This is a genomic window from Mesorhizobium sp. DxT (assembly GCF_058448885.1).
Genome location: NZ_JBZFLJ010000002.1, coordinates 136,979 through 358,503, shown reverse-complemented (window position 1 = coordinate 358,503; position 221,525 = coordinate 136,979). Strand labels below are relative to the sequence as shown.

The window sequence follows — 221,525 nt, the reverse complement described above, 5'->3', positions numbered from 1 at the left end:
GCTGACGCTGGAGGCCACGGCACGCGCTTCCGATTCCTTTCTTGCCGAGATGGTACGCATGATGGAAGCGGCCGAAGGCGGTCGCGCGCGCTACAGGCGCTTGGCGGATCGGGTTTCGGGCCTCTATGCGCCCGTCGTGCATCTGGCTGCACTTGCCACCTTCGTCGGCTGGATGATCGCTACGGGCGACTGGCACCGCGCCACCACCGTGGCGATCGCGGTGCTCATCATCACCTGCCCGTGTGCGCTCGGGCTTGCCGTGCCGATCGTGCAGGTGATGGCGGCACGGCGGCTCTTCGAGCAGGGCGTGTTGGTGCGCGACGGCGGAGCGATGGAACGGCTCGCCGAAGCAGACACGGCCGTGTTCGACAAGACCGGCACGCTGACCCTTGGCGAACCGGTGCTGACGAATGCTGCCGCGATCGAGCCCGGCGTTCTGGCCATGGCGGCGTCGCTTGCCGCCCATTCGCGCCATCCGCTGTCGCGGGCGATTGCCGTGCACGACCGCAGCGTCGTCGCCTTCAGCGATGTCGTCGAGCATCCGGGTTTTGGCATCGAAGGGCGTGCGGATGGCCGGATATGGCGGCTCGGACGGACAGGCTGGGCGAGCGAAACCGGGGAAGGCACCGTGCTTTCGCGCGATGGTGTCGCTGTCGCTGCTTTCGCCTTCGAGGACCGGCTGAGGCGGGATGCCGCCGAGACGATCTCTTCGCTAGAGGACCGGCTGGGGCCGGTAGAGATGCTGTCCGGCGACACGGAAACCGCCTGCCGTGCCGTCGCGAGCCAGCTCGGTTTAACGAAGATGTCGGCGGGGCTCTTGCCGGCCGGCAAGGTAGCGCGTATCGACGAACTTGCGCGACAGGGGCGCAAGGTGCTGATGGTCGGCGACGGCCTCAACGACGCGCCGGCGCTGGGCGCGGCCCATGTTTCTTTCGCGCCGGCGAGTGCGGCCGATGTCGGGCGCAACGCCGCCGATTTCGTCTTCCTGCGGGAAAGCCTTTCGGCAATCCCCATGGCACTTGACGTGTCGCGCCGTGCCGGCACGTTGATCCGGCAAAATCTCTTCCTGGCCATCGCATATAATGTCGTTGCGGTGCCGATCGCGGTTCTGGGTTATGCGACGCCGCTGATCGCAGCCGTTGCGATGTCGAGCTCATCCATCATCGTGATTGCCAATGCGATGCGGCTTGTCAGCCCGAAGGCCGGGGCGCGCGTCGCCGGTCGGGCGGGCCTGTTCCCCAATGCGGAGACCGCACGATGAGCATGCTCCTGTATCTGGTGCCGGTGGCGCTGTTTCTGGGCGGATCGGCGTTGCTTGCTTTCCTATGGGCGCTGCGGGCCGGCCAGTATGACGACCTCGACGGGGCGGCCGAACGCATTCTGTTCGATGACGACAGCGACGCTCGGCCGCACGGCAACAACCCCTTGTAGCTTGACCCGAAGGCCGCGTGGAACCAAAGTGGCCCGATCACAGGGATCGGCGATGAACTTCGAAGCCTTTTTTGCCACGAAGCTGGACCTTCTGCGCGAGGAAGGCCGCTATCGCGTGTTTGCAGAGCTTGAGCGCAAGGCGGGGTCTTTTCCCTCTGCGAGACGGTTCGACGGCAAGGGCGGCGGCGCGCCGGTGGGCGAGGTGTCGGTATGGTGTTCCAACGATTATCTCGGCATGGGCCAGCATCCGGACGTGATCGCCGCGATGCATGAGGCGCTGGATGCCTGCGGTGCGGGCGCCGGCGGTACGCGCAACATCTCGGGCACCAATCATTATCACGTGCTGCTGGAACGTGAGCTGGCCGACCTGCATGGCAAGGAGGCAGCACTTCTGTTCACGTCGGGCTACGTGTCCAACTGGACGAGCCTGTCGACGCTGGGTGCAAGCATACCCGGCTGCGTGATCTTTTCCGATGCCGGCAACCACGCCTCGATGATCGAGGGCGTACGCCACTCGAAGGCGGAAAAGCGCATCTGGAAGCACAATGATGTCGAGGATCTCGACCGGCTGCTTTCGGAATACGGCCCGGAGCGGCCGAAGATCGTGGCATTCGAGAGCGTCTATTCGATGGATGGCGACATCGCGCCGATCGCCGACATCGTAGCAGTGGCCGAGAAGCACGGCGCGATGACCTATCTGGACGAAGTGCATGCGGTCGGCATGTACGGCCCGCGCGGCGGCGGCATTGCCGAGCGCGAAGGGCTGATGGACCGCATCACGCTGATCGAGGGCACGCTGGGCAAGGCGTTCGGCGTGGTCGGCGGCTACATCACCGGTTCGGCTGCACTATGCGATTTTATCCGCTCGTTCGCGAGCGGATTCATCTTCACCACCGCGCTGCCGCCGCATGTGGCGGCCGGCGCGCTTGCCTCGGTGCGTCATCTCAAGCGCAGCGACATCGAGCGGATGGGCCAGCGCGCGGCGGTGAAGAAGGTGCGGGCGCGGCTCGACGCGATCGGCATCCCGGTGCTTGCCAATCCGAGCCATATCGTGCCGGTGATGGTGGGAGATGCTGCCAAGTGCAAATGGATCAGCGACCTTCTGCTCGACGAGCACGGCATCTACGTGCAACCGATCAACTATCCGACGGTGCCGAAGAAGACCGAGCGGCTGCGCATCACGCCGACGCCGCTTCATACCGACGCTGAGATCGATCGGCTCGCAACAGCACTTTCAAGCCTCTGGTCGCGCTGCGCGCTGGCGCGGCAGGTGGCATAAGGCTTCCTGCGGGGCTTTCGGCCAACGTGCCTGTCCGTCCATTGGTCCAGAGGGCAGAAAGTCGCGCGCAGGCGGTCAAGATGCGCTAAGTGAGAGCGTCTTTTCCTGCTCTCCGCGCCGATGACCTCCGTTTCAGCATCAGACGACCGCTTCGCCGCCTTTCGCCATTCCTCTTATCTGAGGTTCTGGGCGGCTCGGTTTCTCACCACCTTCGCCACGCAGGTCGTTTCCGTCGCCGTGGGATGGCAGGTCTATGATTTGTCACGCAACCCGTTCGATCTCGGCCTTGTTGGCCTGATCCAGTTTGCACCGTCTTTGCTGCTGGTGCTGGTGACTGGTGCGGCCGCCGATCGCTTCGGGCGACGGCTCATCATGTCGCTCGCGATCCTGCTGGAAGCGTTGTGCGCGGCAGCACTCCTGGTGCTGACCTTGCGCGGGCTGACCTCGGTGTCGCAGGTCTTTGTCGTTCTCGCGGTCTTTGGCATCGCCCGCTCGTTCTTTGGTCCGGCTTCCGCCTCGCTGGTCGCCAATCTCGTGCCGCCCGAGGATTTCGCCAACGCGGTGGCATGGAACTCGTCGGCCTGGCAGACGGCCACGATCGTCGGTCCGGTCGCGGGCGGCCTGCTCTACGGCCTTGCGCCGGAAGCCGCCTATGGCGTTGCCGCGACGATGATGGCTGCGGCCGGGGTGCTGATCCTGTCGATCCCGAAGCCGCAGCAGCATACGGAAACGGAGCGCCCGTCGCTTGCCACGATATTCGCGGGCTTCAGATATATCCGCAACGAGAAAATCGTTCTTGGCGCGATCTCTCTGGACCTGTTCGCCGTGCTGCTCGGCGGCGCGGTTGCCCTGCTGCCAGTCTATGCGCGCGACATCCTGGAACTCGGGCCGTGGGGCCTGGGTCTTCTACGCGCCGCGCCCGGCATTGGCGCCATCGTCGTGGCGGTATGGCTGGCGGGACATCCGATCCGCGACCACGCGGGCATCGTCATGTTCGTTTTCGTCGGGCTGTTCGGTCTGTTCACGGCCATCTTCGGAATCTCGACGATCCCATGGGTGTCCATTACCGTGCTGGCGCTCCTGGGCGCGGCCGACATGATCAGCGTGTATATCCGCGAGACACTAATCCAGCTCTGGACGCCGGACCGGGTGCGCGGCCGGGTCAATGCCGTCAACATGGTCTTCGTCGGTGCTTCGAACGAACTCGGCGAATTCCGCGCCGGATCGATGGCGGCGCTCGTTGGTACCGTGCCGGCGGTGGTGTTCGGCGGGATCGGGGCGATCGGCGTCGCCGCGCTGTGGGCCTGGCTGTTCCCCGAACTCAGGAAGGCTCGCCGTCTCGACGGTCGGGTGTGACGTTCGTCGCCACAGCGTGGGCGGTCGCGGGCATGCGCTGCGGCTCCCGGCCCTCGAACACCAGCCCGAGGAAATCCTCCAGCCAGCGCTTCAGCCTGATGTCCCACAGCATGCGGCCGTTCAGATGGTCGCGGCCGACCTGCGCGCCCGGCAGCACGAAGCGGTGTGCGCCACGCACCACCCAGCGCTGCATCATCACCCGCGTCAGCTCGGCATGGAACTGGATGCCCCAGGCATTGCGGCCGTAGCGGAAAGCCTGATTGGGGTAGTGCTCCGCTTCGGCCAGCAGGGTTGCGCCGGACGGTAGCGAGAACCCCTCGCGGTGGAACTGGTAGACCATCTCCGGCCAGTCGATCAGCCCGCTGCCGGCCTCGGTCGGCCGGATCGGATACCAGCCGATCTCGACCAGGCCGTCGTCATGGCCGGCAACCGAGCCGCCAAGGTGGTTGACCAGCATCTGAGCGCCCAGGCAGATGCCGAGGAAGGGCTTGTCCTCCGCCAGCGGCACAGCCAGCCAGTCGGTTTCGCGGCGTACGAACTCGCTGGTGTCGTTGGCACTCATCGGCCCGCCGAAGATCACTGCGCCGGCATGGTCTTCCAGCGTGTCAGGCAGCGGATCGCCGAGCGGCGGTCGCCTGATGTCGAGGTGGAAGCCGGATTCGACCAGCAACTGCCCGACCCGGCCGGGGCTGGACAGCTCCTGGTGCAGGACGATCAGGATCTTGCCCTTGTCGCGCGCCAGCATGACCGGTCACTCGCCCCTTTCGTCCGCGTCGGCGTCCTGGTCGTCACGAACGCGCTGGCGCATCAGGACCCTGTCGCGCTGCGACACGCCGATCAGTTCGGCCGTGCGCCAGACGATATTGTCCTCAAGTTCGTGGATTTCGCCGTCCGCATAGACCATTTCCCAGAGGATGCCGATGAACTCGATCTTGGCCGTCTCGTCGAGGCTCCGGTTCAGCACGCTGGTGAAGGCGAAGAGATCCACCGCCTCGTTGTGGGCTTCGTCACCGGCTTTCACGATCTCGTCCAGTTCGTCGCCGGATAGCGCGTAGGAAGCGGCCAGCACCTCGCGCAGCCGTGCCCGCTCCGCCTCGTCGCGCACGCCGTCGGCATCGATGACGAAGAACATCAAGGCGGCGGCGGCCACGCGCGGATCATCGGCCTTGAGGCCGCTGCCGCGCGGCTTTTCTGGCAGGGCGCTGAAGAACGACTTCAGTCTTTCGAGCATAGGCTTTCGGGTCCTCGCGGTGTCAGATTGTTGGTTTGGGCGGTGCGCCCCACCGTCATGCCCCTTTCCTAGCGCGAACTTGGCGGTCAGAACAACCGGAAGCGCTGCGGCTCGTCCCGGTCGGCATCATCAGGATCGACACCGGGATCATCCGGAAGGCGGATGGACTTCTGATTTTCCTCCTCCTCATCCGGCGGTGGCGCATCAAGGACGGGCGCTGGCGCGACCACGGCTGGACCGACGACCGCACTGTCCTTCTTCTCGGCCGCCGGTTTCTCAGGTGCCGGTCTGGCTACGGCAGGAGCGGTCGCCGACGCGAGCTCCGCCGGCCTGGCGGTGGCGGAAACAGGCTTGTGTGCCGGTTCTGTCGACTTCTCGGGCTGCGGGCTTTCCGCGGGTGCCTCCGCAACAGGTTTGGAAGCTGCCGGGATTGGCGCGGCTGGCGTCTCGACGACTGCGTCCTCGACCTTGTCATCGACCGTCACGGGCGCTTCTTTGACGGGCTCGGCCGGCGCTATGGCGCGGGGGGCGGGGCGGGGCGGTTGCGGTTCGTCGTGGAGCGATTCGACAAGCTGAGCGAGACGTTCGGCCGGCACCTTCCACTCGAAGGCGTCGAGCCGGCCGGTCACCGGCGAAACCGGGGCCCAGCGTTCGGCGACAACGCCGTCGGCAACCCATGCCGGGTCGCGTGGCGCACGCACAGCCTTGCCGAGCAACTGGCGCACCTTGCCCTGGTCTCCTGTTTCGGCCTCCTCGACATCGGCCAGAAGGAGCCACGACGCCTCTCGCGGATCGAGCCGGGCGGCTGCCTCGGCCTCGCGCCTTGCCAGCTTGAACTCGCCGGCATCGAGTGCCGCGCGGGCCACGGCAAGGGCCGATTCGACATGGTTCTGACGCAGCGATTGCAGTTTTTTGGCCCGCGTCAGCCGGTCATGGGTCGAATCGCCCGGCCGGGCGTGGACATAGACATCGGCAATCTCGGGATGCGGTTCCTTTTTCCACGCCGTCTCCAGAATCTTGGACCCCTTACGAATGTCTGCGAGGCGGAACAGGGCTTTGGCCGCCGTCGTCGCTGCCGGCACGAGGTCGGGCGCCAGGCGGTTGGCCTCGAGGGCGGCGGTCTTCGCGCCGGCAGGATCGGCATCGAGGGTCGCCATCGCCTTCGCCGTCAGGAGGACGGCCTTGCGGCGGTTCGCGGCCTCGCGCTCGATCTGCCTCGTCGACTTCTGTGCGCCGACCAGTCGCAGCGCCTCATCCCATTCGCCGGCCTCGGTCTTTTCTTCAAGCGTCGACTCCGACGCCCATTCAAGCTGGGGTGCCGCCTCCGTCGCCTTGGCGGCATAGTGGCGCGCCGCGGTGCGGTCGCCCAGCCGCTCTGCTTCCAGATAGAGGCCGCGCAGGCCGAGAAGCCGCGTTTCAGGATCGTCGAGCATCGCCTCGAACTTGCGCCGCGCCGCCTCGTGGTCGCCTTCCAGCAGCGAGGCCTGCGCATCGAGCAGGTGGATGAGCGGCTCCTGATCGGCGCTGATGAGCTTCATCGCCTCCTTCTTCTTGCGGCGCGCAAGCCCAGCATCTCCGGCGCCGGCGGCAATCATACCGGTCGACAGCGCCTGGTAGCCGCGATCGCGGCGACGGACGCGGAAATAGCGGGAGACGGTGTAGGGGCTGTACCAGATGCTCTTGAGCAGCCACCACGAAAGCATCACCGCAAGCACGATGGCGGCGACGATGACAGCCGCTACCATCAGCGTGACCTGATACTGGTAGCCGCCGAAAGTGATGACGAGGTCGCCCGGCCGGTCGGCCAGCCAGGCAAAGCCAAGTCCCATCAGGAAGACGAGACCGAGGAAGAAGAGAATACGCAGCATCGAGATTCTTCCCTCAGTTCGCGAGCGCGGCGGCGAGCGCATCGTCGATCAGCCGGTCGGCGTTCTGGCGCGCGCGTACCTTTTCGATGAAAGCCGCGCCGGCGGCCTTGGATGGCTCCGGCAAGGCGTCATATTCGGCGAGTGCGCGTTCGTAGTCGCCCGCCTGAACAGCGGCGTCGAGCCTGGCGACGATCTCCGGCACGCCGTCGCCTTCGACCATGCCGACCGGGCGCACCTGGACGAGACTCATGGCACTGCCCATCAGCCTGTCGATGACACCTGCCTGCGGATCGACCGGCCGCGCGGCCGCGATCATCGCATTGGCTGCCGCATCCGCTTCTTCCGCGATCTGGGCGCGCGTCGGCACGCCGTCGGCTGCCAGTGCGCGCAGATCGGCGATCTGCGGTGCCTCGGGAGCAAGCGCTGCAAGGGTGTCGAGTTCGGCCGTGAAGGGCACGCCGCGTTCGATCGCGGCCTTGAGCGCGGACGCGGCGATGATGACCGCCGTGGCAGGCGTTTCGGCGGCTTCGTCGACGCGGCCGCTGAGGTCTCCGATGGACTTTTCCACCGCATCGAGCCGCGTGCCCGCCGCCGCCTGGGCTTCACGCGCGGCGGCGATTTCGTCACCCAGCGCCGTCAGCCTTTCCTCCACTGCCTGCGACGGGCCGGCGTCGCCAAGTGCGCTTACGGTGCCTTCAAGGGTGGCAAGCCTCTCTTCCAGCGGGGAGAGATCGACAGGGGCAGCGGCCTCGCCGCCCGGTTCCCGCGCGATGCCCGCCACTTCGCCGGTCAAGCTCTCGATCTGCGAGGCGAGCGCCGCGACGCGTTCCTCGGCCTGGGATACGCGACCGCCGAGTTCGGGATCGGAGCCACCTGCCGCGCCGATTTGGTCGCGCAAGGTGGCAATTTCCTGTTCCAGCGTGTCGATTGCGGCGGTGGAGTCTGTCGCTTCCTGCCCCCTGTTGCCCGCCGCAGGAAGCAGACCCGCAAGCTGAAGCCCCCCGGCAAGCACCAGCGCAATGACGCCACCGGCGACGCCGGCTGCGAGCGCGCCGCCGCGTCCGGATGACGGTGGCGCTGACGATGCTGCGGGCTCCCTGTCCTTGCGGCCGAAAGCCTGACTGCTACCGGCCGCCGTCGCTCCCGGCTTCTGCTGACTGCTTGCGGCTGCGGGTTCGGGTTGCGGCTTTGCGTCGGGCGTATCCGCGCCGGAAGCTGCGCTGCTCTGGTTCGCCGGCTTGGAATCTTCTGGCTTCGGGGTTTCTGCCTTCGCCTGCTGCGGCGTTTCGGACTGCTTCACCGGATCGGCCTTCTCGGCCTCCGCCTTGGCGCGCGAGACTTCGCCGGGCGCAAGATCGATGGTCACCGGCTCCTTGCTGGTCTTCGAGTGGCGGGTTCGGGGCGTCTTGACCATTCCTGATTTCCTTCAGCCGCTGTTCGGGCAGGCGATGCCGCCGGCTCCTTCTGATCTAAAGGGCTGGATAGAAACTGAAAAGGGTTGGAATGCGACGAGGCCTACCGCTGCGACGAAAGCAGCACCATGACGCTGTCTTCGGTGGGCTTGTCGCTTACACTTGCTCGGTCGCCTACCGTCGGCTCCAGCACCTGCGCAACCTTCCGCGAAACACAGAAAAACCGTGTTTCTTCAAAGGTATGCGAAAGTTCTGGGTTGGCCACCAACTCGTTTAGAAAGACTGCGCCACGCGTCGAGAGGACTGGACACCCCCATATCGAACGACCGGCGAAGGTCTCTATCAAAAAGTCAGTGATGTAACTGACTTTTTCAGCGCCATAGACCTCGGTTACCCTCACGCTGAAGCCTCTGTCATACAGCGCTTCTGCAAAACCCCCTGTGCGTTCCCTGCCGGCGAGGTGAAGGATGCGGGAACGGATGGGCATCCGTGTCTCAATAGCCGCGGCGAGATCAATTGCGGTTCCGGCCGCGGACGTCACGAAAGCAAATCCCGACTGGCGCGCCGCTTCGGCCGTTGCATCGCCGACTGCGAAAACCGGTTTGGCCGAAAGGGCGGCAAGCATCGCCGCTGACGCGTGCCGCAGGGCGTTGACGCTGGTCACCGCGACCGCATCGACGGCGTGCGGATCCGGGGCGGGTCCTGCATCCAGTGGAACGATGTGGGTCAAAGGCAGGACGACGGTCTCGAAACCGAGCGCCTCGAGCCGCGCCGCCGTCTCGCTCGCGCCGGGTTCCGGCCGCGTGACGAGAACGCGCCGTTTCACGACCAGCCGTCGAAGAAGCCGGTGCCCGCTTTGGCGCGGACGCGTTCGCCGGCATCCGCGCCGAGGCTCGCCGCCTCGCTGGTCGGTCCCGAGGCATCGACTTCGTGCGCCTCGCGCCCGTCGGGTGTCAGAATCATCCCGTTGAAGGAAAGGTTTCCGCCATTGATGCGCGCGTAGCCCGCGATCGGCGTGCGGCAGGAGCCGTCGAGTGCCGCCAGGAAGGCGCGTTCGCAGGCCAGTGCCTGCGCGGTCGGCAGGTGGTTGATCGGGGCGAGCATGGCGGTCGTGGCTGCATCGCCGATCCGGCTTTCGATGCAGATCGCGCCCTGGCCAGGAGCCGGCGGAAAGGTCTCGGCCGGCAGCAACTCGGTGATGATGTTCGCCAGATCGAGCCGACGCAGCCCGGCGTTGGCCAGCAATGTGCCGGCCACCTGCCCCTCGTCCAGTTTGCGCAGCCGCGTTTGCACGTTGCCGCGAAAGATGACCACGTCGATGTCCGGCCGCAGCCGGCGGATCAGCGCCTGACGACGCAGCGACGAGGAGCCGACAACCGCGCGTTCCGGCAGGTCGGCCAGCTTTGCCGCGGCACGACCGATGAAAGCGTCGCGCACGTCCTCGCGCTCGAGAAAGGCGGACAGCTCCAGCCCTTCCGGCAGCGCTGTCGGCATGTCCTTGGAGGAATGGACGGCGATGTCGATGCGACCGTTTAGCAGCGCCTCCTCGATTTCCTTGGTGAAAAGGCCCTTGCCGCCGGCCTCCGAAAGCGGCCGGTCCTGAATGCGGTCCCCGCTGGTCGATATGACGACGATCTCGAAGGCTTCTTCGGTCAGGGCATGGGCCACCATGAGCCTTGCGCGGGTTTCGTGCGCCTGGGCCAGCGCAAGGGCGCTGCCGCGCGTTCCGATCTTCAAGACATCCGTTTGCATGTGCCGCTTCGTCCGTGATAGTGCCGGCCAACTCCTATCGAGGAATGACCACCACAGCAATGATCCGCATGCTCGGCATCGAAACCAGTTGCGACGAGACGGCCGCCTCCGTGGTCGAGCTTGGCGACGACGGCGCGCCCCGCATTCTCTCCAACGTGGTTCTGAGCCAGATCGAGGACCATGCCGCGTTTGGCGGCGTCGTGCCGGAGATCGCGGCGCGCGCGCATGTCGAGACGCTGGACGGCGTGATCGATGCGGCGCTGGACGAGGCAGGCGTGCCCCTGGGCGCGGTCGACGGCATTGCAGCGACGGCTGGACCCGGATTGATCGGCGGATTGATCGTGGGGTTGATGACGGCCAAGGCCGTTGCGGCAGCGGCCGGTAAGGCGCTCGTCCCAGTCAATCACCTTGAAGGCCATGCGCTTACCGCGCGGCTCACCGACGGTCTCGATTTCCCCTACCTGCTGCTGCTGGTCTCCGGCGGCCACACGCAGGTCGTGCTGGTGCGCGGCGTTGGCGACTACGAGCGCTGGGCGTCGACCATCGACGATGCACTCGGCGAGGCGTTCGACAAGACCGCGAAGCTGCTGGGCCTGCCCTATCCGGGCGGGCCGAATGTCGAAGAGCAGGCGGCAAAGGGAGATCCCAGGCGTTTTTCCTTTCCGAGGCCCCTTAGGGGCGAAGCGCGGTTGGACTTCTCGTTCTCCGGCCTCAAGACCGCCGTGCGGCAGGCTGCGAGCGCCATTGCGCCGCTGTCCGATCAGGACGTCGCCGACATCTGCGCGGCTTTCCAGCTTGCGATCACTGAAACGTTGGAAGAGCGTGTCGGCCGCAGCCTGACGCGGTTTCGTGAAGCGTTTCCAGATCTTGCACGACCGGCGCTCGTGGTCGCCGGCGGCGTTGCCGCCAACAAGGCGATCCGCGCTACGCTGGAAGGGTTATGCGAGCGGCACGGCATGAACCTCGTTGCGCCGCCGCTGCATCTGTGCACCGACAACGCCGCCATGATCGCCTGGGCGGGTATCGAGCGGATGCGGGCCGGATTGGTAGAGGATGACGCGATGGGCTTTGCGCCGCGATCCCGCTGGCCGCTGGATGCCGGCGCTTCACCGATCATTGGTTCGGGCAAACGCGGAGCCAAGGCATGAGCGCGCCCAAGAAGATCGCCGTGCTCGGCGGCGGGGCATGGGGCACGGCGCTGGCCGCGACGATGGTGCGGGCCGGCAACGCGACTGCCTTGTGGGCGCGGGACGCGGAGATCGTCGCTTCGCTCAACCAACGGCGCGAGAATCCGCGTTACCTGCCGGACATCGTGCTGGAAGCGGGCATCCAAGCGACCGAAAGCCTCGATGAGGCAATCGACGGCGCGGATTGCGTGCTCGCGGTCGTGCCTGCGCAGGCCATGCGCGGTCTCCTCGCTTCACTCGCCGACCGCCTGCCGTCCGGCGTGCCGCTCGTGCTCTGCGCGAAAGGCATCGAGCGCGACAGCGGCCTGCTTCTGTCTCAGATCGCCGCCGAATTGCTGCCGCAGACGCCGATCGCTGCCCTTTCGGGGCCGAGCTTTGCCACCGACGTTGCGCGCGGCCTGCCGACGGCTGTGACGGTCGCCGCCGCCGACGTGCAACTTGCCTCGTCGCTGGCGCTCCTGCTGTCGGCGCCCGCCTTCCGCTGCTATTCGAGTGCGGATCTCACCGGCGTCGAAGTGGGCGGGGCGCTTAAGAACGTGCTGGCGATCGCCGCGGGCGCGGTATCGGGCGCAGGCCTTGGCGCCAGCGCCCAAGCAGCGATGGTGACGCGAGGCTTCGTCGAACTGCGCCGTGTGGGCGCGGCTTTCGGAGCCGAGGCGGAGACCCTGATGGGCCTTTCGGGGCTCGGTGACCTCATCCTCACCTGCGGGTCACCCCAGTCGCGCAACTTCTCATATGGTCTGGCGCTCGGGCGTGGTGAAAGCCTGGAGGGCCGGCCGCTTGCCGAAGGCGCGTCGACTGCCGGGATCGCAGCGCGGATCGCGCGCGAGAAGGGCGTGGATGCACCGATCATCGAGGCTGTCGACCGCATCCTTCGCGGTAAGGCCAGCATCGCGGAGGCCGTGGCAGCATTGCTGTCGCGGCCGCTCAAGAGCGAACAGGAACAACGTCAAGGCAACGGAGACCACCGATGATCTTCACTTTCATCTGCAAGGACAAACCCGGCCAGCTCGACGTGCGGCTGGCCAACCGGCCGGCGCATGTCGACTATCTGATGGCGCTGGATCGCGAGGGCGCGCTCAAGTTCGCCGGGCCGTTCCTGGGCGAGGACGGCAAGCCGATCGGCAGCCTGGTCGCGGTCGAGGCACAGGATCGCGCCGGCGCCGAGCAGATCGCGGCGGGCGACCCCTATGCCAAGGCCGGGCTGTTCGAAAGCGTCGAGATTCTGCCGTGGAACTGGGTGTTCAAGGCTCCGGAGGCGAAGTGATGGCTTACTGGCTGTTCAAGTCCGAGCCCGACGCCTGGTCGTGGGACCAGCAGAAGGCCAAGGGCAAGGCCGGCGAGGAATGGACCGGCGTGCGCAACTACCAGGCGCGCAACAACATGCGCGCCATGCAGATCGGCGATCTCGGTTTCTATTACCACTCCAATGAGGGGCTGGAAGTGGTCGGCATTGTCGAGGTCTGCAAGCTGGCGCATCCCGATTCGAGCACCGACGACCCGCGCTGGGAATGCGTCGACATCCGCGCGGTGCGCGACATGCCGAAGCCGGTGACGCTCAAGGACGTCAAGGCCAATCCCAAGCTCGCCGACATGGCGCTCGTGACCTCGATGCGGCTTTCCGTGCAGCCGGTGAAGCCTGACGAATGGGAAGAGGTCTGCCGCATGGGAGGTCTCGTTCCCGCGCCGTGACGCCGCCGATTTCGCCTGGCCGGGCCGAGGCATTCATCCGGGCGAACACGGCCCTCATCGCGCCGCCGCATGTGCCGGAAATCCGGTTGCACCTGGCCGACGAGGCCCACGACCTGTGGCAGCGGACGGAAGAAGAGCTGGAGGCGATTGGGCTGCAGCCGCCCTTCTGGGCGTTCGCCTGGGCCGGCGGGCAGGGGCTTGCACGTCATGTGCTCGACAATGCCGGGCTCGTGCAGGGACGCAAAGTGCTCGATTTTGCGAGCGGCTCCGGGTTGGTGGCGATCGCTGCGGCAAAGGCTGGCGCCGCGCATGTGCTTGCCGCCGATATAGATGCGTTCTGCGCCGCAGCCGTGCGGCTCAACGCCGCCGCCAATGGCGTGGCAGTCGATTTCACCGACAGCGATCTGGTGGGGACGTCCGGTGCATGGGATGTGATCCTGGCCGGGGATGTCTTTTACGACCGGGCTTTCGCAGATCGGCTGCTGCCGTGGTTTGCGCAGATGCGGAGATGTGGCTGCGAAATCCTGGTCGGCGATCCCGGCCGCGCCTATCTGCCGAAAACCGGTCTCGAAGGGCTTGCAACCTATCAGGTGCCGGTCACCCGCGCGCTGGAGGATGCCGAGGTCAAGAAGACAACCGTCTGGCGATTCGACTGATCCCTCGTTTGTCGCCATTCGTGCGTCCTTCGAGGCTCGCTGCGCTCGCACCTCAGGATGAGGACTGTTTGTGCATCGAGCCCGAAACGCCGTGGGTACGAAGGTCGTTTTGCTGACGTCCTCCAGCCCGCAGTGAGCAGGTTCGATCAACCGACCTCCCTCATCCTGAGGTGCGAGCGCAGCGAGCCTCGAAGGACGCGCGACTCAGCGCGACACCACCATCACCGTCCTTGGCGAAAGATGCGGCAGCATCCGCGCCATCACGCGCGGGGTTATGGCCACGCAGCCTTCGGTGGGCCGAAAACCGTCGCTCGCGATGTGAAAGAAGATGGCACTGCCCATGCCGCGCCTGCGCGGGGCTACGTTGTAGTCAAGCACGATGCAGCAATCGTAGAGGCGGTCGTTGCGCTGCATGCTTTCGCAGCTTGCCGGGTAAGGCAGCGTGACCGCGCGATTGTAGTTGCGGTCGCCCGGGGCGTCGCACCAGCCGTCACGCGGGCCGATTCGTCGAAGCGCAAGGCCTGAGCGCAGGTTTGCGAGCCTGCCGTGGCGGAACCATCCGTCGATCAGCCGCATCCGGCCGAGCGGAGTGGCGCCGTCCCCCTCGCGCTTGATCGCGCGGATGCCACCGCGCCCCAGCGCGCAGGGAAACACCGTGCCGTGCCACGAAAGGAGGCCTTGCGTCGGCTTTCCCGGGCGCGGTCGAACAACGATCGGTGCGTTGCGCGCAAGGCCGCTTTTCGCCGCCTCATTGCGTCCACGATATTTGGGGTATGATGTCACTGTGGAACAAATCGTCGTGATATTCTTTTTCGGCGCTATGCTTCCGCATAAACCGAGGTGCGGTCAACTGCCGCCTCCAGCTACGGATAGAACATGACGTCACGCACCATCCTCATTGTCGACGACGACGCCGATCTGCGCGAAACGCTTGTGGAACAGCTTTCGCTCTACGAGGAATTCGAAGTGCTGGAGGAGGCCGCCGCCGGAAAAGGCGTTCAAACGGCGCGCGGCGGCATTATCGACCTGCTCATCATGGATGTCGGCCTGCCGGACATGGACGGCCGCGAAGCGGTGAAGCTGCTGCGCAAAGGCGGGTTCAAGGCGCCGATCATCATGCTGACTGGGCACGATACCGATTCGGACACGATCCTTGGCCTCGAGGCGGGGGCCAACGACTACGTCACCAAGCCCTTCAGGTTCGCGGTGCTGCTTGCGCGCATACGCGCCCAGCTTCGCCAGCACGAGCAGAGCGAGGACGCCACCTTCTCAGTGGGCCCCTACGTCTTCAAGCCGAGCCAGAAACTGCTCACCGACCAGAAGGGCGGCAAGGTGCGGCTTACCGAAAAGGAAGCCTCGATCATCAAATATCTCTACCGGGCCGACCAGAAGGTGGTGACCCGCGACATCCTGCTCGAAGAGGTATGGGGCTACAACTCCGGCGTCACCACGCATACGCTCGAAACACACGTCTATCGCCTTCGCCAGAAGATCGAGCGTGATCCCTCGAATGCGGAAATTCTTGTGACGGAAAGCGGCGGTTACAAGCTCGTCCCTTGACTGTTTTCCCATCGCGGCGGAAGAACCGGGTGGGGGCGCAACCGGGGACCGCGATTTGGCGCTTGACGACGATATCCGCATTTTGTCCGGCGTCAGCCTGTTTTCCGGACTGAGCGCGGAGCAACTGAGACTGCTGGCGTTCGGCGCGGAAGCCGTACGCTTTCAGGCCGGGCGCGAGATTTATCGCGAAACCGCCCCGGCGGATTGCGCCTATATCGTCATCTCCGGCAAGGTCGTTCTCTATCGTGATCACAATGGCGAATCGGTTGCCGTCTCGCGTCTGGGGCCGGGCGCGATTCTCGGTGAACTCGCATTGATCGCGGATAGCAGGCGGCTGACCTATGCCGCGGCGGAGACCGATGTGGAGATGATCAGGCTCAACCGATCTCTGTTCCGGCGAATACTGGAAGAGTATCCGGAAGCCGCCGCCGACCTTCATCGACGCATGCTCGAAGATCTCCAGGAGTTTCTCAAGAAGATCGAGCGTCTCGGCGTCAAGTTCGCCGACTAGTTTAATCCAGATCGAACGAGGCGATGACGGGCACGTGGTCCGACGGCCGCTCCCAGCCGCGGGCATGGCGCAGCACCTTGATGCTGGTCAGCGCCGGCGAAAGGTTGGGTGACGACCAGACATGGTCGAGACGCCGGCCGCGATCGGACGCCGCCCAATCCTGCGCGCGATAGCTCCACCAGGTGTAGAGCTTTTCTTCCGGGGGGATCGCCTGGCGCATCAGGTCGACCCAGTTGCCGGCGCGGCGCATAGCCTCGAAGCTGGTCGTCTCGATGGGCGTATGGCTGACCACGTTGAGAAGCTGCTTGTGCGACCAGACATCGGTTTCCAGCGGTGCGATGTTGAGGTCGCCGACCAGTACCGAGGAGAGGTTGTCGGCTTCCAGCGCCGGCACCTCGTGCATTTCAGCCACGAAATCGAGCTTGTGACGGAACTTGGGGTTGATCTCGGGGTCGGGCTCGTCGCCGCCGGCCGGCACGTAGAAATTATGCAACAAGATGCGCCGCCCGCCGGCCTCGACGTGGACCGACAGATGGCGGCAGTCACCATTGTCGCAGAAGCGGCGTTTCTCGACGATTTCGATCGGCCGACGCGCGACGGTGGCCACGCCGTGGTAGCCCTTTTGACCGCTGATCGCGACGTGCTCGTAGCCGGCCTTGCGGAAAGCAGAGAGCGGAAAGAGGTCGTCCGGGCACTTGGTTTCCTGAAGGCAGAGCACGTCCGGCTGGTAGTCGGCCAGAAACTGCGCGACCAACGGCATCCGCAGCCGCACGGAGTTGATGTTCCAGGTCGCAATGGAAAAAGGCATGGCGGGAATCGGGTCTCAGGCAATCGGGTGCCGGACCCTGCCAGCCGAGCGCCGACAAAACAAGGCACGGCTGCGTGAGTCACCGGCCTCGCGCGCTATTCCACAGAAAGCGCAGCTTGTGCGTTCGTCAGCGGTTGTGGCTGCGCTGCTGCATCTCCTGCACCTTGCGGTGATCGATGGCGAACACCGAAGGATCAAAAACCACGCCCTGCTCGACGTTGAAGATCATCACCGTCGTGTCCTTGCCCTGCGCGTCGGTGATGGTCCACTGGCGCAGCTCGAAGCTCGCGGGGTCGAACATCATCGTAATGGTCGAATCACCGAAGACCGACTTGTCGGCAAGCTGGATCGTGGTCAGGTCGTCCTCCTCCTTGACGGCGCGCACCTTGTTGCCGGAGAGGTCGATGCGGTCGTCGAGCAGCAGCTTGAGCGGCGTACGCGACAAGGGATAGATGTCGGCGGTCCTCAGCTTCGTGTTTTCCAGCACCACGGTCGTGCCGTCCGACGTGACGCGGAAGTTCGAGGGCGCCTCGTAGTTGAAGCGCACCTTGCCGGGCCGCTCGATATAAAACTTGCCGCCGGTCTGTTCGCCGCGGGGGCCGAATTGCACGAATTCGCCCATCATTGTGCGTACGCTGGCGAAATGGTCGGCGATGCGCTGTGCGGTCGCGGCCTGTGCATTGGCCAACGACACGAATGGCCCGGCGACCTGGGCCAGCGCGAGCACTCCGATGCCCATCGCGGCGGCGCCGAGAAAGCTGCGACGCGACATTCCTGTCGCAGGCTGAGCGGCAATGGTCTTCGCCATAGTGTCCATCGTATTCCGTCCTTGCTTCATGCCTTGTCAGCTAGGCGTGCAGTTGGGCCGAAATTGGGCCAGCCCGATCCGTCTTCAAACGGGGATCGGGCTCACCGGGTTGCATCGGTCTAGAACTTGTCGTCTTCCGTCGGCACGAGGATCTCGCGCTTGCCGGCATGGTTGGCCGGGCCGACGATGCCCTCCTGCTCCATCTTCTCGATGATCGAGGCGGCGCGGTTGTAGCCGATGCCGAGCCGGCGCTGGATGTAGCTGGTCGACGCCTTGCCGTCGCGCAGCACCACGGCCACCGCCTGGTCGTAAGGATCTTCAGAATCCTCGAAATTTCCGCCGGACGATCCGCCCTTGCCGCCGCCGTCGCCATCGTCCTCGTCGTCATCCTCGGTGATGGCGTCGAGATATTCCGGAACACCCTGCAGCTTCAGATGTCCGACCACCTTCTCCACCTCGTCGTCGGAAACGAAAGGCCCGTGGACGCGCTGGATGCGGCCGCCGCCAGCCATGTAGAGCATGTCGCCCATGCCGAGGAGCTGCTCTGCGCCCTGCTCGCCGAGAATCGTGCGACTGTCGATCTTGGAGGTCACCTGGAAGGAGATACGGGTCGGGAAGTTGGCCTTGATGGTGCCGGTGATGACGTCGACCGACGGGCGCTGGGTCGCCATGATGACGTGGATGCCGGCCGCACGCGCCATCTGCGCCAGCCGCTGCACAGCGCCCTCGATGTCCTTGCCGGCGACCATCATCAGGTCGGCCATCTCGTCGATGATGACGACGATATACGGCATCGGATCGAGATCGAGGTGCTCCGTCTCGTAAATGGCCTCGCCGGTCTCGCGGTCGAAGCCGGTCTGCACCGTGCGGGTGATCTGCTCGCCCTTCTTCTGCGCCTGGGCGACGCGCTGGTTGAAGCCGTCGATGTTGCGCACGCCGACCTTCGACATCTTGCGATAGCGGTCTTCCATCTCGCGCACGGTCCATTTCAGCGCGACGACGGCCTTCTTCGGATCGGTGACGACGGGGGTCAGCAGATGCGGGATACCGTCATAGACGGACAGTTCCAGCATTTTTGGGTCGATCATGATGAGGCGGCACTGCTCCGGCGTCATGCGGTAGAGCAGCGACAGGATCATGGTGTTGATCGCGACCGACTTGCCCGAGCCGGTGGTGCCTGCGACCAGCACGTGTGGCATCTTGGCGATGTCGGTGATGACGGCCTCGCCGTTGATCGTCTTGCCGAGCGCCAGCGCCAGCTTGCACTTGGTCTGCTCGAAGTCGCGGCTGGCCAGAATCTCGCGCAGGTAGACCGTCTCGCGCTTGGCATTGGGCAGCTCGATGCCGATCGCGTTGCGGCCCGGAACCACGGCGACGCGGCAGGCGATCGCGCTCATCGAACGGGCGATGTCGTCGGCAAGCCCGATGACGCGGGAAGACTTGATGCCGGGTGCGGGCTCCAGCTCGTAGAGGGTGACCACTGGGCCTGGCCGCACATGGATGATCTCGCCCTTGACGCCGAAGTCCTCCAGCACGCCTTCAAGCAGCCGCGCATTCTGTTCCAGCGCGTCCTGCGACAGCGAAGGGTCGCGGGCGACGTTCTTGGCTTCCGTCAGGAAATGCAGCGACGGCATTTCGAATGCGTCGGGGCCGATCAGCGATCGCTGCGCCTCGCGCTGCACGCGGGCTCCCTGCTGCGGCCGCGCAGCCGGTGCTTCGACGCGGGTTGCCGCGTCGGAACGGAACTGGCGCACCTGCGCCTGCTGTTCGCCCGCCGGCGGGGTCGGTCGGATGATCACGTCGTCGTCGAAATCTTTATCGTATGCCGGATAGTCATCGCCATTACCGACGTCGAAGGGTGGCTCGACCTCATCGAGGCGTGGCGCATTGTCGAAGCCGGGTTCGATACGATCGCCCCGGCGCGCAACCGCCGGCAGGTCTGCCAGATCGTCTTCCTCATCGTAGCGATCAAGAACGCGCGGGCGCTGCATGCCGGCCGTGTGACGCCTGACGAAGGCGCGGGCCGAAAGCCACCAGTGGGTGACAGCGCCGAAGGCCGCGAGCATGCCGCCACGTTCGTCGTCGTCGTCTTCGAGGTCGTCCTCTTCTTCCTCGATCTCCTGAGCGCGGCGTCGGCGGGCAGGGCGGGCGAAAGTCGCTGGAGCGTCCTCATCAACAGGCCGGCCGATGATAGCCGCGCCGAAGGCGAGCAGCCATAGAGCCGGTATCGCATAGAGCGCCACGGTCAGGATCGCGGCGGCGCCGGTCGGATAGCCGCCGGCGAACCAGGACGGGATCGCGAGCGCGACATCGCCGACTACGCCGCCGAGGCCGGAAGGCAGGGGCCAAGTCGGCGGCGCGCCGATGCATCCGACGATGCCGGCGGCCAGGGCCGCTCCGCCTGCCCATGCCGCTGCACGGCGCGGCATGCGGTCGACACGGCGGGCCAGCAGAAGCCATGTGGCCCAGGCAAGGCCCGGCACCAGCGCGACCACGGACGAAAGGCCGAAAAACTGCATCAGCAGGTCGGAGACAACAGCGCCGGGATACCCCATCGCATTCGTGACGGGATTGTCGGTGGCATGGCTGAAGCTTGGATCGGCGACACTCCATGTGCCCAGGCTGGCGAGGCAGAAGGCAATCGCCGCCAGTCCGCCGAGCCCCGCGGCCCGCGTCAACTGGCGATGAAAGAAACCTCGCAGGCCGTAACCCGCATCGCCGATGGTCATCTGCGCTGACGCACCCGAACGCATGAGAACTCCCCGTCAAGCATGGTTTGCGCAGGCCAGTACGGCCGCGCGGAATCGAGTGCAGGTTAGGCGGTGGAGGTTAAGGCGGCATTAACCATGCGGGTTGGTCATACGAATTGGGGGGAGGCTTGGTCGCAGCATCAGGCACTGTTCCGAAGCAGGTCACATAGCCGCGGCGGCGGCGATGTCCCTCGCGAATTCACCGATCATGCCTTCGTAGGCCGTGTTGGTCAGCGAGACGACTATTCTCTTTCGTGTGAAATCGATGCCCCACCAGTTTCCGTAGACACCGCCCCACGAAACTGATCCCGCGCTCCAGGCGGTGCCCGCCGTGCCGGGCTCGACCAGCACGGCACCGAGCCAGGAGGCGCCCCAGCCCGGTCCGGCCGTCTGCGCCTCCGCGCCGGTGCGAGGGAGCCGGGCGGCCTGGCGGAGATCGTCGCGCAGGAAATTGCCTGTGCGGTAAGCTTCCAGGAGGGTCAGTACGTCGCTGGCGCGGCCGGCCATGCCGGCGCCGCCGGAGGGCCACGCAGTGTGCAAGCGGATGCGCCCGGGGTCGAAGCGGACGCCGGGCCCCTCGACGAACGGCAACGGGACTTCCACCGGCCCGGTCATTCTCGCGGGCTGCGGGTTGGCGTCGTAATACGGAATGGCGAGATCGTCGCCGGGCCACGCAAAGGCTGCATTGAGCCCCAATGGACGGCAGACCAGTTCACCGATCGCCTTGTCGAGCGGCTCGCCAACGACCGCCTCGATCACCGCGCCAAGAACATCCGTTGCCACTGAGTAGCGCCAGCCTTCACCGGGCGCCTGATCGAGCGGCACGCTCGCGATCCGTTCGAGGTTTTCTGCCAGCGAGCCCCTGCCATCGTCGAGACCGTCGGAAATGCCCGCGCGGGCGTAGGTGCTGTCTGCCTGCTGGTTGAAGCCGTAGTCGAGCCCCGCCAGATGCGCCATCAGGTGGCTGATCCGCATGTCGGCCACGGTGCCATTTGCCAAGCGGGGGCGGAAGGCGGGCAGATGATCGGTCAGCCTGTCCTCGGGCGAAAGGCGACCGGCCTCCATCAACTTCAACGCCGCCATCGTCGTGAAGGGTTTCGTCACCGATGCAAAGCGGAAAGCGGTGTCGGGTTTCATCGGCAGGCCCGCTTCGCGATCGGCGTAGCCGGCGGCGCGCTCGTAAACCAGCTCGCCGCTATCGGCCACGAGAACCACGCAGCCCACGATCCTTTGCTCTGCGAGGGCTTTCTCTATCGCAACGTCGATACTGTCGCCGAACCGCTGCTCCGGGTCCGGCATTTTCGGATTGGTCATTCCGGTCATTCGTCACTCCATCGTCTGAAAGGGAATGAGCGATAGATGACGCGGCTTGATCGTGAAGTTGAGCCGATGCATTCTTCAAGCGTCATGAAGAGATGCTAAATGATTGTCCCGGAAGTCTTCCCTCTTCTGCCTGCTTTCCGAATGGTGGCTTCGGCCGGCGGTTTCACCGCGGCTTCCGGCCGGTTGGGCATGACGCCTTCGGCGGTATCCCAGAAAATCCGCCAGCTTGAAGGCATGGTTGGCGTCAGGCTTTTCGAGCGCACCAGCCGCAGTGTGCGTTTGACGGAGGCAGGCGAACTCCTGTTGCGGGATACCGAAAGGGCTTTCGGTGACATTACCGACGCGCTCGACCGGGTCCGCACCGTTGGCAAGAGGCCAGCCGGCAATTTGCGCATCAACCTGTCGCGGCTGGCCGCGCAGGTCTGCATTCTGCCAAGGCTCGCAGCTTTCATCAGGGCCTACCCGGAAATCACCCTGGAGCTGACCACCGACGACCGGCTGGCCGACATCGTGGCCGGCGGGTACGACGCGGGTATCCGGTTTCCGAATGCGCTCGAGATGGACATGATCGCCCGCCCCATCGGGCCAATGCTTCGCCGGGTCATGCTCGCTTCGCCGGGCTATCTGGAGATCGCGGGCATTCCCGATGTGCCGGGCGACCTCGAAGGCCACCAGATCATCCGCTATCGGCTGCCGGGCAGTCAGCGGCTGGAGCCGCTGACCTTCAACGTCGATGGCCAGGTGCTGCGGATCGATCCGAATCCGCGGCTGGTGCTGGACGACAACGACCATATGGGCCTGGCGGTGCGCGAAGGACTTGGCATCGCGCAACGCTTCAGAGCAACGGAACTTCCGGCCATCGAAGCGGGCGAACTGGTTGAAGTCCTGTCGCGGTTCGAGCCTGCGCCGGACCGTTTTCAGCTTTACTATCCGTCGCGCGGGCAGCCGCCCAAACTGCAGGCATTCATCGACTGGTTCTGCGGCTGACGGTCTCAGCGGTCGACAAAAATGAGGCCCGGCGGGAACCGGGCCTCAAAGGTGCGGCGGTCTTTATGACCGCCGCCACGGGATGGGTTTCGCGTCAGCGGCCCGCCGAGAACTCCGGATAGGCCTCCACGCCGATCTCCGCGAGATCGAGGCCGGCCATTTCGTCTTCGGGGCTCGCACGCAGGCCGATGGTGGCCTTGATGATGAACCAGACAACGAAGGAGGCGACCAGGGTGAACAGGCCCATGGCGACGATGCCGACGATCTGCGTGCCGAAGCTTGCGTCCGCGTTGGTGAACGGAACGACGAGCGTGCCCCAGATGCCTGCGAAGAGGTGGACGGGTATCGCGCCCACGACGTCGTCGATCTTGAACTTGTCGAGCATCGGCACGGCAAGCACAACGATGACGCCGCCAACGGCACCGATGAGGATCGCGGCGAACGGCCCGGGGGCGAGCGGCTCGGCGGTGATCGACACCAGACCGGCCAGAGCGCCGTTGAGCACCATGGTAATATCGACCTTCTTGTAGAGGATCTGGGTCAGAACCAGCGCGGCGACTACGCCCGCGGCCGCGGCAAGGTTGGTGTTGGCGAAGATACGGCTGATGTCTGCCGCGTCACTGATCGTGCCCATGGCAAGCTGGGAAGCGCCGTTGAAGCCGAACCAGCCGAGCCACAGGATGAAGGTGCCGAGGGTCGCGAGCGTCATGTTGGAGCCCGGAATGGGCTGCACGGAGCCGTCGGAGGCGTATTTGCCATTACGCGCGCCGAGCAGGATCGCACCGGCAAGGGCTGCCCAGCCGCCGACCGAGTGAACGATCGTGGAGCCGGCGAAGTCGGAGAAGCCCATCTGGCTCAGCCAGCCGCCGCCCCAGGTCCAGGCTCCGGTGATCGGGTAGAGGATGCCGGTGAGGATGACGACGAAGGCGAGGAAGGGCCACAGCTTGATGCGCTCGGCGAGCGTGCCGGAGACGATCGATGCGGCGGTCGCCACGAACACCATCTGGAAGAACCAGTCCGAGGCGGTCGAATAGCCGGTTTCAAGCAATGCCGCCGTGTCGGCGCCTTCAAGCCCGACCGGATCGAAGCTGTATGGAGCGAACGTGCCGAAATAGCTGCCGACGTCGACATACATGAGGCTGTAGCCAATGACCCAGTACATCAGGCCTGCAATCGCGTAGAGGGCGATGTTCTTGGTGAGCTGGATCGAGACGTTCTTGGTGCGCACCATGCCTGCTTCGAGCATCGCGAAGCCAGCAGCCATCCACATCACCAGGAAGCCGCCCATCAGGAAGAGCAGCGTGTTGAAGATGAATGCGGTGTCGGCCGCGGCGGCAAATTGCGGCGCAGCCTCTGCGGCCTCTTCGGCCGCACCCTCGGCGGCGTCCTGCGCCCAGGCGGGCATCGCGGTGAACGCGGTCAGCGCCAGCATGCCGGCGCTCGCGCGGGCAGCTGAAACGAAGGTTGGAATTTTCATAGCAATCTCCATGGATGGTCCGTGCCGCTCAGAGCGCGTCGGTGTCTGTTTCGCCGGTGCGGATGCGCACGGCCTGATCGATGCCGTAGACGAAGATCTTGCCGTCGCCGATCTGCCCGGTCTTGGCCGCGCCGGAGATCGCCTCCACGGCCTTGTCGACGAGATCGGTGCTGACAGCGACCTCGATCTTCACCTTGGGAAGAAAGGAAACGGCGTATTCCGCGCCGCGATAGATTTCCGTGTGACCCTTCTGCCGCCCGTAGCCTTTGACTTCGGTGACAGTCAGGCCTTGGATCCCGACGGCGGTTAGCGCTTCGCGCACCTCGTCGAGCTTGAACGGCTTGATGATTGCCATCACGATTTTCATAAGGTTTCACCCTTCGCTTTTGCGGGTCCCCCCGCGTTTGCCGTGACATCGCCGGTCTGCCTGGGCAGCCGAGGAGTGCCAAAGGTGAATCAAGCCGCGTGCCAGTTGCCCCGGCGCGCAGTTAACTGATTGTAAATACGTTAAAAATTCTGAGACCGGCCGACCGCCGTTCGCAGGTGCAGCAATACAATTGCCTAGAAATTAGGCAATTGCACAGTATCGACTATTTCTCGCGCGGCGTGCGAAGGCGCACGAGCCCTTCCTGGGCGGTCGAGGCGATCAGCGCACCGTCGCGCGCATAAAGAAAGCCCCGCGAGAAGCCGCGCGAGCCGATCGAATTGGGGCTGTCCTGCGTGTAGAGCAGCCAGTCGTCGAGCTTGTGCGGACGATGGAACCACATGGCGTGGTCGAGGCTCGCCATCTGGATTTCCGGATCGAAGCCGATGCGCCCGTGGGCGAAGGTCGACGTGTCGAGCAGGGTCATGTCCGACAGGTAGGCGAGGATGGCGGCCTGCAACCGCCGGTCGTCCGGCACCTCGCCGCTGGCGCGCACCCATACGTGCTGGCGGGGCGGCAGCTTGTCGCGCGTGGTGTAGTGCTCGATGTTGACCGGCTTGATCTCCAGCGGCCGCTCGCGCGCCCAGAACTTGCGGACCGATTCCGGCACGGTATGGCCGGCCTCGTGAAGGAGCTCGATCTGCGAGCGCAACTGTTCCGGACCCGGTACGTCGAGCGGCATCGACATCTGGTGCTCGAGGCCGTGCTCCTCGATCTGGAACGAGCATTCAAGCGAGAAGATCGCGTGCCCATGCTGGATCGCGGTGACGCGGCGGGTGGTGAAGGAACCGCCGTCGCGCAGCCGGTCGACCTGGTAGACGATCGGCACGGCCGGGTCGCCCGGTCGCATGAAATAGCAATGCAGCGAATGGACGTAGCGTTCGCCATCGACGGTGCGCTGGGCCGCCACCAGCGCCTGTCCGATGACTTGCCCGCCGAAGACGCGCTGCCAGCCGACCTTGTGGCTGCGACCACGATACAGGTTGTGTTCAAGCTGCTCGAGGTCGAGTATGTCGAGAAGCTCCTGCATGGCCTGCGTCATCTGGTCTGTCCCCGGCATTGAAAAGTCATCCGGGTTTCGACAGTTCGGTGGAACAAGTCAAGCGCGGGCGGGTTCCTGCGGATGGAAACGAAAGGGAAGCGCGATGCCAGCTCGGCCCAGAAAAGATGACGATGCCCGCCTCGACGTGATCGTCGCCGGCGCCGGCTATGTCGGGCTCGCGGTCGCCGTCAGCATTGCCCAGGCCAGCCCCCACCTTGCCATCGCGGTTGTCGATGCCGCGCCTGCCGGGGTCTGGCAGAAGGACGGGCGGGCATCGGCGATCGCAGCGGCGGCCACCCGTATGCTGGCGCAACTCGGCTGCTGGGACGAGATCGAGCCCAATGCACAGGCCATGACCGAGATGATCGTCACCGATTCGCGCACGGCCGACCCGGTGCGTCCGGTCTTCCTGACGTTCGACGGCGAGGTAGCGCCCGGCGAGGCCTTCGCGCACATGGTCGCGAACCGGCACCTCAATGCCGCCTTGCGCCGCCGTGCCGCCGAACTCGGCATCGACATTGTCGAAGGCGTGGGCGTTTCCGGCTTCGAGGCGGGTGCGCAGGAAACGCTCGTGCATCTTGCCGACGGCGTGACGTTTCGCACGCGGCTGCTGGTGGCCGCCGACGGTGTGCGGTCGCGCCTGCGCGACATGGCCGGCATCAGGACAGTGAATTGGGAGTACGGCCAGTCGGGCATCGTCTGCACGGTCGAGCACGAACGGCCGCATATGGGCCGCGCGGAGGAGCATTTTCTGCCCGGCGGGCCATTTGCCATCCTGCCGCTCAAGACCGGCGAAGACGGGCGCAACCGCTCTTCCATCGTCTGGACGGAGCGGACGCAGGACGCAGAGCGGCTTGTATCCGAGGATGAGATCGTCTTCGAGGCCGAGCTGGAACAGCGCTTCGGCCTCAAGCTCGGCGAGATCAGGGTTGCGAACAAGCCCCGCGCGTGGCCACTCGGGCTGACGTTGGCCCGTGATTTCGTGAAGCCGCGCTTCGCGCTGGCGGGCGATGCCGCGCATGGCATCCACCCGATCGCCGGGCAGGGCCTCAATCTCGGCTTCAAAGATGCGGCAGCACTTGCGCAGGTCGTGGTCGAAGCCGACCGGCTCGGGCAGGACATCGGCGCGCTCGACGTGCTGGAGCGCTACCAGCAGTGGCGGCGCTTCGACACGCTGCAGATGGGTATTACCACCGATGTGCTGAACCGGATGTTCTCCAACGATTTCGGCCCGCTGCGCGCGGTGCGCGATTTCGGGCTGGGCATTGTCGAGCGCATGCCGCGGATGAAGGACTTCTTCATCCGCCAGGCGTCTGGACTGTCGGAGCATGCGCCGCGCCTGCTGCAGGGCGAGCCGATCTGATCAGTCGTGGATCGAATAGGCTTCCCGCACCTCCACATGGCCGGTGCGGGCAAGCGGCAACCTGCCGGCGATCTCGACAGCCTCCTCCATGCCTGATGCCTCGATCACGATCAGGCCGACGATCTGCTCCTTGGTTTCGGCGAACGGTCCATCGGTTATGACGGGCTTCCGGCTGCGGCTGCGCACCGTCTTCGCCTCAACGGGCAGGCGCAGGGCCTGGGCCAGGAACAGTTTGCCCTCGGCCATCAGTTCGCGGTCATAAGCAAGCGAATCGGCCTGCATGGCGCTGTGTTCCGCCTCGCTCATCTGCGCGAAGGCTTCCTGCGTGTGATGGATAAGACAGACGAATTTCATCGCGCATCCTCCGTTGTCGGCGTTGCAGTCACGCGCGACAGCCCACCGTCGCCATCGTGTAATATCGACGCCATTGTAAACCCCAGTAGCGCGATACCGAGAATCGCGAGGCCAGTCCCGGCAAAGTTCCTCCTGTGGGCGCCGCATCGCTCCGCAGCCAGTTTCCGCAAATGATTCGTCATCGGCAACAGGTCCAAGGTCAATCTCCCTTGTGCCGCGCCGGAATGGCGCGCCTGACTGGGAGACGAGGTGACGCCGGACGAGCCGACATTTTTGCACGAACATTTTTTGGTGCTTCCGCGCCACCGTCGACGATTGCGATGACCAACGGGTTGCGGGGAGGCGCGACCTTGGCTAACCGAAAGCCATGAGCCTCGAATCCGTCAGCACCTTCTTCGCCGAAAAAGCCCCCGACATTTCCGTCATCGTCACCGAGCAAAGCTCCGCGACGGTCGACCTTGCCGCGACCGCGCACGGTGTCGAGCCGGCGCAGATCGCAAAGACAATCTGCCTGCGCGTCGGCGACCAGCCCATGCTGGTGGTGGCCGCCGGGACCGCGCGGCTGGACAACAAGAAGGCCAAGGCCGTTCTCGGCGGCAAGCCGCGGATGCTGGGCGCCGACGAGGTCGTCGCGCTGACCAGTCATCCGATCGGCGGCGTCTGCCCGTTCGGGCTTCCACAACCATTGCCGGTCTACTGTGACGTATCGCTCAAGCGCTTCGAGGAGGTCGTGCCTGCTGCCGGCGCGATCAACGCTGCGGTGCGCATCGCGCCGGACCGGCTGGCCGCCCTGACGGATGCGCAGTGGGTCGACGTCTGCCAGTAGGCAAGTTTCTGTCGCATCATGGAACGCCGGGGCCTGCTGCCCTATGTTGAAGCGGAACCGTCGCGTCCGCGGCGGCAACGCAGCTCAATTTGCCAGGGAGACCACCATGGATCGACACGCAACCGCGGTATGGAAGGGTAATCTGAAGGAAGGCACGGGTGCCATCGACCTTCAGAGCGGGGCCTTCTCAGCTCACCCATATTCATTCAAGGCCCGTTTCGAGGACGAACAGGGCAAATCGGGGACCAATCCCGAGGAACTGATCGCGGCTGCCCATGCCGGCTGCTTTGCCATGCAGCTTTCGCATTTTCTGGCGGAGAACGGCACCCCGGCTGAAAAGCTGGAGGCGAAGGCCGTCGTCACCCTGGTACCCGGCACCGGCATTACCGGCAGCGCGCTGACGCTTGTCGGCGCGGTTCCCGGTATCGACGAGGCCAAGTTCAAGGAGCTGGCAAACAAGGCCAAGGAAGGCTGCCCGGTTTCCAAGGCGCTGGGCGCTATCGAGGTTACGCTCGACGCTCGCCTTGCCTGACCGATTTCGCGGGCGCGGCCGTCGGCTGCGCCCGCGACATATTCGGCAATGCTAATCGGTTGGTCCCGCAACGTAAGAACGTCTTTCCGGGCCACTTCGAAACCAAAAACCGTGCTGCCGCGTTAGAATTACACCGGAAACGCAACATCCGGGAGGAACGTATGCTGCAGACAAGGGAGGCGCGCACGCTGCGCCCAGCCACTGCTTCGTCGTCATTGAAACTGACCGACATCACCGCGAAGGCCGCGCGGCTTGCCGCCTTCGATCATCACGAACAGATCTGGCTCGGTCAGGACGATGAACGCGGTCTCACCGCCATCGTCGCGATCCACAACACCGCGCTTGGACCTGCACTGGGTGGCACGCGGGTGTGGCCGCACGTGACGTTCGACGCCGCACTCACCGACGCGCTGCGGCTTTCGCGCGGCATGACCTTCAAGTCTGCCATCGCGCGCATGCCGTTCGGCGGCGGCAAGGCCGTCATCAAGGCGGATTCGAAGACCGAAAAGACTCCGGCAATGCTCGATGCCTATGCCGAGATGCTGGCGGCCCTGAACGGCCAGTACTATACCGGCGAAGATGTCGGGCTGACGCTGGATGACGCCAACTTCCTGCGTGAACGCACGCCGAATGTGTCCGGCACGACCGTTGGCGGCAGCGGCAACCCTTCGCCCGTTACGGCGCTCGGGACGTTCCTGGGCGTCAAGGCTGCGTTGAAGCACGCGCGTGGTTCGGATGCGGTTTCCGGCCTGCGTATCGCCGTCCAGGGGCTGGGCTCCGTCGGCTGGTCACTCTGCGAGCAGCTTCACAGCGAAGGCGCGTCGCTGATCGTCGCCGACATCGATGCGGCGCGCGTGGCCAAAGCCAGGGAGGCTTTCGGTGCCGAAGTGGTGGAGACGGAGACGATCGTCGCGGCCGAGGCCGATCTTTTCGCGCCCTGCGCTCTGGGTGGCGTGCTGTCGGCCGACACGATCCCGCATTTGAAGGCACGCATTGTCGCCGGTGCGGCCAACAATCAGCTCGCACGCCATGAGGATGCCGCGCATCTGATGCGGCGCGGCGTGCTCTATGCGCCCGACTACGTCATCAATGCCGGCGGCCTCATCAACGTGGCCGCCGAGCTTGCGCCGGAAGGTTATGACCGGGCGGACGTCATGCGGCACGTGGCGCAGATTCCCGAGACGCTGACTGACATCTTCCAGCGTGCCGAGGCGGAGCAGCGGCCCACCAACGACATCGCGCAGGCAATCGCCGAGGAGCGTATCGCGCAGGCGCGCGCGGCCTGACAAATTCGTTCAGGGGAACCGGATGGGTGACCGCACACAGAAGGCGGCCCCGGACGGTCTTTTTTTGTTCGTGACTATTCCGTCGCGAGTGCTTTTTCGATTTCCGGCATCAGGGCGGTGACGATCGAATCCGGCGTGAACGGGCCGACATGCTTCCAGGCGATGCGGCCATCCTTGCCCACGAGAAACGTCTCCGGCACGCCGTAGACGCCCCAGTCGATCGCGGCTCGGCCATTGCCGTCGACTCCGATCTGCGCGTACGGATTGCCGAGTTCGCCTAGGAAGCGCCGGGCGTTTTCCGGTCTGTCCTTGTAGTTGAGGCCGGCTACGACGATGCGGGGATCCTGCGCCATCTGCATGAGCAGCGGATGCTCCTGCCGGCAGGGCGCACACCACGAAGCCCAGACATTGACCAATGTCACCTTGCCCTCGAACCGGGTCGAATCGAGACCAGGCAGGCCGGTACCGTCCAGCGGGGGGAGGGACGTTTGCGGCGCCTCGGCGCCGATCAGTGCGGATGGCACCACCGAGTTGTCGCGGCCGGAAAGAAGCTGGGCGAGAAAGATAGCCGCAAGCGCCATGAAAAGCCCAAGCGGCAGCAGGGCCAGCCAGAGCCGCCGCGACCTGGGCCGGGTGCTTTCCGTTTCGGTGCTCATTGCGCGGCTGGCCTCGCGTCAGAGCGGCGGCGGATGCCTGCCGCCTCGAGCCGGGACAATTCACGCTTGCGGTTGCGCTGATCGATTAGAATCCAGCCGATCAGGCCAAGGATCACCAGCGCGGAGATGCCATAGGCGGCCGTAACGTAGAGGGCGTGCGCGCTCACGGAGCGGCCCTTTCCGCATCGGCGGAGCGGGCGGCGAGCCGGCGCATGGCGGTAACCCGGCGTCGCCAGATTTCCGTTCGCATCGCCATCATGTGCAGGGTGAAGAACAGCAGCGTGAAGCCAAGCGCACAGACGAGCAGCGGCCAAAGCAGAGTCGGATGGATCGTCGGGCCGTCGAGCCGGATGACAGACGCCGGCTGGTGCAGCGTGTTCCACCAGTCGACCGAGAACTTGATGATGGGAATGTTGACGAAGCCGACCAGCGTGACGATCGCCGCAGCGCGCGCGCTGCGGGAAGGATCGTCGAGCGCGCGCGTCAGCGCGATGATGCCCAGATACATCAGGAACAGGATGAAGACGGAGGTCAGGCGCGCGTCCCACACCCACCATGTGCCCCACATCGGCTTGCCCCAGATCGACCCGGTGGCGAGCGCCAGCAGCGTGAACGCGGCGCCGACGGGAGCGGCTGCCTTCAGCGAGACGTCGGCCAGCGGATGCCGCCAGACCAGCGTGCCGAGCGCCGAAACGGCCATCAGCGAGTAGCACATCATCGCCAGCCACGCGAACGGCACATGCAGGTACATTATCCGTACGGTGATGCCCTGCTGGTAGTCTTCGGGTGCTGCGAAACCCATCCATATCCCGGCCGCCAGTGTCAGCGCCGAAAGCGCTGCCAGCCACGGCACGAGCCGGTCGGCCAGCGCGACGAAACGGGTCGGGTTGGCGAGGTCGATCCAGCGTGCTGACTGTGCGGTTGCGGTGTCGCTCATGCGCTTTTCTTAGGCTCAGGCTCGGGCGCTTGCAATTGCGGCGGATCAAACTCGCGTGAGTGTCTTCGCCGCACGATCGTCAGTCAGCCCCGCCCTTGAGAGCCAAAGCGGCTGCAAACGGCCCGATCACGGCGAAGAACAACGTCAAGGCGGCAAGAATGAGGAAGGGAGGGAGGAATGGATCGGGATCGTTGACCGCGCCGTAGGCTGCGGACACCCCGAAGATCAGCACGGGTATGGTCAGCGGCAGGACAAGCACCGATACAAGCAAACCGCCGCGCGGCAGAGCGACCGCGACCGCGGCTCCGACCGCGCCGATGAAGGCGATGGCCGGCGTGCCGACGAGCAGCGTCAGCGTCGTCGCACCGATCCCCAGCGGGTCCATGTTCATGAACAGGCCAAGCAGCGGCGAGGCGACCACCAGCGGCAGTACGGCGGCCGTCCAGTGGGCGAGGCATTTGACGAATACGCTCAGCGCCAGCATGTAACGGCCTTCCGCCAGCAGGATCACGTCCAGCGCGCCGTCCTCGCGTTCGGCCTGGAACAGCCGGTCGAGGCCGAGCAGCGAGGCCAGAAGCGCGCCAATCCACAAGATGGCGGGGCCGATGCGGGCCAGCAGATTGAGGTCCGGACCTACGCCGAACGGTACCACGGCGACTACGGCGAGGAAGAACAGGATGCCGACCAGCGCGCCGCCGCCGGCGCGGATGCCAAGGCGAAGATCGCGGACGAAGAGGGCGATCACGCCGTCGCTCCCATCCGCAATTCCCGCGCTGCCTTCAGCCCCAGGGGCAGGTGAGTGGCGGCGAGGATGATGCCGCCATCTTCGAGGTGCGCTTGCATGAGTGCGGCAAACTGTGTTTCTGACGCCTTGTCGAGCCCTGCCGTCGGTTCGTCGAGAAGCCATATCGGGCGGTAGCTGACGAGCAGCCTGGCGATGGCGATGCGCCGTTTTTGTCCCGTGGAAAGGTAGGCGTAAGGCAGGTGGCCGATACGCGGTAGGCCGACCATCTCAAGCGCCTCGTCGATCGTGAGGTGCGGCTCGCCGGCAAAGTCCTGCCAGAAATGCAGGTTCTCATCCACGCTCAGTGCCGTCTTCATCGCGTTGGCGTGGCCGAGATAGTGGCAGCCCGAGGCTATGTCGGGCCATTGCTCGCCGCCACCGTCCAGCCGAATCAGGCCGCCGCTTGCCGGCACGAGGCCGGCGACGATGCGCAGCAGCGTCGACTTGCCGGAGCCGTTCGGGCCGGTCACGACGAGGCCTTCGCCCTCACCGACAGCAAAGCTTACATCGGAGAAAACCGGCTCTCCGCCGCGTTCTCCCGCCAGGTTCTCGGCAATCAGCCGCATGCCTTCCAGTTCTCCGGCTGCGCCGGACCACCCGGTGCGATGCAGCAAATTCACCCCAAAGCGCTCTAGAACTATTCTACGAAATTCTCTATATGCGGGGCAACCGTGCCAGCGGTCGGCACGGGAACCATATTGCGCCGAACCAGCGCGCGCGCCGCCTTGAACGGCCGGGTCGCACGGGAACGGACAGCGGAAATGACCGTACCCGCACCTTTGCGCGTGATGAGCATGCACTGGCGTCCGTTACCCAATCGGCAACCGAACGTTAGGGATCGCACGTGTCACAATCACTCGACAGCTTCAATTGCCGCAGGACGCTCAACGCGGGCGGTGCGGAATACACCTATTTCAACCTCGTCGAGGCCGAAAAGAATGGCCTGACCGGCATTTCCAAGCTGCCCTTCTCGATGAAGGTCCTGCTTGAGAACCTGCTGCGCAACGAGGATGGCCGCTCGGTCACCAAGGAGAGCATCTCGGCGGTTGCCGCGTGGCTCACCGACAAGGGCACGGCCGGCGTCGAGATCGCCTACCGGCCGGCGCGCGTGCTGATGCAGGACTTCACCGGCGTTCCGGCCGTCGTCGACCTTGCCGCGATGCGCGACGCCATGGCCTCGCTGGGCGGCGATCCGCAGAAGATCAACCCGCTCGTTCCGGTCGATCTCGTCATCGACCACTCGGTCATCGTCGACGAGTTCGGCACGCCGCTGGCGTTCGCCCGCAACGTCGAGCTCGAATACCAGCGCAACGAGGAGCGCTACAAGTTCCTGAAGTGGGGCCAGCAGGCGTTCCGCAACTTCCGCGTCGTGCCGCCCGGCACGGGCATCTGCCATCAGGTTAATCTCGAATATCTCGGCCAGGTCGTCTGGACCAAGGACGAGGACGGCGAGACGGTCGCCTACCCTGACACCTGCGTCGGCACCGACAGCCACACCACCATGATCAACGGCCTCGGCGTTCTTGGCTGGGGCGTGGGCGGTATCGAAGCCGAAGCGGCCATGCTTGGCCAGCCGGTTTCCATGCTGCTGCCGGAAGTGATCGGCTTCCGCCTCACCGGCAAGCTGAAGGAAGGCGTGACCGCGACCGACCTCGTGCTGACCGTCACGCAGATGCTGCGCAAGAAGGGCGTCGTCGGCAAGTTCGTAGAGTTCTTCGGCCCGGGCCTGTCCTCGATGACGCTGGCCGACCGCGCGACGATCGGCAACATGGCGCCGGAATATGGCGCGACCTGCGGCTTCTTCCCGGTCGATAACGAAACGCTGCGCTACCTGACGACCTCGGGCCGCGACGAGGATCGCATCGCGCTGGTCGAGGCCTACTCCAAGGCTCAGGGCATGTGGCGCGAGGACGGCATTGCCGATCCAGTCTTCACCGACACGCTGGAGCTCGACCTGGGCGCCGTGGTGCCGTCGATGGCCGGCCCCAAGCGGCCGGAAGGGCGCATTGCGCTGGAAGACATCGCTTCCGGCTTCGCCAAGTCGCTCGAAACCGAATACAAGAAGACCGTCGACGTATCCAAGCGTTATACCGTTGAGGGCGAGGATTTCGACCTCGGCCACGGCGACGTGGTGATCGCGGCGATCACCTCGTGCACCAACACGTCGAACCCGTCCGTGCTGATCGGCGCGGGCCTGCTTGCGCGCAACGCCAACCGCGTCGGCCTCAAGCAGAAGCCGTGGGTCAAGACGTCGCTCGCGCCCGGCTCGCAGGTGGTGGCCGAATATCTCGAAAAGTCCGGCCTCCAGAAGGAGCTCGACCAGATCGGCTTCAATCTCGTCGGCTTCGGCTGCACGACCTGTATCGGCAATTCCGGCCCGCTGCCGGCGCCGATCTCCAAGACCATCAACGACAAAGGCCTGATCGGCGCGGCCGTGCTCTCGGGCAACCGCAACTTCGAAGGCCGCGTCTCGCCCGACGTGCAGGCGAACTATCTCGCCTCGCCGCCGCTGGTGGTCGCACACGCGCTTGCCGGCACGGTGACCAAGGACCTGACCACCGAGCCGCTCGGCGAGGGCGCCGACGGCCAGCCGGTCTATCTCAAGGACATCTGGCCGACCACGCAGGAAATCCAGGAGTTCATCGAGAAATACGTCACGCGCGAAATCTTCGCGACGAAATATGCCGACGTGTTCAAGGGCGACGAGAACTGGCAGAAGGTGCAGGCCCCGTCCGGCGAGACCTATGCATGGGACGACCAGTCGACCTACGTGCAGAACCCGCCCTACTTCGTGGGCATGGGCCAGAAGGCGGACGCGACGGCTCCGGTCAAGGGCGCTCGCATTCTGGGCCTCTTCGGCGACAAGATCACCACCGACCACATCTCCCCGGCCGGTTCGATCAAGGCTGCGTCGCCGGCTGGCAAGTATCTCACCGACCATGGGGTCGGCGTTGCCGACTTCAACCAGTACGGCACGCGTCGCGGCAACCATGAGGTGATGATGCGAGGCACCTTCGCCAATATCCGAATCCGCAACCACATGCTCGGCGAAAACGGCAAGGAAGGCGGCTTCACGATCCACTATCCCTCCAAGGAGGAGATGTCGATCTACGATGCGGCCATGCAGTACAAGGCCGAGGGCGTGCCGCTGGTGATCTTCGCGGGCGTCGAATACGGCAACGGCTCGTCGCGCGACTGGGCTGCCAAGGGCACCAACCTGCTCGGCGTTCGCGCCGTGATCGCGCAGTCGTTCGAGCGCATCCACCGTTCCAACCTGGTCGGCATGGGCGTCGTGCCGTTCACGCTGGACGAGGGCACGAGCTGGGCGTCGCTGGGCCTGAAGGGCGACGAGACCGTCACCATTGACGGGCTCGAGACCATCAAGCCGCGCCAGAAGATGGTGGCCAAGGTGACTTACGCCGACGGCACGGTGAAGGACGTTCCGATCCTTTGCCGCATCGATACGCTCGATGAGCTGGACTACTTCAAGAACGGCGGCATCCTGCAGTACGTTCTGCGCGATCTCGCCGCGTAGTCACCAGCCGGGAAACGAAACGCCAAGCGCCTCGGTTTCATCGTTGATGATGCCGAGGCGCGTTTCCATCGCCGCAATTTCCTCCTGCGTGATGGTCCTACGGGCCTCGATCTCCAGGAACAGCTGCTCCAGGCCGCCCGGCGTCACGGTGGCGAACATCTGGCCTTCCTCGTCACTGATATTCACCCAACCATGACGCACATGCGGCGGCAGCACCACAACCGAGCCGGGTGGCGCGTCGAACTCGTCGTCACCGCAACGGAAGCGATAGAGGCCGCGGATCACACGAAAGACCTCGGTCTCGCGCGTATGTGTGTGCGGTGCGGGGCCTTTTCCGGGTGGCGTGAACGTCTCCCACATGCCGAAGGCGCCGTCGGTCTCGGCAGCGGTAGCGTGCACGATCATACGCGCGCCGAAGGGTGTGCGCCCGACGCGCTCACGTCCCGGTAAAGATACGACTGCGCTTGTGAAGCTGGACATGGGAAGGACCTCGCCGTGTCATCCCCGATCATACCACAGTTGCGGGAAGGCGACGCTTACCGCAAAGGGGTCGGCAGGTTCATCCGGCCGATTGAACAGGTGGTCGTGCGAGCCTCGCATTGGTAACCGCGCCATATCGTGCGACGGCTGCCAGCAGTACGCCCAGCAGCAGCCCGTTGAGCGTGTGCCACAGGAAGTGCGTGCCGAGCGGCATCGTTTCGCACACATGCGGGTCGAGCGCGCGGAAGCTGACGGAGCCCACGAAGATGCCGGCCGCTGCCAGGTTGTACCAGCCGGCGGGGTGCCCGCTTCGCAGAACCAGTAGACCAAACACGAACAGCGCCAGGAACGGTGGCAGGTAGCCGGTCGAACCGTTGGAGGCGTCGCGCAGCCAGTCGGGCACGAGTGCCGTGAGAACGCCGGCTACGGCATAGAACGCCACGAACGCCACCAGTGACGACAGCCAGGACAGGCCCATGAATCGGCGCAGGTTGAACAGCGTATAGGCAAGCGTGAAGCCGGCTATCGGCAGAATGTCGGCCCACATGGTGAGCCGGGTGGCAAAGGTGTGGAACAGGAAGGAGCCGACGCCGATCGCCACTACCCACCAGCAAAGCAATTCCGAGAAGGCGTCTCTCCCGCGCCGCCGCGTTGCGTAAAGGCCCCACAGCCCGGCCATCACGAAAGCAAGATTGGTCAGTGCGTTGACGGGCTCTGACCAGAATTCCGGCCCGGTACGTTCGCAATAGAGGTCGAAACGGGTCTGCAGATCGTCAAACATTCGCGGCTCCGAAGCACAGCATTGAAGATTGGTACAAAAATTTCACCGCAACGTGACTTTCCGTTGAGGGCTGCGATGCCTAATCTGCGCAGCCATCAAGAAGGGTCCGGTCGGGGACCCGACAGGGAAATTCGGAAACAACCATTGGGCGTGAACCTTCTCAGGCTGGCGACGGCCGTGCTCCTGCTTGCATTGCCCTATGGCGCGCTCGCCCAGGAAAATGTCAAGCGGCCGAAGGCTGTCGTGGAGCTCTTTACAAGCCAGGGCTGCAATTCGTGTCCGCCAGCGGACGAGACGCTAAGTCGCCTTGCGCTGGCCGGTGACGTGGTGGCTCTGGCCTACCACGTCGACTACTGGGACTATCTCGGCTGGCGCGACACGCTCGCCAGCGCCGACAACACCGCGCGCCAGCAGGAATACAACCGCGCCTTCGGGAACCGCTCAGTCTACACGCCCCAGGCGGTCGTCAACGGCCGCCAGCAGATGAATGGCGCCAAGCGCGGCAAGGTCGAGGCGGCCATAGAGCGCATGGCGGGTACCGCGGAAGGCATGGTCGTTGACGTCAAGGTCTCCTACAGCGGCGATTCAGTCATCATCGAGACCGGCGAATTGCCGCGTTCGGTCGACGAAGCACATGTCGTGCTGGTCTATTTCAATGCGGCGAGCGAGGTGGAAATCACCCGCGGCGAAAATCGCGGCCGCAACTTCACTTATCTGAACGCCGTGTCGGGCTTTCACTCGGCAGGCATGTGGCACGGCCAGAAGGCGCGGTTCGAACTGCCGATGAGCGAGGTCGCCAAGAAGGGCGCCGGCGGTTGCGCCGTGCTCGTGCAGGAGATGGTGTCGGGTGGACTACCCGGCCCGATCCTGGGCGCCGCGATCGTTACCCGTCCCCCAAACTGGTGAGGACACCGCCAGACGGTTCCCGTAAAAACAAAAACCGGCACTGGGACCAGCGCCGGTGATTGCTTGCTTTGGGATCGTCGTACCCTCGACGTCCGGGCGTTCACCCGGAGTTGGTTCGATCCGACCTTGCCCCGTGGGCGGGGGGCTTGGGGTTACAGGGCCTTGCCGGACCGAACCGTCTCAGGCAACGAGTGGATGGTCGCCACACAATGGGGCGTCAGCTTGGATAAAATGCGGCGAGAATAAGGCGAGCCATCACCAATCACGACACACCGTGGCACTTTGTGATGCAATGTGACGGAACTTTTTCGACTTCGTATCGAACCCTGACGTGACCCGCGCCGGGCAACGGGGCTTGCATTTCCGGTCTGGAAGCGCGACCTTCGTCTTGTCGTCGAACTGTCACGAAAGGCCACTGCATGACCGATCACGGCACCGGAGCGGAGGGTAAGGACGATTCCGCAATATTGATCCCGCTCCACGAAAGGCGGCGCGAGCGGGATGAGCTTCCGGTAACCTTTCATCGGCGAGAGCTCGATCAGATCCTGAAAATCTACGGCACCATGGTCGCGGCAGGCGAATGGCGCGACTACGCCATCGACCATCTGCGGGACCGTGCAGTGTTCTCGGTCTTTCGGCGCACCAGCGAAGTGCCGCTCTACCAGATCGTCAAGACGCCGGCGCTGGCGCGACGACAGGGCGCCTTTTCGGTGGTTGCGGCGAGCGGTATGATCCTCAAGCGAGGACATGAACTCGGCCGGGTGCTTGCCGTATTCGACAAGCCGCTGAAGCTGGTGGGCACCTGAGCGCCTAATGACCGGGCGCGTCGTCGTCGGTGTCGGCCTCGTTGGCGCCCGCCGGCTCGATCGCAGCAATCCAGCGCTTGATCTCGGTATGCGCAGCGGCATCCGCAGCATGTGCAGCGACATGGGCCTGCTGGCGTAGCGCCAGCCGCATCGCCACGCGGCCGATGCGCGTACGCGGCAGACCATAGCTAGTCGGTTCGTCGGCACGTGAAACCGCTTCCAGCACCCGTGTCTTTTCGGCGAAGGCTTCCGGCGATCCGAAACGGACTAGCATCTGCTGGAAGGCTTCATGCAACGCAGCGTCGAACGGGCGGTCTTCGCCCATCGCGCCGATCACGGGATTGCCGGGATGAAGCGAGCCGAGTGGCAGCAACCCTTTCGGTATCGGCGTGTTTGCCGAGTGCGTGCGACCGGTGGCGAGCAGCTTCGGCAGAAGGTGGGTGTGGGGTCCGGGCGGCGACACGCCGCCCGTGTCCGGCCCGCCGATCTTCTGATAAACCTCGACGCGACCGATATTGGTGATCGCCACGCGGTGCGGATGGGCCGCGAGGATGGCCGGCATCGCCGGATTGCCGGGTTCGAACAGCGAGCGCCCTTCGGCCTGCCGCAAGGTTTCGAGCAGCGCCGGATCGGCAGTCCTGATGCAGAAATCGCATTGCGGCAGCGAAAGCCCCATGTCGAACAGCACGCCATCGCGGTCCTGCGGCCGCACAGCTTCGGTGTCAGGCCCTAGCTCGGTGAGAACGGTGCGGGCGGTGCGGCGTGCCGCGTCTTCCGGCAAACACAATGCGACCGCCTGCGTCCAGCGATGGGCGCGCGGGCTCAGGGTTTCGTATGCAACTGGCACGATATCGTTGACACGACCGGCTTCAACGCGGACACCGCCTCTCGATGTAGCTCTGGCGAGGTTGGCTGTATCGTCTACCTGCGGCTTTTCCCCTTCGTCGTGATGGAACTCGGCGATCGCGCCGAACGTGCCCATGCTCCAGCCGGAGCGCCAATCACGGAGGTGTTCGGCAAGGAGTTGCTGCAGTTGCGTCATGGTCTTCGCCTCGTCATTCGGCCAGATCGAGCGGGTGGACGACGAGGCCGCCGCCGTCTTCGCCCAGATAGGCCTGGATGCCATATACGTCGCGCAGACGCGCGGCGGTGAGAACGTCCTGCGGCGGGCCATCGGCGACGATCGACCCATTGGCCAGCAGCACCAGCCTGGAACACCAGCGGGCGGCGAGGCCAAGATCGTGCAGGCAGGCGATGACGCTTCGTCCCTCCTTGGCGAGCCCGGCAAACACGCGCATGAGCGTGATCTGGTGCGCGGGATCGAGCCCGGCTGTCGGCTCGTCGGCCAGCATCAAGGGCGCCTCCTGCGCCAGCGCGCGGGCGATCAGCACGCGCGCCTTTTCGCCACCGGAAAGCTCGGTGGCGCGGCGGGTTGCGAAGTCTTCGACATCCATGCGCCGCATAGCCTCACGTACCGCCGCTTCATCCGCCGCGCCGGGACGGGCGAAAGGCGGCAGATGGGGCGCGCGGCCGAGGCCGACAAGACGCTCGACGGTCACCGGCCAGGCGATCTCGCGCTCCTGCGGCAGGTAGGAGACGAGCCTGGCGCGCTCCGAAGCACCCATTCCGGCAGCCGGCGTGCCGCCAAGCTCGATGTCGCCTTCGGACGGCGTCAGGCGCAAGATGGTGCGCAGCAGCGTCGACTTCCCGGCTCCGTTGGGCCCGATAAGGCCGACAAATTCGCCTTCCTTGACCGTTAGTGCCACGTCGCGCAGCACGGTCTTGCCGCCGAGTTCGGCCGAAAGACTGGAAAGGGCCAGCAGCGTCACAGCATCCGCCTCCGGGTGCGCCAGACGAGCCAAAGGAAGAACGGCGCGCCGACAATGGCGGTGAGGACACCGAGCTTTAGATCGCGGCCGGGCGCGATCAGGCGGACGAGTATGTCTGCTGCAAGAAGCACTGTAGCTCCACCTAGTGCGCTGGCTGGCAGCAGGCGGGATGGCACGGCACCAACCAGCGGCCGCAGCACGTGGGGCACCACAAGTCCAATGAAGCCGATCGCGCCGGCGATCGCGGTAGCCGCGCCGACAGAAGCCGCCGTGCCGAACACAGCGAGGAACTGGACCCGCCGCATGTCGACCCCCATGCTTGCGGCGGCGTCCGAGCCCAGCGTGAGAACGTCCAGCGGCCGGGCCAGCATGGCGAGCATCACCCAGCCGGCCAGCATGAAGGGCGCCGACAGCCACAGATGGGTCATCGAGCGGTCGGTGAGCGAGCCCAGCATCCAGAATATGATTTCGGTGGCCGCGAAGGGGTTGGGCGACAGGTTCAGCACCAGCGATGTCATCGCGCCGGCAAAGGCCGAAATCGCTACGCCTGCGAGGATGATCGTGAGCGTGCCGCCGCGCTCGCCAGCCATGACGCGCAACAGCAGCACGGCCAGCACGGCGCCTGCCAGGGCTGCAAGCGGCAGGCCGAGCGGAAAGGCAACCGAGATGCCGGTGTAGATGGCGACGACGGCACCCAGAGAGGCCGAAGCGCTGATGCCGAGCAGGCCAGGCTCTGCAAGCGGGTTGCGCAGATAGCCCTGCAGTACCGCGCCGGACAGACCGAGGGTCGCGCCGATCATCAACCCCAGCAGCGCACGGGGGAGGCGTATCTCACGCATCACCAGGGTCAGCAGGTCGGCGTCGCCGGAGACAAGCGCCCCGATGCTCTCGCCGAAGCCGACATCCGCCGGTCCGGTGGTCAGCGACACGAAAAACAGCGCAAGCGTTGCCACCGCAAGCGTCCCCAGTACTGCCACATATTGCATACGATCGCTCATCGCGCGGCCTCTGCATGGGCATTCGCCGCATCGCGTAGCAGTCGCGCGGCCTCGAGCGTGAAGGGCGCGCCGCATATCCAGTAGCGATCCGGGATGCGCACCAGCCGGTCCTGTGAAGCGATCGCCCTGAAGGCGGGATGCCGGAAATTCTCGTGGGCGAGGGCCGGCCGGTCGTAAGTGCGTTCGCCGAGCACGACCAAATCCGGGTCCGCGAGCACGAGCTGCTCGAGTGGCAGGCGCTGTACGCCGACAATGCCGAGCCGGTCGGCGATGCTTTGCAGGCCTGCGGCCTCTATCACGGCGTTGGACAGCGAGCCGTCGCCGGACGTGTAGCTGTTGGCGGAGTAGATCGCGACGGAAAGCGGCGGGGCCGGCTCGCTTGCCAGTTCGGCCAGTCCGGCATCGAGTTCCGCGATCAGTTCGTCCGCGCGTTGCTGCCGACCGAGCAATTCCCCCATGCGGCGTATGTTGGCCCGAACGCCCTCGAACGTGCCTTCGGGGACGAATTCCTCGACCCGAAAGCCCAGGCGCCGCAACATGTCGATGGTTGCCCGCGTGGTGAAAGTGCCGGCAATCACCAGGTCCGGCTGCATCAGGAAGATTTCCTCGCCGAGCCCGTGATTGACAACGTACCGGTCGGCCTCGTCGGCCAGCACGGACACGCCCGGATCGCCGGCAAGGTGCGAAACGGAGTGGAGCTGCCCCTCCGCGGCCAGCAGCATGGCGAGCTGATCCGTGCAGACATTCATCGAGACGACACGGCTTGGTGCGTCGGTCGCCCACGCCGGCGAGATCCCCGCAGCAATTGTCAGGGAAACGGCAAGTATGGCGCGGGCGATGGACACGACGCGTTTCCCGATCAGAATTGCCGGGTCAGGCTCAGATTGACCGTCCGACCCGGCGCGCGGTAACCCGCAACCGTCTCGTACGTCTCGTCGAACAGGTTCTCGACCGAGAACTTCATCGTCGACTTCTCATCGAAGCGATAGCTGGCGGACAGATCGACCGTAACATAGTCCGGCGCCCTGGTGGTGTTGGCCACGTTCGAGTGCTTGGAGGCCACGTAGAGCACCTTTGCCGATAGGTCGAGCTTGTCGGTGGCGGCAAAGTTAAGCTCCGCGCCCGCCTTGAAGCGATCGCGGTTGGGGATGTGGAGCCCATTGTCGAGGTTCACCGGGTCGCGCACGTCAAGCGTGACCTTGCCGCTCCAGCGCTCATCGAATGCGTGCCAGACCGATGCTTCGAAGCCGGTGATGCGTGCACGCGCGACGTTGAACGGGATGTAGGTCGGCGGAACCGACGCGATCGCGTCCCGCAGCCACGTCTGGTAGAAAACGAGATCGACGCTGGTATCGGCGTTGGGCTGCCAGGCTAGCCCGACCTCGTAGGTCTGCGACTTCTCCGGACGCAGGTCCGGATTGGAATAGCCGGGATAATAGAGATCGTTGAAGGTCGGAGCGCGGAAGCCGGTGCCGTAGGACGCGCGGCCGACGAGGCCGGGCACGAATTCGTAGCTGGCGCCGATATTGTAGGTGGTCGCATCCCCGAACTGCTCGTTGTAGTCGTGGCGGATGCCGCTATCGACGGTGAGCGCGCCATAGTCGAGCGAATATTGGGCGAAACCGGCTGCAAGCGTGCGGTCGGTGACTGCAAACGGCACGGACGTGTCGACGCTTTCGCGATAGACCTCGAAGCCGCCAAGCAGCGTGTGGTCGACCAGGCCCGTCGTGAAGCTCTTCTCAGTCGATGCAAGAACGCCATAGCGGGTCGTGTCGAACTCGTCCTCGCCCGGCACGCCGTCACGGAAGTTCGTGCTCAGGTCCACGCCGCTCGAAAATTCCACCGTCGACGACCAGTCGTCTGTGTGGTCGAAGGTTGCACCGGCCTTGCCAGCGAAAGTCGTGGTGTCGACCTCGTTGAAGCCGGGAGCGGTGGCGTCATATTGTGTGCGGCCGCGCGCTAAGAGGCCATCGGCATAGAGCCGGCCCCAGTCGAACTGCTTCGACAGCGAGAAATTGAACGAGCCCTGCATGAAGCCGTCATCATCGGGTTCGTGCCCCCAGGTCGTCGGCAGGGTGAAGTCGTAACCACGCGTGCCAAGGATGCCGCCGCCGACCGAATATTCAAGGCCGTCCACCTCGCCACGAAGATCGGCGGAGAGTTGCGCGCCCCACGGATGGCTGACGCCCGCCGTCACGCTGCCGCAGAAATTGCGGCCGTCACCGCAGGCACCGCCGCGCTTGGTGATGATGTTGATGACGCCGCCCATCGCATCGGCGCCGTATTGCGACGAATGAGGCCCCTTGGCGATCTCGATACGCTCGATCGCCGACAGAGGAATATTGAAAAGCGAGCTGGTGCCGCTGGTTGCCGATGCGGTGCGGACGCCATTGACCAGCACCAGCGTCTGGGTCGAGGACATGCCGCGAAGCTGCACGTTGGACGAAGCGCCCTGGCCACCGTAGCTGGTTATTGAAACGCCGGTATAGCGCTTCAGCAGAGAGGGCAGGTCGGCGGCCGCCGAGCTTGTTATCTCGGCCTCGTCGACAACCGTCACCGACGATGTCGAACGGATCAGCGGCGTCTCGCGCCGCAACGGCGTCGTTACCACGATCGTGTCCAGAACGGTTGTGTCGTTGTCCGTGTCGAGCGCGCTCTGCGCCTGTGCCGCTCCGCATGCCAGCGCGAGCGCGCTTGCCGTCAAAATCCACTGTCTCATGTCTGTCCCCGCTTCCAGGCAAGGGCGCTACGCGCCCCGGTTTCATCAGACCGCAGACGGTTTCAGGCGTGAGGCTTATGACGGGCGAATGCACATCGAACCCCGGCCGTTTCCGGCATGCGGCAACTTTCGATGTCACCGCGACGGACGACCGCGCTAGGACACACCCCGTATCCTGGCTTGGGTGACTGGAACAGGCAGGTCTCCTGGCTCCCGTGTCATCGCCTCCTTCCACCTTCCCGGCCGATCGAGGCCAGTGGCATGTCCGGTAGTTGGCTCAACGGTTACAGTTGCGGGGGCAGCCGCGGCATTGGCCCGCAAAGGCCGCACCGCGTTCCCATTTTCATCCGCCTCGCGGCGGAACCAGTTCCAAGATCGTGCTATCGCGTGCGAAGCCGCTCGTCAACGCAGTTGGATGCGGTTGGATCAACGGGTGATGCCGACCCTGATCGCTTCGAGGATCCGCTGGGCAGCCTTGCCGTCCCCGTAGGGGTTGCTAATTTCGCTGACACGCCGGTAGGCATCGGGAGAATCGAGAAGCTTCTCCGCCTCGCGCACGATGACGTCGGGATCGGTTCCGACCAAACGCGCGGTGCCGGCTGCCACAGCTTCCGGCCGTTCCGTCACGTCGCGGGTGACCAGCACCGGCTTGCCCAGCGACGGCGCCTCCTCCTGGATGCCGCCGGAATCGGTGATGATCAGGTGCGACCGACGCATCAGGTAGATAAACGGCAGATATTCCAGTGGATCGATCAGGAAGACATCGTCGACGCCAGCCAGCGTCTCCCGTGCGGCCTGCTGCACGTTCTCATTCAGGTGGACCGGATAGACGACCTGCACGTCGCCGCGCCGTGCCAGCCGCGCCAGCGCCTCGCACATGCGGCGCAGGCCACCGCCGAAGTTTTCCCGGCGATGCCCAGTGACCAGCAAGAGACGTTTGGCCGGATCGAGATAGGTGAAATTCGAGGCGATCGCGTTTTGCCTCTCCGCATCGCCCTCGATCAGATCGGAGGCCATAAGCAGTGCGTCGATGACCGTGTTGCCGGTGACGACGATGCGCGAACCGTCAATCCGTTCATCGAGCAGGGCTTGGCGCGCCTGCGGCGTCGGGGCGAAGAGCCAGCGTCCGACCACGTCGATGACGCTGCGGTTCATCTCCTCCGGCCACGGACGCATGATGTCGCGGGTGCGCAGACCCGCTTCGACATGGCCTACCGGCACCTGATGGTAGAAGGCCGCCAGCGTCGCCGCCATGGCCGTGGTCGTATCGCCATGGACCAGAACGACGTCCGGCTTGTGCTCGCGGATCACCTTTTCCATGCCCTGCAGCACACGCACGGTGATGTCGGTGAGTGACTGGCCGGGCGTCATGATGTCGAGATCGATATCGGGCTCGATCCCGAAGATGCCGAGCACCTGATCCAGCATCGTGCGATGCTGCCCGGTTACGCAGACGAGGGTCTCGAACGCGGAATCGGCGCGAAACGCCGCCACGACGGGCGCCATCTTGATGGCTTCCGGGCGCGTTCCGAATACGATTGCGACCTTCAAGTGCTGCTCCCCCGTCTCAGGATCACATCATCAGGCCGCGGGCTGCTCGGCCGACGGGTCCTCTCCGGTGACGCTTCCGGCCTCGCTGCTGGTGAAGTAGGCGGATGCCTTCGGCACGGACCCCCGGAACGCGATTCTCCCCTTGCGCATGACGATTGCCCGCGAGCAGAGCGCCGACAGGACGGCCGTCGAGTGCGAGGCAACGACGATTATGCCGCCGGACGCCGTGAACGTTTCCAACCGCCGCTCCGCTTTCGAATGGAAGCGCTTGTCACCGGCGCCGATCACCTCGTCGATGAGGAGGATGTCGGCCTCAAGGGCTGTCATGAACGCAAAACCGAAGCGGGCGCGCATGCCGGCGGAATAGGTGCCGACCGGCAGATCGAAGAAGTCGCCCAGCTCGGTGAAATCGACGATGTCCTCGACGACTTCGGGGATCCGCTTCGGGTCGAGCTGGTGGAGAGCGGCAAGTCGCTGGACGTTTTCCAGGCCGGTCAATCTCAGGTCGATGCCGGCGACCGTGCTGAAAAGCGTGAGGATCTTGCCGCTGTAGGTGCGGGTGCCGCGCGAAAGCGGGAGAATGCCTGCCAGCGTGCGCAGCAACGTGCTTTTGCCGGAGCCGTTGTTGCCGATCAGACCGAGGCGCATGCCTTCGCGCAGATCGAGATTGATGTTGTCCAGCGCGCGCACGAATGTGCGGCTTTCCATCTTGAAGATGGTGCCGCCGAGCAGGTCGCCTACGCCGCGTCCGCGGTCGCGACCGCTGCGCATTACCGGATAGTCGACGCCAGCCTTGGTCAGTTGGATGTGTGTCATCGCCGCAAACTCTTCGTCAGACCTTGAAGATCATCCACCTGCGCGTGACGCCGAAAAGCCAGATCGATACGGCCACCACAAGCAAGGTGAAGGAGCAGGCATAGATATATGAGAGCGCCTCCGGAACGCGGCCGAGCGCAGGCTCGCGAACCACGGCGATCAGATGGGTGAACGGATTGACCATCGCGATCAGGCTCCTCATCTCGCCGCGCTCACCGGCATACCACAGGAGCGGGGTTGCGAAGAACATGATGCCCATAATGGAATTCACTGCCTCCGAAATGTTCGGCAGGAAGGAACTTACCACCATGAAGGTGAGCGCCGTCGCAAATATGAACACGACGGCGATGATAATACCGGGTACCAGCAGCAGCATGGCCGAATTGAAGGTTTCCGGGTAAACCGCGAGGTATCCCGCAAAACCCAGTATGGAAAACGCGAAACGCACCGAATGCTCGGTCATGAAGCGCATGACGCAGGCAAGATAGGTGACATTGCCGTTGCCAAGAATGATCTTGTTTCGCGTCAGGATTCCATACCCTGATGTCACTGCGGCCGAATAAAATACAAACAACGGCAGCCCTATCGAGAGATAGCCGAAATAGTCGTGATGATTTGCCGCGACGGCCGGACCGAGCACGAGAAAGATCACCGTGACACGCAGCAGCGACTGGAAGGTGTAGAACAGCAATCCGAAACGCGTGCGGTGCATCGGAAGCTGAGCGTCGTGAAAACCGAACAGGGACCAGAACCGCCACGACGTGGCGACGGAGCGAAATTCGGCGAGGATGGCTTGCAACGGCTGATACCTTGAATTCTATCCCGCTTGATGCGGCAGCGAGTGTCCCGCGCCGCGCCGGGACACCGTTTGCCCGACCATTGAGGCGGCTGCAAGGTATTTGTTCCCTTTCACCGTTTCCAGGCCAACTGGACAGGGGCGGGGTCAGGGGCTAAGAGACCGCGTCGCCCACGCAGCCGGGATTTCATGTCGCCACCGCAGGTCATCGTCGCATCCGCGCACCCCTACATGCCGGAGATGCGGCTGGGCACCTCCTATCTCGCCGAGGCATTGGCCAATCGGGGCTGGGACGTCCTCTATCTCGACCAGCCGACGTCACTGCTTCATCTCCTTCATCCGAGATCGAGCGACATCGCCCGCAGGAAGCTGGGAAGCGCGGTCGATACGGCGCGTGGCCGCGAGCGGGTGTTTACGACACCGGCCGGCGGTAGCGTCCGGCTTCTAAGCGTTGCGGCCTGGTGGCCACATGTAAACGTTCCGGTTTTTCGCAATGCTTTCATCCTCGATCGCTGGTGGCGCTACACCTACCCTTCGATTACGCGCTACGTAGCTGCAAGCGGCTTTTCGAACGCGCGTGCGCTGTTGTTCGATAGCCCATACTTCCACTCACTGGGCAGTGCACTGGGCGTGCCGACGGTTTATCGCTACGCTGACCGCATCCAGTGCTTTCCCGAGGTGACGCCGGCTCTGGTGGACAAGCAGCAGGACGTGTTCCGCGACGCCGCGCTTGTCGTGCACACGTCCAAGGCGCTGCTCGACGACCTGGGCGGACGCGAGGGCAAGACGCTTTACCTGCCCAACGGCGTCGACATCGACCGGTTTTACGGCTCGTGGGACGAGCCGGAGGAGTTGCGGGGCATCGCCCGGCCGAGGATCATCTACGCCGGCACGATCGGACCATGGTTCGACTGGACAGCATTGCTGGCGGCCGCGCAGGCCTCTCCTGATCTGCAATTCGTGCTGCTGGGTAAAGTCACGACCGATCTGCCGCAGGCCTTGCCCGCCAACGTCCATCTGATTGGGGCGGTGCCTTTCGCACGGATCCCATCGTTCCTCGCCAACTGCCAGGCGGGCATAATTCCGTTCGACGTTGCCGCCATGCCGGAACTCGTGAACGCGATAAATCCGCTCAAGCTCTATGAATACTGCGCCGCCGGCCTGCCGGTCGTCAGCTATGCATCAGCCGAGATCGAGGCGGCCGCCGGACACGTGCGGCTTTACCGGACGCCCGGCGAATTCGCGGAAGGTGTCAAAGCGGTACTCGCCGAGGAAACCGCGCCGGCACGCGAAGCGCGCCGGGCATGGGCAGACGGAACGTCCTGGCGTCGGCGCGGCGAGGAATTGGAGCGCGCTATTCTGGCGCTGTAACGGCCTCGCTCGAAGCCAGGCGATCGATCGCAACATCGTCGCGCTCAAGCACCACATCGAAAAGTGGCCTTGCGCGCGAAAGCAGCGGAAAACGGTGCGGCTGTGACGGCTCGACCAGAACCGTTACGAGCCCCTGCCGCCGCGCCTTGTGCAGCATGGCTGCGGTTTCGACCGTGGCGGCTGGATCGCGCAGCGTGAAGACATGGCGCCAACCGGGCTGGCGAGCCAGCTCGTCGGTGTCGATGACAAGGTGGGTCGGCTCCAGCGTTCGCCAGTCGCTATCCCACCGGTCATAGGCGAGGCCGGCATCCTTGACTGCGCCGCCCCACCTCGTGGCGATGTCGGGCCCGATCACGCCGACGAGGCGCAGCAGATCGGCGCTGGTGCCGTGCAAGGTCGCTTGCCGGATGATCCTGGTGCCGACTGGCGATTCCTCGACGCGCTTGCGCAAAAGGTCGGACCCTGCCGCGCCCAGCGCATCGTAGAACTCCTCCGGCCGCTTTGGCAGGGCCGGCGCATGCGCCTGCATCGGACGCATCGCCTGCCGGATCTGGCGCAGCAACTGCGGAATGCCGCCGATCCGCCGGTTCTTGGCGAAAGCAACGAAGGCGTTGCCGAGCCGGTAGCTGTGGGAGACGCGCAACTGGGTGTTCTCGGTGGCGAGCTGGCGATTGACCTTCTCCAGCTCCCGGAGATAGCCGCCGATTTCCCGCATCCCGTTGTCAGAGCTCATGAATGCAACGTCCTTCAGCGCCACCGCCGTGCGCGCATCGCCCGAACGGGCCGCATTGCGACCGGATCCCGGTCCCGCGCGAAGGCAGGGGAGTTCCTTGCATCCTCGGGATGCTCTCTCTAGAGAGGCTGATGTCGCAGACATTCCTAGCGAAATCAAGAAGGCTCCCATGAAGGTCCTGGTCTACGCCAGCGTCGGACTCAACCTCATCGACGGCTCGACCATCTGGGTCCAGAGCATCGTGGAAATCCTGTCGCAACAGCTCGGTTGCGAGGTAATCGTGCTCAGTCGCGACCCTCTTGCCGGCAAGGGCGCCGTACCGGCACTGGAGCGGCTCGAGAATGTGCGCATCGTCTGCTACGGCGACTTCGAGACGATCGTCTTGGAGCATCCAAAGCCCGGCGACAGCGCCGGAATCGCAAAGATCGTTGAGCACATCGACAAACAGGACGGTCTCGACCGCATCGTCGTGCGGGACACGGAGACCGCGCTGGCGCTCGCGCGCGTCGGCGGACTGCGGGCGCGGGTCTGGTCCTATCTGCTGGAAAGCCCATCGCTCGACCTCGACGAGGACCGCTCCGCGATGGCGGAGCTGACGGAGAAGGCCGGAGGACTGCTGGTCCAGTCCGATACGCAGCGGGGCCTTCTGGAAGCGGTCTTCACCGGCGCGGCAAACAAGGTGTCGGTCCTGCCGCCGATGGTCAAACCGGTGGCGGTCGAGAAGCGTCCCACCGCATCGGGTCGCCAGCCCGTGCGCCTTGTCTATTCCGGCAAATATTCGGCAGACTGGAACGTGGAAGCGTTCTTCGACATTCCTGCCGCATGTCGGGCTGCGGGGCTGGAAGCTACCGTCTCGATGATCGGCGACAAGGTCCACAACGAAAAGGACGATCCGGGCTTTCGTGCCCGGATCCTGGAAAAGTTCAAGTCGACGCCGGGCATCACCTGGCACGGCGCGATGGATCGCGAGGTCGCGATGCGGGAATCCGCAGGCCACGATCTCGGCCTTTGCTGGCGTACAGACGCGCTCAACGATTCGCTGGAAATCTCGACGAAGTTCCTTGAATTCGCGAGCGTCGGCGTGCCGTCCGTCGTCAACAGGACTGCCGCCTACGAGGCACTTCTGGGTGCGGACTATGCCTATTTCGCGGAGACGATGGACGACGTGATTTCAGCCGTGCGTGGCGTCGCCACCGATCCGGGCCGGCACGACGCGATGCGGCAGCGCTGCCTGGACCTTGCCGCGGGCTTTACCTACGAGGCCGCCGCGCAGCGCCTGCGTAAGGCTTTGCTGCTCGAAAGGCCGCGCCGCGCCGCCAGCCAGGCAAAGCCGAAGGTGATCGTCGCCTCGCATGACTTCAAGTTCATCGACACCGCGCTGAAACGGCTCGCGGAGGCCGGCGACTGCGAAATCCTGCGCGACCACTGGTATTCGGCCTCGACCCATGACGAAGCCTACAGTCGCTCGCTGTTGCGCGACGCCGACATCATCTTCTGCGAGTGGTGCGTCGGTCAGGCGGTCTGGTACAGCCGCAACAAGCAACCGCACCAGAAGCTCTATGTGCGGCTTCACCGCTTCGAGGCGTTTAGGCCGTTTCCACGTGAGGTGGTGGGCGATGCGCTCGACGGTGTGATCGTCGTGAGCGATCATTTCCGCGAGATTTGCCTGCGGGAATTCGGCTGGAACGGCGAACGAATCAGCGTGCTGCCGCAATATTGCCTGGCCAATCAGCTTCGGCGTGACAAGAATCCCGGCGCCGAAAAGACGCTCGGTTTCGTAGGTATCAACGGCTACCACCACAAGCGTTTCGACCGAGCCCTCGACATCCTGCGCATCGTTCGCCGCAGCGATCCGGAGTTCCGCATGCGCGTGCGTTCCGCTATGCCGTGGGAGTTCGAGTGGATCTGGAAGGACAACACGCCGGAGCGCGAGGCGTTCGAGACGCTTTTCCGTCGGCTGAATGCCGATCCGGACCTGCGGGACGCGGTGATTTTCGACCGGCCGGGCGCCAACATGGCCGAATGGTATCGCAATGTCGGCTTTATCCTGTCGACGTCTGAAAGCGAGGGCTGCCACACCTCGATCGCGGAAGGCATCTGTTCCGGAGCGGTGCCGATCGTCATCGACTGGCCCGGCGCGCGGTCGGTCTACGGCGACGCGGCGGTCTTCGAGACCGTCGAGGACATGGCGCGCGCCATTCTGGCTGTCGATGCCGGCGCGCGCGCGGGGATGACCGAGATGCAGGAGACGGGTGCGCGCGATTTCGACATCGCCCGCACGGTCGACCATCTGGCGGGATGGTTTCGTAGCTGACGGCCCGACCGCCGTCAGTCCCGTTGGTTGCGGCGTGACAACGCGCTTTCCCATGAAAGCGCATGTCCGACGATCGTGTCGAGATCGTCATAGGCCGGCTTCCAACCGAATTCGGCGCGGGCAAGGCTGGAATCGGCGACGACGGCCGCGGCGTCGCCCGGCCGGCGTGGGCCCATCTCCACGGTGAAGTCCTCGCCGGAAACGCGACGCACCGCGTCGATGACTTCCAGCACGGAATAGCCGTGGTTGTAGCCACAATTGGCGATGAGGTTGCCGCCGCCGGACCGCAGGCGCTGCAGCGCCAGAAGATGCGCAGCCGCCAGATCCGACACATGGATATAATCGCGCACGCAGGTGCCGTCCGGAGTCGGGTAGTCGTCGCCGAAGACGGTCAGCGCCGGCCGCTTGCCGAGCGCGGTCTCGCTGGCGACCTTGATCAGATGGGTGGCGCCGGGCGTCGACTGGCCGGTTCGACCGCGCGGGTCCGCGCCCGAGACGTTGAAGTAGCGCAGCGCAGTGTAAGTGAAATCATATGCGGCGGCAGCGTCCCGCAACATCAGCTCGCTCATCAGCTTGGAGGTGCCGTAGGGCGATTCAGGCGCAAGTGCCGCGTCCTCGCGCACCGGCTCCAGTCCGGCCGCGCCATACACGGCCGCGGTCGAGGAAAAGATAAAGTGCTTGACCCCGCCGCGAACGGCAGCTTCGAGCAGGTTGCGGGTCTTGCAGGTATTGTTGGCGTAGTAGCCGAGCGGGTCACTCACGGATTCCGGCACCACGATGGAGCCCGCGAAGTGGATGATGGCATCGACGGCATGGGTTTCGATCAGCGACGCGACCAGTTCCTGGTCACCAATATCGCCGACCACCAGCTCCGCTTCCGGGGCCACGGCCCATCGAAAGCCGGTTGAGAGGCGGTCGAGGACGACCACTTCCTCGCCCGCATCGACCAGCGCCCAGACCATGTGGCTGCCGATATAGCCGGCACCGCCTGTCACCAAGACTGCCATTCGTTCAATCCTCGCCCACAGGGCTTCCACGCGCCATCGATGTCGCCGCCATGCAAATGCGGCCGGCCCGTTATGACAACACCCGATTTCGGCTGAGTTAACGGCGCATCAGAAACCGCTGATATGCGGCAGCCAGGTCGACACGGCCGGCACGAAAGTCAGGATGAGCAACACGATGACATGAGCGATGAAGAAAGGCGGCATTTCGCCGACAAGCTCGGTCACGCGCAGCTTGACTGCGGATGAAACCACGAACAGCAGGCTCCCGACCGGCGGCGTGATCAGCCCAAGCGTCAGGTTCACGATAACGACGATGGCGAAATGGACCGGGTCGATGCCGAGCGAATGGGCGATCGGCGCGAGGATCGGCACCAGCACCATGACGCCGGGCAGCGGATCCATAAAGAGTCCGAAAGCGAGCAGCAGAACGTTGATCGCAAGCAGGAAGACGATCGGGCTCAGTTCCCAGCTCACGATGACCGCCGCAAGCGTCTGCGGAACGCTCTGGATTATGAGCACCCATGCAAAGGCGCGCGCTGCTGCCAGGATGATGAGGACGGCGATGCTGACGAGGGCCGCGCGATAGATGATGTCCGGCAGATGACGCAGCTTGAGCGAGCGATAGACGAACATGCCGCAGAGCAGGGCATAGAAGACCGCGACGACGGACGCTTCAGTGGGAGTGAAGATGCCGGTGCGGATGCCGCCGATGATGATGACGATCAGGAAGAGTGCGGGCAGCGCGTAGAGCGTCGTGCGAAGCATTTCGCGCGCGCCCGGCCGTGGCTCCGTGCTGCGGTAGCCGCGTTTGCGGCAGATGTACCAGTTGGCCGCGCACAGCATGAGCATGATGAGAAGACCGGGCAGGATGCCGGCCATGAACAGCGCGCCGACGGACACCTCCTCCACCTGCATGGCATAGAGGATCATGATGATGGAGGGCGGGATGATCGGCCCGATCACGGCTGCCGAGGCGGTGAGTGCGCCGGCATAGGACTTGTCGTAGCCGCCCTTTTCCATCATGCGCACCATCATGGCGCCGGGACCCGCGGCATCGGCCAGCGCCGAGCCGGAAATGCCTGCGAACATGGTCGAGGACAGCACGTTTGCGTAGCCGAGGCCGCCGCGCAGGTGGCCTACGAACTGCGAGGCGAAGCGCAGCAGGATGGTGGTCATCGCACCGCCGGACATCAGTTCGGCCGCGAGGATGAAGAACGGCACTGCCATCAGCGGAAAGCTGTCGAGGCCGGAGAACATCTCCTTGACCACGACGATCAGCGGGTAGCTTGAGCCGAAATAGACGGCGAGTGCTGCGGCAATCGCCATCGAGAAGGCTACCGGCACGCCGATGACGAGAAGCACGAAGAAAGAGCAGAAAAGGATCGCGATCATCCGGCGGCCCCCTCTGTCGGAACATTGTCGGTCGACAGATCCTCGCCGAGGATGTAGCTGCGCGCAATCAGCAGGAAATGCGCGATCATCAGGGCGAAGCCGATCGGCATGGCGGCATAGATATAGCTGAACGGAATGCGGGTTGCCGGCGTGAGCTGGCGGCCCATGCGGTTCATGTATTCGTAGCCGATCCACATCATGGCGACGAAAAAGCAGATCAGCAGCAGGCCGATGAATGCGCGGAGGGCGCGCTGGGGGCGGGTACCCAGGAAGTCATGCAAGTTGGTGATGGCGACATGTCCGCCGATGCGCAGCGAGAGGCCCGCCCCGAGGAATGTCATCCAGATCATCAGATAGCGGGCGACTTCCTCGGCCCAGGTGATCGAGAAGTTCGAGAGATAGCGCAGCGAGACGTTGGCGAAGACGATTGACGACATCGCCGCCAGCAGCAGCACCACTACCCATTTGTTGATTGCAACGAAGATACGCTCGAAAGTGTGCATCGGCTCCCCTCCCAAAGGCCGGCGCGGGTGGCCCGCGCCGGTCAGCCTGTCACAGTCGGTCGCGACCTATTTTGTCGCGATGATCTGGTCGATCAGGTCCTTGCCGTAGGTGCCGTAATACTGCTCGTAGGCGCCGCCGAGCGCGTTCTGGAACATCGCCTTCTGCTCCGCACTGAGCTCTCCGACGTCCATTCCGGCTTCCTTGAGCTGTGCGACGCCGGAAGTCTCGACGTCGTCGACGAAGCCGCGCATGGCGGTCACGGCTTCGGAGGCTGCCTTGCGGAAGATCTCCTGGTCCTCTTCCGACATGCCGTCCCAAAGCTGCTTGGAGACGAGCAGCATCGCCGGCGAATAGACGTGGCCCGACAGCGTCAGGTACTTCTGCACTTCCGACAGCTTGGCCGACGTGATGACCGACAGCGGGTTCTCCTGGCCGTCGATGGTGCCCTGCTGCAGCGCGCCGATCACCTCCGGCCATGCCATCGGGGTGGGAGCCGCGCCCAGCGCCTCAAAGGCGGTGATGTGGGTCGGGTTCTCCATGGTGCGCAGCTTCAGGCCGGCGACGTCGGCAGGCCCTGCAATGGCGTTGCGGTTGTTGGTGATGTGGCGGAAGCCCTGCTCGCCCCAGGCAAGTGCGACCAGGCCGACATCGTCGAACTTGGCCAGGATCTCCTGGCCGATCGGGCCGTCGAGCACGGCGCGTGCGTGGGCAAGGTCACGGAACAGGAACGGGATGTCGAAGACGCCGGTCTCCGGCACGAAGTTCGACAGCGTGCCGGACGAGACGATGGTCGCCTCTACGGTGCCGAGCTGTACGCCCTCGATGACCTCGCGCTCGCCGCCGAGACCGGACGAGGGGAAGTGGCGGAACACGTAGCGGCCGTCGCTCTCGGCCTCGACGACCTCCTGCCACTTCTCGGCAGCCACGCCGTAATGCGACGTCGTCGCCAGAGCGTAGCCGAGCTTTACTTCCTGCTGCGCATGGGCGGCGCCTGAGAAGCCGAAAACGGCCATGCCGAGCGCCATGGCGGCGGGCGCGAAATGTCTGGTGAATAGGGTCATTGCCTCTTCTCTCCCTGATATGCGGGCTATGCCGCCAAGAAACCTCGACCGTTGGCTTTTCACGGTGCGGTGATGGCTTATGCCAGCTTAGCAACCGAGGTTCAACGTGCTGCGAACAGTGCTTTAAGTCTTTCGACCTCGGAGGGCTGCCAGCCTTCGGGCGCGGTTACCTGCATCCACGCGTCGATATAATGTTCGGGGGCATAGACATGGCCGTAGCCCATCGGCGTTGTGGTCGCGAGGCTCATGTCGAGCGCGAGCTGCAGCAGCGTCACGATCGGATACCAGCGCAGCTCGGTCGATACGTCAGGCCCGCGAGGCCCGCGCATCCATGCAGGCTCCCGATAGACCGAAGCGGGATCGAAGAAGGTGACGGGGTCGCTGGCATATTGCAGATAGACGATGCGGATCGGTCCCCACTGCGCGCCGGGTCGCTGCTGTTGCATGCCGTTCTGGTTGGCGAACCGGATCGCGGAGCCGTCCCGGAAGCGCGGCAGCCAGGCGGGCGATTGCGGGTCTCGTCCAGCCGTTGCAGCACGCCATGTCACACTGGGAAACGGGGGGCCGCTCCACAGAGCGCCCTGGAACGGATCGCCGACGATATCGAAGATGTTGAAGGAGAGGTCGGAGTTGAGCGCGCCAAGGCTCAATCCGTGCAGGTACAGCTTTGGCCGGCTGCCGGGCGGCAGGGTGGTCCAGTGATCGTAGACGACGTTGAAGAGCGCTCGCGCGGTGTCGGCGCCCCGTAGCCCGGCTCGATCAGCAGCGACAGCCAGCTCGTCAGATAGGAGTACTGTACCGCCACGCTGGCCACGTCGCCGCGATGCAGATATTCGAGCGTGTCCATCGCGGCCGGATCGACCCAGCCGGTGCCGGTGGGTGTCACAACGACGAGGGCGGAGCGCTCGAAGGCACCGGTACGCTTCAGCTCCTCAAGCGCGAGTGCTGCCCGCGCATCGACGGTGTCGGCCGAGTTGAGGCCGACGAAGACCCGGATCGGCTCAAGTGCCTCCCGCCCCGCGAATGTCGCCAGGTCGGATGCACCGGGACCGGTCGAGACGAACAGGCGGCCGGCGCGCCCCAGTTCTTCCCAGCCGATGGGCGAAGCTGCGCTACCGGTCTTGAGCGGGTCGGCGGGCGGCGCAATATCGCTTTCGATCAGTGCGTCCAGTCGCTGGAACGAGCTGTCGGCGAGACGTAAGCCATAGCGCAGCATCACGCCGTCGGCCACCGACCAGAACAGCAGGATCGCCACGGCGGCACCAAGCACGTTGGCGACACGGCGCGGGATGTAGCGCTTCAGCCATTCGGAGACGATATGGAGCGTCAGCTTGAAGAGCCGCGCCAGCATCACGATGACGATAAAGACGGCGAGCGCGATGACACCGACTTCCAGCGGGCGCGAGCCTTCCACCGGCTCAAGGCCCATCAGGGCATGGATCGAATTCTGCCAGTCGGACGCGCGCCACAGGAAAGCAAACGCGGTCGCGAGCGACAGCACCGTGGCAACGGCCTTGACGATGAGCTCGACACGCGGCGCCGGTGAAGGCAGCTCCAGATAACCCCAGAGCCAGCGCGCAAAAACACCGATGCCGTAGCCCGCGGCAAAGGAAACGCCCGACAATACACCTTGAAGCGCGTAGTCCCGTGGCAGCAGGCTGGGCGTAAGGGATGCGGCGAAGAAGAGCGTGCCGAGCAGGAGGCCCACGGTGCAGAACGAGGCTACCAAAGCGAGTAGTTGGCCCTGGAGCGCGGCAACTACGGTTCGTCTGTCGGTGTCCGGCGCAGTCATGCGACCATTTAAACGCCGGGGGCGCTGTTTCCTAGAACAATCGGTGGAGGTCGATGTCGCAGGGTGGCCCGGCTCAGGCGTGTTGGAGCTGGTAATAGTCCATGTACCAGTCGACGAAGGCGTTGATGCCGTTCTCTATCGACGTTCGCGGTGCGAAGCCCACAGCCGCTGCGAGATCGTCGACATCGGCATAGGTCGCGTGGACGTCGCCCGGCTGCATCGGCAGCATCCGTTTGATGGCGCGCCGGCCAACGGCATTTTCGATGACGGCTATGAAGCGTTCGAGCGGCACCGGCGTATGATTGCCGATATTGTAGACGCGATGTGGCGCAGGTGTCGTGCCGGGAGCATCTCGCGCCGGCTGAGGCGGCCGGCCGACGAGGGCTACAATGGCGTCGACGACGTCGTCGATATAGGTGAAGTCGCGTTCCATCCGGCCTTCGTTGAAGACGTCTATCGGCTCTCCCGCCGCGATCTTACGGGTGAAGGAGAAATAGGCCATGTCCGGCCTCCCCCATGGCCCGTAGACCGTGAAGAAGCGCAGGCCGGTGGCTGGAATCGCGAACAGGTGCGAATAGGCATGCGCCATGAGCTCGTTGGCGCGTTTCGTAGCTCCGTACAGCGAAACCGGATGGTCCGCCTTGTCCGCCTCGGAGAAGGGCAGTTTGGTGTTGGCGCCATAGACCGAGCTCGACGATGCGTAGATCAGGTGCTCGACCGGATGTTCGCGGCAGGCTTCCAGCACGCTGAGAAAGCCAGTCAGATTGGCGCTGGCATAGGCTTGCGGGTTGGTCAGCGAATAACGAACGCCGGCCTGAGCCGCCAGATGAATGACGGCATCGGGTTTGAACGCAGCCATTTCCCGCATCAGGCCGGCGGAATCGGCGATGTCGAGCCTGACAAAGGCGAAGCCGGGCCGCTCAAGGCGATCCAGCCGCGCCTGCTTGAGCGAGACGTCGTAATAGTCGTTGAGATTGTCGATGCCGAGCACCTGAACGCCGGCGTCGAGCAGCCTGCCAGCAACATGGAAGCCGATGAAGCCGGCCGCGCCGGTGACGAGGATGCGTCGACCGCGTAGCGCTGCCGACTGTATACCTGCATTCATTCGGCCGCGATCCCCATTCCTTCGCCGATTTGACCATAGGGTACCATATCAGCCGGACGGCCGACGCCGACATAGGTGAAGCCATGTCGCTTTACCTCATCGGGCGGATAGACGTTGCGCAGGTCCACCAGCACGGGCGTGTGCAGCAGGGTCCGCAGCCGCGCCAGGTCGAGCGCGCGGAAGGCTTCCCATTCGGTGACGATGACGATCGCATCGGCGCCGTCCGCACAGCTATACGCATCGGCGAAATAGGTGACGTCGGACAGGAGTTCTCGCGCCTGGTTTTCACCTTCGGGGTCGTGCGCGTGCACGATCGCGCCGCCATCCTGCAAGGCGCGGATGATCGAGAGGGACGGCGCCTCGCGCATGTCGTCGGTGTTGGGCTTGAAGGTAAGGCCCAGTACGGCGATGCGCTTGCCGCGCACCGAGCCGCCGCAGGCGGTGACCACCTTGCGCGCCATCGCACGCTTGCGCTGGTCGTTGACAGCAACGACGGCCTCCACGACGCGCATCGCGACGCCATGGTCGTTGGCGCTTTTGACCAAAGCAAGCGTGTCCTTGGGGAAACACGAGCCGCCATAGCCCGGCCCAGCATGGAGGAATTTCGGCCCGATGCGCTTGTCCAGACCGATGCCGCGCGCCACGTCCGACACATTGGCGCCGACCTGCTCGCAGAGATCGGCAATCTCGTTGATGAAGGTGATCTTGGTGGCCAGAAACGCGTTGGCTGCGTATTTTGTTACCTCCGCCGTCGGTCGTGACACGAAAACGAGTGGCGCTGCATTGAGGTATAGCGGTCGGTAGACCTCGCCCATGACTGCCCGGGCGCGCGCATCGTCGGTGCCGATGACAATCCTGTCCGGCCGCTTGAAATCGTCGATGGCCGCACCCTCGCGCAGAAATTCCGGATTGGAGACGACCGCGATCGAGGCTTCGGGGCGAAGCTCGCGGACGATCCGCTCGATCTCGTCGCCGGTGCCGACGGGCACCGTCGACTTGGTCGCGATGACGCCATCGTCGGCCATCAGCGGGACGATCTCGCGCACCGCGGCGTATACGAACGATAGGTCGGCGAAGCCGTCGCCGCGCCGCGAGGGTGTGCCGACGGCCAGAAAGACCACGTCGGCGCCGGGAACGGCCGATGACGCATCGGCCGTGAAGGACAGCCGACCGGCACGCACGTTTCGCTCGACGAGGTCCGCCAGGCCCGGTTCAAAGATCGGAATGCGTGCCTGTCGCAGCGCGGCGATCCTGTCTTCGTCCTTGTCGACGCAGATGACGTTATGGCCGAAATCGGAAAAGCAGGCTCCGGAGACGAGGCCGACATACCCCGCGCCGATCATCACGATCTGCATCCATTCCCTCCTGGCGTCTCCACCGGGCAAAACCCGGCGCGGCAGTCGTCGCTCAGTCAGCCATCCCAGCCGAGCGACAGACAAGCCGACCATCCTGATGCGTCAGGTGATTAAAGCGGCAACGGATCAGCCTTCCGCATGATGCCTTCAGGCGATAGTCGATGCGGACGAAACTTCGATGACAGGCGAAGCCGGCGCGTGGATTCGACGCGCCGGCTCACAGGAAACGAGGGGATTGTGTGTCGAGGCTGAGGGTTGGCCCCGGAAAAAGGAGGTGGCCCGATCAGCCTTCGACGGCCGGCGCCGCGCTTGCCCGGCTTTCGTGCCAGCCGAGAAGGCGCCGTTCGGCAGCGCCCAGCGCGACGTAGAGCAGGTAGCCGATCAGCGAAAGCAGTATGACAGCGACGAGCACGAGCGCCACGTCCGCGGTTTCCTGGCCGAGGCTGAGAAGATAGCCGAGGCCGGCGCGCGCACCCATCAGCTCGCCGATCACCGCAGCGGTGACGGCGAGGGTGACGCCGACCTTCATGCCGGCGAAGAGGAGCGGCAGCGACTGGGGAAGCTCTATGCGCCACAGTCGCTGGAACGCGTTCATCTTGAGGATGCGGGCAAGCGCGCCGTAGTTCGGATCGATCGAGCGCAGCGCGCTCAGCATGTTCGACAGAACCGGAAAGAAGCTGACGATGGCGACAAGCACGATCTTCGGCGTCGCGCCGAGGCCGAGCCACAGCAGCAACAGCGGCGCGATCGCGATCTTGGGAGCTGTCTGGATGAAGATGATCAGCGGATTGAGGACCACCTCAACCATCGGGAAACGCGTGAACAGCACGGCTGCGGCTACGCCCACCACCGTCCCGATGACGAAACCGACAACGATTTCCATCACGGTTACCGGCACATGGCCGAAAAGGCCTGCCTGCGTCGTAAGGAACCAGAACTTTTCGGCCAGTTCCAACGGTGAGGGAACCAGGTAGGAGGGCACGTCGAACAACGCGACCAGCCCCCACCAGGCAAGGACGAAGCCTGCAAGCGACAGCAGCGTACGGATCATGACGTGTTCCTCAGAAAGAGGACCCCGGCGAGCCGGGGTCCGGTTCGCTGATCAGAATTCGGACGGCTTTTCGACGACGAGGTCGGCAGCGTCGAACTTCTCGGGGATCGCCTCATATTCGAGGGCGGTGTCGATGGTCGTCTGCCAGGATTCGAGATTGCCGTAGCCGAAGCCGTTGGCCTTGGTGTCGTCGCTCTGCCACAGCGTCTTGACGAACACCTCGTTGATGATCTCGGTGACGATCTCTTCCTGGCCGGCGAAGGTCGGCGAATATTCCTTGATCGCCATCGCGACCTCAGCGGCGACGTCGCCTTCGACGATGTGCTTAAGCGCCTTGTCGAGGGCGGTTATGAAGGCCTTCACCTGCTCGGTGTTGGACGCGAGATAGCTTTCGGAGGTGACCAGCACGTTGCCCTTGGAAGGCAGGTAGTCGTCGGATGCGATCATGCCCACATCGACGCCTTCGGCCTGCAGGGCGTAGTAGCGCAGCATGGAGAAGACGATGGCGTCGACCTGATCGGACTTGAGCGCGTCGAGGATCGCGCCGGTGCCGACGATCTCGACGTTCACGTCGTCGATCGACTTGCCTGCCTGCGCCATCATCACCTGAAGCTGGATGTAGTTCGGGCTGCCGTAGCTGGTGACGGCGACCTTCTTGCCTTCGAGGTCGGCGGGAGACTCGATGCCGCTCGACGTCTTGAAGAGCACGGCGCCGATGCCGCGCTGATAGGTCGAATGAACGACCTTGACCGGCAGGCCGTTGGCGCGGGCGGAAATCACCGCGTCGCCGTTGGGGAAGCCGAACTGGACGTTGCCGGCCGCGATGTTGTTGAGGATGTCGGCGGCGTTTGCATAAAGGAACTCGACCTCAAGGCCGGCTTCCTTGAAGTAGCCATAGTGGTCCGCGACGAACATCGGCAGGTAGTAGGGCACTGCCGCCCCGTCGATCTGGATCGTCACCTTCTCCTGGGCCTGCACGGCGCCGAGGCCGAGCGCAAGCCCGGCGGCGACAAGCGCGCCCCTTGCGAACGCGTTGATTGTCGAAAACAGTCTCATTTCAATTCTCCTCTGGTCCTTTGCATTCAAGCTTCTATCGTCCGGCAACCGCGCGGGCGGCCGCCATTGCACCCAGACGCAGCAGGTCGCGCTGCGTCTTGTCGTAGTCTTCGAGCCAGCCGTCGCTGAGGCGGTGGGCGTGGACGGCAAGCACCGCGCCCGCCCGCATGCCCAGCGCACGGCCGGCGGCAAGCACGATCTCGGCTTCCATCTCGATGCCCTCTGCGCCGCGCGCGGCGAGCTGGTCGAGGATCGCGGGCGTGCCGTCACCGTCGGGGCGATCCGGTCGCCCCTGTGCCCGATAATAGCCATCGGCGGTCGCGCAGGTTCCGGGACGACCGGGCAGGCCGAGTTCGCCCCTTGCGGTATCGAGCAGCGTTACGACGCCGATGTCGGCCAGCACGCGTTCGCCGGGTTCAGCATAGAAGGCCGCGACGCCGCTGTTGCGGATCGCCTCGACGACGACGAGGAAGTCGCCCAGCGCAAGGTCCGGCGCGAGCGCGCCCATGCCACCGGTGCGGATCGCGACCTCGACGCCAAGTGCGGCAAGCTCGACCATGACGATCTCGGTCGAGGCGCCGCCGATGCCGGTCGAGCAGATGCCGATCGCAACGCCGTCCAGTGTGCCGACGCCCATGCGGAACTCGCGGTTCTGGCCGACGATGCGGAAATCGTCGAGCACCTCGGCAGCCTTGTCGACGCGGCTTGGATCGCCCGGCAACAGAAACGCCTTGGGCATTTTTTCGGGTCGCGGCAGATGCGGGGGCACGTCCCCCTTCCACGGCCAGATCGCGGAGCGCTCCTTCATCGCCATGACAGCAGCCACTTCTCGGTAAGCGCGAGCGCCTGATAGACGGCAATGCCGAGCAGCGAGGTGACGAGCACCATCGCGAAGAGCAACGGCGTCTTGTACGTCGTGCCGGCGAAGACCATCAGGTAGCCGAGGCCGGTGCCGCCCGAAAGCCATTCCGCGAGGATCGCGCCGATAGTCGCCTGCACCGCCGCGACCTTCAGCCCGGCGAAGATTTCCGGCACGGCTGCGGGCAGTTCCACGCGCAGCAGCTTGTCGCGCGGCGAGAGCTTGAGGATGGCGCATAGCGCGTGCAGGTTCGCCGGCACCGAGCGCAGGCCGAGCATGGTGCCGACCATGATCGGGAAGAACACCAGCGACACGGTCAATACGATCTTGGAGGTGAGGCCGAGGCCGAACCACAAGATGAAGAGCGGTGCGAGCGCGATCTTCGGCGCGGTCTGGAAGAAGAAGAGGTAGGGTCCGACGATCCGCTCCACACGCGGCCATTTGCCAAGCGCGAAGCCGAGCGCGAAGCCGGCCGCCGAGCCGATGGCGAAGCCGGCGACGATGATGCCGACCGTGTGCGCGAGATGCGGCCAGATGGTGCCGCTGGCAAACAATCGCACCAGCTCCCCGAACACCGCATCCGGCGGTGGCAGCACGAAGCGCGGCACGTTGAATAGCTCGACGTAACCCCACCACGCGGCGATCAGCAGCAGCGGGGTCGCGACCGTGAAGATGCGTCGCAGCGCCGTGTCGTTCACCGCAGTTCCTTTCGCAGCGTCGAAAGCCACTGATAGAAGCGCGGATCATCCTTGATCGCTTCCGAGCGCTGCGGCCCGAGATCGAGGTGGTGAATGGCGCTGATGCGGCCGGGCCGCGCCGACATCACCGCCACGCGGTCGGAGAGGTAGGCTGCTTCCTCAATCGAATGGGTCACAAAGACGATGGTCGAGCCGGTCTCGGCCTTGATGCGCAGGAGTTCGTCGTTCATGCGGTCGCGCGTCAGCAGGTCGAGTGCGCCGAAGGGCTCGTCCATCAGCACGATGCGCGGGCTGTAGACCAGCGCGCGGGCGATCGCGGCACGCTGGCGCATGCCGCCCGAAAGCTCTTTGGGCAGCGACTTTTCGAAAGCCCCGAGGCCCACCAGCGCGAGCATGGCGCGGGCGCGCTCATTGGCCTCGGCGCGCGACGTGCGAAAGACATCGAGCGGGAAACGCACATTGTCGAGGATCGACAGCCACGGCAACAGCACCGGCTCCTGGAAGACGAAGCCGACATCGGAGCCTGCGGTCGGGGGTCCGTCGCGCCACGTCAACGTGCCGCCGGTCAGCGGCTCAAGGCCGGAGAGGATGCGCAGCAGCGTCGACTTGCCGCAACCCGAGGGGCCGATGAGGCTGAGAAATTCGCCTTCGTGGATGTCGAGCGTCGTTGGCGCCAGCGCTTCGACGCTGTCGCCATGACGCGAACGGTAAATCTTCGTCACCGCCTGCGCGCTGACGAGAACCGGAAGGCTGCTGGTCTTTTCGGCCGGTTTCAATTTTTCGACTTTATGCCCCATTGTCTCAATTATGCGACGATGCTTGCAAAATTGAACTGCCGCGTCAAATGCGTTTGCGCAGGGCCGTTCATATTTTTGTCGCGATGCAGAGCCGCATAAGCCGCTGAAATGCTAGCTTTTGCACGCCTCGCGCGAAGCACGGTGCGACGGTGAGGCGGATTCTGCAAATCGAATCAAGCGAATCGTTGGCGGCTGCGCGCAATCAGCGCGCGTATGCCACCCCGTTGACATTCGATAACTTGGTCATATGATTTAATCAATTGACTAGTCTCTCTGGGAGGAGAAATGCTGCAGCCCGCTGCCAATGCGGAGCGCCGCGATGCCGCGGACGCGATCCTCGATGCCGCGGAAGCGGTGTTTGCGGATCACGGCTTCGCCGCGGCTACCACGCGGGCGATTGCCGACCTCGCGAAGGTCAATCTGGCGCTGATCCACTACTATTTCCGGACCAAGGAGCAGCTTTTCGAGGCGGTCTTCGTGCGCCGCTCGGACGAGATCAACGATCGTCGACGGAGAATTCTCGCGGAACTCTTGTCGGGAGATTCTGAGCCAGCACTGGAGCAGATTCTGGTGGCGCTGCTGCGCCCGACCATCGAGGTCGGCCGCATGTCGAACGGCGGCGGCTTCCACTATGCGCGCATGGTGGTCAACGTCGCCAGCGGTCATGACGAGCGCTCCACCCGCCTAACCGGCATGCAGTACAACGGTATCGCGCGCGAGTTCATTGATGCGATCCAGAAAGTCGTGCCGGGCATTTCGCGCGAGATGGCGGTGTGGTCCTACATGCATGCCATCAACATCGCGATGCCGCTGATGGCCCGCAATCACCGCGCCGCAGTGCTTTCCGACGGGCTTTGCCGCGACGACGATCTCGACGCGGTGATCGAGAACGCCGTCACATTCATCGCCGCCGGCATTCGCGCGCTGGCGATATCGCATGCCGTGGACGAGGCCGGCAGGCTCCGTTCCGGAAACAACAGCACGCCCGCCTGAAGGGCTGCAAACCAGGAGGAAACATGAACACTCATCTGCGTCGCGCCTTTTTGGCCGCAACTTTCCTTGCTTCGACCGGCGTCTCCGCCCATGCACAGGAGGAGATCAGCGTTACGCTGGTCAACGGTCATCCGCCGGTCTTCCTGTGGGTCAAGCACCTGACCGAGACCTACATCCCCACCGTCAACAAGGCGCTGGAAGGCTCCGGCTACACGATTGCGTGGAGCGAAGCCTATGGCGGTACGCTGGCGGCCGTCGGCGGCGAGCTTGAAGCGCTTGAGGACGGGCTTGCCGAAGTCGGCGTCGTGCCGACGGTCTTCGAGCCAACCGCTTTGCCGCTTCAGAACGTCTCCTATTTCACGCCGTTCAGCACGCCGGACCCGCGCCTGGTGCTGGAAACTGTCAATGCGCTGCATGAGAGCGTGCCGGGCATGGTCGATAGCTGGGAGCGCTACGACGTCGAATATCTTGGCGGCGGATTCGCGCTCGACAATTACCTGCTGATGACCAACTTCCCGGTCGAGTCGATCGACGACCTCAGCGGTCGCCGCATCGCCGCGCCCGGGCCGGCGGTCAACTGGCTGGAAGGCACCGGCGCGGTCGGCGTGGCCGGCAACCTCACCACCTACTACAACGACATCCAGACCGGCGTGTTCGACGGCGTGATCGTGTTCCCGACGGCGGCGGCTCCGGCCAAGCTGCAAGAGGTGGCGCCGCACATCACCATCACCGACTTCGGTGCGCAGTATGCCGGCTCGGTCGTGGCCAACAAGCCATGGTTCGACGAGCAGCCGGAGGCCGTGCAGGCGGCGCTGCGCGAAGGCGCGAAAGCCTACACCGAAGCCTATCTGCAGGAACAGAACAGCCGCGTCGAGGCAGCCCTTGCCGGCATGCAGGAAAACGGCGGCACGCTGACCACGCTCTCCGACGAGGAGAAGGCGCGCTGGGCAGCGGCGCTGCCGCAAATCGCCGACACCTGGGCCAAGGCAGCCGAGGCTGACAACCTGCCGGCGTCGGAAGTGCTGGACGCCTATATCGGCGCGCTCAAGGAAGCCGGCGCACCGCTGCCGCGCGACTGGTCGCAACGCTAGGTCGCGCTGAGAGAAGCCTTCTCGACGAAGACTTCTCCTTGCCTGTTGCCTGCCGGGCCTGTCCCGGCAGGTCTCCGCTGATCATTTCAAACCCGTTCGACAGGTGAAGACATGCTTCCCGCAACGCTCGGCGAACTGCGAACCGGCTATCGTCCGGTCGACCTGGCCGCGAGGCTGCTCGACCGGCTGACGGTGGCGATGAGCGTCGTTGGTACGCTGGGCATCCTCGCCATCATGGTGCTGATCGCCTGCGACGTCATCGGTCGCGGCATGTTCGGCAGGCCGATCATGGGTGTGCCGGAGATCATCTCGATGTCCATCCTTGGCATCGTCTTCCTTCAGCTCGCCAATACGCTGGCGCGCGGAAAGCTGACGAGGGCCGATGCGCTCATCAACCAGCTTGCGCGCCGCGCGCCGCGTGTCGGCCTGTTCGTCGACGCTGTGATGCACGCCGCCGGCGCATTGCTGACCGGCGTACTTGTCACCGCCTTCTACCCGCTGTTCCTGCGCAGCTACGGACGCAACGAGACTGTGGGCACTGTCGGTCAGTTCATCGCGCCGATCTGGCCGGTCCATTTCATCGTGCTGGCCGGAGCGACCGTGCTGTGCGCGGTTTTCGTGATGCGCGCGGTGGCACTCTTCATCCTGGCGTTTCAGTCTGCGGCCCAAGAACGGAGTGAGTCATGAGCGGCGTCGAGATCGGTCTCGCCTCGCTCGCGGCGATCCTCGTCCTGATCTATTCGGGGTTGCATGTGGCGATCTCGCTCGCCCTCGTCAGCTTCGTTGGCATCTGGCTTTTGCGCGACAATGCCGACCAGGCGGCACGCATCCTGTCACTGGCGGCACGCGAGAGCATTTCGAGCTACCTGTTCGGCGTCGTGCCGCTGTTCGTGCTGATGGGGCTGGTGGTGAGCCGCGCCGGCATCGGCCGCGATACGTTCGATGTCGCCAACCGCCTGTTCCACAAGGTGCGCGGCGGTCTCGGCATGGCGACAGTCGGCGCCAACGCCATCTTTGCCGCAATCACCGGCATCTCAATCGCATCGGCCGCCGTCTTCACCAAGGTTGCCGTGCCCGAGATGATGCGGATCGGCTACACCGCGCGCTTCGCCACCGGCATTGTCGCCAGCAGCTCTGTGCTGGGCATGCTGATCCCGCCGAGCCTGCTGCTGATCCTCTACGGGATCATCGCCGAACAGTCCGTCGGCTCGCTCTTTCTGGCCGGCATCGGGCCGGGCGTCCTGCTGGCGCTCGCCTACTGCGTCGGCATCTGGGCGATGGTGCGCTTCTGGAAAGGCTTCACCGGGACGCCGAACGAACTGACGGCCGAGATGCCTGAAGAGCGATCGTCGGTCGCCTCCGACACGATTTCCAAACTATTGCCGATCCTCCTGCTCGTGGCGCTGGTTCTCGGCGGGATCTATGGCGGTCTTTTTACCCCGACCGAAGCCGGCGCCATCGGCGCGCTGGGGGCGATCCTGATCGCAGCCGCCAAGCGGCGCATCGGCGCGCGCACGTTGTGGGATGTCTCGCTCGAGACCGGCCACATCACCGCGTCGATCTGCTTCCTGATCATCGCGGCCACCATGTACAGCCGCATGCTGGCGCTGTCCGGCCTGCCAGCCTTCCTGACGGAATGGGTGATCGCGCTCGATATAGGCGTCTACGGCTTTATCGCGCTGTTCGTGCTGGTGCTGATCGTGCTCGGCACGATCCTCGATTCCTCCTCGATCATGCTGATCACGCTGCCGCTGGTCCTGCCGGTCGCCACTTCGATGGGGATCGACCTGATCTGGTTCGGCCTGATCACTGTGCTGGCGGTCGAGATCGGCTTGCTGACGCCGCCGATGGGGCTCTCCGTCTACGTCATCAAGAGCACGCTCGACGATCCGTCGATCGGGCTCAACGATATCTTCGCCGGCGCGGCTCCGTTCGCGCTTATCATGCTGCTCGTCTTGCTTGCCGTCGTTGCCTTCCCCTGGATCGCGACGGGCATTCTCTAACCCCGCAAGGACCGAAACATGGCACGCCGCATCATCGACCTGTCCGTTCCGCTGGAGGCGGGCATCGCCTCCGACCCGCCCGGCCACGAACCGAAGATCACCTATCTTCCGCACAAGGACACGGCAGGACAGATCACCGGCTTCTTTCCCGGCCTGAAGGAGGGAGACCTGCCCGGCAAAGAGGGCTGGGCGATCGAACTGCTTCAGATCACGACGCATAACGGCACTCATCTCGACGCGCCCTACCATCACCACTCGACCATGGATGGTGGCAAGCGCGCGATCACCATCGACGAGGTGCCGCTCGACTGGTGCTTCCAGCCGGGCGTGAAGCTGGACTTCCGCCATTTCGCCGACGGCCAGATCGTCACCGCGGATGATGTGAAGCGCGAGCTCGAAAGGATCGAGCACACGCTAAAGCCGCTGGAAATAGTCGTGGTCAACACATCCGCGGGTACCGCCTATGGCCAGCCCGACTACACGCATCGCGGCTGCGGCATGGGCCGCGAGGCGACGCTGCATCTGCTCGAGCAGGGCGTTCGGGTGACCGGCACCGACGGGTGGAGCTGGGATGCGCCGTTCTCGCATACGCGCAACCGCTTCGCCGAAAGCAAGGACCCCTCGATTATCTGGGAAGGCCACCGCGCCAGCATGGAGATCGGCTACTGCCATATCGAGAAGCTGACCAACCTGGAGCAGCTTCCAGCCACCGGTTTCCAGATTTCCTGCTTCCCCTTCAAGATCCGCGCCGCTTCGGCGGGCTTCGTTCGCGCCGTCGCCATCATCGAGGACTGACGGCCCTTCTTCCGACCTTCACGAGGACATAGACCCATGAGCAAGAACACCGGGAAAGTCATCATAAGCTGCGCCGTCACCGGCGGCATCCACACGCCGTCCATGTCGGACGCTCTGCCCTATACGCCGGACGACATCGCCCGCCAGTCGATCGAGGCGGCAGAGGCCGGCGCAGCGATCCTGCATCTCCACGCGCGCGACCCGGAGACCGGCCGGCCGACGCCGGACCCGGCCGTGTTCATGCAGTTCCTGCCGCGCATCAAGCAGGCGACCGGCGCGGTGGTGAACATCACCACGGGCGGCGGGCTCGGCATGTCGCTGGAAGAGCGGCTGGCAGCCCCCATGCAGGCTGCACCGGAGATGTGCTCGCTCAACATGGGATCGATGAATTTCGGCATCTTCCCGATGGCAGCCAAGGAGCGCGACTGGAAGTTCGACTGGGAAAAGCCCTATATCCTCGGCACGGACGACTTCATCTTCCGCAACACGTTCCGCGACATCGAATACATCCTCAAGAATCTCGGCGAGAAGCACGGCACGCGCTTCGAGCATGAGTGCTACGATGTCGGCCACCTCTACAACCTTGCCCATTTCGTAGATCGTGGTCTCGTCAAGCCGCCCTTCTTCGTACAGATGATCTTCGGTATCCTCGGCGGTATCGGTGCGGCGCCGGAAAACCTGATCTTCATGAAGGAAACGGCCGACAAGCTGTTCGGCGACGACTACCAGTGGTCGGTTCTGGCGGCGGGCCGCCACCAGATGCCGATCGCCACGCAAGCCGCGTTGATGGGCGGCAACGTGCGGGTCGGGCTCGAGGATTCGCTTTACATCGGTCGTGGCAAGCTTGCCGAATCGAACGCCGAGCAGGTGCGCAAGATCAGGCTCATCATCGAGGAACTCGGTCTCGACATCGCAACGCCCGAAGAGGCCCGCGCCACGCTGGCCCTCAAGGGCGGCGACCGGGTTTCGTTCTAGCATCGAGACAAAGAAGAGCCGCCCTGCAGCGGGGCGGCGGGGAGGAGCGTGATGGCGGGCAATCCGATAGACGGCTTCGAGGTCGATCCGGCGACGGTCGGCTTCATCGGAGAGGGGCTGCAGCGGCCCGAATGCATTCTGGCCGAACGTGATGGGAGCCTTTGGAGCGCCGATGCGCGCGGCGGGGTGGTTCACATCCGGCCGGACGGCTCGCAGCACCTCGTAACCCAGCAGCTCGACGAGCGCTTTTCTGCCAATGCCGACGAGGCGGAACGCTTCACCACCGGCACGCTGCCGAATGGTCTTGCCTTCGACCGCGATGGCTCCTTCCTGGTCTCCAATTTCGGCACCGACAGGCTGGAGCGGATGACGCGCGACGGCCAGACCGCGGTGCTGGCGGATACGCTCGACGGCAAACCCATAGGCAAGGTCAATTTCGTCCTGCGTGACAGCAAGGGCCGGGTATGGCTGACGATCTCGACCCGCATCGTCAACTGGATGCAGGCGATCAGCCCCAACCTCGCCGACGGCTATGTCGCCGTGTTCGACGAGCATGGCCTGCGGGTCGTCGCCGACGGCTTCCGCTTCACCAACGAGATCCGTTTCGATGCGGCGGAGGAATGGCTGTACGTCGTGGAGACGACCGGTCGGCGCATCACACGGCTGCGCATCGACGACCGCTGCGAAGTGACGGCGCGCGAAACCTTCGGGCCGGACGACACCGGCGGTTTTATCGACGGCATCGCCTTCGACAGCCATGGCAATCTGTGGGGCACCCACGTGATGTCCGACCGCATCTTCGCGATCACGCCGGAAGGCGATTTCCGGGTGATACTTGACGACGACAACCCCGCTCCGTCGAAGGTGCTACACGACGCCTTCGCACGCGATGCCGTCACACCGGACCTGATGCTGGCCTGCGGCGGCAAGCTGGCACCCTGGTTCGCGTCCGTTACGTTCGGCGGGCCGGACCTCCGGACGGTTTATATCGGATCGCTGCGTGGAACCCGCATACCGTTCTTCCGGTCACCGGTTGCCGGCCTGCCGATGTCGCACTGGTAGGCGATCAGCCGGTCGGCACCGCAACGACGGCGGCGCAGTCGCCGGCTTTGACGAGGCCGGGAAAGTGGCGTGCGGCGAGCAGCCCGTCCATTTTCGCGCGGATTTCCTGAGGCGCAGTTCCGGTGCGGCCCACGCCATGGATGCGTGCGACGACCATGCCCTGCTCGACCTTGTCGCCGAGATCGATCATCGTCTCGATCATGCCGTCATCCTCGGCGAAGGAGAAACAATCGCCCGACGGCATGTCGAGCCAGGCGGTCGGGGACTGCTCGACCGCGCCGGAGACGATGCCGGCATGGCGCAGCACGTTCATGACGCCACGCCGCGCGATCCTGACGGTGCGCGCGCGGGAGGTTCCGCCACCGCCGAGCTCGGTGGTGACGAAGGTCTTGCCCATGTCCTCGGCGGCGGTGTCGAACATGCCGACAGCGTCGATCTCCAGCATCTTCACCGACCATGGTGCCGCGAAGGCCTCCACGGCTGCAAAGGCGCGCGCTTCCTGCACCTTGTCGGGCAGGACGTGCGCGGCGCAGAACGGCACGAAGTCGAGCGTGCGGCCGCCGGAATGGAAGTCGAGAACGATGTCGGCGCGCGGCAGCAGATGGCGCTGCACGTAGTCCGCGATCTTCTCGGTAACCGTGCCGTCGGGCCTGCCTGGAAAGCTGCGGTTCATGTTGCCCTTGTCGATGGGCGAGGTGCGGGTGCCCGCCTTGAAAGCCGGGTAGTTGAGCGCCGGCAGGATGATGACCGTGCCCGACACGTCCTGCGGATCCAGCGTGCGAGCCAGATCGTAAAGCGCCAGCGGTCCCTCATACTCGTCGCCGTGGTTGCCGCCCGTCAGCAGTGCCGTGGGTCCCTGGCCGTTGCTGATGACCGCAATGGGCACCATGACGGAACCCCAGGCCGAGTCGTCCCGGCTGAAGGGCAGCCGTAGGAAACCATGCTGTGCGCCGGACCCGTCTAGGTCGATCGTCGGCACGATGGGGGAGGGACGAAGGTTCTGGTCGAGCATGGCGCTCAGTCCTTGACGAAAAGCTGCCTCGGCACATTGGCCAGGCAGTCCACACCGGTTTCGGTAATCAGGATGGATTCGGTGATCTCGAGACCCATGTCCTCAAGCCAGAGGCCGGTCATGAAATGGAACGTCATGCCGGGTTCAAGCACCGTCCGGTCTCCCGGGCGCAGGCTCATCGTGCGCTCGCCCCAGTCCGGCGGATAGCTGATCCCGATCGGATAGCCTGTGCGGTTGTCCTTGACGATGCCGTATTTCTTGAGAACCGCGAAGAAAGCGTTTGCGATGTCCTCGCATGTGTTGCCGGGCCGCGCTGCCTCGAGGCCGGCTTCCATGCCTTCCAGCGTCGCCTTTTCCGCATCAAGGAAGGCGTCGGTCGGCTTGCCGAGGAACACGGTGCGCGACAGCGGACAGTGATAGCGGTGATAGCACCCGGCAATCTCGAAGAAGGTGCCTTCATTGGCCTTCATCGGCCGGTCGTCCCAGGTCAGGTGCGGTGCCGAAGCGTCCGCGCCCGACGGCAGCAGGGGCACGATGGCGGGATAATCACCGCCGAAATCGTCGACACCACGAATGCCGGCATCGTAGATTTCTGCAACGAGATCGCATTTGCGCATGCCGACTTCCGCCTTGTCGAGAATGCGGGCATGCATCGCCTCGACGATGCGCGCCGCCTTGCGCATATAGTCGATCTCGGTCGGGCTCTTGACCGCGCGCTGCCAGTTGACGAGCGCTGTGACATCCACGAAGCGTGCGTTGGGCAGCCCTTTCTGGAGTGCTGCGAAGGCTGCGGCCGAGAACCAGTAATTGTCCATCTCGATGCCAATCGCCAGACCGTCGAGACGACGGTCGCGCAGCACCTGCGTGAGGAAATCCATCGGGTGGCGCTCGGTGGACTGCACGTAGTGGTCGGCATAGCCGATGATGTTCTCGTGGCCGAGATAGGCCGTGCGCTTTGCGCCATTCGCGTCCTGCCCACGGCCGTACCAGATCGGCTCGCCCTGCGGCGGCACGATCACGGCCTGGTGCACGTAGAACGACCAGCCGTCATAGCCGGTTAGCCAGGCCATGTTCGACGGGTCGCTGACGATGAGAACGTCGATGCCACGCCGTTCCATCGCGCGGCGCGTCTTGGCCAGACGCTGGGCATATTCCTCACGCGTGAACTTGAGATTGGGCGAACTCATGAAGTGGGGGTTCCTCGCTTGGTCAGCTTTCGAAAATCGTTCCTGCCCGGGCCGCCGCCGCGCGCTGCCGGGCAAGTGTGGCGATGGCGGTGTCCTGCGCACCGGTGCCTGTCAGGTCGCAAAGGGTGATCGCCGCCGGCGACCGTCGCCCGCGCACCTTGCCTGCCACGATCGCCCCCAGTTCCGGGAATCCGGCATCGGCGGCAACCGCCCCCGCCTCGATGGCGTGGTGCAGTTCGCCCAACCGTCTGGTCTGTTTCAGGCTGTCCGCGACATAGGGTTCGGCGCGCGCCATCACGGCCGGGTCAATCTCGTTCTTGTGCTCCGCATCCGAACCCATGGCCGTGACATGCTGGCCGGGAGACAGCCAGTCGGCCTTGATGAGCGGCTGCTCGGCGGGCGTGGTCGTTACCAGCACGTCTGCTTCCGATGCCGCCTTCTTCGGGTCGGCTTCCGCGCGAACAAGGATACCCAGTTCCTCGCGCAGCCTTGCTGCCAGTGCCTCGGCCCTGGTCGCGTCTCGCGCCCAGATGCGCGCCTCGGCGATCGGCCGCACCAGCATCAGCGCCTTGAGCTGCAGGCGGGCCTGCACGCCGGCCCCGAAGATCGCCGCGACGGTGGAATCCGGCCGCGACAGATGCTTTGCTGCGACCGCGCCAGCGGCGGCGGTGCGAATGTCGGTCAGGTAGCCGTTGTCGAGCAGGAGCGCTTCGGTCAGCCCGGTTTTTGCCGAGAGCAGGACCATCATGCCGTTGACGCTCGGAAGACCGAGTTTCGGATTGTCGAAGAAGCCGGGGCTGATCTTGATGGCGAAGCCGTCCACCCCGGGAACATAGGCGGTCTTCACATCGACCTCGCCGCGATGCTCGGGAATGTCGAGCCGCAGGATCGGCGGCATCGCGACCTGCAGGGTGGCCAGTGCGCGAAAGGCGTTCTCGACGCAGTCGACCGCTTCAAGGTCGAGCGGGACGAGGTTCCGCAATTCGGCTTCGGTGAGGATGGTCATGCGGGTCATGCTGCGGGCTCCCCGGCAAAGGGGTTGTCGCCGCAGACGATGCGACGGTGAAGTTCCATGTCGATGTTGCGGCCGGACAGGATAAGAACCGTCGGTCCGGCCGGCTTCACCCTTGCCGACAAAAGCGCGGCTATGCCGACAGCACCCGCACCTTCGATGATCTCGCGCTCCGCCTCATAGGCATGCGCGATGCCGGCGGCGATCTCTTCTTCCGACAGCAGCAAAACCTCGTCGAGAAGATCGCGGCACATGGCGAAGGTCAGGCGATTATCGAGGCCGATGCCGCCGCCGAGCGAGTCGGCCAGCGAGGCGACTTCCTCAACCTGGACCGGCGCGCCGGCGTCGAGGCTCGCTTTCATGGCCGCGCCCCGCGTCATCGAAACGCCGATCACCCGTGTCGATGGCGACCTGCCCTTGATGGCGGCCGCGATGCCTGCTGCAAGCCCGCCGCCCGAAAGCGGCACCAGCACCGTCTCGACCTCCGGAAGCGCGTCGACGATTTCAAGGCCGAGCGTTCCCTGACCCGCGATGACGCCGGGATGATCGAAGGGCGGCACCATTATCATGCCTTCATCGGCAACGAGGCGCTCCACCTCGACCTGGGCATCGTCCTGGCTGTTGCCGACGATGCGTATCTCCGCACCCAGCCTGCGGATTTCGGAGACCTTGTTGTCGGGCACGAGGCGCGACATGCAGATCGTGGCGCGGATGTTTTCGACCTTCGCTGCATGAGCAAGCGCGCGGCCGTGGTTGCCGGTGGACGCCGCCACGACACCGTGTTTGCGCTCTTCTGCGCCGAGCAGCGTTATCGCATTGGTCGCGCCGCGCAGCTTGAAGCTGCCGGTCGTCTGCCGGTGCTCCAGCTTCAGATGGACAGGAACGCCAAGGGTCTCCGACAGTGTCGATGACGTCACGAGCGCGGTTTGCTCGATCCTGCCGGCGATGCGTTCGCGGGCGGCGAGAATGTCGGAGAGGCTGATTGCGGCCGGGGTCATGGCGCGGCTCAGCGGGTAGGCAAAGGCAGCGTCATAAGACGCCCGTATTCGGGTTTGGCGGTTTCGTCGCCGCAGAGGCGCAGGCATGTCCATGCCGTCGCCTGATTGCTGGTGACGATCGGCTTGCCGATCGCATCCTCGATGCGGGCAGCGACAGAGGCCGAACGCAACGCCGTGCAGGAGATGAACAGCGCCTCGGCGTCGGGCGCAGTGGCCTGCCTTGCTGCCTCCACGATCGAATCCAATGCAATCCGCGCCATCTTGCGATCGTCCTCGAAGCCGAGGCAGGTGAAGCTGGCAATGTCGAAGCCGTGGGCGGCAAAATAGTCCGCCATCGGCCTGCTGGTCTCGACGGTGTAGGGCGTAAGCACGCTGATGCGGCGCGCGCCGAGCGCTGCAAGAGCGACCACCGCTGCAGTTGTGGGCGTGACCACTTTCGTGCCGGGCTTGCCGGCTGCAATGGCATGCTCGATCTCGGCATCGCCGATGACGACCGAGGCCGATGTGCAGGAATAGCAGATCGCATCGAGCGGTTCGTCCGGCAGGATCAGGGCGGCCGCTTCGCTCAGCGCCGGCTGCATGGCGCGCAGGTTCTGCGGCGTCGTCGGATTGGCATAGGCGATGCGCGCGACATAAGTGCCGATGCGAGGGCCGGCGACCATGCGCGCGAAGTCCGGCTCGGTCGTGTGGTCGGTGGCGAGAATGATGAGCCCGACCCGCCTTTCCATCGGCTCGGGGTCGATCGAAACCAGTCCGTCGGCAAGACGGATCGGTGCTGCCTTTTCGATGATCGAAGACTGCGAACGCATTAGTGGCTCACTTCACGGTAAGGCAGGGGCAGGAGGCAAGGCTCGTCACCTTGTGCGATACGCTGCCCAGCAGGAAACCTTCTACATCTCCCAACCCGCGGCTGCCGAGCACGATCAGGTCGAAATTCTCGTCGCGAGCGACGTTCACTATGGTGCGCGCAGGCGGGCCTCGCTTGACCATGGTACGCACCTTGCTTGCGCCAAGCCGCTCCAGTTCTTCGGCGGCGACACGCACCACCTCGCGCGCATGCTCTGAGAGTGCCTTGTCTGGCGGGGATGGATCGGTAGCCCTCACCATAGACAGCGAACTTTCCAGCGGGCTGTGGTGTCGATAGACGCAGATCACGGCCATCTCGGCGTCGTAACGGCCGGCGACATCGGCAGCCACGGCGAGCGCGCGCATGGCCGGCTCGGAGCCGTCGACCGGGAGCAGGATCTTGTTGAACATGGCCGTTTCCCCCTTCCTTTTACCTACTAGCGGAACGCCAGGTCACGCAGGAACAGCGCGATCTGCGGGAAGAAGATAAGCGCCACCGACACGCCTAGCAGCATGATGATGAAGGGCGGAGTGCCGCGAACGACCTCGAAATAGGGGCGCTTGAAGACCGCAATCGCGGTAAAGATATCGCACCCGAAGGGCGGGGTCGCCGAACCGATCGCAACCTGCAGCGTGATGATCGTGCCGACGAGCACCGGATCGAGACCGACCGAATCCACCACCGGAGCAAAGATCGGCACAAGGACGAGGATGACCACGATCGGGTCGACGAACATGCAGCCGATGAAGAATGCAATCGAGATGACGAACAGGACGCCGATCTGGCCCATGTCGGCGATGCCGACGGATTCGAGAATCTGCTGGGGAATCTGCGCGAAAGAGATGACCCAGGAGAAGGCAGCTCCCGCGCCGACGAGGATGAAGACGACCGCCGTGATCAGGCCCGTCGACTTCGCCGTCGCATAGACCTCCTTGAGGCCCATTGTGCGGAACACGAGCACTTCGAGGATCAGGGCATAGAGCACGCAGGCCGCTGCGGCCTCGGTGGGGCTGAACACACCGCCATAGATGCCGCCGACGATGATCGCGGGGAAGCCGAGCGGCCACAGCGCCTGCTGGACGGCCGTCGCGCGCTCGCCCCAGCTTGCCTTCGGCTCGGTCGGCACATTGTGGCGTGTCGCGTAGATGACCGCGTAGATCGAGAAGATCGCCAGGATCAGAAGGCCGGGGCCGATGCCCGCAATGAAGAGCTCGGCGATGGAGGTGCCCGACACCACGCCATAGATGATCATGCCGATCGATGGCGGGATCAGGAAAGCAATGTCGGACGAATTGACGATAAGCGCCAGAACGAAGCTGTCCTTGTAGCCGGCCTGCAGCATGCGTGGGCGCAGCGGCGTGCCGACGGCGACCACGGTCGCCTGCGTCGAGCCGGAAACGGCGCCGAACATGGTGCAGGCGGCGGCGGTGGAGACGGCGAGGCCGCCGCGGATGTGGCGTACGAACGCCATCACCATGTCGATCAACCGCCCGGCGGAGGTGCCGCGTGTCATGATGTCGGCGGCGAAGATGAACATCGGGACCGCGATCAACGAGGCGGGCCTGATGCCCGCCAGCATCTGCTGGACCATGGTCTCCAGTTGGCCGAAGCCGCCGAACAGCACGAAGAAGCCGGTGAAGGCGGCAGCGATCAGCGGGATCATCATCGGGAAGCCGATGAGAAGAAGCACGATCATGATGAGGAAGATGGTGAGTGCCATGTCGGGATCCTCAGACCTGATTGTCTTCCTCGTAGCCCTCGAGCACGAGCGTCGAGAGCCAGATATCCTTTTCTGTCAGGTTCTTCACCGCCGTCAGCGCATATTGCGCGCCGGTCATGAAGAAGCCGACAGGCACCCAGACGTACATCCACCACACAGGTATCTGCAGTGCAGGCAAAAGCCTGCCGCGCCCGGCCAGCGTGATCACGTAGCCGGTGGCGTACCAGCAAAGACCGAACATAAAGATCGCGGTGACTACGGCGATCAGGACCATCGCGGCCCGGCGCGCCGGCGCCGGCAGCGTGTCGAAGATCGCCGACATGCGGATATGGCGACCGTGCCGCGCGGCATAGCTGATGCCGGCGAACGTGATCAGCACGATGAGGATCGAGTTCAGTTCCTCGGAAAAATAGATGCTGCTCTGCAGGACGAAGCGGCCGATCACATTGGCGACGGTGTTCGCCGCCATGAGCAGCACACCTGCCGCAAGCATCACGGCCTCGATGCGCGCGATCGCGGTGTCGATCACGCCGAGGAAGCCGGGCAGGTTGGATTCAGTCTGCGTGCCGGTGGCTGTCTGGTCGCTCACGGCGCTTCTCCACGGCGAGAGTGGACGGAATTCGAAGTGTCCGGGGCTCGAAGACCCCGGACACCGAACAAACCTTTAGTCGACTGCCGCGAGATCGGCCTTCATCTGGTCGAGGATCGCCTTACCGTCGTCGCCGGTCATGCCGATGAATTCCTTTTCGACTTCCGTCGCTGCCTCCATGAAGGGCTTGCGCTCTTCCTCCGACAGGATGTTGATCTGCATGTCGGGCTTGGCTTCCTTGATCTTCTCAAGCGACTCCGCCTGAAGGCCCTTCTGGTATTCCAGGATGTAGTCGAAGGCTGATTTCGTTGCTGCCTGCACCAGTTCCTGGTCTTCCGCGCCCAAGCCGTCGAAGAAGTCCTTGTTGGCCATCATCGCCGTCGTGAAGTTGTTGTGACCGAGACAGGTGATGACGTTCGTCACCTCGTACATTTTGGTCGATTCCAGGAAGAAGCCGGGGTTTTCCTGGCCCTGGATGATGCCAGTCTGCAGCGCGCCGTAGACCTCGCCCCACGGCAGCGGCGTCGGCGTCGCGCCCCAGGCAGCATAGGCTTCGACCAGAAGCGGGTTGGTCATGACGCGGAACTTGACCTCGTTGAGATCGGCCGGCGACTTCACCGGCTCCTGCGTGGTCAGGCAGACCTCGCCTTCCGGGAACATGGTCAGCAGCTCGAGACCTTGCTGGGCGTAGAGCTCAGGGAACATCTCGTTGATCGCCTTGGACGTGCGGAAGAACTCGAACAGCTTCGTCTCGTCCTGTGGCAGCAGGTAGGGCACGAAGAAGACCTGCGCCTCGGGGATCAGGGCGCCGGTGAAGCCCGGCGACTGATCGACGAACTGCAGGATGCCGGCCTGTGCCTGTTCCATGATGTCGGCCGACTCGCCCAGCGTGCCGAACGGGAACAGCGTCACCGTATGATCGGAGTTCTCCTCGATATATTCCTTGAACTTGGTCGCGTAGACGCCCTGGACCTCGTTCAACGCTTCCTCGAACGCGTAGCGCCACTCGTCCGCATGTGCGGAAAGCGGCAGTACCGCGAGCGCGACGCCGGCAAGCAGGCCGCGTGAAATGGTCTTCGAAAGATTGCGCATGAAGGTTCCCCTTGTTTTGGCCGAGTCTGATGCCGTTCGGCTTGGAACGCCCGCTCGGCGAGCCGATCGAGACATGGCCTTACTTCAGGGAAGATTGTAAATCATGTCAATCAGAAAATAATATCATGACAATTATTGCTAAGTCGCACAATTGGCGGGCAACAGCGCCTATATCGCGAGCAGAAGATGCTCGGGATCGGCGAGCAGAAGTTTCGCGACAACGCCTAGACCGGTCCGCAACTCTGCCTCGTCGGTCGAGCCGAGCGAGATTCGCACGGCCGGCGCCCAAGGGGCCTCCGAAGTGCGGAAGGACAGGCCCGGTGCTATCGCAACGTTTTGAAGCCGCGCCTGGGAAACGAAGCTTTCCTCGCTGCGACCGGGCGGCAGTGGGAGCCAGATGTGCAGGCTTTCAGCATGTGAATGGAACCGTGCATCCGCCAGCACCTCGGCGGCGATGGAGTGGCGCTTGCGGATTGCCGCGCGCTGCCACTCGACAAGCTGCATCGCCGTGCCGTCCTGTACCCATTTCGTGGCGATCTCGGCGACGACGGGCGTCGCCATCCAGTTGGAGACGAGGTGGCGGTTGGCAACAGCAGCGACGAAGCGGTCGGGTGCCGCAAGATAACCGATCCTGAGACCCGGAACGGTGATCTTGGTGAAGCTTGTGACGTAGAGCGTGCGCTCCGGCGCCAGCGCCGCGATCGGCGGCGGGCGGTCTTCGATCAGCGGCCCGAGAACGTCGTTCTCGATGATGGTGATGTCGTGCCGTCGCGCCACCTCGACGATCGCCGCGCGGCGCGCCGCGCTCATCAGCGTTGCGGTCGGGTTGATGACCGAGGGCTGAACGAAGACGGCGCGGATGTCGGAATGTCTGCAAAGATTGTCGAGCGCATCCGGTATCAGCCCGTCATCGTCGATCGGCAGGCCTTCCAGGTTGAAGCCGAGATAGGTCGCGAGCGGCACGAGTGTATGGTGGCCGATGGCCTCGGCCGCGACGGTGGAGCCGGGCGGAGCAGCGGCCATCAGCGCCACTGTCATGCCCGCGGTCGCGCCGTTGGTCACGCTGACGTTGAGTTGCGAGGTTTCCAGACCGCAATGGCCCAGCCATTCGACCGCAGCGGCGCGGTGGCGCGGGAACACGACATTCGGGCGGAAGGACAGTGCCGCGCTGGCCGGCAGGTTCTCGGCGAGCCAGCCAAGCGCCTGCTTCATCTTGTCGTGATGCATCGTCTCGCAGACGGGTTTCAGGATCGAGAGGTCGATCACTTCTCCCAGCCGTTCGGGCAGATAGGGCGGGACGGGCTCGGGCTTGCGCGTCTGCACGAAAGTGCCGCGGCCGATCTCGCCTGCCACCAGGCCGCGGCGGATCAGCTCCTCATACGCGCGGCTGACGGTCTGCACAGAGAGGTGCAATTCGTCCGCGAGCCGCCTGTGCGTGGGCAGGCGCGTGCCGTTTTCCAGCCGCCCGTCATGGATCGCCCGCGCGAACTGGTCTGCAAGCGACAGATAGGCAGGGCGTCGTATGAGGGCAGGATCAGGGCGCCAGATTGTCATGACTTCATTAGAGAACACAATCAGTGCAATTGACAATCGAAATCGCGCGCCATCATGGTGTCGCCGCAACAGGCTCGCACCCCATGACCACATCCAAACTCGACGCAATCGACCTCAAGATCCTCGACGCGATCCAGCGCGACGGGCGGATCACGAAGCTGGCGCTTGCGGAAAAGGTGGGGCTTTCGCCGACGCCATGCTGGATGCGCCTGCGGCGGCTGGAGAAGGCCGGCATCATCTCGGGCTATCACGCGAGGGTCGATTTGCGACTGGTCGCGCCGGTGGCGACGGTGCTGGTCGAAGTGACGCTCGCGAGCCACCGGCAGGCCGACTTCGACCGCTTCGAACGCGCGGTGCGCGGCAGCCCGGAAGTCATCGCCTGCTGGTCGGTCGGCGGCGGTATCGATTACATGCTCAAGGTCGCCGCGCGCGACATCGACGCTTATCAGCGCTTCATCGATGCCATGCTGGAGCGCGAGATCGGCATCGACCGCTATTTCACCTACATCGTGACCCGCACGGTGAAGGAGGAGATTGCGCTGCCGGTAGCCACGTTGCTGCCGCCCGAGGCGTGACCGTGTAGAGACAATCTCTTCTTCTGGTCGATCGGCGCAGACGATCTGTCTGCGCGGCGGCACAGGAACAGTCTCACTCTCTTCGGCATCGTGGTTACCGTTACGGTCGAACCCTATCGAGAGGCTCGACCATGTCCGCCCGTTTTGCTCCCACATTGCGCCACGACGCGCTCGACGGCCTCGCCGATCGTCGGCTTCACCGGGAACTCGCTTATGTTGACGGTCACTGGACCGCTGGCGATGCCGGCGAGACGTTCGAGGTCACAGACCCCGCCACCAGTGAAAGCCTGGCATGGGTTGCATCGCTTGGCGAAGCCGAGACAGGTCGCGCAATCGACGCGGCATCGGCCGCGTTGTCCGTCTGGCAGACGATGCTGCCGCAGGAGCGCGCGACGATACTGCGGACGTGGTTCGACCTGATAAAGGCGGCACGCGACGACCTTGCCTTGCTGATGACGCTCGAACAGGGCAAACCCCTGCAGGAATCTCTTGGCGAGATCGACTACGCCGCCTCCTTCGTCGAGTGGTACGGGGAGGAAGCCCGGCGCGTGAACGCCGAGAGCGTTACCAGCCACCTGCCCGGCGCGGAGATGATGGTACGGCGTGAGCCGCTGGGTATTGTCGGCCTGGTGACGCCCTGGAACTTCCCATCGGCGATGCTGACCCGCAAGGCCGCCGCTGCTCTGGCCGTCGGTTGCACGGTCGTGGCGCACCCGTCGTCCGAGACACCGCTTTCGGCGCTCGCTCTGGCTGAACTGGGCGAACGCGCAGGCCTGCCCGCCGGCGTGTTCAACATCGTTACCGGCGATGCTGCGACGATCGTTGGCACACTATGCGCCGATATGCGTGTCCGGGCGCTGAGCTTCACCGGATCGACCGAGATCGGGCGGCTGATCGCGCGGCAATGTGCGCCGACGATGAAACGGCTCGTGATGGAGCTCGGCGGCCATGCGCCGCTGGTGATCTTCGACGATGCCGACATCGACAAGGCGGTGCGGATCGCAGTGGATGCGAAGTTCGCGACGTCGGGGCAGGACTGCCTTGCCGCCAACCGCATCTATGTGCAGCGCTCGATCTACGGGCGTTTCTGCGAGGCCTATGCAGCGCGGATCGGCGCGCTCAAGGTTGGGCACGGTCTCGAGCCAGGCGTCGAGATCGGACCGCTGATGCACGAGCGCGCGGTGCGCAAGGTCGAGGAGCAGGTGGCGGACGCGATTGCAAACGGTGCGCGGCTGCTTGCTGGCGGTGAGCGTGGCCAAGCCGGATCGCTGTTCTATCGCCCGACGCTGCTGGTGGATGTTCCCGATAGCGCCGCGATCATGCGTGAGGAAACCTTCGGCCCCGTTGCGGCGGTGACGCCGTTCGACACCGAAGCCGAAGTCGTGGCCCGCGCCAACGCGACCGAATACGGTCTTGTGGCCTATGTCGTGACCGAGAACGGCGCGCGCCAGCTTCGCATGGGACGCGCGCTTGACTACGGCATGGTCGCGATCAACCGGGTCAAGATCACCGGCGCGCCGGTGCCCTTCGGCGGCGTCAAACAATCCGGCCTCGGCCGCGAAGGCTCCCGCCACGGGCTCGAAGCCTTTACAGAACTCAAATATCTCTGCCTCGACGCAGCCTGAAGAAGAAGGAAGAAAGACGATGCTCGACCGCTCCAACGAACTCGCAGCCTGGGACCGCGACCATTTCTTCCATCCCTCCACCCATATGGGCATGCATGCGCGGGGAGAAGCTCCCAACCGCGTGATCGCCGGGGGCGAGGGTGTCTACATCACCGATGCGAACGGCAAGACGAGCCTCGACGCCTTTGCCGGCCTCTACTGCGTCAACGTCGGCTACGGGCGCCAGAAGATCGCCGATGCGATCGCGGAGCAGGCGAAGGAACTCGCATACTATCACGCCTATGTCGGTCATGGCACGGAAGCCTCGATCCGGCTTGCCAAGATGATCATCGACCGGGCGCCGGAAGGCATGAGCCGCGTCTATTTCGGCCTTTCCGGCTCCGACGCCAACGAGACCAACATCAAGCTGATCTGGTACTACAACAACGTGCTGGGGCGGCCGGAGAAGAAGAAGATCATCTCGCGCTGGCGCGGCTATCACGGCTCGGGCGTCATGACCGGTTCGCTGACCGGGCTCGAGCTCTTCCATAATGCTTTCGATCTGCCGCGCGCGCCGATCCTGCACACCGAGGCGCCGTATTATTTCCGGCGCGAGGACCGCTCGATGTCGGAGGAGCAGTTTTCACAGCATTGCGCAGACAAGCTCGAGGAAATGATCCTCGCCGAGGGCCCGGACACGGTTGCCGCCTTCATTGGCGAGCCGATCCTCGGTACGGGCGGCATCGTGCCGCCGCCGGCGGGCTACTGGGAGAAGATCCAGGCCGTGCTGCGCAAATACGACGTGCTGCTGGTCGCCGACGAAGTCGTCACCGGTTTTGGCCGGCTGGGCACCATGTTTGGTTCCGACCATTACGGCATGAAGCCCGACCTCATCACGATCGCCAAGGGTCTCACCTCGGCCTATGCGCCGCTGTCCGGCGTCATCGTCGGCGACAGGGTGTGGAAGGTGCTGGTCGACGGCTCGGACAAGTTGGGGTCGCTTGGCCATGGCTGGACCTATTCGGCTCATCCGATCTGCGCGGCGGCGGGCGTCGCCAATCTTGAGCTGATCGATGAACTCGATCTGGTGACCAATGCCGGAGAGACCGGCGCCTATTTCCGGGCCGCGCTTGCGGATGCGGTCGGCGGGCACGTCAATGTCGGCGAGGTGCGCGGCGACGGGCTGATGGCGGCGATAGAGTTCGTCGAGGATCGCGACGATCGCAAGTTCTTCGATCCGTCGCGGAAGATCGGCCCTCAGGTGGCTGCCGCGCTGCTCGATCGCGGCGTCATAGGCCGGGCCATGCCGCAGGGCGACATACTGGGCTTCGCGCCGCCGCTCTGCCTGACGCGCGAGGAAGCCGACATCGTGGTTGCCAAGACCGCCGAGTCGGTCAAGAGCGTGTTCGACCAGGGCTGAACCCAGGTCCAATCACCAGATAATAAAAATGGCGGGCCAAGGCCCGCCATTTGCTTATGCAGCAGTGAAAACCGCGATCAGGAAGCCGCTTCTTCCGAAGCTGCTTCCTCGGCCGGAGCGGCGGCGGCTTCGGCAGCAGCAGCGGCCTCTTCCGCGGCCTTGGCGGCTGCGGCTTCCTCAGCCTGCTTGGCGGCTGCGACGCGCTCCTGCGCCTTCTTGCCGGGCTGCGCCTTGCTCGGGTTGTTGCGTGCGTCGCGCTTGGCGAGGCCGGCTTCGTCAAGGAAGCGGGCGACGCGGTCGGTCGGCAGCGCGCCATTGGCGAGCCAATGCTTGATGCGTTCCTCGTCGAGCTTCACGCGCTCGCCGTCCTTGGGCAGCATCGGGTTCCAGGAACCGATCTGCTCGATGAAACGGCCGTCGCGGGGCGAACGGACGTCGGCAACGACGACGTGGTAGTAGGGACGCTTCTTGGAGCCCGCGCGGGCAAGACGGATTTTCAGTGCCATGTCATTTCTCCTAAAGTTTTGGCCTGTGGCGTTCCGTTGATTTCAGGTTTCGGCATCCGCACCGGAGGCGATCGCCTCGTGGTGGCGGATGACCTCGCGGATGACGAAGTTCAGGAACTTCTCCGCGAAATCGGGGTCGAGGTTTGCATCGTGAGCAAGCTGACGAAGGCGCGCGATCTGCTGGCTCTCGCGCGCAGGGTCGGCCGGCGGCAGGTCGTGCTTCGCCTTGAGAACGCCGACCGCCTTGGTGCAGCGGAAGCGCTCGGCAAGCATGTGGATCAGCGCCGCATCGATGTTGTCGATCGAGGCGCGATATTCGGCAAGCTGCGCGCGGGCCGCGTCCATGGGTGTCGCGTCGTTCATCCTCGCCTCACTTCTTCTTGCCGCCGGGCAGCCCCGGAAGCTTCATGCCGCCTGGAAGGCCCGGCAGTCCTCCCCCCGGAAGGCCGGGCAGACCGCCCGGCAGACCTTTCGGCATGCCGCCACCAAGACCGGCGGCTTCCGCCTGCTTCTGCAGCGCTTCGAGCTGCTTGGGGTCCATCTTCGACAGGTCGGGCATGCCGCCGCCCGGCATCATGCCGCCGAGGCCCATCTTGTTGGCCATGCCGCCCATCAGGCCGCGCATCATGCCGCCGCCCTTGCCCTTGCCGCCCATGGCCTTCATCATGTCGGCCATCTGGCGGTGCATTTTCAGAAGCTTGTTGATCTGCGCCGCGTCGGTGCCCGAGCCGGCCGCGATGCGCTTCTTGCGCGAATGCTTGAGCAGGTCGGGATTGGCGCGCTCGGCTTTCGTCATCGACTGGATGATGGCGATCTGGCGGCCGAACATCTTGTCGTCGAGGCCCGCGGCGGCGATCTGGTCCTTCATTTTGCCCATGCCGGGCATCATGCCCATGATGCCGCCCATGCCGCCCATCTTCTGCATCTGGCGAAGCTGGTCCGCGAGGTCGTTCAGGTCGAACTTGCCCGACTGCATCTTCTTCGCCATCGCCGCGGCCTTTTCCGCGTCGATGGTTTCGGCTGCCTTCTCGACGAGCGAGACGATGTCGCCCATGCCGAGGATGCGGTCGGCGATGCGCTTGGGGTGGAACTCCTCCAGCGCATCCATCTTTTCGCCGGTGCCGATGAGCTTGACCGGCTTGCCGGTCACCGCGCGCATCGACAGTGCCGCGCCGCCGCGACCATCGCCGTCCATGCGGGTCAGCACGAGGCCGGTGACGCCGACGCGCTCGTCGAAATTGCGGGCGAGGTTGACGGCGTCCTGACCGGTCAGCGAGTCGGCCACCAGCAGGATCTCGTGCGGATTCGAGACCTTGCGGATGTCCGCCATCTCGACCATCAGCGGCTCGTCGATATGCGTGCGGCCGGCGGTGTCGAGGATGACCACGTCGTGGCCGCCGAGCTTGCCCGCCTGCACGGCGCGGCGCGCAATGTCGACAGGGGTCTGGCCGGCGATGATGGGCAGCGTCGCGACGCCCGTCTGCTCGCCGATCTGGCGAAGCTGTTCCTGCGCGGCGGGGCGGCGCGTGTCGAGCGACGCCATCAGGACCTTCTTGCCCTGGCGCTCGGTCAGCCGCTTGGCGATCTTGCCGGTGGTGGTGGTCTTGCCCGAGCCCTGCAGGCCAACCATCATGATGACGACCGGGGCGGGCGCGTTGAGGTCAATCGTCTGGCCTTCGGAGCCCAGCATCTCGACGAGTTCGTCGTGGACGATCTTGACGACCATCTGGCCGGGCTTGATCGACTTCAGGACCTCGGCGCCGACGGCCTTCTCGCGTACCTTGTCGACGAAGGAGCGGACGACCTCGAGCGCGACGTCGGCCTCGATCAGCGCACGACGCACCTCGCGCAGCGCTGCAGAGACATCGGCCTCCGACAGCGCGCCGCGGCCGGTGAGGCCGTTCAATATCGAACCGAGTCTTTCCTGTAAGCTCTCAAACATCCGCTTTTCCCGTTCCCTGACTTTTTCGTTCGCCAGAGAGGTAGTGCCTGTGCTCTGCCATGCCAAACCCCAAAACCGAAAAGCACCCGGGGGCGCATCGCGCTGCCGGGTGTTGACCTCCGGGATCAGCCTGCTTTGAGCAGGTTTCGCCCCGGTCGGCGGCTCGGAGTTGTCACTCGTCGCTGATTTCAGCGCGCTCTAGACAGGAAAAGTGCTTCGGAGTCAAGGAGAATGCCTTGAAACGGGAAGGGCCGCCTGCTTTCGCAAAGCGGGCGGCCCAATATCCCATTGGTGGTTCGTGCAATTAGCGCACGATGTAGACGACGCGGTTTGTACCGGGTTCGACGAGGACCGGCTGTCCGTTCACATAGACATAGCGATACTCGTAGTCCGGAATTTCACGAACCTCGACGGTCTCGGGCAGGGTAGCACCTACCACGACCTCGCCTTCGAGATAGACCGGCTCGACGGGATTCTCCTCGACGTAGGTGCGGACCTGCGGAGCGGGGTCGATGATGCTGCCCGTTACGCCGCCGCCAGCCGCGCCGGCTATGCCGCCAACCGCCGCGCCAACCGGGCCGCCGATGATCGCACCGGCGATCGCGCCGGTCACACCACCGGTTACGCCACCCACGGTACCGCCATCGGCAGGCGCAGGTTCAGCGGGACGCTCATAGACGGCAACCGGAACCTGCATTTCGGCCGGGCGCTCGGTGACGATGACTTCCACGCCGGAATTGTCGGCGATCAGATAGTCGGAGTAAGCCCAGCCGGAGAGGTCTCCATAGCTCACTTCGCACCATTTGCTGCCCTCGATGCAGCCATTGAGCGTTGCCTGGTCATCGACTGCAATAGCGCCCACCACCGGATACTGGGGGCCGGGGCCGGAGCGGACGTTGAGGTCGGTGGTTGCAACGACGGATGTCTGAGCCGCGGCCAGGGACGCGGAGGCCAGAAGCGCGCCGGCTGCTACCGACAGAAAAAGACGAGATTTCATAGCGATGTTCCTTTTTGAGGTTTTCCCCTTCGGCGGCAACAACGAGACAAGGAACGCGACGTTCCAAAATCGTGATCGCACCGAGATCACGATTCCCTACGGCGGTTTGCGGGATATGAAGTCAGGAAAGGTGAGCGATGACCTTGTCGGCCACATCTTCGCCTGAAAGGCGGGCGCCGCCGCATGTCTGGATGAGGGGCCCCGCCAGATGTTCGCCGGCAAACCAGATGCGTTCGCCGACAGGTGCGGACAGGGTCGCGCGCGCAGCGGACTTGCCGGGCCGGGCCGCTGCATATGCGCCGCGTACGTAGCGCTCGCCGCTCCAGCGCGTCATCGTCGCGCGCCCGACATATTTGCGCGCATCGTTGCCGAAGATCGCGCAGAGCCGGTGCACGACATAGTCCACGCCCGCATCCTCGCCCGCCGCTTCCATTTCCCAGGCGAAATCGCCACCGACGAAACCGACCATGAGGTCGATATCGAACGGGAAGCACAGGAAGAACAGGTCGTGGCGGGCATGACCTTCAATGAGCAGGTCATCGAACGGGCTCAATCCGAAGCGGCCGCCGCTGATCTCGACAGGGATTTTGGTCAGCATGCCCATCGGCAGGTCGAAGATCGCTTCGCGGTGACCGAGCGGCAGGCCCGGCAGGAACTCGATCTCGTCGAAGGCCAGCACCGCCGGAGAAGCGGTCACGATCACGGCGCGGGCGCGGATGGTGCCACGGTCGGTGCCGACGGCAACACCCGGACCGCCCCAGCGAATGTTGCGTACCGGCGTCGACAGCTCGACGGATATGTCGGCGCCGAAGCGGGCGACGAGCGCGCCGAAGCCCTCGCGGGTGAAATAGTTGGGGTCGAGGCAGGCGGCGGCCTTGAAGTCGGCGATTGAAATCTCGTCGTCGTCCTTGCCGAAGTCCATCGGCCCGGAGAACGTGGTCGCGGCGCGCAGCGCGTGGCCTTGCCGCAGCAACGATGAGAGGCGGTCTTCCGGTGCCGCGTGGGCCTCGATGAGCGCCTGCATCTCCAGGTCGGCGGCCTTGACAGCCTCGACTTCGGCGACGCTGGCAGCCCGGTCGTCGAAATAAAGCCGATCCAGCGCCATGTCGTGATGGAACAGGGTCCATCCGGCGTCCTGCGCTTCCTGGAAGTAGGGGTTGCGGTCGGCTGCGTGAAGCCAGGCACAGCCGATGTCGAAAGGAATGCCGAAATGTTCGCTCGACGTGAAGGCGCGTCCGCCGATGCGGTCCATGGCCTCCAGTACCGTGACGCTCTTGCCGGCCGCTCGCAACCGTCTGGCGGCGGCCAGTCCGGCAGAGCCCGCGCCGACGATCACCACATCGACATCGCCCACAGCCCCCTCCATGTAAGGCTCCGGTAATAATGGCAGGTTATTGAAGTTCAGCGCCCTGCGCCAGCGTTTTGCATTTCGTGAGAACTTGGCTGTGCAGGTGACAAGGCGCCGTCAGGCTGGCAAAGTCGCCGGCAACGTAGAATCGTTCTATCAAGGAGAAACGGATGGCGGCCAAGGCTAAGGGCAAGGTGCTGGCTGTGTTGATGCTGGCTCTGGGGCTGTCAGGCGGCGTGGCACACGCGCAGCAATGCGGCAACAATGCAAACGGCTTCAACACCTGGAAAGCGGAGTTCCGTCAGCAGGCGGCGGCCCGCGGTGCGGGGCAGCGCGCGCTCGCGGCGCTTGAAGGCACCCGCTACAACAACGCGACGATCAAGGCGGACCGGGGCCAGAGAAGCTTCAAGCTCTCGCTCGATCAGTTCATGCAGCGTCGCGGCGCGCCGGCGATCGTGCGCAAGGGACGCCAGCTCAAGCAGCAGAACGCGCAGCTTTTTGCCAGCATCGAAAGCCGATACGGCGTGCCGCCCGGCGTGCTGCTCGCGATCTGGGGCATGGAGACCAATTTCGGCGGCTTCATGGGCAACCAGAACATTGTCTCGGCGGTCGCGACCCTCGCATATGACTGCCGGCGCTCGGAGTTCTTCACCAGACAGCTCCATGCCGCCCTGCAGCTCGTGGATCGCGGCTCGCTGCGGGCCGATTCCATCGGTGCGGCTCATGGCGAAGTCGGCCAGACGCAGTTCCTGCCGGAAAACGTCGTCAAGTTCGGCGTTGACGGTGACGGCGACGGTCGGGTCGACCTGATCCGCAGCAAGGCCGATGCGCTTCACTCGACCGCCAACTTCCTGCGCGGCCATGGATGGCGGCCGGGCGGTGGCTACCAGCCCGGCCAGGCAAACTATCGTGCGATCCAGGGCTGGAACGCCGCCAGCGTCTACCAGCAGGCAATCGCCATCATGGCGGCCGATATCGACGGCTGACCTATTGTTGATTTCCCTCCCTCTCGCGAGGGGGGGGAGTCTCTCAGCTCTTGCGCTTGCGGGCGGCCAGCGTGCGCAGCCGAAGCGCGTTCAGGCGGATGAAGCCTTCGGCGTCCTTCTGGTCGTAGGCGCCGCGGTCGTCCTCGAAGGTGACAAGCGCGTCGGAATAAAGCGACTTTGGCGAGCGGCGGCCGGTGACGATGACGTTGCCCTTGTAGAGCTTGAGCCGCACTTCGCCTTCTACATCTTCCTGGCTCTTGTCGATCAGCGCCTGCAGCATCTCGCGCTCGGGCGAGAACCAGAAGCCGTTGTAGATCAGCTCGGCATAACGCGGCATCAGCTCGTCCTTCAGGTGCGCGGCACCGCGGTCGAGCGTGATGGATTCGATGGCGCGGTGCGCCTGCAGCAGGATCGTGCCGCCCGGCGTCTCGTAGACGCCACGCGACTTCATGCCGACGAAGCGGTTCTCGACGAGATCGAGCCGGCCGATGCCGTTGTCGCGACCGAGATCGTTGAGCTTTGCCAGGAGGGTCGCCGGAGAGAGTTCCTTGCCGTCGATCGCGACGGCATCACCCTTGCGGAAGGAAATGACGAGCTCGGTGGGCGTGTCGGGCGCGTCCATCGGCGAAATTGTGCGCATGTGGACGTATTCGGGCGGCTCCTGCCACGGGTCTTCCAGAACCTTGCCTTCCGAGGAGGAGTGCAGAAGATTGGCGTCGACGGAGAACGGTGCCTCGCCCTTCTTGTCTTTGGCGACGGGAATCTGGTGCTGTTCGGCGAAGTTGATCAGGTCGGTGCGCGACTTGAAGGTCCAGTCTCGCCACGGCGCGATCACCTTGATGTCGGGATTGAGCGCATAGGCCGAAAGCTCGAAGCGGACCTGGTCGTTGCCCTTGCCGGTGGCGCCGTGCGCAATGGCATCGGCACCCGTCTCCTCGGCGATCTCGACAAGACGCTTGGAGATCAGTGGGCGCGCAATCGACGTGCCGAGCAGGTACAGGCCCTCATATTGCGCGTTGGCGCGGAACATGGGGAAGACGAAGTCGCGCACGAACTCCTCGCGGACGTCCTCGATGTAAATCTCCTTGATGCCGAGCATCTCGGCCTTCTTGCGTGCCGGCTCCAGCTCCTCGCCCTGGCCGAGGTCCGCGGTGAAGGTCACGACCTCCGCGCCAAGCTCGGTCTGCAGCCACTTCAGGATGATCGAGGTATCGAGGCCGCCCGAATAGGCCAGCACCACCTTCTTGACGTCTTTCAGTTTGGACATATCGCCCCCGGTTCGTTTCATGCGCGGCGGCAGGCCGCCACGCGAGGATCGGCGGCACTTTTATCAGGAATGCCGGGCCGGGCAAGCGCGCTGGCGCAATCGGCCCCCAAGCCGTTCATCCGATTGTGAGATGGCGGTGTCTTGCCGCCCGTTTTGCCATCGATAGACTTGCCCGGACTGATTCTATGCGTTGAAGAGGGGAAGAAGACTTGCCGTTTCAAGCAGGCCGCGTTGCGCGCGTGGAAGGGCTGGCCGGCAGCGCGTGGCGCCGACGACTGGCACTGTCCTGCGCGGTGCTGGCCGTTGCGATTGCCTGGCAGCCCGCCATGGCACAGCAGCCGGACCGCTGGGTGGCGGACGAGACGCTGGCGCGCGCGACGCTGCCCGCGCCGAGCGCCGGCGAAGTGGTGTCCGCCACGCTTTCCTGCGAGGCGCAGCGCTGGTCTCTGGTGCTAGATCTGGGTGAAGGCGCGAATGCCAGGGCGGGATCTGCAAATATGTCTGTCGGCAGTCGGCGTTACGAACTCGATATGCGAGCGAACGGCAATCTGCTGACGGCAAGGCTTCCGAGGGAGGCGCTTGAGCCGCTCAAGAACGGCTCGCGGCTGGAATTGGCGCCGGCGGCGACTTCGGGTGAGGAGGCTGCGGCGCTGGTCTTTTCGCTGCGCGGATCGAAGCTTGCCATCACCAGTGCTCAGGAACGATGCAGCCTGCGCGACATGTCGGCCTATCAGCCGGTGACCTTCACGCCCTATTCCTCGTACATCAATCTCGCCAGGACGCTGCGCGCAGCCGATATCGCCGCATTCGCGCAAGCGACCGCATCGCAACCGAAGCTGGACGTGGCGATGGTGGAACTCGACGATGGCAGGCGCGTGCTGTTTGCCCGACTGTGCGGATCATCATGGTATTACGGTCTGTCCGGCTGCAACATAACCGGCTTCGCGCCGAAGCCCGCAGGGTCGGCAGAGGGTGGCGAGGACGATCAAGCTGCGGAAACCGCGTGGCAAACAGTCTACGATACGGAGAACGTGCTCCTGTATCTCGACCAGAAGTCGCTTTCCCATGGCTGGCCCGACGTCGTCACGCTGCCGGCCGGAACCCCAGGCACCGGTCTCGTCTGGCGCTGGGACGGCTGGTCCTACGCGCTGAAGGGCGAGCTTCCCGAAGAGGCGGACGATTTCGACCCGCAAGCCCTGCGCCAAGGCCGCGATTGAGGCTCTAGCGTCGGGCTGAACCCCTTCTGGTGAGCTGCGTTCCGAAATCGTAGGCCGCAAGCGCTATGCCGATCAACGCGACGACGATCAGCATGGGGTGCGCAACCGAGACGACGATCACGCCCAGGAAGCCCGCGAAGAACAGGAAGGCGATTGCCGCCATCATGCGGTCCGCTGTCATTTTCTTCTCCTTGCCTTCCACATCGCGCCAGACCTGCTAGCGGCCATACATCAACTGCGGCAGCCAGTAGATGATGGCTGGCACGTTGTAGACCACGATCATCGTCAGGAACACCATCGCCACATAGGGCAGCGAGCCGGAGAAAATTTCCGTCAGCTTCACATGCGGCGGCGCAATACCCTTGAGGTAGTAAGCCGACATAGCCATCGGCGGCGTAAGGAACGATGTCTGGAGGTTCAGCGCGATCAGGATACCGAAGAACAGCGGATCGATGTCGAACAGCGGCAGCAGCGGCAGGAATATCGGCACGAAGATGATGATGATCTCCGACCATTCGAGCGGCCAGCCGAGCAGGAAGATGATGAGCTGGGCGAGCAGCAGGAACTGCAACGGGGTCAGGGACAGTCCTTCCACGAACTCGCGGACCACGTGCTCGCCGCCGAGATAGGAGAACACCGAGGCGAAGACCCACGATCCAACGAACAGCCAGCACACCATCGCCGTCGTGCGTACGGTCAGATAGACGGATTCCTGCAGCCGCGCCCAGGTCAGCGCGCGGTAGGCGGCTGCAAGCAGCAGCCCGCCCAGCGCGCCGATGGCGGCCGCTTCCGAAGGGGTTGCCAGCCCGAAGAGGATCGCGCCCAGCACTGACAGGATCAGGATCGCCAGCGGGAAGAACGATGTCAGCATCATCCACAGGATGCGTGTCACCGGAATTTTTTCGTCGGTTTCCGGTGGACGCGGGGCGAGATTGGGCTGCAGCGTGGCTCGGATGATGATGTAGATGAGATAGGACCCGGCCAGCAGGAAGCCCGGCAGAAGCGCCCCGGCATAAAGCCGCACGATCGACACGCCAGACGAGGCAGCATAGACGATCAGCATGATCGAAGGCGGAATGAGAATGCCAAGCGTGCCGCCGGCGCAGATGACGCCCGACGCGAAACGGGAATCGTAGCGCGCCTTGAGCATCGCGGGGAAGGCAAGCAGGCCCATCAGCGTGACGACCGCGCCGACGATGCCGGTCGCGGTTGCGAACAGCGCGCAGGTGATGAGCGCCGCAACCGCCATCGAGCCGGGCAGACGGCGCGTAGCAACGCTCAGCGTCTCGAACAGCCTGTCGACGATGTTGGCGCGTTCGACGATGTAGCCCATGAACAGGAAGAGGGGGATCGCCGTCAGCACGTCGTTCGCCATGACCGAATAGGTCTGATTGACGAACAGATCGAAGACGCGATTGTCGAAGATGTGCCGCATGCGATCGGCATCGAAATAGGCATAGTAGCCGAAGCCGATGCCCATCGCCATCAGCGTGAAGGCAATGGGAAAGCCAAGCATGATGATGAAGATGAACAGGCCTAGCATCAGGATCGCGATTTGCGGATCGGTCATCGACGCGGCTCCCTCGGCTCGACCACGTCGACTGCTTCGCTGCCATGCGCGATGGCCGAAAGTCCTTCCTTCTGCAGCACGGCTTCCAGTTCCTCCACGTCGTCATCGGGCTTCAGCCATTCGCCGGTGCGGATCGCCAGGACGCAGCGGAACACCTGGGCGATGCCCTGGATGACCAGCAGCACACCGGCGGCGACGATGACGCTTTTGAATTGATAGATCGGTATGTTTGCCGGGCTCATCACGCTGACCTCGAGGTAACGCCACGAGCGGCCGGCATAGCGCCAGCCGGCGAAGACGAGCGCCAGCACGCCGGGAAAGAAGAAGATGAAATAGAGCACCAGCTCGACGGTCGCCTGCGTGCGGATCGACCAGAGGCGATAGACGAAGTCGCCGCGGACATGCGAGTCGCGCGACAGCGCATAGGCGCCCGCCATCATGAACATGGTGCCATACATCATGTAGGTGAGATCGAAGGCCCAGGCCGTGGGCCTGTTGAAGAGATAGCGCGCGAAGACCTCGTAGCCGACGCCGAGGGTCATCACCATTACGCACCAGGCGAAAGCCTTGCCGAACCATGCAGAAAGCTTGTCCGCCAGTCGAATATAGCGTTCCATATTGTCCTTCACCGCACCTAGGACGCTGAGAACGGGGCAGCCAAACCGCCCCGTTCATTCATGCGTGACGCTTCCGGGCGATCAGATCTTGCCCGGGAAGTAGTGCTGGTAGGCGAGCTTGTAGTCCGGCGCGTTCTGAAGGGTGTAGAATACCACGCGCTCGCACCAGGCCTTCTGGCTCTCAACCACCTTGGCGAAGAACTCGTCTTCCATCAGCGGCGGCAGGATCTGGTCCCAGGCGGCGAGCTGCGCCTTGAGGACGTCGTCCGGCGTGCGCATGACGTTCACACCGGACTCGCTCTGCAGCTTGGCTAGATCGCTGGAGTACTGGTCCATCGCCAGCGCTGTGTTCGACAAATGCACCGATTCAACGGCGTATTTCAGAATCGCCTGCAGGTCGTCGTCGAGGCTCTCGAACTTGTCCTTGTTGAAGATAAACTCGAAGGACTCCGACGCCTGATGGTAGGAAGCGAGCATGTAGTTCTTGGCCACGTCCTGCGCGCCGAAACGCATGTCGGAGGTGGGGTTGTTGAATTCGAACGCGTCGATGACGCCGCGCTCCATCGCTGGCACGATTTCGCCGCCCGGCAACTGCGCGACGGCGCAGCCCATCGCCTGGAACAGGTCGGCGGCGAGGCCGACCGTGCGGTATTTGAGGCCGGCGAGCTGGTCGGCGCTCTCGATGGGGTTCTTGAACCAGCCGAGCGGCTGGGCCGGCATGCCGAATGCGAAGAAGCCGACTACGTTGAGCCCGAGTATGTCCTGCGTCAGCTCGCGATAGAGCTCGTTTCCGCCGCCATGATACATCCAGGCGATCATCTGCGTGGCATCGGCGCCGAACACCGGACCGGTGCCGAAGAGCGAGGCGGCCTTGTTCTTCCCGTACCAGTAGACCGGTACGTCGTGTGCGGCATCAAGGACGCCGTCATGGCAGGCGTCCTGCACCTGGAATGCGCCGACGACTGCGCCGGCAGGCAGCAAGTCTATCTTGAGCCGACCGCCGGACATCATCTCGACGCGCTCGACATATTGCTGCGCCATCTCCTGGAAAACGTCGGAAGACGGCCAGGACGATTGCATGCGCAGCAGCACCGGCGCCTGCGCCAGGACGGCAGGCGTGGCCAGCGTGGTCGCGGCAGCGGCAGCACCGGCGCCCAAGGTCGAGTTGCGCAGAAACCTGCGGCGAGAAATCGCAGCTTTGGTCATTCTATCTCCTCCCAAATAAGCTGACTCTTATGTTTTTTGTGAATTCAGCCTGCATACACTATGATATCTGGTTGCTGTTGCAACCGTTTTCGACACTTCCGATTGCAGAGCCCGCCCTGCCCCAGTCGAGAACGCTTGCGTGACCCTCGCGCGCGGCGCGCGGATGCACTATCAGCAACCCACAACGTTCCCGACAAGAAGAAGCCTGTGCCGATGGCATACATTCCGGAGTGCGCGATCATCGCGCAGTTTGCGGTCGCCACCCTCATCATTGCGATCACGCCCGGTCCCGACATGACGCTGTTTGTGGGCCGGACGCTCTCGCAGGGCCGCGCGGCGGGCCTTGCCTGCATGGCGGGCGCGATGAGCGGCATACTCGTTCACACGCTGCTTGTTTCACTGGGGCTCTCGGCGCTGATCGTGGCCTCGCCGCAGGCCTTCCTAGCGCTCAAGATATTCGGAGCGGGCTACCTGATCTGGCTGGCGGTGCAAGCGATCCGCAAGGGTGCGGCGTTCTCGCCGGAAAAGGCCGCGGGGCCACGGCGGTCGCTGGCGGGCAACTGGGCGATGGGCATTGCCATCAACCTGCTCAATCCGAAGATCGTGCTGTTCTTCATGACCTTCTTGCCGCAGTTCGTCTCGGCAACCGATCCGTATGGGCCGCAGAAGCTCCTGTTCCTTGGCCTGCTCTTCATTCCGATCTCTCTGCCGGTCACCGTGCCGATGGTGCTTGCGGCAGACGGCTTTGCCTCCATGCTCAAGCGCATGCCGCGCGTCATGCGCGTCGTCGACTATCTTTTCGCGGGGATATTCTCGGCCTTCGCGCTGCGGATACTGACCGCCTCGGCCCGATAGCAGCGGCGCGGTTCAGCGACCGTGCAGCCAGACGCCCGAAGAGCGTCCCGCCACGGCCCAGTAGGCGATTCCGGCCACTAGGCCGCAAGCAACCATGATCAGGAACGGCCACGTGTTGGCGCTCGAGACGGGAACGCTATGCTCCCAGGCCAGCAGAGCGGCGGCGGCTGCCACGCCGGCACCCGCAAGCGCGTGAAACAACCAGTCGCGGCGGCCAAGAAGCTCGGCGACCAGGATCGCGGCCAAGGCCGGGGCAAAGGCATGGTAGGCGAACAAGGCGGCCAGCACGGACACCATCAGGTAGAACGGGCCGTCCAGCACGGGCAGCGGGCTGTCCGGTTCTCCGCTTCCGGCAAGCAAAACCGCGCCGAAGGCGCTTGCGACAAACGCGGCAAAGGCAAAGCCAACGATGATGACTGCGAAGCGCCAGAGATAGCCCAGTACGCGGCTCACGCTTCGCCGTGTCCGGCGATCATCATCGCTTCGAGCGCAAGGCGCTCGGATTTGCGCATGCGCTCCGATTCCGACTTGAGCTGCCCGCAGGCGGCGAGGATGTCGCGACCGCGCGGGGTGCGGATCGGCGATGCGTAGCCGGCCTGGTTGATGTAGTCGGCGAACTTCTCGATCGTTTCCCACTCGGAGCACTGGTAGTTTGTGCCCGGCCACGGGTTGAAGGGGATCAGGTTGATCTTGGCGGGGATGCCGCGCAGCAATCTCACCAGTTCCTTCGCGTCGTCCAGCGAATCGTTGACGTCCCTCAGCATCACATACTCGAAGGTGATGCGGCGCGCGTTGGAAAGGCCCGGATAGTTTCGGCAGGCGTCCATCAGCGCTTCAAGCGGATACTTCTTGTTGATCGGCACCAGCATGTCGCGCAGGTCGTCGCGCACGGCATGCAGCGAAATCGCCAGCATCACGCCGATCTCTTCCCCGGTGCGCGCGATCTCTGGAACCACGCCGGAGGTCGACAGCGTGATGCGCCGCTTCGAAAGCGAGAGGCCGTCGCCGTCTGATGCAATCAGCAACGCCTTTTTGACATTCTCGAAATTGTAGAGCGGTTCGCCCATGCCCATCATGACGATGTTGGAGACCTTGCGGCCCTCGGCCGGGACGATCGCGCCGTCGGGCGTATCACGCTCCGGAAAATCGCCCAGACGGTCGCGTGCGGTCAGCAACTGCGCGAGGATTTCCTCGGCGGTGAGATTGCGCACGAGCTTCTGGGTGCCGGTGTGGCAGAACGAGCAGGTGAGCGTACAGCCGACCTGGCTCGAGATGCACAGCGTGCCGCGCCCTTCCTCGGGAATGTATACCGTTTCAACCTCGACAGGGCGCCCGGCGCCGCGCGGCGGAAAGCGGAAGAGCCATTTGCGGGTTCCGTCGTTCGAAATCTGCTCTTCGACGACTTCTGGCCGGGCTACCGTGAAATGGCGGTCGAGTTCGGCCCGCAGGTCCTTCGAGATGTTGAACATCTGCGAGAAATCGGAAACGCCGCGCACATAGAGCCAGTGCCAGAGCTGCTGCACACGCATGCGACGCTGACGCTCCGGGATGCCGGCGACGGCCAGGGCCTCGGCCATCTCCTCGCGGCTGAGGCCGACGAGCGAGGGCTTTTCAGGCGTGCGCGCGTTGGCGCCGAGAGCGGCGCGGGTCTGCGCGGAGGTGAGGTCGAGCGTCAGTGTCATGATCGGAAAGAGATAGTGGCGGCCGTGGCCGCGCGCCAGTGTTGGCCGCGACATAGCAGAAGAAGCCCGTCACGTCACGGGGGCGGGCGTTTCCATGCCGTTCGCCAAAGCGGCCAGGGCTGCAAACGAAAAGGCCGGGCGCATGGCCCGGCCTTTCGAATCCCGTTCTGCCCGCTACTGGCAGTTCTGGATCGAGTTGAGCGCTGCGGTAATGCCGCGCAGCGAGAACGTATAGCTGGTCGCGTTGCCGCGCCCGGACGTGGCCTGAATCCGCATATCGGCGCCGGCACGCATCGAAGCGATGAGCTGCGGCTCCTCCGCGGCGTTTTCCATCCAGGCCGACTTGCCGCGCGTGAACATCGAATAGTTCTTGTCGCCGATCGTCACCTGCACCTTCGAATTCGACTGGAAGTCGTAGGACGCGATGAACTGGGGCTCGTAGGACACGTTCTGCCCCGGCTTCTGGCTGACGAAGAAATAGATGTCGCCGTGATCGAGGCTGGCGGGCTGCTTTTCGGTGGGCACCGTCAGCACGTAACAGACCTTGCCGTTGTTGGCCTGGTAGGAATAGGTGCCCCAAGCATTGTGCTGGCCGATCTTGGTTGCCGATTGGGCTAGCGCCGGCGTCGCCGCCGCCAGCATGGCGAGGCAGGAGATTGTCAATATTGTTCCGCGCATCGTCGTAGCGTTATCCCTGTGCGTGGTCGTGTACGGGTGTTCGAACTGGTTCCAAATCAGGTTCCAATCGCTTCATGTTAATTTAATCAGGGTTACCAAAGCGTGAATCGCACCGATCCGCAGCGCCCCGCAACTTTGCCACCCGACTGCCACACGAACCCATTGCAGGCCCGTGACCTGGCTGCCTCATCCCTTGCACTGTTTTGAAAAGGGGAAAAGCGGCGAGAGTTTGACTTGATCCGACTGGAAAGATCAGTCCAGTTCCCGCTCCAGCGCCTCGCGGGCCGCCGCGCGATGCGTGGGCTTGATGTGCCCCTGGATGGCCGTGACGGCTGCGGTCAGCACTGCAAGATCGTCGGTAAAGCCGAAGCCGATCAGGAAGTCCGGGATCATGTCGACCGGCATCACGAAGTAGGCAAGCGCGGCCAGCAGGATGCCGCGCACTCTCGTCGGCGTATTGCGGTCGGTGGCCGCATAGTAGCTCGCCACCACGTCTTCCATGAACGGGATATGCCGCGCAGCGCGTTTTGCCGTGCGCCAGAAATTCTCGCGCACGCGCCGTTCCCGCTGCCGGTCTTCATCGGCGGAAACCGGCTTGAGGATCTCTCCGACCTTGGTCTGGCTGATGACGCTCTTGTTCATAACCTTGAGATGGGCGGTCTTATCTGGCGTTGCAAGAGCCGCCCCGCTCGGTCAGGCCGCCATCTCCACTTCGCGGGCGCGCCCGATGGTCCTGATCCACTCTGCGAATTCCGGGCGGGCCTTCGCCTGATGGCCGTAATGGCGGCGCAGAGCCGCGACCAGCCGGCCTTCGCGTCCCAGCAGGTCGTCAGCCATGCCGACCATGACCGAATTCGGCCACGCCTGAGACCTGATCTCGCGCAGGCGTGCGAAGAGGACATCCTCGTCGGTGTCCGGCTCGGTCTGCGCCATCAGCGTGAGCATCGCGGCGGTGGAGCGCGATATGCCCATATGGCAGTGCACCAACAAATGGCCGTTCGGCCCTTCGCCGCGCCAGCCGCGCAGCCCCGTCCCGAAATCGAGGATCGCTTCCACATGTTCGCGGGTCGGCATCACCATGCCGGCGGCTGGGTCGATGATATCGTGAAAGCGCAGCGTCGTGCGATGATGGTCTCCATAGGCAGCGAAGGCATCGATCTCCGCGCGGCCGGGATCGAGCACCGAAAGCACATGCGATACCGAGCGCGAACCCTGGGCGGGCAGTTCGTCGATGCCGCAGATCGTCAGGACGGAAATGGAGGCGGGGATCATGGCTCGGCACCTGTCGCTGGAGGAATCGCGGACAGGTCAGTACACCAGAATTGCCGATTCGGGCAGGTCTGCGGCGGTTCAACTTCCCGCGACGCGGTCCATCCGGCGCGCAAGATCGAAATCGAGCCCGGTCAACCCACCTGCGTCATGCGTGGTCAGGCGCACGTCGACTTTGTTGTAGACGTTGAACCATTCCGGGTGATGGTCAAGCTTCTCCGCGGCCAGCGCCGCCCGTGTCATGAACCCGAACGCCTCGCTGAAGGTCTTGAACGCAAAGCGCTTCTCGATCGCGGCGCCGTCTTCGGTCCGGGTCCACCCATCGAGCCCGGCAAGGGCCTCCGCGATCGATGTTTCGTCCAGTTTTTCGCGCGCCATGACCGTTACCGCATGAATTGCGATGCGTCGAAGGCTTCTTCGCCCGAACCTGGACGGGTGGTGTCCCGACCCAGCAGCGGCCATGCCTCCTCGACGATGTAAGGGCCGCCGCCAACCGAGTCGCGTGACGACATCAGCACGAAGCGACCGACCTTGAATGGCATGGCGGCAAAGTTCCCGCGCGAGGACAGGTATCCTGCGACCTCGATCGGGCTTGGGTTGCGCAACCGCGCAAGCGTCACATGCGGTACGAACTTGCGTGGATCCGCCGGCAGGCCGAGGCGCTGGCAGATGCGTTCGATCTCGCCTTGAAGGGCCGCAAGATCGGGCGACGCGACGACGCCTGCGTAAAGGGAATGCGGTTTCTTGGAGCCGAAGGCCCCAACACCGGAAAGTGTCAGGCTGAAGGCCGGACGGCGCACCCTGTCCAGCGCATTGGCGACCTCGTCGGCCACGTGGCCTTCGACATCTCCGATGAAGCGCAGTGTCAGGTGGTAGCTTTCGACGTCGATCCAGCGTGCGCCCGGAAGGCCGCCACGCAGGAGCGACAAGGAAAGGGCGGCGTCGCGCGGTATCTCGAGGGCGGTGAAAAGTCGCGGCATTGCTACCTCCTCGAATCGACTGCTCAAGGGCAGCGAATCATCGATCGGGCCGACGGGCAAGCGCTTTTGTGAGCACATGCCATTCCGTTGGGGAATTGTTGCTGCGGATCAACTTCCCTGCCCGGCGCCGGCGAGCGTGGTTTCCATCAGCGGCATAAACGCCTCGACCATGCGGTCGACGCCTTCCGCGTTCGGGTGCATCCCGTCTCCCAGCAGCAGGGAGCTCTGGGCCGCTACGCCTTCCAGAAAAAAGGGATAAAGCGGCAGATCGTAGGTTTCGGCCAGGCGCGGGTATATCGCTTCGAATGCCTCGCCATAGTCGCGACCCAGGTTAGGTGCCGCCAGCATTCCCACAAGCAGCACGTCGATGTCGCGTTCCTGCAGCCTCTCGATCATCGCGACGAGGTTCTTTTCGGTCAGTTCCGGCGAGATGCCGCGCAGCATGTCGTTGGCACCGAGTTCCAGAATCACGAGGTCGGTTTCGTCGGGCACCGACCAGTCGAGCCGCGAAAGGCCGCCAGCCGTGGTGTCGCCGGAAACGCCGGCGTTGGCTATCACGACATCGTGACCGTTGGCCTTCAGCGCCGCTTCAAGCTTTTCGGGGAAGGATTGGCCCGCTTCAAGCTGGTATCCGGCCATCAAACTGTCACCGAAACCCACGATTCGCACGGGATCGGCGGCACTTGTCGTCACTACCAGCAGCAACAGTGTGCCCGTTGTGAGCAAAAGGTCCCGGAACCGTTTGAAAGCCATGTTATCCAACCCATATCTGACCGACGCCGTCGCCGACGATCACACATATAGGAAAGCTGCCCCGTGACAGAAACCGTCATCCAGATGAAGGACGTATCGCTGACCCTGGGTGAAGGGGCTTCCTCGGTACATGTGCTGAAGGGCGTCAGCCTCGAGGTGCTGCGTGGAGAGGCGACCGGGATTGTCGGCCCGTCCGGTTCGGGCAAGTCGACGCTGCTGATGGTGCTGGCGGGTCTGGAGAAGGTCGATGCCGGCGAAGTCTGGATCGCGGGTGAACGCATCGACGGGCGCAGCGAAGATGCGGTTGCGGCCTTCCGGGGACGCAATGTTGGTATCGTGTTCCAGTCGTTCCATCTGATCCCGAACATGACGGCGCTGGAAAATGTCGCTGTGCCGCTGGAACTCGCCGGCCATGCCGATCCGTTCGCAGTTGCACGGGAGGAGCTTGCCGCCGTCGGGCTCGCAGAACGGATAACGCATTACCCGGGCGAACTGTCGGGGGGCGAGCAGCAGCGTGTGGCCATCGCCCGTGCGCTCGCACCCGACCCGAAAATACTGATTGCCGACGAGCCGACTGGAAATCTCGACCAGGCGACCGGACGACAGGTCGCAGACCTCCTGTTTTCCAAGGCGCAGGAGCGCGGGATGACGCTGGTGCTGGTTACCCACGATCCAAGCCTCGCCGCACGCTGTGCACGGCAGATCGCGATGCGCTCGGGCCGCATCGAGACATCGCCGGCGTTTGCCGCCGTGCCGGCCTGAGGAACGGCGCATGGGGGCTTTAGACACGCTTCGCCTTGCCGTTCGCTTTTCACTTCGCGAGATGCGGGGCGGGCTTTCGGGATTCCTGATCTTCATAACCTGCATCGCCTTGGGCGTGGCTGCGATCGGCGGGATCAACTCGGTCGCGCGCGCCATTACCGTCGGCGTCGAATCGCAGGGGCGGGAACTGCTCGGTGGCGACATCCGCTTCCAACTCATCCACCGCGAGGTCGATGAGCGGGAGCGCGCCTTCCTCGATGAGCTGGGCGAGGTGGCGCAAAGCGCCAACATGCGCTCCATGGCCCGGCTGGCGGACGGTTCCGACCAGACGCTGGTCGAGGTCAAGGCGGTGGACGGGCTCTATCCGCTTTACGGCGCGTTCGTGGCTGAGCCAGCCATGCCGCTCGACGAAATCCTGGCGGAAACCGACGGCATCCATGGTGCGGCGGCGGCGGATATCCTGTTCGACAGGTTGGGGCTTTCCATCGGCGACCGGGTGAGTTTGGGCAATGCCGAATTTGAACTGCGCGCGCAGGTGGTCAGCGAGCCGGACGCGATCTCCGACGGATTCGGCCTCGCACCGCGTCTTCTGGTGTCGCTCGACGGGCTACGCGCTTCGGGGCTGATACAGCCGGGAAGCCTCGTGGAACATGCCTACAAGGTGAAGCTGCCGGAGCCGACGAGTGAAGCCGCGCTGCGCCAGATCGCCGAGCGCGCGACCGAAGCGTTTCCCGAGGCCGGCTGGAGCATACGTTCGCGCACCAATGCCGCGCCGGCGCTATCGTCCAATGTGGAGCGGTTCTCACAGTTTCTGACGCTGGTCGGGCTGACGGCGCTGGTTGTCGGCGGTGTGGGCGTCGCCAACGCGGTGCGCGCCTATCTCGATAGCAAGCGCGGGGTGATCGCGACGTTCAAGAGCCTCGGTGCTTCGGGGCGTTTCGTTTTCACCGTCTATCTGGTCCAGATCCTGGCTATCGCGGGGATCGGCATCGTCGTCGGCCTGGTGCTGGGCGCATTAATGCCGCTGGCGGCCAGCGCGATGCTGTCGTCCGTGCTGCCGGTGCCGGCCGCGGGTGGGCTTTATCCCGGCGCACTGGCCCTTGCCGCCCTGTTTGGCGTGCTGGTCACGCTGGCCTTCGCCCTGCTGCCGCTGGGACGCGCGCGCGACGTGCCGGCCACGGCGCTGTTCCGCGAAATGGGGTTCGATCCCCGCGGCCTGCCGCGCCTGGTCTATGTCCTTGCAACACTCGCGGTCGCGGTCGCGCTGGCGGCGCTCGCCGTGTGGACGTCGACTGACCGGCGTATCGCGATCATCTTCGTCGGCGCCGCGATTGTCGCGTTCCTGGTGCTGCGCCTCGTCGCATCGCTGGTGCAATGGCTGGCGCGCCGAAGCCCTCGCGTTCGCTCCACCGCGCTCCGGCTCGCCATCGGCAACATCCATCGCCCCGGAGCGCTGACGCCATCCGTCGTACTGTCGCTGGGGCTGGGGCTTACGCTGCTCGTCTCGCTCGCGCTGATCGACGGCAATCTGCGGCGTCAGATCGCGGGCAACCTGCCCGAACAGGCGCCGAATTTCTTCTTCGTCGACATCCAGAGCGGAGACGTGGATGCGTTCGCCGATCTCGTCCAGGCAGAATCGCCGGAAGGAAAGCTCATTCGCGTGCCGATGCTGCGTGGCCGGGTGATGGCGCTCAACGACGTCGACGTGCGCGAGATTCAGGTTCCGCCGGAAGGCGCATGGGTGCTGCGCGGCGACCGCGGCATCACCTATGCACGCAATGTGCCTGAAAACTCTACGCTGACGGCCGGCGAGTGGTGGCCCGACGGATATGAGGGCGAGCCGCTGGTTTCTTTCGCAGCGCAGGAAGCGGGCGAACTCGGGCTGAAACTGGGCGATACGGTCACCGTCAACGTGCTGGGGCGCAACATCACCGCGCGTATCGCCAACCTGCGCGAGGTGCAGTGGGAATCGCTCGGCATCAACTTCGTGATGGTGTTTTCGCCCAATACGTTTGCAGGCGCGCCGCATTCCTGGCTCGCCACCCTGGCGGACGAGCAGGCGACATCCGCCGACGAGGCGCGGTTGCTGAATGCCGTCACGCGTGCCTTTCCGGGCGTGACCAGCGTGCGCGTCAAGGACGCGCTCGAGATTGTCAACACGATCGTCGCGCAACTTGCGGTGGCGATCCGGGCGGCGGCGGCGATTGCTCTTGTCGCTTCCGTGCTGGTGCTTTCCGGTGCGCTCGCAGCCGGAAATCGTGCCCGGGTCCACGATGCCGTGGTGTTGAAGACGCTTGGTGCGACGCGCCGCACGCTGATACAGGCGTTTTCGTTGGAGTACACGATCATCGGCCTTGCGACCGCCCTGTTTGCGCTTCTGGCCGGTGGCGCGGCCGCCTGGTTCGTCATTGCCCGGATCATGACCCTGCCTTCGGCATTCCTGCCGGAAGTGGCGCTGTCGACGGTGGTGATCGCCCTGGTTCTGACTGTCGGTTTCGGCCTGATCGGGACCTGGCGGGTACTGGGCCACAAGGCCGCCCCGGTGCTGCGCAACCTCTGAGCCGAGCGGTTACGTTAACCTTCGGCGCGGTTCGATGTCGCAGATGAACGCTTTGTGAGGCTCACGAAGCGTTTCCGCGTGCAATTGCTCTTGTCCGAACGATGCGGAATGAGCATATTTCACATCAGGCATGCTGGAGTTCCGCCAGCGGCGCCTGGGCGTATGCCCGACACCCGACGGAACATGAGCAGAAAAGAGGAAATTATGGCTGACCTTCGCAATTATCAGGCTCGCGTGGCGACCGCCGGTTCGCGCGCTGACGCCGCGATCGACGAAGGCCTGCGCGCCTATATGATCAGGGTCTACAACCTGATGGCGCTTGGCCTCGCGATTACCGGCATTGCCGCCCTCGGCACCGTCATGCTGGCCACAACCAACGATCCGGCTGCCGCGGTGGCTACCCTCGGCAACGGCAAGATGCTGACCGGACTCGGCACCGCGCTCTACGGCTCGCCGCTGCGCTGGGTGGTTATGCTCGCCCCGCTGGCGATGGTGTTCTTCCTGTCGTTCCGCGTGGAAAAGATGAGCCTTTCGGCCGCCCAGACCACGTTCTGGGCCTTCGCGGCCGTCATGGGCATCTCGCTTTCGTCGATCTTCCTGGTCTTCACCAGCGCCTCGATCGTGCAGACGTTCTTCATCACCGCGACCGCGTTCCTGGCTCTGTCGCTGTTCGGCTACACGACCAAGCGCGACCTTTCGGGCATGGGTTCGTTCCTGATCATGGGCGTCTGGGGTTTGATCCTGGCGTCGATCGTGAACATCTTCCTCGGATCGTCCGCGCTGCAGTTCGCCATCTCGGCGATCGGCGTGCTGGTGTTCGCGGGCCTCACCGCCTACGACACCCAGCAGATCAAGGAAATGTACTACGAGGGCGATGGTGCTCTGGTCGCTGGTCGCAAGGCGATCATGGGCGCCCTGCGGCTCTATCTCGACTTCATCAACATGTTCATGTTCCTGCTGCAGTTCCTGGGCAACCGCGAATAGCAGTCGGCAGAACCAAAAAAGAAAGGGCGGCTCTTGAGCCGCCCTTTTTTCTTGCCGGTGTTTCCCGCGCTCAGTGCGACAGCAGCGTCGGGCGAAGCGGGTTCTTCAACACGTGAGCGGTAGCGCTGCCGAGGAAGAAGTCGCGGATGCGCGAGTGCCCGAACGCGCCCATGACGAGCAGATCTGCGTCCGCCGCCACCTTGTCGAGGGTCTTGCCGACCGTTTCATTGCCACGATCGACATGCTCCAGCGTCACCTTCACGTCATTGCGCGCAAGATGGGCGGCCAGCTCAGGCCCGGTTGCATTGTCGGGCATGGCCTTGTCCTTGTTGACCGTGACGAGGCGCACACCCTTTGCGCGCCGCAGCAGCGGCATGGCGTCGCCGATCGCGCGCACCGATGCCCGGCTGGCATCCCACGCCACCACGACGCTGTCGAGGCTGAACGTGTCCTGCTTGCCCTCAGGCATCAGCAGCACCGGCCTGCCTGACTCGAAGACCAGCGCCTGCACCAGATCGATGCAGGCCTGACTGTCCGAGATGGCGGGCACCACCGTCAGATCGCGCATGCGTGCGTAGTCCATCGCGGGATGGGTGCTTCCTTCCGAAACTTTGACGATGAGGCCCTGGCGGGCGATGCCCGCGCGTTCCGCCTCTGCCTCGAAGGCGTCGAGCTGCGCCTGGGCAACCGTATGAACCTCGCTCTGCCGGGTCTTCAGCTGCGTTTCCAACTCGGTGCTGAACGGATGGAAACCCACCGGCATGGGAACCGCGGTCTCCACGACCAGACCTGTCAGGTGCGCCTCCAGCAATCTAGCCATGTCCACGGCCCGTCGCAGCTCGTTGGGAGACGCGGTCTTGGGGTAGGAGGGCAGTGGCAGCAGAATGTCTTTGATCATGTCGTCCTCGATTGGGCTTTCGAACGTTCGGCCGCCATTATCAGAGGCCGAAGGCCTGCTGTCACCCTCGCCTGTGGCCAGATGCGACAATTAGGGTCAGCACCGACACTGCGACCGCGTTTATTCGCTCATCTCACGCAAAGCATGCCATCTGACGATCTCGACGCAACGCAGGCTTGCAAGCCTGATGACGCCCTTTTCCTTCAGCTTGGTGAAGACGCGCGACACGGTTTCTATCGTGAGGCCCAGATAGTCGGCGATATCCATGCGCGACATCGGCAGGTCGAACCGAGTGTCGCCGCCCTGGCGCTCGGCCATATCGATAAGAAAGGCCGCGACGCGCTCCGGCGCGTGCTGCCGGCCAAGCACCAGAAGATGCTCCTGGGCCCGCACCAGACTCTTCAATGCCAGCGGCAGGAGCGCTCGTGATACGTCGCCAGAGGAGGCCAGTCGCATGATGCGGATACCCGTTGTGCCGATCGCCTCGGCGAAGAAGTGGTGGGAGCCATCGGTCTCGAACCCAAACACCTCGCCAGCCATATGAAATGCTGCGATCTGGCGCCTGCCGTCGGCCAGCAGGCGATAGACCCGCACCGCCCCGAATTCCACCTGGTAGAGGCAGTCGGCCTTTTCGCCCTGCGCATAGATTTCGGCTCCGGGGTCAAAACAGGTTACCGGCTGCAGCGCGTTGCCGGAGGCATCGGCGACAGCGAAGGGAAAGGCATCGAAGCCGGTGGGCAGCGGGTGGATGGTCATGGCGGTTTCCCGATCTGTATCGTGAGACGGAGATCGCGCGGATCGCGCCGTGGCGAAATTCGGTTATGTCCCTACGGGAAACTACGTAGCGCGGGCCTGTGGCTCGTTGCTGACCAGAGCTACCACCGTGTCGACGAGCCTTCGGCCGAGCAGGGGCTTGGTCAGGATCGCGATGTGCGATGTGGTCTCTGGTACGTTGCGCAGGCGATCGACCAGAAGCACGATCGGTCGCGGGACCGGGTCCAGCCGATCCGCAATGTCGCTGCGGCCGGACACGGCATTCTCGTCCACCACGCTGCACACCATCTGCCCGGCTGTTGTCGCCTGCAACGCCGCGGCGAGCAGCGCGTGCGAATCGACGCGGAATCCCTCCGCCTCCAGCGCAAACTCCACCGATCTGCGCAGCTCCGGATCTGGAACAACGACGAGCACTTTATGCTGCGGATGCAACGCGACCTTCTCCACGGCAATCGGGATGGCGGATCCATCCGGCGTCACCCCGATTAGGCCGTGTCGTGCGCCAGCGCTTTGCGCGAGGTCAAATTGTCGCGGCTCAAACCGGGCCGAAGCCGGCGGCCAACGCCATACGCACCAGTTCCGGCAGGCTGCGCGCCTCCATCTTGGACATCACATTGGCGCGATGGACCTCGACAGTGCGCGGGCTGATGTCGAGATCGTAGGCGATCGTCTTGTTGGGCAGTCCCGCGACGACACCGGAAAGCACTTCGCGTTCACGCTCGCTCAGTCGTTCCAGGCGGGTCCGGATGGCGGCTACGTCCTCTCCGCCCGGCTCGCTGGAAAGCTTCGCGGCAGCACGTTTGATGGCCTCAATCAGCACCTCGTCCTCGAAGGGCTTTTCGATGAAGTCGAGCGCGCCGGCTTTCATGGCTGCAACGGCCATAGGCACGTCGCCATGTCCGGTGATGACGATCGAGGGGATATTTGCGGACATGGCGCCAAGCTGGCGCAGCAGTTCTACGCCGCTCATGTCTGGCATTCGCAGGTCGGTAACCAGGCAGCCATTGCGGATCGACGGCGCTGCTTCGACGAAGGTGGTCGCCGATTCGTGAACCCGTACGGTGAACCCGGCCATGGTCAGCAGGAAGGCCAGCGATTTTCGGACCGGTTCCTCGTCATCCACGATGTGGACGGTGTAGTCTGCGATGTCCATTCAGCTCTGCTCCTCATATGCGGGCAGGGTAAAACGGAAGGTGGCGCCCCCGTTCTCGTTGCGGACAACGTCGATCTCTCCGTCATGCGCCTCGATGATGCGCTTGGACAGCGAGAGGCCTATGCCCATGCCGCCTGCCTTGGTGGTGACGAAGGGGCGGAAAAGCTGAGGGGCGACCTCCTCCGAAACACCCGGCCCGGTGTCCGCGACTTCAACCACGATTTCGCCCGGCATGCCCGGCGCGATGCGCACGTTGAGGTTGCGGCGCTCGCTGTCGCGCATTGCGTCCATGGCGTTGCGCATCAGGTTTATCAGCACCTGCTGGATCTGGACCCTGTCGGCCATCACCATCTCGGCGCCCGGTTCGAAATCGAAAACCGAACGCACGCCGCGTTCGCGTGAGCCGACCAGGGCCAGCGCGCCGGCTTCCTCGACCAGTTTGCGGATGTCTTCTGGAGCCTTCTCGGTCTCGCCGCGCATGACGAACTCGCGCAGGTGGCGGATGATGCGCCCGGCGCGCAGCGATTGCCGTGAAATCTCCTCAAGCGCCTCGCGCATGCGTACCGATACCGCTTCGTCCATGTCGCGAAGCAATCTGGTGCAGCCCTGGGCGTAATTGGCGATCGCCGAAAGCGGCTGGTTGAGCTCGTGGGCGAGGGTGGAGGCCATCTCCCCGAGTTCGTTGAGGCGCGCCAGCCGCGCCAGTTCACCTTGGATTTCCTCCAGGCGTGCCGCAGATTCCTGCCGCTCGGTGAGGTCACGGATGAAGCCGGTGAAATAGGTGGTTCCGCCGGACGACACCTCGCCGACCGCGAGCTTCATCGGAAAGGTGGAGCCGTCCTTGCGGCGACCCACAACGACGCGGTCGATGCCGATGATGCGCTTCTCCCCGGTCGCCTGATAGCGCTGGATGTAGCCGTCATGGCCGCTGCGGTAAGGCTCCGGCATGAGGATGTTGACGTTGCGGCCGATCACCTCCTGCTCGGCGTAGCCGAACTGGCGCACCGCTGCGGCGTTGAAAGACGATATGCCTCCCTTGGCGTCGATAACCACCGTGGCGTCGGGCACCGTGTCGAGTATCGAGCGCAGATGCGCCTCGCGATCCACCAGCGTGACCCGCGTCTCCTCGATCTGGCGTGCAGTCCGATGAAACGCACCGCCGATCCAGACGATCATGGCGCCGGCAAGCGCGAACAGTCCGAGTTCCAGGATACTCGCCAGCGTTGCGCTTGCAGGGCCGCGCGCATAAACGGACGCGGCAAGCGACAGGGCCAGCGAAAGCAGGCCCGCGCCCGAACCACCGGCGACAGCCGCGATCAGGATCGCGGGCGCAAACAGCACGAATACCGCGTGGTCGTTCAATATGCCGCGCAGCAGAAGCTGCGCAGCCAGCGCGATCGCGACCACGACAATGGCCAGGCCATAGCCCGTCCACCCGCCGAATCGGTTGGCAAGCACAGCTTCGAAAAAGCGACTTGAAGGTCTCGCGTTGGAATGGTCGAGCATGGGCGGGCATCGATGGCTGAAGCGGGCGCAGCGGCCACGCTCACGCGACCGTCACGCGAACCTTAGCGATGAGCCCAACGAGTGCAAGCGCGGCGGCATGCCGCGCCGGACAGACAACTCAGGGTTTCTCGACCCGCGACACCTGATAGGTATGCATTTTACCAGCGCGACCGATCGAAACATATTCGCCGGTGACGAAGCGCTCGTCGCCGAGCTTGAAGCCGATCTCGTCGTCCTGCTCGCCCTCGACATAGTCGAAATACCAGGTTCCGCCGGGCTTGCGACGCAACCGGCCGACCTTTTCGGTGTCGCCGTTGCTGAAATGCCGGACACGGCACGCGGCCTGATGGGTTTTCCACTCTCCGGCATCCAGACGCCCCCCGCCATCCAATGGAACGAGCAGGTCGTAGCCTTCCTCCGTGTCGCCGGCGGGATGGCCGCTTTCACGGGCCAGCAGCAGCCGCACGTGGCGGAAACGCGGTGTGAGGTCCTTCATCTCTGTCATGGGGCGCTCCAATCGTTGCCTGTTGGCTATCCCAGTGGACAGGATCGGGCCTTGATCACGATCAAGGCGGCCAGGGCCACCTTGCCGCATTGGTGGCAAGTCGGTCCTGCGCGGGAGCCTCCGGGCCTGATGAATTCGGCTCGACAAAGGAGATCAGCCGTGAAGATGGAAGCCTTCGTTCCCCTCGTTACTTATCTCAATCCGAATTCCGACGCGGTTACGGCCAATGTCGTGGCGATGGCCGGTCATCTCCGAGCAACGCTTCATGCGCTTGCGATCAACGCGGATATTCCGCCGGTCTCCAATGCCTTGTCGCATTTCCTGCTCGACGTGCCGGAAATGATCCGCGAGGCGGAGAAGCTGAGCCGGGAGCGCGGGGATCACCTGCTCACGCTCATTGTGGAGAGGGCGCAGGCGGCCGGTTTGACCGCCTCCACCAACGCGATCGCAGTCAAGCCCGCGCTGCTGGCCGAAACGGCCGCCGTCCATTCACGCTACCACGACATCAGCCTGCTGGGCTGGGAGGCTGGTAATCCGACGTCACGCCTTACCGCCGAGACCGTCATCTTCGGTGCCGGCCGTCCGACCGTTCTGTTGCCCGAACTCTCACCTGTTGGCGCGCTTGACCATGTTGCCGTCGCCTGGGATGGCAGCCGGGTCGCCGCGCGGGCGGCAGCCGATGCAGCGCCGCTGCTGGCTCGCGCCACGCGCGTCTCCGTTCTTTCGGTTGTCGACGACAAGCCATCCAGCCGCGACGCGGCAGAGCGTTTTGCCGGCGGGCTCGTGCGCCGAGGCGTCGAGGCGGCGGCAGTTCCGCTTCGCGGGCAGGGTGCGCCGATCGCCGAGACCTTGCAGCAGACCGCGCTGGAACGTGGCGCCGGCCTGCTGGTCATGGGTGGGTACGGGCATTCCCGGCTGCGCGACTTCGTGCTTGGCGGCGCGACGAAGGGCGTGCTCGACGATCTTCTGATGCCGGTTCTGCTCTCGCACTGACCCGCTGCATCAACAGCGCGGCTTGCCGCGCAGGATGACCGAGCGGAGTTCAAGGTCGCGGTCGAGCACGACAAAATCTGCTACCGCGCCCGGCGCGATCCGCCCGCGATCCGTCAAGCCGAGATAGTCGGCGGCGATCGTAGCCGTGCGTCGCGAGGCTTCGTCGATGCCAAGACCGATAGACACGAGATTGCGGAAGGCCTGAAGCATGGTGAGGCTGCTTCCGGCCAGCGTCCCGTCGGCAAGGCGCACGCCGTTGCCGCATTTCTTCACGTGCTGGGTGCCAAGCCGATAGTCGCCGTCGGGCATGCCGGATGCCGGCGTGGCGTCCGTCACGGCGTAGAGGTTGGGGATGGCGCGCAGCGCGGCGCGGATCGCACCGGGGTGGACGTGCAGGAGGTCCGGGATCAGTTCCGCATGCTCGGCATGGGCAAGGGCCGCGCCGACTATGCCGGGCTCGCGGTGGTGTAGGCCGGACATGGCGTTGAACATGTGCGTCACGCCGTGGCGCCCGCTCTCGAAACAGCGTGCCGCCGTCTCATAGTCGCAGGACGAATGGCCGATCTGCACACGCACGCCGCGTTCGTTGAGATAGCGGGTGAGGTCCCCCTCCGGATCTGCTTCCGGCGCAAGCGTCACCACGCGGATGCGAGCGAAGCCCATCAGGTGCTCCATCAGGGCCGTGTCGCCGTCGATAACGAAATCGGGCTGTGCGCCCAACCGGCTGCGGCTGATGAAGGGACCTTCGAGGTGAACGCCCAGCACCGCGGCCTCGTCATCGCCCGGCTCGAGTGCTGCGCGGTTGGCGGCTGCCAGCGCCTGTTCGATGTCTGGCACCTCGGCCGTCATCGTGGTGGCAAGCAGGGCCGTCGTGCCTGCTGCCGCATGGGTCGCGGCCACCGTATGCGGCGCGTTGCCTGCCTCCATGATGTCGGCGCCGCCGCCGCCATGACAATGCAGGTCGATGAAGCCTGGCAGCACTATCACGTCCTCGTTGCCAGTATCCGTCGCCTCCACCGCCTCGACGCGCCCGGCGCGCCAGCGCACACGCCCGTTGACCCAACCTGCGGGCGTCAGCACGCGGCCTGCGATCTCACCTGTCTGCATTTCCGATCCGTTCCATGATTGCCAAATGGATTATGATGTTATAACCAATTCTCCGCGAGGATACCACATAACTCTGACACAGAGGCTTCCGGAGGTTGATCATGATGAAACTGACGCGATTGAAACTGGCGCTTGCCGCAGCCGTTGCGCTTCCCGCCTCGGCATTCGCCGAGCCTGTGAACATTTCCTACCTGACCCATTGGTCGCCCGAGACCGTCGCGCTGCTCGAAGCCGCGGCGGCCAGCTACAGCGAGGCCAATCCCGATGTCACGATCACCGTGCAGGCGGTGCCGTTCGGTGACCTGTTGACGACCATCCGCTCGCAGGGCGGCGGCGCGGGTGGACCGACCATTGCCAGCATCTACGATCTGTGGCTGCCGGAACTGGCACGCGACGGCCTTGTCGAGAAAGCGCCCGAGGTGGTCTCCGGTGACGTCGGCGCCGCATGGCCGGCCGGCATTGCCGCAGCCGCCAGCGTCGACGGCGCCGTCTACGGCATTCCCAACGAGATCAACGTCTACGCGCTGAACTACAACAAGGCGCTGTTCGAGGAGGCGGGTATCGCCGAGCCGCCGGCCACCTGGGATGCGCTGAAAGAGGCCGCCGCCGCGATCACCGCCAGCGGTGAAGGCCGCCAGGGCTTCGGCATGATCAACTCGTGGGCTGCCGGTGTCGTACATCCGTTTTCATCGCTGCTGGTTTCCAATGGCGGCGACCTCGTGGTCGACGGCAAGCCGGCGCTCGACAGCCAGGCCGCTGGCGAGACGTTCGCGCTCTACGAGGAAATGATCAAGGAAGGTTATACCGATCCTTCCATGGGCACGGCCGACGCCAACACCACCGGACCCTTCCTCGACAATTTCGTGTCCGGCAACACCGGCATGATCATCATGGCCAACTGGTGGGAAAGCGCGCTGCGCGCCGGCATGGGCGACCGCTTCGACACGATCGGCACCGCGCCGATTCCGGTCGGACCCAGTGGCGACACCGCCCGCTCGATCTCCTATTCGTGGCTGACCGTGGTCAATGCGGGCGCGGCCGATGCCGAGCGCGAGGCGGCGTGGGACTTCCTGTCCTGGCTCAACGGTGCTGAATCGGGCGAGAACGGCGCGTCCGCGATGTCGGGCATCCTGATGTCGATGGGCATCCTGCCGTCGCGCAGTTCCGACGTCGAAGCCTATCAGGACGACCTCGGCCGAGACTTCCTTGCCGGCTATGTCGATGTGCTCGAGAATGCCAAGGCATTCCCGGTCGTGCTTGGCGGGCAGGAGTTCTCAGAGGCTCTGCAGCAGGTGATCGAATCCCTGCAGTACGGCCAGGTCGACGCCCAGGAAGCGCAGGCCAATGCGCAGGCCGACGCCGAGTCGATCCTGGAGCGGGCCAAGCAGTAGCAATGAGAATAGCCGGATGCGGCGCAGCCGCATCCGGCCAGACACCCGCGTTCGTCATGGATTTGCGTATCTCCACATGGCCACGATGACCAGAAGCACGATCACGGTGATGCTCGCGCCGGCGGTGACGCTGATCTGCGTGTTCATCCTCGTGCCGATGGCCCTGACCATCTGGCTGTCGTTCCACGACTGGTCGACGCAGACCGGCTTCGAGACGGCGCGTTATGTCGGGCTGCGCAACTATCAGGACATCTTCGGCTCGATCTCGGTGGGGCGCGATTTCAAGCGTGCCTTCGTCAATACGGCGATCTACACCGCGCTGTCGGTCGCAATCATCCTGCCGCTGTCGGTGATGCTGGGCCTGCTCGTCTACCAGACGCGGGTGAGGGGCGGGCACCTGCTGCGAGCGATCCTGTTCTCCACCTACATGGTGCCGATGGTGGCGGTCGCGCTGGTGTGGTCGAAGCTCTATTCGCCGGCTGAAGGGCCGATCAACCAGATGCTCGGCTGGGTTGGCGTGGCGCCCGGCACCTGGCTCTCCTCGCCCGATACGGCGCTCGTCTCTATCGTTTTCCTCAATGTCTGGCAGCAGGTGGGTTATTTCACGGTGCTGGTGATCGCCGGCCTCACCCAGATTCCCAATGCGCTTTACGAAGCGGCGCGCATCGACGGCGCGAACCCGGTGCAGGAATTCTTCGGCATCACGCTGCCGCTGCTGCGCCGCACGCTGCTGTTCAGCGCGGTCATAGCCGTCATCAACGCCGTGCAGGTTTTCGAACCGGTGGCCCTAATCACCCAGGGTGGGCCGGCGGGGTCGACCAACGTGCTGACATATCACATCCGCCGCGTCGGCATCGAGCGGGCGCAGGGCGGGCTGGGCTCCGCCATGGCTGTCACGCTGATGCTGTCGCTGATCGTCGTCGTCGTCGCGCTGTTCGCGTTTGCCCGCAAGGGAGACCGCGAATGAGCGGCACGACAAAACCCTTCCGGCGCAACAATCCGAGCGGCTTCGATGCCTTGCTCGTGCTGCTGATAGTGGTTGCGGCCGTGGTTGCGGCGTTCCCTCTCGTCTGGATGGTGCTTTCCAGTTTCAAGACGCCGGCCGAAAGCATGCAGGTGCCGCCGGTGTGGCTGCCAAAGACGCCGAGCCTCGATTCCTATTCGGAGGTCGCGGGCGTCATCAATGCCGGGCGCTCGTTCTGGAATTCGGCGGTCATCGCCACGGTGACTACGGCGGGCATTCTCGTTACCAGCCTGATGGCCGGCTACGCCTTCGCGAAATACCGCTTCCGCGGACGCGACACGCTGTTCGCGCTGCTGATCGCGACGATGTTCCTGCCGCCGATCGTGACGCTGATCCCGCTCTACCGGCTGGTGAGCTATATCGGGCTCAACGGAAGCCTGTTCGGCGTCATCGTTCCGCATCTGGCGAACGCCTTCGGCATCTTCCTGATGCGTCAGTTCATCGCCGGCGTGCCGGACGACCTGATCGACGCGGCGCGTGTCGACGGGGCTTCGGAACTGCGCATCGTCTTTTCGGTGGTCGCACCAGCCGTTGTGCCGGCGCTTGCTGCGCTGACGTTGTTCGCCTTCGTCTATCACTGGAACACCTATCTTTGGCCGCTCACCGTGCTGCAGGGCAATACTGACGACTACCCGATCGTCATCAGCCTGAGCCGGCTTCTCTCCTACAATCGCGGCGCGATGAACACGCATCTGGTGATGGCGGGCGCAACGCTCGCCGTACTGCCGCCGCTGGTCATGTTCGTGCTGCTGCAACGCTTCTTTGTCGACAGCATCGTCAGTTCGGGGGTCAAGGGATGAGCCGGCTTCTGGCGCTCGATCTCGGCGGCACCAACCTGCGCGCGGGCGTGGCCGATGCCGGCCGGCCCGGTGTCGTCGAATCAATCGGCCGCTGGCCGGCGCCGGCGAACCTAGCCGGTTTCGAGACCCTCTTGCGCGAGCTTGTCGAGAGGCATGACCCGGCCCGCATTGGTATCGCGATCCCGGGGCTCGCCACTGGCACCACCTGCACCTGGGTGCCGAACCTGCCGTGGGCGGATGGCGTCGACGTTGCCGCCATGCTTCCAGGCCTGCCGCTTGCGCTCGGCAACGACGCCCAGCTTTCGTTGCTGGCGGAAGCGACCGACGGTGCAGCGGCCGGGCTCGGAGACGCGATCCTGCTGGCGATCGGCACGGGTATCGGTTCCGCCGTTCTGTCCGGCGGGCGTGTGGTGCGTGGCGCGCATGGCGGCGCGACGTCGTTCGGGTGGGCCTGCGCCGACGCTTCGGATGCTGGAGACGACCGCGATGGCTGGCTGGAACGCCATACTTCCGGGCGCGCCCTCGACCGGCTCGCGGCAACCATCGGGCTTGCCGATGGAGCCGTGCTGATAGAGGCGGCACGCGGAGGCAATGCGCAGGCACAGCACCTTCTCGAAGGGCCGGCATCTGCACTGGGCACTGCGCTGGCCGGTGCCGTGGCGCTGCTGGATGTGCGCGCGATCGTCTTCGCGGGCGGGGTGGCCACGGCGCTCGATGTTCTGGAGCAGCCCATCATTGCCGCGCTGCAACGACAGCTTCCGCCGCATCTGCGCGCTGTCAGGTTGCTGGCCGGTCAATACGGGCCGGGGGCCGCGCTGGCCGGCGCAGCCATAGCCGCTGCGGGAAGTCCGCTTTGGGAGGATCGGAAATGACCGAGATCGCACCGATAGCCAAGCCAGACCGCAACCGCCCGGAGCCGCTGTGGCATCAGGCCGAGCAGGCGCTGCGCGGGTTGATCGCAGACGGCACCTGGACCGACGGCATGCAGATCCCCAATGAGGAACGGCTGAGCACGATGCTTGGCGTCAGCCGCATCACCATCCGCCACGCACTGCGCAACATCGAGGATTCCGGCCTGCTGCGACGCGAACACGGGCGCGGCACTTTCGTACGTTCATCTACAGTCATTGCCGGCGTGCGCGGGCTGACCAGCTTCACACAGGAGATGGCGGGGCTCGGCCTCATCGTCGGTTCGCGTATTCTCGAACGCGCCGAGGAAGCGGCATCCGCCGAGGTGGCGAGCGCGCTGGAAATCCGCCAGGGCGAACCGGTCGTGAGGCTGCGTCGACTGCGCATGGGCAATGACGCGCCGATCGGCGTCCAGACGGCGTACATGCCGCTGGCGCGGGTTCCCGGATTTCTCGCACTGGAGCCATCGGCATCACTCTACCAGACGCTGAGCGCGCATTTCGGCATTGCGCCGCGCGAGGCCCGGGAGGTCTATCGCGTCGGCACCGTCGCTGCGGAGGACGCCGCCCTGCTTGGCATCGAAACCGGCAGCCCTGCCTTCGTCGTCGAACGCATCACCTCGGACGCCATCGGGCCGTTCGAATTCGTCCACTCCATCATGCGGGGCGATCGCTACGAGATCCGTTCCCGTCTCCACATCTGATCCCAAGCGAAAGGCAGAACATCACCATGTCGACCCTCTATATCAGCCGTCTCACCAAGCTTGCCGAAGAGGCAGCACAGACCAACGAAGCCGCGTTCGAGACCGTCTCGACGAAGCTCGCAGATTCGCTGCAGGGCGGCGGTCTGGTGCACCTCTACGGTTCGGGCCACTCGGTGCTGCCGTGCCAGGAAACCTTCCCGCGCTACGGTTCCTATGTCGGGTTCAACCCGCTGACCGACCCCCGCGTGATGTGGCACAACGTGCTGGGCGCCGGCGGCGTGCGCGAGCTTCTGTGGCTGGAACGCACCGAAAACTACGCGGAGAAGTTCCTCGACCACCAGCCGTTGAACCCCGGCGATTCGATCATCATCTTCGGTCATAGCGGCCGCAATGCATCCGGCATCGACACCGCGCTCTACGCCAAGAAGCGCGGGCTGTTCGTCACCGCGATCACCTCCACCCATAATCTCGACAAGCCTGCCACTCATTCTTCGGGCAAGCGGCTTGCCGATGCGGCCGACGCGGTGATCGACACCCGCTCGCCGATCGAGGATGCGGTGGTGCCGGTCGAAGGCTGGTCGCGCCCGGTCGCCGGTTCGTCGACCGTGCTGGCGATGATCCTGATGCACGAGCTTGTCGCTCGCACGGCACAGAAGCTGGGCGAGCGCGGCGTGGAACTGCCGACCTTCGCCTCGCCGACAATCGCCGGCGTGACGCTGCACGATACGGACGTCATCTACGGCAAATATCGTGAGCGCATGATCGACGCCCAGCAGAAGCATCTGGACTTCTTCAAGGTAAGGATGCAGGGCGAGGCCTGATCGGCAACAGGCATGACAGGGAGACACTAACCATGACGCAGACGATGATGGCGCGCGAGATCGCGGAGATACCGGCAGTGACCGCGCGTCAGCTCGGCGAGGGCCTTTCCGCCTATCAGGCCATCGGCAAGATCCTGCGCGACCGTGCCCCCCTGTTTGCCGCCACATCGGCGCGCGGCACGTCGGACCATGCCGCGACCTACCTGAAATATCTGGTGGAAACGCGGCTCGGTCTGCCGGTCGCGTCCATCGGGCCGTCGGTGGCCTCGATCTACAAGGCGCCGTTGCATCTGGAGCAGGCGGCACTGTTTGCCGTCTCGCAGTCCGGCGCCAGCCCGGACCTGCTGGCGCTGCTCGAGGCCGGGCGGAAGAGCGGTGCTGTGACGGTCGCGCTGCTCAATGCCGAAGGATCGCCCGCCGCGAGCGTCAGCGAGCATGTGGCGCCGCTGCTGGCTGGCCCCGAAAAGGCCGTTGCTGCATCCAAGAGCTATGTCGCTTCGCTCGTTGCCATGGCGGCGATCGTCGCGGAATGGACCGGTGACGAGGAGCTTACGCGCGCGCTTGCACTGCTGCCCGACGCTTTCGCAGACGCACTGCGCTGCGACTGGAGCGCGGCGGACGAGGCTTTTGTTGCGGCGGAGTCCGCATACTGCCTCGGCCGTGGCCCGGGTCTGACGATTGCGGCAGAGGCCGCGCTCAAGTTCAAGGAAACCTGCGCTCTTCATGCTGAGGGGTTCAGTAGCGCGGAGGCGATGCACGGTCCGCTGGTGCTGGCCGGCGAGGGGCTGAAAGTGCTCACCTTCGTACCCGGCGATGTCGCGCGCGCCGGTGTGCTCGACACCGCGCAAAAGATGGCTGAGGCCGGCGCAGACGTCTGGCTCGTCGATCAGGAGCAGGCGGAGAAGAATTCGCTGCCGGCGGCGCGCGCACCGCATCCGGCGCTGGTCGCGCCGGTTCAGGCGGTTTCCTTCTACGTCTTTGCCGAGCGGCTGTCGCGCCTGCGCGGCCATGATCCCGACCGGCCGATGCACCTCAAGAAGGTCACCGAGACCGTCTGAAGAACACGAGGACTATTGCCGCATGGCGACGCTGCAGCTCAGCAACATCGAGAAGACCTATGGCTCGGTCGAGGTCATCAAGGGCATCGACCTCGACATCGCGGATGGCGAGTTCGTGGTCTTCGTCGGGCCGTCCGGCTGCGGCAAGTCGACCCTTCTGCGGATGATCGCGGGGCTGGAGGAGATCAGCAGTGGCGATCTGTTCATCGACGGCGAGCGCTGCAATACGCGCGCGCCGAAGGATCGCGGCATCGCCATGGTGTTCCAGTCCTACGCGCTCTACCCGCACAAGACCGTCTATCAGAACATGGCGTTCGGCCTGAAACTGGCCGGGCGGCCGAAAAGCGAGATCGACACGAAGATCCGCGAAGCCGCCCGCATCCTGCAGATGGAGCACCTGCTGGAGCGCAGACCGCACCAGCTTTCCGGCGGCCAGCGCCAGCGGGTGGCGATCGGCCGCGCGATCGTGCGCAATCCCAAGGTGTTCCTGTTCGACGAGCCGCTTTCCAACCTCGATGCGGCGCTGCGGGTAAGCACCAGGCGCGAACTCGCCAAACTGCACGCCGACCTCAAGGCGACGATGATCTACGTCACGCACGACCAGGTCGAGGCGATGACACTCGCCGACCGCATCGTCGTGCTCGACGGGGGCGTGGCGCAACAGATCGGCAGTCCGATCGAACTCTACGAACGTCCGCGCAACCTGTTCGTGGCCGGATTCATCGGCTCGCCAAAAATGAACTTCATCGCCGCAAGCGTTGTCGGGCGCGACGGAAGCGGCCTGCGGGTGACAAGCGAGGAGACCGGCGAACTCGTCGTTCCGGTCGAGGACGGGACACATCTCGCAGAGGGCGCTCCCGTGACACTCGGTATTCGCCCCGAACATCTCGTTCCAGCCGGTGCCGGCGATGGCGCCATCGACGCAGCGGTCGAACTTGTCGAGAGGCTGGGCGACCAGAGCCTGCTGGAACTGCGGACGGCCACTGGCACGACCATCGTCGCTCGGGCCGATGCAGGCTCGCCCATCAAGGTCGGTGATGCGGTTAGGGTCGGCTTTGCGCTCGACCGGGTTCATCTGTTCGGGACGGACGGGCAGGCGTTGCGGGCATGGCCGCGCAACGTCTGATCGCCTGCTACGGTGCCGGCTGCCGTCGGTTCATGACCCAGACCGCGATGCCGCCGACGATGTAGGCGACGAGCCCGTATGCGGCCGGCGGAATGGCGAGCTCGGGATCGTTGAGCATGAATTCGCTCATCGCCAGCGCGATGACAAGCGCGGCATTGCGGATGCTCATCGACATGGAGAGCGCGACAGCCTGGCGTCGTTCGACGCCCAGCAAGCGCGGCAGGAAATACCCGACCGCCAGCGCGATCAGGTTGAAGGCCACTACGACAGTGCCGACGGTCGGCCCCCAGGAGGAGAGCAGGCTCCACTGGCTGATGAGCGCGAAGATCACGACCAGCGCCAGGAAGATTGTCGCAAGCGCCTTCACTGGCCTGTCGAGCTTTGCGGCGAGGTCGGGATACCGGCTGCGGATGAAAACGCCGACGAGCGCCGGCACGATTGCGATGGCGAAAATCTGCAGTACCTGCACGATTTCCAGCCGGACATCGGTCGTTTCACCATAGAAGGCGAACAGCGACAGGTTGACGATGACCGGCAGCGTCAGCAGCGCCAGCATCGAGGTGAATGCGGCCATGGATAGGCTGAGAGCGACGTCGCCGCGCGCGAGGTGCGTGTAGAGAGCGGCAGATGTGCCGCCGGGGCTTGCCGCCAGCAGCATCATGCCCATGGCGACGGCCGCCGGCACGCCGGCAACCTTCACGAGCGCGAAACAGAGTACGGGTAGAAGCAGGATATGGCAGAAAAGGCCAACAGCGACCGGCCACGGTCTGGCGAGGACGCGCGTGAAGTCCTCAAGCCTGAGGGACAGCCCGAGCCCCAGCATGATAATGACAAGCGCCGCCGGCAGGCCGACACTCAAGGCCAGACTGGATTGCATATGACCGTCCCCGAATTTCGGCGCAAATATTAGAGGTAAATCATCTATGAAGTCTTACCATGCGGCGAATGCACAGCGGACCATTGCAATGACGGCGGGACGCGCTAGCTTGGTCATCCGATGACGTCACCCAGGCCCACCTCGCAGGACATCACCAAGCTTATCGTTCGCGTGTCCATGAAGGACAGGGCGGCATTCGATTTGCTTTACCGACGAACGAGCGCGAAACTCTTCGGCGTTTGCCTTCGTGTCTTGAGCGACCGGGGTGAGGCTGAGGAAGCGTTGCAGGACGTCTACGTCAAGATATGGACCAAGGCGGATCGTTTCGCGGTATCCGAGCTGAGCCCGATCTCGTGGCTGGTGGCGATAGCGCGGAACCATTCGATCGACCGGATACGCGCGCGTCGTGAGCGGACGACGGCGATCGATGCCGCGCTCGAGGTGCCGGATGAAAAGCCGGACCCGGAAGCGGAGGCGGTTGCGGGCGGCGAGCGGGATAGAATTCATTCCTGCCTCCAGGAGCTGGAGCAGGACAGGGCAGCGGCTGTGCGAGCGGCCTATCTGAACGGCGATAGCTATGCAGAGCTTGCCGAGCGTTTCTCGGTGCCGCTCAACACGATGCGAACCTGGCTGCGACGCAGCCTGATGAAACTGAAGGAATGCCTGGAGCGATGACGCCGGCTGACGACAGAGATCTGGAACACGGAGGCGACGATGCACTCGCCGCCGAGTACGTTCTGGGCGTGTTGCCTGGCGACGAGCGGCTGGCCGTCGCGCGGCGTATCGAGGAAGACGCAGCGTTTTCCATCCTCGTTAGCGCCTGGGAGGAGCGGCTTTCGCCCCTTAACGCGGGGTACGAGGATGTTGAGCCGCCTGCCTCGCTCAAGACGCTTGTCGACGCCCGATTGTTCGAGCAGTCGGATCGCCAGGCGGAACTCAGGCCCGGTCTCTTCGAGAGTCTTGCCTTCTGGCGCGGCCTGGCCGGTGCGGCTGTTGCTGCTCTTGCCATCGCGATCGCTCTGCCGTTCCTGCAGCCTGCGGCAGTTCCCGTGGCTGCGCCGCGTCTCGTGGCGTCGCTGGCAGATGACGGGACCGACGTGCGCTATCTTGCGGTTTACGATGGGCACTCCGGCGACATCGGGCTGTCCCATGTGACAGGCGACCGGGCGCAGGGGCGCGATTTCGAACTCTGGTTGATCGAGGGCGATGCGGCTCCGGTGTCGCTCGGTGTGGTGCCGGTCGGGGCCAGCGTGCATGTTCCCGTGGCGCCGGCGCACCGTGAGATGATTGCGTCCGGCGCCCTCTTTGCGATCAGCCTCGAGCCGCAAGGCGGTTCGCCGACCGGCCAGCCAACCGGACCTGTCGTAGCGGCAGGCGACCTGCGCTCCATCTAAGCGATTTCACGTCTTTCCGGCTGCTGCCTGTCGCGCCCGAGATCGATTGCCCGCATCTTTTTTCACAATGTCTGAAACTTCCGGAAAGCGATGCCCGTAGCTCTGTGTGTCCCCATCAGAGGGATTGAAAATTCGAGAGGAGTAAACGGACATGCACAAGATCACATCCACCATCCTCGCTGGCGCATTTGCCGCCACGTCGTTTGCAGGTCTTGCCTTCGCGCAGGACAATCCGATGGTCGGCGGTGCCGCCATGTATGCGGACAAGAACATTGTCGAGAACGCGATGAACTCGGCCGACCACACAACGCTCGTCGCAGCGGTCAAGGCGGCCGACCTCGTCGAGACTCTGCAGGGTGAGGGACCGTTCACGGTCTTTGCGCCGACCAACGCGGCTTTCGAAGCGCTGCCGGCCGGCACGGTCGACGAACTGCTGAAGCCCGAGAACAAGGATCAGCTTGCCAAGGTGCTGACCTGCCACGTCGTTGCGGCCGATGCGATGTCCGACGCGATCGGTCAGATGATCGCCGATGACGGCGGCACGCACCCCGTCAACACAGTGGGTGGCTGCACGCTGCAGGCAAAGATGGACGGCGACAAGATCACGCTGACCGATGAGACCGGCGGTGTGGCTACCGTCACTATCGCCGATGTTGATCAGTCCAACGGCGTCATCCATGTCATCGACAAGGTTCTGCTGCCCGCTGGCTAATTGCGGGGGTCGCAGGCCGGCGGAGCGACGCTACCCGACCCTTCAGCGCCGCACGTAACGTCGGCAGGTGCCTACGATGACAGGAAAAGGCCCGGGACGCTGTCCCGGGCCTTTTCTGCATTCGATTTCTATTTGACGTATCTGCGCTCGCTTGTCACGTGCGGCTTGCAACCGCGATGATGTGCAGCGTTGTCCCACAGGCGAATCGGCGATGCGAGGCTGACTAACTGGGACGAACCACCCTGCAGCAGGACGCGGTAGGGTCGCATGCCCGGGTAGCCACCGTTGATCGCTTTCGAGTTGACCATGCCACACACGGTCACGTCGCCATAGGCATTGTCGCGCACCGCGATCATGTGGCTCCAATGGGCGGAGCGCGGGTCGAGAAGATGCGCGGACACGGTTGCTTTCGTGACGTCGATGTCTGCCGGTGTCAATTCGTGAATCCAACCCGTTTCGACGGTTGAGCAGCCGCCGAGCGCGAGCAATGCCGCGGCGAGCGTCGCGTTCGTGAATTTTCCCATAAGGCCGGTCCTCGAAGTTGCGACGCCATTCTCCATGGAATGGCTTGCGCAAGGCTGGCCAGTTCCGTAATGACGCGAGAGGGGCCGATTGCAATCGAAGCTGCTTGCTTGCGACAGGGTGGCATGTCGCACGCGGGAAGACTGATCGTATCGGATACAACTTGAAGTACAAGAATGCCTTCGAGCGCAACAATGCGATCTCGGTTTTCCTGATGGGCGCACTTCCCGCGGTCGCCGGAAGTGCGATCTCGGTGATGCTCGTCAGCTTCATGGTCTGGGCTGTCATCTCGCTTGCACTCCGGCGGTTCGAGTTTCGTCTCACTCCCGGTGACCGGCTTGTCGCGTGGACGTTTACCGCCTTCGTGGGGCTGGTGCTTGCAACCGCCCTGTTCGGCGAAAACCTGGAGCAGATTCCATGGCATACGCTTTGGCTGCTACCGTTTCTGTCAGTCTGGGTTGTGATACCGCGGCTGCGAGCCACCCCCCATCTTGATTATCTGCATATGTTCGCTGTTGGAGCCGCGGTTGGCGCGGTTGGGGCGCTTATTGTCGGTCTCGTCCAGGTCGTGGGGTTCGATCAACGGGCAGAAGGGGGGGCCGGGAACGCGGCCGTCTTCGGCATCATATCCCTATGCCTCGCCGCAATCGCGAGCCTCAACCTTGACGATCCACGCAGGAACTACCGCATGCTGGCCGTCGCGGGCATCGTTGCAGGTCTGCTTGCGGTCGTTCTATCGCTGACGCGAGGGGTGGCCATCGTGGCTATCGGCGTGCTGATCGTCATCGTCATCTATGCGCCGCGTCAGCGGTTGACCAATGCCACGCGGGTGGCGTGGCTTGGCCTTGCCGTCGCCGTTGCCGCCGCGCTCTATGGCGCGGCCGATCTTATCGCCGATAGACTTTTGCTTACTGTCGAAGAGCTGAACAGCGTGGTGTCCGGCGAAAACTCGGCCAATATCGGCGAGAGGCTGCGTCTGTGGATCGCGGGATGGAGTGCAATAGGCGAGTCGCCGCTTTGGGGGCACGGCATTCAGAACCGCATGGCGAAGGTTTCCGAGCTGCTGATTGGCGATGGCCTTCCAGTGCAGCACTACACCCATGCACACAACGCCTTCATCACCTTCGCCATCGATGGCGGCATCATCGTCCTGGTCGCGGTGATTGCGGTGCTGATCGTGCCGGTCTTCGTTGCGTGGCGCGCTCCGCGGGACATACGTCACCGTAAGCGCTTTTTCCTGGCGTTGCAGGTCAGCCTTATCTTCGGTCTGTGCGGCCTGACCCAGATCATGTTCAAGCACGACATCATGGATGCCTTCTACATCTTCTCCGCCATTCTGGTGGCAGCCAGCATTACGGATATGCGGGCGCGAGACGGTGCTAAGGCCCCGATGCCGTCCGAGGACTGAACTTCAGTTCGCCTGCCGCCCGGCCATGTAGGCCGCAAGGCGTCTACTGGTATCGTCGGCCGGCTGCCACCCCGTCGCTGCCAATCGATCCGGTGAGACTACCAGCGGCCTGGACAACCGCTGCCATAGGTTGCGCCGCCCGACCATTGCGGACAGACCCGCAAGCAGAGGCTCGGGGATCGTGAAAATGCCGGGGTTCCGGCCGATGCCTTCGCGCATGGCGGAAACGATCCCCGCCAAAGTCAGCGGACCGCTGTCGCTGACGATGTAGGTGCCGCCGGCGACCGGGTTCGACAGAATATGTAGAACGGCCGCGCCGAACCGTTCGACGTCGAGCAAGGATCTGCGAGCCTGGATCCCGCCGAGCGGAAGCGGAAAGGGTGTATGTGCGAGGCGAAGCAGGCCGGCAAGCCCGCCGCGCATGCCCTCACCATAGACCGCGACCGGTCGGAACGTGACGAGCTGTCGGCTGTCGGCGGCGAAGATTTCAGCGAGCTTCTCTTCCGCCTCGAGCTTCGAACGCCCGTATTCGTCACTGGGCCGGGCAGGGGAACTCTCGGTCAGCACTTCCGGAGATGTCGGGCCAGTGATGGCGCGGATCGACGAGAGAAAGACAAATCGCCCAGGCACATGGCGTCGTGCCGCGTCTGCGAGTTGAACTGAAAGATCGACATTGGCGACGCGATAGTCGTCGTATCGCAAACCGGCCGATGCATCCGCAATGCCGGCACAATGGACGACGTGGTCGACGCCGGAAACGAGCTGATCCCATGCTCCGGCGCCGTCTTTTGCCGCCGGCATCAACGCTCGGTCTCCCGGCGGCAGGTCGAACTGATCGGGGTTCCGCGAGGCGGCGCGGACCTGATAGCCGCCGCTTCGCAGATGCGCTGCCACGGCACGTCCGATAAAGCCGCTCGCCCCGGTGACAAGCACCTTCTCGGACGGGTCTGCGCTCATTTTTCCGTATATCTGAACAGAACCTCGACGGCGGCCTTGCGGTCCGCGTTCGCCACAGCGCCGCTCAGTTCGGCCAGCATGTCGGGGACGGTGTCGCCACTGCCGTTCATCCTGCGCGCGCGCAGGATCTTCGAGTGCGCGGTCGGTGTCACACCCTCGGGATTGTAGAAAAGTTCCTCGTGGAGCTTTTCGCCGTCGCGCATGCCGATCGTGACAATCTCGATATCGCCGTCGGGATTGCGCGCATCGCGCACGCTCAGGCCCGCTAGGGCGATCATATCCTCGGCAAGATCCCGGATGCGGATCGGATCGCCCATCTCCAGGAGCAGGATGTCGCCGCTCTCGGAGAGCGCGCCCGCCTGCACGATCAATTCCGCCGCCTCGCGCACGGACATGAAATAGCGGGTCATCTTCTCATCGGTGATCGTCACCGGGCCGCCATTGGCGATCTGTTCCTTGAATAGCGGGATCACGGACCCGCTGGATCCGATCACATTGCCGAAGCGGACGCAGGCGAAATTCCGTTCATACGGCTTATCCAGCGCCCTCACGCCATGATAGCGGACGATCTTCTCCGCCCAGCGCTTGGTCGCGCCCATGACGCTTGCCGGGCGCACCGCCTTGTCCGACGAGATCAGGATAAAGTTGCGGACGCCGCAATCGGTTGCTGCCCGCGCCAGCGATTCCGTGCCGAGCACGTTGTTGCGGATGCCTTCGAGGCTGTTCTGCTCCACGAGATGAACATGCTTGTAGGCGGCGCAATGATAGATCGTCTCGATATCGTTCTCGCGGATGACACGACGGACAAGGTCGCCATCCGTAATCGAGCCGAGCACCGTCACCAGCGGGAAGAGCGCCTCGCGCTGCAACTCCCGGCCTATCTGGTAAAGGCCGTGTTCGTTGGTATCAAGCAGAACCAGCCGTGCCGGCTTGAGCTGCGCGATGATGCGGCAGAGAGCCGAGCCGATTGAGCCTGCCGCGCCCGTCACCATCAGCGACCGCCCCTCGATCATGCCTCGCAGCAGCGCCGGGTCGGCCGGCACCTGCGAGCGGCCAAGCAGGTCGTCTATGTCGATGTCACGGACACGGCTGACGATATATTTGCCTTCTGCCAGGTCGACGATGGACGGCAGGATCCTGATGTTGACGGGGGCAGTGCCGATCTCGGCAATCAGTTCGCGGCCGTCCTGCCCGGCAAGGGTCGGCGTGGTGACGATGATTTCCTCGACGCCGATATTCGTCACAAGGCGCTTCAGCTCGCTGGGCGCATAGACGCGAATGCCGAGCACGTCGAGGCCGTGAAGCGTCGCGTCTTTGCCGATGAAGCCGATGATCTCCCGCTCGCCCGCCGAACGCAACGCGCCTGCGAGCTGCGTTGCAGCATCGCCGGTGCCGTAGATCAGCGTCTTCGTCAGCCCCTTGCTCGCGCGGCTGGTCCGCCAGATCAGCCACTTGGCGCCGAAACGGCTGCCCGTGATCGTCAGGATCGAAAGGACCCAGAAAACAGCAGGAATGCTTCGGGGGACGCCCGGGGCTCCGGTCATGGCAGTCAGGAATGCGAGTGCGACCCAGCTCAGCACCGCCAGCGTCACGACCTGCATGATGGTCCAGACGGCGCGGTCGGGAAGATATTTCAGCACCGCGCGATAGAGGCCCATGCGCGCGAAAATGGGTATCGCAAGGGCTGGAGCCGCGAGGATGATGAAGACCTGGGAGGGGTTCGGCCGGAACGGTTCGCCAAAGCGCAGCGAGAAGCTGAGCCAGCACAGAAACGTCAGGGCGACCGCATCGAAGAGGATCAGTATCCAGCGCTTGCGATTACGCGAACTTCGCGAAATCCGATCCCGCAGGCGGTTCAGCGCTGGCGATACGGCAAACATCTTCATGCCCGGGCTTCAGCTACTCGTATCGCGTTCTGATCACGCCGTTAAACCATCCCCAAGGACGGCCAGGCACTTGCCACCTCGATAAAGACGGCAACTCCTTGCTCAAGTCGCGCACCCACCGTCACGCCCCCGAAAGCCTTGAAATTGTGCGATGCCGTAGCGTTTCGCGACCGTCTCCCTTGGCTTCCTCCACCTCGCCAGATAGCCAATTCACAACAGGAAGGCAACAATGGGGGCCCAGGCAGCGTGGGGGTGCTCCACGGACCTGTGCTATATGCACGATTGCTGCTATGGCGAGACGATGAAGGAAGCCGCAGTTCAGATGGACCAGCCCGCTCTCGCCAAGCGCATGTTCGACCTCGCTCTGGCACTGCCGGGTCTCGTGGTCGCGGCGCCGATCGTGCTGGCGGCGATGGCGTTGATCCGTGCAACCTCGCAGGGACCTGCGATCTTTGCACAGGAGCGGGTCGGCCGGCACGAGCAGCCATTCCGCTGCTACAAGTTGCGGACGATGTATGTGAACACACCGCATGTAGCTACACATGAGGTCGCCGTTTCCGCCATCACACCGCTCGGCGCGTTTCTCCGGCGCTTCAAGATCGACGAATTGCCTCAACTGTGGAATGTGGTGATCGGGCAGATGAGCATGGTCGGCCCGCGCCCGTGCCTTCCTGGACAGGAAGAATTGGTCCGCCATCGCCGGGCGCTGGGGATCTTTTCACTCAGGCCGGGCATTACCGGCCTCGCCCAGGTGCGCGGCATCGACATGTCCAATCCGCAACGCTGCGCGGAGACCGATGCCGAATACATGCAGGCGATTTCGTTGCGCGAAGACCTGCGGCTGATCGTGCGCACGATCCTTTAAGTCCCCGCCATATTTATGGTTAGCATCTCGTTAAGCCTTCCGGTGCAGAATTCACTCTGCATCAATCTGCGTACGGAGAGCTCTACCGGTGGTAGTACGGGAGGGGCGGGGCGCACCCGAGACGACTGAAGCGGCGAGCAGTAGCGGTGGACCCGGCGAAAACGCCGGGGCGGATTCTGTTGCGCTGCTTTCGCTCGAGGCTGACTGGTTCTGGGAGACCGATGCGCAGCACCGGATCACCTATTTATCGGAAGGCTATCATGAGGCGACCGGTATCGATCCGGCCCGCGTGCTTGGCCGGTCGAGGCTCGATTCACTGCTTGAAGGTACTCGGCCGGACGATCAACCTGGCAGTCAGCTTGACGATCTGCGGGCCAAGCGGCCGTTTGCGGGCTATGTCTATGTGATCCGCGACGCAGGCGGCGACCGGCGATTGCTTTCCATTTCAGGCGTGCCCAGGGCTGACACGGATGGGACATTCGTCGGCTACCGGGGGGTGGGACGCAATGTAACCCCCTTGGCTGAAACGCTGGGCGCCGTGACCCCACCCGGCGGAAGCGATTCGGCTCTGGATGCCGCGCGTGTGGAGGCTGAGCAGGCGCGGAGCCGTATGCAGGCTGCCATCGACGCGCTGAGCGACGGCTTCGTCATATGGGACAAGTCCGACCGGCTGCTGGCATTCAACACCGCGTTTGCAAGACAGTTTGCCTTCCTCCCCAATCTTCGGACCGGGCGCGGTTTTCGCGAATTGCTACTCGACTTCGCGCAGACTGGAATTGTCGAAGAAGCGAAGGGACGCGAGGAGGCGTGGGTCGAGGAACTGGTCGTCAACCGTTCTGCGGAACTCGGGCAGGATATTGTCTTCCAGACCCATGACGGACGCTGGATGATGCGGCGCGACATCCTTGCCGAGAATGGTGACCGCGTCGGCATCCGCAAGGATATCACCGAATTCAAACGCCGCGAGGCTGAGCTCGATAAGGCGAAGAAGCAGGCTGAAACCCTGCTTGGCGACTTGCAGAGCACGCTCGACTCTTTGGATATGGGCGTGGTTCTGCTTGATCCAGAGCTCAACGCGGAGATGATCAACAAGGCCTTCTACGACATCTGGAAACTTACGCCGGACGATGTTTCCGTCGGGAGCCCGTTTCGTGCCCTTATGGACATCAACCGGCATACAGGGATTTACAAGGTCGCCGATCAGGAGTGGGAGGATTATGTCGCATACCGTCTCGACGAGATCAGGGGCGAAGGGGGGGTGCCGCCAAGGGAGTTCCAGCGCGGCGACGGCCAGACACTCATCTATTCGGTGACGATGCTTTCCGGCGGCAAGCGACTTGTCTCCTATTTCGACATAACTGCGATCAAGGATCGTGAAGAACAGCTTGCCAAGGCGCTGGAGCAGGCGCGCCTGGCCGAGGCAGTCATCAACAGCGTTCCCAATCCGATCTTCGTCAAGGACGAAAAGCTGAATTTCGTAATGGTCAACGAAGCCTTCGCGACGTTCCATGATGCGACGCCCGGCGAACTGATCGGACGAGGTGCTGCGGATATCGTTGGCGCCGACAATGCCGGACTATTCGAAGAGAGCGAAAAGCAGGTCTTGAGGACTGGCGAGATCTACGAGGTCCAGGAGGACTTCGACATCTCGGGCAGCGAGGGGTCCCGGATCGTGCGCAAGAACCGGGTGCGCACCGCCAGCGGTCGCGACTACATCGCCGGCTCAATTTTCGACGTGACGGAGATGAAGCGGCGCGAGCGGGAGAGCCAGAAAGCGCGCGATTACCTTGCGGGTGTGCTGGAATCGTTCCCTGCCGGCGTCATCATCTATGACAGCAACGACCGGTTCGTGCTTGCCAACCGAATGCTGCAGGACATGCTTCCCGAGCTCGTGCCGACATGGCAGCGCGGGTGCACCTATCGCGAGGCCATCGAGCTAGGACACAGCTTCGGCTATTTCCGCGCGTGCGGCGATCCGGAGGTCGATGCTCTTTACGACAGCGATTACGAGGGATGGGTCGAAGGATACATGCGGCGCCATGAGCTTCCGCATGCCGTCTTCGAGCGCCGGAACCCGGACGGGCGCTGGTATCAGGCGCTCGATACGCGGATGCCCGATGGATCGTTCATTGGCATCCGCCTCGACATCACCGATCTCAAGGATCGTGAAGCCGCGCTCAAGGCGAGCATGGAGCAGATCGAGCTTTTCAAGCATGTGCTCGACGACCTACCTGTTTCCACCTACGTGAAAACGGATGCGCTCGCGTTCGAATTCGTCAACAAGGCCTGGTGCGAGATAACCGGCGTTGCCAAGGAAGAGGCGCTTGGCAAGACGGACCGGGACTTCTTCGGCGAGGAGGGCGAGGGGTTCGCCGGTCGTGACCTGAAGGTGCTCGAATCCGGCATAATGGACGAGACCGAGGAAATGCTTACGCGGCGGGACGGCACGGTACGCCAGCTCATCGCGAAGAAAAGCCGGCTTGTCGGCGGCAACGGCAAGGTTCACCTCATCGGGTCGAGCACCGACATTACCGAACTCAAGCAGCGCGAGGCCGAACTGCAGGAGGCGCAGCGCAAGGCCGTGCTGGCCGATCGCGCGAAATCCGAGTTTCTCGCCAATATGAGCCATGAGATCAGGACGCCCATGAACGGCGTGCTCGGCATGGCCGAACTGCTTGCCAAGTCCGACCTGGATTCGCGCCAGAAGACATTCACCGACATCATCGTGAAGTCCGGCAATGCGCTGCTGACGATCATCAACGACATCCTCGACTTTTCCAAGATCGATGCCGGGCAACTGGTGCTCGATCCCGCACCGTTCCATCTGGCCGAAGCGATCGAGGATGTCGCGACGCTGGTTTCCGCACGCGCAAAGGAAAAGGATCTGGAGCTGATCGTGCGGGTGCAGCCGGGGCTGCATGATCATTACGTCGGCGATGTCGGCCGCATTCGTCAGATCATCACCAATCTGCTCGGTAATGCAGTCAAATTCACGGATTCGGGCCACGTTCTGGTCGATGTCACTGGCGAGGAAGCCGGTAACGACACGACGCTTCGCGTGTCGGTGACCGACACCGGTATCGGCATTCCGGAAGACAAGCTGGCTCAGGTTTTCGACAAATTCAGCCAGGTCGATGCGTCCTCGACCCGGCGGCATGAAGGCACCGGTCTGGGCCTCGCCATCACCTCGCGCCTCGTTGCGATGATGGACGGCGAGATGGGAGTGAACAGCAGGGAAGGCGAAGGTTCAACATTCTGGTTCACGATGATGCTGCCGCGGACCGGAAAATCCGGAAAGGAAAGGACCATGCCGATCGATGTTTCCGGGGCGCGGGTTCTGGTGATCGACGACAATGCGGTGAACCGGACGATTCTGCTTGAGCAGCTTGGAAGCTGGGGCTTCGACGCTTGCGCGGCTCAGAGCGGCCAGGAGGGCATCTCCGTGCTCAACGCCGTGGCCGGGTTGGGGCTGCACGTCGACTGCGTTGTTCTCGACTACCAGATGCCTGGCATGACCGGCGGTGACGTCGCCCGCGTGATCCGGGCAACGCCACAGATCGCTGGAACGCCTATCGTGATGCTGACATCGGTCGACCAGTCGCTTGGTCAGGCGACATATCGCAGCCTCGACATAGACGCACACCTCATCAAACCCGCGCGCTCGTCTGCATTGCTTGAAGCACTCGTGTCGGCGATCCAGAAATTCCGGGGACACGCACCTGATCCGGCAGCGGAGGCAGCTCCCCCGCCTGCACTGGAAGCCGCGGTATCCGACGTAGCGGCCCCGCGGCCCGAACTGCGCATCGCGCGCCGACCCGCAACTGGTGAACACCGCATCGATATTCTCGTTGCCGAAGACAACGAGGTGAACCAGCTCGTCTTCACGCAGATACTCGGTGAAACCGGCCATAGCTACGAGATCGTCAGCAATGGCAAGCAGGCGGTCGAAGGCTATCGCACCATGAAGCCGTCCATGATCCTCATGGATGTCTCCATGCCCGAAATGAACGGCCTGGAAGCCACGGCCAGAATCCGGGAGCTGGAGGCCTTATCGGGCGAGCATGTGCCGATCATCGGCGTAACCGCCCATGCGCTCAAAGGTGACCGGGAACGTTGCCTGGAAGCCGGCATGGACGACTACCTTTCCAAGCCGATCAGTCCCAAGACGTTGATGCAGAAGATCGAGCGCTGGATGGGCGGAACGCTCCAGGCGGGTCATCTGGCCGGATAAATCCTTCGTCGGCTATCCGGCGGCGGCTTTCTTTTATTTTTCGAGGTTTCCACGCAGCGGTCGGGGTTTAATCCGACTGACGCAAAACTGTCATGCGACTGTCATACAGGGCCGTTATTGCCACTCCCGACGCGTCAAGGCGTCCAACCGAATTCCGAGCAGGAGTAGGCCCTATGAATAAATTCTTCCTCACGGCGTCGGCGGCTTCGATCGCTGTTGCCGCATCGGTCGGCGTTGCTGCGGCGCGCGACCAGGTCAAGGTCGTAGGTTCCTCGACCGTTTTCCCCTACAGCCAGGCGGCTGCGGAGGAGTATGCCAACAAGACGGGCGCTGCTGCGCCGGTCGTCGAATCCACGGGCACCGGCGGTGGCTTCAAGGTGTTCTGCGGCGGTATCGGCCCCGATTTCGCTGACATCACCGGCGCTTCCCGCGCAATCAAGGACTCCGAGGTCGAGCTTTGCGCGTCCAACGGCGTTGACGACATCACCGAGGCGCTGATCGGCTACGACGGTCTTTCGATCGCCCACGCTCGCAGCGCTCCCGATATGGACCTGACCGAAGAGCAGATCTTCCTCGCGCTTGCCGCAGAAATTCCGGACAGCAATGGCGAACTGATCGCCAATCCGAACATGAAGTGGTCGGATATTGATTCCTCGCTGCCAGACATCAACATCATCGCTTTCGGCCCGCCGCCTACGTCTGGTACGCGCGACGCGTTTGTCGAACTCGTCATGCATGACGGCTGCGCGGAGCTGCCGGGCATGGCCGAACTGAAGGAATCCGACGAAGACAAGTGGGAAGAAGTCTGCTCGCGCATGCGTCAGGACGGCCCGTTCGTCGAGGCTGGCGAGAACGACAACCTGATCGTTCAGCGCCTTGAGTCGGATCCGAATGCCGTGGGCATCTTCGGCTACTCGTTCCTCTACGAGAATTCTGACAAGCTCAAGGCGGTCAATATCGCTGGTGTCGAGCCTACGTTCGAGACCATCGCGGATTTCTCCTACCCGGTTTCGCGTCCGATCTTCTTCTACGTGAAGAACGCCCATCGCGACGTGATCCCTGGCATGCAGGACTTCATCGCCGAGTACGTGTCTGATGAGGCTCTTGCTGCCGACGGCTATCTCGCCGAGCGCGGTCTGACTCCGCTCAGCGACGAAAAGCGCGGAGAAGTGCAGGAGAACGTCCTGAACGCCAAGAAGCTCGGCTCCTAAGTCGATCCGTCGTCACGACCGCCCGCTTCCTTGCGGGCGGTCAGGCATTTTTCCAGCACCTTTCGGGGGTGACATGGCAGGGTACCTGTTAGGCCTCATGGCCGTCGCAGCAATCCTCGTTTATTTTTTTGCGACCGGCAGGGCGCGGCAAAGGCGAGGGGTTGAGGGCCAGAAGGCTCATTCGCGACCACTTTACCACGGCCTCAATGCCGCGATCTGGACCGGCGTGCCAGCGTTCATCCTCCTGCTCCTTTGGCTGCTTGGTCAGAATGCCATCATCGACATGGTCGTGCTTGCCGGATATTCCGGCGCGGACGCGATGACGGACGCCGAGCGCAATCTTCTTATCAGCGAGATTCGCCAGGTCGCTTCGGGCAACGTGTTCCGGGAGCCGAGCGAGGCTGTTCAGGCGGCCGCCGCGCATCTTCAGTCCCTTCGCGGCATAGCTCAATGGGCGATGATCGCCGTCGTAGCCGCTGTGGTGACAGTCGGCGCATTCTTCGGCTTGCGTGTGATCGAGCCGAGCTTCCGCGCGCGGCACAGTGTCGAACGGTCGGTCACCTGGTTCATGATGTTCTCGTCATTCGTGGCGATTGTCACCACCCTGGGCATTGTTGCGTCGCTGCTCTACGAGGCGGGCCAGTTTTTTGCGCTCGTTCCCATCACGGAGTTCCTTTTTGGGCTGCGGTGGGAGCCGCAGATCGCCATCCGCGCTGACCAGGTGGCAGGGCAAGGTGCCTTCGGCATGATCCCGGTGCTGTTCGGTACGTTCGTTATCTCGGCACTTGCAATGGCTGTCGCCGTTCCAACCGGTATCATGTCGGCGATTTATCTGACCGAATACGCTGGCGACAGGTTCCGGGCCATCGTGAAGCCGCTGCTGGAGATTCTCGCCGGCATCCCGACGGTCGTTTACGGCTTCTTCGCCGTGCTCACCGTTGCGCCGCTTATCCGAAGCATTGGTCTCAGTGTCGGCATTGACGCCGCGCCGAACAGCGCCCTTGCCGCCGGTGGTGTAATGGGCGTGATGCTCATCCCTTTCATTTCGTCGCTGTCAGATGATGCTTTCGCGGCCGTACCCCGGGCCATGCGCGAAGGCTCCTATGCGCTTGGCGCAACCAAAGGCGAAACCATTCGAAAAGTCCTGCTGCCGGCAGCTCTCCCCGGCATTGTCGGTGGCGTCCTTCTGGCTCTCAGTCGCGCGATCGGCGAAACGATGATCGTCGTGATGGCAGCGGGCCTGATTGCCAAGATGACACTCAATCCGTTCGACTCGGTCACAACCGTTACGGTTCAGATCGTCACGCTTCTGATCGGCGACTCCGAGTTCGACAATCCAAAGACGCTTGCGGCGTTCGCGCTCGGCCTCGTGCTGTTCCTGATCACGCTCGGCCTGAACCTGATCGCGCTGCGCACGGTCCGCAAGTATCGGGAGAAGTACTGATGGCCATGAGCGACACCAAGACCGGGATCCGACCGGTCGACTGGCAATCCGACGCCATGAAGGCGCGACGCCGCGCGCGCTACGCCGGAGACCGCCGCCTGCAGATTTATGGCATGGTCGCGATCGCCTTTGCGCTCGGGTTTCTCGCGATCCTTGTTGGTACGCTGACCTATAGCGGGCATCGTGCGTTTACCCAGACAATGGTCACGGTGGAGATGAATCTCAGCTCCGCCGAGGTCGATCGCAGCGACATTATGGGCGCGAACTGGCGCAACATCGTTCGCGATGAACTGCGCTCGCTCGTGCCGGAGCTGGAACGGTCCGCAGAACGCGACTACTTCGGCATGTTCACCAACAACGCGCCGTTCCTGGTGCGTGATCAGGTGATCGCAAACCCAAGCCTGCTGGATGGTCCGCATCGCTTCGTCATTCCGATGTCGGACCCCATCGACCAGCTCCACAAAGGACTGTTCGACCGCGATCTTCCAGAGAATCAGCGCAGGGTGAACGATCGGCAGATCGGCTTTTACGATCAGTTGGTCGCGCAAGGGGTCATTTCCAACCCGTTTAACTGGGCGCTGCTATTCAATGCCGACAGCCGATTTCCCGAACTGGCGGGACTGGCGGGTGCGATCTCCGGTTCGTTCTGGGCGTTGCTTGTATGTTTCCTGATCTCGTTTCCGACGGGAATCGCGGCCGCGATCTATCTCGAGGAATTCGCGCCGAAGAACAGGCTCACCGATCTGATCGAGATCAACATCAACAATCTGGCGGCCGTGCCTTCGGTGGTGTTCGGCCTGCTCGGCCTCGCAGTCTTCCTGGGCTGGTTCGGCTTGCCGCGCTCGGCGCCGTTGGTTGGCGGTCTGGTGCTTGCGTTGATGACGCTGCCAACTATCATCATCGTCACCCGAGCATCGCTGAAATCGGTGCCTTCGTCGATCCGCGAGGCGGCACTGGGTATCGGAGCTTCCAAGCACGAGGCAATTCTCCACCACATTCTGCCGCTGTCGATGCCGACGGTGATGACGGGTACGATCATCGGCCTGGCCCAGGCGCTGGGCGAGACCGCACCGCTTCTGCTGATCGGGATGAACGCTTTCATTACCAGCGCGTCGGGCGGGGTCCTCGACGCTTCGACCGCCCTGCCGACCCAGATCTACATCTGGGCCGACAGCCCCGAACGCGGTTTCGTGTCAAGGACGTCGGCCGCTATTCTCGTATTGCTCGGCTTTCTCGTGACCATGAACGCCATTGCCGTGTTCCTGAGGCAGCGTTTCGAGCGCCGCTGGTAGGGAGACAGAAGGATGAACAAGATGACCGATGTAGCCATTGAGCAACAGATCGCGGCACAGCCAAAACCCGCAGCGCGGGCCAAGATGGCGGGCAAGAACGTCAAGGTGTTTTATGGCGAGAAGCAGGCGCTCTTCGACGTCAACCTCGATGTCGGCGAAAAGCAGGTTACGGCGCTGATTGGTCCGTCGGGCTGCGGCAAGTCGACTTTCCTCCGCTGCCTCAACCGCATGAACGATACCATCGACATTGCTCGGATCGAGGGGCAGATCACCCTTGACGGTGACGATATCTACGACCCAAAGATCGACGTCGTCGAATTGCGGGCGCGTGTCGGCATGGTGTTCCAGAAGCCCAACCCGTTCCCGAAATCAATCTATGAGAACGTTGCTTACGGCCCCCGCATTCACGGGCTGGTGTCGAGCAAGACCGACATGGATGGCATCGTCGAATCGAGCCTGCAGAAGGCGAGTCTCTGGGATGAGGTTAAGGACCGTCTCCACGAGGCCGGCACCGGCCTGTCAGGCGGCCAGCAGCAGCGCCTGTGCATCGCGCGCGCCATCGCTGTCTCGCCCGAGGTGATCCTGATGGACGAGCCCTGTTCGGCCCTCGACCCGATCGCGACGGCGAAGATCGAGGAACTGATCGACGAATTGCGCGAGAATTACACGATCGTCATCGTCACGCATTCGATGCAGCAGGCCGCGCGTGTCTCCCAGCGGACCGCCTTCTTCCATCTCGGCAATCTCGTCGAAGAAGGCCCGACCGACCAGATATTCACCAGCCCCGCCGAGAAGCGGACGCAGGACTACATCACCGGCCGCTTCGGCTGACGGTCCCGGAAGAGCCCGAGGAGGCAAACATGGGTGAGCACACGGTCACGTCGTTCGACGACGATCTCGGCCATATCGACCAGTTGATCCGCGACATGGGCGATCTCGCCGGCGCGATGGTCGCTGCCGCGACCCGGTCGCTGTTGCAGAACGACACCGCGCTGGCGCAGCGGGTGATTTCGGACGACGTGTTGATGGACGCGCGCCAGCGCGAATTGGACGATCGCGCCATCACGCTGATCGCCAAACGCCAGCCGATGGCGCAGGATCTGCGATCGGTCGTCGGCGCGATCCGCATGGCGGCCGACCTGGAACGCATCGGCGATCTGGCCAAGAACATCGCCAAGCGCGTCAACGCGGTGGGCGAAGGCTCGGCGCCGCGCGGGCTTTCCCATTCCATCGACACGATGGCCCAGATGGTGATGGATCAGGTCGGCGCGGTGATCTCGGCCTACGAGGCGCGCGATTCAAAAAACCTCGTGAGCCTGCGCGAGGACGACGAGAAGATCGACGTGCAATACACGGCCGTCTTCCGCGAGCTGCTCACCTACATGATGGAAGACCCGCGCAACATCACCGCCTGTACGCATCTGCTGTTCTGCGCCAAGAACCTGGAACGCATCGGCGACCATGTGACCAACATCGCGGAAAACGCGTATTATATCGTGACCGGCCAGCAATTGCCGCTGAACAGGCCGAAGCTGGATGAGACGTCGGTGACAGTGGACAGCGAGTGACCGCAGAGAGACCTATAGATGATTGCACCCAAGATCATGGTGGTGGAGGACGAGGAGCCGTTGGGGGTGCTTCTCAAATACAACCTGGAAGCCGAAGGTTATCAGGTCGAGGTGATCGGCCGCGGCGATGAAGCGGAGATCAGGCTGCGGGAAAGCACACCCGACCTGCTGGTGCTCGACTGGATGGTGCCCGGCATTTCCGGCATCGAGCTGTGCCGGCGGCTGCGGATGCGCCCGGAGACCGAGCGCCTGCCGATCATCATGCTGACCGCGCGCGGCGAGGAAACGGACCGGGTGCGCGGCCTGTCGACCGGTTCCGACGACTATCTGGTCAAGCCGTTCTCAACGCCGGAATTCATCGCCCGGGTCCGCGCGCTGCTGCGCCGCGCCAAGCCCGAGGTGCTTTCATCGGTGCTGAAGGTCGGAGACATCGTGCTCGACCGCGAGACGCATCGCGTGCATCGCGGCAAGTCCGAAATCAGGCTCGGCCCGACGGAGTTCCGTCTGCTCGAATTCATGATGCAGCATCCCGGCCGCGTCTTCTCGCGCGGGCAATTGCTCGACAATGTCTGGGGCGAGACGATCTACATCGACGAGCGCACCGTTGACGTACATGTCGGCCGGTTGCGCAAGGCGGTCAACAATGGCCGTCTGCCCGACGTGATCCGCACCATACGCGGCGCGGGCTACGCGATCCGCGAGGCATAGCAGCCGATACTCCTGCGCTCCGGTTCCGCTTGCAGGCGGCAGGTGCGCCATGCTTTCCTGACCGGACTGAGGGAGGAGCGGGCCGGGCCCGTAAGCGGCGATGCGTTTTCTTGTCCATGTCGTGCTGGTTGCGGCCGTTCTGGGTCTTGTTGGCCCAGCCCGCGCGCAATTCGACGAGAGGGCCGTAGAGGTTGCACGGACCTGGTACCGGCTCACGCTCGAGCTGGTGCGCCATACGCCGACCTATTCGCCGCCCGTCGCCAGCCGGTCCCTGGCATATCTGGGCGTTGCCGCGCAGGAAGGGCTTGCCGGCGGGCGGCCGTCGACGCGCTCGTTTGCGGGCCAGCTCAACGGGCTCGAAGCCTTTCCTCCACGGTCTGAGGGCGTCTACGACGAGGCGGTCGTGTTGCAAAGCGCTCTCACGAACGCAACGCGTCACTTCTTCAGCAATACTGGGCCGACGGGCCAGCGGGCGATGGATGCCATCGGGAAGCGTCTCGACGCTCTGGTCTCGGAGGGCGCCGACGCGGACGTTCTTGCGCGGAGCCTTGCGTATGGGCGCGTGATTGCCGGCCATGTGATCGAATGGTCCGCCGACGATGGTGGGGCTGTCGTGGAGAACATGGGCTTTCCGCACGACTATGTTCTGACGAAGGGGCCACAACATTGGGTTCCCACCAGCCTCATCGCTCAGCAGCAGGCGCCTTTGCTGCCTAACTGGGGCACCAACCGCACGTTCGCCATGCCCGACGGCGCCACATGCGGCGTCCCGCCACCGCCTGATTACAGCGAGGAGCAAGGCAGCGCGTTCCATAACGAGGCCGTGGAAGTCTACGAAGCGGCCAAGGGGCTGACGCCGGAGCAGCGGGAGATCGCCCGGTTCTGGTCGGATGATCCGATGCTGTCGCCGACACCGCCCGGCCACTGGATTTCGATTGCGCTGCAACTGCTCGAAGCGGAAGGTGCGGATGCCGAGCGCACCGTCGACGTGCTCGCGCGGCTCGGCATCGTTCTCGCCGATTCCTTCATCGGATGCTGGGAAGCCAAATACCGCTACGATCTCGTGCGACCGGTGACGTATATCCGGCGGCACATCGACGCGAAGTGGCAGCCCGACCTCATCACGCCGCCGTTCCCCGAGTATCCCAGCGGCCACAGCACACAATCGGGCGCTGCGGCCATCGTGCTGGAGGATCTGTTCGGCGCGACGTTTGCCTTCGAAGACGAAACCCATGTGGACGACGGACTGCCGCCCCGGCATTTCGAAAGCTTCCGAGAGGCGGCCGAGGAGGCAGCGATCTCGCGGCTCTATGGCGGCATTCATTATCGAGCCGCCATCGAAAACGGGCTTGAGCAGGGCTACTGTATCGGCGCCTACACCAACGGGCTGGTGACGCGGGGAGCGGAATGATGCGCCACGTCGTTTCAGTGCTCTTTCTTTCGGTCGGCATTTGCGTACCCGTGTTTGCCGCGGACGGGCCGCCCGTGCCGAGCTTCATCGAGGAGACGGCGACTGTCGGTGTCGACGCGGTTTACGAAGGTAACTGGGAATTCATGGTCGGCGGCGGTGTCGCGGCATTCGATTGCAGCGGAGACGGTTTTGCCGATCTCTATGTCGCCGGCGGCGCCGCGCCGGCCCATTTCTATCGCAATGTCAGCGACGTGGGCGGAACGCTGCGTTTCGAGCGCTTCGAGGCCGGCCTCGAACTTGAAGGCGTGACGGGCGCCTATCCGATCGACATTGACAGCGACGGCATCACCGACCTCGCAGTCTTGCGTGTCGGTGAAAACGTATTGATGCGCGGGCTTGGCGGATGTCGTTTCGAGCGTGCAAACGAGACCTGGGGCTTCGACGGCGGCGAGGCTTGGTCGACCGCTTTCGCCGCGACCTGGGAACGCGGGGCTTCGTGGCCGACATTGGCGGTCGGCAATTACATCGATCGCAAGGAAGAAGGCTTTCCGTGGGGCTCCTGCACGGACAACTGGCTGCACCGTCCCGCCGCCGGCGCGGATCGGTTCGACACGCCGTTTGCGCTGAAGCCTAGCTACTGCGCGCTTTCCATGCTCTTCACGGACTGGAACCGGTCGGGCACACCGTCGCTGCGCGTCTCCAACGATCGCGAATATTACAAGGGCGGCCAGGAACAGCTCTGGCGCATCGAGCAGGGCGCCACGCCATCGCTCTATACGGCGGAGGAAGGCTGGGAGCGGTTGCGCATCTGGGGCATGGGTATCGCGTCCTACGATCTCGATGCCGACGGCTACCCTGAATATTTCCTCACCAGCATGGCTGACAACAAGCTGCAGACGCTTGCCAGTGGCGAAGGTCGGTCACCGCGGCCCACTTATGCCGACACCGCCTTCGCCAAGGGCGTGACGGCCCACCGCCCCTATATCGGTGACAATCTGCGGCCGAGCACGGCGTGGCACGCGCAGTTCGAGGACGTCAACAATGACGGCCTTGCGGACCTCTTCGTCGCGAAAGGCAATGTCGCGAAGATGCCTGATTTTGCCGAAGAGGACCCGAACAACCTCCTGCTGCAGCGGCCCGACGGCACGTTCGAGGAAGCCGGCGACCGCGCCGGCGTTGCCAGCACGAAGATTGGGCGTGGCGCGGCGTTGGCCGATTTCAACCTCGACGGGCTTCTCGATCTGGTGGTCGTCAACCGATGGCACACCGCTCAGACCTGGCGCAATGCGGGTGGCGAGACCGGGCGCTGGGTGCAGGTCCGGCTGGAGCAGGATGCGCCCAACCGCGACGCTCTCGGCGCATGGATCGAGATTCGCTGCGGCGACACGGTGTTGCGGCGCGAGGTTTCGTCAGGCGGTGGGCATGCCAGCGGCCAGGGCGGCTGGCATCATTTCGGGCTAGGGGACGAGGCGAAGGGCGAAATCCGCGTCATCTGGCCAGATGGCGAGGCCGGCGCATGGCAGGATTTCGATGCGGATGGTTTCTACGTGCTGCGCCGCGGTGCTGCGCCTACCGCCTGGACGCCGGGTTAGCCGCCACCTGGTTCAGGCGACGGCCTTGTCGGTGGCGGTACCTGGCGCGAAAATATCCTGGTCGACGAAGGTCAATGCCTGGCGCGCGCAGCCGTCACGTATCAGTGGCGTCTCGTCGGGTTCGAGATCGAACGAGATCGCGGCATTGTGCTGGCCGCCGGCCGTTTTCGAGATCGCGTCGCGCAGCGCCGGCTCGATCACGTCGAAGGCCGAGGATCCAAGCCCGACGATCGCCACCGGCGCCGGATCGAACAGGGCAAAGAGGCTGCCGAGGCCGAAGCCGATCGCCTCGCCAGCCTTGCGGAAGGCTTCGCGTTCGCGGCCGTCGTGATCGCGTGCGGCAGCCGCCAGCGCCAGCATTGTCGCGTCGTCGATGTCGGCAGCAGGCTGGGCGTATTCGCTTTCGCCGCGCGCATGCCTGAAGATGGCGTAGTTGCCAGCATACGCCTCTATGCAGCCGCGCCGGCCGCAGCGGCACTGCGCGCCGTCTGGCACATGGATCATGTGGCCGAACTCGCCGCCCGAGGAGTGCGAGCCGGTAAAGAGCTCGCCGCGCAGCACCAGCCCCATGCCGATGCCGTTCGACAGGAGGATGGTGAAGAAGTTGTCGCGGTAGCGGTCGGGCGCACGGCCGCGCAAGGCCACGGCGATCATGTTGCAGTCGTTTTCCACGGTGACCGGAATGCCGAAGGCGGTTTCCAGCGCATCGGCGAATTGAATGTCGCTATGCGGCGTGATCGGCGACCACATCAGCTTGCGCGCCTCGGAATCGGTGATGCCCTGGATCGCAAGCGTCATGCGCAGCACCGGGCCGTGGTCGGGTTCCATGCGCGCCAGCAGCCTGCCAACGGCGGCGGTGACGGCTTCGACGAGGCCGCTGGCCGTCATCGTCAGCGTCGCGGGGCGCGAAATATCGTGTATGATCGCCTTGCCCGAGTAGTCGATCAAGGAAGCGGAGAGCGAGTTGAGCGAGAGGGCGATGGCGACGACGGTGGCCGCGCGTGGGTTGAGGCCGAGCGCGACCTGCGGACGGCCGCGCTTCAGCGCTGCCGTTTCTCCATTCTTGGCCTGCGCCAGAATGCTTTCCTCGATCAGGTCGGCGGAGATCGTCGATATGGTGGAATTGCTGAGCCCGGTGACGGCGGCGATCTCGGTCCGCGATGGCTGTCCCGCACGCCGCACGGCGGCAATCACCATTGCGCGATTGCGGCGCCGAAGATCGTCGTGGCGTACGCCGACCGTCATGTTCCCATCCTCCCTGGTGCGCCGCCGGTCTAGCCGCCTTCCGGCAGCTTTGCCAGCACCGCGCGGAAGATATTGACACAGGGCTTCCGCTGAGTCATTATTTTTTTCGGGGCTCGAAAAAAAGAGCTTCGCATCTGTTGTAGAGCAAGTGTCATCAAGCGCTCCAACGGGGCGCAGGGAGGAACATCATGAAGAGATTTGCAACCGCCATGCTGGCGGGCGTCGCCATGTCGCTCACGCTTTCCGCCGCGGCTCATGCCGAAGGCAAGATCATCGGCGTGTCGTGGTCGAACTTTCAGGAAGAGCGCTGGAAGACCGACGAAGCCGCGATGAAGGCAGCGATCGAAGGCGCCGGCAACACCTACATCTCGGCCGATGCGCAGTCGTCCGCGGCCAAGCAGCTTACCGACGTCGAGGCGCTGATCTCGCAGGGCGCCAACGCCCTCATCATCCTGGCGCAGGATGCCAGCGCAATCGGCCCGGCCGTAGAAAACGCGGTCGCGGAAGGCATCCCGGTCGTGGGCTATGACCGCCTGATCGAAAATGCCGACGCCTTCTACCTGACCTTCGACAACAAGGAAGTGGGCCGCATGCAGGCACGCGCCGTGTTCGAGGTGAAGCCGGAGGGCAACTATGCCTTCATCAAGGGCTCCTCGGCCGATCCGAACGCCGACTTCCTGTTCTCCGGACAGATGGAAGTGCTCAAGGAAGCGATCGACAGCGGCGCGATCAAGAATGTCGGTGAGGCCTATACCGACGGCTGGCTGCCTGCCAACGCGCAGCGCAACATGGAGCAGATCCTGACCCAGAACAACAACGAGGTCGACGCGGTCGTTGCGTCCAACGACGGCACGGCCGGCGGCGTCGTAGCCGCTCTCGAAGCACAGGGTCTTGCCGGTTCGGTTCCTGTTTCCGGCCAGGATGGCGACCATGCCGCGCTGAACCGCGTTGCGCTCGGCACCCAGACCGTTTCGGTCTGGAAAGATGCGCGCGAACTCGGCAAGGCTGCGGCGGAGATCGCCAACCAGCTTTCCGACGGCACCGCGATGGATGCGGTGGAAGGCGCCATGAAGTGGTCCGACGGCCCGAATGGCGTCGAGATGAACGCGATCTTCCTGTCGCCGAACCCGATCACGCGGGACAACCTCAATGAGGTCATCGACGCGGGCTGGGTCTCCAAGGATGTCGTCTGCCAGGGCGTTGCCGCCGGCACCGTGGCTGCCTGCGACTGATCGCGGCTGACTGCCCTCGCAAACGCCGCGGTTTGACGAGAACCGCGGCGTTTCATTAAGCTGAATTTGCCGGCGCCGGTTTCCGCGCTCCGGATGGGAGGACGACAATGTCGGATGCAACAACGCATGCGCCGGCTGACAAGGCACGGGCCAGCGAGCTCGGCCCTGTCGCAAGCTTTCTCAAGGCGACGGAACTCGATACACGCATGCTGGGCATGATCGGGGCGCTGCTGCTGATCTGGATCGTGTTCCATCTGCTGTCCGGGGGGCTTTTCCTGACCCCGCGCAATCTTTGGAACCTGTCGGTTCAGTCGTCATCCATTGCGGTGATGGCGACCGGCATGGTGCTGGTCATCGTGACCCGAAACATAGACCTTTCGGTCGGTTCCGTCCTCGGCTTCGCCGGTATGATCATGGGCGTGACACAGGCGGAAGTGCTGCCCAGCCTCATCGGTTTCGGCCATCCGGCGATGTGGCTGCTGGCCGCCCTCGTCGGCCTTGCGGTCGGTGTTGCCGTCGGCGCGCTGCATGGGTTCATCATTGCCTATCTCGGCGTTCCGGCCTTCATTGTCACGCTGGGTGGACTGCTCGTTTGGCGCGGCGCGGCCTGGTGGGTGACTAGCGGGCGAACCGTCGCGCCCATGGACGCCACGTTCCGCCTTATGGGTGGTGGACCGGATGGCGCGATCGGCGCGACGTGGAGCTGGATCGTCGGCCTCGTAGCCTGCGCCGCCGTCGTCCTGATGCTGATTGGCGGGCGTACCCAGCGGCGGCGCTTCAACTTTCCGCTGCGCCCGGTCTGGGCGGAGGTGTTTCTTGCCGTGGTCGCCTGCGGTCTGATCCTTGCAGCCGTGACGGTCGCCAATTCCTATCCATGGCCAGTCGGCATCGTGCGCCGATATTATGAGGCGCTTGGCGAAAGCGTGCCGGAGAATGCGTTCATTGCGCATGGCATCGCCATTCCGGTTCTGATCGCGCTCGGCGTCGGCATCATCATGACATTCGTTGCCACGCGCACCCGCTTCGGCCGCTATGTCTTCGCCATCGGTGGCAATCCGGAAGCAGCAATGCTCGCCGGCATCAATACACGCTGGGTGACGATGAAAATCTTCATGGTGATGGGCGCGCTCGCTGCCATCGCGGCCATGATCTCGACCGCACGCCTCAACGCCGCCACCAATGCTCAGGGCACGCTCGACGAGCTGCTGACGATCGCCGCGGCTGTCATCGGCGGCACCTCGCTGTCGGGCGGCGTCGGCACGATCGCGGGCGCGATGATCGGCGCGGTGCTGATGCAGTCACTCGCCTCGGGCATGATCCTGCTCGGTGTCGACACGCCGCTGCAGAACATTGTCGTCGGTTTGGCGCTTGTCGTGGCCGTGTGGCTCGACACCGTCTATCGCCGTCGCGTGCAGTAAGGGAGGATGACCATGGCAAGCCAGGCACCGCTCGTCGAGATGAAAAACGTCTCGATCTCCTTCGGCGGCATTCATGCCGTCGACGACGCCTCGATCGATCTCCACGCAGGCGAGGTTGTCGCATTGCTCGGCCACAACGGCGCCGGCAAGTCGACGCTGATCAAGATCCTCTCGGGCGCATACAAACGCGACGAGGGGCGGATTTTCGTCAATGGCGAGGAAGCCTCGATCCACAATCCGCGCGACGCAAAGAAATACGGCATCGAGACGATCTACCAGACGCTGGCTCTGGCCGACAATGTGGATGCGGCAGCCAATCTGTTTCTGGGGCGTGAACTGCGCACAGCCTGGGGCACGCTGGACGATGTCGCGATGGAGTCCGAAACGCGCAAGGTGATGGGGCGGCTCAATCCGCGTTTCCAGCGTTTCAAGGAGCCGGTCATCAAGCTCTCGGGCGGCCAGCGACAGTCTGTGGCCATTGCGCGCGCCATCCACTTCAACGCACGCATTCTGATCATGGATGAGCCGACGGCGGCGCTCGGTCCACAGGAGACCGCCCAGGTCGGCGAACTGGTCAAGCAGCTCAAGGCCGACGGCATCGGTATCTTCCTCATCAGCCACGACATCCACGACGTGTTCGATCTCGCTGATCGTGTTTGCGTGATGAAGAACGGGCAGGTGGTTGGTACCGCTCGGACGGAAGACGTCACCAAGGACGAGGTGCTGGGCATGATCATCCTCGGCAAGTGCCCTCCTGGTGCAACGCCCGGCCCCGGCGCGATGCGCGAGGCGGCCTGACAGTTCTGCCAATCGTCGGCGCAAACTAAAAAGGGACCCTCGCGGGTCCCTTTTCGTCTGGCGAGATGCCGAGCGACTAGCAGCGGTCGGTGTAGACCTGGCCGTACTGATCGCGGTAGCGGCAATAGCCCGGGCGATCGGCAACCCGACCGATCAGATAGCCGCTGGCGCCGCCAATGGCCGCACCCGCAAGGGCGCCGCCTACGCGGCCGGTCGCAAGACCGCCGACAGCAGCACCAACCGCCGCGCCGCCAACTGCCGTCTGTTCGGCCGTCGTGCAGCCCGTTGCAGCAAGGCCCGCCACAAGTGCGGCCGCCAACATAACTTTCTTCATACCTGCCTCCATTGTTGCAATCACCCTTCCGCTGGCACCATGCCGCCAGCTTATGGCCTTATCAAGTCCCCCCTTGGCATGCATGCGCGCCACATGATTGCGTCGGGATTTGACCACAAGGAAACTTGCGAAAGGCGAAAGGGTTCCCGACAAGCCAGGACGGCCCGTCGAAAGCCTTCATATTTTGACAATGCGTCGGGCGCTAGAGTCCAGGGATGGGCAAAGAGGCGTATGAATGAAGGGCGCGGCAAGGCTCGAAGCATTCCTTGAGATGATGAGCGCGGAGCGTGGAGCGAGCGCCAACACGCTCGAGGCCTATCGGCGCGATCTCGAAGACGCTGCAGGCTTTGTCGACGGAGGGCTTGCCTCGGCGAACGCCGACGATATCCGGCGCTGGCTCGACGATGTCGCTGCGCGCGGTTTCGCGCGGTCCTCGCAGGCGCGGAAGCTTTCCGCCGTGCGTCAGTTCTTCAAGTTCCTCTACGTCGAGGGCATGCGCACCGACGATCCAACAGGCATCGTCGACACCCCTAGGAAGGAGCGGCCGCTTCCCAAGACAATGGGAGAAGACGCGGTCACGCGTCTGCTCGAACGGGCCGAGACTGACAAGCAAATGGCGGAGAACGACGGGGACAGGCTCGCTGCGTGCCGCCTGCATGCGCTTGTCGAAACGCTTTATGCGACTGGATTGCGCGTGTCCGAACTGGTGTCGCTGCCTCTCACCGTGGCCTTGCGTGACGAGCGCTTCTTTGTCGTGCGTGGCAAGGGCGGCAAGGAAAGAATGGTGCCGCTGTCGCAAAAGGCCCGTGCGGCGCTGCGGGACTGGCTGGAGATTCGTGCGCAACATGCGTCTTTCAAGGATAGTCCGTTCCTTTTTCCGGCGACTTCAGAGAGCGGGCATCTGCCCAGGCAGGTTTTCGCGCGCGAATTGAAGGGACTGGCGAGCCGGGCCGGGGTGCCGGCCGCCAAGGTGTCGCCGCATGTGCTGCGGCATGCTTTCGCCAGCCATCTTTTGCAGAACGGCGCCGATCTGCGCGCAGTACAGCAGCTTCTCGGCCACGCGGACATCTCCACGACCCAGATTTACACTCATGTGCTTGAAAACCGGCTGGTTGAGCTCGTAAGCCAGCATCATCCGCTTGCCGAGTAGCGCTCGGATCGTTATGTGAAGCCCCCAACAGCGCATTTTTTGCGCCTTTCGACCGCTCAATCACCTCCAGATACAGTAGGGCGAATGTTCAACTATCTCGATTTCGAAAAACCGGTTGCCGACCTCGAAGGCAAGATTCTCGAGCTCAAGAAGCTCTCGGAGAGTGGCGAGTCGGTGGATGTCGGAGATGAGATCGCGCGGCTGGAGAAGCGATCCCAGGAAGCCCTGCGCGAAGCCTACAGGCAGTTGACGCCCTGGCAGAAGGTGCAGGTCGCGCGTCACCCCGACCGGCCGCATTGCCTGGATTATGTGCGGGGCCTGTTTACGGACTTCACCCCGCTTGCGGGTGACCGGGCGTTCGGCGAGGACAATGCGGTCATCGCCGGGTTCGCGCGGTTCCAGGGTGAGGCGGTTGCCTTGCTGGGGCTCGAGAAGGGCAACGACACGCAGACCCGTATCAAGCATAATTTCGGCAGTGCGCGTCCGGAAGGCTACCGCAAGGCGGTGCGCGTCATGGAAATGGCGGACCGTTTCGGCATCCCGGTGGTCAGCCTGGTCGATACGGCCGGCGCCTACCCGGGCATCGGCGCGGAGGAGCGCGGCCAGGCGGAAGCGATTGCACGGTCTACCTCGGCCTGCCTGTCGCTGCGCTCGCCCAACATTTCGGTCATCATCGGCGAAGGCGGCTCCGGTGGCGCGATCGCGATCGCCGTGGCCAACCATGTCTATATGCTCGAGCACTCCATCTATTCGGTGATTTCGCCGGAAGGTGCGGCCTCCATTCTCTGGCGCGATACGACGCGCTCCAAGGATGCCGCGACCAACATGAAGATCACGGCGCAGGATCTTCTGGAGCTCAAGATCATCGACGGCGTGATCGCGGAGCCGCTGGGCGGCGCGCACCGTGGCACGGACGCGGTCATCAAGGCCACCGGCGAACAGATCGCCAAGGGGTTTGAAGACCTTTCCGGTGCGAATATGGACTATCGCGAGCACCGTCGCGAAAAGTTCCTTGCGATGGGCCGTACGCTCTAGCGGGCAATTGCACCACCGTTTTGCCACAAAATCGCCGCGTCTGTACTTTCAATGAAAGTGACGCTGCATTGCTTTCGCCGGGTGCGAAAGGTAAATATTGCGGTAAGAATTTTTCAAGGTTAACCGATCAATGATCGGTATCGGGGTACAAGCAGTTTCGGGGACGGACGGCCCCGGCATTCAAACCAGAGTACGATCCGCGATCCAATGAAGACCAGTATCGCACGCGCCAGCCTCTTGATGATGGCAGCCCTTTTCATCGCGGGTTGCACCGAGGCCACATTCGAGGACATCGCGCCCAAGGCGGAGAAGAGGCTGCCGCCCGCGCTCGTGCAGTCCATGCGCGCGAAGGGCATGTCGACGACCTCGCCGATCATGGTGCGCATCTTCAAGGAAGAGGCGGTGCTGGAGGTCTGGAAGCAAAAGGACAACGGTCGCTACGACCTCGCCACCAGCTACGACATATGCAAGTGGTCCGGAAAGCTGGGGCCCAAGTTCACGGAAGGCGACAGGCAGGCGCCCGAAGGCTTCTACACGGTGCGCCCGCACCAGATGAATCCGCAGTCGAGCTATCACCTCTCGTTCAACATCGGCTTTCCGAATGCTTACGACCGGGCGCACGGCCGCACTGGCCAGCATCTGATGGTGCATGGCGCATGCTCGTCGGCGGGCTGCTACTCCATGACCGACGAACAGGTCGAGCAGATTTACGCTTTTGCCCGCGATGCATTCAAAGGCGGCCAGACCGACTTCCAGATCCAGGCTTTCCCCTTCCGCATGACGGCCGCCAACATGGCGCGCTACCAGGACGATCCGAACTACGAGTTCTGGAACATGCTCAAGGAAGGCTACGACCATTTCGAGATTACCAAGGTCCCGCCGAAGGTCGACGTCTGCGGAAAGCGTTACGTATTCAACCAGATCGCGCCGGCCGGAACCACATTCTCGCCGACCGCCGCCTGCCCGGTGACCACTCAACCGGAATCGCTGTCTGTTGCCTACAAGAGCTATCAGTCCACTTACGATTCCGCCTTCTCCGCGGCGCTGGGCTCGCGCAAATCGTCGACACCAGCGCCAACGATTGCCGGCGTGAAGGAGGCAGCGCTTGTCGCCGACTGGTCGCGTCGCCGCGCGCGTGGCGAGAAGGTGACCCGCCTGCCGCCGTCGCTGGAGCGGCCGCAGGTCCTGATGGCCGAAGAGCAGAAGGCACCCCAGAAGCTCGAGGCAACGGTTGCTGCCGTGCCGACGCCGGCGCCGGCCACCCAGCAGGCCGCTGCACCGGCGGTTGAGCCCGAGGGCAACGCGCAGTCCGAGACCGTTGCTGCCGGCGCGCAGGCCACGCAGCCCGAGCGTGAGGGCAAGAGCCTGCGCCGCCGGCTGCTTGGCATGTTTGGCGGCTAATTGCTTCGCGAAGACGCCGAAACCTATGATCTCAGGGGGTTGAACTGCCCGCTGCCGGTGCTGCGCGCAAAAAAGCGGCTGGCCGGCATGCCCGTCGGTGCGCGGCTGTGGGTCGAGACTACCGACCCGCTCGCCGTCATCGACATTCCAGCCTTCTGCACCGACAGCGGCCACAAGCTTGTTGCCACCGAGGATGCGCCCGGTGGGGGAAACCGCTTCCTGATCGAACGGGGCGGCTGAGCGCGGTCGCTCAGACCTTGTAGCCGGCGATGGCGAGCGGATTGTCCGCGAGAGCCGCTCGGTCCGGCGTGTCGATGGCCGGTTCGCCGGTGAAGGCGGTAAAAAGCCGCCTCACATAATCCTCCGGCAGGTCGAAGGCGATGATGACGATCCTGGTGCCACGCGGGCCCTCCGGCCAGCCGGTCAGGCGTGCGGGCGGATGAAGCAGCGTCTGAACGCCGTGAATGACCAGCGGGCGGTCCGGGTCTTCCGCAAGCTCGATCACGCCCTTCATGCGCAGCAACTTGCTGCCCTGGGTCGAACGCAGCAGGTCGAGGAACATTTCGATCGTAGAAAACGAAACCGGCCTGTCGTGGACGAGTGACACCGTGGTTACACGATCGTCGTGATGATGGTGATGGCCGTGATCATGATGCTCATGGTCATGATCGTCATGATCATGATGGTCATGCTGCCGCTCCTCACCTAGCCAGCGGCGGACATCGGCGATCTTGGAATTCGGATCGTAGAGCCCGCAATCCAGCAGGTCCGACGCTCTCGTTGAGGAGACGCTGCCGTCAAGGATCGGTGCATTGGGATTGAGCGCGCGCAACCGCGCGCGCAGCGTCCCGCTTTCGTCGGCGAGATCGGACTTCGTCAGCACGATCCGATCGGCCACTGCTACCTGCCGCACGGCCTGCTCGTGGGTGTCAAGCGTTGACCCCGCGTTGACGGCGTCAACCACGCAGACCACGCCGTCCAGCCGCAGCGCCTGGGCCAGCACAGGGTGTCCCATTACCGATTGCAGGACGGGCACAGGATCGGCGAGCCCGGTCGTTTCGATGACGATGCGTTTCAGCGGGGCGATGCGGCCGGTCTGCACCCGGTCGATCAGGTCAGCCAACGTGTCGACGAGTTCGCCGCGGACCGTGCAGCACAGGCAACCGTCAGATAGTTCGATGACGCCGTCGGAAGCCTGTTCCACAAGCATGTGGTCGATGGAGACTTCGCCGAATTCGTTGACGATGACAGCGGTGTTCTGAAACGCCGGGTCCTTCAGCAGCCTGTTGAGCAGCGTGGTCTTGCCCGCCCCGAGGAAGCCGGTGAGGATCGAGACCGCGATCGGTTCGTGCATCACCTGTTCAGCCGCCTTCCGCCATCGCCGCTGGCGCATAGTCCGGGCGCGGGGTAGGGATCGGCACGTCGGCATAGCGCGGTGCCTTCGATTCCGGGCCTGTCGCACCGCCAAGTGCCACGGCCACCGCTACGCGCTCGCGCGTCGGCTCCTTGATATAGGGAGAGGTGTACACGGGGTGCCCTTCGGGACCGCGCGCTTCGGTGACCGCCTTCCAGTGCGCCTCAGTGCAGATCACCGGACGCAGGTTCACAGCGCTCGGTGCCTCATTGCCTGAAGGGCGTAGCTGGCCGAGATAGGGCGCGGTATCCCCCGGGGTCGCAAAGCCGCGCTCCAACAGATTGGCGGCCTTGTCGGCGCGCGCCTCCACTGTCGGCTCGCCGATCACGACGGCCATCAGGCTGCGTCCGCCTCGGGTGGCGGTGGCGATCAGGTTGAAGCCCGACGGGCAAGTGTAACCCGTCTTCATGCCGTTGGCGCCGTCGAACCGCATGATCAGGTCGTTGTGGTTCTCGAGCAATTTACCGCCGGCCTGCAGGGCTTCCATGCTGAAATAATGCGCGTGCTGGGGAAACTCGTTGCGCAGGGCCATCGCCAGCACCGCAAGGTCGCGGGCATTCGTCGTCTGTTCGTCGGCGTGGAGTCCGTGGGCATTCACGAAACGTGTGCCGGACATGCCGAGGCGCTGCGCTTCGGCGTTCATGCGTGCCGCGAACGCGCTGCGCGAGCCAGCCACGCTTTCGGCGAGCGCCGTTGCGATGTCGTTGGCCGACTTGACCATCAATATCTTGATCGCATTATCCACTGTCAGCACGGAGCCGGGCTTGTAGCCCATCTTGCTGGGCGGCTCCTTTGCGGCGCGCTCGGAGATGCGCACCGGCGAATCGAACGCGATCTCCCCAGCCTTCACGGCACGGAAGGTCACGAGCACCGTCATCAACTTGGTCAGCGAAGCCGGATACCAGGGGGCGAACGCATCCTCCTGCTCCAGCACCTTGCCGGTGTTGAGGTCCACAAGAACCGCCGGGCCGGCCTGTGCCGCGCCTGCCGCGAACACGGTCGCCAATGCCAGCCCTATCGTCGGGAAAAAACACCGCCGCATGATCAATCCAAAATCGCCTCTTGCCGAATTCGCCCGCTGGTCATTAATGTTCCGCCGAGGTGGCGAGCGCCACCCATCATTTGCCGAAACAACAGGACCCGGACGTTCACCCCCTGCTATTTAGCCTATGTGACGCCAAGATGGCAAAGCCGTCGTGGTTTGATACCGGTTGGGGAACGAATACGGGGCAAGCATGAGGGGCTGAGCGGATGCCAATTCTCAATCGCGTCGCGGAGCTGCACGACGAAGTCACCGGATGGCGCCGCCACCTGCACACCATCCCGGAACTTCTCTACGATGTGCACCAGACGGCAGCCTTCGTCGAAGGCAAGCTGCGGGAGTTCGGCTGCGACGAGGTCGTGCCGGGTCTTGGACGCACCGGCGTTGTCGGCATCATCAAGGGCAATCTCGGCGACGGGCCGACGATCGGCCTGCGGGCCGACATGGACGCGCTGCCGCTCAATGAGATCACAGGCAAACCCTACGCCTCGCAGACGCCGGGCAAGATGCACGCCTGCGGCCATGACGGCCACACGGCCATGTTGTTGGGTGCGGCGAAATATCTGGCGGAAACCCGTAATTTCGCAGGCTCCGTCGCGGTGATCTTCCAGCCGGCCGAGGAAGGTGGCGCCGGCGGCAGGGCCATGGTGCAGGACGGGATGATGGAGCGCTTCGGCATCTCGCGCGTCTTCGGGATGCACAACATGCCTGGCCTCCCGGTTGGCCAGTTCGCGATCCGTCCGGGGCCGATCATGGCGGCGACGGCCGAGTTCACCATCACTGTGAAAGGGCGCGGCGGGCATGCAGCCATGCCGCACGGCACGGTCGATCCGATCGTGATCGCCAGCCAGATCGTGCAGGGGCTGCAGACGATCGCGGCGCGCTCGGTCGACCCGATCGATTCGATCGTTGTGTCCGTGACCAAGTTTCACGCGGGCGATGCCTACAACGTCATTCCCCAGGAGGCGCAGCTCGCCGGCACGATCCGCACCCTGCGCACGGAGGTGGGCGAGGCTTCCCGTGAGCGCATGCGCGCCATCTGCCAGGGCATCGCCGCCGCGCACGGCGCTACCGTCGATGTCGACATCGACGTGAACTATCCCGTTACCTTCAACAATGCCGAGGAAACCGAGTTTGCTTCGGGCATCGCCATTGAAGTGGCCGGCGCGCCGCAGGTGAATACCGACATCAACCCGGTGATGGGCGGCGAGGATTTCTCCTACATGCTGGAGGCCCGTCCCGGCGCCTTCATCTTCGCCGGCAATGGCGACACCGCCAACCTCCACAATCCTGCCTACGACTTCAACGACGAGCTGATTCCGCACGGAATCTCGTATTGGGTGCGGCTGACGGAAACCGCGCTCGGACGGGCCTGATAGGCCCGTTCGTCAGCCCAAAACGGTTGGCGAAAGCCCGCGAAACGTCTATACCGCGCTCAGCGGTCCCGTAGCTCAGCAGGATAGAGCATCAGATTCCTAATCTGAGGGTCACAGGTTCGAATCCTGTCGGGATCACCAGCGCTCTCTTCCCGAAGAAAAAGTTTGCCGTGGCGCTACAAGTGATTGGTGTCCACTGCGTCCGGCTTCGCATTCATCTCCAAAAGCTATGCACGCGTGCAAAAGTGTATGCCCGAGGGATCGCCGGTACGTTCGATTGCCTTCGCCCGGTAATGGTCTCTCTGCGGCATAGGCTCGCCATCACGGCGGGCTGACACAGTCGTTTCAATGCAAGTCAGCGCAATCCGGATGCCGTTCTGCGGTGGGGTCGATGCTGCTCGCGATTTTTGCACAGGAGGCATTCATGGCAGATAGGGCGAAGGCTTGGCGCGGGCGCCTTTTGGGCGCGATCGCGGCCGGTCTTTTGGTTTCGACGGGAGCGGGCCCGTCCGTGGCATCTGGGGAGGCACCCGCTGCCGTGACCCGCAAATTCGAGAAGCATGAGGCTTTGTGGGCGAAGCTCGCGGCCAACCCCGAGGCGCGGCTGCCCGTCATCGTGCGTTTCGACATGCCCGCGCTGCCCGATGCCGCCAGCTTCGCGAGCCCGGCTGCGGCGGACGAGGCCCATACAAAGGCAATCCGTGCCGCGCAGGACAGGATTCTCGCGACGGCTTTCCCGCAAGGAGCGCTGTCTTCCGCGGCAGCGGCAGAGAAGAATCTCAAACGCATGGACTTCTCGCCGATGTTCGGCATCGTTGCCAGCGCAGACGAGATCGCGCGCCTTGCCGCCGATGCGAACGTGACCCTGATCCAGGAGGATGGCCTCAGCAAGCCGTCGCTGAGCGAGTCGCTGCCGCTGATCCAGATGCCGGCGATGTATGCGGCCGGCGCAACGGGCAACGGGCACCACGTGGCCGTGCTCGACACTGGCGGCCGGCGTAGCCATCAATTCCTTTCGAGCCGTATCAATTCCGAAGCCTGCTACAACACAACCGGGATCCAGGGCTCCGTCAGCCAGTGTCCGGGCGGCGCGAGTTCCTCCACCGCCACGGGATCGGGCGAGGACTGCACGGCGAGCAACATCTATGGATGCGGGCACGGCACGCATGTCGCCGGCACGGTCGCCGGTTACAATACCTCGCCTGCCTCGGGACAGCCGACAAGCGGTGTCGCCCGCGACGCGCGTCTGATCTCGATCAACGTGTTTTCCCGCTTTCCAGCGAACTCGAGCAGCCCTTGCGGTGCAATTCCCGGATACACCCATTGCGTCCTGACCTTCGATACGGACCAGATACGCGGACTGGAGAGGGTCTATGCGCTGCGCAACACCTATAAAATTGCAGCCGTCAATATGAGCCTGGGAGGAGGGGAGGTTTCCGCGCACTGCGACAACGACGCGCGCAAGCCGATCATCGACCAGCTCAAGGCCGCCCGCATCGCAACGGTGATTGCGGCGGGCAATGACGGCTACGGTTCCGCCGTCGGAGCGCCGGGTTGTATTTCCAGCGCGGTCACGGTGGGTTCGTCCACCAAGTGGGACTTCCGGTCAGACTTCTCCAACTGGGGCAATCTGATCGACGTGGTCGCACCGGGCTCGGACATCTATTCGTCCTACATCAACGGCAGCGCCAACAACTACTTCTCCTTCAGTTCGGGGACCTCAATGGCATCGCCGCATGTGGCGGGCGCGTTCGCGGCGCTACGCGACGCGTACCCGAATGCCACGGTCGATCAGATCGAGAATGCGCTCAAATCGACCGGCGAGGGCATCTCCTCGGCCGGAGTGGTGAAGCCGCGTATCAACGTCAACGACGCGCGTATTGTGCTTGGCGGCGGTACGCCGCCACCGCCTCCGCCCATCGGACCGCCAAACAACCACTTCGTCAATCGCATTACCATTCCTTTGCCAGCTGTTGGAGGCACCCGTACGGTTACCGGTCCAAACGAGGGAGCGACGGCCGAAGCCGGGGAGCCTGTACACGCCGGCAAACACAGTGCACTCAACAGCGTGTGGTGGCGATATACCCCGACTGCCTCCGGCCCCATCACTATTGACACGCTTGGTAGCACCAATACTTCTGGATACAATAACAATAATCTCGACACAGTCCTCGCTGTATACCGAGGAGGATCGGTTTCTTCTCTGGTCGAGGTCGCGTCAAACGACGATGCAGACTACTACACGATCCAGTCTCAAGTGACCTTCAACGCCATTGCCGGCGTTGAGTACCAGATTGCGGTTGCCGGCTACATGAACGAGGCAGGCAACATACGCCTCAGCGTGCATGGTGGCGTGGCGGCGGCACCGGCCAACGACAATTTCGTCGACAGGCAGAATGTAAATCCGCCTTCGCGCGCTGGCTCGCGTCGAACCGTTGCCGGTTCGACTGTGCTTGCGACAGCAGAGCGCTTCGAGCCGTACCACGCCGGCTGGAGAAACTCGCGCAACAGTGTCTGGTATCGTTTCACGCCACAGAGCACGGGCCGGGTGACGATCGATACCAGAGGCAGCGATTTCGATACGATCCTGGCGGTCTATTCCCGCAACAGCCTGCGTCACCTCACCGAGGTCGCATCAAACAACAACACCGTCGGCCTCGGGCGCCAGTCGCGGGTCAGCTTCCGGGCCCTTGCTGGGCGCCAATACCAGATCGCGATTACCGGATATGGCAACCGAGGCGGGAATCTCAGACTTAACATCACCGGTGGCGAGCCAGTCAGGCGATCGTCGGCGATGGATAATGCCGCGGCTGCCGACAGGGGCACCGGTCCGTCTGCTCCATCACAACCTGTTGACGGGGTATCCTCCAAAGCTGCAGCGCAGTCCGTAAGCCTATCGGCTGCAACATTGCCGCTGTTGCAACAGGGCAAGTCGTTTCGTCCGGCAGGCGATACGAATGACATCGCAACCGGTTTAAAGCCGGCGCCGACCAGCCGCGTCGACGGTGTAAAGCTTCTCAGCACGGTCGTGGCTTCAGGCACTGATGGCCTGCTGCCGGATGGTGGGGACGAGAGCGTTGCGATGCTGGCCGTTACGAATGCCGGCAGCCGAGGGGCGAGGCTCACGGCGGAGCTGTCGTTCGTCTCGGCGGACGGTGTTTCAACTCCAGTTCCGGCAGGGTTGTCGATCTGCCTGACCGACACAAGCAGCGGAACATGCGTCGGGGTCAAGGCGACGTCCGTGGTCTTTGATGCTGAACCGGATCGCGTGATCACATTCGCGGCGTTTGCCAGCAGTCGCGAGGACGTGAGCGCGCTTCAATCCGGCCACGGCGTTCTTCAGGTCCGGTTCCGGCAGGGTAATGACACCATTGGAACTGCCAGCCTGGAAATCGACGGTAAGCACGTAATCGGTTCGCTGTAACGCTCTCCAGCGGTAGGTCTAAAAGTCAAAAGCCCCGCGGCCGAAAGGCTGCGGGGCTGTTGCCTGAGCGACCCCCTCTCCGGGCGTCGCATCCATGGGTGACAGATTCATACCGCTGGGGCAAGCGAGCCCTTAAATGTCTGGGCGAAAAAGCTCCAGAAACAGAAAAACCCGCCGGGGGAGGAGGATCCGGCGGGTCAATCTGAAGCGCGGCAAGGGAGGAGGTTCGCCGCGCCAGGTTGTCGGCTTTCTGGGAGGAGGAAGATCGCCGACACCGGTGAGATAGAAATTGCCGTTCACGAATTCAATTGCAGAATCTGCATGGCTGCCTTGCGAGAACGGCTGCGCCGTTCCGCCGCACGTACAGAAGCGATCCGCGCCTCGCGTGGTGCTGCTGGACAGCGCCTTCGCTGGGGTCCATGATCCTCCTGTCTCAGGAGAGGAGGCCCCGAATCATGGGCATTGAAAGTCTTATCGTCTTCATTCTTATCGGTGCGATTGCGGGCTGGCTGGCTGGCCAGTTGGTCAAGGGCTACGGGTTCGGACTGCTGGGCAATATCGTGGTCGGCATCGTCGGCGCGTTCATTGCCGGGTTCCTGTTCCCCGCGCTTGGCATCAGCCTGGGCAGCGGCGTCATCGCCGCCATCATCCACGCCACGATTGGCGCGGTGATCCTGCTGGTGCTCATCAGGCTCATCAAACAGGCCTAGGGCTCTGCGCCGGCGCTAACGGCGCCGGCTGCCCAGTATCGCGGCTGCGGCGACGGTCAGAGCCACCAGCCCCACCACTGCAACGGTCCGCGTCGGATTGGCGCGGATCGTTTCCTCGAAATCGTGAGCGCGCCGGCGGATGACGGGCAAAGCGTCCGATACGCGTTCCGCAAGTTCTGCATAAAGATCGCCGGCCTGGTCGCGCGTGTCGCGATAGGCGCTGCTGCCTTGCCGGGACGCAGCCTTTCCGAGAGCCGCGACTTCCTTGCGCAGCGCCCCGATTTCCTTATGGAGGTCGAGTGAGGACTGGTGTCTTGAGAAAAGCGCCATGCTGTAAACTCCATGCCTGAAAGGGTCAGCGCCAAGCCGCCGCTGCGAAGGCAGCGGCGGTGCTGTAGTGGCAACGGAATTGCGTGGCAAATGGTTCCGTCCGGATGGCGGGCACGACGTAGGCCGCAGCGCCCGCCATCGGGGAGCGGCCGGTCAGTCCAGGCCTCTTGCGATGGTGCGCGTTCCGACGAGACCCTTCTGGTAAACGAAGACCCCCACGGCAATCACGAGACCGGCGATGTCGGTCGCCAGCCCGCCCTTGATCATCGCCAGCGCTCCTGCCAGCAGCAGCACACGCATGACTGCGTTGAGCGGGCCGAAGAACCATGCCTGCACGGCCGCCGAAAGCAGGTAGACGCCAAGGCAGGCGGTTGCGAACACGTGCAGGATTTCGAGCCACGAGCCCTGCATGAGCAGTGCCTGCGAATAGAAGAACATGAACGGCACCACGAAAGCGGCGAGGCCGAACTTGAAGGCTTCCACCGATGTTCGCATCGGATCGGATCCCGACAGTGCAGCCCCGGCGTATGCTGCCAGCGCGACCGGCGGCGTGATCGCGGACATCACTGCGTAGTAGAACACGAAGAAATGCGCGGTCAGCACCGGTATGCCCAGCGAGATCAGGCCCGGCGCGACGACGGCGGCCGCGACAGCATAGGCCGCGGTCGTCGGCATGCCCATGCCGAGAATGATCGATATGCACATCGCAAAGAAGAGGGCCAGCAACTGGTTCTGTTCCGCGATGCCGAGGAGCAGCGTCGAGAAGCGCGCGCCGACGCCCGTCAGTGCGATAACGCCGACGATGATGCCTGCGCAGGCGCAGACGGCGACGAGCTGTATCGACATCTTGGCGGCAAGTTCGAAGGCGCCGAGGATGGCGCGCGGCCCCATGCGGTGCGGGGTCAGCCAGCTTACCACCGCGGCCGACACCATCGCCAGTGTGCCGGCCCGGATCACCGAGTAGCCCGCGAAGAGCGAATAGATCAGGATCACGATCGGGAAGAACAGATAGGCCTGCTTCAGGAGTTCCTTGAAGACAGGCAATTCCTTCTTCGGCAGGCCCTTCATGCCCAGCTTGGTCGCCTGCAGGTCGACCATGAAGTAGATGGAGGCGAAATAGAGGATCGACGGGATCAGTGCCGCGATCACGATCTCGGTGTAGGGGATGCCCGTCACCTCGGCCATGATGAAGGCGCCGGCGCCCATGATCGGCGGCATGATCTGCCCACCCGACGAAGCGGCAGCCTCGATTGCGCCTGCGCTCTTGGCGGGGTAGCCGACGCGTTTCATCAACGGGATCGTCAGCGAGCCCGTGGAGACGACGTTGCCGGCCGACGTGCCGTTGATCATGCCCATCAGGCCTGATGCGAAGACCGCCACCTTGGCCGGGCCGCCACGTGCCCGACCCGCGGCGGCAAAGGCGAAGTTGACGAAATAGTCGCCGACCTTCGACGCCTGCAGGAAGGCCGCGAAAGTGATGAACAGGATGATGTAGGTGGACGATACGGCGACGGGGTCCCCGAGGATACCCTGGTCCGTGTAGATGTAGGTGAAGAAGCGCTCGGGCGTGTAGCCGCGATGTGCCAGGAAGCCCGGCAGGTAGGGACCTGCGAAGGAATAGAGAATGAACACGCAGGCGATGGCGACAAGCGCAAGGCCTGCGACGCGACGCGTCAGTTCGAGGATGAGCAAAGCGCCCACTAGAGCCGCATGGAAATCGGCGGGTTGTGCCAGCGCGGTACCGGCGCGCAGGCGGATCGCCTGGACGTTGAAGAGGATATAGCCGGCGACCGTCACGGCCGCGATGGCCAGCAGAAGGTCCGACCAGTGAACGCCGTCCCGGTCCTTACGGGGGAAGAACCAGCTTCCGGCAATCGCCGCGATGGTGCCGACGATCAGCGGCACGCCGTAGGTGCCGAATACCATGGCAGGCGGGCGAACGAGCCCGGCTGTCCACCACGCAGTCCAGGCGAAGCCGACCATGGCCGCGCCGTAAAGCACACCGGCAGCAGCGACCAGAGCGATCGCGGTTTCAAGCGGCTTGAGCTTCAGGAAACGCGTGCTGGCGTCGGTGCCGCCAACATTGCTCGAAGAAAACAGGATGAAGCCAATGAGCAGGCCGCCGGCGACATGGGTCACACGATAGGCCCAGGTCTCAAGCGGATAGAAGTTCATCACCCCGATGTGGAAAACCGTGTAGGCGATGCACAGCGCCATCAGCAACCAGCCCAGGCGCGCGCCGGTGAAATCGCGCTGATTGGTGGCCAGTGCTTCCTCGTCGGCCCCGCTGGATACGATCCGCTCGACGGGTGCGGCGTCCGTCCTGATTTTTTCTGCTTCGGTCATGGCTGTCCTCCCTGGCGTGCGCGTGCGTCTGCAGCGCCACTGCCGATCCTTGCCGTGAGCGGAGGCCGGCGCCGATCGGATCGATCGCCGCCGGCCAGATCGCCTCGCGCGATTACTGTCCCTTGAGCTCGTCCGGGATCGAGATGCCGGCTTCCTCGTAGTACCGCACCGCACCGGGGTGGTAAGGCAGGAAGCTGTTCTTGTCGGTATTGGCCGCGATGGTCTCGGCTGCCGTGGCGTGGATCGCCAGCATGCGGTCGTTGTTCTCCATCACCAGCTTGGTGATCTCGTAGGCCAGCGATTCCGGCATTTCCTGATGGGCCACGGCGAAGTTCCAGAGGCTGACGGTGCCCTGCGGGTCCGGGTAGCCTTCATACAGGCCGCCGGGAATGTCGAAGGCGGAGAGTTCCGGGCGCGCTTCGAGGATCTTGGCCGCCTCGTCGCCGGTGAAGGCGAAGATGTTGACGGGGTTTTCCGCCGCGATCTGCGCGAAGGCCGCGATCGGCACGCCGGCTGCGAAGGCGAAGGCGTCGATCAGGCCGTCCTTGACCTGGCTCACGGCGTCGTTGGCGCCCGAATAGCTGATGTCGGCGGTGATGCCGTTGATTTCGAAGAAGCGCGGCCAGTAGGTCGCTGCCGTGCCGCCTGCCGGGCCAACGGAGACGCGCTTGCCTTCAAGGTCCGCCAGCGACTCGATGCCGGACGACTTCAGCGCCACGGCCTGAAACGGTGTCTGATACATCGGGAACAGCGCGCGCAGGCTCTTGTGCTCCACGCCCGGCGCAAGCTCGCTCTCGCCGACCCAGGCCTCATAGGCCGGGCCCATGGTGACGAGGCCGATCTGGTGGTCGCCAGTCTCCACCAGCGTCGCGTTCTGGACCGGGCCGCCGGTGACCTCGCCTGAGGCGTTGACGCCGAGCGACTCGGTGATCAGGCCGGCAAGGCCGGTTCCGTAGATGAAGTAGGTGCCGCCCTGGCTGGCGGTGCCGATCGTCAGGCTGGTTGGCCAGCCCTCACGGTCCTGCGCGGAGGCGGGGACGGCAAGAAGCGTGGCGGCTGCCATCGCTGCGATGGTGAAATGGCGCATGGGTAATCCTCCCGGTTTGCGTAAGATGTCGGCCGCCCGGTCCGCAAGTTTCCTCCCGAAGCCTTGGCGGTTGCGCGCAGCACACGCAGACGCGGCACCGGCGCGCAACGGCCCGATCGCTGGCAACCGGGCATCGGAAGTGACTAATTTTGCCTAATGGGTGGATTTCGTAACATTGGGAGCGATTGGCGTGTGGTTTCCCACACAAGCGTGGGCTGGTCCCTGTTGCCTACGCCTCGGTGGTTTCGCCGTCGCGGCCCAGCGCATAGCGCTGCATTTTTTCGTAGAGCGTCTTCCGGGAGATGCCCAGTTCTTCATAGACCGGCTTGAGGCTGCCGCCGTGCGCTTGCAAAGCGGTGGCGATGACCGAGCGCTCGAAGCGCGCGACCCGGTCTGACAGCTTTGCCGTCATATCGTCGGCGCCATCGTCCACACCTTCTATATCGAGCCCGAGTACATAGCGATCGGCTGCGTTGCGCAATTCCCGAACATTGCCGGGCCACTCGCGGCGCGCGATCTCGGCGAGCAGTCGCGGCGAGACCTCACCCATATCACGACGGTGGCGTCCGGCCGCCTCGCGGAGAAGCTGCAGGAAGAGGATCGGCACGTCCTCGCGCCGGGAAGACAGTGGCGGCACGTTCAGGGTCACGACATTGAGGCGGTAGAGCAGGTCGGCGCGAAACCGCCCCTGCGCGACCTCGTCCTCCAGCTTCACCTTGCTGGTGGCGATGAAGCGCACGTCGAGCGGTATCTGCTCGTTGGAACCGAGACGCACGATGACGCGGTCCTGGATAACCCTGAGCAACCGTGCCTGCAGGTCGGGGGGCATGGAGCCTATCTCGTCAAGCAGCACCGTGCCGCCACGTGCGTGCTCAAACTTGCCATATCGCGCCCGCAGAGCACCGGGAAAAGCACCGATCTCGTGGCCGAAGAGTTCGCTTTCGATGAGGTTGCCGGGCAGGGCGGCGCAATTGATCGCGACGAAGGGGCGGTTCGCTCGGCTGCTGATGTCGTGCACAGCGCGCGCGACGACCTCCTTGCCGACGCCCGTGTCGCCGACGATCAGCAGATCGGCGTCGGTGCCGCCTACGGCCCGGAGCCTGTAACGCAGGTCGATCATTGCAGCCGAGCGGCCGGGAAGCCGCGACTCGATGTCGTCGGGGTGGCCGGCCGCTGCGCGCAGCAGGCGATTCTCGAGTACCAGCATGCGCCGGTCGAGCGCACGCTTGGCGACATCGGCCAGATGCTGCGCCGCGAAGGGCTTTTCGATGAAGTCATAAGCGCCTTCGCGCATCGCCCGAACGGCCAGTTGCACGTCGCCGTGTCCCGTCACCAGAATGACAGGCAGATCGGAATCGATGTCGCGAACCTTGGCTAGCAGGGTCATGCCATCCATGCCCGGCATACGGATGTCGGTGATGAGCATGCCATGAAAGCCGGGCGTCACATAGGTGAGCGCGCTTTCGGCATTCGAGAATTCGTGTACCGCGATGCCGGCAAGCTCCAGCGACTGGGCGGTCGAATGCCTGATCTCCTCCTCGTCGTCGACGAGGAGTACGGCGGGCGGTTTCATTCGGCTGCCTCGCTTAGCGGCAGCTTGGCGGCGTCAAGCACGATCGACGCAAGCGTTCCGCCTTCGGGATGGCGCTCGACGGTGAGGCTGCCGCCGAAATCCTTGACGATGTTGTAGGAAATTGAAAGCCCGAGGCCGAGGCCCTTGCCGACGCCCTTGGTGGAGAAGAATGGATCGAAGATCCGTTCGGCGATGGCCGCGGGAACGCCGGGACCGCGGTCGCGAACCGTGATCGTTACGCGGCCGTCGGCAGTGGTCGCGGCCAGGTCGATGCGCCTGTCCGGCAATCCTTCGATCGCGTCGGCCGCGTTGGACAGGATGTTGACCAGAACCTGCTGGAGCCGCACCGACCCCGCCTTGACGACCGGCGGTTGCGCGCCCAGATCGACGGCGATCTCGGCGTCGGCTGCATTCAGCCGCCAGGCGACGATTTCGAGCGTGTCCCTGACGACGTCGTCGAGCGAAACGGGCCGCAGTTTCTGGTTCGGCTTGCGGGCGAAATTGCGCAAGTGCCTGCTGATTGCCGCCATGCGGTCCGTCAGTTTGGAGATGCGGGCAACGGCATCTCCGGCCTCGTCGGCACGGCCGCGCTCCAGCAGGATCGCCGCATTGTCGGCATAGGTGCGAACGGCAGCCAGGGGCTGATTGAACTCGTGCGACAGTGCGGCCGACATCTGCCCGAGGGCCGCTAGCTTGCCGGCCTGGACGAGATCCGACTGTGTCTTGCGGAGCGCGCGTTCGGTAGCGCGGCGCTCGGCGACTTCTTCCTCGAGCCGGTTGTTGACGGCGGCGAGATCGGCGGTGCGTTCCTCGACCCGCCGTTCGAGTTGCTCCTGCGCCTCTCGCTGGACCTGAAGGCGCTCGGCCAAGCGCGCCCGGCGCTGCAGCCAGGCGGCGAGGCCCGTTGCTCCAAGTCCGAGCAGAAGCACCATTGCGGCAACGACCGTCAAAGCCTGCGCACGCGCGGAGGCGGTGTCCAGCAACACACTCACCGTCCAGTCGGCCTGCGGCATGCTTTCGCCGACGACGAGGTATTCTCGCATTCCGTCTTCGTTGGAGATCGTCAGCAGGTTGTGATCGCGATGTGTCATACCCGCGCTTACCGGCAATTCGGTGAGGTTCGCGTTGGCGTAGCGGCGTGTGGCCGCCGTGCGGGCGAGGCGTTCCTCGGTCAGCGGCAGGATGGCCGAAAACAGCCAGTCTCTCCGCCCGGTCATGAAGATGATGCCTTCGGGGTCGGTGACGATGATCTCGTATTCGTCGCCGCGCCACGAGCTTTCAATCGAGTCTATGTCGACCTTGAAGACCACGACACCGCCGATGCTGCCGTCGATGCGGATCGGCGCGCCGAAATAGTATCCACGCTTCAGGGATGTCGTTCCGAGCGCGAAAAAGCGCCCTTCGCCGCCGGCTATGGCGTCGAAGAAATAGGGCCTGTAGCTGAAGTTCTCGCCGACGAAGGTCGGGGTCTGATCATAATTCGAGGCGGCGATCGTGAGGCCGTCCGGCAGCATGACATAGATGTCGGAGGATTCGAGCAGCCCATTGACCGATTTGAGGTAGCGGTTCATCGCGTCAACGGCGGCCCGATCGCCCGGATGGCTGACGAGATCCTTAACGTCCTGATGATCGGCTATGAGTTCGGGCAGCTTTTCATATCGCGCGAGCTGCCCCCGCAGCGCCGTCACTGCAAGGCCGAGCGTGTTTTCGCCACGTATTGCCGCCTGGTCGAGATAGTAGGCGGTCATCAGGCGCGAGCCGAAATAGGCGACAAGCACGCATAGAAGGGCCGCAGCCACGCCCAGGATAATAGAATGTCGCCGCCAAAGGCTGTTCATGCGTCGTCGCCGGTTCTCGCTCTCATGCCGACTATAGCGCGGCGCGAAGCTCCGAGTCGAACGGATGCAGGACCGCTATTTCTTTAGCACGTCCGCCCATTCCGGATGACGTCGGAACTGCGCGGCCGCGAAGGGGCACAGGGGAATGATTGTCTTGCCGGCGGCCCGCGCGTCCTCGACCGCCCGAGTAACGAGCCGCGCGCCGACACCCTGGCCCCGGAACGCGTCCGGCACTTCGGTATGGTCGATGATAAGCTGATGATCGCCGACCTTGGTGAAGGTCATTTCCGCTTCGATCCCATCCGATCCCCTGACGACATAGCGGCCCTTGGCGCCGTTGTCCTCGAGTTCGATCCTGTTTTCATCGGTCATGTAAATGCTCCTTTTGCCGGCGTGGCGGACAGGAATGCCTCGGCGCCCAGAATTTCCGGCTGGCGTATCTCGTGGCCGCCTTCGTGCCACAGCAGTTCCACATCGGCTCCCAGCTTTCGCAGGTCAGCTTCCAGCTTCTGCGTAAGCGCTGGTGGGCAGATCGGATCGCGCTGGCCGGCGGTCATCAAGACCTGGGTGCCGTCGAGCGTGCCTTCCGCCTGCGGCTCGAAGGGTATCAGCGGGTGCATCAGCACGGCCTTGTCAAAAAGGCCTGGCGCGGCAAACAGAACCGAAGCGAGAATGTTGGCGCCGTTCGAGTAGCCTAGACCGAAAACCCCCGAGGGCTTCTTCTTGTCCACGTGGGTGCGAACGAACTCGACCATCTTTCGCGTTGCGCGCCCAAGATCGTCCATGTCGTAGACGCCTTCGCCGGTGCGACGGAAGTAACGGGCTGCGCCATGTTCGGAAACGTCGCCGCGCGGTGCAATAACGGTTGCCTCAGGCATCAGATCGCGACCAAGGCCGAGGAACTGGTTTTCGTCGGCCCCGGTTCCGTGGAACACGAAGAGCAGGGGGCCGCCGGGTTCTCCCCCGGCGGTCTTGTGGATATACGCGTCGCTCGTCATCGCCTCAGTCCTCGATCGGCTGGAGATGGCTTTCCAGATAGGGCCGCAGGTGCTCGTGCTGCGACGGCAATTTCAGAGCCTCGCCGAGATGTTTCGTGTCCTCGTCGCGGTCGAAGCCGGGTTCGTTGGTGGCGACCTCGAACAGCACCCCGCCCGGCGTGCGGAAATAGATCGCCCAGAAATAATCGCGGTCGATCACCGGCGTCACCTGGTAGCCGGTTTCCATTAGTGCCTTGCGAACTTCAAGCTGCTTTGCGCGGTTCTCGACCGCGAAGGCGACGTGATGGACCGAACCCGCACCCTGCCTTGCATGGCCAAGGACAGGCAGGGATTCGACATCGATCACATCGGCGCCGTTGCTGTCGCCCTTGACCGCGAAACGGCGCACCGAGCCTGACTTGTCGATCTCCTCATAGTTCATGAACTTGAGGAGTTCGGCTGTCGCACCGCCGTCCTGCAGCCGCATGGACACCGAGTGGAACCCACGGATAGCCTCGTCGATGCCGACGCCGCCGTTGTTCCATGGTGCGCGACCGTCGTCGCGTGTCTCAACGAGCGCGAAACCGTCGCCATCCGGTCCTTCGAAGGCTAGGCGCTGCTCGCCGAACAGCTCGGAACGCTTCAACCCGGCCACGCCCTCGCTGACAAGACGCTGCTCCCAGAAGGCAAGCGTGCCTTCGGGCACGGAGAACGCGGTGACGCCGACCTCACCCGTCCCCGGACGACCGCGGGCCGCATCCGGGAAAGGAAAGTAGGTCATGACAGAACCGGGGGTGCCGAACTCATCGGCATAATAGAGATGGTAGACATCCGGCGCGTCGAAGTTGACGGTCTTCTTGATCCGGCGAAGGCCGAGCTTGTCGGTGAAGAAGTCGTTGTTCTCTTTGGCGTCGCGCGCCAGGGAGGTCACATGGTGAAGTCCCTTGATCTGGTCGAGCATGGTCGGGCTCCCTTCTATCCGCCGCAAGATCGCGGCGCTTGACGCCATATGTCGTGCAAAAGGTCCCGGAGGGAAGACTGCGGCGGCGCGATGGACCGTGCTGTATTATCGAACAATGACGCTTTCATCGTTCACTCATTTGCCGCAAGCAAAGAAAAGGCCCGCGCTTTCGGCGCGGGCCTTCATCAGCTTCCGATCGGAATTGTTACTGGACCGTCAGAAGCTGGTCATCACGGTTCTCGGCAAACGAGCCTTCGTCATAAGCGGCCTGTGCCTCGAGCTGCTCCTGGGTGAACGTCGTGTACAGGTAGTACTCGCCGTCTGCATCCGTCAGGAACGCGAGATTGTCCATGCTGACTGCAACTTCCTTCTCGCCGATGCCGAGGAAACCGCCGACGTCGATGATAACGGCTTCTACCTGGCCATCGTCCGACAGGATGATGTCGCCGATCTCGCCGATATTCTCGTCGTTGGCGCCATACACGGTCGTTCCGACAAAATCATCGGCGCTGATGTCACCGACCTGCACCTCACTGAGCGACGAGCGATCGATGGCGGACGTCTGGGTTTCATCCGTCTCGGTCATCGTATCGTCGGCAGGGGCAGCAGCCGTTTCCTCACCGGCAGGCGCAACTTCCTCGCTGGCAGCCATGTCATCAGCAGGTGCAGCTTCCTCGGTTGCAGCCATGTCGTCGGCCGGCGCGGCTTCTTCGGTCGCAGCCATATTGTCGTCCGCAGGAGCCGGAGCGGCAGCCATGTCATCGGTCATGCCGGCTTCATCCTCTGCCACCGGTGCAGCAGCGAGGTCTTCTGCCGTGGCAGGCTGGGTGTTGCCAACTTCGGCATCAGCCGGCTGCATCTCATAGGCCGCCAGGTCAAACTCCTGCTGGGCCTCGAGCGCCTCACGAGTCGTCTCGACGACGATGTATTCCTCGCCGTCCATCTCGGTCCACTCGACGAGATCGTACTGCAGGGCAACCTGCTTCTCGCCGATGCCGAGGAAGCCGCCCACGCCGACGACGATCGCCTGGATGTTGCCCTCGCTGTCGAGGACGAGATCCTTGACCTCGCCGATATTCTCGGCGCCTTCGCCGCTGCCATTATAGACGGTCTCACCGATCAGGTTCGACGCGAGATGTCCTTCGGCATGCTTCACCTGAGGCTGCGGCGCAGCTTCCATCGGGGCATCTGCGGCCGGGGCGGGAGCGGTGGTCTGGGCCACGGCTGCGCTGGTTGCGATAAGCGTTGCGATTGCAGTTGTCGCCAAAAGGTTCCGGATCATGTTAAACTCTCCTTGTGCATGTTCCTTTGCACGGTCGCGTCCGGAACCAAACTTTCGCAGGGGAGGTCCGGACGTGACCTTCACAACCCGACAACGTGGCCACCGCCGATCTGGTTCCGACTCGAAAAAAATGAGCCGGTCGCCCAAACGTTCTGGAACGATACGCAACGTCAGCGCATTAAGTTTGGCTAAGGCGTTCCGCCAACAGCCCGATTTTCCTACAAATCAAGTCTGGAGACCTGCAAACGATGCGCTTCCAGATCATCCTCAACCGCGAAGGCGGTACGCTGCGCACTCTCGACCTTGCGGTGTTCACCGCGCGCGTGCGCGAAATGGTGGAAGAGGCGGGCCATCAGGTGATGGTGGCCGTGGTCGCAGGCAAGGAAATCGAGCACGCGCTTGACGCGGCGCTTGCCGGGGACTGCGACGTCGTCATGGTTGGCGGAGGCGATGGCACGGTGTCCTGTGCCGCTGGCAAGCTGATGGGCAGCGACAAGGCGCTTGCGATACTTCCAGCCGGCACCATGAACCTTTTTGCAAGAAGCCTGGGCATCCCGCTCGAGCTCGAAGCGGCGGCTGCCGCGCTTTGCGGCGGAGAATTTCGTGACGTGGATGTTGCGAGCGCCAACGGCAAGCCGTTCATTCACCAGTTTTCGGTCGGGCTTCATGCCAAGCTTATTCGCCTGCGGGAGAAGGAAGTCTTCCGCTCCCGGCTCGGCAAGATCAGGGCGTCCATACGCGCCGGTTTTGGAGCCTTCTTCCGGCCGCCGCGGATGAGGATCGGCCTCACGCTCGATGACGGCGAGGAGAGGATGCTGGCAACCGCCGGCATCGGCATCACCAATAATGTCTTCGGAGAAGGTCATCTGCCTTATGCAGATGTGCCGGATGGCGGTGTACTTGGGGTCTACGTCACGCGGTCACGCACCCGCGGGGACATGATATTGCTGGCCCTCAATATGCTGCTCGGCCGATGGAAGACGAACGATCAGGTCGAGATGCTGACGGCGCAGGAGGTAAGGCTTCGCCTGCTCGCACGGCACGAACGGTTTGGATGCGCCATGGATGGCGAGCTCTGCGAGCTTGAGAAAGAGACGACCGTTCGCTGCCATCCAGGTGTGCTGAAGGTGCTTGTTCCCGCAGAGCCAGCATAAAATACGCTACCCTGCGGGCTGTGTGCCCTCTGCGGCAGGCTGTTCTGCGGGCACACCGCCGACGGGATCTTCCGGATCGATTGAACTTCCGAAGATACCCACACCCCACCAAACCAGCATGGCAAGGGCGAGAGCGCAGACAAGCACGACGAGCACCTGCCATCCACTGCGCCCCTGACGGGCCTTGTTCTTGTCCACGGTCTTGGTCATTTGGAAGCTCCGATGTCAGAAAGGTTTTCTCCGACACCAATGCGGCCACGGGACCCAGGTTCCCGGCAAGGCCGTCGATAAAACTCAATCCGGAGAATTGTCTGCCCCGTCTGTCGGCGGCGTATTCTCGCGCATCACCGCCCAAGCAAGAGCCGCCACCGCAGGCACCACGAGAGCGAGCCCCGCTTTGCGGCTTGCGAGCAGCGTGGGAACCATCGCAAAGGCAGCCGCTCCGGCGAGCGCTCTTGCCTCGCTTTTGCGGCGCCTTGCGACGCGGCGTTCACGAGCCCTGGCGGTTATGGAACTGATGCCCAGCAACAGGAACGCGACGACTATAAAGCCGCCGGCAAATGCCAACGCGGCTTCGACCGCCCCGATCTCTCGCGCGGCGGCAATGAAACCCGCAACGATGAGGAAGCTCACGCCGCAAAGGCAAAAAAGCCCTGCGGCCAAGTACACAATTGCTTTGCGGCGTGCGCGTGCGACCGCTTCCGATGCTTCACCGGAAACGATCGACGCGATCAATGATGCAAGCGCTCCCACGTGTCAGCGACGCGAAAGAAGTGCAAGAAAATAGCCGACACCGACCGCTATCGCGAGGGAGCTAATTGGCTTTTCCCGAACGGCGTCCGACACCTGCCTTTCCATATCGCTGGCATTGGCGCGAATATTCTCCATCGCGGCCTCACCCTTGACGCGGAGCTGTTCGGCGCCCTCGGTTGCCGCCCGTTTTGCTGCGGAATAGGAGTGCTGGCCAGTAGCGGACAATTGTGCGCTCAGCCGGGCCACATCTTCGCGCAACCGCGCGATCTCTGCTTCAAGGTCTTCCGGCTTCGCCTTCGCGCCGTTGCCGCCTCTGGTAACCTTGCCGGTGGGTGCCGTTGCCATATCGTTACTCCCTTTCGTGTTGCCGAGGACAACGCTCGACCATAGCGCAGGTTCCCGAAGTGGGTGAAGCATCGTCATAGAAATTCGATCAAATAAACGGTCGCGAGCCCTCGTTCGATGGATCCCATCCGGACAGTTCGGCCAGTTGGTCGGCGTCGATAACCTCGCAGCCGCCATCGCGCCAGCGAACAAGCTTTCGGTCAATCAGCTTGCGGATGGTCTTGTTGGTGTGGACGAGTGAGAGGCCGAGCGTGTCGGCAAAGTGTTGCTGGGTTATCGGTAGCGTTGCGGTGCCGTTGAACATGCCCACGGCACGAGCCCTGCTCGTCAGGAACGCGATCAGGTATGCCAGCCGCTCCAGTGCCGAACGCCGGCCGACACTCAGCAGGTTTTCGTCCAGCATGCATTCCTCGCGAGAGGCCAGCCAAGTAACGTCGTAGGCGAGTTCGGGATGCTCGCGGTAAAGCGACATCAGCTCGCCGCGCTCGAAAACGCAGAGCGTCATCGGCGACAAAGCTTCCACGGAGTGCTGGATTTCGTCCATGAGGGTGCCCTGCAGGCCGATGAGATCGCCGGGGAGGACGTAGTTCACGATCTGCCGCCGCCCATCCGACATAAGCTTGTAGCGGAAGCCCCAGCCTATAAGCACCGTGTATAGATGCGGATTCCGGGTGCCCTCGGCAAGGACTGTCGCCCCTTTGTCGACGGAGAGCTCACCTCGCTTGAAACGAGAGACGAAATCCAGCTCCTTCGGCTTGAACCTGCGGAACGCATCACGCCCGGCGAGAGGGCATTTCTCACACGGGTATTTGCGCTCCGAGCGCACCTTAACCTGTTCTTTCATGGTGATCCCCCACCCGCCACGATCTCGCGCAACGTCATCTACAAGACGGTCAAACGCGCCACTGTGGGCAAGGTTGCCGCTGTGTCTTTTTTAAATGACAGAAGGCATGCAATCGGCCACATATCGCCTTTCAAGGAGACCCGGTATTTTGCAGGATATTCGCCTGGACGGCATGCACGTCCTCGTCATGGAGGACGAATTCCTCATCGCCATGGATGTGGAGCAGCTATGCCGGGAACATGGCGCGACTGAAGTCACAATCGTTCGCCAGATCGACGATCTCGGAGACGACCCTTTCGCTGGCCAGGCGTTTCATGTCGCCGTTCTGGATTTGATGCTTGGCGGCAATTCCACGACGGAATTCGCAAACTCCCTTTCCCAACGCGGCATACCATTCGTTTTCGCGACCGGATACACGGATGTCCAGGAGCGTTTCGGTGTCGTCTCCGACATCGAGGTGGTCGCCAAACCTTACGGCGGCACTGATCTTATCGCCGCGCTCGGTCGTGCGATCGAGCGCGGCCGTGATCGTTCAAGCGGCGTTTGATCCCATAACCTGAGCGGAAATGGCATCGGGTCCGAAATCGGCCTCGCCGCTCACGTTGAGAATTTCCTGAAGCCTGCTGCGCGCCCGGCTCACCCGGCTCTTGATCGTGCCAACGGCGCAGTCGCAGATTTCGGCGGCCTCTTCGTAAGAAAAGCCGGATGCGCCGATTAGTATGATCGCTTCACGCTGGTCTTCAGGCAATGTCTCGAGAGCCGTGCGGAAATCGTCCAGGTCCATGGAGCCCTGCTGGGCCGGATGGACAGCCAGGCGCGCCGTGATGACGCCATCGCTGTCCTGCACCTCGCGGCCACGCTTGCGCATCTGCGAATAGAATTCGTTGCGCAGAATCGTGAACACCCAGGCCTTCAGGTTGGTGCCGGGCTGGAACGATGCCTGCTTGTCCCACGCCTTGACCAGCGTTTCCTGTACGAGATCGTCGGCCTTGTCCGCATTCTGCGACAATGACATGGCAAACGCTCGAAGGCTTGGAATGGCACTCAGCAGATCCTGTTTGAAGGTCGATGCTGCGTCGGCCATGATCATTGCCCCTCGCCGGCTGGCGTGGCGCCGGAATTTTCACTCTCCTCGAGCTGCTTGAGGAGGTTTGCGAACCTGTCCGGCACCTCGTCGGAAACGAGATCGTCATAATATTGCTTGAGTTTGCGGCCGATTTCCGAATTCGGTCCCAGCGTTTCGGAGCTGCGCCCCGGCTTCTTCTGGCCGCCCGTCGCGGCCGCTATATTTGGCTTCATGCTTATGTCTCTAGCCCCCGGTCTGTCGAACACTCAACCTCAGGTCAGCCGTTCGCACGGGCCTGCGAACGCTTGGATGGTGGGCTTAAACGTGTGTGTTTGAATATCGTTCCGCAAATGTGGGAACTTTTTTGAATGTACCGCGTTTTCGACTTTCTGAATGCCGGCTGGCTTCCGTCCTCCGGTTTTCATCTAACGTCACTGAGGGAGACGCCATATCATGAGTTTGTCCGCAAGGATCGCGCCGCACCTTCCCTATTTGCGGCGCTTTTCCCGCGCCGTAACGGGTTCGCAGAACAGCGGCGATGCACTGGTCGCAGCAACGCTGGAAGCGATCATCACCGACGTCAGCATTTTTCCGAAACTGTCGAGCGACAGGATTTCGCTGTATCGGGTTTTCACCGCCCTTTTCACCTCCGTGAGCATTCGCGTACCGGAAGCCGATGATTCGGCCGGCTGGGAAAGCCGTGCTGCGGCAAATCTGTCCGCCCTTGCGCCAATGCCGCGTCAGGCGTTCCTGCTCGTGGCCGTCGAGGGCTTTTCAGAAGCCGAGGCCGCGGAAATCCTCGACGTCGAGGAGGATCGTTTTGCGGAGCTGATCGCCGAGGCCAGCGACGAGATTTCGCGGCAGGTCGCCACCGACGTGCTCATTATCGAAGACGAGCCGCTCATCGCCATGGACATCGAAGAGATGGTTGAGAGCCTCGGGCACCGTGTGGTGGGCACTGCGCGCACGCACAAGGAAGCGGTGGCGCTGTTTTCGAGCAAAAGGCCGAAGATGGTGCTGGCGGATATCCAGCTTGCCGACGGCTCGTCAGGCATCGATGCCGTCAACGAAATTCTGGCCGGTACGCCGGTTCCGGTCATTTTCATCACCGCCTTTCCGGAGCGGCTGCTCACCGGTGAGCGCCCGGAGCCAGCGTTTCTCGTGACCAAGCCGTTCAATCCGGACATGGTCAAGGCGCTTATCAGTCAGGCGCTGTTCTTCGACCGGCAGGCGAAGGCTGCCGCCTGACGGCAGCTCATGCTGGTCGATCAGCAATGAGGGCCGCCTGTCCGGCGGCCTTCTTTTTGTCGCTGTTTCTGCCGGAATCCTTCCGCTTGCGGCCCGGGAACAAAACGCGGAAGGCAGCGTTTTTCGAATATAAGTTCAAGGAGACACGCCATGCTTTACTGGGCTCTCGTTTTTCTCGTCGTTGCGATCATCGCCGGTGCGCTCGGATTCGGCGGCATCGCGGGTGCTTCCGCCGGTATTGCGCAGATACTGTTCTTCATCTTCCTCGCCTTCCTCGTCATTTCGCTCATTGCAGGGCTGATGCGCCGGGCAGGCTGATGTCCCGCACTTCGATGCATCTCCGCTCGCGGCGGTGCATGGGAGAGGCGGAGTTCGCAGACCCCTCAGCTCGCACTTCGCCACCCGCCGGATGCCGCAAGTCATCGACTTTGCGGCGTTCGGCGGCGTCAATTTGGAACCGCGAGCTGCAAGTTTCGTTGCATAGTACAATTTGCGTTTTGCATCGGCCGGGCAGAGCGCCATACTTCCGGGATGGTTTCATGCGTACGGCGAAAGTCGGGGGGATGAAGTGGAAATGAGGCGCGGCATGTTGCGCGCACTGCGCAACACGGGCATCATCGTCATCTATCAGACGCCCGACCTGCATGTGCAGTGGGGCCAGAACGTGCCTGCCGAATGGTCGGCCGACGACATTGCCGGCAAGGTCGATAATCAGTTTATGCCCGCCGCAGCGATCGAGCGTATAGTCGAGCGCAAGCGCGCCGTTTTGGCATCTGGCGCACCGGAAACGCTAGAGTTCAGATCAAGTGTCGATGACGGCGGGCGCTGGTACGATATGTGGATCGACGCCGATACCGACGATGACGGCGTCATCGCGGGCGTTGTCACGACCATCGTCGAGATCACGGAACGAAAGCGGCGGGAGCAGACACTGCGCACCTTGCTGCGTGAAGTCAGCCACAGGTCCAAGAACCTGCTGGCAATCATCCAAAGCATCGCAACGCAGACGGGCAGGTACTCGACCAGCATCGACACCTTCCTCGACAGGTTTCGCGGTAGGCTTCAGTCACTCGCATCTTCCCAGGATCTGGTAACCTCGTCCAACTGGCGCGGTGCAATGCTGAGCGAGTTGGTGGAAGGCCAGGTGGCGCGATACAGGGGTGAGGATGACGACAGCGTCAGCCTCCAGGGTGTCGATGTTTATCTGAACCCCAACGCCGCTCTGCATATCGGGCTGGCGCTTCACGAACTGGTGGTTAATTCCATGAGTCATGGGGCGTTGGCGCGCCCCAACGGGCAGGCACATCTGACAAGTGCCTTGAACGGTGCGGGCGGAGATGGTCCGCCTACGCTCGTCCTGACCTGGAGCGAACGCACCAACGCAGCCGAGATGCAGGACGAGAAACGCTTCGGCAGTGTGGCGCTCGAACGCGTCGTTCCGCTTTCGCTCGACGGCAAGGCGGAATTCCACGTCGAGGATGATCGCCTCGACTATCGTCTTGAAGTGCCGGCAGCGAATTTCGAGGCCGACTGACCCTTTCACGATCCACAAAAAACAAGCCGGTCGCATGACCGGCTTGTGATGAATTTCAGGGTGTTGCCTTGGTTGGCGACCGGCCGCCCATCGGAGGGGGCGATTGGGGGTGCGGGCGACCGGTCACTGGCAACAAACGCGCTGTGGATGCGGAGGTTCCATGCGACGTGCATTAACTTTTCACAGGAACCGCGAGCCCCTTGGTACGTTCCTTTGCGATCCTGACCTGTCATGGAGATGACGATGATTTCGCAGATGAACGCGGTTCATGAAGGTGCCCGGCTCGCCATGGGCGACCACAGGGCTGCCGATCCGCTGCTGCGGCGCCGGCGCCAGCCTGTGGCAAGTCTCCAGCAGTGGCTTCTGACGACCATTGCCGCAATACTCTTGGTCGGTGTACTCGCCGCCTTGGTGTTTGCGTGAGAGCTGCTGCGCTTACCGTGGCGGGTTGAGGCGTTCTGGCGGGATGCGGACAGTCATCTCGCCCTTATTGGGCTCAACATAAAGAACCAGCGCATACATGCTGCCGTAAACCAGCCCGGCCAGGACCGCCAATATGGTCAGAAGTCGGAACAGAGTTGGCATGCATCGCCCTTGAACTTTTTGCCGATTGAACCGGTCCCGTTATGGGACGGGTGTGTGATCATTTCAAGGATCAGCAGCAACGCGGACAGGCCGCGATGCTTGACGCGGTGAGGCTTTTCATGTCGATACCGCCTTCAAAGGACGGAGGCGATGGCGGACGCGATGTGTCCCGACATTTCGAGCTTGCGCCGCCGCATGCACTGCGATGCGGCATCGATGTCGCGCGGTTTCCTCGCATTGCTGAGGACGGCGTCGTGACGAACACTGGCCCGCATCTCGTTTCGACGTTGCGCGATCGCCTCGGCGATCGTGTCGTCGTTTTCGTGGGGCTGATGGGAGCCGGCAAGACCGCGATCGGGCGCAAGGTCGCGCAGGCGTTGCAGCTTCCGTTCGTCGACAGCGATCACGAGATCGAAACCGTGTCGCGCATGACGGTGCCCGAGCTATTCGAGCGCTACGGCGAACCGGAATTTCGCGCACTCGAACAGCGCGTCATCGAGCGTTTGCTGCGCGAAGGTCCGCGCGTGGTTTCCACCGGAGGCGGCGCCTTCATGAATGCGCAGACGCGCGAGGCGATCGCAGAACACGGCATCTCCATCTGGCTCAAGGCCGATCTCGACCTTTTGATGGAGCGCGTGGCGAAGAAGCAGAACAGGCCGCTGCTTCAGAATGCGGACCCGCGCGCGATCATGGCCAAGCTGATGGCGGACCGGTATCCGGTCTATGCGCTCGCCGACGTTACGGTGGAGACCCGCGACGCGAAACGCGAACTGATCATGGACGAAGCCATCCAGGCCCTTGGCGACCATCTGGAGCGGTTCGCCACCCGTGACGAAACGAGAACTGCTTGATGACCACCGACACGCCAGACATACGCACAGTTCACGTGGCCCTCGGCAGCCGCGCCTATGACATTCTCATCGGCGGCGGTTTGCTGGCTTCAGCCGGCGATACACTCGCCAGGCGTTTTCCCGGTGCCCGAGCAGCGATCGTCACCGACGAAAACGTCGCTGCCCGGCACGCGGCCACCCTCAAGCAAAGCCTGGAAGGCGCAGGCATCGCGACGGCGACGATCACGATCGCGCCGGGCGAGCGCAGCAAGAGCTTCGCCGTGCTTCAACAGGTCGTCGACGAGGTGCTTGCAGCGCGGCTCGAGCGCGGCGACGTGGTGATCGCGCTCGGCGGTGGGGTGGTCGGCGATCTTGCCGGTTTCGTCGCCGGTATCGTGCGTCGCGGCATGGCCTTCGTGCAGGTGCCGACCTCTCTGCTGGCGCAGGTGGATTCTTCCGTCGGCGGCAAGACCGGCATCAATACCACGCATGGCAAGAACCTGGTCGGCGTCTTCCAGCAGCCGGGGCTCGTCATCGCCGACAGTGACGTCCTCGACACGCTGCCCGAGCGCGAGTTCCGCGCCGGCTATGCCGAGGTGGTCAAATACGGCCTCATCGACCGGGCCGATTTCTTCGCCTGGCTGGAAGCCAATTGGCGGGACATCTTCTCCGGCGGCCCCGCGCGCGTGGAAGCGATAGCCGTCTCCTGCCAGGCCAAGGCCGACGTCGTGGCGCGCGACGAGTTCGAGGCGGGCGACCGTGCGTTGTTGAATCTCGGCCATACCTTCGGCCACGCTCTCGAGGCCGCGACGGGCTATGACAGCGCGCGCCTCGTCCATGGAGAGGGCGTCGCCATCGGCATGGCGATGGCGCATCGCTTCTCGAGCCGAATGAACCTGGCAAGCCCCGACGATGCAGCCCGTGTCGAGGCCCATCTCTCGGCGGTCGGCCTGCCAGTCGCGGTCTCCCAGATTCCGGGCGATTTGCCGGGCCCAGAGCGTATGCTCGACTATATTGCCCAGGATAAGAAGGTCTCGCGCGGCTCCCTGACCTTCATCCTGACGCGCGGCATAGGCCGTTCCTTCGTAGCCAGGGACGTGCCGACCTCGGAAGTGCTGTCATTCCTGAAGGAGAACCTGCCCTCATGACCCTGGAGATGTGGCTCACGCTCGCGGCGATCGTGGTGCTGATCGCCATGTCGTTCCTGTTTTCCGGCACGGAGACCGGCATGACCGCGGTATCGCGAGCGCGCCTGCACTCGCTGGCCAACAGCGGCGACAAGCGCGCAATCCTTGTCGAGCGGCTGATAGAACGCCGCGACCGGCTGGTGGGCGCGCTGCTGATCGGCAACAACCTCGTCAACATTCTCGCCTCGGCGCTGGCGACTAGCTTGCTGCTTTCGATTTTTGGCCAGAGCGGCGTCGTCTACGCCACGATTGCGATGACGGTCACGCTGGTGATCTTCTCCGAGATACTGCCGAAGTCGTGGGCGCTGGCCAAGCCGGAGCAGTTTGCGCTTTTCGTGTCGCCGTTCGCCAGATTGGTGGTTCTGTTGTTCGGCACGCTGTCGACCGGTGCAAACTGGATCGTGCGTCACCTGCTCTCGCTGTTCGGCGTCAGCCTTGCCCGCGACGATTCGATGCTGTCGGCGCACGAGGAACTGCGCGGCACGGTCGCCGTGCTTCATCGCGAGGGCTCCGTCGTCAAGCAGGATCGGGACCGCATGGGCGGACTGCTCGACCTGCACGAACTCGAAGTCTCCGACATCATGATCCACCGCACCAATATGCGCATGGTGAATGCGGATGATCCGTCAGAAACGCTGGTGCGCGAGATCCTGCAGAGCCCGCATACACGCATGCCGTTATGGAAGGGTTCGACGGAAAACATCGTCGGCGTGATTCACGCCAAGGATCTGCTGCGCGCGCTCAACGAGGTCGGCAACGACTTTGCCAAGATCGACATCATGAAGGTGGCGTCGAAGCCCTGGTTCGTGCCCGACACCACGTCCCTGCAGGATCAGCTCAACGCGTTCCTGCGCCGCAAGTCGCATTTCGCGATCGTCGTCGACGAATATGGCGAAGTGGAAGGGCTGGTGACGCTCGAAGACATCATCGAGGAGATCGTCGGCGAAATCGCCGACGAGCACGATGTCGAGATGCAGGGCGTGAAGCAGGAGGCTGACGGTTCGGTGGTGGTCGAGGGCTCGGTCCCGATCCGGGACCTCAACCGCGCTCTCGACTGGAACCTGCCCGACGAGGAAGCGACCACCATCGCCGGCCTCGTCATTCACGAAACGCAGTCGATCCCGGAGGAGAAGCAGGCCTTCACCTTCCACGGAAAGCGCTTCATCGTAATGAAACGCGACAAGAACCGCATCACCCGCATCAGGATCAGACCAGCCGAAGGGGCATAGGGGAGCGAGCATGCCCCGACCGAAGCTGCATAGCGACGATGAAATCCTCGAAACGGCCCAGGCCGTGCTGTTGCGTAAGGGACCATCGGATTTCACGTTATCGGACGTTGCCGTTGCCGTGGGTCTATCGCGCGCCGCGTTAATTCAGCGATTCAGCGACAAGGCCACGCTCCACGCTCTGGTCATGGAACGGATGACGCAGGAAGTTCGCGACTATTTTGCGCAAGCGCCATCCGAGCGGGGTTTGGAACCGCTGTGGTTCATGCTCAAGGACCTCATTGCCGGGATGGGCACCGGGGAGGGCAGCGAAGCCTATCTCCTGCTTCTGTGGGGCGACGTCCGCGACCCCGCTTTGCGTGTGCTTGCGAACGAGCGCAACGAACTGGTCAGGGCCGCGATAGAGGCGCGGCTTCCAGCCGGGCCACATGAGCCTTTCAAAACGTCGCTGCTCATTCAGGCTGTTATTCAGGGAAGCTGCATGCAGTGGATGGTCGCCCGTGATGGTGACCTCGCTTCGTTCATGACCCAAAGCACCGCTAATGTGCTGTCGGTCCTGTATCCCGATCAGGAGTTTCCGGCAGCGCCATAGCTACACACTCTTGAATATAACTTACGCGTCGGTTATTTATGCGGCCATTGTCGCCCATGCGTGGTGACGCCGCACGGACCGACCATGTACCTCTCAGAACTCAAGTTGGATGACAGCCTCGAGAGCGGGAGCCCTCGTGTGCATGCTCTCGACCTCACAGCCAGACAGTTCGATATGCTGGCCGCGGCATATGGCACCGCCATCGATTATCGGGACCTGTTCTCACCGCAGCGGGATTTGCCAGGTCGACTGCGTGACTGGGCCGACAAGTCGGGGATCAGACTACGGAAGCTCTCGACCAGAGCCCGGGAGCGCGGAAGCAGGTCTGAAAAGGTGCTGTTTGGGCTCGACGACGGCTATGCGATCGAAACCGTTCTCATTCGCCGCCGCGATGGCATGACTGCCTGTGTTTCCTCACAAGTGGGTTGCGCATTCGCCTGCCGCTTCTGCGCGTCCGGTCAAGCAGGCCTGAAAAGGAACCTGAGCGCAGGCGAAATCGTCGAGCAGGTGGTCAGAGCCGGCCCCAAGGTCAATCGCATTGTTTTCATGGGAATCGGCGAACCGCTGAACAACTATGCCAATGTTCTGGATGCAATACGGATCCTGCGGGACAGGCGCGGCATGGCGTTTCCGACGTCGGGGATAACCGTCTCGACGATTGGTATTCCCAAGGCTCTGCGAAGCCTTCGCGAGGAGCATCTTGCGATCAATCTGACGATTTCGCTGCACGCGACGACACAGGAGGTTCGGGATCGCCTCATCCCCGGAGCGCGCAAACATGCCCTGCGCGAGGTGGTCGCCGGCGCGCTTTCATGGGCGCAGCGGCACAACCGTGTGGTGACCTTCGTCTATCTCGTTCTGCCGGGCATCAACGATACCCACGCGGATTTGCAGCGGCTGATCTCTATGTTTTCAGGCCGGCCGGCCCGTATCAATCTGATGCGATGGAATCCGATCGACTCGGTCGACCTGGCGCCCACCAGCGATGACCGTCTCGGATTTTTCCGCCAGAAGCTTGAAAGGGCAGGCGTGCCGGTGGTCGTGCGCGACACGCAAGGACGCGACATCGGCGCTGCGTGCGGGCAACTGTGGCTCCGCGACCTTACCGGCATCAGGATAGACTGACGGGCTTCACCACCGCGTCTTTTCGCCCGGCGCCGCGGGCTCGATCGCGAGCGCGTGGACGCTTGCAGCCAGCTCATCGGCCAGCAGCGCGTTGACTGCGCGGTGACGCTCTATCCTGCTCATCTTTGCGAAGGCCTCTGCCACGATACGGACACGGAAATGGGTTTCACCCGTGCCGTCGAACGTCTCGTGGTGGCCGGACTCCGTATGGTGGTGTCCCGCGTGCAGGTGGCTCTCGTTGATGACGGCGAGGCGTTCCGGTGAAAAGGCCGCGGCAAGCTTCGCTTCGATCGTGGACTGGATGGACAAGGTCGGTTTCCTTCACCATATGAGGACGGTTCCGCACCGCCGACATCGTTTCGATTCATGCGGTTGGGGGATGATCCCGCAAATGTCAATTCTTGTATCGCACTGCGAAGAGACCATAATCGTCTGGCTGCTTCGGCTCAGGAACGGATGAAACCGTACTCAAAATATTTCGAGAAGATCAAAGTCCGCCGCGACCCGCAGGCGGATCTGAAGTCGCACGCGCCGATATGTCAGTGGGATGGTTGCGAGGAGGCGGGCACCCATCGCGCACCCGTGGGCCGCATGCGCGAGGGCGAATATTTCCAGTTCTGCTTCAACCACGTGCGCGAATACAACAAGGGTTTCAACTACTTCTCTGGGCTGGCCGACAGCGAGGTCGCGCGCTACCAGAAGGAAGCGATGACGGGCCACCGGCCGACCTGGAAGCTGGGCGTCAACGGTCATGCACGCTCCACGCCAGACTACGCGCAGAAGCGCTCGGGTGCGGCGGGCTATTACAATCGGGTGCGCGATCCGTTCGGCATGTTCGGCGGCGAGCGGGATCCGGACCGTCCGCGGACGCGCAAGCTGAAAACGCTTGAGGCCAAGGCGCTGGAAACGCTTGGACTTGAGGCCAGCGCGACTGGCGCGGCCATAAAGTCGCGCTATAAGGAACTCGTGAAGCGCCACCATCCGGATGCGAATGGTGGCGACAGGGGTTCGGAAGACCGGTTTCGCGATGTTCTGCAAGCTTACCGCGTGCTCAAACAAGCAGGTTTGTGTTAGCGACGCGGTCTGCTAAAGACGGCCCCCGAAGATGACAGGAACACTGGCGGCAGCGTTGCTTCCGCGTGTGGAGGCATGATGAACAAGCACGATCGCGACATCGCAAACCTTCCCGACACCACCGTCTCGGTGAAGGACACTTTCGGTTTCGAGTCCTCGATGGTGGTGCCGGCCTATTCGGACGCCAACGAACATGTGCCGGACGTCGATCCGGACTATCTGTTCGACCGTCAGACCACGCTCGCCATCCTCTCGGGCTTTGCCTACAACCGCCGCGTGATGGTCTCCGGCTATCACGGCACCGGCAAGTCGACCCATATCGAGCAGGTCGCGGCGCGGTTGAACTGGCCCTGCGTGCGCATCAACCTCGACAGCCATGTCAGCCGTATCGACCTCGTCGGCAAGGACGCCATCGTTGTCAAGGAAGGCATGCAGGTCACCGAGTTCCGCGACGGCATCCTGCCCTGGGCCTATCAGCACAATGTCGCGCTGGTCTTCGACGAGTACGACGCCGGCCGTCCCGACGTAATGTTCGTCATCCAGCGCGTGCTGGAATCCTCCGGCCGGCTGACGCTTCTCGATCAGAGCCGCGTCATTCGTCCGCACCCGGCATTCCGCCTGTTCGCCACCGCCAATACGGTCGGCCTCGGCGACACGACCGGCCTCTATCACGGCACGCAGCAGATCAACCAGGCGCAGATGGACCGCTGGTCCATCGTCACCACGCTCAACTATCTGCCGCACGATAACGAGGTCGAGATCGTTCTGGCGAAGGCCAAGCACTTCCGCACCGAGAAGGGGCGCGACATCGTCAACAAGATGGTGCGGGTCGCTGACATGACGCGGTCCGCCTTCATCAATGGCGATCTGTCGACCGTGATGAGCCCGCGTACGGTCATCATGTGGTCCGAGAACGCCGAGATCTTCAACGATGTCGGCTTTGCCTTCCGCCTCACATTCCTGAACAAGTGCGACGAGCTGGAGCGCGCCGTCGTGGCCGAGTTCTATCAGCGCGCCTTCGGCGAGGAACTGCCGGAAAGCGCTGCAAACGTGGTGCTGGGGTAGCCGTTGGCGGGCCCAGGCGACAATACGCGCAACAAGCCCGGCAAGGGCGGCGACACCGACGCGTTCAAGCGGGCGGTGTCGGTCTGCATGCGCGCGCTTGCCGGTGACGGTGAGCTTGAGGTCGCCTTTGCCAAGGAGAAGCCGGCGCTGGCCGGTTCGCGCGCACGTTTGCCTGATCTGCCCAAGAAGGCCTCGGCCGCCGACATTGCCGTCACGCGTGGGCTTGGCGATTCGATGGCGCTGCGCCGCGCCTGCCACGACCCGCGCGTCCATACGCGTCTTGCGCCCGAGGGCAAGCAGGCGCGCGCCATCTTCGATGCCGTCGAGCAGGCACGGGTCGAGGCGATCGGCAGCCGGGCGATGCAGGGCGTGGCCGACAATATCGGCTCGATGCTGGAAGATAAATACGCCAAGGCAAACCTCGCCGACGTTGCCGACCAGGCCGACGCGCCGCTGGAGGAAGCCATCGCGTTGATGGTGCGCGAGAAGCTGACAGGCCGTGAAGCGCCGCGCAGCGGCCAGCGCGTCGTCGATCTCTGGCGCAAGTGGATCGATGACAAGGCTGGCGGCGACATTGCCGGGCTCGCCGACAAGCTGGACGACCAGCAGGCCTTCGCCCGCGTGGTGCGCGAGATGCTCGCCTCGATGGAAATGGCCGAGGAGCTGGGCGAGGACGAGCAGAGCCAGGAATCGGAAGACGAAGAAAACGAGCCGCAGGGCGAGGAAAGCAGCGAGCAGGGCGGCGAGGACGATTCAGGCTCCGAGCAGTCGCAGGCTGAGGAAAGCGACAGCGCCAGCGAGGATGAGGAGACCGGCGAAACGGAATCCTCGGAAGCCAGCGCCGACGAACTTTCCGACGACGAGGACCTCGACGCCGAGACGCCGGGCGAAGCCAAGCGGCAGGACAACCCCTTCGCGAACCTGCCCAAGGAGATCGACTACAAGATCTTCACCGGCGCGTTCGACGAGACGGTCGGGGCCGAGGAGCTTTGCGACGAAGAGGAGCTGGAACGCCTGCGCGCCTTCCTCGACAAGCAGCTCGCCAATCTGCAGGGCGTGGTCGGCCGGCTTGCGAACCGCCTCCAGCGCCGCCTGATGGCGCAGCAGAACCGCTCCTGGGACTTCGATCTGGAAGAGGGCGTGCTCGACACAGCGCGTCTGATGCGTGTCGTTATCGACCCGATGCAGCCGCTCTCGTTCAAGTGGGAACGCGACACCCAGTTCCGCGACACGGTGGTCACGCTGGTTCTCGACAATTCGGGTTCGATGCGCGGTCGCCCGATCACCGTCGCCGCCACTTGCGCCGATATTCTGGCGCGCACGCTGGAACGTTGCGGCGTGTCGGTGGAAATCCTCGGCTTCACAACCCGCGCCTGGAAGGGCGGGCAGTCGCGCGAGAAGTGGCTCAAGGAAGGCAAGCCTGCCAATCCGGGTCGGCTCAACGACCTGCGTCATATCATCTACAAGTCGGCGGACGCGCCTTGGCGACGTGCGCGACGCAATCTCGGCCTGATGATGCGCGAGGGGCTGCTGAAGGAGAATATCGACGGCGAGGCGCTTCTGTGGGCACATCAGCGGCTGATCGCGCGGCCCGAGCAGCGCAAGATCCTGATGATGATCTCGGACGGCGCGCCGGTCGACGATTCCACGCTGTCGGTCAATCCGGGCAATTATCTGGAGCGGCATCTGCGCGCCGTGATCGAGCTGATCGAGACGCGTTCGCCGGTGGAGCTTCTGGCGATCGGCATCGGCCACGACGTGACGCGCTACTATCGCCGCGCCGTGACCATCGTCGATGCGGAGGAGCTGGCCGGTGCGATGACCGAGCAGCTCGCCGCATTGTTCGGCGAGGAGAACCAGCGCGACGCGCGGCGTGTCGCCCGTCGCGGGCGATGAGGCGTTTTCATGCGGCGCTCGGCGCCGTGCTGCTGTTTCTGACGGGTGGAGCGGGCCATGCTCAGGACAGCGCGCCCGAGCCGGTCGAGCTCCAGAGTTCCCAGATCACCCGGTTCGCGCTCGGCTCGGCGGAGACCCGTTTCGGTTCGCTCGAATTCGTCGGCGGGCTCGAGCTGAGTGCGCAGGATCGCCGTTTTGGCCAGTTTTCCGGTCTGCGCTTTCTGTCGCCGGGAAGCGCGTTTCTCGGCATTGCCGATCACGGCTACTGGTTCCGCGGCCGCATTGAGCGCGACGGCGATCACGTGCCGGCGCGTGTCGGTGATTTCAGTCTGCAGGCGATGGTCGACGCCAACGGGAATATCGTGGACGCAAAGGAAGACAAGGATGCCGAGGGACTGGAGGTCCATGACGGCATCGCTACGGTCGCCTTCGAGCGCGATGCGCGCATCGTCGAATATGCCATAGGCCCGGATGGGATGGCCGGCCCGCAGCGCGAGATCGACTTCGTCGTGCCGCGCCACGAGCTGCGCTACAATCAGGGCTTCGAGACCGTCGCGCGCGCACCCGACGACAGCGCGCTCGCCGGGGCCCGCATCGTGGTTGCAGAACGCAGCATCGACACAGAAGGCAACATCTTCGCCGCGATTGTCGAGGGTCCGCAGCGTGGCATCTTCAAGGTCCGGCGCAGCGACGATTTCGACGTTACCGACGGGGCATTCCTGCCCGACGGCGACCTTCTCATTCTGGAGCGGCGCTTCTCGATTGCGCAGGGCGTGGCCATGCGGCTGCGGCGGATCGAGGCGGCAAGCCTCATGCCGGATGCGTTGGTCGACGGCAGCGTGTTGATGCAGGCCGATCTCGCCTACAGGATCGACAACATGGAAGCGCTGGACGTCTGGCAGCGCGAGGACGGCGAGACGATCATCTCGCTCGTCTCCGACGACAACCAGTCCTTCCTGCAAAGGACGATCTACCTGGAGTTCCGCCTGCTGGATTAGGACGCACCAAAGCCAAGGCCGCTGTGCCGCTACTGCAGCGCCTTTTGCACCTTGGTCCTGATCTCGTTGAGCGTGAACGGTTTCGGCACGACGTCGATGATGATGTCGGCAAGGTCCGCGGCGCGTTCGCGTTGCTCGGCATAGCCGGTCATCAGCAGGATCCTGAGGCCCGGGAATTCGCTGGCGGCGCGCTTGGCCATCTCGATGCCATCCATTGCCGGCATGCGGATGTCGGAGAGTACGAGGTCGTAGCCGCCATCGGCGCTGCGGATCGATTCGAGCCCGAGATCGCCGTCTTCGGCAGTCTCGACCTCATGGCCGCCAGCGGCGATGGCGCGTGCGGTGAAGGCGCGGACGGATTCGTCGTCCTCGACGATCAGTATCCTTGCCATACCTCAGGCGTCTCCCTTGACCACGCCGACAAACGGCAGCTCGCGAAAGGCGTGCGCGACGTCCATGCCGTAGCCGACCACGAAATAGTCGGGGCAGTCGAAGCCGACGAAGTCGGCAGTCAGCTCAGTCTGGCGCTTGCTGTGCTTGTCGAGCAGCACGGCGATCGAGACGCTCTTCGCCCCGCGCGACATCATCAGTTCGCGTGTGAACTTCAGCGTCTTGCCCGATTCGAGAATGTCATCGATCAGCAGCACATCACGGCCGGCAACCTCGTTGTCGATGTCGCGCAGTACCTTCACCTCGCCGGAGGTTGTTCCGGTGCCGTAGCTGGAGATGAAGATGAACTCGACTTCCGGCGACAGGCCGGTGTCGTGCATGGCGCGAATCAGGTCCGCCGCAAAGATGAACGAGCCCTTGAGGATCGAGATGACCAGCAGGTCCTCGTAGTCGCGCTCGGCGATGTCCTTGGCCAGTTCCAGATTGCGTCGTGCGATCGTCGAGGCGCTGAACAGGACCTCGATTTCCTTGCCGCGTACCACAGGCATCAGCGATTGCCCTCCCGGAAGCTGACCGAAACGGATTTCACGCCGTACCTAGGTGCCTCCAGGCGGCTCGAAAAGGAGTAGCGGTCGCCTGGCTGCAGTTCGGCGCCGTTTGTCCCCAGAAAATAGCGCGTCGCCGCGCCTTTGTTATCGGTGACCATGATTTCGATCGGCGGCAGCTGGCTGGCGCTGCCGCCGTGGTTTTCGGCAAGACCGTCGATGAACAGCACATCGCGACCGTCGCGGTTCTCGATCCGGCTCTTGACTTCTCCGATCCGCAGCGGCTGCAGCCGCTCGGAAGAGGCGGGAAGCACGACGTTGCGCACAAGCGCATGGCCGCCGGAAATCCAGAAGGCGAGGATGACAAGAGTGAGACCGAAAGACCAGAAGAGGGGCCCGCCCTGCCTGCCGCGCGGTTCATCCTGCGCTGTGGCGATATCGGCCTTGAGAAAATCCATGCCCGTTGCCGGCGCGACAGGCTCGAAGCCGCGCGGACTGGCATTTGCCGGACCGTCAACCGTTTCGTATTCCGCGTCCGTGACATCGGCCTTGCGCACGGTTCCGCTGCGTATGGCCTCGCCTGTCATGATTTCGCCGGAAACCGGGCGTGCCTTGTCGTCCTCGTTCATGCGGCCGGCCGTCCTTTAGCGGTGCTCCTGCAGGCAGTAGACCGAAATGGTTAATGCTTCGCTGCGGAAACACCCTTCAGACGTGGAATTTAACCCGGCCTTAACCATGCCGATGGATGTTCGGGCTTGCCCCGTTCCGCCGAAACGCAACCGGCCAATCGCAAGACGTAAGGACTCCCGGTGATCCGATTCGAGAATGTCGGCCTTCGCTATGGCATGGGACCGGAGATCCTCCGCGACATCTCATTCGATCTGCCTGAACGCTCGTTCCAGTTTCTGAGCGGCCCGTCGGGCGCCGGCAAGACGACGCTGCTGCGCCTGCTGTTCCTGTCGCTCAAGCCGACGCGCGGGCTCATCACCGTCTTCAACAAGGATCGCGCGCGCATCACACGTCGCGAACTGCCGATGCTGCGGCGGCGCATCGGCGTCGTGTTCCAGGACTTCCGCCTGCTCGACCACATGACCACCTACGAGAATGTGGCCTTGCCATTGCGTGTGCGCGGGCGCGAGGAGGCCACGTATCGGTCGGACGTGATCGAGCTTCTGAAATGGGTGGGCCTGGGCGAGCGCATGCATGTGCTGCCGCCCGTGCTGTCGGGTGGTGAAAAGCAGCGCGCGGCAATCGCGCGCGCGCTCATCGAGCAGCCGGAAATCCTGCTGGCGGACGAACCGACGGGCAATGTCGATCCGCCGCTGGCGCGCCGGCTTCTGCGCCTCTTCATCGAACTGAACCGGCTGGGAACGGCCGTGGTCATCGCTACCCACGATCTCGGCCTGATGGAGCAGGTCGACGCACGGCGCATGATCCTCGCTGACGGGCGGCTGGAAATCCATGATTGACGGGGATCCAGCAGAAGAGGCCGAGCACGGGGAAGCGGCCCCGGCACGTCCCGAGCGCACGCCGCGCAAGTCTGCGCCGATCGTGCCACCGCAAAACGTCGCCGGCAGTGCGCTGATCCTCGTCATAGCCATCATGACGTTCCTGTCCTGCCTGACGCTTGGCGCGGTCACGCTGGTGCGCGACACCGCGGCGACATGGCAGACGCAGATCGCCCGCGAGGCGACGATCCAGATCAAGCCGGCCGAAGGCTTCGACATGGAGGCGGGTCTGGCAACCGCGCAACGCATCGTCTCCGGCTTCGCCGGCGTGCGCTCGGCCTCCATCGTCGGTGCGGAGGCAACGATCAGGTTGCTCGAACCGTGGCTTGGGTCGGGCCTAGACATCGACGAACTGCCCGTGCCACGCCTCGTCATCGTGACTATCGATCCGGCATCGCCGCCGGATTTCGCCGCGATGCGTACAGCGCTCAGCGCTGAAGTGCCTCAAGCGTCGCTCGACGATCACCGTACCTGGGTCGACCGACTGGTCGCCATGGCGCGCACGACCGTGACAATCGGCATTTCGGTGCTGGCACTGATGCTTGCAGCCACCGTGCTTTCCGTCGTCTTCGCCACGCGCGGTGCGATGGCCGGCAACGGCCACATCATCGAGGTGCTTCATTTCGTCGGGGCCGAGGCGCGATTCATCGCCGGCGAGTTCCGCCGCCATTTCCTGCTCACCGGCATGAAGGGGGCTGCGGCGGGTGGATTGGCCGCGATCATCGTCTTCGTTGCCTTCTCATGGTGGTCTTCGCGCAATATGGCGACGCCTGAAGCCGATCAGGCCACGGCGCTTTTCGGCAATTTTGCAATCGGTACAGCGGGTTATGCAGGTGTGGCTCTGGTGGTTGTCGCCGTCGGCGCGCTGACTGCAGCCACATCGCATCTGACGGTGGTTTCCTATCTGGGAGACATCGATGCCCGTCATCATGACGGTTGAAAGCTGCTGAAACTCTTTCAGAAGCGGCTATTCATTGCCGCAATTCGCAGTTAACCATGGCACTATGAAGGGGCCCGTAAGGACAGTTGCGCCACAGAGGCGCTGGCTGCGCGCGCTTGCCGTCTCGGCAGTCGTGCTTCTGTGCGGCTGTCTTGCGTTTCTCGGCGGGTTTGCGGCCTTTTCGACGCATGTGGCCCGACTTGCCACGCCTGCCGAGCCGCGCGATGCCGACGCCATCATCGTCCTGACCGGCGGTGAGAAGCGTCTCGACGCGGCATTCGACCTGCTTCGCTCGGGCAAGGGGCAGCGGCTGCTCATCAGTGGTGTGAACCCCTCGGCACGCGTGGTCGACCTGCAACAGGCGACGGGTGGAGACCCGGATCTCTTCGCCTGTTGCGTTGATATCGACCGCGCGGCGCTCGATACGATCGGCAACGCCGAAGAGAGCGCCAAATGGGTGACCAGTCATGCCTATGGCAGCGTCATCGTGGTCACCAACAATTATCACATGCCGCGTAGCCTGCTCGAACTGAAGCGTTTGATCGGCGACACCGACCTGCTGCCCTATCCGGTCGTCAACACCCGCCTCGACGGCGGAGAGTGGATGACCAACCGCGATGCGCTGCGGGTGCTGTTGACCGAATACGCAAAATATCTCGCGGCAGTGGTGCGGGGAGCGTTCCCGCGTCTGGGTTCGCAGCAGGCCGGCATGGTGGAGGTGACGGCGCCTGCTTCCGCCGAAATGGTCCAATAGGACCCGGTCGGGCCGCGACGCATTCCCCTTTGCGGCTGCTTGGTGTAACCAGACCTCCGCACGACAACCCCTCAGGCCGGTCCCCATGCTCGTCGTCAGGTCGCTGGCGTTCAACGTCGCCTTCTATGTCAGCCTTATCGTCCAGATGATCTTCTGGACACCGTTCTATTTCATCGCACCGCGCCATCTCGCCTGGTTCGTGCCGAAATTCTGGGCGCGGTCGAGCCTCAAGCTGCAGGAATGGATCGCCGGCACCGAAAGCCGGATCGAAGGCCTGGAGAACCTGCCGGAAGGCCCGTTCATCCTGGCGCCCAAGCACCAGTCCTTCTGGGATACGATCTCGTTCTTTCCCTACCTGCGCGACCCGGTCTACATCCTCAAGCGCGAGCTGATGTGGATCCCGATGTTCGGCTGGTACGTCGCCAAGATGCGGATGATCCCGATCAACCGCGGCAGTCGCTCCAAGGCGCTCAAACAGGCGCTGGTGATCGCGCGCGAGCGCATGGTCGAGAACCGGCAGCTCATCATCTATCCGGAAGGTACGCGCCGCGCGCCCGGCGACGAGCCGGCCTACAAATGGGGCATCGTCGAAATCTACTCGGCGCTGGGTGTTCCCGTGGTGCCTGTTGCGCATGTCGCGGGTCTCTACTGGCCGCGCCGCAAGTTCCTGCGGTTTCCGGGCGTCATCCATGCCCGCTTCCTGCCTCCGATCGAGCCGGGGCTGGGAAAGGAAGCGTTCATGGAGCGACTGGTTTCCGAAACCGAGGCTGCCTGCGATGAACTGCTGGTCGAGGCCGCGCGTTCGGCCAATCCGCCGCAAATGCCGCCCACGGCCGTAAAGCGGCTCAGGGAGCTCGGGGTGGAACCGCCTGCGGCGCGGGACTGAGGCGCTCGGCGACCCGCTCCAGCCAGTGGTCGTGTATGCCAAGCGCCCGGAGGTGGCCGATCGTGTTGAGCACATATTCGTCGTTCGGACCGGACTGGCCGACCGAGCCGCTGACGGTTCGCGCTGCTTCATCGACATCGACGCGCGCTGCATATTGCAGGTGATGACGGTCGACAACGTATGTCACCGCTTCTACCGTGTCGCCGCTATCGAGCCGGATAGGGAGCCTTTTTTCGAGGTAGACGTTGGTGACGAGTTCGCGTTCGCGCAGATAGGCCATCACCTCGCCGGAGAGATCGTTCGGGACACGGAAGGCGAGGCCGAGGCAGGACCCACCACGGTCCAGCCCCAGCACAAGGCCCGGTCGATCCGGCGTTCCGCGATGGACATGCGAGCGTACGCACAGCGCCCGGCGATAGCCCATGAGACGCGCCCTGTGCGTTTCGGTATGGGCAAAACCCGGCCGCCACATCAGCGAGCCATAGCCAAACACCCAAAAATCGCCCATATCGCCTAACCACACTGAATGCACCGGACAGTTCCGGGGCGAGGGGTAGCGAGAGCGAGGGCATGGCGTCAAGCGGTGCGGGACGACCCAATTACAGCAGGCGGTTCTTCTGGTTCGCGCTGGCGATCGTGCTGGCGGTCGTGCTTTATTCGTTTGGCTGGCACTATGCGTCGGGGCGTCTGGTCGACGAGGTCAACGCGACCGTGGCTGGAGTTAACCGCGATGGGCGCCGCGCGAGCTGCGAAAACGCCGAGGCGCGGGGCTATCCGTTCCGCATAGGCGTGTTCTGCCGGTCGGTGATGTTCGAGGACGGACGAAACGGCATCGGCTTCCGGGCACGGCAGTTCCGCTCGACCGCACAAATCTATGCGCCGAAGCACATCATAGGCGAACTCGACGGGCCGGCGACACTGCAGGTGCCGGGTCTCAACGCGCTCGATCTGACCTGGGCGAGCCTGCAGGCAAGCGTGCGGCTTGCTTCGCCGCTGCCAGAGCGGATGTCGATGGAAAGCCGCGACCTGGTGGTAAGGCTGGATGAGCCGGGCGACCTGTCACCGCTTCTCGGACAGGCGGAGAGCTTCCAGCTTCACATGCGGCCGGCCGGCGCAGATCTCGATCTGGCCGCCCGTTTTTCCTCTTTGCTGCTCGATGCCGAACTGGTCGGTGTAACCACCCTGCCACCGCTCGACGGGCTGGTGGACTTGTCGCTGGCTGGCTGGGCGGAACCGATCGAGGACCGTCGCAGCCTGCGGGGCCGCTCGGGCACGATCCGCAACATTACGCTCTCGACGGCCGAAGGAGCGGGCGTGACGATCACCGGACCTGTGGCGATCGACGAGGCGGGGCTCGTCGACGCCGAATTGAGCGTCACGGTGCGCGAGCCTCAGGCGCTGGCAAGCATCCTGGCCGAATTGATGCCCGAATCCCGTAGCGAAATCGAGCTCGCCATGACGGGCCTGTCGGCGATGGGAGACACGCCCACATTGCCGCTGCGTATCGACGGCGGCGAAGTACGTCTTGGCTTCCTGTCGCTGGGCTCGATATCGCCGCTCTGAAGTTCAGCGCTTCTCCGGATGGGAGGCGACGAAGCGGCCGAAGTCTGGCGCGTCGATTTCCTGCCCGGCCTCGATGATCGAGCGGCGCACGGCGCGCGTTCGCGTGAACATCTCGAACAGCTTGTCGCCGTCGCCCCAGCGGATCGCGCGCTGCAGCGAGGCGAGATCCTCGGAGAAACGCGACAGCATCTCGAGGATCGCGTCCTTGTTGTGCAGGCACACATCGCGCCACATGGTCGGGTCGGATGCCGCCAGTCGCGTGAAGTCGCGGAAGCCGGAGGCCGAATATTTGATGACCTCCGACTTGGTCACCGTTTCCAGATCGTCGGCGGTGCCGACGATGTTGTAGGCGATGATATGCGGCAGGTGCGACACCATCGCCAGCACCATGTCGTGGTGCTGCGGGTCCATCGTGTCGATGTTCGAGCCGCAGCCGCGCCAGAAGGCAGCTAGCCGTTCTACGGCTGTTTCATCGGTGCCTTCCAGAGGCGTCAGGATACACCAGCGGTTTTCGAACAGTTCGGCGAAGCCTGCATCGGGGCCGGACTTTTCCGTGCCCGCGAGCGGGTGGCCGGGAATGAAATGCACGTGTTCCGGCATGCGCGGCTGCATCTGCGCGATTACCGACGCCTTGGTCGAGCCGACATCGGTCACGATGGCGCCCGCCTTCAGCGACGATGCGATGCGTTCGGCGACAGCGCCGGAAGAGCCGACCGGCACCGAGACGATGACGAGGTCGGCGTCAACGACCGCTTCGGCGGGATCGGATACGTATCGATCGCCAAGCCCGAGCTCGGCGGCGCGCGCCAGCGTTTCTTGGCTCCGGGTCGAAATGACGATCTCGCCAGCGAGGTTTTCCTGGCGGATCTTCCGCGCCAGCGACGAGCCGATGAGGCCGATGCCGATCAGTGCGATCCGGTCGAACATGGGGTCGGGCATGGGTTCAGTCTTTCAGGAATTCGGACAGGGCGGCGACAACCCCGCGATTGGCTTCCTCCGTGCCGATCGACATGCGCAGCGCGTTGGGAAAGCCGTAGGCGGCGACACGGCGCAGCAGATAGCCGCGCGCGCTCAGATACTCGTCGGCTGTGGCCGCCGAGTATCGTGCGTCGTCCGGGAAATGGATTAGGATGAAGTTGCCGACGCTGGGCGTGACCTTCAGCCCAAGCTTGCGCAGTTCCTCGCTCGTCCAGTTGCGCCACTCCTCGTTGTGGCCCGCGGAGCGCTCCACATGCGCGCGGTCGAGCATGGCAGCGACACCCGCCTCGATCGCCATGGCGCTGACGTTGAACGGATCGCGCACGCGTTCCAGCACGTCGACGACATGCTGCGGAGCGTAGATCCAGCCGATCCGCGCGCCGCCGAGGCCGTAGACCTTGGAGAAGGTTCGGGTCATGACGACATTGCCGGAACCGGCGACGAGCTCGACGCCTGCCTCGTAGTCGTTGCGGCGCACGAATTCGGCGTAGGCGGCGTCGATGATGAGCAGCACGTCCCTGGGCAGCGCTGCATGCAGCCGGCGTATCTCGCCGAAGGGCAGATAGGTGCCGGTCGGGTTATTGGGATTGGCGAGGAACACCGCTTTCGTCTTCGGCGTCACGGCGGCAAGGATTGCGTCGACGTCGGCGCGTTCGTCGGTTTCCCTGGCCACGACCGGGGTGGCGCCGGCCGCGCGGATGTAGATCGGATAGGCGAGGAAGCCGTGCTCGCTGTAGATCGCCTCGTCGCCGTCGCGCAGATAGGTGCGTGCCATCAGGGCGATGGCCTCGTCCGAGCCGTTGAAGGCCATTACATTGGCCGCGTTCAGCCCATGCACGCTGGCGATGGTCTCACGCAGGCGCGTCGACGAACCGTCGGGATAGAGTTCCAGCCGGTCGGCGATCGCGCGCACGGCCTCGACCGCCTTTGGCGAGGGCCCGAGCGGGTTCTCGTTGGCCGACAGCTTGTGAACCTTCGCAACACCTGCCGGCGCATGGCTCTTGCCGGGCACGTAGGCATCGATCTCCATCACGCCGGGGCGCGGTTGCGGGCGAAGCTCGGTGGTCATGGGCGTATTCCAGCTTGAAGGGCCGCCTGCCTCTAGCAAGCTTTGCCGTTGACGCAAAGGGCAGGCAGGCCTAAAAGCAAGGTCAGACCCGTGGTGATTTGGCCGGTCGGCTTGCAGCCACGTTAAACAAGTTGCTAAAGGGCCGTTTGCAACATGTCCGTTGGGACCGGCCGCGAATTCGCCGCCGGTTTTTTTGTTTTTGGAGTGTTTGCAGTGCCGATCAAGATCCCCGACCAGCTTCCCGCCCGCGACGTACTGGTGCGCGAGGGCGTGTCCGTCATGGACGAGCGCTCGGCGCTGCGGCAGGACATCCGGCCGCTGCAGATCGGTCTGCTCAACCTGATGCCCAACAAGATCCGCACGGAGACGCAGATTGCCCGGCTGATAGGCGCGACGCCGCTGCAGGTGGAGCTGACGCTGGTGCGCATCGGCAATCACAAGGCCAAGAACACGTCCGAGGAGCATCTCATCACCTTCTATCAGACATGGGAGGAGGTCCGGTCGCGCAAGTTCGACGGTTTCATCGTCACCGGCGCGCCGATCGAGCTGCTGCCGTTCGAGGAGGTCACCTACTGGGACGAACTGACCAAGATCCTCGACTGGACGACGACCAACGTGCACTCGTCCTTCTTCATCTGCTGGGGCGCCATGGCTGCCGCCTGGCATTTCCACCGCGTGCCCAAATACACGCTGGAAAAGAAGGCGTTCGGCGTTTACCGCCACCGCAACCATGCTCCGGCGTCGCCTTTCCTCACCGGGTTTTCCGACGATTTCGCCATACCGGTCTCCCGCTGGACGGAGGTTCGCAGCGCCGATATCGCGGCCAATACCGGGCTGGAGCTGTTGATGGAGTCGGATGCCACCGGCCCGTGCATGCTTGCCGAGAAGACCGGCAACCGGCTCTATATGTTCAACCACATCGAATACGATTCCACCTCGCTGAAGGAGGAATACGACCGCGATGTCGCGGCCGGCTCGCCGATCGAGGTGCCGCACGAATATTACCCGGGCAACGATCCGGCGCGACCGCCACTCAATCGCTGGCGCTCGCATGCGCATCTGCTCTTCGGCAACTGGATCAACCAGGTCTATCAGACGACGCCGTACGACCTGGCGGAGCTCGGCGGCAGTTCGGAGGCGGTGGTGGCCTGATCACGCAGCCGGCCGTTGCTTCAGCCGGCCGGCTTCCTGCGCCGCTGCGATCGCGGCTTGCTTTCAGGGATCGGCGTCTTGAAGACGATCTCGCGGTGCGGGTAGGGGATCGCGATGCCGGCCTCCTGAAAGGCATCCCACAGCGCCAGCAGCACCTTGCCCCGCACGTTCGTCAATCCCTGCTGCGGGTCCTTGATCCAGAAGCGCAGAACGAAGTCGAGCGAGGAATCGCCGAACTCGGTCAGCCAGCAGACGGGCGTCCGGCTGGCCTCGACACGCGACACGGTCATTGCGGCCTTGATCGCCAGTTCGGAAACCTGATGCGGGTTGGCGTCGTAGGAAACGCCGAACTTCACGTCGAGCCGCACCAGCTCGTCCGAGAACGACCAGTTGATCACCTGCTGTGTGATGAAATCCTCATTGGGGATCAGGTATTCCCGGCCGTCGCGGGTAACGATGGAGACGAAACGTGCGCGCAGATCGCGGATCCAGCCGAAGGTGTCGCCAAGCGATATCGTGTCGCCGGGCTTGATCGACTTGTCGAGCAGGATGATGATGCCAGAAACGAAGTTGGACACGACCTTCTGCAATCCGAAGCCGACGCCGACGCCGACCGCGCCCGAAAAGACCGTCAGTGCCGTCAAATCGACGCCGACCGCAGACAGCGCGGCGGTGCCGGCAAGCACGATCAGCGCGAACTTGACGATCTTGCCGATGAGTACCCGCAGCGAGGGCGTCAGGTCGCTTGCAGCCTTCACCCGGTCGTCGATCATGTTGCCGATCATCACGGCCAGCCAGATCGCGGCGATCAGCAGCAGCGTCGACTTGAGCAGCAGAAGAACGGTCAGCCGCGTTGTGCCCAGCGGCAGTGCAATGCTCTCGAGCGCCAGGGATGCGTCGTCGTCAAGGTCGAGAATGGTCAGGCAGGCATAGATCCAGGCCAGCCACTGCACCAGCCGCGCAGCGAACCTGTTGCGGATAATGCGCGAAGCGACTGTGACGACCAGCCAGGCAAGCGCGAGCGATAGCGAGATCGACACGAGCACGGTGTTGCTCGGCCAGGTGACGCGATTCAGCACCACGAGCGCAGCCGCCTGGAAAGCGACGAACAGGATCCAGTCGACCCGCCGCAGCAGCGCCACCAGAACGCGCAGCATCGCCGGCTGGCCGCGTATCTGCCGGGCGCGCTCCTCGAGTGAGGCTTCGAGGCGGCGGGCGATGAGTTTCGCCGCAAGGAACAGGAGCGCGATGAGAACGAGCTGGTAGGCAAACCAGGGCCGCATCGCGTATTCGAGCCATGACTGGCCGGCGTCGACGAGTTCCTGAGGCATCGGCGATCCTCCCTCTTGGGAGGTTAACGACTGTACGCAGGATTACCAGCGCTATGGGCCTAGGTGCGGGCGTCTTCGCGAACCGCCCGTGTCGCGCCCTGCGGGGAGAGCACCGGCACGAACACACGCCGCGAGGCTCGCGCCGCGACAGGCACGCCCTGGTACAGCCGCTTCTGGGCTTCAACAACGATCACGCCGGCAAAGATCGGCCACAGCCGCCGGCCGGTGCGCTCCAGCAGCGCGTGCAGGCGCATCATCCAGCGCCGCCGGGATGGTGGGAAGTGCAGCGCGTCAGCCCACGCACCGGGGGTGAAATTGGTGTCCCGGAGGAGGTTGTTGAGCTGCGTGCGGGAAAACGGCCGCCCGGTTCCGAAAGGCGTGTGCTCGAACCGCGCCCAGACGCCGCGACGGTTGGGCACCACGATAACCAGCCTGCCGCCCGGCGCCAGCACGCGCCAGATTTCCATCAAGGTCTCGCGCGGGTTCTCGGCATGTTCGAGCGCGTGGACGAGCAGGATGCGGTCGATGGACGAATCAAACAGCGGCAGTTCCTCGTCGAACACCAGCGCCGTAGCCGAGGGGCCGCCGGCGGGCCAGTTTACCGCCCCCTGCAGCGCGGGCATGAAGGCGAAGACGCGCTCGGCATCACCGCCGAAGCGCTCCAGCCACGGCAACGTATAGCCAAGACCGACCAGCCGCTCGTTGGGCAGCGATGCCCAGACCGAGGACAGTGCCATCGCGATCGAGCGCTCGGCGAGGCGGCCCAGCGTCGAGGCGTAGAAGGCACGCAGGTCTATGATGTCCGACAACATGGCGCGAACCGTATCCGTGCGCCGATGCGACTTCAAGAAAGCTCTGTCGGGCGGTGACAAGGCGTGTGCCGCGCCCTATCGTGCCGCCGCAATCAAAGGAGGCGCGACATGGCGGTCGAGATCGAACAATTCATGTGCCGAAGCGACAATTTCGGCGTGCTGGTGCGGGATGCCGCCAGTGGCGAGACGGCACTGATCGATGCGCCGGAGGAGCGAGCCATCCTCGACGCGGTCGAGCGCACCGGCTGGACGCCGACGATGATCCTGACCACGCACCACCACCCCGACCACGTGGAAGCCAATCTGGCGCTCAAGGAGCGTTTCGGGCTGCGCATCGTCGGGCCAAAGGCCGAGGCGTCGAAGATACCGGGCATCGACGAGACCGTCGCCGAGGGCGATACCGTTCGGCTCGGAGATGAAGAGGTGCGGGTCATCGAGACGCCGGGCCATACGGCCGGCCACGTATCCTACTACCTGCCGCGGTCCCGCGTGGCGTTCACCGCCGACACGCTGTTCGCGCTTGGCTGCGGGCGCCTGTTCGAAGGCACACCGGCGACGATGCTCGCCTCGCTGAAGAAGCTTGCCGGGCTGCCGGCCGAAACCATCGTGTATTGCGGCCACGAATATACGCTGTCCAACGCCCGCTTCGCGCTGACCGTCGACCCGACCAATCCGGTCCTGAAGCAGCGCGTGAAAGCCGTTGAGGCGTTGCGCGCCGACGACCAGCCGACATTGCCGACGACCATCGGCGAGGAAATGGCGACCAACCCGTTCATGCGCTGGCACGACCCCGCGATCCGCCGCAATTTGGGCATGGAGAATGCCACCGACGAGGCCGTGTTCGCCGAAATCCGCAAGCGCAAGGACGTCTCCTGACATGCAGGCGGCCGACATCATTGCCACGCTCGGCATGCAGCGGCATCCGGAAGGCGGCTGGTATGTCGAGACTTTCCGCGACGATGCCGGCGGCGAGCGCGGTCATTCGACCGCGATCTATTTCCTGCTGGAAGACGGTGACCGCTCGCATTGGCACCGCGTGAAGGATGCCGCCGAGATCTGGCATTTTCATGCCGGCGCGCCGCTGGCACTGACGATCTGGCGCGAGGGCGACGATGCGGTCGAGCGGGTGCGGCTCGGTGCCGACCTTGCGGCAGGGGAGCGCCCACAGGGCATCGTGCCGGCTGGTTGCTGGCAGGCGGCGCGTTCGACTGGTGCCTGGACGCTGGTCGGCTGCACGGTCGCGCCCGGCTTCCTGTTTTCCGCTTTCGAACTTGCCCCGCCGGGCTGGGAGCCGCCCGTCAGAGGATGAACGCAAGGGTGATCGCAACCTGCGCCAGATAATACAGCATCCACACCGAGGGCGCCGCCCAGGCATGGTGGCGCGATGCCGGCGCGAAGAGGAACTTCGCCGTGGCCAGTATCGCGTCGGAAACAACGAACATCGCCGCGCCGACCATCACAAGGGGGGGCGCAACCGTCGCCGAACTCCACATCATGGCAAGGATAGCGGCCGCGTAGGCTGCTACGGGCAGTCGCATATCCGGTCCCGCCGCGGGCAGCAGCCGGCGCAGCAGCGGTAGAGCCGCCAAGGTGACGACCACCGGCAATGCCAGCCGCCATGGCTGCACGACGAGGATTTCCATCCCTGCGCCGCTACCGGCAAACAACGCCACATAGGCAAGATGGGCGACGAGAAAGCTCGCAAGCCCGCCGAGGAAGGCTTTTTCGCCGTCTTGTGCCAGAAACGCGTCGCCGATCGCGCTCAGCGCCAGGGCGGCGATAAGCAGAAGCGGCCCACCCTCGACCTGCGCCAACACCGCCAGCAGGGCAACCGAACCCGTCTTGACGACCGTTCTCCGCCAGGATGGCGGCCGATGCAACATCAACAGGTAGAGAAAGGCGGCTACGGCGGAAAGCAACAGCGTGCCGTTGGAAAGCGACTCCGGACCGCCGGCAAACGGCATCATGCGCCGACCTCCCGTCTTGCCCGGGTTCTGGGCTTGAACAGCATGGACTTGGCGGCCAGGACGGCGCCAACCGTTATCAGGATGCAGGCAATGAGGATATTGAGGCTGGCGGTTGCAGCACCCGCGGCGATCAGCACCAATGTCGAGAGCAGCGGCGCGGCATAGCTGGCCGCGCCCAGCACCTGTATGTTGCCGCGCTTCACGCCGTGGTCCCAGGCATAAAAGGCCGCACCGACCGGCATAAGGCCCAGCCCGAGCACGGCCAGCCACTGGCCCGCATCTGCCGGCCAGATGGTTTCCTCAAGCAGCAGGTGGCAGACAAGCGAGAGCATGGCCGTTGCCGCGCAGAACCAGGTGACGACGCTGGTCGGCACCGCCGGAAACCGTCGTGACAGCAGCGAATAGGACGACCATGTCAACGCGCACAGGCCCGCCATGGCGTAGCCAAACGCATATTGCGCGTCGAAGGAGAGCCCGCCACCGCGCGAGACGATCAGGAACGCGCCGGCTAGCCCTAGCACCGTACCTGCGATGTGGTGCCAGCGCAGTGTCTCGCCGGGCAGAAGGGCAGAGCCGACCACGATGAGCAGAGGCCAGAGATAGGCGATCAGGCTGGCCTCGACCGCCGGCGCGTTGCGCAGAGCCGTGAAGTAGAAAAAATGGTAGCCGAACAGGCCGGCGATGCCGATCAGCCATACGATGGGTGGGATCGGGGCGCGCGTTGCGGGTGGGCTGACGGCGCGCATGGCGAGGCCGACGCAGGTGCCGATCGCGAAGGTGAGGGCGGACAACTGGAACGGCGGCACCGCGCCGGAGGCGGCGGTAAACAGCGCCAGCAGCGCCCACATCACGACCGCAGAAAATCCGATCAGGGTTGCGCGCGCCATCGATGGTGCCTCCTCGCCTCGTGCGCGCAGCGTTAGCCGGATGGCGGACTGGCGGCAAGGGCTGGAGGGTCCTCAGCGCGCTTCTATGCGCTGCGCGGTGATGCGCACGGGGCCGATCTGGGTGCCGACGGATGCGTCCACGGGCGTGAAGAAGCCGGTCTTCCCCAGTGGGGCAAATGTGATCGCGATGCGGCTTCTCGTTTGCAGGAAGTCGATCTGCTTGCGGCCCTTGCGATAGCCAGAGACGGCGACGAAGCGTGCGTCGCAGGTGACGCGGCCGTTCGAATCGGCAGGCCCGCGCTGTGAAAGCTGTAGATCGGCGCGCATCTCGCCGTCGAATGCCCGGATGGTGCGGTTGCATACGGCGTCGGGATCGGACGTGCGGATCAGCGTCGATGTCAGGGGGTCGAGTGCCGCGCGCAGGTGGTCTTCGGCCACCGGTATCCAGGTTTCACCGCGCTTCGGTTCCGGTTTGTTTTCAACGCTAGAGACCGTGCCGCGCGCGAAGCGTATCGTGGTGCGGCTCTTCTTGCGGCCGGAATCGTAGTGCGAGCGGAAGGTGCGTGGAAACGCTCCATCCCTGCCGATGGAGCCTTCGACGCGCGTGGTTCCGGTCGTCTTGTCGAATATGCGGGCGATGCCCGAACTGGTGAGCGACCCGTCGATGGTGAAGCTGTCTGCGGTGAATGTGCTGTCGAAGCGCGCCTTGGCGATCGGCAGGCCCAGCAGCGTCACCGAATAATCCGCGCTGAAGGATTGCTGTTGCGCAGCCGCAGCGGGCACGGTTGTTGCAAGGGCAACAAAAACGAGACATGAAGCAAGCGTGCGGGCCATCGGCACCTTCCGTCTGGTAGGAGTGTCCCTTCCGTTCCCTCCGGGTTGTCCGCTGCTTGGCGGTCAAATCCGGCGAATATAAGGATGGGCGCGGTGGTTTTGCGCGCTCACGGTGAGCTTGCGCTTGACCGGATGGCCAAATGCCACTATGGGAACGGCAACTTTTCCAAGAGGCCGCCTGATACTGCCCGCGCGCCGTTCGCTGATGGTGCGGCAGTGGGGTATGGCCCGGCAACGAAACGAAGGTACAAGACATGTCCCGCGCTTGTGAACTGACCGGCAAGGCCGTGATGACCGGCAACAATGTTAGCCACGCCAACAACAAGACCCGTCGTCGCTTCCTGCCCAACCTGTGCGACGTGACGCTGATCTCGGAAGCGCTCGGCCAGAACGTGCGCCTGCGCATCTCGGCAAACGCGCTGCGCACGGTCGAGCACCGCGGCGGCCTCGACGCTTTCCTGCTCAAGGCCAGCGTGTCCGAGCTTTCGCAGCGCGCCCGCCTGCTCAAGAAGCAGATCGCCAAGAAGGTCGCCGAGCAGGCAGCCGCCTAAGCGCGGCCGCTTTAGCGCCTTTCGATGATGCGGCGGGCGTCCGGCCCGCCCACTGGTTCCATCACCCAGGATAAAAAAATGTCCAGACAGCTACAGGTCTGGCCCTTCGTGGCCTCCATGGCGGCGGTCGTCGTCGCCTCCAATTTTCTCGTCCAGTTTCCGTTCGCGCATTTCGGGCTTCAGGATCTCCTGACCTGGGGCGCGTTCACCTATCCGCTCGCCTTCCTCGTCAACGATCTGACAAACCGGCGCTACGGCCCCGCCGCCGCGCGCAAGGTCGTCTATGTCGGCTTCGCCATTGCGGTGGTGCTGTCGATCTGGCTGGCGACGCCACGCATCGCGATCGCTTCCGGCTCGGCCTTTCTGGTGGCGCAACTTCTCGACGTCTCCGTCTTCGACAGGCTCAGGGAACGTGCCTGGTGGCAGGCGCCGCTGATCTCGTCGGTGATCGGCGCGATCGTCGATACGGTGCTGTTCTTCTCGCTGGCCTTTGCCGACCGCTTCGCCTTCCTCGACACCGAACTCGGCCGCGAGGACAACTCGCTCGGCTTTGCCGTGCCGTTCCTGCTGGGCGGCGAGGTGCCGCTGTGGGTGTCGCTCGCACTCGGCGATTTTGGCGTGAAGATGCTGATTTCCATCATCATGCTGGCGCCCTATGGCGCGCTGCTGAGCGTGCTCAAGCCTGCACGAGCTTAGTTCCGCTCACGCGCCACATCGCTCGCCTTTGTTCGCTTGCGCTACGCGCGGGCGGGCCATCGAGCCCGACGCCCAGGTCGGGCTTCCCGCCCCTGCGGCCGATAGCGTCTCACCGGCTCAGCGGTCGCTGACGCTCCGTTGGCCGGGATAAGGCCGGTGAATGCTCAGCGCATCTCCAGCAGGCGTTCGAGGTAATTGCGTTCCAGTTCGGGGCTGAGCGCGTTGCCGAGCCTGCGGCGGATTTCCTCCAGGATGCGGCGTGCGCGCTGCACGTCGACCTCGTCGGGCACCTGCACGGAATCGCCGAAATCCGGCCCGGTGGTGGCGCGTGGCCTGCCGAGCGGGTCGCGGTCCGAGCTCTGCTGACGGCCGCCTTCCTCGCTGCCGCCCTGTTCGCCCTGCATGGCCTGCATCATCTGTTGCATCATGTCCTGCGCGCCACGGCGCAGCGCCTCCAACGCCTGCCCCTGCTCGCCGACGGCGCGGTCGCCCTGCTGGTCGCCAAGGGCGCCCTCGGCGCGGCCCATGGCCTCGCCGGCCTCGCCGAAACCTTCGCCGGGCTCCATGCCCATGCCCTCGAGAGACCGGGACAGCGCATCCAGATCGCGTTGAAGCTGCCCCTGGCCTTCCTGAAGCTGGCGCATCGCCTCGGCAAACTCCTCAGGCGTCATCGGCTGTTGGCCGCCCTGTTGGCCCTGTCCCTGCTGCCCCTGCTGGCCTTCCTGCCCGGGTTGCATCTGGTCGAGGCGGAAGGTCTCATTCATCGTCTCCTGCTGGCGGCGCATCAGCTCGCCCAGCTCGTCCATCTGCCGGCGCATCTCACTCTGCGCGCCTTCGCCGGGGTTCACCTGCTGCTGGTTGCCGGCCTGCAGGTTGTTCATCATCTCCTGGAGCTGCTGCAGCATTTCCATGGCCTGGTCGCGCGCACCGGATCGCGCCAGGTTCTCGAGCTGATCCATCATACGCTCGAGGTCGCTCTGGCTCAGTTCCTGCCCATCCATGGGCATCTGCATGGCCATGTCGGGATTGCGCTGCGCGCGCTCGGCGAACTCGCGCAGGAAGTCGCGCATAGCCTCGCGAAGCTCGGCCATGAGGTCTTCGATTTCCTCGTCGCTGGCGCCGTTTTCGAGTGCCTGCTTGAGTGCCTCCTGTGCCTGCCGCAGCCGGCGCTCGGCAGCAGAAAGCGCGCCGTCCTCGATGCTCAGTGCCATTTCCCAGAGATAGTCGGCAACGTCCCGTAGTGCCTCATCTGTATCGGCCATGACGAGGCGCGTGCGCGCCGCCATGATACCCAGATAATGCGATGGGTTGTCGAACGTATCATCCGGCCGCAGCGTGATCGCGTCGATCAGGTCGAGCACGCGCCCCTTACGGTTGGCATCGAGCGCGAGGATTCGCCGCTGCTCGACGATCGCCCTGGCCAGCGGGTTGGCGAAGGGACGCTCCGGCAGCACGATCTCTTTCGTCTCGCTACGAGCCCGCTGCTCGGCGCCGTCGAGCGCTTCCAGGGTCAGGTTGACGCGCGTTCCGGCCCACGGATGTTCGGTAAGGTCCAGGGACGTGCGGGCGGCGATGTCGCGGCCGTTGCGGCGGGGCAGCACCAGCGGCATCTCGGGCGCCTCATAGAGCGGCCGCGCGCCGGTTGCCTGCGGTTCGGCCTGCTCAAACACGGCTTCGGCACTGGCCGCGCCATAATCGTCCTCGACCTCATAGGCGAGTTCCAGCGCGCCGTTGATCGCGCGCTTCGGCTCGTCGGCAAAACGGATGGCGGGTGGATCGTCGGGAATGACGTTGAAGGCCCAGCGCTGCAGCTCGCTGCTTCCGGACTGGAGCGTCAGCATGCCGTCGGCGTCGAGCGTGCCGGCAAACTGGCGCGCGGTCGTCGATGCGGGGGTATTTGCGTCGGCCAAGGCGGCTGCGGGCTCAATTGCCAGCGCCTCTCCAGTGTGGGCGTCGAGATAGGAAAGCGTCTCGTCGCCCACGCCGCCGGTCACGCGCACTGCGACGGCGCTGCCTTCCGGCACCTCGAAGACGGGCGCTTCCTCTTCGCCCATGCGTGCACTCAGGAAAAGCGGCGCGCGGCCGGTGTAGGCGGGCGGCGTGACCCAGGCGTCGATGCGAGCCGGCATCATGTCGGCGCTGGCATGGCTGCGGAAGGCGTCGCGCGGAGAACCGCCCAGCGGACCGAAGGAGAACGCAAAGGCGACGACCAGCAGGAGCGCCGCGATCGCGCGCAGCCCCCAGGGATCGCGCTCGGGAACGCGGGCGCGCGGCATGTCGCCGGAAAGCCGGTTGAGTCGTGCCGCCATGCGTTTCTGGTGTTCGCGCCACAGGGCCTGCGCAAAGGGCCCCTGCGCGGCTTGCGAAAGCTGGTCCGTCTGCGTCAGCACCGGCGCGTGCTCGAGCCGGTTGGCGTGTTCGATGCGCCGATCGATTTCGGTGGACTTCGGCGAACGGTAGAAGCGCAACGGGTAGAGTGCCGCCACACCGGCAAGCGCCAGAACGCCGACCAGCAGCATGCGCGCCCAGTCCGGCATCAGCCGGAAGATGCCCAGCCATGACAGGCTCAGGAACAGGCTGGCAACGATCAGGAACGGGAGGATGAGAGGCCAGAGGCGCTCGATGACGATCGCCCCGCGAACCACGGCGCGCGTGCGCCCGAGCCGGGCGAGCAATCCGTGCTCGACAGCCGGGTTCGTCCTGTTCTCGCCGGTTTCCGCCATCCGGTCCTTTCGGGAGCCATCATCTGGGCGGTGCCGGAATCGCACCGCTCTACGAAAGGATAGCAGCAAACGCGGCGAAGGCGAGGCGGCGCGCGAAATCGTGATTGGCGCCTGACTTTTGGCGCTACAGCCAGTCGGGAACCGAATCCATCCCGATCAGATCGTCGTAGGTGGGGCGGGGGCGGACGGCGTGGAAACGGTCGCCGTTGACCAGCACCTCCGGCACCAGAAGACGCGTGTTGTAGGTCGAGGCCTGCACTGCGCCGTAGGCACCGGCGGTGGCCACGTAGACTAGGTCTCCTGACGCCAGCCTCGGCAGGTCCCGATCGTGGCCGAGATAGTCACCCGTCTCGCAAACCGGGCCGACCACATCGGTCATCAGTCGCGGTGCGTCGGCCGGCTGCTCGATCACGGGCCGGATGTCGTGAAAAGCGTCGTAGAGCGTCGGACGGATCAGGTCGTTCATCGCCGCATCCACGATCAGGAAATTCCTGGCGTCGCCTTCCTTCAGATAAATGACCTTGCTGACGAGAATACCGGAATTGCCGGCAATCAGCCGGCCGGGCTCGAAGATCACCTGCAGGCCGAGCGGCTTCATGTGGCGATTCACCACCGCCGCATAGGCATCGGGCAGTGGCGGCGGCGCATTGTCGTTGCGGTACGGGATGCCCAACCCGCCGCCGACGTCGACATGGGTGATCGCGTGACCTTCGGCGCGCAGCGTCTTGGTCAACTCGACCAGAAGTGCGATCGCGTCATCGAAGGGCTGCAGCTCGGTGATCTGGCTGCCGATGTGCATGTCGATGCCGCAAACCTTCAGGCCCGGCATCGCGGCGGCGCGGGCATAGGCGGCGCGGGCGTCCTTCCAGGCTATGCCGAACTTGTTCTCGGCCTTGCCGGTGGAAATCTTCTTGTGCGTCTTCGCGTCGACGTCCGGGTTGATGCGCAGCGAGACCGGCGCGGTGCGGTTGCCGGCGACCGCGCGGGCGGAAAGCAGTTCCAGCTCCGGTAGCGATTCGACATTGAAGCAGCGAATTCCGGCCGCGAGCGCGAAGTCCATCTCGTCTGCCGTCTTGCCGACGCCCGAAAACAGGATTTTGTCGGCCGGTATGCCGGCTGCCAGCGCACGGCGCAGTTCGCCTTCCGAGACGACGTCGGCGCCCGCGCCGAGCTTGGCGAGCGTGCGGATCACCGCCTGGTTGGAGTTGGCCTTGGTTGCGTAGCAGACGAGCGCGTCGAGTTGATCGAACGCCTTTGCGAAGACGTTATAGTGCCGCGTCAGCGTCGCGGTCGAATAGCAGTAGAACGGCGTGCCGACGACGGAAGCGATCTCCGGCACTGAAACGTCTTCGGCGTGCAGAACGCCGTCGCGGTACTCGAAATGGTTCACGGAAGCCGCTTTCTAGATCAGGCCGTCGAGGAAGAATTTGCGATCCTGAACCGGCGGCTTTGGCTCTGGCGGCAGCGGCTGGTCGTTGCGCCGGGCTTCCTCGCGCGCGTCGCGGGCCGCTTCGTAAGGCGTGTCGAGCGTGCCGGGACGGCGGCCGCAGGCGGTCACGGCAACGCCGATCGCCGCCAGCAGAAGTGTCGTTCTGATAAGGGTTCCGGCGTGCATCCTGCCTGTCCGTGCAATTGAGTGTGCGGTGTTTCTAGCGGAGTTTTGATGCCGATGCATCCCGTTTCAAGCGCTTGCGCCAGTAGCGCACCTGGCGACGCACCTCCTGCGGGGCGGTGCCGCCGAAGGACGAGCGGCTCTTGACGGACGCGGCGACGGAAAGCACGCCGAACACATCCGCGGTGATGCGGCTGTCGATCTCCTGCAGCTCCTCCAGCGACAGCCTTTCAAGCGAAACCTTGCGGGCTTCGGCGGCGGCAACGGCCCGGCCGGTGACATGGTGCGCTTCGCGGAACGGTAGTCCGGCCTCGCGCACCAGCCAGTCGGCCAGATCGGTCGCGGTCGAATAGCCGGAGCCGGCGGCGCGCTTCATGGAGGCCGCGTTGATCTCCATATCGCCGATCATGCCGGTCATCGCCGCAAGCATCAGGTCGAGCGTTTCTGCAGCGTCGAAGACGGCTTCCTTGTCTTCCTGCATGTCCTTGGAATAGGCGAGCGGCAGGCCCTTCATGACCGTGAGCAGCGCGATGAGGTGGCCGTTGACGCGGCCGGTCTTGGCGCGCACGAGCTCGGCGGCGTCGGGGTTCTTCTTCTGCGGCATGATCGAGGAGCCGGTCGAGAACTGGTCGGACAATCGCACGAAGCCGAACTGCGGCGTCGACCAGATGACGATCTCTTCCGCCAGCCGCGACAGATGGGTGGCGCAGATGGCTGCCAGCGACAGGTATTCCAGCGCGAAATCGCGGTCGGACACGCTGTCGATGGAGTTGCGGGTGGGCTCGCGGAAGCCGAGCGCCCTGGCCGTGCGGTGGCGGTCTATGGCAAAGCCGGTGCCGGCAAGGGCGGCCGCGCCCAGCGGCGACTCGTCCATGCGCTCGATGGCGTCACGGACGCGCGAAAGGTCGCGCGCGAACATCTCGACATATGCCATGCAATGATGACCGAAGGTGACCGGCTGCGCCGTCTGGAGATGGGTGAAGCCCGGCATGACGGTGGCCGCATGATCCTGCGCGCGATCGAGAAACGCCTCGATCAGGCGGACCAGCGCAGCATCGGTGCGCTGAAGCTCCTCCTTCACCCACAAGCGGAAATCGAGCGCCACCTGGTCGTTGCGTGAGCGCGCGGTATGCAAACGACCAGCCGAAGGGCCGATAAGGTCGGCCAGCCGCGCCTCGACATTCATATGAATGTCCTCGAGCCTGGCCGAGAACTCGAAAGTGCCCGCCTCGATCTCTGACAGGATCGTGTTCAGCCCGTGAGCGATCTTCTTTTGATCGTCGGCGGATATTATGCCTGTTTCCGCAAGCATCTCGGAATGGGCGATCGAACCGCGGATGTCCTGCGCGTAAAGCTTTTTGTCGAAGCCGATCGAGGCGTTGATCGCTTCCATCACCGCCGCGGGACCCGAGGCAAATCGTCCGCCCCACATCTGGTTGCTGGCCTTTTTCTCGCTCATGGTGATAACGGGGCTCCCGAAGGACTGAGTGGACTGACTGATGGCAAACGGCAAATTCCATCTACCGACCGGACGGCTGATCGCGCTCGCAATCGTGGCCGGCATCGCGGCCGGTGCGATCGGCGTATACGTGATGGGCGCACCCTCTGGCAACAATCCGCAGGAGGTTGCCGCGCTCGACGCGGACAATGCGGCCTGCCAGGCCAAGGCCGAAACGCTCGAGGCCGTGGATGCAGCAGCCCGCGGTGAGGTTGCGGCGATACTGGCCGCCAACCCGCCGCAGTCGGTCAAGGATCTCGCCTTCAATGCCCCGGACGGAAGCCCGATGACGCTTGCCGACCTGTCCGGCAAGACGCTGCTGGTCAATCTCTGGGCGACTTGGTGCGCGCCATGCCGCGAGGAGATGCCCGCGCTGAACCAGCTACAGAAGGATATGGGAAGCGATACCTTCGAGGTGGTGGCGGTAAATGTCGACACGGGCAGCGACGAGAAGCCCATGCGGTTCCTCGAGGAAACGAAGGTGGACGCGCTTGGCTACTATCGAGATTCGACGCTCGGCCTGTTCAACGAACTCAAGCGGCGCGGGCTCGCGCTCGGCCTGCCGGTGACGCTGCTGGTCGACGACGAAGGCTGCATGATCGGCCATATGAACGGTCCTGCCGAATGGGCCAGCGAAGACGCCAAACGCCTCATCGAAACGGCGATGTAGAACCGCCGCTTCTCGATCATCCCGTCGTCACTTTCGTGCCGCCATCGCGGAACGTTCCGGTATCAGCCCGCGCGGGGCGAAGCGCAGCACCACAAGCAGGATCACGCCCATCAGAAGCGGCCGCATGTAGGGCGCGGCGTCGGCGAGGTGCAGCCGGACCGGATTGGTCGGCGCCATGCCGGCGGTGATGACAGACATCAGCCAGCCGCCCACGGGTTCCGCCTCGACCCAGATGAACCAGATCAGGAAGCCGCCCAGCACCGCGCCCCAGTTGTTGCCGGAGCCGCCGACGATCACCATCACCCAGATCAGGAAGGTGAAGCGCAACGGGTTGTACTGACCCGGCGTGAACTGCCCGTCCAGCGTGGTGAGCATCGCGCCCGCGATGCCGACGACGGCTGAGCCGAGCACGAAGATCTGCAGGTGACGACCGGTCACGTCCTTGCCCATCGCTTCGGCTGCGTCGCGGTTGTCGCGAATGGCGCGCATCATGCGGCCCCAGGGCGAGTTGAGGGCCTTTTCCGCCAGCCACATCAGGACAATGAGCACGACGGCGAAGAGCAACGCGTAGGAGAGGCGAACGTAGATCGACGAGAACGAGATCGGATCGATTCCGACTCGTGTGGACAGGTCCACGAACCACTGCGCCTGCTGAAGCTGAACCTCGTAGGCAACGGGGCGCGGCAGGCCAGAGACGTTCTTGACGCCGCGCGTCAGCCACTCCTCGTTGCGCATAAAGGCGATGATGATCTCGGAGATGCCGAGCGTGGCGATGGCGAGATAGTCGGCGCGCAGGCCAAGCGCAATCTTGCCCACCAGCCATGCCGCACCCGCAGCGAAGACGCCGCCCACCAGCCACGAGAATATGATGGGCATGCCGAGACCGCCGAGATAGCCGGTGCGGGCTGCATCGAAGCTCTCGATGGCCGAGACGGCTGGATCGAAGAAGCGGCGAATGATGAAATAGCCGATCACCGCTATGGCGAGCGTCGCCAGTGTGCGCACGCTGCCGGAGGTGCGCCCGCGCACGAAGACGGCGATGCCAACCGTGCCCACCAACGCCAGCAGCGACAGGCCGATGCCCAAGCCGCCGGCCGACCACGCGCCTGGTATCGGTGGCATGGAGACGATCACGCCGGCGAGCCCGCCCAGCGCTGCAAACCCCATGATGCCGACATTGAACAGGCCGGCATAGCCCCACTGCATGTTCACGCCCAGCGACATGATCGCCGAGATCAGGCAGAGGTTTAGGATCGTGAGGCTCAGGGTCCAGCTCTGGAAAACGCCCACCGCGACGAGCAGGATCGCCATCGCGCCGTAGAGATAGACGATACGCTCGCGGTTGCTCATAGCACGCGCCCCTTGAAGATGCCGGTCGGCCTTATCAGCAGCACGAGGACGAGGATGACGAAGGAGATGGCGAACTTGTATTCGGTCGAAAGGAGCTGAACGAGCCCTTCGGGCTGGAAGCCGAGATATTCCAGCACCCGCTTGTAGGCATAGGTCAGCGTCACTTCGGAGAAGGCGACCACGAAGCCGCCGGCGATCGCTCCCAGCGGCTGGCCGATGCCGCCGACGATGGCAGCGGCGAAGATCGGCAGCAGAAGCTGGAAGTAAGTGAAGGGCCGGAAGCTCTTGTCGAGGCCGTAAAGCACGCCTGCGATCGTCGCGAGCGCTGCCGCGATTATCCAGGTCACCATGACGACCTTGTCAGGATTGATGCCCGACAGCAGCGCCAGGTCCTCATTGTCCGAATAGGCGCGCATCGCCTTGCCGGTGCGCGAATATTGCAGGAACCAGAACAGCGCCACGACGACGATGACGGCGACGATCACGGTGATCGCCACCGGCAGGCGGATCGCCAGCCCCTCGGCGAGCCCCGTATATTCGCGGAAGCCGCGCACGGTGACGAGGAAGCGTTCGCCGTCGGCAAACCGCTGGTCGTTGGGGCCGATGATCAGGCGAACGATGCCGTTGAGCACGAACATGACGCCGACAGACGCCATGACGAAGACGATGCCTGCCGATTTCTGCTTGCGGTAGAAGCGAAAGACGAGGCGGTCGATCAGCAGCGCCATGGCGACGGCGCCGATGATGCCCACCGGCAGCGCCAGCAGCGCCGTGGGTAGTGGGCCGAGGGTCACCCCCATGCCGATCAGCCACCACGTCACCAGAATCGTAATCATGGTGCCAAACGCCATCAGGTCGCCGTGGGCGAAGTTGGAGAAGCGCAGGATACCGAACACGAGCGTGACGCCCAGCGCGCCGAGCGCGAGCTGCGCGCCATAGGCGAGGCCCGGAATGAAGACGAAGTTTGCGAACACCACCAAGGCGTTGAGGAAACCTTCCATGACCTCAGCCTCCCAGGAACGATGCGCGGACTTCCGGGTTGGCAAGCAAGGCCTCCCCGGTGTCTGTGAAACGGTTGCTGCCCTGCACGAGCACGTAGCCGCGATCGGCAATGGCGAGAGCCTGGCGTGCGTTCTGTTCGACCATCAGGATGGCGATGCCGGTGGCTGCCACTTCAAGAATACGGTCGAACAGTTCGTCCATGACGATGGGCGATACGCCGGCGGTGGGCTCGTCGAGCATCAACACGCTCGGCCGGGTCATCAGCGCGCGGCCGACGGCAACCTGCTGGCGCTGGCCACCGGAGAGCTCGCCCGCCGGCTGGCGGCGCTTTTCCTTCAGGATGGGGAACAGGTCGAAGACCTGCGCCATCGTGTCGGAGAAATCATCCTGGCGGATATAGGCGCCCATCTCCAGGTTCTCCTGCACGCTCATGGTGACGAAGACGTTGGAGGTCTGGGGCACGAACCCCATGCCGGCCTTGACCCGGTCCTGCGGGGAAAGGGCGGTGATGTCGCGGTCGCCCAGCATCACGCGGCCTTCGCGCAGGCCGAGCATGCCGAACATCGCCTTCATTGCGGTGGACTTGCCGGCGCCGTTGGGGCCGACGATGACGGCGATCTCGCCCTTTTCGACGGCAATCGTGCAGGAATGCAGGATGTCGGCGCCACCATAGCCACCGGTCATCGCCTCACCGATCAGGAAGCTCATGCGCCGCCTCCCTTCGATTTCTTCGCCGGGCGGTTCTTCAGTCCGCGGCCCAGATAGGCCTCGATCACCTGCTCGTCGGCCTTGACCTCCTCGGCCGAGCCCTCGATCAGCACCTTGCCCTCGGCCATCACGATGACCGGGTCGCACAGGCGGCCGATGAAATCCATGTCGTGCTCAATCATGCAGAACGTATAGCCGCGCTCCTTGTTGAGGCGGATGATGGCGTCGCCCAGCGTGTTGAGCAGCGTGCGGTTGACGCCGGCCCCCACCTCATCGAGGAACACGATCTTGGCATCGACCATCATGGTGCGGCCGAGCTCGAGCAGCTTCTTCTGGCCGCCGGACAGATTGCCGGCGAGCTCGTCGGCGACATGCGAAATCTCGAGGAACTCGATGACCTCGTCGGCGCGTGCGCGCACCTCTTCCTCGCGTGCGCGCACTTTGGATGGGCGAAGCCAGACGTCGACGAGGCTTTCGCCCGGCTGGTGGTCGGGAACCATCATCAGGTTCTCGCGGACCGTCAGCGTGGAGAATTCATGCGCGATCTGGAAGGTACGCAGCAGCCCCTTGTGGAACAGCTCGTGCGGGGTGAGGCCGGTGATATCTTCATCGCCCAGCCAGACCGTTCCGGAGGACGGCTTGTAGTGGCCGGCGATGACATTGAAGAGCGTGGTCTTGCCAGCGCCGTTCGGGCCGATCAGGCCGGTGATCGAACCCTTGGCGATCTCGATGCTCGCCCCGTCAACCGCCCTGATACCTCCGAAATGCATATGCAGATCGTCTACACGGATCATTCGGTTCCCCTGAGCCGTTTGCGGCTCTTGTTCTCGTTGCCTGGAATGAAACGCGGGCCTTCTGCCCTTGAATCCTTGGAAAAAGCAAGCTGCGAGCGGCCGATTTGTCAGATTTTCGCATTTTATGTGCGAAAATGTAGCGCCTTACGCAGCGTTATACTGCGCTTTCAGTCCGCATTTATCCATATGTCGTTGCGGCACCTACCCTGCTGCCGCATACTCCATGTGCGAAAAACCCGGCCTCGCGGGGAGGCCGGGTCTTGTCGTCTTACGCTGGCTTAGCGGAACTGGACCGTCTTGAACTCACCGTTTTCGATGATGTACTCGCGGTAGGTTCCGGCCGCTTCACCGGGGCCGATCAGCTCGACATTGGTTGCGCCGACATAGTCGATGTCACCGCCGTCCTTGAGGATCTGCAGGCCCTTGGCGAGGTCTGCCGCAATGATCTGCTCGCCCGGTGCGTTGGCGACCTCAAGCATCGCGTCACGGATCGCCGTGCGGTCCGTGGAGCCTGCCTTCTGCATGGCCAGCGCGATAAGCGCAGCAGCATCGTAGCTTTCGCCGGTGTAGGAGCTCGTCGGGTCGAGGCCCGCAGCCTTCGCAGCTTCAGCGAACTTGGCCGAGCCCTCACCCTCGGCACCGGGGATCACGCCGATCGTGCCTTCGATGCTGTCGCCCATCGCGTCGATGAGGCTCTGGCCGTACATGCCGTCGCCCAGCGCGAAGCGGTCGAACGCGCCCGTGTCGACGGCCGAGCGGATGATGCCGACGCCGCCCTGATCGACATAGCCGAGCACGACGAGAACGTCGCCGCCGGCTGCCGCCAGTGCGCCAACCTCGGCCGAGTAGTCGCCCTTGCCGTCGTCATGCGGGGCAGCGATGGTCACCGTGCCGCCGGCCGCCTCGAAGGCAGCGACGAAGGAGTCCGAGAAGCCCTTGCCGTAGTCGTTGTTGGTGTAGCTCACCGCGACGGAATCGATGTCGTATGAACGGATCACCTCGGTCAGCACTTCGCCCTGACGCGCGTCGGACGGCGCGGTGCGGAAGAAGTAGTCGTTGTCCTCGATGTCGGTCAGCGCCGGCGAGGTCGCCGAAGGCGAAACCATGACGACGCCATTGGGCACCGCGACGTTGTTGACGATACCGATGGTCACGCCCGAGCAGTCGGCGCCCATGATGGCGGCAACGTTCTCGGTGGTGACGAGGCGCTCGGCAGCGGCCGTCGCGGCAGCGTTGTCGATGCAGGTCGAGTCCGCGCGGACCGGCACCAGCGTCTGGCCGTCGAGGAACAGGCCGCTGTCGTTGACTTCCTTCAGCGCGAGTTCTGCGCTGCCGCCCATTCCGGGCGTGATGCTTTCGAGCGGGCCGGTGAAGCCCAGGATGATGCCGACCTTCACTTCCTGCGCCTGCGCGACGGCGGACGCGGCAAAAAGGAGCGCGCCGGCGACGGACGCGGCAAGCGCGTTGCGAGTTCTGGATGACATACGAAAAACCTCCACTTGGTCGTGTTTGTGCGTCTTGTTTTTGGCCCGGCCCCCGCTAGGGCTGGATTGGGGCCGATACTCTTACCGCGCCGGGGGTTTGTAAAGCCGGGAACGGTCAAGCCGCGAAAACAAAACGGAAATTGGCTAACGGGCGCACGAAAGGAGCAGCGACCCTGTCACCAGGGTCGCGGTTTTGCGCGCTGGAATTGCGGGGAGCGCCGTGCCTTGGCTCAGCGGGTTGGGACGGGATGCTCGCCGCGATAATCGTAGAAGCCGCGTCCAGCCTTGCGACCGAGCCAGCCGGCCTCGACATATTTCACCAGTAGCGGGCAGGGGCGGTACTTGGAATCCGCGAGACCGTCATACAGAACCTGCATGATCGACAGGCAGGTATCGAGGCCGATGAAATCCGCAAGCTGCAGCGGACCCATTGGATGGTTGGCGCCCAGCTTCATCGCCGTGTCGATAGCTTCCACCGAGCCGACGCCCTCGTAGAGCGTGTAGATCGCCTCGTTGATCATCGGCAGCAGGATGCGATTGACGATGAAGGCCGGGAAGTCCTCGGCCACCGTGATCGTCTTGTCGAGATTCTGGACGAACTCGCGCGCGGTCTCGAAGGTCGAATCCTCGGTGGCGATGCCGCGCACCAGCTCGACCAGCTTCATCACCGGCACGGGGTTCATGAAATGAATGCCGATGAAGCGCTCCGGCCGGTCGGTCTGCGCGGCGAGGCGCGTGATCGAGATCGACGAGGTATTGGTCGCCAGCAGTGCTTCGGGATTGAGGATCGGGCAGAGCTGGGCGAAAATCTTGCGCTTGACGGTCTCGTCCTCGGTTGCCGCCTCGATGACGAGATCGACGCCTGCGAGATCCTCCAGTGTCGGAGCTGCGGAGATGTTGGCGAGTGCGGCCTTGCGCACCTCCTCCTCCATCTTGCCGGACGAGACCTGCCTGGCCATGTTGCCGTTGATCGTGGCGATGCCGTTCTCGATGCGCTCGGCCGAGATGTCGTAGAGCTTGACCTTGTAGCCTGCCTGGGCCGCTACGTGGGCGATGCCGCCGCCCATCTGGCCGGCGCCGATGATGCCTACCGTTCCGATCTTGCCAGTCATGACGCTGATCCCGTGGTCGGGCCGTCTTTCGGCCGTGCTTTTGTTGCGGTGCAAACTAAAAGGGCGGGGTGACTTCTGTCTACCCCGCCCTTCACAAATTAATACGCCGGTCGGCGGTGCGTCAAAGCGCCTTTTCGAGTTCCGGCAGAACAGTGAAGAGGTCGCCGACGAGACCGTAGTCGGCCACCTGGAAGATCGGGGCTTCCTCGTCCTTGTTGATGGCGACGATCACCTTGGAGTCCTTCATGCCGGCCAGATGCTGGATCGCGCCGGAAATGCCGACGGCGATGTAGAGCTCAGGCGCCACGACCTTGCCGGTCTGGCCGACCTGCCAGTCGTTCGGCGCGTAGCCGGCATCCACCGCGGCGCGGGACGCGCCCACCGCGGCACCCAGCTTGTCGGCGACAGGCAGGATGACCTCCTGGAACTTTTCCGAAGAGCCCAGCGCGCGGCCGCCCGAGATAATGATCTTGGCCGAGGTCAGCTCCGGACGATCGCTCTCCGAGAGCTTGTTCTCGACGAAGGTCGAAAGGCCCGGATTGGCGGCCGCCGAAACGGTCTCTACCGCAGCGGAGCCGCCTTCGCCTGCCGCCTGGAAGGAGGCGGTGCGGACCGTGATGACTTTCTTGGCGTCGGTCGACTGCACGGTCTGGATGGCGTTGCCGGCATAGATCGGGCGCTTGAACGTGTCGGCCGAGACGACCTCGATGATCTCCGACGCCTGCATGACGTCGAGCAGGGCCGCGACGCGTGGCATCACGTTCTTGCCCATCGTGGTGGCTGGCGCGACCAGCGCATCGTAGCCGTCGGCGAGCGACACGACGAGGGCCGCCGTCGGCTCGGCGAGGCGATGTTCGAGTTCGTCGGACTCGGCCAGCAGAACCTTGCGCGCGCCCTTCAGCTTGGCGGCGGCGTCGGCGGCAGCCTTGGCGCCCTTGCCGGCGACAAGAATGTCGACGTCGGAGCCGATCGCCAGTGCAGCGGTCAGCGCCTTGGCGGTCTGGTCGGAAACGGTTGCGTTGTCGTGCTCGGCAACGAGAAGTATGGCCATATCGATAATCTCCCTTTTCCGAACCCTAGAGGACGCCTGCGGACTTCAGGCTCGACACCAGCTCGGCGACGTCCTTGACCTTGACGCCCGCCTTGCGGCCGCCCGGCTCCTCGGTCTTCAGCACTTTGAGGCGCGGCGATGCATCGACGCCGTAATCGGCGGCCGACTTCTCGTCGAGCGGTTTCTTCTTCGCCTTCATGATGTTGGGCAGCGAAGCGTAGCGCGGCTGGTTCAGGCGCAAGTCGGTGGTCACGATGGCCGGCATCGACAGCTCCACCGTCTGCAGGCCGCCGTCGACCTCGCGGGTTACCTTGGCCTTGCCGCCGTCGATCTCGACCTTCGAGGCGAAGGTGCCCTGCGACCAGCCGAGAAGTGCTGCCAGCATCTGGCCTGTCTGGTTGGCGTCGTCGTCGATCGCCTGCTTGCCGAGGATGACGAGCTCCGGCTTTTCCTCGTCAACGATGCCCTTCAGGAGCTTCGCAACGGTCAGCGGCTCGGTGGTCTCTTCGATCTTGACCAGAATGCCGCGGTCGGCGCCCATGGCGAGTGCGGTGCGGATCGTCTCCTGCGCCTGCGCCGGGCCGATCGACACGACGACGATTTCTTCCACCTTGCCCGCTTCCTTCAGACGGATCGCCTCTTCGACTGCAATTTCGTCGAAGGGGTTCATCGACATCTTCACATTTGCGAGTTCGACGCCCGATCCGTCCGACTTGACGCGGATCTTCACGTTGTAGTCGACAACCCGCTTGACAGGGACAAGAACTTTCATGCGCGTGAGACCTTTCCGAGATTTTTGTCGGAGCTGCGTAGCAGCCCCTCATGCCGATCGCTTGCCGGATACCGACATCGTCGGGACGAAACTCAGCACGTCGCGCCGCCCACCGGGCATTGCGTGCCGTGGCCGCATGAGGCTGTAGTCATCCGCCGCGCCAGCGTCAATATGCGCCGCCGGCTCAAACCGTTTGAATTGTGCAGCAGGCCGTCAGCGCCGGCCCCAGGGCGATGGTGTATCGGCCGGCGGAGGTGGCGGCGCCGGTCTCTCGACCACGGCTGCCTGCGGCGTGACCACCGTCCGGTCGAACAGCGGAACGTCGCGGCGGCGCAGCACCAACACCAGCACCGCGCCGGCGATGATGCCGCCGACATGGGCCGCCCAAGACACCTCGCCCTCGCCATCGAGGAGGATCATGGCGAACTGGAACAGAATCCAGAGTGCCAGCAAAATCCAGGCGGGGAGGCGCAGCGGCAGGCGGCCGAAGGCGAGCACCCATATCTTCACGCGCGGATGCAGGATCAGATATGCGGCGATGATGCCGGCGACCGCGCCCGAAGCACCGATCAGTGGCGCGTGAGAGGTCGGAACCAGCAGCCCGTGCATGAAGGCGCCGGCGGCCGCGCAGGCCAGATAGAAGATCAGGAACCTGAAATGGCCGAGCGCGTCCTCGACATTGTCGCCGAACACCCAGAGAAACAGCATGTTGCCGCCCAGGTGAAAGATGTCGCCGTGCAGGAATGAATAGGTGATGTAGGTTGCCTGGTCCGGCACAAGAACCAGGTTGGGCGGGCGCACGACATTGTCGAACAAGGTCGCCGGTATGTAGCCCAGCCCGATCACGGTTGCTTCGATGAACTGCTCGCTGGCGACCGCCGTCAGCAGATAGACGAGGCAGTTGGCGGCGATGAGGCCCAGCGTCACATATTGCAGGCGGATGCGCTTGAGCTTGTTGGCGTCGTGAAGCGGTATGAACATGGTCCCCCAGGCCCCGCCTCGGCACTGGAGGCTATCTGTTTTGTCCCGGCACCCATAACACATCGCTTTCGCCATTGTCATTGACGGCGCGGGCGGCGACGAACAGGAAATCGGAGACGCGGTTGATGTATTTGATCGCTTCCGCCCCGACGGTTTCACCATCCGCCAGCGAAAGCTCCACCATCAGCCGCTCGGCGCGGCGTGCGATGGTGCGCGCAAGGTGAAGCGCGGCCGCTGCTGGTGAGCCGCCGG

Annotated in this window: 223 protein-coding genes, 1 tRNA gene, 1 pseudogene and 2 riboswitches (2 of these 227 running past the window's edge); of the genes and pseudogenes, 97 read left to right on the top strand and 128 right to left on the bottom strand. The window is 63.9% G+C overall.

The window, feature by feature from the left end; all coding sequences use genetic code 11:
- The 4 genes from ACVJNE_RS05830 to ACVJNE_RS05815 form a co-directional block, all read left to right on the top strand.
- Positions 1-1,261: the 3' portion of a cation-translocating P-type ATPase gene (locus ACVJNE_RS05830; RefSeq protein WP_499563769.1), read on the top strand. It extends 971 nt beyond the left edge of the window; the window shows 1,261 of its 2,232 coding nt (coding positions 972-2,232); its start codon lies beyond the left edge, outside the window; its stop codon occupies positions 1,259-1,261.
- Positions 1,258-1,431 carry a cbb3-type cytochrome oxidase assembly protein CcoS gene (gene ccoS, locus ACVJNE_RS05825; RefSeq protein WP_173189076.1) on the top strand — a complete coding sequence of 58 codons (174 nt, stop codon included), beginning with the start codon at positions 1,258-1,260 and terminating at the stop codon, positions 1,429-1,431. Before ACVJNE_RS05830 ends, ccoS begins: the two co-directional genes overlap by 4 nt.
- Positions 1,432-1,483: 52 nt before the next feature.
- Positions 1,484-2,710 carry a 5-aminolevulinate synthase gene (gene hemA / locus ACVJNE_RS05820; RefSeq protein WP_499563766.1) on the top strand — a complete coding sequence of 409 codons (1,227 nt, stop codon included), beginning with the start codon at positions 1,484-1,486 and terminating at the stop codon, positions 2,708-2,710.
- Between the two features lie 120 nt (positions 2,711-2,830).
- Entirely contained in the window at positions 2,831-4,066 is a 1,236-nt protein-coding gene (locus ACVJNE_RS05815; RefSeq protein ID WP_499563764.1) for an MFS transporter, read from the top strand.
- On the opposite strand, the gene ACVJNE_RS05810 is transcribed toward ACVJNE_RS05815, so the two are convergent.
- From ACVJNE_RS05810 to hemC, 6 genes are all read right to left on the bottom strand, one after another.
- On the bottom strand, positions 4,032-4,811 hold the full coding sequence (locus ACVJNE_RS05810; RefSeq protein ID WP_499563762.1) for a glutamine amidotransferase: 780 nt from the start codon (positions 4,809-4,811) through the stop codon (positions 4,032-4,034). The two genes, ACVJNE_RS05815 and ACVJNE_RS05810, sit on opposite strands and share 35 nt — an antisense overlap.
- A 6-nt stretch (positions 4,812-4,817) precedes the next feature.
- On the bottom strand, positions 4,818-5,297 hold the full coding sequence (locus ACVJNE_RS05805; RefSeq protein WP_499563760.1) for a tellurite resistance TerB family protein: 480 nt from the start codon (positions 5,295-5,297) through the stop codon (positions 4,818-4,820).
- Between the two features lie 86 nt (positions 5,298-5,383).
- Positions 5,384-7,165 carry a heme biosynthesis protein HemY gene (locus ACVJNE_RS05800; protein WP_499563758.1) on the bottom strand — a complete coding sequence of 594 codons (1,782 nt, stop codon included), beginning with the start codon at positions 7,163-7,165 and terminating at the stop codon, positions 5,384-5,386.
- A gap of 13 nt (positions 7,166-7,178) precedes the next feature.
- Positions 7,179-8,579, bottom strand: a complete 1,401-nt coding sequence (locus ACVJNE_RS05795; protein ID WP_499563756.1) for a COG4223 family protein — start codon at positions 8,577-8,579, stop codon at positions 7,179-7,181.
- Positions 8,580-8,680: 101 nt separating this feature from the next.
- Positions 8,681-9,403, bottom strand: coding sequence for a uroporphyrinogen-III synthase (locus ACVJNE_RS05790; RefSeq protein WP_499563754.1), 723 nt, complete (start codon positions 9,401-9,403; stop codon positions 8,681-8,683).
- Positions 9,400-10,329 (bottom strand): hydroxymethylbilane synthase, encoded by a 930-nt coding sequence (gene hemC, locus ACVJNE_RS05785; protein WP_499563752.1) that lies wholly within the window; start codon positions 10,327-10,329, stop codon positions 9,400-9,402. Before hemC ends, ACVJNE_RS05790 begins: the two co-directional genes overlap by 4 nt.
- A gap of 59 nt (positions 10,330-10,388) precedes the next feature.
- On the opposite strand from hemC, the gene tsaD reads away from it, so the two are divergent.
- From tsaD to ACVJNE_RS05760, 5 genes are read left to right on the top strand one after another with little or no spacing between them, the layout of a single operon-like run.
- Positions 10,389-11,477, top strand: coding sequence for a tRNA (adenosine(37)-N6)-threonylcarbamoyltransferase complex transferase subunit TsaD (gene tsaD / locus ACVJNE_RS05780; protein WP_499564170.1), 1,089 nt, complete (start codon positions 10,389-10,391; stop codon positions 11,475-11,477).
- Entirely contained in the window at positions 11,474-12,490 is a 1,017-nt protein-coding gene (locus ACVJNE_RS05775; RefSeq protein WP_499563750.1) for an NAD(P)H-dependent glycerol-3-phosphate dehydrogenase, read from the top strand. The genes tsaD and ACVJNE_RS05775 overlap by 4 nt, the downstream gene beginning before the upstream one ends.
- Positions 12,487-12,783: a YciI-like protein gene (locus ACVJNE_RS05770; RefSeq protein ID WP_368801161.1), complete on the top strand. Its 297-nt coding sequence runs from the start codon at positions 12,487-12,489 to the stop codon at positions 12,781-12,783. The genes ACVJNE_RS05775 and ACVJNE_RS05770 overlap by 4 nt, the downstream gene beginning before the upstream one ends.
- Positions 12,783-13,208, top strand: a complete 426-nt coding sequence (locus ACVJNE_RS05765; RefSeq protein ID WP_499563748.1) for an EVE domain-containing protein — start codon at positions 12,783-12,785, stop codon at positions 13,206-13,208. Before ACVJNE_RS05770 ends, ACVJNE_RS05765 begins: the two co-directional genes overlap by 1 nt.
- A complete protein-coding gene (locus ACVJNE_RS05760; protein WP_499563747.1) occupies positions 13,163-13,864 on the top strand; it encodes a class I SAM-dependent methyltransferase in 702 nt (233 codons plus the stop codon). Before ACVJNE_RS05765 ends, ACVJNE_RS05760 begins: the two co-directional genes overlap by 46 nt.
- Positions 13,865-14,068: 204 nt before the next feature.
- On the opposite strand, the gene ACVJNE_RS05755 is transcribed toward ACVJNE_RS05760, so the two are convergent.
- A complete protein-coding gene (locus ACVJNE_RS05755) occupies positions 14,069-14,647 on the bottom strand; it encodes a L,D-transpeptidase family protein (protein WP_499563745.1) in 579 nt (192 codons plus the stop codon).
- Positions 14,648-14,740: 93 nt separating this feature from the next.
- Here ACVJNE_RS05755 and ACVJNE_RS05750 point away from each other — a divergent pair, with 93 nt between their 5' ends.
- Together ACVJNE_RS05750 and ACVJNE_RS05745 are read left to right on the top strand one after the other, a co-directional pair.
- Positions 14,741-15,424, top strand: a complete 684-nt coding sequence (locus ACVJNE_RS05750) for a response regulator transcription factor (protein ID WP_499563743.1) — start codon at positions 14,741-14,743, stop codon at positions 15,422-15,424.
- 55 nt (positions 15,425-15,479) lie between these two features.
- Entirely contained in the window at positions 15,480-15,935 is a 456-nt protein-coding gene (locus ACVJNE_RS05745; RefSeq protein ID WP_173189101.1) for a cyclic nucleotide-binding domain-containing protein, read from the top strand.
- 1 nt (position 15,936) lies between these two features.
- Here ACVJNE_RS05745 and ACVJNE_RS05740 read toward each other — a convergent pair whose 3' ends face one another.
- The 4 genes from ACVJNE_RS05740 to ACVJNE_RS05725 all read right to left on the bottom strand — a co-directional run bounded on the left by ACVJNE_RS05740 (position 15,937) and on the right by ACVJNE_RS05725 (position 21,624).
- On the bottom strand, positions 15,937-16,743 hold the full coding sequence (locus ACVJNE_RS05740) for an exodeoxyribonuclease III (RefSeq protein WP_499563741.1): 807 nt from the start codon (positions 16,741-16,743) through the stop codon (positions 15,937-15,939).
- Between the two features lie 127 nt (positions 16,744-16,870).
- Complete coding sequence (locus tag ACVJNE_RS05735; RefSeq protein ID WP_499563739.1) at positions 16,871-17,560, bottom strand: outer membrane lipoprotein carrier protein LolA; 690 nt, start codon at positions 17,558-17,560, stop codon at positions 16,871-16,873.
- 110 nt (positions 17,561-17,670) lie between these two features.
- Positions 17,671-20,304 (bottom strand): DNA translocase FtsK, encoded by a 2,634-nt coding sequence (locus ACVJNE_RS05730; RefSeq protein ID WP_499563737.1) that lies wholly within the window; start codon positions 20,302-20,304, stop codon positions 17,671-17,673.
- Positions 20,305-20,463: 159 nt separating this feature from the next.
- A complete protein-coding gene (locus tag ACVJNE_RS05725; RefSeq protein ID WP_499563735.1) occupies positions 20,464-21,624 on the bottom strand; it encodes a serine hydrolase domain-containing protein in 1,161 nt (386 codons plus the stop codon).
- A 99-nt stretch (positions 21,625-21,723) separates the two neighbouring features.
- Here ACVJNE_RS05725 and ACVJNE_RS05720 point away from each other — a divergent pair, with 99 nt between their 5' ends.
- Entirely contained in the window at positions 21,724-22,611 is an 888-nt protein-coding gene (locus ACVJNE_RS05720) for a LysR family transcriptional regulator (RefSeq protein ID WP_499563733.1), read from the top strand.
- A 94-nt stretch (positions 22,612-22,705) separates the two neighbouring features.
- Here ACVJNE_RS05720 and ACVJNE_RS05715 read toward each other — a convergent pair whose 3' ends face one another.
- The 3 genes from ACVJNE_RS05715 to tesB form a co-directional block, all read right to left on the bottom strand.
- Positions 22,706-24,088: an ammonium transporter gene (locus tag ACVJNE_RS05715; protein ID WP_499563731.1), complete on the bottom strand. Its 1,383-nt coding sequence runs from the start codon at positions 24,086-24,088 to the stop codon at positions 22,706-22,708.
- A 28-nt stretch (positions 24,089-24,116) separates the two neighbouring features.
- Complete coding sequence (locus ACVJNE_RS05710; RefSeq protein ID WP_173189112.1) at positions 24,117-24,455, bottom strand: P-II family nitrogen regulator; 339 nt, start codon at positions 24,453-24,455, stop codon at positions 24,117-24,119.
- A gap of 223 nt (positions 24,456-24,678) precedes the next feature.
- Positions 24,679-25,554 carry an acyl-CoA thioesterase II gene (gene tesB / locus ACVJNE_RS05705; RefSeq protein WP_499564168.1) on the bottom strand — a complete coding sequence of 292 codons (876 nt, stop codon included), beginning with the start codon at positions 25,552-25,554 and terminating at the stop codon, positions 24,679-24,681.
- A 103-nt stretch (positions 25,555-25,657) separates the two neighbouring features.
- On the opposite strand from tesB, the gene ACVJNE_RS05700 reads away from it, so the two are divergent.
- Positions 25,658-26,917, top strand: coding sequence for a ubiquinone biosynthesis hydroxylase (locus ACVJNE_RS05700; protein ID WP_499563729.1), 1,260 nt, complete (start codon positions 25,658-25,660; stop codon positions 26,915-26,917).
- Here the strand turns inward: ACVJNE_RS05700 and ACVJNE_RS05695 are convergent, their stop codons facing one another.
- On the bottom strand, positions 26,918-27,271 hold the full coding sequence (locus ACVJNE_RS05695) for a YciI family protein (RefSeq protein ID WP_499563727.1): 354 nt from the start codon (positions 27,269-27,271) through the stop codon (positions 26,918-26,920).
- Positions 27,272-27,638: 367 nt separating this feature from the next.
- Here ACVJNE_RS05695 and ACVJNE_RS05690 point away from each other — a divergent pair, with 367 nt between their 5' ends.
- The 3 genes from ACVJNE_RS05690 to ACVJNE_RS05680 all read left to right on the top strand — a co-directional run bounded on the left by ACVJNE_RS05690 (position 27,639) and on the right by ACVJNE_RS05680 (position 29,915).
- Positions 27,639-28,097 (top strand): YbaK/EbsC family protein, encoded by a 459-nt coding sequence (locus ACVJNE_RS05690; RefSeq protein WP_499563725.1) that lies wholly within the window; start codon positions 27,639-27,641, stop codon positions 28,095-28,097.
- Between the two features lie 106 nt (positions 28,098-28,203).
- Positions 28,204-28,629: an OsmC family protein gene (locus ACVJNE_RS05685; protein ID WP_368801148.1), complete on the top strand. Its 426-nt coding sequence runs from the start codon at positions 28,204-28,206 to the stop codon at positions 28,627-28,629.
- A 161-nt stretch (positions 28,630-28,790) separates the two neighbouring features.
- Positions 28,791-29,915, top strand: coding sequence for a Glu/Leu/Phe/Val family dehydrogenase (locus tag ACVJNE_RS05680; protein WP_499563723.1), 1,125 nt, complete (start codon positions 28,791-28,793; stop codon positions 29,913-29,915).
- A 74-nt stretch (positions 29,916-29,989) separates the two neighbouring features.
- Here the strand turns inward: ACVJNE_RS05680 and ACVJNE_RS05675 are convergent, their stop codons facing one another.
- The 5 genes from ACVJNE_RS05675 to ccmA form a co-directional block, all read right to left on the bottom strand.
- The gene (locus ACVJNE_RS05675; protein ID WP_499563721.1) at positions 29,990-30,571 is read right to left on the bottom strand and encodes a DsbE family thiol:disulfide interchange protein; all 582 of its coding nucleotides are present in this window, start codon (positions 30,569-30,571) and stop codon (positions 29,990-29,992) included.
- The gene (gene ccmD, locus ACVJNE_RS05670; RefSeq protein ID WP_499563720.1) at positions 30,568-30,738 is read right to left on the bottom strand and encodes a heme exporter protein CcmD; all 171 of its coding nucleotides are present in this window, start codon (positions 30,736-30,738) and stop codon (positions 30,568-30,570) included. Before ccmD ends, ACVJNE_RS05675 begins: the two co-directional genes overlap by 4 nt.
- Complete coding sequence (locus tag ACVJNE_RS05665; RefSeq protein ID WP_499563718.1) at positions 30,735-31,508, bottom strand: heme ABC transporter permease; 774 nt, start codon at positions 31,506-31,508, stop codon at positions 30,735-30,737. The genes ccmD and ACVJNE_RS05665 overlap by 4 nt, the downstream gene beginning before the upstream one ends.
- 79 nt (positions 31,509-31,587) lie before the next feature.
- Positions 31,588-32,253: a heme exporter protein CcmB gene (gene ccmB, locus ACVJNE_RS05660; RefSeq protein ID WP_499563716.1), complete on the bottom strand. Its 666-nt coding sequence runs from the start codon at positions 32,251-32,253 to the stop codon at positions 31,588-31,590.
- A complete protein-coding gene (ccmA, locus tag ACVJNE_RS05655; protein WP_499564166.1) occupies positions 32,250-32,858 on the bottom strand; it encodes a heme ABC exporter ATP-binding protein CcmA in 609 nt (202 codons plus the stop codon). Before ccmA ends, ccmB begins: the two co-directional genes overlap by 4 nt.
- A 278-nt stretch (positions 32,859-33,136) precedes the next feature.
- Between ccmA and acnA the strand changes: the two genes are divergently transcribed.
- Positions 33,137-35,827, top strand: coding sequence for an aconitate hydratase AcnA (acnA, locus tag ACVJNE_RS05650; protein ID WP_499563714.1), 2,691 nt, complete (start codon positions 33,137-33,139; stop codon positions 35,825-35,827).
- Here acnA and ACVJNE_RS05645 read toward each other — a convergent pair whose 3' ends face one another.
- Together ACVJNE_RS05645 and ACVJNE_RS05640 are read right to left on the bottom strand one after the other, a co-directional pair.
- Entirely contained in the window at positions 35,828-36,307 is a 480-nt protein-coding gene (locus ACVJNE_RS05645) for a cupin domain-containing protein (RefSeq protein ID WP_499563712.1), read from the bottom strand.
- A gap of 79 nt (positions 36,308-36,386) precedes the next feature.
- On the bottom strand, positions 36,387-37,088 hold the full coding sequence (locus ACVJNE_RS05640; RefSeq protein WP_499563710.1) for a ceramidase domain-containing protein: 702 nt from the start codon (positions 37,086-37,088) through the stop codon (positions 36,387-36,389).
- A gap of 150 nt (positions 37,089-37,238) precedes the next feature.
- Between ACVJNE_RS05640 and ACVJNE_RS05635 the strand changes: the two genes are divergently transcribed.
- Together ACVJNE_RS05635 and ACVJNE_RS05630 are read left to right on the top strand one after the other, a co-directional pair.
- Positions 37,239-37,994 (top strand): DUF1223 domain-containing protein, encoded by a 756-nt coding sequence (locus tag ACVJNE_RS05635; RefSeq protein ID WP_499564164.1) that lies wholly within the window; start codon positions 37,239-37,241, stop codon positions 37,992-37,994.
- A 419-nt stretch (positions 37,995-38,413) separates the two neighbouring features.
- The gene (locus ACVJNE_RS05630) at positions 38,414-38,800 is read left to right on the top strand and encodes a DUF2794 domain-containing protein (protein ID WP_173189137.1); all 387 of its coding nucleotides are present in this window, start codon (positions 38,414-38,416) and stop codon (positions 38,798-38,800) included.
- Between the two features lie 4 nt (positions 38,801-38,804).
- Here ACVJNE_RS05630 and ACVJNE_RS05625 read toward each other — a convergent pair whose 3' ends face one another.
- The 8 genes from ACVJNE_RS05625 to ACVJNE_RS05590 all read right to left on the bottom strand — a co-directional run bounded on the left by ACVJNE_RS05625 (position 38,805) and on the right by ACVJNE_RS05590 (position 47,512).
- Complete coding sequence (locus ACVJNE_RS05625; protein WP_499563708.1) at positions 38,805-39,926, bottom strand: DUF6925 family protein; 1,122 nt, start codon at positions 39,924-39,926, stop codon at positions 38,805-38,807.
- Positions 39,856-40,629: an ABC transporter ATP-binding protein gene (locus ACVJNE_RS05620; RefSeq protein WP_499563706.1), complete on the bottom strand. Its 774-nt coding sequence runs from the start codon at positions 40,627-40,629 to the stop codon at positions 39,856-39,858. The genes ACVJNE_RS05625 and ACVJNE_RS05620 overlap by 71 nt, the downstream gene beginning before the upstream one ends.
- Entirely contained in the window at positions 40,626-41,627 is a 1,002-nt protein-coding gene (locus ACVJNE_RS05615) for a FecCD family ABC transporter permease (RefSeq protein ID WP_499563704.1), read from the bottom strand. Before ACVJNE_RS05615 ends, ACVJNE_RS05620 begins: the two co-directional genes overlap by 4 nt.
- Positions 41,624-42,472: an ABC transporter substrate-binding protein gene (locus tag ACVJNE_RS05610; protein ID WP_499563702.1), complete on the bottom strand. Its 849-nt coding sequence runs from the start codon at positions 42,470-42,472 to the stop codon at positions 41,624-41,626. The genes ACVJNE_RS05615 and ACVJNE_RS05610 overlap by 4 nt, the downstream gene beginning before the upstream one ends.
- 14 nt (positions 42,473-42,486) lie before the next feature.
- A complete protein-coding gene (locus ACVJNE_RS05605) occupies positions 42,487-44,346 on the bottom strand; it encodes a TonB-dependent receptor domain-containing protein (RefSeq protein WP_499563700.1) in 1,860 nt (619 codons plus the stop codon).
- 179 nt (positions 44,347-44,525) lie between these two features.
- Positions 44,526-44,729: riboswitch (cobalamin riboswitch) on the bottom strand.
- A 43-nt stretch (positions 44,730-44,772) separates the two neighbouring features.
- Entirely contained in the window at positions 44,773-45,897 is a 1,125-nt protein-coding gene (gene wecB, locus ACVJNE_RS05600) for a non-hydrolyzing UDP-N-acetylglucosamine 2-epimerase (RefSeq protein ID WP_499563698.1), read from the bottom strand.
- Positions 45,898-45,927: 30 nt separating this feature from the next.
- Positions 45,928-46,713 (bottom strand): ABC transporter ATP-binding protein, encoded by a 786-nt coding sequence (locus tag ACVJNE_RS05595; RefSeq protein ID WP_499563696.1) that lies wholly within the window; start codon positions 46,711-46,713, stop codon positions 45,928-45,930.
- Positions 46,714-46,729: 16 nt separating this feature from the next.
- The gene (locus ACVJNE_RS05590; protein WP_499563694.1) at positions 46,730-47,512 is read right to left on the bottom strand and encodes an ABC transporter permease; all 783 of its coding nucleotides are present in this window, start codon (positions 47,510-47,512) and stop codon (positions 46,730-46,732) included.
- Between the two features lie 186 nt (positions 47,513-47,698).
- Between ACVJNE_RS05590 and ACVJNE_RS05585 the strand changes: the two genes are divergently transcribed.
- On the top strand, positions 47,699-48,880 hold the full coding sequence (locus ACVJNE_RS05585) for a glycosyltransferase family protein (protein ID WP_499563692.1): 1,182 nt from the start codon (positions 47,699-47,701) through the stop codon (positions 48,878-48,880).
- On the opposite strand, the gene ACVJNE_RS05580 is transcribed toward ACVJNE_RS05585, so the two are convergent.
- Positions 48,864-49,613, bottom strand: a complete 750-nt coding sequence (locus tag ACVJNE_RS05580) for a hypothetical protein (protein WP_499563690.1) — start codon at positions 49,611-49,613, stop codon at positions 48,864-48,866. The two genes, ACVJNE_RS05585 and ACVJNE_RS05580, sit on opposite strands and share 17 nt — an antisense overlap.
- Before the next feature lie 169 nt (positions 49,614-49,782).
- On the opposite strand from ACVJNE_RS05580, the gene ACVJNE_RS05575 reads away from it, so the two are divergent.
- Positions 49,783-51,927, top strand: a complete 2,145-nt coding sequence (locus ACVJNE_RS05575; RefSeq protein ID WP_499563688.1) for a glycosyltransferase family protein — start codon at positions 49,783-49,785, stop codon at positions 51,925-51,927.
- Positions 51,928-51,941: 14 nt separating this feature from the next.
- Here the strand turns inward: ACVJNE_RS05575 and galE are convergent, their stop codons facing one another.
- The 12 genes and pseudogenes from galE to ACVJNE_RS05515 all read right to left on the bottom strand — a co-directional run bounded on the left by galE (position 51,942) and on the right by ACVJNE_RS05515 (position 64,604).
- The gene (galE, locus tag ACVJNE_RS05570; protein ID WP_499563686.1) at positions 51,942-52,934 is read right to left on the bottom strand and encodes a UDP-glucose 4-epimerase GalE; all 993 of its coding nucleotides are present in this window, start codon (positions 52,932-52,934) and stop codon (positions 51,942-51,944) included.
- Positions 52,935-53,042: 108 nt separating this feature from the next.
- The gene (locus tag ACVJNE_RS05565; RefSeq protein ID WP_173189158.1) at positions 53,043-54,326 is read right to left on the bottom strand and encodes a TRAP transporter large permease; all 1,284 of its coding nucleotides are present in this window, start codon (positions 54,324-54,326) and stop codon (positions 53,043-53,045) included.
- Positions 54,323-54,829, bottom strand: coding sequence for a TRAP transporter small permease (locus ACVJNE_RS05560; RefSeq protein ID WP_499563684.1), 507 nt, complete (start codon positions 54,827-54,829; stop codon positions 54,323-54,325). Before ACVJNE_RS05560 ends, ACVJNE_RS05565 begins: the two co-directional genes overlap by 4 nt.
- 66 nt (positions 54,830-54,895) lie before the next feature.
- Complete coding sequence (locus ACVJNE_RS05555) at positions 54,896-55,891, bottom strand: TRAP transporter substrate-binding protein (RefSeq protein ID WP_499563682.1); 996 nt, start codon at positions 55,889-55,891, stop codon at positions 54,896-54,898.
- 101 nt (positions 55,892-55,992) lie between these two features.
- Positions 55,993-57,620, bottom strand: a pseudogene (locus ACVJNE_RS05550) (alpha/beta hydrolase).
- 136 nt (positions 57,621-57,756) lie between these two features.
- Positions 57,757-58,788, bottom strand: coding sequence for an NAD-dependent epimerase (locus ACVJNE_RS05545; RefSeq protein WP_499563680.1), 1,032 nt, complete (start codon positions 58,786-58,788; stop codon positions 57,757-57,759).
- Positions 58,785-60,143 carry a UDP-glucose dehydrogenase family protein gene (locus ACVJNE_RS05540; RefSeq protein ID WP_499563678.1) on the bottom strand — a complete coding sequence of 453 codons (1,359 nt, stop codon included), beginning with the start codon at positions 60,141-60,143 and terminating at the stop codon, positions 58,785-58,787. Before ACVJNE_RS05540 ends, ACVJNE_RS05545 begins: the two co-directional genes overlap by 4 nt.
- A 283-nt stretch (positions 60,144-60,426) precedes the next feature.
- Positions 60,427-61,194 (bottom strand): ABC transporter permease, encoded by a 768-nt coding sequence (locus tag ACVJNE_RS05535; RefSeq protein ID WP_499563676.1) that lies wholly within the window; start codon positions 61,192-61,194, stop codon positions 60,427-60,429.
- Positions 61,195-61,245: 51 nt separating this feature from the next.
- Positions 61,246-62,250: an ABC transporter substrate-binding protein gene (locus tag ACVJNE_RS05530; RefSeq protein ID WP_499563674.1), complete on the bottom strand. Its 1,005-nt coding sequence runs from the start codon at positions 62,248-62,250 to the stop codon at positions 61,246-61,248.
- 34 nt (positions 62,251-62,284) lie between these two features.
- Positions 62,285-63,064 (bottom strand): nucleoside phosphorylase, encoded by a 780-nt coding sequence (locus ACVJNE_RS05525; protein WP_499563672.1) that lies wholly within the window; start codon positions 63,062-63,064, stop codon positions 62,285-62,287.
- Positions 63,055-63,807: an ABC transporter permease gene (locus ACVJNE_RS05520; RefSeq protein ID WP_499563670.1), complete on the bottom strand. Its 753-nt coding sequence runs from the start codon at positions 63,805-63,807 to the stop codon at positions 63,055-63,057. Before ACVJNE_RS05520 ends, ACVJNE_RS05525 begins: the two co-directional genes overlap by 10 nt.
- Positions 63,804-64,604 carry an ABC transporter ATP-binding protein gene (locus ACVJNE_RS05515; RefSeq protein ID WP_499563668.1) on the bottom strand — a complete coding sequence of 267 codons (801 nt, stop codon included), beginning with the start codon at positions 64,602-64,604 and terminating at the stop codon, positions 63,804-63,806. The genes ACVJNE_RS05520 and ACVJNE_RS05515 overlap by 4 nt, the downstream gene beginning before the upstream one ends.
- A 285-nt stretch (positions 64,605-64,889) precedes the next feature.
- Between ACVJNE_RS05515 and ACVJNE_RS05510 the strand changes: the two genes are divergently transcribed.
- The 7 genes from ACVJNE_RS05510 (at position 64,890) to ACVJNE_RS05480 (ending at position 71,523) form a co-directional block, all read left to right on the top strand.
- On the top strand, positions 64,890-65,597 hold the full coding sequence (locus tag ACVJNE_RS05510; RefSeq protein WP_499563666.1) for a TetR family transcriptional regulator: 708 nt from the start codon (positions 64,890-64,892) through the stop codon (positions 65,595-65,597).
- A gap of 23 nt (positions 65,598-65,620) precedes the next feature.
- Positions 65,621-66,688 carry a C4-dicarboxylate TRAP transporter substrate-binding protein gene (locus ACVJNE_RS05505; RefSeq protein WP_499563664.1) on the top strand — a complete coding sequence of 356 codons (1,068 nt, stop codon included), beginning with the start codon at positions 65,621-65,623 and terminating at the stop codon, positions 66,686-66,688.
- Positions 66,689-66,799: 111 nt separating this feature from the next.
- Positions 66,800-67,375, top strand: a complete 576-nt coding sequence (locus ACVJNE_RS05500) for a TRAP transporter small permease subunit (RefSeq protein WP_173189180.1) — start codon at positions 66,800-66,802, stop codon at positions 67,373-67,375.
- Positions 67,372-68,691, top strand: a complete 1,320-nt coding sequence (locus ACVJNE_RS05495) for a TRAP transporter large permease (protein WP_499563662.1) — start codon at positions 67,372-67,374, stop codon at positions 68,689-68,691. Before ACVJNE_RS05500 ends, ACVJNE_RS05495 begins: the two co-directional genes overlap by 4 nt.
- Before the next feature lie 18 nt (positions 68,692-68,709).
- Positions 68,710-69,486, top strand: coding sequence for a cyclase family protein (locus tag ACVJNE_RS05490; RefSeq protein WP_499563660.1), 777 nt, complete (start codon positions 68,710-68,712; stop codon positions 69,484-69,486).
- A gap of 36 nt (positions 69,487-69,522) precedes the next feature.
- Positions 69,523-70,461 (top strand): 3,5-dioxohexanoate:acetyl-CoA acetone transferase, encoded by a 939-nt coding sequence (gene kce, locus ACVJNE_RS05485; protein ID WP_173189186.1) that lies wholly within the window; start codon positions 69,523-69,525, stop codon positions 70,459-70,461.
- Positions 70,462-70,512: 51 nt separating this feature from the next.
- Positions 70,513-71,523, top strand: coding sequence for an SMP-30/gluconolactonase/LRE family protein (locus ACVJNE_RS05480; RefSeq protein WP_499563658.1), 1,011 nt, complete (start codon positions 70,513-70,515; stop codon positions 71,521-71,523).
- A gap of 4 nt (positions 71,524-71,527) precedes the next feature.
- Here the strand turns inward: ACVJNE_RS05480 and doeB are convergent, their stop codons facing one another.
- The 10 genes from doeB to ehuR all read right to left on the bottom strand — a co-directional run bounded on the left by doeB (position 71,528) and on the right by ehuR (position 81,534).
- A complete protein-coding gene (gene doeB, locus ACVJNE_RS05475; RefSeq protein ID WP_499563656.1) occupies positions 71,528-72,535 on the bottom strand; it encodes a N(2)-acetyl-L-2,4-diaminobutanoate deacetylase DoeB in 1,008 nt (335 codons plus the stop codon).
- A gap of 5 nt (positions 72,536-72,540) precedes the next feature.
- Positions 72,541-73,722: an ectoine hydrolase DoeA gene (gene doeA / locus ACVJNE_RS05470; protein ID WP_444726563.1), complete on the bottom strand. Its 1,182-nt coding sequence runs from the start codon at positions 73,720-73,722 to the stop codon at positions 72,541-72,543.
- A gap of 22 nt (positions 73,723-73,744) precedes the next feature.
- Positions 73,745-74,737, bottom strand: coding sequence for an ectoine utilization protein EutC (gene eutC / locus ACVJNE_RS05465; protein WP_499563654.1), 993 nt, complete (start codon positions 74,735-74,737; stop codon positions 73,745-73,747).
- Entirely contained in the window at positions 74,734-75,732 is a 999-nt protein-coding gene (gene eutB, locus ACVJNE_RS05460) for a hydroxyectoine utilization dehydratase EutB (RefSeq protein WP_499563653.1), read from the bottom strand. Before eutB ends, eutC begins: the two co-directional genes overlap by 4 nt.
- Positions 75,733-75,740: 8 nt before the next feature.
- Positions 75,741-76,541: an ectoine utilization protein EutA gene (gene eutA, locus ACVJNE_RS05455; RefSeq protein ID WP_499563651.1), complete on the bottom strand. Its 801-nt coding sequence runs from the start codon at positions 76,539-76,541 to the stop codon at positions 75,741-75,743.
- Between the two features lie 7 nt (positions 76,542-76,548).
- A complete protein-coding gene (locus ACVJNE_RS05450; protein ID WP_499563649.1) occupies positions 76,549-76,989 on the bottom strand; it encodes a universal stress protein in 441 nt (146 codons plus the stop codon).
- 26 nt (positions 76,990-77,015) lie between these two features.
- Positions 77,016-78,299 (bottom strand): TRAP transporter large permease, encoded by a 1,284-nt coding sequence (locus ACVJNE_RS05445; protein ID WP_499563647.1) that lies wholly within the window; start codon positions 78,297-78,299, stop codon positions 77,016-77,018.
- A gap of 10 nt (positions 78,300-78,309) precedes the next feature.
- On the bottom strand, positions 78,310-78,888 hold the full coding sequence (locus tag ACVJNE_RS05440) for a TRAP transporter small permease (RefSeq protein ID WP_499563645.1): 579 nt from the start codon (positions 78,886-78,888) through the stop codon (positions 78,310-78,312).
- A gap of 75 nt (positions 78,889-78,963) precedes the next feature.
- Positions 78,964-79,980: a TRAP transporter substrate-binding protein gene (locus tag ACVJNE_RS05435; protein WP_499563643.1), complete on the bottom strand. Its 1,017-nt coding sequence runs from the start codon at positions 79,978-79,980 to the stop codon at positions 78,964-78,966.
- Between the two features lie 168 nt (positions 79,981-80,148).
- Positions 80,149-81,534, bottom strand: a complete 1,386-nt coding sequence (ehuR, locus tag ACVJNE_RS05430; RefSeq protein ID WP_499563641.1) for a MocR-like ectoine utilization transcription factor EhuR — start codon at positions 81,532-81,534, stop codon at positions 80,149-80,151.
- 83 nt (positions 81,535-81,617) lie between these two features.
- On the opposite strand from ehuR, the gene ACVJNE_RS05425 reads away from it, so the two are divergent.
- The 3 genes from ACVJNE_RS05425 to ACVJNE_RS05415 all read left to right on the top strand — a co-directional run bounded on the left by ACVJNE_RS05425 (position 81,618) and on the right by ACVJNE_RS05415 (position 85,133).
- A complete protein-coding gene (locus ACVJNE_RS05425) occupies positions 81,618-82,109 on the top strand; it encodes an Lrp/AsnC family transcriptional regulator (RefSeq protein WP_499563639.1) in 492 nt (163 codons plus the stop codon).
- 131 nt (positions 82,110-82,240) lie between these two features.
- A complete protein-coding gene (locus ACVJNE_RS05420) occupies positions 82,241-83,734 on the top strand; it encodes an NAD-dependent succinate-semialdehyde dehydrogenase (RefSeq protein ID WP_499563637.1) in 1,494 nt (497 codons plus the stop codon).
- Between the two features lie 19 nt (positions 83,735-83,753).
- Positions 83,754-85,133 (top strand): aspartate aminotransferase family protein, encoded by a 1,380-nt coding sequence (locus ACVJNE_RS05415; RefSeq protein ID WP_499563635.1) that lies wholly within the window; start codon positions 83,754-83,756, stop codon positions 85,131-85,133.
- A gap of 77 nt (positions 85,134-85,210) precedes the next feature.
- On the opposite strand, the gene rpsP is transcribed toward ACVJNE_RS05415, so the two are convergent.
- From rpsP to ACVJNE_RS05390, 5 genes are all read right to left on the bottom strand, one after another.
- A complete protein-coding gene (gene rpsP / locus ACVJNE_RS05410) occupies positions 85,211-85,639 on the bottom strand; it encodes a 30S ribosomal protein S16 (RefSeq protein ID WP_368803680.1) in 429 nt (142 codons plus the stop codon).
- Between the two features lie 42 nt (positions 85,640-85,681).
- The gene (locus tag ACVJNE_RS05405; protein ID WP_173189210.1) at positions 85,682-86,002 is read right to left on the bottom strand and encodes a chorismate mutase; all 321 of its coding nucleotides are present in this window, start codon (positions 86,000-86,002) and stop codon (positions 85,682-85,684) included.
- A 7-nt stretch (positions 86,003-86,009) separates the two neighbouring features.
- Positions 86,010-87,581 (bottom strand): signal recognition particle protein, encoded by a 1,572-nt coding sequence (gene ffh / locus ACVJNE_RS05400; RefSeq protein ID WP_499563632.1) that lies wholly within the window; start codon positions 87,579-87,581, stop codon positions 86,010-86,012.
- Between the two features lie 304 nt (positions 87,582-87,885).
- Entirely contained in the window at positions 87,886-88,578 is a 693-nt protein-coding gene (locus tag ACVJNE_RS05395) for a DUF1236 domain-containing protein (protein ID WP_173189214.1), read from the bottom strand.
- 121 nt (positions 88,579-88,699) lie between these two features.
- On the bottom strand, positions 88,700-89,944 hold the full coding sequence (locus tag ACVJNE_RS05390; RefSeq protein ID WP_499563630.1) for a flavin monoamine oxidase family protein: 1,245 nt from the start codon (positions 89,942-89,944) through the stop codon (positions 88,700-88,702).
- A gap of 152 nt (positions 89,945-90,096) precedes the next feature.
- Here ACVJNE_RS05390 and ACVJNE_RS05385 point away from each other — a divergent pair, with 152 nt between their 5' ends.
- Positions 90,097-90,912, top strand: coding sequence for a lytic murein transglycosylase (locus ACVJNE_RS05385; protein ID WP_499563628.1), 816 nt, complete (start codon positions 90,097-90,099; stop codon positions 90,910-90,912).
- A gap of 43 nt (positions 90,913-90,955) precedes the next feature.
- Here ACVJNE_RS05385 and ACVJNE_RS05380 read toward each other — a convergent pair whose 3' ends face one another.
- Positions 90,956-92,179, bottom strand: coding sequence for an argininosuccinate synthase (locus tag ACVJNE_RS05380; RefSeq protein ID WP_499563626.1), 1,224 nt, complete (start codon positions 92,177-92,179; stop codon positions 90,956-90,958).
- Positions 92,180-92,388: 209 nt separating this feature from the next.
- Between ACVJNE_RS05380 and ACVJNE_RS05375 the strand changes: the two genes are divergently transcribed.
- Positions 92,389-93,396: a hypothetical protein gene (locus ACVJNE_RS05375; RefSeq protein WP_499563624.1), complete on the top strand. Its 1,008-nt coding sequence runs from the start codon at positions 92,389-92,391 to the stop codon at positions 93,394-93,396.
- Between the two features lie 4 nt (positions 93,397-93,400).
- Here ACVJNE_RS05375 and ACVJNE_RS05370 read toward each other — a convergent pair whose 3' ends face one another.
- The 4 genes from ACVJNE_RS05370 to ACVJNE_RS05355 form a co-directional block, all read right to left on the bottom strand.
- Complete coding sequence (locus ACVJNE_RS05370; protein WP_499563622.1) at positions 93,401-93,577, bottom strand: hypothetical protein; 177 nt, start codon at positions 93,575-93,577, stop codon at positions 93,401-93,403.
- 36 nt (positions 93,578-93,613) lie between these two features.
- Complete coding sequence (locus ACVJNE_RS05365; RefSeq protein WP_499563620.1) at positions 93,614-94,966, bottom strand: TRAP transporter large permease; 1,353 nt, start codon at positions 94,964-94,966, stop codon at positions 93,614-93,616.
- Positions 94,963-95,583, bottom strand: a complete 621-nt coding sequence (locus tag ACVJNE_RS05360) for a TRAP transporter small permease subunit (protein WP_499563618.1) — start codon at positions 95,581-95,583, stop codon at positions 94,963-94,965. The genes ACVJNE_RS05365 and ACVJNE_RS05360 overlap by 4 nt, the downstream gene beginning before the upstream one ends.
- 81 nt (positions 95,584-95,664) lie before the next feature.
- On the bottom strand, positions 95,665-96,789 hold the full coding sequence (locus ACVJNE_RS05355; RefSeq protein ID WP_499563616.1) for a TRAP transporter substrate-binding protein: 1,125 nt from the start codon (positions 96,787-96,789) through the stop codon (positions 95,665-95,667).
- A 213-nt stretch (positions 96,790-97,002) separates the two neighbouring features.
- On the opposite strand from ACVJNE_RS05355, the gene ACVJNE_RS05350 reads away from it, so the two are divergent.
- The gene (locus tag ACVJNE_RS05350; RefSeq protein ID WP_499563614.1) at positions 97,003-97,644 is read left to right on the top strand and encodes a LysE family translocator; all 642 of its coding nucleotides are present in this window, start codon (positions 97,003-97,005) and stop codon (positions 97,642-97,644) included.
- 12 nt (positions 97,645-97,656) lie between these two features.
- On the opposite strand, the gene ACVJNE_RS05345 is transcribed toward ACVJNE_RS05350, so the two are convergent.
- The 8 genes from ACVJNE_RS05345 to ACVJNE_RS05310 form a co-directional block, all read right to left on the bottom strand.
- Entirely contained in the window at positions 97,657-98,097 is a 441-nt protein-coding gene (locus tag ACVJNE_RS05345; protein ID WP_499563612.1) for a hypothetical protein, read from the bottom strand.
- Positions 98,094-99,326, bottom strand: a complete 1,233-nt coding sequence (gene rlmN, locus ACVJNE_RS05340; protein ID WP_368803942.1) for a dual-specificity RNA methyltransferase RlmN — start codon at positions 99,324-99,326, stop codon at positions 98,094-98,096. Before rlmN (ACVJNE_RS05340) ends, ACVJNE_RS05345 begins: the two co-directional genes overlap by 4 nt.
- Positions 99,327-99,500: 174 nt before the next feature.
- A complete protein-coding gene (locus tag ACVJNE_RS05335; protein WP_368803688.1) occupies positions 99,501-100,004 on the bottom strand; it encodes an invasion associated locus B family protein in 504 nt (167 codons plus the stop codon).
- A 252-nt stretch (positions 100,005-100,256) separates the two neighbouring features.
- Positions 100,257-100,631: a YkvA family protein gene (locus tag ACVJNE_RS05330; RefSeq protein ID WP_421929419.1), complete on the bottom strand. Its 375-nt coding sequence runs from the start codon at positions 100,629-100,631 to the stop codon at positions 100,257-100,259.
- A gap of 66 nt (positions 100,632-100,697) precedes the next feature.
- On the bottom strand, positions 100,698-101,276 hold the full coding sequence (locus ACVJNE_RS05325; protein ID WP_499563609.1) for a tyrosine phosphatase family protein: 579 nt from the start codon (positions 101,274-101,276) through the stop codon (positions 100,698-100,700).
- A gap of 78 nt (positions 101,277-101,354) precedes the next feature.
- Entirely contained in the window at positions 101,355-101,651 is a 297-nt protein-coding gene (locus ACVJNE_RS05320) for a 4a-hydroxytetrahydrobiopterin dehydratase (RefSeq protein ID WP_444726583.1), read from the bottom strand.
- Positions 101,652-101,656: 5 nt separating this feature from the next.
- On the bottom strand, positions 101,657-102,253 hold the full coding sequence (thpR, locus tag ACVJNE_RS05315; RefSeq protein ID WP_173189238.1) for an RNA 2',3'-cyclic phosphodiesterase: 597 nt from the start codon (positions 102,251-102,253) through the stop codon (positions 101,657-101,659).
- 108 nt (positions 102,254-102,361) lie between these two features.
- Entirely contained in the window at positions 102,362-103,006 is a 645-nt protein-coding gene (locus tag ACVJNE_RS05310; RefSeq protein ID WP_499563607.1) for an arylesterase, read from the bottom strand.
- 63 nt (positions 103,007-103,069) lie between these two features.
- Between ACVJNE_RS05310 and ACVJNE_RS05305 the strand changes: the two genes are divergently transcribed.
- From ACVJNE_RS05305 to ACVJNE_RS05295, 3 genes are all read left to right on the top strand, one after another.
- Entirely contained in the window at positions 103,070-103,768 is a 699-nt protein-coding gene (locus ACVJNE_RS05305; protein ID WP_499563605.1) for an ABC transporter ATP-binding protein, read from the top strand.
- A 10-nt stretch (positions 103,769-103,778) separates the two neighbouring features.
- Positions 103,779-106,328: an ABC transporter permease gene (locus ACVJNE_RS05300; RefSeq protein ID WP_499563603.1), complete on the top strand. Its 2,550-nt coding sequence runs from the start codon at positions 103,779-103,781 to the stop codon at positions 106,326-106,328.
- 204 nt (positions 106,329-106,532) lie between these two features.
- On the top strand, positions 106,533-107,312 hold the full coding sequence (locus tag ACVJNE_RS05295; protein WP_499563601.1) for a Bax inhibitor-1/YccA family protein: 780 nt from the start codon (positions 106,533-106,535) through the stop codon (positions 107,310-107,312).
- 70 nt (positions 107,313-107,382) lie between these two features.
- On the opposite strand, the gene ACVJNE_RS05290 is transcribed toward ACVJNE_RS05295, so the two are convergent.
- The 6 genes from ACVJNE_RS05290 to ACVJNE_RS05265 all read right to left on the bottom strand — a co-directional run bounded on the left by ACVJNE_RS05290 (position 107,383) and on the right by ACVJNE_RS05265 (position 112,148).
- Positions 107,383-108,210 (bottom strand): universal stress protein, encoded by an 828-nt coding sequence (locus ACVJNE_RS05290; protein ID WP_499563599.1) that lies wholly within the window; start codon positions 108,208-108,210, stop codon positions 107,383-107,385.
- Between the two features lie 120 nt (positions 108,211-108,330).
- Positions 108,331-108,966 carry a helix-turn-helix domain-containing protein gene (locus tag ACVJNE_RS05285; protein WP_499563597.1) on the bottom strand — a complete coding sequence of 212 codons (636 nt, stop codon included), beginning with the start codon at positions 108,964-108,966 and terminating at the stop codon, positions 108,331-108,333.
- Positions 108,967-109,047: 81 nt separating this feature from the next.
- Complete coding sequence (locus ACVJNE_RS05280) at positions 109,048-109,416, bottom strand: hypothetical protein (RefSeq protein WP_499563595.1); 369 nt, start codon at positions 109,414-109,416, stop codon at positions 109,048-109,050.
- 103 nt (positions 109,417-109,519) lie between these two features.
- On the bottom strand, positions 109,520-110,131 hold the full coding sequence (fixJ, locus tag ACVJNE_RS05275) for a response regulator FixJ (RefSeq protein WP_444726722.1): 612 nt from the start codon (positions 110,129-110,131) through the stop codon (positions 109,520-109,522).
- Between the two features lie 6 nt (positions 110,132-110,137).
- Positions 110,138-111,643 carry a two-component system sensor histidine kinase NtrB gene (locus ACVJNE_RS05270; protein ID WP_499563593.1) on the bottom strand — a complete coding sequence of 502 codons (1,506 nt, stop codon included), beginning with the start codon at positions 111,641-111,643 and terminating at the stop codon, positions 110,138-110,140.
- A 118-nt stretch (positions 111,644-111,761) separates the two neighbouring features.
- Positions 111,762-112,148 (bottom strand): hypothetical protein, encoded by a 387-nt coding sequence (locus ACVJNE_RS05265; protein WP_499563591.1) that lies wholly within the window; start codon positions 112,146-112,148, stop codon positions 111,762-111,764.
- Between the two features lie 165 nt (positions 112,149-112,313).
- On the opposite strand from ACVJNE_RS05265, the gene ACVJNE_RS05260 reads away from it, so the two are divergent.
- The gene (locus tag ACVJNE_RS05260) at positions 112,314-113,141 is read left to right on the top strand and encodes a universal stress protein (protein WP_499564161.1); all 828 of its coding nucleotides are present in this window, start codon (positions 112,314-112,316) and stop codon (positions 113,139-113,141) included.
- 9 nt (positions 113,142-113,150) lie between these two features.
- Here the strand turns inward: ACVJNE_RS05260 and nagA are convergent, their stop codons facing one another.
- Complete coding sequence (nagA, locus tag ACVJNE_RS05255) at positions 113,151-114,248, bottom strand: N-acetylglucosamine-6-phosphate deacetylase (protein ID WP_499563589.1); 1,098 nt, start codon at positions 114,246-114,248, stop codon at positions 113,151-113,153.
- Positions 114,249-114,349: 101 nt separating this feature from the next.
- Here nagA and ACVJNE_RS05250 point away from each other — a divergent pair, with 101 nt between their 5' ends.
- From ACVJNE_RS05250 to ACVJNE_RS05215, 8 genes are all read left to right on the top strand, one after another.
- Complete coding sequence (locus ACVJNE_RS05250) at positions 114,350-115,639, top strand: ABC transporter substrate-binding protein (protein WP_499563587.1); 1,290 nt, start codon at positions 114,350-114,352, stop codon at positions 115,637-115,639.
- A gap of 85 nt (positions 115,640-115,724) precedes the next feature.
- A complete protein-coding gene (locus tag ACVJNE_RS05245) occupies positions 115,725-116,606 on the top strand; it encodes a carbohydrate ABC transporter permease (protein ID WP_499563585.1) in 882 nt (293 codons plus the stop codon).
- Positions 116,603-117,463 (top strand): carbohydrate ABC transporter permease, encoded by an 861-nt coding sequence (locus tag ACVJNE_RS05240; RefSeq protein WP_499563583.1) that lies wholly within the window; start codon positions 116,603-116,605, stop codon positions 117,461-117,463. The genes ACVJNE_RS05245 and ACVJNE_RS05240 overlap by 4 nt, the downstream gene beginning before the upstream one ends.
- Positions 117,460-118,335, top strand: coding sequence for an ROK family protein (locus tag ACVJNE_RS05235; RefSeq protein ID WP_499563581.1), 876 nt, complete (start codon positions 117,460-117,462; stop codon positions 118,333-118,335). The genes ACVJNE_RS05240 and ACVJNE_RS05235 overlap by 4 nt, the downstream gene beginning before the upstream one ends.
- Positions 118,332-119,075 (top strand): GntR family transcriptional regulator, encoded by a 744-nt coding sequence (locus tag ACVJNE_RS05230; protein WP_444726594.1) that lies wholly within the window; start codon positions 118,332-118,334, stop codon positions 119,073-119,075. Before ACVJNE_RS05235 ends, ACVJNE_RS05230 begins: the two co-directional genes overlap by 4 nt.
- Positions 119,076-119,101: 26 nt before the next feature.
- Positions 119,102-119,896 carry a sugar isomerase domain-containing protein gene (locus ACVJNE_RS05225; RefSeq protein WP_499563579.1) on the top strand — a complete coding sequence of 265 codons (795 nt, stop codon included), beginning with the start codon at positions 119,102-119,104 and terminating at the stop codon, positions 119,894-119,896.
- Between the two features lie 32 nt (positions 119,897-119,928).
- Positions 119,929-120,954, top strand: coding sequence for an SIS domain-containing protein (locus ACVJNE_RS05220; protein ID WP_499563577.1), 1,026 nt, complete (start codon positions 119,929-119,931; stop codon positions 120,952-120,954).
- Between the two features lie 22 nt (positions 120,955-120,976).
- Positions 120,977-122,080 (top strand): ABC transporter ATP-binding protein, encoded by a 1,104-nt coding sequence (locus tag ACVJNE_RS05215; protein ID WP_499563575.1) that lies wholly within the window; start codon positions 120,977-120,979, stop codon positions 122,078-122,080.
- A gap of 7 nt (positions 122,081-122,087) precedes the next feature.
- On the opposite strand, the gene ACVJNE_RS05210 is transcribed toward ACVJNE_RS05215, so the two are convergent.
- A complete protein-coding gene (locus ACVJNE_RS05210) occupies positions 122,088-122,987 on the bottom strand; it encodes a bile acid:sodium symporter family protein (protein ID WP_499564159.1) in 900 nt (299 codons plus the stop codon).
- 90 nt (positions 122,988-123,077) lie between these two features.
- Between ACVJNE_RS05210 and ACVJNE_RS05205 the strand changes: the two genes are divergently transcribed.
- The 3 genes from ACVJNE_RS05205 to ACVJNE_RS05195 all read left to right on the top strand — a co-directional run bounded on the left by ACVJNE_RS05205 (position 123,078) and on the right by ACVJNE_RS05195 (position 125,063).
- Complete coding sequence (locus ACVJNE_RS05205; RefSeq protein ID WP_173189269.1) at positions 123,078-123,632, top strand: sigma-70 family RNA polymerase sigma factor; 555 nt, start codon at positions 123,078-123,080, stop codon at positions 123,630-123,632.
- Positions 123,629-124,351 (top strand): anti-sigma factor, encoded by a 723-nt coding sequence (locus ACVJNE_RS05200; RefSeq protein WP_499563574.1) that lies wholly within the window; start codon positions 123,629-123,631, stop codon positions 124,349-124,351. Before ACVJNE_RS05205 ends, ACVJNE_RS05200 begins: the two co-directional genes overlap by 4 nt.
- 151 nt (positions 124,352-124,502) lie before the next feature.
- Positions 124,503-125,063, top strand: coding sequence for a fasciclin domain-containing protein (locus ACVJNE_RS05195; protein ID WP_499563572.1), 561 nt, complete (start codon positions 124,503-124,505; stop codon positions 125,061-125,063).
- Positions 125,064-125,191: 128 nt separating this feature from the next.
- Here the strand turns inward: ACVJNE_RS05195 and ACVJNE_RS05190 are convergent, their stop codons facing one another.
- Complete coding sequence (locus tag ACVJNE_RS05190; RefSeq protein WP_499563570.1) at positions 125,192-125,587, bottom strand: hypothetical protein; 396 nt, start codon at positions 125,585-125,587, stop codon at positions 125,192-125,194.
- A 161-nt stretch (positions 125,588-125,748) separates the two neighbouring features.
- On the opposite strand from ACVJNE_RS05190, the gene ACVJNE_RS05185 reads away from it, so the two are divergent.
- Positions 125,749-126,993, top strand: a complete 1,245-nt coding sequence (locus ACVJNE_RS05185; protein ID WP_499563568.1) for an O-antigen ligase family protein — start codon at positions 125,749-125,751, stop codon at positions 126,991-126,993.
- 3 nt (positions 126,994-126,996) lie between these two features.
- On the opposite strand, the gene ACVJNE_RS05180 is transcribed toward ACVJNE_RS05185, so the two are convergent.
- On the bottom strand, positions 126,997-127,950 hold the full coding sequence (locus ACVJNE_RS05180) for an NAD-dependent epimerase/dehydratase family protein (protein WP_499563566.1): 954 nt from the start codon (positions 127,948-127,950) through the stop codon (positions 126,997-126,999).
- Positions 127,947-129,830: a polysaccharide biosynthesis protein gene (locus tag ACVJNE_RS05175; protein ID WP_499564157.1), complete on the bottom strand. Its 1,884-nt coding sequence runs from the start codon at positions 129,828-129,830 to the stop codon at positions 127,947-127,949. Before ACVJNE_RS05175 ends, ACVJNE_RS05180 begins: the two co-directional genes overlap by 4 nt.
- Positions 129,831-130,158: 328 nt before the next feature.
- On the opposite strand from ACVJNE_RS05175, the gene ACVJNE_RS05170 reads away from it, so the two are divergent.
- The 10 genes from ACVJNE_RS05170 (at position 130,159) to ACVJNE_RS05125 (ending at position 144,158) form a co-directional block, all read left to right on the top strand.
- Positions 130,159-130,701: a sugar transferase gene (locus tag ACVJNE_RS05170; RefSeq protein ID WP_499564155.1), complete on the top strand. Its 543-nt coding sequence runs from the start codon at positions 130,159-130,161 to the stop codon at positions 130,699-130,701.
- Between the two features lie 88 nt (positions 130,702-130,789).
- A complete protein-coding gene (locus tag ACVJNE_RS05165) occupies positions 130,790-134,932 on the top strand; it encodes a PAS domain-containing hybrid sensor histidine kinase/response regulator (RefSeq protein ID WP_499563564.1) in 4,143 nt (1,380 codons plus the stop codon).
- Positions 134,933-135,105: 173 nt separating this feature from the next.
- Positions 135,106-136,143 carry a substrate-binding domain-containing protein gene (locus tag ACVJNE_RS05160; RefSeq protein WP_499563562.1) on the top strand — a complete coding sequence of 346 codons (1,038 nt, stop codon included), beginning with the start codon at positions 135,106-135,108 and terminating at the stop codon, positions 136,141-136,143.
- Positions 136,144-136,216: 73 nt separating this feature from the next.
- On the top strand, positions 136,217-137,587 hold the full coding sequence (gene pstC, locus ACVJNE_RS05155; RefSeq protein ID WP_499563560.1) for a phosphate ABC transporter permease subunit PstC: 1,371 nt from the start codon (positions 136,217-136,219) through the stop codon (positions 137,585-137,587).
- Positions 137,587-138,879 (top strand): phosphate ABC transporter permease PstA, encoded by a 1,293-nt coding sequence (gene pstA / locus ACVJNE_RS05150; protein ID WP_499563558.1) that lies wholly within the window; start codon positions 137,587-137,589, stop codon positions 138,877-138,879. Before pstC ends, pstA begins: the two co-directional genes overlap by 1 nt.
- 12 nt (positions 138,880-138,891) lie before the next feature.
- Positions 138,892-139,710 (top strand): phosphate ABC transporter ATP-binding protein PstB, encoded by an 819-nt coding sequence (gene pstB / locus ACVJNE_RS05145; RefSeq protein WP_499563557.1) that lies wholly within the window; start codon positions 138,892-138,894, stop codon positions 139,708-139,710.
- A gap of 29 nt (positions 139,711-139,739) precedes the next feature.
- Complete coding sequence (gene phoU, locus ACVJNE_RS05140) at positions 139,740-140,447, top strand: phosphate signaling complex protein PhoU (protein WP_499563555.1); 708 nt, start codon at positions 139,740-139,742, stop codon at positions 140,445-140,447.
- A gap of 18 nt (positions 140,448-140,465) precedes the next feature.
- Entirely contained in the window at positions 140,466-141,155 is a 690-nt protein-coding gene (gene phoB / locus ACVJNE_RS05135; RefSeq protein WP_194248456.1) for a phosphate regulon transcriptional regulator PhoB, read from the top strand.
- 100 nt (positions 141,156-141,255) lie between these two features.
- Positions 141,256-142,566: a vanadium-dependent haloperoxidase gene (locus ACVJNE_RS05130; RefSeq protein ID WP_499563553.1), complete on the top strand. Its 1,311-nt coding sequence runs from the start codon at positions 141,256-141,258 to the stop codon at positions 142,564-142,566.
- Positions 142,563-144,158, top strand: coding sequence for a CRTAC1 family protein (locus ACVJNE_RS05125; protein WP_499563551.1), 1,596 nt, complete (start codon positions 142,563-142,565; stop codon positions 144,156-144,158). Before ACVJNE_RS05130 ends, ACVJNE_RS05125 begins: the two co-directional genes overlap by 4 nt.
- 12 nt (positions 144,159-144,170) lie before the next feature.
- Here ACVJNE_RS05125 and ACVJNE_RS05120 read toward each other — a convergent pair whose 3' ends face one another.
- Entirely contained in the window at positions 144,171-145,403 is a 1,233-nt protein-coding gene (locus ACVJNE_RS05120; RefSeq protein ID WP_499563549.1) for an ROK family protein, read from the bottom strand.
- A gap of 188 nt (positions 145,404-145,591) precedes the next feature.
- Between ACVJNE_RS05120 and xylF the strand changes: the two genes are divergently transcribed.
- The 3 genes from xylF to ACVJNE_RS05105 all read left to right on the top strand — a co-directional run bounded on the left by xylF (position 145,592) and on the right by ACVJNE_RS05105 (position 148,851).
- The gene (gene xylF, locus ACVJNE_RS05115) at positions 145,592-146,635 is read left to right on the top strand and encodes a D-xylose ABC transporter substrate-binding protein (protein WP_444726610.1); all 1,044 of its coding nucleotides are present in this window, start codon (positions 145,592-145,594) and stop codon (positions 146,633-146,635) included.
- A gap of 107 nt (positions 146,636-146,742) precedes the next feature.
- The gene (locus ACVJNE_RS05110; RefSeq protein ID WP_499563547.1) at positions 146,743-148,053 is read left to right on the top strand and encodes a sugar ABC transporter permease; all 1,311 of its coding nucleotides are present in this window, start codon (positions 146,743-146,745) and stop codon (positions 148,051-148,053) included.
- Positions 148,054-148,065: 12 nt separating this feature from the next.
- Positions 148,066-148,851, top strand: a complete 786-nt coding sequence (locus ACVJNE_RS05105) for an ATP-binding cassette domain-containing protein (protein ID WP_421927486.1) — start codon at positions 148,066-148,068, stop codon at positions 148,849-148,851.
- A 76-nt stretch (positions 148,852-148,927) separates the two neighbouring features.
- Here ACVJNE_RS05105 and ACVJNE_RS05100 read toward each other — a convergent pair whose 3' ends face one another.
- On the bottom strand, positions 148,928-149,185 hold the full coding sequence (locus ACVJNE_RS05100) for a YMGG-like glycine zipper-containing protein (RefSeq protein WP_173189295.1): 258 nt from the start codon (positions 149,183-149,185) through the stop codon (positions 148,928-148,930).
- A 235-nt stretch (positions 149,186-149,420) separates the two neighbouring features.
- Between ACVJNE_RS05100 and ACVJNE_RS05095 the strand changes: the two genes are divergently transcribed.
- From ACVJNE_RS05095 to ACVJNE_RS05080, 4 genes are all read left to right on the top strand, one after another.
- Complete coding sequence (locus ACVJNE_RS05095; RefSeq protein ID WP_499563544.1) at positions 149,421-150,335, top strand: site-specific tyrosine recombinase XerD; 915 nt, start codon at positions 149,421-149,423, stop codon at positions 150,333-150,335.
- Between the two features lie 84 nt (positions 150,336-150,419).
- Positions 150,420-151,370: an acetyl-CoA carboxylase carboxyltransferase subunit alpha gene (locus tag ACVJNE_RS05090; protein ID WP_444726613.1), complete on the top strand. Its 951-nt coding sequence runs from the start codon at positions 150,420-150,422 to the stop codon at positions 151,368-151,370.
- A gap of 207 nt (positions 151,371-151,577) precedes the next feature.
- Positions 151,578-152,771 (top strand): L,D-transpeptidase family protein, encoded by a 1,194-nt coding sequence (locus tag ACVJNE_RS05085; protein WP_499563542.1) that lies wholly within the window; start codon positions 151,578-151,580, stop codon positions 152,769-152,771.
- Positions 152,772-153,011, top strand: a complete 240-nt coding sequence (locus ACVJNE_RS05080; RefSeq protein WP_499563540.1) for a sulfurtransferase TusA family protein — start codon at positions 152,772-152,774, stop codon at positions 153,009-153,011.
- Positions 153,012-153,021: 10 nt separating this feature from the next.
- Here ACVJNE_RS05080 and ACVJNE_RS05075 read toward each other — a convergent pair whose 3' ends face one another.
- Both ACVJNE_RS05075 and ACVJNE_RS05070 read right to left on the bottom strand, forming a co-directional pair.
- Positions 153,022-154,125: a CobW family GTP-binding protein gene (locus ACVJNE_RS05075; protein WP_499563539.1), complete on the bottom strand. Its 1,104-nt coding sequence runs from the start codon at positions 154,123-154,125 to the stop codon at positions 153,022-153,024.
- A gap of 7 nt (positions 154,126-154,132) precedes the next feature.
- A complete protein-coding gene (locus ACVJNE_RS05070) occupies positions 154,133-155,227 on the bottom strand; it encodes a D-alanyl-D-alanine carboxypeptidase family protein (protein ID WP_499563537.1) in 1,095 nt (364 codons plus the stop codon).
- Positions 155,228-155,436: 209 nt separating this feature from the next.
- On the opposite strand from ACVJNE_RS05070, the gene ACVJNE_RS05065 reads away from it, so the two are divergent.
- The 4 genes from ACVJNE_RS05065 (at position 155,437) to ACVJNE_RS05050 (ending at position 160,737) form a co-directional block, all read left to right on the top strand.
- Positions 155,437-156,603, top strand: coding sequence for a M20 aminoacylase family protein (locus ACVJNE_RS05065; RefSeq protein ID WP_499563535.1), 1,167 nt, complete (start codon positions 155,437-155,439; stop codon positions 156,601-156,603).
- Between the two features lie 64 nt (positions 156,604-156,667).
- Positions 156,668-156,744 (top strand) — tRNA-Arg (locus ACVJNE_RS05060).
- A 250-nt stretch (positions 156,745-156,994) separates the two neighbouring features.
- Complete coding sequence (locus tag ACVJNE_RS05055) at positions 156,995-160,027, top strand: S8 family peptidase (RefSeq protein WP_499563533.1); 3,033 nt, start codon at positions 156,995-156,997, stop codon at positions 160,025-160,027.
- A gap of 455 nt (positions 160,028-160,482) precedes the next feature.
- Positions 160,483-160,737, top strand: coding sequence for a GlsB/YeaQ/YmgE family stress response membrane protein (locus ACVJNE_RS05050; RefSeq protein ID WP_173189313.1), 255 nt, complete (start codon positions 160,483-160,485; stop codon positions 160,735-160,737).
- A 15-nt stretch (positions 160,738-160,752) separates the two neighbouring features.
- On the opposite strand, the gene ACVJNE_RS05045 is transcribed toward ACVJNE_RS05050, so the two are convergent.
- From ACVJNE_RS05045 to ACVJNE_RS05005, 9 genes are all read right to left on the bottom strand, one after another.
- Positions 160,753-161,067 (bottom strand): hypothetical protein, encoded by a 315-nt coding sequence (locus tag ACVJNE_RS05045; protein WP_499563531.1) that lies wholly within the window; start codon positions 161,065-161,067, stop codon positions 160,753-160,755.
- A gap of 153 nt (positions 161,068-161,220) precedes the next feature.
- The gene (locus ACVJNE_RS05040) at positions 161,221-163,413 is read right to left on the bottom strand and encodes a TRAP transporter permease (protein WP_421927476.1); all 2,193 of its coding nucleotides are present in this window, start codon (positions 163,411-163,413) and stop codon (positions 161,221-161,223) included.
- 112 nt (positions 163,414-163,525) lie between these two features.
- The gene (locus ACVJNE_RS05035) at positions 163,526-164,500 is read right to left on the bottom strand and encodes a TAXI family TRAP transporter solute-binding subunit (protein WP_368803735.1); all 975 of its coding nucleotides are present in this window, start codon (positions 164,498-164,500) and stop codon (positions 163,526-163,528) included.
- 229 nt (positions 164,501-164,729) lie between these two features.
- Positions 164,730-166,073, bottom strand: coding sequence for a sigma-54-dependent transcriptional regulator (locus ACVJNE_RS05030; RefSeq protein WP_499563529.1), 1,344 nt, complete (start codon positions 166,071-166,073; stop codon positions 164,730-164,732).
- The gene (locus tag ACVJNE_RS05025; protein WP_499563527.1) at positions 166,070-167,911 is read right to left on the bottom strand and encodes a sensor histidine kinase; all 1,842 of its coding nucleotides are present in this window, start codon (positions 167,909-167,911) and stop codon (positions 166,070-166,072) included. Before ACVJNE_RS05025 ends, ACVJNE_RS05030 begins: the two co-directional genes overlap by 4 nt.
- A gap of 75 nt (positions 167,912-167,986) precedes the next feature.
- The gene (locus ACVJNE_RS05020) at positions 167,987-168,283 is read right to left on the bottom strand and encodes a GNAT family N-acetyltransferase (protein WP_499563525.1); all 297 of its coding nucleotides are present in this window, start codon (positions 168,281-168,283) and stop codon (positions 167,987-167,989) included.
- Positions 168,280-168,909, bottom strand: coding sequence for an alpha/beta hydrolase (locus ACVJNE_RS05015; RefSeq protein WP_499563523.1), 630 nt, complete (start codon positions 168,907-168,909; stop codon positions 168,280-168,282). Before ACVJNE_RS05015 ends, ACVJNE_RS05020 begins: the two co-directional genes overlap by 4 nt.
- Positions 168,910-168,913: 4 nt before the next feature.
- Positions 168,914-169,849, bottom strand: a complete 936-nt coding sequence (locus ACVJNE_RS05010) for a VOC family protein (RefSeq protein ID WP_499563521.1) — start codon at positions 169,847-169,849, stop codon at positions 168,914-168,916.
- 205 nt (positions 169,850-170,054) lie between these two features.
- On the bottom strand, positions 170,055-171,131 hold the full coding sequence (locus ACVJNE_RS05005) for a PRC-barrel domain-containing protein (protein ID WP_499563519.1): 1,077 nt from the start codon (positions 171,129-171,131) through the stop codon (positions 170,055-170,057).
- A gap of 248 nt (positions 171,132-171,379) precedes the next feature.
- On the opposite strand from ACVJNE_RS05005, the gene ACVJNE_RS05000 reads away from it, so the two are divergent.
- A complete protein-coding gene (locus ACVJNE_RS05000) occupies positions 171,380-172,285 on the top strand; it encodes a diacylglycerol/lipid kinase family protein (protein WP_499563517.1) in 906 nt (301 codons plus the stop codon).
- A 6-nt stretch (positions 172,286-172,291) separates the two neighbouring features.
- Here the strand turns inward: ACVJNE_RS05000 and ACVJNE_RS04995 are convergent, their stop codons facing one another.
- The 4 genes from ACVJNE_RS04995 to ACVJNE_RS04980 form a co-directional block, all read right to left on the bottom strand.
- Complete coding sequence (locus ACVJNE_RS04995; protein WP_368803743.1) at positions 172,292-172,495, bottom strand: hypothetical protein; 204 nt, start codon at positions 172,493-172,495, stop codon at positions 172,292-172,294.
- Positions 172,496-172,579: 84 nt separating this feature from the next.
- Entirely contained in the window at positions 172,580-172,918 is a 339-nt protein-coding gene (locus ACVJNE_RS04990; protein ID WP_421927460.1) for a hypothetical protein, read from the bottom strand.
- 123 nt (positions 172,919-173,041) lie between these two features.
- Positions 173,042-173,461, bottom strand: a complete 420-nt coding sequence (locus ACVJNE_RS04985) for an ElaB/YgaM/YqjD family protein (RefSeq protein WP_499563515.1) — start codon at positions 173,459-173,461, stop codon at positions 173,042-173,044.
- A gap of 10 nt (positions 173,462-173,471) precedes the next feature.
- Entirely contained in the window at positions 173,472-174,227 is a 756-nt protein-coding gene (locus ACVJNE_RS04980) for a Crp/Fnr family transcriptional regulator (protein ID WP_499563513.1), read from the bottom strand.
- A gap of 148 nt (positions 174,228-174,375) precedes the next feature.
- Between ACVJNE_RS04980 and ACVJNE_RS04975 the strand changes: the two genes are divergently transcribed.
- Entirely contained in the window at positions 174,376-174,774 is a 399-nt protein-coding gene (locus tag ACVJNE_RS04975; RefSeq protein ID WP_499563511.1) for a response regulator, read from the top strand.
- Here ACVJNE_RS04975 and ACVJNE_RS04970 read toward each other — a convergent pair.
- Both ACVJNE_RS04970 and ACVJNE_RS04965 read right to left on the bottom strand, forming a co-directional pair.
- Positions 174,760-175,311: a sigma-70 family RNA polymerase sigma factor gene (locus tag ACVJNE_RS04970; protein ID WP_173189331.1), complete on the bottom strand. Its 552-nt coding sequence runs from the start codon at positions 175,309-175,311 to the stop codon at positions 174,760-174,762. The two genes, ACVJNE_RS04975 and ACVJNE_RS04970, sit on opposite strands and share 15 nt — an antisense overlap.
- Before the next feature lie 2 nt (positions 175,312-175,313).
- Positions 175,314-175,526: a NepR family anti-sigma factor gene (locus ACVJNE_RS04965; RefSeq protein ID WP_368803748.1), complete on the bottom strand. Its 213-nt coding sequence runs from the start codon at positions 175,524-175,526 to the stop codon at positions 175,314-175,316.
- Between the two features lie 220 nt (positions 175,527-175,746).
- On the opposite strand from ACVJNE_RS04965, the gene ACVJNE_RS04960 reads away from it, so the two are divergent.
- The 4 genes from ACVJNE_RS04960 to ACVJNE_RS04945 all read left to right on the top strand — a co-directional run bounded on the left by ACVJNE_RS04960 (position 175,747) and on the right by ACVJNE_RS04945 (position 178,498).
- Positions 175,747-176,541 carry a response regulator gene (locus ACVJNE_RS04960; protein ID WP_499563508.1) on the top strand — a complete coding sequence of 265 codons (795 nt, stop codon included), beginning with the start codon at positions 175,747-175,749 and terminating at the stop codon, positions 176,539-176,541.
- A 150-nt stretch (positions 176,542-176,691) separates the two neighbouring features.
- On the top strand, positions 176,692-176,859 hold the full coding sequence (locus ACVJNE_RS04955) for a DUF1328 domain-containing protein (RefSeq protein WP_173189334.1): 168 nt from the start codon (positions 176,692-176,694) through the stop codon (positions 176,857-176,859).
- 268 nt (positions 176,860-177,127) lie between these two features.
- Positions 177,128-178,075 carry a sensor histidine kinase gene (locus ACVJNE_RS04950; RefSeq protein WP_499563506.1) on the top strand — a complete coding sequence of 316 codons (948 nt, stop codon included), beginning with the start codon at positions 177,128-177,130 and terminating at the stop codon, positions 178,073-178,075.
- Positions 178,076-178,318: 243 nt separating this feature from the next.
- Positions 178,319-178,498: a hypothetical protein gene (locus ACVJNE_RS04945; RefSeq protein ID WP_499563504.1), complete on the top strand. Its 180-nt coding sequence runs from the start codon at positions 178,319-178,321 to the stop codon at positions 178,496-178,498.
- Between the two features lie 12 nt (positions 178,499-178,510).
- On the opposite strand, the gene ACVJNE_RS04940 is transcribed toward ACVJNE_RS04945, so the two are convergent.
- Complete coding sequence (locus ACVJNE_RS04940) at positions 178,511-178,660, bottom strand: histidine kinase (RefSeq protein ID WP_499563502.1); 150 nt, start codon at positions 178,658-178,660, stop codon at positions 178,511-178,513.
- 254 nt (positions 178,661-178,914) lie between these two features.
- On the opposite strand from ACVJNE_RS04940, the gene ACVJNE_RS04935 reads away from it, so the two are divergent.
- The 5 genes from ACVJNE_RS04935 (at position 178,915) to rlmN (ACVJNE_RS04915) (ending at position 183,620) form a co-directional block, all read left to right on the top strand.
- Positions 178,915-179,511, top strand: a complete 597-nt coding sequence (locus tag ACVJNE_RS04935) for a shikimate kinase (RefSeq protein WP_312860539.1) — start codon at positions 178,915-178,917, stop codon at positions 179,509-179,511.
- The gene (aroB, locus tag ACVJNE_RS04930) at positions 179,511-180,638 is read left to right on the top strand and encodes a 3-dehydroquinate synthase (protein WP_499563499.1); all 1,128 of its coding nucleotides are present in this window, start codon (positions 179,511-179,513) and stop codon (positions 180,636-180,638) included. Before ACVJNE_RS04935 ends, aroB begins: the two co-directional genes overlap by 1 nt.
- Positions 180,635-181,906 carry an HlyC/CorC family transporter gene (locus tag ACVJNE_RS04925; protein WP_444726637.1) on the top strand — a complete coding sequence of 424 codons (1,272 nt, stop codon included), beginning with the start codon at positions 180,635-180,637 and terminating at the stop codon, positions 181,904-181,906. The genes aroB and ACVJNE_RS04925 overlap by 4 nt, the downstream gene beginning before the upstream one ends.
- 10 nt (positions 181,907-181,916) lie before the next feature.
- Positions 181,917-182,495 (top strand): TetR/AcrR family transcriptional regulator, encoded by a 579-nt coding sequence (locus tag ACVJNE_RS04920; RefSeq protein WP_499563497.1) that lies wholly within the window; start codon positions 181,917-181,919, stop codon positions 182,493-182,495.
- 138 nt (positions 182,496-182,633) lie between these two features.
- Positions 182,634-183,620: a 23S rRNA (adenine(2503)-C(2))-methyltransferase RlmN gene (gene rlmN / locus ACVJNE_RS04915; RefSeq protein WP_499563495.1), complete on the top strand. Its 987-nt coding sequence runs from the start codon at positions 182,634-182,636 to the stop codon at positions 183,618-183,620.
- Positions 183,621-183,626: 6 nt separating this feature from the next.
- Here the strand turns inward: rlmN (ACVJNE_RS04915) and ACVJNE_RS04910 are convergent, their stop codons facing one another.
- On the bottom strand, positions 183,627-183,929 hold the full coding sequence (locus ACVJNE_RS04910; protein WP_173189343.1) for a BolA family protein: 303 nt from the start codon (positions 183,927-183,929) through the stop codon (positions 183,627-183,629).
- A gap of 147 nt (positions 183,930-184,076) precedes the next feature.
- On the opposite strand from ACVJNE_RS04910, the gene ACVJNE_RS04905 reads away from it, so the two are divergent.
- From ACVJNE_RS04905 to ACVJNE_RS04890, 4 genes are all read left to right on the top strand, one after another.
- On the top strand, positions 184,077-184,694 hold the full coding sequence (locus ACVJNE_RS04905) for a J domain-containing protein (protein WP_499563493.1): 618 nt from the start codon (positions 184,077-184,079) through the stop codon (positions 184,692-184,694).
- A gap of 78 nt (positions 184,695-184,772) precedes the next feature.
- Complete coding sequence (cobS, locus tag ACVJNE_RS04900) at positions 184,773-185,759, top strand: cobaltochelatase subunit CobS (protein WP_173190099.1); 987 nt, start codon at positions 184,773-184,775, stop codon at positions 185,757-185,759.
- Positions 185,760-185,762: 3 nt separating this feature from the next.
- Positions 185,763-187,655, top strand: a complete 1,893-nt coding sequence (cobT, locus tag ACVJNE_RS04895; protein WP_173189347.1) for a cobaltochelatase subunit CobT — start codon at positions 185,763-185,765, stop codon at positions 187,653-187,655.
- Positions 187,652-188,653 carry an esterase-like activity of phytase family protein gene (locus ACVJNE_RS04890; RefSeq protein WP_499563491.1) on the top strand — a complete coding sequence of 334 codons (1,002 nt, stop codon included), beginning with the start codon at positions 187,652-187,654 and terminating at the stop codon, positions 188,651-188,653. Before cobT ends, ACVJNE_RS04890 begins: the two co-directional genes overlap by 4 nt.
- A gap of 29 nt (positions 188,654-188,682) precedes the next feature.
- Here ACVJNE_RS04890 and ACVJNE_RS04885 read toward each other — a convergent pair whose 3' ends face one another.
- The 3 genes from ACVJNE_RS04885 to ACVJNE_RS04875 are packed head-to-tail and all read right to left on the bottom strand — an operon-like array spanning position 188,683 to position 190,217.
- Complete coding sequence (locus ACVJNE_RS04885; RefSeq protein WP_499563489.1) at positions 188,683-189,045, bottom strand: response regulator; 363 nt, start codon at positions 189,043-189,045, stop codon at positions 188,683-188,685.
- Positions 189,046-189,048: 3 nt separating this feature from the next.
- Positions 189,049-189,591 (bottom strand): hypoxanthine phosphoribosyltransferase, encoded by a 543-nt coding sequence (hpt, locus tag ACVJNE_RS04880; RefSeq protein WP_444726645.1) that lies wholly within the window; start codon positions 189,589-189,591, stop codon positions 189,049-189,051.
- Positions 189,591-190,217: a hypothetical protein gene (locus tag ACVJNE_RS04875; RefSeq protein ID WP_499563487.1), complete on the bottom strand. Its 627-nt coding sequence runs from the start codon at positions 190,215-190,217 to the stop codon at positions 189,591-189,593. Before ACVJNE_RS04875 ends, hpt begins: the two co-directional genes overlap by 1 nt.
- A gap of 180 nt (positions 190,218-190,397) precedes the next feature.
- Between ACVJNE_RS04875 and ftsE the strand changes: the two genes are divergently transcribed.
- From ftsE to ACVJNE_RS04855, 4 genes are all read left to right on the top strand, one after another.
- The gene (gene ftsE, locus ACVJNE_RS04870) at positions 190,398-191,057 is read left to right on the top strand and encodes a cell division ATP-binding protein FtsE (protein ID WP_173189357.1); all 660 of its coding nucleotides are present in this window, start codon (positions 190,398-190,400) and stop codon (positions 191,055-191,057) included.
- The gene (locus tag ACVJNE_RS04865) at positions 191,050-192,036 is read left to right on the top strand and encodes a cell division protein FtsX (protein ID WP_499563485.1); all 987 of its coding nucleotides are present in this window, start codon (positions 191,050-191,052) and stop codon (positions 192,034-192,036) included. Before ftsE ends, ACVJNE_RS04865 begins: the two co-directional genes overlap by 8 nt.
- Positions 192,037-192,100: 64 nt before the next feature.
- Positions 192,101-192,790: a YdcF family protein gene (locus ACVJNE_RS04860; protein ID WP_173189361.1), complete on the top strand. Its 690-nt coding sequence runs from the start codon at positions 192,101-192,103 to the stop codon at positions 192,788-192,790.
- An 85-nt stretch (positions 192,791-192,875) separates the two neighbouring features.
- Positions 192,876-193,676, top strand: a complete 801-nt coding sequence (locus ACVJNE_RS04855) for a lysophospholipid acyltransferase family protein (RefSeq protein ID WP_499563484.1) — start codon at positions 192,876-192,878, stop codon at positions 193,674-193,676.
- Here ACVJNE_RS04855 and ACVJNE_RS04850 read toward each other — a convergent pair.
- Entirely contained in the window at positions 193,636-194,184 is a 549-nt protein-coding gene (locus tag ACVJNE_RS04850; RefSeq protein WP_499563482.1) for a gamma-glutamylcyclotransferase, read from the bottom strand. The genes ACVJNE_RS04855 and ACVJNE_RS04850 overlap by 41 nt on opposite strands.
- 62 nt (positions 194,185-194,246) lie before the next feature.
- Here ACVJNE_RS04850 and ACVJNE_RS04845 point away from each other — a divergent pair, with 62 nt between their 5' ends.
- On the top strand, positions 194,247-195,239 hold the full coding sequence (locus ACVJNE_RS04845; RefSeq protein ID WP_499563480.1) for a DUF2125 domain-containing protein: 993 nt from the start codon (positions 194,247-194,249) through the stop codon (positions 195,237-195,239).
- Positions 195,240-195,242: 3 nt separating this feature from the next.
- Here ACVJNE_RS04845 and ACVJNE_RS04840 read toward each other — a convergent pair whose 3' ends face one another.
- Positions 195,243-196,178: a prephenate/arogenate dehydrogenase family protein gene (locus ACVJNE_RS04840; RefSeq protein WP_499563478.1), complete on the bottom strand. Its 936-nt coding sequence runs from the start codon at positions 196,176-196,178 to the stop codon at positions 195,243-195,245.
- Between the two features lie 4 nt (positions 196,179-196,182).
- The gene (gene hisC, locus ACVJNE_RS04835) at positions 196,183-197,286 is read right to left on the bottom strand and encodes a histidinol-phosphate transaminase (protein WP_499563476.1); all 1,104 of its coding nucleotides are present in this window, start codon (positions 197,284-197,286) and stop codon (positions 196,183-196,185) included.
- Positions 197,287-197,366: 80 nt separating this feature from the next.
- Positions 197,367-197,444, top strand: a riboswitch (SAM riboswitch).
- A 55-nt stretch (positions 197,445-197,499) separates the two neighbouring features.
- On the opposite strand from hisC, the gene metA reads away from it, so the two are divergent.
- On the top strand, positions 197,500-198,438 hold the full coding sequence (gene metA, locus ACVJNE_RS04830) for a homoserine O-acetyltransferase MetA (protein ID WP_499563474.1): 939 nt from the start codon (positions 197,500-197,502) through the stop codon (positions 198,436-198,438).
- A 20-nt stretch (positions 198,439-198,458) separates the two neighbouring features.
- Here metA and ACVJNE_RS04825 read toward each other — a convergent pair whose 3' ends face one another.
- Together ACVJNE_RS04825 and ACVJNE_RS04820 are read right to left on the bottom strand one after the other, a co-directional pair.
- Positions 198,459-199,769 (bottom strand): mechanosensitive ion channel family protein, encoded by a 1,311-nt coding sequence (locus ACVJNE_RS04825; RefSeq protein WP_499563472.1) that lies wholly within the window; start codon positions 199,767-199,769, stop codon positions 198,459-198,461.
- A 59-nt stretch (positions 199,770-199,828) separates the two neighbouring features.
- A complete protein-coding gene (locus tag ACVJNE_RS04820) occupies positions 199,829-200,581 on the bottom strand; it encodes a class I SAM-dependent methyltransferase (protein WP_499564153.1) in 753 nt (250 codons plus the stop codon).
- A gap of 108 nt (positions 200,582-200,689) precedes the next feature.
- Between ACVJNE_RS04820 and gloB the strand changes: the two genes are divergently transcribed.
- Together gloB and ACVJNE_RS04810 are read left to right on the top strand one after the other, a co-directional pair.
- A complete protein-coding gene (gene gloB, locus ACVJNE_RS04815) occupies positions 200,690-201,457 on the top strand; it encodes a hydroxyacylglutathione hydrolase (RefSeq protein ID WP_499563470.1) in 768 nt (255 codons plus the stop codon).
- A gap of 1 nt (position 201,458) precedes the next feature.
- Complete coding sequence (locus tag ACVJNE_RS04810) at positions 201,459-201,890, top strand: cupin domain-containing protein (protein ID WP_499563468.1); 432 nt, start codon at positions 201,459-201,461, stop codon at positions 201,888-201,890.
- On the opposite strand, the gene ACVJNE_RS04805 is transcribed toward ACVJNE_RS04810, so the two are convergent.
- The 3 genes from ACVJNE_RS04805 to ACVJNE_RS04795 all read right to left on the bottom strand — a co-directional run bounded on the left by ACVJNE_RS04805 (position 201,880) and on the right by ACVJNE_RS04795 (position 204,269).
- Complete coding sequence (locus ACVJNE_RS04805) at positions 201,880-202,548, bottom strand: lysoplasmalogenase family protein (protein WP_499563466.1); 669 nt, start codon at positions 202,546-202,548, stop codon at positions 201,880-201,882. The two genes, ACVJNE_RS04810 and ACVJNE_RS04805, sit on opposite strands and share 11 nt — an antisense overlap.
- Positions 202,545-203,435: an aromatic amino acid exporter YddG gene (gene yddG / locus ACVJNE_RS04800; RefSeq protein ID WP_499563464.1), complete on the bottom strand. Its 891-nt coding sequence runs from the start codon at positions 203,433-203,435 to the stop codon at positions 202,545-202,547. Before yddG ends, ACVJNE_RS04805 begins: the two co-directional genes overlap by 4 nt.
- A gap of 72 nt (positions 203,436-203,507) precedes the next feature.
- Complete coding sequence (locus ACVJNE_RS04795) at positions 203,508-204,269, bottom strand: DUF3108 domain-containing protein (protein WP_499563462.1); 762 nt, start codon at positions 204,267-204,269, stop codon at positions 203,508-203,510.
- Between the two features lie 254 nt (positions 204,270-204,523).
- Between ACVJNE_RS04795 and rpmB the strand changes: the two genes are divergently transcribed.
- Together rpmB and ACVJNE_RS04785 are read left to right on the top strand one after the other, a co-directional pair.
- Entirely contained in the window at positions 204,524-204,820 is a 297-nt protein-coding gene (gene rpmB, locus ACVJNE_RS04790; protein WP_173189385.1) for a 50S ribosomal protein L28, read from the top strand.
- Positions 204,821-204,898: 78 nt separating this feature from the next.
- The gene (locus ACVJNE_RS04785) at positions 204,899-205,516 is read left to right on the top strand and encodes a queuosine precursor transporter (RefSeq protein ID WP_499563460.1); all 618 of its coding nucleotides are present in this window, start codon (positions 204,899-204,901) and stop codon (positions 205,514-205,516) included.
- Between the two features lie 164 nt (positions 205,517-205,680).
- On the opposite strand, the gene ACVJNE_RS04780 is transcribed toward ACVJNE_RS04785, so the two are convergent.
- The 4 genes from ACVJNE_RS04780 to argH all read right to left on the bottom strand — a co-directional run bounded on the left by ACVJNE_RS04780 (position 205,681) and on the right by argH (position 211,310).
- Entirely contained in the window at positions 205,681-208,239 is a 2,559-nt protein-coding gene (locus ACVJNE_RS04780) for a TIGR02302 family protein (protein ID WP_499563458.1), read from the bottom strand.
- A gap of 124 nt (positions 208,240-208,363) precedes the next feature.
- On the bottom strand, positions 208,364-209,629 hold the full coding sequence (gene lysA / locus ACVJNE_RS04775; protein WP_499563456.1) for a diaminopimelate decarboxylase: 1,266 nt from the start codon (positions 209,627-209,629) through the stop codon (positions 208,364-208,366).
- Positions 209,630-209,641: 12 nt separating this feature from the next.
- Complete coding sequence (locus ACVJNE_RS04770) at positions 209,642-209,854, bottom strand: hypothetical protein (RefSeq protein WP_173189391.1); 213 nt, start codon at positions 209,852-209,854, stop codon at positions 209,642-209,644.
- Positions 209,855-209,888: 34 nt separating this feature from the next.
- Positions 209,889-211,310, bottom strand: a complete 1,422-nt coding sequence (argH, locus tag ACVJNE_RS04765; RefSeq protein WP_499563454.1) for an argininosuccinate lyase — start codon at positions 211,308-211,310, stop codon at positions 209,889-209,891.
- A gap of 40 nt (positions 211,311-211,350) precedes the next feature.
- Here argH and tlpA point away from each other — a divergent pair, with 40 nt between their 5' ends.
- Positions 211,351-212,019, top strand: coding sequence for a thiol:disulfide interchange protein TlpA (tlpA, locus tag ACVJNE_RS04760; protein WP_499563452.1), 669 nt, complete (start codon positions 211,351-211,353; stop codon positions 212,017-212,019).
- A gap of 27 nt (positions 212,020-212,046) precedes the next feature.
- Here the strand turns inward: tlpA and ACVJNE_RS04755 are convergent, their stop codons facing one another.
- The 10 genes from ACVJNE_RS04755 to ACVJNE_RS04710 all read right to left on the bottom strand — a co-directional run.
- Positions 212,047-213,369: a branched-chain amino acid ABC transporter permease gene (locus tag ACVJNE_RS04755; protein ID WP_499563451.1), complete on the bottom strand. Its 1,323-nt coding sequence runs from the start codon at positions 213,367-213,369 to the stop codon at positions 212,047-212,049.
- Positions 213,366-214,370, bottom strand: a complete 1,005-nt coding sequence (locus ACVJNE_RS04750; RefSeq protein WP_368803783.1) for a branched-chain amino acid ABC transporter permease — start codon at positions 214,368-214,370, stop codon at positions 213,366-213,368. Before ACVJNE_RS04750 ends, ACVJNE_RS04755 begins: the two co-directional genes overlap by 4 nt.
- Positions 214,371-214,374: 4 nt before the next feature.
- Positions 214,375-215,079, bottom strand: a complete 705-nt coding sequence (locus ACVJNE_RS04745) for an ABC transporter ATP-binding protein (protein WP_173189401.1) — start codon at positions 215,077-215,079, stop codon at positions 214,375-214,377.
- The gene (locus ACVJNE_RS04740; protein ID WP_499563449.1) at positions 215,076-215,873 is read right to left on the bottom strand and encodes an ABC transporter ATP-binding protein; all 798 of its coding nucleotides are present in this window, start codon (positions 215,871-215,873) and stop codon (positions 215,076-215,078) included. The genes ACVJNE_RS04745 and ACVJNE_RS04740 overlap by 4 nt, the downstream gene beginning before the upstream one ends.
- 278 nt (positions 215,874-216,151) lie before the next feature.
- Positions 216,152-217,357 (bottom strand): ABC transporter substrate-binding protein, encoded by a 1,206-nt coding sequence (locus tag ACVJNE_RS04735; RefSeq protein ID WP_173189405.1) that lies wholly within the window; start codon positions 217,355-217,357, stop codon positions 216,152-216,154.
- Positions 217,358-217,587: 230 nt separating this feature from the next.
- Positions 217,588-218,469: a 3-hydroxybutyryl-CoA dehydrogenase gene (locus ACVJNE_RS04730; RefSeq protein ID WP_499563447.1), complete on the bottom strand. Its 882-nt coding sequence runs from the start codon at positions 218,467-218,469 to the stop codon at positions 217,588-217,590.
- A 121-nt stretch (positions 218,470-218,590) separates the two neighbouring features.
- Entirely contained in the window at positions 218,591-219,520 is a 930-nt protein-coding gene (locus ACVJNE_RS04725) for an electron transfer flavoprotein subunit alpha/FixB family protein (RefSeq protein ID WP_499563445.1), read from the bottom strand.
- A gap of 25 nt (positions 219,521-219,545) precedes the next feature.
- The gene (locus ACVJNE_RS04720; RefSeq protein ID WP_173189411.1) at positions 219,546-220,292 is read right to left on the bottom strand and encodes an electron transfer flavoprotein subunit beta/FixA family protein; all 747 of its coding nucleotides are present in this window, start codon (positions 220,290-220,292) and stop codon (positions 219,546-219,548) included.
- A gap of 213 nt (positions 220,293-220,505) precedes the next feature.
- Positions 220,506-221,273, bottom strand: a complete 768-nt coding sequence (locus ACVJNE_RS04715; protein ID WP_499563442.1) for a rhomboid family intramembrane serine protease — start codon at positions 221,271-221,273, stop codon at positions 220,506-220,508.
- Positions 221,274-221,304: 31 nt separating this feature from the next.
- Positions 221,305-221,525 carry the 3' end of a cob(I)yrinic acid a,c-diamide adenosyltransferase gene (locus tag ACVJNE_RS04710; RefSeq protein WP_499563440.1) on the bottom strand. 361 nt of this gene lie beyond the right edge of the window, so the window shows 221 of its 582 coding nt (coding positions 362-582); its start codon lies beyond the right edge, outside the window — the gene reads right to left on this strand; it ends in the stop codon at positions 221,305-221,307.

Bases quoted from the DNA above. Each gene is read 5' to 3' on its own strand.
- ccoS (WP_173189076.1), top strand. From the start codon at position 1,258: ATGAGCATGCTCCTGTATCTGGTGCCGGTGGCGCTGTTTCTGGGCGGA.
- hemA (WP_499563766.1), top strand. From the start codon at position 1,484: ATGAACTTCGAAGCCTTTTTTGCCACGAAGCTGGACCTTCTGCGCGAG.
- ACVJNE_RS05815 (WP_499563764.1), top strand. From the start codon at position 2,831: ATGACCTCCGTTTCAGCATCAGACGACCGCTTCGCCGCCTTTCGCCAT.
- ACVJNE_RS05810 (WP_499563762.1), bottom strand. From the start codon at position 4,811: ATGCTGGCGCGCGACAAGGGCAAGATCCTGATCGTCCTGCACCAGGAG.
- ACVJNE_RS05805 (WP_499563760.1), bottom strand. From the start codon at position 5,297: ATGCTCGAAAGACTGAAGTCGTTCTTCAGCGCCCTGCCAGAAAAGCCG.
- ACVJNE_RS05800 (WP_499563758.1), bottom strand. From the start codon at position 7,165: ATGCTGCGTATTCTCTTCTTCCTCGGTCTCGTCTTCCTGATGGGACTT.
- ACVJNE_RS05795 (WP_499563756.1), bottom strand. From the start codon at position 8,579: ATGGTCAAGACGCCCCGAACCCGCCACTCGAAGACCAGCAAGGAGCCG.
- hemC (WP_499563752.1), bottom strand. From the start codon at position 10,329: ATGCAAACGGATGTCTTGAAGATCGGAACGCGCGGCAGCGCCCTTGCG.
- tsaD (WP_499564170.1), top strand. From the start codon at position 10,389: ATGATCCGCATGCTCGGCATCGAAACCAGTTGCGACGAGACGGCCGCC.
- ACVJNE_RS05775 (WP_499563750.1), top strand. From the start codon at position 11,474: ATGAGCGCGCCCAAGAAGATCGCCGTGCTCGGCGGCGGGGCATGGGGC.
- ACVJNE_RS05770 (WP_368801161.1), top strand. From the start codon at position 12,487: ATGATCTTCACTTTCATCTGCAAGGACAAACCCGGCCAGCTCGACGTG.
- ACVJNE_RS05765 (WP_499563748.1), top strand. From the start codon at position 12,783: ATGGCTTACTGGCTGTTCAAGTCCGAGCCCGACGCCTGGTCGTGGGAC.
- ACVJNE_RS05760 (WP_499563747.1), top strand. From the start codon at position 13,163: ATGGGAAGAGGTCTGCCGCATGGGAGGTCTCGTTCCCGCGCCGTGACG.
- ACVJNE_RS05750 (WP_499563743.1), top strand. From the start codon at position 14,741: ATGACGTCACGCACCATCCTCATTGTCGACGACGACGCCGATCTGCGC.
- ACVJNE_RS05740 (WP_499563741.1), bottom strand. From the start codon at position 16,743: ATGCCTTTTTCCATTGCGACCTGGAACATCAACTCCGTGCGGCTGCGG.
- ACVJNE_RS05735 (WP_499563739.1), bottom strand. From the start codon at position 17,560: ATGGACACTATGGCGAAGACCATTGCCGCTCAGCCTGCGACAGGAATG.
- ACVJNE_RS05730 (WP_499563737.1), bottom strand. From the start codon at position 20,304: ATGCGTTCGGGTGCGTCAGCGCAGATGACCATCGGCGATGCGGGTTAC.
- ACVJNE_RS05725 (WP_499563735.1), bottom strand. From the start codon at position 21,624: ATGACCGGAATGACCAATCCGAAAATGCCGGACCCGGAGCAGCGGTTC.
- ACVJNE_RS05720 (WP_499563733.1), top strand. From the start codon at position 21,724: ATGATTGTCCCGGAAGTCTTCCCTCTTCTGCCTGCTTTCCGAATGGTG.
- ACVJNE_RS05715 (WP_499563731.1), bottom strand. From the start codon at position 24,088: ATGAAAATTCCAACCTTCGTTTCAGCTGCCCGCGCGAGCGCCGGCATG.
- ACVJNE_RS05710 (WP_173189112.1), bottom strand. From the start codon at position 24,455: ATGAAAATCGTGATGGCAATCATCAAGCCGTTCAAGCTCGACGAGGTG.
- tesB (WP_499564168.1), bottom strand. From the start codon at position 25,554: ATGACGCAGGCCATGCAGGAGCTTCTCGACATACTCGACCTCGAGCAG.
- ACVJNE_RS05700 (WP_499563729.1), top strand. From the start codon at position 25,658: ATGCCAGCTCGGCCCAGAAAAGATGACGATGCCCGCCTCGACGTGATC.
- ACVJNE_RS05695 (WP_499563727.1), bottom strand. From the start codon at position 27,271: ATGAAATTCGTCTGTCTTATCCATCACACGCAGGAAGCCTTCGCGCAG.
- ACVJNE_RS05690 (WP_499563725.1), top strand. From the start codon at position 27,639: ATGAGCCTCGAATCCGTCAGCACCTTCTTCGCCGAAAAAGCCCCCGAC.
- ACVJNE_RS05685 (WP_368801148.1), top strand. From the start codon at position 28,204: ATGGATCGACACGCAACCGCGGTATGGAAGGGTAATCTGAAGGAAGGC.
- ACVJNE_RS05680 (WP_499563723.1), top strand. From the start codon at position 28,791: ATGCTGCAGACAAGGGAGGCGCGCACGCTGCGCCCAGCCACTGCTTCG.
- ACVJNE_RS05675 (WP_499563721.1), bottom strand. From the start codon at position 30,571: ATGAGCACCGAAACGGAAAGCACCCGGCCCAGGTCGCGGCGGCTCTGG.
- ACVJNE_RS05665 (WP_499563718.1), bottom strand. From the start codon at position 31,508: ATGAGCGACACCGCAACCGCACAGTCAGCACGCTGGATCGACCTCGCC.
- ccmA (WP_499564166.1), bottom strand. From the start codon at position 32,858: ATGCGGCTGATTGCCGAGAACCTGGCGGGAGAACGCGGCGGAGAGCCG.
- ACVJNE_RS05645 (WP_499563712.1), bottom strand. From the start codon at position 36,307: ATGTCCAGCTTCACAAGCGCAGTCGTATCTTTACCGGGACGTGAGCGC.
- ACVJNE_RS05640 (WP_499563710.1), bottom strand. From the start codon at position 37,088: ATGTTTGACGATCTGCAGACCCGTTTCGACCTCTATTGCGAACGTACC.
- ACVJNE_RS05630 (WP_173189137.1), top strand. From the start codon at position 38,414: ATGACCGATCACGGCACCGGAGCGGAGGGTAAGGACGATTCCGCAATA.
- ACVJNE_RS05625 (WP_499563708.1), bottom strand. From the start codon at position 39,926: ATGGCATCCAGGCCTATCTGGGCGAAGACGGCGGCGGCCTCGTCGTCC.
- ACVJNE_RS05615 (WP_499563704.1), bottom strand. From the start codon at position 41,627: ATGAGCGATCGTATGCAATATGTGGCAGTACTGGGGACGCTTGCGGTG.
- ACVJNE_RS05605 (WP_499563700.1), bottom strand. From the start codon at position 44,346: ATGAGACAGTGGATTTTGACGGCAAGCGCGCTCGCGCTGGCATGCGGA.
- ACVJNE_RS05595 (WP_499563696.1), bottom strand. From the start codon at position 46,713: ATGACACACATCCAACTGACCAAGGCTGGCGTCGACTATCCGGTAATG.
- ACVJNE_RS05585 (WP_499563692.1), top strand. From the start codon at position 47,699: ATGTCGCCACCGCAGGTCATCGTCGCATCCGCGCACCCCTACATGCCG.
- ACVJNE_RS05580 (WP_499563690.1), bottom strand. From the start codon at position 49,613: ATGAGCTCTGACAACGGGATGCGGGAAATCGGCGGCTATCTCCGGGAG.
- ACVJNE_RS05575 (WP_499563688.1), top strand. From the start codon at position 49,783: ATGAAGGTCCTGGTCTACGCCAGCGTCGGACTCAACCTCATCGACGGC.
- galE (WP_499563686.1), bottom strand. From the start codon at position 52,934: ATGGCAGTCTTGGTGACAGGCGGTGCCGGCTATATCGGCAGCCACATG.
- ACVJNE_RS05565 (WP_173189158.1), bottom strand. From the start codon at position 54,326: ATGATCGCGATCCTTTTCTGCTCTTTCTTCGTGCTTCTCGTCATCGGC.
- ACVJNE_RS05560 (WP_499563684.1), bottom strand. From the start codon at position 54,829: ATGCACACTTTCGAGCGTATCTTCGTTGCAATCAACAAATGGGTAGTG.
- ACVJNE_RS05555 (WP_499563682.1), bottom strand. From the start codon at position 55,891: ATGACCCTATTCACCAGACATTTCGCGCCCGCCGCCATGGCGCTCGGC.
- ACVJNE_RS05545 (WP_499563680.1), bottom strand. From the start codon at position 58,788: ATGAATGCAGGTATACAGTCGGCAGCGCTACGCGGTCGACGCATCCTC.
- ACVJNE_RS05540 (WP_499563678.1), bottom strand. From the start codon at position 60,143: ATGCAGATCGTGATGATCGGCGCGGGGTATGTCGGCCTCGTCTCCGGA.
- ACVJNE_RS05535 (WP_499563676.1), bottom strand. From the start codon at position 61,194: ATGATCCGTACGCTGCTGTCGCTTGCAGGCTTCGTCCTTGCCTGGTGG.
- ACVJNE_RS05530 (WP_499563674.1), bottom strand. From the start codon at position 62,250: ATGAGACTGTTTTCGACAATCAACGCGTTCGCAAGGGGCGCGCTTGTC.
- ACVJNE_RS05525 (WP_499563672.1), bottom strand. From the start codon at position 63,064: ATGGCGATGAAGGAGCGCTCCGCGATCTGGCCGTGGAAGGGGGACGTG.
- ACVJNE_RS05515 (WP_499563668.1), bottom strand. From the start codon at position 64,604: ATGGGGCATAAAGTCGAAAAATTGAAACCGGCCGAAAAGACCAGCAGC.
- ACVJNE_RS05510 (WP_499563666.1), top strand. From the start codon at position 64,890: ATGCTGCAGCCCGCTGCCAATGCGGAGCGCCGCGATGCCGCGGACGCG.
- ACVJNE_RS05505 (WP_499563664.1), top strand. From the start codon at position 65,621: ATGAACACTCATCTGCGTCGCGCCTTTTTGGCCGCAACTTTCCTTGCT.
- ACVJNE_RS05500 (WP_173189180.1), top strand. From the start codon at position 66,800: ATGCTTCCCGCAACGCTCGGCGAACTGCGAACCGGCTATCGTCCGGTC.
- ACVJNE_RS05495 (WP_499563662.1), top strand. From the start codon at position 67,372: ATGAGCGGCGTCGAGATCGGTCTCGCCTCGCTCGCGGCGATCCTCGTC.
- ACVJNE_RS05490 (WP_499563660.1), top strand. From the start codon at position 68,710: ATGGCACGCCGCATCATCGACCTGTCCGTTCCGCTGGAGGCGGGCATC.
- kce (WP_173189186.1), top strand. From the start codon at position 69,523: ATGAGCAAGAACACCGGGAAAGTCATCATAAGCTGCGCCGTCACCGGC.
- ACVJNE_RS05480 (WP_499563658.1), top strand. From the start codon at position 70,513: ATGGCGGGCAATCCGATAGACGGCTTCGAGGTCGATCCGGCGACGGTC.
- doeB (WP_499563656.1), bottom strand. From the start codon at position 72,535: ATGCTCGACCAGAACCTTCGTCCCTCCCCCATCGTGCCGACGATCGAC.
- doeA (WP_444726563.1), bottom strand. From the start codon at position 73,722: ATGAGTTCGCCCAATCTCAAGTTCACGCGTGAGGAATATGCCCAGCGT.
- eutC (WP_499563654.1), bottom strand. From the start codon at position 74,737: ATGACCCGCATGACCATCCTCACCGAAGCCGAATTGCGGAACCTCGTC.
- eutB (WP_499563653.1), bottom strand. From the start codon at position 75,732: ATGACCCCGGCCGCAATCAGCCTCTCCGACATTCTCGCCGCCCGCGAA.
- eutA (WP_499563651.1), bottom strand. From the start codon at position 76,541: ATGCGTTCGCAGTCTTCGATCATCGAAAAGGCAGCACCGATCCGTCTT.
- ACVJNE_RS05450 (WP_499563649.1), bottom strand. From the start codon at position 76,989: ATGTTCAACAAGATCCTGCTCCCGGTCGACGGCTCCGAGCCGGCCATG.
- ACVJNE_RS05445 (WP_499563647.1), bottom strand. From the start codon at position 78,299: ATGGCACTCACCATCTTCCTCATCATGATCGTGCTTCTTCTCATCGGC.
- ACVJNE_RS05435 (WP_499563643.1), bottom strand. From the start codon at position 79,980: ATGCGCAATCTTTCGAAGACCATTTCACGCGGCCTGCTTGCCGGCGTC.
- ehuR (WP_499563641.1), bottom strand. From the start codon at position 81,534: ATGACAATCTGGCGCCCTGATCCTGCCCTCATACGACGCCCTGCCTAT.
- ACVJNE_RS05425 (WP_499563639.1), top strand. From the start codon at position 81,618: ATGACCACATCCAAACTCGACGCAATCGACCTCAAGATCCTCGACGCG.
- ACVJNE_RS05420 (WP_499563637.1), top strand. From the start codon at position 82,241: ATGTCCGCCCGTTTTGCTCCCACATTGCGCCACGACGCGCTCGACGGC.
- ACVJNE_RS05415 (WP_499563635.1), top strand. From the start codon at position 83,754: ATGCTCGACCGCTCCAACGAACTCGCAGCCTGGGACCGCGACCATTTC.
- rpsP (WP_368803680.1), bottom strand. From the start codon at position 85,639: ATGGCACTGAAAATCCGTCTTGCCCGCGCGGGCTCCAAGAAGCGTCCC.
- ACVJNE_RS05405 (WP_173189210.1), bottom strand. From the start codon at position 86,002: ATGAACGACGCGACACCCATGGACGCGGCCCGCGCGCAGCTTGCCGAA.
- ffh (WP_499563632.1), bottom strand. From the start codon at position 87,581: ATGTTTGAGAGCTTACAGGAAAGACTCGGTTCGATATTGAACGGCCTC.
- ACVJNE_RS05395 (WP_173189214.1), bottom strand. From the start codon at position 88,578: ATGAAATCTCGTCTTTTTCTGTCGGTAGCAGCCGGCGCGCTTCTGGCC.
- ACVJNE_RS05390 (WP_499563630.1), bottom strand. From the start codon at position 89,944: ATGGAGGGGGCTGTGGGCGATGTCGATGTGGTGATCGTCGGCGCGGGC.
- ACVJNE_RS05385 (WP_499563628.1), top strand. From the start codon at position 90,097: ATGGCGGCCAAGGCTAAGGGCAAGGTGCTGGCTGTGTTGATGCTGGCT.
- ACVJNE_RS05380 (WP_499563626.1), bottom strand. From the start codon at position 92,179: ATGTCCAAACTGAAAGACGTCAAGAAGGTGGTGCTGGCCTATTCGGGC.
- ACVJNE_RS05370 (WP_499563622.1), bottom strand. From the start codon at position 93,577: ATGACAGCGGACCGCATGATGGCGGCAATCGCCTTCCTGTTCTTCGCG.
- ACVJNE_RS05365 (WP_499563620.1), bottom strand. From the start codon at position 94,966: ATGACCGATCCGCAAATCGCGATCCTGATGCTAGGCCTGTTCATCTTC.
- ACVJNE_RS05360 (WP_499563618.1), bottom strand. From the start codon at position 95,583: ATGGAACGCTATATTCGACTGGCGGACAAGCTTTCTGCATGGTTCGGC.
- ACVJNE_RS05355 (WP_499563616.1), bottom strand. From the start codon at position 96,789: ATGACCAAAGCTGCGATTTCTCGCCGCAGGTTTCTGCGCAACTCGACC.
- ACVJNE_RS05350 (WP_499563614.1), top strand. From the start codon at position 97,003: ATGGCATACATTCCGGAGTGCGCGATCATCGCGCAGTTTGCGGTCGCC.
- rlmN (WP_368803942.1), bottom strand. From the start codon at position 99,326: ATGACACTGACGCTCGACCTCACCTCCGCGCAGACCCGCGCCGCTCTC.
- ACVJNE_RS05335 (WP_368803688.1), bottom strand. From the start codon at position 100,004: ATGCGCGGAACAATATTGACAATCTCCTGCCTCGCCATGCTGGCGGCG.
- ACVJNE_RS05325 (WP_499563609.1), bottom strand. From the start codon at position 101,276: ATGATCCCCGCCTCCATTTCCGTCCTGACGATCTGCGGCATCGACGAA.
- ACVJNE_RS05320 (WP_444726583.1), bottom strand. From the start codon at position 101,651: ATGGCGCGCGAAAAACTGGACGAAACATCGATCGCGGAGGCCCTTGCC.
- thpR (WP_173189238.1), bottom strand. From the start codon at position 102,253: ATGCCGCGACTTTTCACCGCCCTCGAGATACCGCGCGACGCCGCCCTT.
- ACVJNE_RS05310 (WP_499563607.1), bottom strand. From the start codon at position 103,006: ATGGCTTTCAAACGGTTCCGGGACCTTTTGCTCACAACGGGCACACTG.
- ACVJNE_RS05300 (WP_499563603.1), top strand. From the start codon at position 103,779: ATGGGGGCTTTAGACACGCTTCGCCTTGCCGTTCGCTTTTCACTTCGC.
- ACVJNE_RS05295 (WP_499563601.1), top strand. From the start codon at position 106,533: ATGGCTGACCTTCGCAATTATCAGGCTCGCGTGGCGACCGCCGGTTCG.
- ACVJNE_RS05290 (WP_499563599.1), bottom strand. From the start codon at position 108,210: ATGATCAAAGACATTCTGCTGCCACTGCCCTCCTACCCCAAGACCGCG.
- ACVJNE_RS05285 (WP_499563597.1), bottom strand. From the start codon at position 108,966: ATGACCATCCACCCGCTGCCCACCGGCTTCGATGCCTTTCCCTTCGCT.
- ACVJNE_RS05270 (WP_499563593.1), bottom strand. From the start codon at position 111,643: ATGCTCGACCATTCCAACGCGAGACCTTCAAGTCGCTTTTTCGAAGCT.
- ACVJNE_RS05265 (WP_499563591.1), bottom strand. From the start codon at position 112,148: ATGACAGAGATGAAGGACCTCACACCGCGTTTCCGCCACGTGCGGCTG.
- ACVJNE_RS05260 (WP_499564161.1), top strand. From the start codon at position 112,314: ATGGAAGCCTTCGTTCCCCTCGTTACTTATCTCAATCCGAATTCCGAC.
- nagA (WP_499563589.1), bottom strand. From the start codon at position 114,248: ATGCAGACAGGTGAGATCGCAGGCCGCGTGCTGACGCCCGCAGGTTGG.
- ACVJNE_RS05250 (WP_499563587.1), top strand. From the start codon at position 114,350: ATGATGAAACTGACGCGATTGAAACTGGCGCTTGCCGCAGCCGTTGCG.
- ACVJNE_RS05245 (WP_499563585.1), top strand. From the start codon at position 115,725: ATGACCAGAAGCACGATCACGGTGATGCTCGCGCCGGCGGTGACGCTG.
- ACVJNE_RS05240 (WP_499563583.1), top strand. From the start codon at position 116,603: ATGAGCGGCACGACAAAACCCTTCCGGCGCAACAATCCGAGCGGCTTC.
- ACVJNE_RS05235 (WP_499563581.1), top strand. From the start codon at position 117,460: ATGAGCCGGCTTCTGGCGCTCGATCTCGGCGGCACCAACCTGCGCGCG.
- ACVJNE_RS05230 (WP_444726594.1), top strand. From the start codon at position 118,332: ATGACCGAGATCGCACCGATAGCCAAGCCAGACCGCAACCGCCCGGAG.
- ACVJNE_RS05225 (WP_499563579.1), top strand. From the start codon at position 119,102: ATGTCGACCCTCTATATCAGCCGTCTCACCAAGCTTGCCGAAGAGGCA.
- ACVJNE_RS05220 (WP_499563577.1), top strand. From the start codon at position 119,929: ATGACGCAGACGATGATGGCGCGCGAGATCGCGGAGATACCGGCAGTG.
- ACVJNE_RS05215 (WP_499563575.1), top strand. From the start codon at position 120,977: ATGGCGACGCTGCAGCTCAGCAACATCGAGAAGACCTATGGCTCGGTC.
- ACVJNE_RS05205 (WP_173189269.1), top strand. From the start codon at position 123,078: ATGACGTCACCCAGGCCCACCTCGCAGGACATCACCAAGCTTATCGTT.
- ACVJNE_RS05200 (WP_499563574.1), top strand. From the start codon at position 123,629: ATGACGCCGGCTGACGACAGAGATCTGGAACACGGAGGCGACGATGCA.
- ACVJNE_RS05195 (WP_499563572.1), top strand. From the start codon at position 124,503: ATGCACAAGATCACATCCACCATCCTCGCTGGCGCATTTGCCGCCACG.
- ACVJNE_RS05190 (WP_499563570.1), bottom strand. From the start codon at position 125,587: ATGGGAAAATTCACGAACGCGACGCTCGCCGCGGCATTGCTCGCGCTC.
- ACVJNE_RS05180 (WP_499563566.1), bottom strand. From the start codon at position 127,950: ATGAGCGCAGACCCGTCCGAGAAGGTGCTTGTCACCGGGGCGAGCGGC.
- ACVJNE_RS05175 (WP_499564157.1), bottom strand. From the start codon at position 129,830: ATGTTTGCCGTATCGCCAGCGCTGAACCGCCTGCGGGATCGGATTTCG.
- ACVJNE_RS05170 (WP_499564155.1), top strand. From the start codon at position 130,159: ATGGACCAGCCCGCTCTCGCCAAGCGCATGTTCGACCTCGCTCTGGCA.
- ACVJNE_RS05160 (WP_499563562.1), top strand. From the start codon at position 135,106: ATGAATAAATTCTTCCTCACGGCGTCGGCGGCTTCGATCGCTGTTGCC.
- pstC (WP_499563560.1), top strand. From the start codon at position 136,217: ATGGCAGGGTACCTGTTAGGCCTCATGGCCGTCGCAGCAATCCTCGTT.
- pstA (WP_499563558.1), top strand. From the start codon at position 137,587: ATGGCCATGAGCGACACCAAGACCGGGATCCGACCGGTCGACTGGCAA.
- pstB (WP_499563557.1), top strand. From the start codon at position 138,892: ATGAACAAGATGACCGATGTAGCCATTGAGCAACAGATCGCGGCACAG.
- phoU (WP_499563555.1), top strand. From the start codon at position 139,740: ATGGGTGAGCACACGGTCACGTCGTTCGACGACGATCTCGGCCATATC.
- phoB (WP_194248456.1), top strand. From the start codon at position 140,466: ATGATTGCACCCAAGATCATGGTGGTGGAGGACGAGGAGCCGTTGGGG.
- ACVJNE_RS05130 (WP_499563553.1), top strand. From the start codon at position 141,256: ATGCGTTTTCTTGTCCATGTCGTGCTGGTTGCGGCCGTTCTGGGTCTT.
- ACVJNE_RS05125 (WP_499563551.1), top strand. From the start codon at position 142,563: ATGATGCGCCACGTCGTTTCAGTGCTCTTTCTTTCGGTCGGCATTTGC.
- ACVJNE_RS05120 (WP_499563549.1), bottom strand. From the start codon at position 145,403: ATGACGGTCGGCGTACGCCACGACGATCTTCGGCGCCGCAATCGCGCA.
- xylF (WP_444726610.1), top strand. From the start codon at position 145,592: ATGAAGAGATTTGCAACCGCCATGCTGGCGGGCGTCGCCATGTCGCTC.
- ACVJNE_RS05110 (WP_499563547.1), top strand. From the start codon at position 146,743: ATGTCGGATGCAACAACGCATGCGCCGGCTGACAAGGCACGGGCCAGC.
- ACVJNE_RS05105 (WP_421927486.1), top strand. From the start codon at position 148,066: ATGGCAAGCCAGGCACCGCTCGTCGAGATGAAAAACGTCTCGATCTCC.
- ACVJNE_RS05100 (WP_173189295.1), bottom strand. From the start codon at position 149,185: ATGAAGAAAGTTATGTTGGCGGCCGCACTTGTGGCGGGCCTTGCTGCA.
- ACVJNE_RS05095 (WP_499563544.1), top strand. From the start codon at position 149,421: ATGAAGGGCGCGGCAAGGCTCGAAGCATTCCTTGAGATGATGAGCGCG.
- ACVJNE_RS05090 (WP_444726613.1), top strand. From the start codon at position 150,420: ATGTTCAACTATCTCGATTTCGAAAAACCGGTTGCCGACCTCGAAGGC.
- ACVJNE_RS05085 (WP_499563542.1), top strand. From the start codon at position 151,578: ATGAAGACCAGTATCGCACGCGCCAGCCTCTTGATGATGGCAGCCCTT.
- ACVJNE_RS05075 (WP_499563539.1), bottom strand. From the start codon at position 154,125: ATGCACGAACCGATCGCGGTCTCGATCCTCACCGGCTTCCTCGGGGCG.
- ACVJNE_RS05070 (WP_499563537.1), bottom strand. From the start codon at position 155,227: ATGCGGCGGTGTTTTTTCCCGACGATAGGGCTGGCATTGGCGACCGTG.
- ACVJNE_RS05065 (WP_499563535.1), top strand. From the start codon at position 155,437: ATGCCAATTCTCAATCGCGTCGCGGAGCTGCACGACGAAGTCACCGGA.
- ACVJNE_RS05055 (WP_499563533.1), top strand. From the start codon at position 156,995: ATGCTGCTCGCGATTTTTGCACAGGAGGCATTCATGGCAGATAGGGCG.
- ACVJNE_RS05050 (WP_173189313.1), top strand. From the start codon at position 160,483: ATGGGCATTGAAAGTCTTATCGTCTTCATTCTTATCGGTGCGATTGCG.
- ACVJNE_RS05045 (WP_499563531.1), bottom strand. From the start codon at position 161,067: ATGGCGCTTTTCTCAAGACACCAGTCCTCACTCGACCTCCATAAGGAA.
- ACVJNE_RS05040 (WP_421927476.1), bottom strand. From the start codon at position 163,413: ATGACCGAAGCAGAAAAAATCAGGACGGACGCCGCACCCGTCGAGCGG.
- ACVJNE_RS05035 (WP_368803735.1), bottom strand. From the start codon at position 164,500: ATGCGCCATTTCACCATCGCAGCGATGGCAGCCGCCACGCTTCTTGCC.
- ACVJNE_RS05030 (WP_499563529.1), bottom strand. From the start codon at position 166,073: ATGAAACCGCCCGCCGTACTCCTCGTCGACGACGAGGAGGAGATCAGG.
- ACVJNE_RS05025 (WP_499563527.1), bottom strand. From the start codon at position 167,911: ATGAACAGCCTTTGGCGGCGACATTCTATTATCCTGGGCGTGGCTGCG.
- ACVJNE_RS05020 (WP_499563525.1), bottom strand. From the start codon at position 168,283: ATGACCGATGAAAACAGGATCGAACTCGAGGACAACGGCGCCAAGGGC.
- ACVJNE_RS05015 (WP_499563523.1), bottom strand. From the start codon at position 168,909: ATGACGAGCGACGCGTATATCCACAAGACCGCCGGGGGAGAACCCGGC.
- ACVJNE_RS05010 (WP_499563521.1), bottom strand. From the start codon at position 169,849: ATGCTCGACCAGATCAAGGGACTTCACCATGTGACCTCCCTGGCGCGC.
- ACVJNE_RS05005 (WP_499563519.1), bottom strand. From the start codon at position 171,131: ATGATCCGGAACCTTTTGGCGACAACTGCAATCGCAACGCTTATCGCA.
- ACVJNE_RS05000 (WP_499563517.1), top strand. From the start codon at position 171,380: ATGCGCTTCCAGATCATCCTCAACCGCGAAGGCGGTACGCTGCGCACT.
- ACVJNE_RS04995 (WP_368803743.1), bottom strand. From the start codon at position 172,495: ATGACCAAGACCGTGGACAAGAACAAGGCCCGTCAGGGGCGCAGTGGA.
- ACVJNE_RS04985 (WP_499563515.1), bottom strand. From the start codon at position 173,461: ATGACGATGCTTCACCCACTTCGGGAACCTGCGCTATGGTCGAGCGTT.
- ACVJNE_RS04980 (WP_499563513.1), bottom strand. From the start codon at position 174,227: ATGAAAGAACAGGTTAAGGTGCGCTCGGAGCGCAAATACCCGTGTGAG.
- ACVJNE_RS04970 (WP_173189331.1), bottom strand. From the start codon at position 175,311: ATGGCCGACGCAGCATCGACCTTCAAACAGGATCTGCTGAGTGCCATT.
- ACVJNE_RS04965 (WP_368803748.1), bottom strand. From the start codon at position 175,526: ATGAAGCCAAATATAGCGGCCGCGACGGGCGGCCAGAAGAAGCCGGGG.
- ACVJNE_RS04960 (WP_499563508.1), top strand. From the start codon at position 175,747: ATGAGTTTGTCCGCAAGGATCGCGCCGCACCTTCCCTATTTGCGGCGC.
- ACVJNE_RS04955 (WP_173189334.1), top strand. From the start codon at position 176,692: ATGCTTTACTGGGCTCTCGTTTTTCTCGTCGTTGCGATCATCGCCGGT.
- ACVJNE_RS04950 (WP_499563506.1), top strand. From the start codon at position 177,128: ATGTTGCGCGCACTGCGCAACACGGGCATCATCGTCATCTATCAGACG.
- ACVJNE_RS04945 (WP_499563504.1), top strand. From the start codon at position 178,319: ATGATTTCGCAGATGAACGCGGTTCATGAAGGTGCCCGGCTCGCCATG.
- ACVJNE_RS04940 (WP_499563502.1), bottom strand. From the start codon at position 178,660: ATGCCAACTCTGTTCCGACTTCTGACCATATTGGCGGTCCTGGCCGGG.
- aroB (WP_499563499.1), top strand. From the start codon at position 179,511: ATGACCACCGACACGCCAGACATACGCACAGTTCACGTGGCCCTCGGC.
- ACVJNE_RS04925 (WP_444726637.1), top strand. From the start codon at position 180,635: ATGACCCTGGAGATGTGGCTCACGCTCGCGGCGATCGTGGTGCTGATC.
- ACVJNE_RS04920 (WP_499563497.1), top strand. From the start codon at position 181,917: ATGCCCCGACCGAAGCTGCATAGCGACGATGAAATCCTCGAAACGGCC.
- ACVJNE_RS04905 (WP_499563493.1), top strand. From the start codon at position 184,077: ATGAAACCGTACTCAAAATATTTCGAGAAGATCAAAGTCCGCCGCGAC.
- cobS (WP_173190099.1), top strand. From the start codon at position 184,773: ATGAACAAGCACGATCGCGACATCGCAAACCTTCCCGACACCACCGTC.
- ACVJNE_RS04890 (WP_499563491.1), top strand. From the start codon at position 187,652: ATGAGGCGTTTTCATGCGGCGCTCGGCGCCGTGCTGCTGTTTCTGACG.
- ACVJNE_RS04885 (WP_499563489.1), bottom strand. From the start codon at position 189,045: ATGGCAAGGATACTGATCGTCGAGGACGACGAATCCGTCCGCGCCTTC.
- hpt (WP_444726645.1), bottom strand. From the start codon at position 189,591: ATGCCTGTGGTACGCGGCAAGGAAATCGAGGTCCTGTTCAGCGCCTCG.
- ACVJNE_RS04875 (WP_499563487.1), bottom strand. From the start codon at position 190,217: ATGAACGAGGACGACAAGGCACGCCCGGTTTCCGGCGAAATCATGACA.
- ACVJNE_RS04865 (WP_499563485.1), top strand. From the start codon at position 191,050: ATGATTGACGGGGATCCAGCAGAAGAGGCCGAGCACGGGGAAGCGGCC.
- ACVJNE_RS04860 (WP_173189361.1), top strand. From the start codon at position 192,101: ATGAAGGGGCCCGTAAGGACAGTTGCGCCACAGAGGCGCTGGCTGCGC.
- ACVJNE_RS04855 (WP_499563484.1), top strand. From the start codon at position 192,876: ATGCTCGTCGTCAGGTCGCTGGCGTTCAACGTCGCCTTCTATGTCAGC.
- ACVJNE_RS04850 (WP_499563482.1), bottom strand. From the start codon at position 194,184: ATGGGCGATTTTTGGGTGTTTGGCTATGGCTCGCTGATGTGGCGGCCG.
- ACVJNE_RS04845 (WP_499563480.1), top strand. From the start codon at position 194,247: ATGGCGTCAAGCGGTGCGGGACGACCCAATTACAGCAGGCGGTTCTTC.
- ACVJNE_RS04840 (WP_499563478.1), bottom strand. From the start codon at position 196,178: ATGCCCGACCCCATGTTCGACCGGATCGCACTGATCGGCATCGGCCTC.
- hisC (WP_499563476.1), bottom strand. From the start codon at position 197,286: ATGACCACCGAGCTTCGCCCGCAACCGCGCCCCGGCGTGATGGAGATC.
- ACVJNE_RS04825 (WP_499563472.1), bottom strand. From the start codon at position 199,769: ATGCCTCAGGAACTCGTCGACGCCGGCCAGTCATGGCTCGAATACGCG.
- ACVJNE_RS04820 (WP_499564153.1), bottom strand. From the start codon at position 200,581: ATGTTGTCGGACATCATAGACCTGCGTGCCTTCTACGCCTCGACGCTG.
- gloB (WP_499563470.1), top strand. From the start codon at position 200,690: ATGGCGGTCGAGATCGAACAATTCATGTGCCGAAGCGACAATTTCGGC.
- ACVJNE_RS04810 (WP_499563468.1), top strand. From the start codon at position 201,459: ATGCAGGCGGCCGACATCATTGCCACGCTCGGCATGCAGCGGCATCCG.
- ACVJNE_RS04805 (WP_499563466.1), bottom strand. From the start codon at position 202,548: ATGATGCCGTTTGCCGGCGGTCCGGAGTCGCTTTCCAACGGCACGCTG.
- yddG (WP_499563464.1), bottom strand. From the start codon at position 203,435: ATGGCGCGCGCAACCCTGATCGGATTTTCTGCGGTCGTGATGTGGGCG.
- ACVJNE_RS04795 (WP_499563462.1), bottom strand. From the start codon at position 204,269: ATGGCCCGCACGCTTGCTTCATGTCTCGTTTTTGTTGCCCTTGCAACA.
- rpmB (WP_173189385.1), top strand. From the start codon at position 204,524: ATGTCCCGCGCTTGTGAACTGACCGGCAAGGCCGTGATGACCGGCAAC.
- ACVJNE_RS04785 (WP_499563460.1), top strand. From the start codon at position 204,899: ATGTCCAGACAGCTACAGGTCTGGCCCTTCGTGGCCTCCATGGCGGCG.
- ACVJNE_RS04780 (WP_499563458.1), bottom strand. From the start codon at position 208,239: ATGGCGGAAACCGGCGAGAACAGGACGAACCCGGCTGTCGAGCACGGA.
- ACVJNE_RS04770 (WP_173189391.1), bottom strand. From the start codon at position 209,854: ATGCACGCCGGAACCCTTATCAGAACGACACTTCTGCTGGCGGCGATC.
- argH (WP_499563454.1), bottom strand. From the start codon at position 211,310: ATGAGCGAGAAAAAGGCCAGCAACCAGATGTGGGGCGGACGATTTGCC.
- tlpA (WP_499563452.1), top strand. From the start codon at position 211,351: ATGGCAAACGGCAAATTCCATCTACCGACCGGACGGCTGATCGCGCTC.
- ACVJNE_RS04755 (WP_499563451.1), bottom strand. From the start codon at position 213,369: ATGAGCAACCGCGAGCGTATCGTCTATCTCTACGGCGCGATGGCGATC.
- ACVJNE_RS04750 (WP_368803783.1), bottom strand. From the start codon at position 214,370: ATGGAAGGTTTCCTCAACGCCTTGGTGGTGTTCGCAAACTTCGTCTTC.
- ACVJNE_RS04745 (WP_173189401.1), bottom strand. From the start codon at position 215,079: ATGAGCTTCCTGATCGGTGAGGCGATGACCGGTGGCTATGGTGGCGCC.
- ACVJNE_RS04740 (WP_499563449.1), bottom strand. From the start codon at position 215,873: ATGATCCGTGTAGACGATCTGCATATGCATTTCGGAGGTATCAGGGCG.
- ACVJNE_RS04735 (WP_173189405.1), bottom strand. From the start codon at position 217,357: ATGTCATCCAGAACTCGCAACGCGCTTGCCGCGTCCGTCGCCGGCGCG.
- ACVJNE_RS04730 (WP_499563447.1), bottom strand. From the start codon at position 218,469: ATGACTGGCAAGATCGGAACGGTAGGCATCATCGGCGCCGGCCAGATG.
- ACVJNE_RS04725 (WP_499563445.1), bottom strand. From the start codon at position 219,520: ATGGCCATACTTCTCGTTGCCGAGCACGACAACGCAACCGTTTCCGAC.
- ACVJNE_RS04720 (WP_173189411.1), bottom strand. From the start codon at position 220,292: ATGAAAGTTCTTGTCCCTGTCAAGCGGGTTGTCGACTACAACGTGAAG.
- ACVJNE_RS04715 (WP_499563442.1), bottom strand. From the start codon at position 221,273: ATGTTCATACCGCTTCACGACGCCAACAAGCTCAAGCGCATCCGCCTG.